The 165,227-nt window shown below is 51.3% G+C and carries 139 protein-coding genes, 1 rRNA gene, 1 pseudogene and 3 riboswitches (1 of these 144 only partly in view); of the genes and pseudogenes, 39 read left to right on the top strand and 102 right to left on the bottom strand.

The window, feature by feature from the left end; genetic code table 11:
* The 4 genes from E1757_RS25210 to E1757_RS25195 all read right to left on the bottom strand — a co-directional run.
* Window positions 1-383 (bottom strand): 16S ribosomal RNA (locus E1757_RS25210); the annotation flags it as partial.
* A gap of 575 nt (window positions 384-958) precedes the next feature.
* Window positions 959-1,732: a thiazole synthase gene (locus E1757_RS25205; protein WP_133233382.1), complete on the bottom strand. Its 774-nt coding sequence runs from the start codon at window positions 1,730-1,732 to the stop codon at window positions 959-961.
* A gap of 61 nt (window positions 1,733-1,793) precedes the next feature.
* Window positions 1,794-1,994, bottom strand: a complete 201-nt coding sequence (gene thiS / locus E1757_RS25200; RefSeq protein WP_133233380.1) for a sulfur carrier protein ThiS — start codon at window positions 1,992-1,994, stop codon at window positions 1,794-1,796.
* Window positions 1,995-2,175: 181 nt separating this feature from the next.
* Window positions 2,176-2,310, bottom strand: a riboswitch (TPP riboswitch).
* Between the two features lie 67 nt (window positions 2,311-2,377).
* Entirely contained in the window at window positions 2,378-3,247 is an 870-nt protein-coding gene (locus tag E1757_RS25195; protein ID WP_133233378.1) for a nucleotidyltransferase-like protein, read from the bottom strand.
* 120 nt (window positions 3,248-3,367) lie between these two features.
* On the opposite strand from E1757_RS25195, the gene E1757_RS25190 reads away from it, so the two are divergent.
* Window positions 3,368-3,709, top strand: coding sequence for a DUF2614 family zinc ribbon-containing protein (locus tag E1757_RS25190; protein WP_133233376.1), 342 nt, complete (start codon window positions 3,368-3,370; stop codon window positions 3,707-3,709).
* A 77-nt stretch (window positions 3,710-3,786) separates the two neighbouring features.
* On the opposite strand, the gene E1757_RS25185 is transcribed toward E1757_RS25190, so the two are convergent.
* The 6 genes from E1757_RS25185 to E1757_RS25160 form a co-directional block, all read right to left on the bottom strand.
* A complete protein-coding gene (locus E1757_RS25185) occupies window positions 3,787-5,523 on the bottom strand; it encodes a glycosyl hydrolase family 18 protein (protein WP_133233374.1) in 1,737 nt (578 codons plus the stop codon).
* Between the two features lie 391 nt (window positions 5,524-5,914).
* Window positions 5,915-6,349, bottom strand: a complete 435-nt coding sequence (gene perR, locus E1757_RS25180; protein WP_133233372.1) for a peroxide-responsive transcriptional repressor PerR — start codon at window positions 6,347-6,349, stop codon at window positions 5,915-5,917.
* Window positions 6,350-6,453: 104 nt separating this feature from the next.
* Window positions 6,454-7,704, bottom strand: coding sequence for a DUF4097 family beta strand repeat-containing protein (locus E1757_RS25175; protein ID WP_133233370.1), 1,251 nt, complete (start codon window positions 7,702-7,704; stop codon window positions 6,454-6,456).
* Between the two features lie 26 nt (window positions 7,705-7,730).
* Entirely contained in the window at window positions 7,731-8,363 is a 633-nt protein-coding gene (locus E1757_RS25170) for a hypothetical protein (protein ID WP_133233368.1), read from the bottom strand.
* Between the two features lie 33 nt (window positions 8,364-8,396).
* Window positions 8,397-8,870, bottom strand: coding sequence for a cupin domain-containing protein (locus E1757_RS25165; RefSeq protein WP_133233366.1), 474 nt, complete (start codon window positions 8,868-8,870; stop codon window positions 8,397-8,399).
* Entirely contained in the window at window positions 8,821-9,423 is a 603-nt protein-coding gene (locus E1757_RS25160; protein WP_133233364.1) for an RNA polymerase sigma factor, read from the bottom strand. Before E1757_RS25160 ends, E1757_RS25165 begins: the two co-directional genes overlap by 50 nt.
* A 161-nt stretch (window positions 9,424-9,584) precedes the next feature.
* On the opposite strand from E1757_RS25160, the gene E1757_RS25155 reads away from it, so the two are divergent.
* The gene (locus E1757_RS25155) at window positions 9,585-11,330 is read left to right on the top strand and encodes a hypothetical protein (protein ID WP_133233362.1); all 1,746 of its coding nucleotides are present in this window, start codon (window positions 9,585-9,587) and stop codon (window positions 11,328-11,330) included.
* On the opposite strand, the gene E1757_RS25150 is transcribed toward E1757_RS25155, so the two are convergent.
* The 7 genes from E1757_RS25150 to E1757_RS25125 all read right to left on the bottom strand — a co-directional run bounded on the left by E1757_RS25150 (window position 11,296) and on the right by E1757_RS25125 (window position 17,774).
* Window positions 11,296-11,766: a GNAT family N-acetyltransferase gene (locus E1757_RS25150; RefSeq protein ID WP_133233360.1), complete on the bottom strand. Its 471-nt coding sequence runs from the start codon at window positions 11,764-11,766 to the stop codon at window positions 11,296-11,298. The genes E1757_RS25155 and E1757_RS25150 overlap by 35 nt on opposite strands.
* A 153-nt stretch (window positions 11,767-11,919) precedes the next feature.
* Window positions 11,920-13,365, bottom strand: a complete 1,446-nt coding sequence (gene gatB, locus E1757_RS25145; RefSeq protein WP_133233358.1) for an Asp-tRNA(Asn)/Glu-tRNA(Gln) amidotransferase subunit GatB — start codon at window positions 13,363-13,365, stop codon at window positions 11,920-11,922.
* A 90-nt stretch (window positions 13,366-13,455) separates the two neighbouring features.
* Window positions 13,456-14,916, bottom strand: coding sequence for an Asp-tRNA(Asn)/Glu-tRNA(Gln) amidotransferase subunit GatA (gene gatA, locus E1757_RS25140; protein WP_133233356.1), 1,461 nt, complete (start codon window positions 14,914-14,916; stop codon window positions 13,456-13,458).
* Between the two features lie 111 nt (window positions 14,917-15,027).
* Window positions 15,028-15,315 (bottom strand): Asp-tRNA(Asn)/Glu-tRNA(Gln) amidotransferase subunit GatC, encoded by a 288-nt coding sequence (gene gatC, locus E1757_RS25135; protein ID WP_133233354.1) that lies wholly within the window; start codon window positions 15,313-15,315, stop codon window positions 15,028-15,030.
* Between the two features lie 207 nt (window positions 15,316-15,522).
* On the bottom strand, window positions 15,523-16,074 hold the full coding sequence (locus E1757_RS25130) for a DoxX family membrane protein (protein WP_425464862.1): 552 nt from the start codon (window positions 16,072-16,074) through the stop codon (window positions 15,523-15,525).
* 175 nt (window positions 16,075-16,249) lie between these two features.
* A complete protein-coding gene (locus E1757_RS35990) occupies window positions 16,250-16,405 on the bottom strand; it encodes a hypothetical protein (protein WP_165972277.1) in 156 nt (51 codons plus the stop codon).
* Between the two features lie 988 nt (window positions 16,406-17,393).
* Window positions 17,394-17,774, bottom strand: coding sequence for an ATPase (locus tag E1757_RS25125; RefSeq protein ID WP_133233352.1), 381 nt, complete (start codon window positions 17,772-17,774; stop codon window positions 17,394-17,396).
* Between the two features lie 92 nt (window positions 17,775-17,866).
* On the opposite strand from E1757_RS25125, the gene E1757_RS25120 reads away from it, so the two are divergent.
* Window positions 17,867-18,982, top strand: a complete 1,116-nt coding sequence (locus tag E1757_RS25120; protein ID WP_165972276.1) for a HupE/UreJ family protein — start codon at window positions 17,867-17,869, stop codon at window positions 18,980-18,982.
* A 197-nt stretch (window positions 18,983-19,179) separates the two neighbouring features.
* Window positions 19,180-19,995, top strand: coding sequence for a 3-methyl-2-oxobutanoate hydroxymethyltransferase (gene panB, locus E1757_RS25115; RefSeq protein WP_133233348.1), 816 nt, complete (start codon window positions 19,180-19,182; stop codon window positions 19,993-19,995).
* 408 nt (window positions 19,996-20,403) lie between these two features.
* Here panB and E1757_RS25110 read toward each other — a convergent pair whose 3' ends face one another.
* The 7 genes from E1757_RS25110 to E1757_RS25080 form a co-directional block, all read right to left on the bottom strand.
* On the bottom strand, window positions 20,404-20,661 hold the full coding sequence (locus E1757_RS25110; protein ID WP_133233346.1) for a YqkE family protein: 258 nt from the start codon (window positions 20,659-20,661) through the stop codon (window positions 20,404-20,406).
* 123 nt (window positions 20,662-20,784) lie between these two features.
* On the bottom strand, window positions 20,785-22,815 hold the full coding sequence (locus E1757_RS25105; protein ID WP_133233344.1) for a glutaminase family protein: 2,031 nt from the start codon (window positions 22,813-22,815) through the stop codon (window positions 20,785-20,787).
* A 12-nt stretch (window positions 22,816-22,827) separates the two neighbouring features.
* On the bottom strand, window positions 22,828-25,602 hold the full coding sequence (locus tag E1757_RS25100) for a glycoside hydrolase family 2 protein (RefSeq protein WP_133233342.1): 2,775 nt from the start codon (window positions 25,600-25,602) through the stop codon (window positions 22,828-22,830).
* A gap of 47 nt (window positions 25,603-25,649) precedes the next feature.
* Window positions 25,650-26,486, bottom strand: coding sequence for a carbohydrate ABC transporter permease (locus E1757_RS25095; RefSeq protein WP_133233340.1), 837 nt, complete (start codon window positions 26,484-26,486; stop codon window positions 25,650-25,652).
* A gap of 26 nt (window positions 26,487-26,512) precedes the next feature.
* A complete protein-coding gene (locus E1757_RS25090) occupies window positions 26,513-27,400 on the bottom strand; it encodes a carbohydrate ABC transporter permease (protein ID WP_133233338.1) in 888 nt (295 codons plus the stop codon).
* 87 nt (window positions 27,401-27,487) lie between these two features.
* Entirely contained in the window at window positions 27,488-28,774 is a 1,287-nt protein-coding gene (locus tag E1757_RS25085) for an ABC transporter substrate-binding protein (protein ID WP_133233336.1), read from the bottom strand.
* 313 nt (window positions 28,775-29,087) lie between these two features.
* Window positions 29,088-30,029, bottom strand: a complete 942-nt coding sequence (locus tag E1757_RS25080) for an ArsR/SmtB family transcription factor (RefSeq protein ID WP_133233334.1) — start codon at window positions 30,027-30,029, stop codon at window positions 29,088-29,090.
* Window positions 30,030-30,191: 162 nt separating this feature from the next.
* Here E1757_RS25080 and E1757_RS25075 point away from each other — a divergent pair, with 162 nt between their 5' ends.
* Window positions 30,192-31,442, top strand: coding sequence for an MFS transporter (locus E1757_RS25075; RefSeq protein WP_133233332.1), 1,251 nt, complete (start codon window positions 30,192-30,194; stop codon window positions 31,440-31,442).
* A gap of 252 nt (window positions 31,443-31,694) precedes the next feature.
* Here E1757_RS25075 and E1757_RS25070 read toward each other — a convergent pair whose 3' ends face one another.
* The 3 genes from E1757_RS25070 to E1757_RS25060 all read right to left on the bottom strand — a co-directional run bounded on the left by E1757_RS25070 (window position 31,695) and on the right by E1757_RS25060 (window position 34,836).
* Window positions 31,695-32,867 carry a helix-turn-helix domain-containing protein gene (locus E1757_RS25070; RefSeq protein ID WP_133233330.1) on the bottom strand — a complete coding sequence of 391 codons (1,173 nt, stop codon included), beginning with the start codon at window positions 32,865-32,867 and terminating at the stop codon, window positions 31,695-31,697.
* A 60-nt stretch (window positions 32,868-32,927) separates the two neighbouring features.
* Window positions 32,928-33,569 carry a GntR family transcriptional regulator gene (locus tag E1757_RS25065; RefSeq protein ID WP_133233412.1) on the bottom strand — a complete coding sequence of 214 codons (642 nt, stop codon included), beginning with the start codon at window positions 33,567-33,569 and terminating at the stop codon, window positions 32,928-32,930.
* Window positions 33,570-33,645: 76 nt separating this feature from the next.
* Complete coding sequence (locus E1757_RS25060; RefSeq protein WP_133233328.1) at window positions 33,646-34,836, bottom strand: helix-turn-helix domain-containing protein; 1,191 nt, start codon at window positions 34,834-34,836, stop codon at window positions 33,646-33,648.
* Between the two features lie 304 nt (window positions 34,837-35,140).
* Between E1757_RS25060 and E1757_RS25055 the strand changes: the two genes are divergently transcribed.
* On the top strand, window positions 35,141-35,929 hold the full coding sequence (locus tag E1757_RS25055; RefSeq protein WP_133233326.1) for an SDR family NAD(P)-dependent oxidoreductase: 789 nt from the start codon (window positions 35,141-35,143) through the stop codon (window positions 35,927-35,929).
* A gap of 62 nt (window positions 35,930-35,991) precedes the next feature.
* On the top strand, window positions 35,992-36,747 hold the full coding sequence (locus tag E1757_RS25050; RefSeq protein ID WP_133233324.1) for an SDR family NAD(P)-dependent oxidoreductase: 756 nt from the start codon (window positions 35,992-35,994) through the stop codon (window positions 36,745-36,747).
* Between the two features lie 106 nt (window positions 36,748-36,853).
* Here E1757_RS25050 and E1757_RS25045 read toward each other — a convergent pair whose 3' ends face one another.
* From E1757_RS25045 to E1757_RS25000, 10 genes are all read right to left on the bottom strand, one after another.
* Window positions 36,854-37,825: an aldo/keto reductase gene (locus E1757_RS25045; protein ID WP_133233322.1), complete on the bottom strand. Its 972-nt coding sequence runs from the start codon at window positions 37,823-37,825 to the stop codon at window positions 36,854-36,856.
* A gap of 27 nt (window positions 37,826-37,852) precedes the next feature.
* Window positions 37,853-38,509, bottom strand: coding sequence for a dihydroxyacetone kinase subunit DhaL (gene dhaL / locus E1757_RS25040; protein ID WP_133233320.1), 657 nt, complete (start codon window positions 38,507-38,509; stop codon window positions 37,853-37,855).
* Complete coding sequence (locus E1757_RS25035; RefSeq protein WP_133233318.1) at window positions 38,506-39,522, bottom strand: dihydroxyacetone kinase subunit DhaK; 1,017 nt, start codon at window positions 39,520-39,522, stop codon at window positions 38,506-38,508. The genes dhaL and E1757_RS25035 overlap by 4 nt, the downstream gene beginning before the upstream one ends.
* A gap of 414 nt (window positions 39,523-39,936) precedes the next feature.
* The gene (locus tag E1757_RS25030; protein WP_165972275.1) at window positions 39,937-42,261 is read right to left on the bottom strand and encodes a helix-turn-helix domain-containing protein; all 2,325 of its coding nucleotides are present in this window, start codon (window positions 42,259-42,261) and stop codon (window positions 39,937-39,939) included.
* A 258-nt stretch (window positions 42,262-42,519) separates the two neighbouring features.
* Window positions 42,520-44,082 carry a type 2 periplasmic-binding domain-containing protein gene (locus E1757_RS25025; RefSeq protein WP_133233314.1) on the bottom strand — a complete coding sequence of 521 codons (1,563 nt, stop codon included), beginning with the start codon at window positions 44,080-44,082 and terminating at the stop codon, window positions 42,520-42,522.
* Window positions 44,083-44,155: 73 nt separating this feature from the next.
* A complete protein-coding gene (locus E1757_RS25020; RefSeq protein ID WP_133233312.1) occupies window positions 44,156-45,037 on the bottom strand; it encodes a carbohydrate ABC transporter permease in 882 nt (293 codons plus the stop codon).
* 14 nt (window positions 45,038-45,051) lie between these two features.
* Entirely contained in the window at window positions 45,052-46,002 is a 951-nt protein-coding gene (locus E1757_RS25015) for an ABC transporter permease (protein WP_133233310.1), read from the bottom strand.
* 107 nt (window positions 46,003-46,109) lie between these two features.
* Window positions 46,110-46,577 (bottom strand): heme-degrading domain-containing protein, encoded by a 468-nt coding sequence (locus tag E1757_RS25010; protein ID WP_246079478.1) that lies wholly within the window; start codon window positions 46,575-46,577, stop codon window positions 46,110-46,112.
* 105 nt (window positions 46,578-46,682) lie between these two features.
* Complete coding sequence (locus E1757_RS25005) at window positions 46,683-47,519, bottom strand: phytanoyl-CoA dioxygenase family protein (protein ID WP_133233308.1); 837 nt, start codon at window positions 47,517-47,519, stop codon at window positions 46,683-46,685.
* A gap of 581 nt (window positions 47,520-48,100) precedes the next feature.
* Complete coding sequence (locus E1757_RS25000; RefSeq protein ID WP_133233306.1) at window positions 48,101-48,994, bottom strand: aldo/keto reductase; 894 nt, start codon at window positions 48,992-48,994, stop codon at window positions 48,101-48,103.
* On the opposite strand from E1757_RS25000, the gene E1757_RS24995 reads away from it, so the two are divergent.
* Complete coding sequence (locus E1757_RS24995; protein ID WP_133233304.1) at window positions 48,917-49,621, top strand: L,D-transpeptidase family protein; 705 nt, start codon at window positions 48,917-48,919, stop codon at window positions 49,619-49,621. The two genes, E1757_RS25000 and E1757_RS24995, sit on opposite strands and share 78 nt — an antisense overlap.
* 791 nt (window positions 49,622-50,412) lie before the next feature.
* Here the strand turns inward: E1757_RS24995 and E1757_RS24990 are convergent.
* The 16 genes and pseudogenes from E1757_RS24990 to E1757_RS24910 all read right to left on the bottom strand — a co-directional run bounded on the left by E1757_RS24990 (window position 50,413) and on the right by E1757_RS24910 (window position 72,633).
* The gene (locus tag E1757_RS24990) at window positions 50,413-50,610 is read right to left on the bottom strand and encodes a hypothetical protein (RefSeq protein WP_133233302.1); all 198 of its coding nucleotides are present in this window, start codon (window positions 50,608-50,610) and stop codon (window positions 50,413-50,415) included.
* A gap of 432 nt (window positions 50,611-51,042) precedes the next feature.
* Window positions 51,043-52,293, bottom strand: a complete 1,251-nt coding sequence (locus E1757_RS24985) for an MFS transporter (protein ID WP_181956691.1) — start codon at window positions 52,291-52,293, stop codon at window positions 51,043-51,045.
* A gap of 402 nt (window positions 52,294-52,695) precedes the next feature.
* Window positions 52,696-53,220, bottom strand: a pseudogene (locus E1757_RS24980) (IS66 family transposase); the annotation flags it as partial.
* 31 nt (window positions 53,221-53,251) lie between these two features.
* The gene (locus E1757_RS24970; RefSeq protein WP_133233294.1) at window positions 53,252-53,992 is read right to left on the bottom strand and encodes a hypothetical protein; all 741 of its coding nucleotides are present in this window, start codon (window positions 53,990-53,992) and stop codon (window positions 53,252-53,254) included.
* 186 nt (window positions 53,993-54,178) lie between these two features.
* Window positions 54,179-55,018 (bottom strand): hypothetical protein, encoded by an 840-nt coding sequence (locus tag E1757_RS24965; RefSeq protein WP_133233292.1) that lies wholly within the window; start codon window positions 55,016-55,018, stop codon window positions 54,179-54,181.
* Between the two features lie 47 nt (window positions 55,019-55,065).
* Window positions 55,066-55,245, bottom strand: coding sequence for an RHS repeat domain-containing protein (locus E1757_RS24960; RefSeq protein ID WP_133233290.1), 180 nt, complete (start codon window positions 55,243-55,245; stop codon window positions 55,066-55,068).
* 338 nt (window positions 55,246-55,583) lie between these two features.
* Entirely contained in the window at window positions 55,584-55,913 is a 330-nt protein-coding gene (locus E1757_RS24955; protein ID WP_133233288.1) for a hypothetical protein, read from the bottom strand.
* A gap of 14 nt (window positions 55,914-55,927) precedes the next feature.
* Window positions 55,928-56,680 carry a hypothetical protein gene (locus E1757_RS24950; protein ID WP_165972273.1) on the bottom strand — a complete coding sequence of 251 codons (753 nt, stop codon included), beginning with the start codon at window positions 56,678-56,680 and terminating at the stop codon, window positions 55,928-55,930.
* A 168-nt stretch (window positions 56,681-56,848) separates the two neighbouring features.
* Window positions 56,849-57,307 (bottom strand): hypothetical protein, encoded by a 459-nt coding sequence (locus E1757_RS24945; RefSeq protein ID WP_133233284.1) that lies wholly within the window; start codon window positions 57,305-57,307, stop codon window positions 56,849-56,851.
* A 230-nt stretch (window positions 57,308-57,537) separates the two neighbouring features.
* Window positions 57,538-58,107, bottom strand: coding sequence for a hypothetical protein (locus E1757_RS24940; protein WP_133233282.1), 570 nt, complete (start codon window positions 58,105-58,107; stop codon window positions 57,538-57,540).
* 380 nt (window positions 58,108-58,487) lie between these two features.
* A complete protein-coding gene (locus tag E1757_RS24935) occupies window positions 58,488-58,973 on the bottom strand; it encodes a cohesin domain-containing protein (RefSeq protein WP_133233280.1) in 486 nt (161 codons plus the stop codon).
* Between the two features lie 311 nt (window positions 58,974-59,284).
* Window positions 59,285-59,409: riboswitch (cyclic di-GMP riboswitch) on the bottom strand.
* Between the two features lie 849 nt (window positions 59,410-60,258).
* Window positions 60,259-65,685 (bottom strand): FG-GAP-like repeat-containing protein, encoded by a 5,427-nt coding sequence (locus E1757_RS24930; protein ID WP_133233278.1) that lies wholly within the window; start codon window positions 65,683-65,685, stop codon window positions 60,259-60,261.
* Between the two features lie 139 nt (window positions 65,686-65,824).
* Window positions 65,825-67,417 (bottom strand): extracellular solute-binding protein, encoded by a 1,593-nt coding sequence (locus tag E1757_RS24925; RefSeq protein ID WP_133233276.1) that lies wholly within the window; start codon window positions 67,415-67,417, stop codon window positions 65,825-65,827.
* 72 nt (window positions 67,418-67,489) lie between these two features.
* On the bottom strand, window positions 67,490-68,380 hold the full coding sequence (locus E1757_RS24920; protein WP_133233274.1) for a carbohydrate ABC transporter permease: 891 nt from the start codon (window positions 68,378-68,380) through the stop codon (window positions 67,490-67,492).
* A 13-nt stretch (window positions 68,381-68,393) separates the two neighbouring features.
* Window positions 68,394-69,371, bottom strand: coding sequence for an ABC transporter permease (locus tag E1757_RS24915; RefSeq protein ID WP_133233272.1), 978 nt, complete (start codon window positions 69,369-69,371; stop codon window positions 68,394-68,396).
* A gap of 886 nt (window positions 69,372-70,257) precedes the next feature.
* Window positions 70,258-72,633 (bottom strand): helix-turn-helix domain-containing protein, encoded by a 2,376-nt coding sequence (locus E1757_RS24910; protein WP_133233270.1) that lies wholly within the window; start codon window positions 72,631-72,633, stop codon window positions 70,258-70,260.
* Window positions 72,634-73,067: 434 nt separating this feature from the next.
* Here E1757_RS24910 and E1757_RS24905 point away from each other — a divergent pair, with 434 nt between their 5' ends.
* The 5 genes from E1757_RS24905 to clpP all read left to right on the top strand — a co-directional run bounded on the left by E1757_RS24905 (window position 73,068) and on the right by clpP (window position 78,579).
* Window positions 73,068-74,621, top strand: a complete 1,554-nt coding sequence (locus E1757_RS24905; protein ID WP_133233268.1) for an SAM-dependent methyltransferase — start codon at window positions 73,068-73,070, stop codon at window positions 74,619-74,621.
* A gap of 2 nt (window positions 74,622-74,623) precedes the next feature.
* Entirely contained in the window at window positions 74,624-76,729 is a 2,106-nt protein-coding gene (locus tag E1757_RS24900) for a hypothetical protein (protein ID WP_133233266.1), read from the top strand.
* 304 nt (window positions 76,730-77,033) lie between these two features.
* Window positions 77,034-77,627, top strand: coding sequence for a winged helix-turn-helix domain-containing protein (locus tag E1757_RS24895; protein WP_246079476.1), 594 nt, complete (start codon window positions 77,034-77,036; stop codon window positions 77,625-77,627).
* A 2-nt stretch (window positions 77,628-77,629) separates the two neighbouring features.
* Entirely contained in the window at window positions 77,630-77,953 is a 324-nt protein-coding gene (locus E1757_RS24890; protein WP_133233262.1) for a hypothetical protein, read from the top strand.
* Window positions 77,954-77,994: 41 nt separating this feature from the next.
* A complete protein-coding gene (gene clpP, locus E1757_RS24885) occupies window positions 77,995-78,579 on the top strand; it encodes an ATP-dependent Clp endopeptidase proteolytic subunit ClpP (RefSeq protein ID WP_133233260.1) in 585 nt (194 codons plus the stop codon).
* Between the two features lie 629 nt (window positions 78,580-79,208).
* On the opposite strand, the gene E1757_RS24880 is transcribed toward clpP, so the two are convergent.
* The 14 genes from E1757_RS24880 to E1757_RS36120 form a co-directional block, all read right to left on the bottom strand.
* On the bottom strand, window positions 79,209-80,405 hold the full coding sequence (locus E1757_RS24880) for a M24 family metallopeptidase (protein WP_133233258.1): 1,197 nt from the start codon (window positions 80,403-80,405) through the stop codon (window positions 79,209-79,211).
* A gap of 22 nt (window positions 80,406-80,427) precedes the next feature.
* On the bottom strand, window positions 80,428-81,198 hold the full coding sequence (locus E1757_RS24875) for an alpha/beta hydrolase (RefSeq protein WP_133233256.1): 771 nt from the start codon (window positions 81,196-81,198) through the stop codon (window positions 80,428-80,430).
* Between the two features lie 476 nt (window positions 81,199-81,674).
* Window positions 81,675-82,370 (bottom strand): S-layer homology domain-containing protein, encoded by a 696-nt coding sequence (locus E1757_RS24870; protein ID WP_133233254.1) that lies wholly within the window; start codon window positions 82,368-82,370, stop codon window positions 81,675-81,677.
* A complete protein-coding gene (locus E1757_RS35985) occupies window positions 82,367-82,519 on the bottom strand; it encodes a hypothetical protein (RefSeq protein WP_165972272.1) in 153 nt (50 codons plus the stop codon). The genes E1757_RS24870 and E1757_RS35985 overlap by 4 nt, the downstream gene beginning before the upstream one ends.
* Window positions 82,520-82,544: 25 nt before the next feature.
* The gene (locus tag E1757_RS24865) at window positions 82,545-84,374 is read right to left on the bottom strand and encodes a hypothetical protein (protein WP_133233252.1); all 1,830 of its coding nucleotides are present in this window, start codon (window positions 84,372-84,374) and stop codon (window positions 82,545-82,547) included.
* A 63-nt stretch (window positions 84,375-84,437) separates the two neighbouring features.
* Entirely contained in the window at window positions 84,438-84,932 is a 495-nt protein-coding gene (locus E1757_RS24860) for a hypothetical protein (protein WP_133233250.1), read from the bottom strand.
* Between the two features lie 7 nt (window positions 84,933-84,939).
* Entirely contained in the window at window positions 84,940-85,317 is a 378-nt protein-coding gene (locus E1757_RS24855; protein ID WP_133233249.1) for a hypothetical protein, read from the bottom strand.
* Window positions 85,318-85,334: 17 nt separating this feature from the next.
* Window positions 85,335-85,532: a hypothetical protein gene (locus E1757_RS24850; RefSeq protein ID WP_133233248.1), complete on the bottom strand. Its 198-nt coding sequence runs from the start codon at window positions 85,530-85,532 to the stop codon at window positions 85,335-85,337.
* A 21-nt stretch (window positions 85,533-85,553) separates the two neighbouring features.
* Window positions 85,554-86,447: a hypothetical protein gene (locus E1757_RS24845; protein ID WP_133233246.1), complete on the bottom strand. Its 894-nt coding sequence runs from the start codon at window positions 86,445-86,447 to the stop codon at window positions 85,554-85,556.
* 36 nt (window positions 86,448-86,483) lie between these two features.
* On the bottom strand, window positions 86,484-87,479 hold the full coding sequence (locus tag E1757_RS24840; RefSeq protein WP_133233244.1) for a hypothetical protein: 996 nt from the start codon (window positions 87,477-87,479) through the stop codon (window positions 86,484-86,486).
* Window positions 87,480-87,590: 111 nt separating this feature from the next.
* On the bottom strand, window positions 87,591-89,246 hold the full coding sequence (locus tag E1757_RS24835) for an ATPase, T2SS/T4P/T4SS family (protein WP_133233242.1): 1,656 nt from the start codon (window positions 89,244-89,246) through the stop codon (window positions 87,591-87,593).
* Window positions 89,247-89,249: 3 nt separating this feature from the next.
* The gene (locus E1757_RS24830; protein ID WP_133233240.1) at window positions 89,250-90,503 is read right to left on the bottom strand and encodes a P-loop NTPase family protein; all 1,254 of its coding nucleotides are present in this window, start codon (window positions 90,501-90,503) and stop codon (window positions 89,250-89,252) included.
* Window positions 90,504-90,536: 33 nt separating this feature from the next.
* On the bottom strand, window positions 90,537-91,250 hold the full coding sequence (locus tag E1757_RS24825) for an SAF domain-containing protein (RefSeq protein ID WP_133233238.1): 714 nt from the start codon (window positions 91,248-91,250) through the stop codon (window positions 90,537-90,539).
* Between the two features lie 18 nt (window positions 91,251-91,268).
* Window positions 91,269-93,212: a serine/threonine protein kinase gene (locus E1757_RS36120; RefSeq protein WP_181956690.1), complete on the bottom strand. Its 1,944-nt coding sequence runs from the start codon at window positions 93,210-93,212 to the stop codon at window positions 91,269-91,271.
* 502 nt (window positions 93,213-93,714) lie between these two features.
* Between E1757_RS36120 and namA the strand changes: the two genes are divergently transcribed.
* Complete coding sequence (gene namA / locus E1757_RS24815; protein WP_133233236.1) at window positions 93,715-94,725, top strand: NADPH dehydrogenase NamA; 1,011 nt, start codon at window positions 93,715-93,717, stop codon at window positions 94,723-94,725.
* Between the two features lie 75 nt (window positions 94,726-94,800).
* On the opposite strand, the gene E1757_RS24810 is transcribed toward namA, so the two are convergent.
* The 6 genes from E1757_RS24810 to E1757_RS24790 all read right to left on the bottom strand — a co-directional run bounded on the left by E1757_RS24810 (window position 94,801) and on the right by E1757_RS24790 (window position 101,557).
* The gene (locus E1757_RS24810) at window positions 94,801-96,279 is read right to left on the bottom strand and encodes a stalk domain-containing protein (protein WP_133233234.1); all 1,479 of its coding nucleotides are present in this window, start codon (window positions 96,277-96,279) and stop codon (window positions 94,801-94,803) included.
* 99 nt (window positions 96,280-96,378) lie between these two features.
* Window positions 96,379-96,540 (bottom strand): hypothetical protein, encoded by a 162-nt coding sequence (locus E1757_RS35980; protein WP_165972271.1) that lies wholly within the window; start codon window positions 96,538-96,540, stop codon window positions 96,379-96,381.
* 18 nt (window positions 96,541-96,558) lie between these two features.
* The gene (locus E1757_RS24805; protein ID WP_133233232.1) at window positions 96,559-97,773 is read right to left on the bottom strand and encodes a Ger(x)C family spore germination protein; all 1,215 of its coding nucleotides are present in this window, start codon (window positions 97,771-97,773) and stop codon (window positions 96,559-96,561) included.
* Window positions 97,766-98,872 (bottom strand): GerAB/ArcD/ProY family transporter, encoded by a 1,107-nt coding sequence (locus E1757_RS24800; protein ID WP_133233231.1) that lies wholly within the window; start codon window positions 98,870-98,872, stop codon window positions 97,766-97,768. Before E1757_RS24800 ends, E1757_RS24805 begins: the two co-directional genes overlap by 8 nt.
* Entirely contained in the window at window positions 98,865-99,983 is a 1,119-nt protein-coding gene (locus E1757_RS24795) for a GerAB/ArcD/ProY family transporter (protein WP_133233230.1), read from the bottom strand. Before E1757_RS24795 ends, E1757_RS24800 begins: the two co-directional genes overlap by 8 nt.
* Window positions 99,984-99,988: 5 nt before the next feature.
* Window positions 99,989-101,557, bottom strand: a complete 1,569-nt coding sequence (locus E1757_RS24790) for a spore germination protein (protein WP_133233229.1) — start codon at window positions 101,555-101,557, stop codon at window positions 99,989-99,991.
* A gap of 220 nt (window positions 101,558-101,777) precedes the next feature.
* Here E1757_RS24790 and E1757_RS24785 point away from each other — a divergent pair, with 220 nt between their 5' ends.
* Window positions 101,778-102,548: a polysaccharide deacetylase family protein gene (locus E1757_RS24785; protein ID WP_246079475.1), complete on the top strand. Its 771-nt coding sequence runs from the start codon at window positions 101,778-101,780 to the stop codon at window positions 102,546-102,548.
* Window positions 102,549-102,718: 170 nt separating this feature from the next.
* Here the strand turns inward: E1757_RS24785 and E1757_RS24780 are convergent, their stop codons facing one another.
* The 3 genes from E1757_RS24780 to nfsA form a co-directional block, all read right to left on the bottom strand.
* Window positions 102,719-103,375 (bottom strand): PspA/IM30 family protein, encoded by a 657-nt coding sequence (locus E1757_RS24780; RefSeq protein ID WP_133233228.1) that lies wholly within the window; start codon window positions 103,373-103,375, stop codon window positions 102,719-102,721.
* A gap of 44 nt (window positions 103,376-103,419) precedes the next feature.
* Window positions 103,420-103,620, bottom strand: coding sequence for a PspC domain-containing protein (locus E1757_RS24775; RefSeq protein ID WP_133233227.1), 201 nt, complete (start codon window positions 103,618-103,620; stop codon window positions 103,420-103,422).
* A 385-nt stretch (window positions 103,621-104,005) separates the two neighbouring features.
* A complete protein-coding gene (nfsA, locus tag E1757_RS24770; protein WP_133233226.1) occupies window positions 104,006-104,749 on the bottom strand; it encodes an oxygen-insensitive NADPH nitroreductase in 744 nt (247 codons plus the stop codon).
* A 363-nt stretch (window positions 104,750-105,112) separates the two neighbouring features.
* Between nfsA and E1757_RS24765 the strand changes: the two genes are divergently transcribed.
* The 9 genes from E1757_RS24765 to E1757_RS24725 all read left to right on the top strand — a co-directional run bounded on the left by E1757_RS24765 (window position 105,113) and on the right by E1757_RS24725 (window position 117,887).
* Window positions 105,113-106,660, top strand: coding sequence for an extracellular solute-binding protein (locus E1757_RS24765; protein ID WP_133233225.1), 1,548 nt, complete (start codon window positions 105,113-105,115; stop codon window positions 106,658-106,660).
* 45 nt (window positions 106,661-106,705) lie between these two features.
* Window positions 106,706-107,797, top strand: coding sequence for a mandelate racemase/muconate lactonizing enzyme family protein (locus tag E1757_RS24760; RefSeq protein ID WP_133233224.1), 1,092 nt, complete (start codon window positions 106,706-106,708; stop codon window positions 107,795-107,797).
* Window positions 107,798-107,866: 69 nt separating this feature from the next.
* Window positions 107,867-110,203 (top strand): helix-turn-helix domain-containing protein, encoded by a 2,337-nt coding sequence (locus E1757_RS24755; RefSeq protein WP_165972270.1) that lies wholly within the window; start codon window positions 107,867-107,869, stop codon window positions 110,201-110,203.
* Between the two features lie 44 nt (window positions 110,204-110,247).
* Window positions 110,248-111,213, top strand: a complete 966-nt coding sequence (locus E1757_RS24750; RefSeq protein WP_246079474.1) for an ABC transporter permease — start codon at window positions 110,248-110,250, stop codon at window positions 111,211-111,213.
* Between the two features lie 12 nt (window positions 111,214-111,225).
* Window positions 111,226-112,104, top strand: a complete 879-nt coding sequence (locus E1757_RS24745; RefSeq protein ID WP_133233220.1) for a carbohydrate ABC transporter permease — start codon at window positions 111,226-111,228, stop codon at window positions 112,102-112,104.
* A gap of 52 nt (window positions 112,105-112,156) precedes the next feature.
* Entirely contained in the window at window positions 112,157-113,290 is a 1,134-nt protein-coding gene (dgoD, locus tag E1757_RS24740; RefSeq protein WP_133233218.1) for a galactonate dehydratase, read from the top strand.
* 136 nt (window positions 113,291-113,426) lie between these two features.
* On the top strand, window positions 113,427-114,554 hold the full coding sequence (dgoD, locus tag E1757_RS24735) for a galactonate dehydratase (protein WP_165972269.1): 1,128 nt from the start codon (window positions 113,427-113,429) through the stop codon (window positions 114,552-114,554).
* Window positions 114,555-114,846: 292 nt separating this feature from the next.
* On the top strand, window positions 114,847-116,952 hold the full coding sequence (locus tag E1757_RS24730) for an alkaline phosphatase PhoX (protein ID WP_133233404.1): 2,106 nt from the start codon (window positions 114,847-114,849) through the stop codon (window positions 116,950-116,952).
* Between the two features lie 368 nt (window positions 116,953-117,320).
* Window positions 117,321-117,887 (top strand): hypothetical protein, encoded by a 567-nt coding sequence (locus E1757_RS24725; protein ID WP_133233214.1) that lies wholly within the window; start codon window positions 117,321-117,323, stop codon window positions 117,885-117,887.
* Window positions 117,888-118,065: 178 nt separating this feature from the next.
* On the opposite strand, the gene E1757_RS24720 is transcribed toward E1757_RS24725, so the two are convergent.
* Window positions 118,066-118,323, bottom strand: a complete 258-nt coding sequence (locus tag E1757_RS24720; protein WP_133233212.1) for a hypothetical protein — start codon at window positions 118,321-118,323, stop codon at window positions 118,066-118,068.
* 314 nt (window positions 118,324-118,637) lie between these two features.
* On the opposite strand from E1757_RS24720, the gene E1757_RS24715 reads away from it, so the two are divergent.
* Entirely contained in the window at window positions 118,638-118,856 is a 219-nt protein-coding gene (locus E1757_RS24715) for a hypothetical protein (protein ID WP_133233210.1), read from the top strand.
* Here the strand turns inward: E1757_RS24715 and E1757_RS24710 are convergent.
* Entirely contained in the window at window positions 118,851-119,783 is a 933-nt protein-coding gene (locus E1757_RS24710) for an ArsR/SmtB family transcription factor (protein WP_246079471.1), read from the bottom strand. The two genes, E1757_RS24715 and E1757_RS24710, sit on opposite strands and share 6 nt — an antisense overlap.
* A gap of 282 nt (window positions 119,784-120,065) precedes the next feature.
* Between E1757_RS24710 and E1757_RS24705 the strand changes: the two genes are divergently transcribed.
* On the top strand, window positions 120,066-121,073 hold the full coding sequence (locus E1757_RS24705; RefSeq protein WP_133233208.1) for an aldose 1-epimerase: 1,008 nt from the start codon (window positions 120,066-120,068) through the stop codon (window positions 121,071-121,073).
* A 613-nt stretch (window positions 121,074-121,686) separates the two neighbouring features.
* Window positions 121,687-122,013: a helix-turn-helix domain-containing protein gene (locus E1757_RS37300; protein ID WP_133233206.1), complete on the top strand. Its 327-nt coding sequence runs from the start codon at window positions 121,687-121,689 to the stop codon at window positions 122,011-122,013.
* A gap of 70 nt (window positions 122,014-122,083) precedes the next feature.
* On the opposite strand, the gene E1757_RS24695 is transcribed toward E1757_RS37300, so the two are convergent.
* From E1757_RS24695 to uptA, 8 genes are all read right to left on the bottom strand, one after another.
* Window positions 122,084-124,117 (bottom strand): beta-galactosidase, encoded by a 2,034-nt coding sequence (locus E1757_RS24695; RefSeq protein WP_220446530.1) that lies wholly within the window; start codon window positions 124,115-124,117, stop codon window positions 122,084-122,086.
* A 16-nt stretch (window positions 124,118-124,133) separates the two neighbouring features.
* A complete protein-coding gene (locus E1757_RS24690; protein ID WP_133233204.1) occupies window positions 124,134-124,970 on the bottom strand; it encodes a carbohydrate ABC transporter permease in 837 nt (278 codons plus the stop codon).
* Window positions 124,971-124,987: 17 nt separating this feature from the next.
* Complete coding sequence (locus E1757_RS24685; RefSeq protein WP_133233202.1) at window positions 124,988-125,929, bottom strand: carbohydrate ABC transporter permease; 942 nt, start codon at window positions 125,927-125,929, stop codon at window positions 124,988-124,990.
* Between the two features lie 56 nt (window positions 125,930-125,985).
* Window positions 125,986-127,344 carry an ABC transporter substrate-binding protein gene (locus tag E1757_RS24680; protein ID WP_165972268.1) on the bottom strand — a complete coding sequence of 453 codons (1,359 nt, stop codon included), beginning with the start codon at window positions 127,342-127,344 and terminating at the stop codon, window positions 125,986-125,988.
* Window positions 127,345-127,684: 340 nt separating this feature from the next.
* Window positions 127,685-128,881 (bottom strand): GntR family transcriptional regulator, encoded by a 1,197-nt coding sequence (locus E1757_RS24675; RefSeq protein WP_133233198.1) that lies wholly within the window; start codon window positions 128,879-128,881, stop codon window positions 127,685-127,687.
* Window positions 128,882-128,941: 60 nt separating this feature from the next.
* Window positions 128,942-129,577, bottom strand: coding sequence for an MBL fold metallo-hydrolase (locus tag E1757_RS24670; RefSeq protein WP_133233196.1), 636 nt, complete (start codon window positions 129,575-129,577; stop codon window positions 128,942-128,944).
* 13 nt (window positions 129,578-129,590) lie between these two features.
* On the bottom strand, window positions 129,591-130,157 hold the full coding sequence (locus E1757_RS24665) for a thioredoxin family protein (protein WP_133233194.1): 567 nt from the start codon (window positions 130,155-130,157) through the stop codon (window positions 129,591-129,593).
* Window positions 130,158-130,228: 71 nt separating this feature from the next.
* Window positions 130,229-130,828: an undecaprenyl phosphate transporter UptA gene (gene uptA / locus E1757_RS24660; protein WP_133233192.1), complete on the bottom strand. Its 600-nt coding sequence runs from the start codon at window positions 130,826-130,828 to the stop codon at window positions 130,229-130,231.
* A 161-nt stretch (window positions 130,829-130,989) separates the two neighbouring features.
* Between uptA and E1757_RS24655 the strand changes: the two genes are divergently transcribed.
* Together E1757_RS24655 and E1757_RS24650 are read left to right on the top strand one after the other, a co-directional pair.
* Window positions 130,990-131,538: a cupredoxin domain-containing protein gene (locus E1757_RS24655; protein ID WP_246079469.1), complete on the top strand. Its 549-nt coding sequence runs from the start codon at window positions 130,990-130,992 to the stop codon at window positions 131,536-131,538.
* Window positions 131,539-131,662: 124 nt separating this feature from the next.
* Window positions 131,663-131,980, top strand: coding sequence for a dehydrogenase (locus tag E1757_RS24650; protein ID WP_133233190.1), 318 nt, complete (start codon window positions 131,663-131,665; stop codon window positions 131,978-131,980).
* Between the two features lie 103 nt (window positions 131,981-132,083).
* Here E1757_RS24650 and E1757_RS24645 read toward each other — a convergent pair whose 3' ends face one another.
* The 3 genes from E1757_RS24645 to E1757_RS24635 all read right to left on the bottom strand — a co-directional run bounded on the left by E1757_RS24645 (window position 132,084) and on the right by E1757_RS24635 (window position 134,342).
* Complete coding sequence (locus E1757_RS24645; RefSeq protein WP_133233188.1) at window positions 132,084-133,040, bottom strand: D-2-hydroxyacid dehydrogenase; 957 nt, start codon at window positions 133,038-133,040, stop codon at window positions 132,084-132,086.
* 75 nt (window positions 133,041-133,115) lie between these two features.
* Window positions 133,116-133,787, bottom strand: a complete 672-nt coding sequence (locus tag E1757_RS24640) for an oxidoreductase (RefSeq protein WP_133233186.1) — start codon at window positions 133,785-133,787, stop codon at window positions 133,116-133,118.
* Window positions 133,788-133,955: 168 nt separating this feature from the next.
* Entirely contained in the window at window positions 133,956-134,342 is a 387-nt protein-coding gene (locus E1757_RS24635; protein WP_133233184.1) for a VOC family protein, read from the bottom strand.
* Between the two features lie 160 nt (window positions 134,343-134,502).
* Here E1757_RS24635 and E1757_RS24630 point away from each other — a divergent pair, with 160 nt between their 5' ends.
* Complete coding sequence (locus tag E1757_RS24630) at window positions 134,503-135,267, top strand: sulfite exporter TauE/SafE family protein (RefSeq protein ID WP_133233182.1); 765 nt, start codon at window positions 134,503-134,505, stop codon at window positions 135,265-135,267.
* A gap of 312 nt (window positions 135,268-135,579) precedes the next feature.
* Here the strand turns inward: E1757_RS24630 and E1757_RS24625 are convergent, their stop codons facing one another.
* From E1757_RS24625 to E1757_RS24590, 8 genes are all read right to left on the bottom strand, one after another.
* Complete coding sequence (locus tag E1757_RS24625; RefSeq protein WP_246079467.1) at window positions 135,580-135,879, bottom strand: hypothetical protein; 300 nt, start codon at window positions 135,877-135,879, stop codon at window positions 135,580-135,582.
* Window positions 135,880-136,064: 185 nt separating this feature from the next.
* Entirely contained in the window at window positions 136,065-138,965 is a 2,901-nt protein-coding gene (locus E1757_RS24620; RefSeq protein ID WP_246079482.1) for a cadherin-like beta sandwich domain-containing protein, read from the bottom strand.
* Complete coding sequence (locus tag E1757_RS24615; RefSeq protein ID WP_133233176.1) at window positions 138,965-140,230, bottom strand: TRAFAC clade GTPase domain-containing protein; 1,266 nt, start codon at window positions 140,228-140,230, stop codon at window positions 138,965-138,967. Before E1757_RS24615 ends, E1757_RS24620 begins: the two co-directional genes overlap by 1 nt.
* 29 nt (window positions 140,231-140,259) lie before the next feature.
* Window positions 140,260-140,895, bottom strand: coding sequence for a hypothetical protein (locus E1757_RS24610; RefSeq protein ID WP_133233174.1), 636 nt, complete (start codon window positions 140,893-140,895; stop codon window positions 140,260-140,262).
* Between the two features lie 25 nt (window positions 140,896-140,920).
* Complete coding sequence (locus tag E1757_RS24605; protein ID WP_133233172.1) at window positions 140,921-142,219, bottom strand: vWA domain-containing protein; 1,299 nt, start codon at window positions 142,217-142,219, stop codon at window positions 140,921-140,923.
* Window positions 142,220-142,316: 97 nt separating this feature from the next.
* Complete coding sequence (locus E1757_RS24600) at window positions 142,317-144,671, bottom strand: hypothetical protein (protein WP_246079464.1); 2,355 nt, start codon at window positions 144,669-144,671, stop codon at window positions 142,317-142,319.
* A gap of 1,733 nt (window positions 144,672-146,404) precedes the next feature.
* Window positions 146,405-149,794 (bottom strand): tubulin-like doman-containing protein, encoded by a 3,390-nt coding sequence (locus tag E1757_RS24595; protein WP_133233170.1) that lies wholly within the window; start codon window positions 149,792-149,794, stop codon window positions 146,405-146,407.
* Window positions 149,795-149,818: 24 nt separating this feature from the next.
* The gene (locus E1757_RS24590; RefSeq protein WP_133233394.1) at window positions 149,819-151,582 is read right to left on the bottom strand and encodes a vWA domain-containing protein; all 1,764 of its coding nucleotides are present in this window, start codon (window positions 151,580-151,582) and stop codon (window positions 149,819-149,821) included.
* A gap of 280 nt (window positions 151,583-151,862) precedes the next feature.
* Here E1757_RS24590 and E1757_RS35975 point away from each other — a divergent pair, with 280 nt between their 5' ends.
* From E1757_RS35975 to E1757_RS24575, 4 genes are all read left to right on the top strand, one after another.
* A complete protein-coding gene (locus tag E1757_RS35975; RefSeq protein WP_165972267.1) occupies window positions 151,863-152,009 on the top strand; it encodes a hypothetical protein in 147 nt (48 codons plus the stop codon).
* On the top strand, window positions 152,006-152,965 hold the full coding sequence (locus tag E1757_RS24585) for a C1 domain-containing protein (RefSeq protein ID WP_133233168.1): 960 nt from the start codon (window positions 152,006-152,008) through the stop codon (window positions 152,963-152,965). The genes E1757_RS35975 and E1757_RS24585 overlap by 4 nt, the downstream gene beginning before the upstream one ends.
* Window positions 152,966-153,042: 77 nt before the next feature.
* A complete protein-coding gene (locus E1757_RS24580; protein ID WP_133233166.1) occupies window positions 153,043-154,797 on the top strand; it encodes a hypothetical protein in 1,755 nt (584 codons plus the stop codon).
* Window positions 154,798-154,861: 64 nt separating this feature from the next.
* Complete coding sequence (locus tag E1757_RS24575) at window positions 154,862-155,050, top strand: hypothetical protein (RefSeq protein WP_133233164.1); 189 nt, start codon at window positions 154,862-154,864, stop codon at window positions 155,048-155,050.
* Window positions 155,051-155,310: 260 nt separating this feature from the next.
* On the opposite strand, the gene E1757_RS24570 is transcribed toward E1757_RS24575, so the two are convergent.
* On the bottom strand, window positions 155,311-156,036 hold the full coding sequence (locus E1757_RS24570; protein WP_133233162.1) for a class I SAM-dependent methyltransferase: 726 nt from the start codon (window positions 156,034-156,036) through the stop codon (window positions 155,311-155,313).
* A gap of 262 nt (window positions 156,037-156,298) precedes the next feature.
* Window positions 156,299-156,404: riboswitch (guanidine-I (ykkC/yxkD leader) on the top strand.
* Window positions 156,405-156,480: 76 nt separating this feature from the next.
* On the opposite strand from E1757_RS24570, the gene E1757_RS24565 reads away from it, so the two are divergent.
* Window positions 156,481-156,834, top strand: a complete 354-nt coding sequence (locus E1757_RS24565) for a DMT family transporter (RefSeq protein ID WP_281282533.1) — start codon at window positions 156,481-156,483, stop codon at window positions 156,832-156,834.
* Complete coding sequence (locus tag E1757_RS24560) at window positions 156,831-157,145, top strand: DMT family transporter (protein ID WP_133233160.1); 315 nt, start codon at window positions 156,831-156,833, stop codon at window positions 157,143-157,145. Before E1757_RS24565 ends, E1757_RS24560 begins: the two co-directional genes overlap by 4 nt.
* A 358-nt stretch (window positions 157,146-157,503) precedes the next feature.
* Here E1757_RS24560 and E1757_RS24555 read toward each other — a convergent pair whose 3' ends face one another.
* A complete protein-coding gene (locus E1757_RS24555) occupies window positions 157,504-159,306 on the bottom strand; it encodes an ABC transporter ATP-binding protein (RefSeq protein ID WP_133233390.1) in 1,803 nt (600 codons plus the stop codon).
* A gap of 14 nt (window positions 159,307-159,320) precedes the next feature.
* Window positions 159,321-159,905: a spore protease YyaC gene (gene yyaC, locus E1757_RS24550; RefSeq protein WP_133233158.1), complete on the bottom strand. Its 585-nt coding sequence runs from the start codon at window positions 159,903-159,905 to the stop codon at window positions 159,321-159,323.
* 420 nt (window positions 159,906-160,325) lie between these two features.
* On the opposite strand from yyaC, the gene E1757_RS24545 reads away from it, so the two are divergent.
* From E1757_RS24545 to E1757_RS24535, 3 genes are all read left to right on the top strand, one after another.
* Window positions 160,326-161,570, top strand: coding sequence for a glycosyltransferase family 2 protein (locus E1757_RS24545; RefSeq protein ID WP_133233156.1), 1,245 nt, complete (start codon window positions 160,326-160,328; stop codon window positions 161,568-161,570).
* A gap of 494 nt (window positions 161,571-162,064) precedes the next feature.
* Window positions 162,065-162,649: a class I SAM-dependent methyltransferase gene (locus tag E1757_RS24540; RefSeq protein WP_133233388.1), complete on the top strand. Its 585-nt coding sequence runs from the start codon at window positions 162,065-162,067 to the stop codon at window positions 162,647-162,649.
* The gene (locus tag E1757_RS24535; protein WP_133233154.1) at window positions 162,646-163,260 is read left to right on the top strand and encodes a DedA family protein; all 615 of its coding nucleotides are present in this window, start codon (window positions 162,646-162,648) and stop codon (window positions 163,258-163,260) included. Before E1757_RS24540 ends, E1757_RS24535 begins: the two co-directional genes overlap by 4 nt.
* 97 nt (window positions 163,261-163,357) lie before the next feature.
* On the opposite strand, the gene E1757_RS24530 is transcribed toward E1757_RS24535, so the two are convergent.
* Both E1757_RS24530 and E1757_RS24525 read right to left on the bottom strand, forming a co-directional pair.
* Window positions 163,358-164,038: a hypothetical protein gene (locus E1757_RS24530; RefSeq protein ID WP_133233152.1), complete on the bottom strand. Its 681-nt coding sequence runs from the start codon at window positions 164,036-164,038 to the stop codon at window positions 163,358-163,360.
* Window positions 164,039-164,097: 59 nt separating this feature from the next.
* On the bottom strand, window positions 164,098-165,227 hold the 3' portion of the coding sequence (locus E1757_RS24525; protein ID WP_133233150.1) for an LCP family protein. It continues 358 nt past the right edge of the window; the window shows 1,130 of its 1,488 coding nt (coding positions 359-1,488); its start codon lies off the right edge, out of view; it ends in the stop codon at window positions 164,098-164,100.

The following is a 165,227-nucleotide window of genomic DNA, read 5'->3' as shown; positions in this document are numbered from 1 at the left end:
TTGCGTCCATTGCGGAAGATTCCCTACTGCTGCCTCCCGTAGGAGTCTGGGCCGTGTCTCAGTCCCAGTGTGGCCGATCACCCTCTCAGGTCGGCTACGCATCGTCGCCTTGGTGGGCCGTTACCCCACCAACTAGCTAATGCGCCGCAGGCCCATCTGTAAGCCACAGATTGCTCCGTGTTTCATGAACAGAACATGCGTTCCGTCCAGCTATCCGCTCTTAGCTATCGTTTCCGATAGTTATCCCGGTCTTACAGGCAGGTTGCCTACGTGTTACTCACCCGTCCGCCGCTAACTGTCCCCGAAGGGACAGTCCGCTCGACTTGCATGTATTAGGCACGCCGCCAGCGTTCGTCCTGAGCCAGGATCAAACTCTCCACGATACCCCAAAAAGTGAAGCGAACCTCCGTAGAGAATTCCGATTACTTTTCGGGGGCCCCACATTACTGAGGGGATGTAAAAAAGCTTGTCTTAAGCTCAAAAGTAATGCTAGCGAGAATTTGCATTCTCATTTTTAACACTCACTCGTTGTTCAGTTTTCAAAGGGCAATTTTCAGCAAAATCAAATCATTTTATCAATAATCCGATTTGCTATTCAATGTCGCTTCTTTTTAGCGGCGACTTTTATAATATACCATATCGGCCTAGTCAATTGCAAGTGTTATTTTATGGTTTGATGCAAGACAACACTTGATTCAACAGCTTCCAATATGATGCCGTTTCAGCGGCGAGGTATAATGTATCACAGCCCTGCAACGAAAGTCAAGAACTAAATTCAAAAAATATTTACATATGATTAAACGACTTCGCCATCTTCAAGGACTAGCGCGTTTATCAACGATTTACGGAGCAAAAGCAACTTTAAAACCAAAACAGAGAGAAGCCTTGCATGCAAGGCTTCTTCGCTTTCTTACAACTGTGCTTAGTATGACGGATTCCTGCTGCAATTATGCCGAAACTATTCGATCATGCCTTCCTCGGGACTACTGGCGGATGCATAGCGCTTCTTGGCAATCCGCCCGGCCAGAAATCCTGTGCGTCCCGCCTGAACGGCCAGCTTGAACGCTTCAGCCATCAAAACCGGATGCTGAGCGCCGGCCACAGCCGTATTCAGCAGCACACCGTCGGCTCCTAGCTCCATAGCGAGCGCGGCATCCGCAGGTCCGCCGATTCCCGCATCGACAATAACCGGCACCTTCGCTTCTTCGATAATAAAACGCAGCTGATTCGGATTCGCTATGCCCTGTCCGGAGCCGATTGGCGATGCGCCCGGCATCACGGCAGCCGCGCCCGCTTCCTGCAGTTTGCGCGCAAGAATCGGATCATCCGAAGTGTAGGGAAGCACGATAAATCCGAGATCCACCAATATTTTGGTCGCTTCCAGCGTTCCGATCGGATCCGGCAGCAAGGTTCTGGGGTCACCGATAACTTCCACTTTGATCATGTCGCATAAACCGGTCGCTTTGGCCAGCTTGGCAATGCGCACCGCCTCGTCAACCGTGTACGCGCCTGCGGTGTTCGGCAGCAGCGTAAACTTTTTCAAATCGAGTGTCTCCAAAAAATTGGGCGCCTCGGGGTTATCGATAGGCAGCCGGCGAATGGCAAATGTAAGCACATCCGCTTCCGATGCTTTCACCGCATCATTTTGAATGCTCAGGTCTGTGAACTTTCCGGTTCCGAGCAGCAGCCGGGATTTAAATTCATAAGGACCTATCTTTAATGTATCGCTCATCGCTTGTTAGCCTCCATAGTATAGAATCGTAGACACCGTCGACACAAGGCAAACCCAGCGGTTAGCCTCCGCCTACGAAGTGAACGATCTCAAGCCGGTCTCCGTCCTGAAGCGGCGTACCGTCATAATTCGTCCGCTCGATGATTTCGCGGTTCAGTTCGACGACCAAAATTTTGGATTCGAGCTTAAACTGCACCAGCAAATCCGCTACCGTGGACACTTCCGCCACTTCGCGCGCTTCTCCGTTAATGACTAACTGCACTTTCTGCACCTCGCTTTCTGCATGCTGGACTTTTGCGGCTCAAAACTTGCGCATATGGAACGTTCTCCATTCCGCCGCGCGCTTAGTTGTACGAAGCAAAGTATCAAAAACTTATACTTTCCGGCAATTAAAAAAGCCAACCGCACAGGGTTGACTGTTGTAATTGAACCGTACATAACCGGTTTACATTCGTCCACTTCCCTACGCTGGTATCATCCAGAAGCATGCGACCGCCGCACGCCAATCAGGTTCCAAGGGTCAAGGAAATGCGCTTCCTTCTCTCAGCCCCGCTTTCAGGGCTCCCCTAGTGGTATTCAATTTTAGCCTCAATTATAGCAGAAAAATGGTCGGCTGTCGCTTGATTCCGAAACTTTTTGCCTAGGCTACATCGTCGTATAGCGGATCTCCAAAACCGATACCTGTTCGTCCAACGTATAGATGATTTCCTTGATCAACGATTTTTTGACCAGCTTATTAAGCAACAGCGGCAGCTCTTCACGGATATCGGACAGCGCTTCGTGCTGCTGCAGCTCATGCAGGCTCCATGCCTGCTCGCGGCTTGCGAGCACTTCCACCAACGTTTTGCAGCAGCGCTCCATTTTGTTCATCACCGAAAATTCACAGGCGAGCAGCACGAGCTGAACCCGCTGTTTCAACGTTTCCGTGCTCAGCGTCAGCTCCTCATAAAGCTTGTAGACGCCGGGATTGATCGTCTTGATCTGGCGCCACACGGTAACCTCGGGATGAATCCCCGCTTCAATAATGACGATTCTCGCCCAATGATGCAGCGCTTCAAGTATATTGTTGTATGCGTCAAGGACGTGGTCTTCCAATATATATTCCTTACTCTCCAAATAACGCCGCAAAAACCTGGAAAATTCGATCATCAGCTTATGTTCGCGCAGCTCGGCCGGAAACTCCAAGGTTCGGTGCCTCAAGCCTTCCAAATAGATGTCCCGGTCCAGAAGAATCTCTCCTTTTAAGATCCAGTAAATAAGGTTTCGATACTCCCCGTGCAAAATGAAACGGTTGAGCGCAGACGGACTTATCCATCTTTCTTGTATACGGCAGTTGTCTTTTATATAATGATACTGTTGGTCGGTTTTCAGGTCTTCTTTTGAAATGACGAGCAGCAGCAAATCAAATCCGTCGGTAACAGCGGAAAACAATGACGGGTTGTCCACCGCTAAAATGCTGAGTACTGCTTCATCTTCACGGAGCCTGGCAACCAGCTGTTCCTTAATGGCATTCATCGCTGCTGGCCTCCTACATTACATTCCTGGATACCTTCTATTTCTACACGTCCGGACGGTTTCCTGCATTGATTATGTGTCAACTCTCACATTTTATTTTTAAGGAAAGAAGTGACAGCCATGAAATTCAGATCAAGTAAAGTCAACGAGTTCCGGCTATGGGGCCTATTATTGACGATGGGCGGCATGCTCCTCATGATCGTAGGGCTTGCGGGAATTGTGTTTAACTGGGGCGCCGCGGGAAAAATTATGGCCGGCATCTTCATGGTTCTGGGCGCGATTTCGATGCTGGCCAGCATGGCGGTATATTTCTGGGCCGGCATGATGTCGACAAGCACGACCGTCGTGGAATGCCCGGAATGCGGCAAACCGACCAAGCTGCTCGGCAAGACGGATCGCTGCATGTTTTGCAAAACGATTTTGTCGCTCGACCCGAAGCATGACCCGAATGCCAATGTGTAAACCTTAGCGCCCTTTCATATGAAAACGAGCTCTTCTTAGACTTAGCGGCGAAGAAGAGCTCGTTTTCATTCATTCGGTTATTTCAGGCTGTTCTCAATCAGCGGCCATATCGACTCAACCTCGTACCCTCTGCGCCAAGAAGCCACTCCGGCCAAATCGTACTTTTTCACCAAGTCCATTCTGGCCTTCATCGATACCTCGTCTTCAAGCCATATTTTGTTCAGCTTATTGCCCTCTTTGTATTCGACGTAATTTTGTCCAGCCTCCGATTTGAACACCGGGGTCAGCTTTTTGTCTTTGATCACCTTTTGCGGATTTTCCATAAAAACGGCCCTGGAGCTGACCTTTGTTTTGCCGTTCACCGTTTCCTCGGTCCAGATCCGCGTATAGAAAGGAACCGACAAAACGAGCTTGGATGCGGGAATATGATCCTCCTTCATCATCCGCGTCAGGCTGTTCTCCACCCACGGCAGCGAAGCGACCGATCCGGCAACCGGACTGCTGGCCCAATGCTCGTCATAAGCCATCAGCATCATGTAATCCACCGATTCGATCAACGATTTGCGGTCGTAAAAGACGGACCAGTTCTCATTGGTCGATTTCGGCGTAACGTCGATAGAGACGATAAGTCCCTGCTCGTGCATTAACGGGACCATTTCGCGGACAAACTGTACGAGCCGGTCTTTATCTTTGACGTTCACGTTTTCAAAGTCGATGTTGATGCCCTGCAGCGAATACAACTGCGCAAAGCTGAGCAGCTGCTTGATCATTTTCATCCGCTTGTCGTAGGTTGCCAACGCCTCCGTTGTAATTTTCGGATCGAAGCCGTTGCTGAACAGCCCCCATACCTGGATATCCTGGCTGTGCGCCCATTTGACATAGGCCGGGTCGGCCAAATTTTTCAAATTTCCCTGACCGTCCTCCAAATGAAACCATGTCGGACTGACGACGTTCAAACCGGGCATGGGCGAAAACTTGGTGGCATCCGGCGTCTTGGTCACGACCTGCTCCCAGGTCATATTGATTTTGCCGTTAATCGGCTTGGTCGGAACGAAGGGAGGCGGTTCCTTCAGAGGGGGGATCGTTTCCATACGGTGATCCGGTTGAAGGTGCTCCTTTCGAATATAGCCCTGGTAACCGTTGGTCAGCTGCACTTTATACCACTCCGGTTCCTCCGACCAGATCATGACCTCTTCTTCCTGCGGCACATCGGCATAGATCGGCGATTTAATCGTCGGCCCGCTGCGCATCGGAATCGTCTTGTTCGGCTTGTCGGGGTAAGCGATAGTCTTGGCCCATTCAATCGTATCGCCTTCCTTGACGAGAATGACGGCGCCCGTCGCAGACGATTCGCGAAGCTCGAAAGCATACAGCTGCTTCAGCGGCTCCATCGGCAAATATAGCGAGCCTTTCACTTTTTCCAACGGAAATTTCAAAGTAAACGGTTTCTCGTTCAGCATTCCGGTAAGCTGGCTCGTCCGCAGGCGGATCACTTTGTCCTGGGTCGTAATGATCGTAGATTCGCTCGCTTCCTCATAGATCATCGTCGGATCGATCAGCTCCTGTACCGTTTCGAAAGGCAGCTTGATGGCGTCTTCCTTACCGTCTGCCGGTTTATCCAGCATCGCCCTTTTGTAAAAAACCGGCTTGCCGTTTCCATCGAAGGACGGCGCTTCATGCTGGCTGGAAGGAACAAATTGATATCCGTACATGCCCAAGCCAGCGCCAAGTAAAATGGCAAAAAATATAAGCAGGATCGGGCGTTTTCTCGTTTTTTTTCTGCGAGGCAAAATCGTCGGGTTCTCCGGCTCCATCTTTTCACTCCCATGATGACGGTATTGTCCATATTATGTATACGTTATTGTTGAAGAAATAGTTGCAACGGCTGACTGGAAAAGTTCATCCTCACGGCATTGAAACGCGGTGCGGCTGCAAGCGGCCCCAACAAGGATAAAAGGCTCCGTTGTCCTCAAGGACCGGCGCGTTTGTCAGGGCTGTGCGAAGCAGAGTATACCGACTTTTCTAGCGATTAAACAAGGATAAACGGCTTCGCCGTCCCTACGGACGAGCGCGTTTATCAAGATTGTGCGAAGCCAAGTATGAAAAACTTATACTTTCAAATTCAACAAATAAAAACGTGCCCGGCTCCTTGTCAGGCAAGGGTTCCGGGCACGTATATCACAATTTGCACAGCCGACATTTCCGTCAAACCTGCCGCACCGCCAAGCATTCGGAGCATAGGCCGTACACTTCGACGCGGTGGCTTTTGACCAAAAACCCGGTTTCCAGTCCGGCTGTTCTTTCCAAATCGTCAAGAGGCTTGTAGGCAAAATCGACCAGCTTGCCGCATTGCTCGCACAAAGCATGATAATGATCCGACATATCGGCATCAAACCGGCTCGAATGATCGCCGTAGGTCATTTCACGTATTAGGCCTACTTCAATAAAAACCTTCAGATTATTATAAACGGTAGCGACGCTCATGCTGGGAAAACGCGGAGCCAGAGCTTTATAAATCTCGTCCGCCGTCGGATGCGTCATCGTGTTCAGCAGGTAGGCAAGAATCGCATGTCTTTGCGGAGTCATACGTACCCCTGTCACTTTCAGTTTGGTTAACGCCTGCTCCAACCGGGAATCCATGCTGTCTCACCGCCTTAGCTAATAAAAAGGGTTGGATTTATTGTAAGCGGCTTTGTTTCCATTTGTCAATCAAGATGACAGCCTCATTTTCCGGGAAGGCCGGCTTAATCGGCTTTTTCAATTACAATGGAGCCATTCGTATTCAGCTTGATTTCGTTTCTTCCGCTGCCCACGCTGCCTTCAATCTTATCCTTGCTGATGCGCAGCGGCAGGCTAGTCACGATATCGTCCCGTTTTCCATTGCCCTTTACCTTATAATCTCCCGTTGACGGGAGCTTCAGCGTAATACGGCCATGGCTCGTTTCGACGTCCCAGTTACCGCCCACGTTGCGGCTGACAATGTCAACATTGCCGTTCGTCGTGTGAGCCCTCACATCTTTGAGAGCATCTGCAATAACGATGCCGCCATTCGTCGTTTCGGACTGGATCGAGCCCGTGACGTCTGCGGTCTTCAGCCGCCCATTCGTCGATTTGATCCTCGCGTCTCCTTGATGGCTGTCGACCTCGATCGAACCATTGGTCGTCTCCAGCTGCAGCAAGCCTTTCGTCTTTAACGATTTGATTGCCGCATTCGTCGACTCCAGATCAAGGTTGCCGGTTAACGAGGATACCTCAATCTCGCCGTTGGTGGTGCGGACTTTCAAATCTTTCTTAAACGTAAGCTGTTCCGCTTTAAATTTTCCGTTCGACATTTCAAAGTCCATATCGACTTGAATTTGCGCCGGTACGGTGATGACGATATCGATAGCCGGTCTTTTTTGCATCCACGGTCCGAACGAATATTCCTTCCCTTCGGCAATAAGCTGCAGCTTGCTGCCGTTCATCTCCTGCTTCAGTGCGGTTTGCTCCGCAATCGAAGCCGCTTCCGTCTCGTCGCCCGTCACATAGACGACCATCTCCACCTGCACCTGATCCGTGCTGCCCGGCTTGACCGACACATTGCCGCTGCTGCGATTGATTACCGATATCCGGTCCAGCGAAGCCGGAACGTCGATCGCGACCTTCGGCTTTTCGAATTTATGACCTTCGCCGCTCATGATCGAGCCTATTGAACCGCCAGGCTTCATTTGGCCGAACAAATTGCGGAACGAATCCGCCGACTGCGTGCTGCCGATAACGACCGCCGATATCAACACCGCAAATATAACGCCGCCGAGATCAAGCTTGAGCTGCTTGCCGCCGTCCCCGTACTTACTATTGAAAAAAATATATTCAAGGCCTAAAGCGATAAACAAAACCGGCCACCATTCGATCAAAAGTCCGGTTATTTGCGTTCCGGCATACCGGTCCGTTATTACCGCCGCGCCCACAGCAATCAATAATAATGCCGCCGTAAAGCGACCTGCTTTGCGCATGATCGGGTCAGCTCCTTCCTTACGATTTATTTTTTGGTAGTTTCCTTGAAAAACATAACAAGCCCGATGACGATCAAAATAACCGCGCCGATCGAAGAGCCGAGCAAATCGAAGATCCGTTCCAGCCAAGCCGGTTTGCTGCTCATCAGAAACAGGATGATTCCGCCGATAACAAGCAGATAGCCGAAGCCGCTGCCCTTGGACAGCTTCTTAAAAGGCTTCATGACAGTCGAGCCTGTCTCATCCAACGGATCGTTATAGAAGCCGTTCCACTGCCCGTTCACCCGGTCCGTCTGCTGCAGCGCGTCGAAAATGTTATAAAAATAAACGACCGGCACGAATAGCGAAAATAACACAATTAACGGGACGCTGGAGCTGGCGTTGGTCGCAAAAAACACAATTGCAAAAATATTCAGGATCAGCACCAGCATAATGCCCATCCCCCGCTGCATTAAACCTAAGTACAGCTGACCGGTGCCGGGAATAAGAAAGGACAGCAGCCCGGCGATGAACTTGCTTTTGCGCGGGCGCCCCCTGAACGGGTCGAACGGAGCCTGCTGCTGCGGGTTAGCGTTCCACCGTTCCATTCGTTCGCGGATAAATTGTTCTTCTTTGTCTTCGTCCGTTTGATACGAACCGTTATTATTGGGTTCCACCATGGGTTAACCTCCAGTTCTCTGCTAATAGTTGAGTTACGACAACAGCTGTATCGAAATTCGCGCGACAACGGCTTCAATCGCCAATACTTGATGCTGGATGCCTTCACCCCAGTTGTCCGCATTAATTGACATAATTTTCCCAAGTATGCCCGAGCTGATAAACAAGAAGGTAGCCGCCATGGCGATGAGACCATGTGCAAGCTCGGAACGCCAGCGGTTTACAAAAGAGGGCACAGTCCGTTGGCCGTACACCGGCTCCCGTATGCCGGGCAAATCCTCCTCCTGCGCAGCGTGCACGGATCGCATGATGCGCTCTTGAAGTCCGGGCGGCGCAGCGAGCAGCGGCATTTGCTCCAGCACTGATTCCATGTCGAGATACGTGTTCAGACGGTTTCGGCAGCTCGGGCATACTTGAAGATGCTTGCCGGATTTGACAAATTCCAGCTCGGAGCATGTTCTATTTAAATACCTTTGCAGCTGCCGATCGTTCAGATGATGTTTGTTCATGTTGGCGCACCTCCTGCCATTTTTGTTTTAGCAAAGCCTTTCCGCGGTATAGCCGGGTTTCGATCGTCTTCAATGGAAGCTGAGTCACTTCCGCGATCTCCTGATAAGAGAGCTGTTTAAAATGGTATAAATATAAAATAAGCCTATATTTATCAGGAAGTCCAGCTAAAATCCGCTGTACGGTTTCCTGTTCTTCTTTTTGCAGCGCCATCGCTTCCGGTTCTTCCTGGCGGTTGCCGAACCATCCCTTGACTTTGTCCAGCACCGCTTCGTACGGTTTACGCCGCTGCGATCTCCGGTAATCCGTCACTAAATTGACCGTTAAGCGATACAACCATGTTGTGAATTTGGCATCCCCCCGAAATTGGCCTAATGACCGGTACAGCTTGATGAAAATATCCTGCGTCAAATCCTCGGCGGTTTCGCGATGCTCGATCATCCGATAAACAAGCGTATAAATGTACTGGCTATGACGTTCAACCAAAACGCGATACGCTTCCTTATCGCCTTGACGGATTTGGTCGACCAGCTGTTCATCCGTCAAATGTTCCATCGTTCCACCGCCTTTTTGTTCTTGACTCTTTCTTTTAGACGCTGCCGCGCCAAGAAACCCTTCAAATTGCAGAACTGTTGACAGATGTTTATTTTACCATGCAAGTCTCGTCTGTTAAAATAGGTTGACATGAAACGAATATACCTATTCAGGAGGCTGCAATGACCATACATATAACCACTACCGCAGAACGAAGAAACGCGATCCGCAGACTGGCCGCCGGCCAAGCGCTTGCGCTGCCCGTGCTGCCGAGCGGATACTGGTTCCACGGCGACGTCCGCAACAATTTTTACTTTGCGATCCACCTGTTCGCCTCATGCGTCGAAGGAGACGGGCAAGCCGGAGCGACGCAAGAGCAGCGCGATGCGGCGATGAAGCTGGCTGTCGACATGATTGGGAACGTATTGAAGCTGCAAGTGCAGGATGCCGCGCATCCGATGTACGGACATTGGCCGCTCGGGCTCGGGGACAATCCTTCGGCCGCCAAGCCGCATCCGCTGCCGGTCGAGCTGATGGGCTGTCTGATCGTATTATTTTATAACAAATTTAAGCAGGTACTGCCCATCGGATTGAAAAGCGAGCTGAACCTGTCCATTCTGCACATGTACCAAAGCGACGTATACCGTCATCCGCTGCAGCACATTCATCATCACGAGGCGAAGCATACCGCATTGAAGCTGCTGCTGGGGCATCAATTCGACGACGGCGAGCTGCTGGAGCAGGGCATGCGCTATTTGCGGCAGCAGCTGCGGCATATTCAGCAATACGGCTTCAAGGAATACGGCTGCCTCCCGTGGCATTGGCATTGGATTCAGGCGTTCGCATGCGTGTGGGAAATCGTGGATAAGCCGGAGGTGCGGAGCACGGTCGGCGAAATGCTCGATTTCTTGTGGCGGCTGCGGGCGGATTTTTATTTGCGGGGGGCATGGGTCGGGGCGCAGTCGCGCCAATGGCCGCATGACGCTCCATTGGACAACAATACGCTGCTCGATTATATCGCATTCGGCGATTTTCCGGAGCCGAATGCGATCACCCGGCTCGAGGGGGCTGCATTATACAGCTATGAGGTTGCCGACGACATCGTGGACAAGGCCGTCAACCGCCCGCTGCCGCAGGAGATCAAGCGGCAAATCCGCTTCGCGGACGCGGACGGCGTCGTGACGGAGGAGGCGCATACATATGTATACATCGCGCCCGAGTACGCAGCGGGCGGCGTCTGGGAGCGCCGGGACGAGTTCGATAACGAGCAGCAGCGCTGGGATGTGACGCTGCCGCTGACGTCGCCCGCGGTTGCGGGCGGGGGAAGCGTCAACCAGGCGTTCTTCTTCCACCCGGGCGCGAAATACAAGCCGGGCGACGACCGCCATGCGAGCCCTTATGGCGACGTGCTCTTTCACCTGGACAGCATCGTCCAGCTATGGGCGGTTCCGGCCGGCGGCGCGTCGGATAGCGCGTATCCGGAGCTGGTCGGCTGCATGCCCAAGGGCGAATGGCGCTTCCGGGAGCGTAGCGGCTGCGGGCTCGCAGGCGATGTGTATTTCGTCTTTTATTTGATGCAGCCGTTCACTTATACGGAGAAGGCGGACCGCATTTCGATCGCCAGCTCCTTGAAGGACGGCATGAACGGAGTCGTCATGGAAGTCGTCTCCCGCACAGAGGCGGACGGTCTTGGCATCGCGAGTCTCGACCAGTTGGCCGAACGGATGGACAGCATGAGTGCGACGTTTGTCCGTACCGGGACGCCGGGTAGTGACGGCGGGCTGCTGCAGGCTTCGTACCGGACAAGGCGGGGCGATGCGCTCTCCTTGACGGTAAGCGAGGCAGCCGGTGCGGCCGGATTGAACCGGTCGGTTAACGGGCAGCCCGTTCCGCTTACCGATTATCCGACTGGGGAACTCTTTTCGTAAACACGGTGAGCGTGATCCCTTTGGCGATTTCCATCGTCTGCCCCGGCTTGTAGCCGTATTTCCCATACAGGTTGACGGCGGGCTCGTTCTTGGTGCCCGTCGACACCTTGAGCAGCATGCCCGGAACCGCTAGTGATTCCGCATATTCCAGCAGCCGGCTGGCGATGCCCCGGCGGAAAAAGTCCGGATGAACCATCATCCGGCAAATGGTCAATTCCTTGGGCGTCTGCTTGACGGAAACGCTTCCAGCCATTCGGTGACCCTCGTAGTACCCGAAAAATAATTCACCCGATTCCTTGAGCGATTTGGGCGAATCCCACAGCGGGGGAATTTCCTTGAAGCCGATCAGTTGGGCTTCAACCCGGTAGGACAGCTGCTGCAGCATAAGCAGGTCCAGCACTTGAGCGTTGTCATTCAAATCGATTTCACGAATCATGGAAGTCCCTTTCATGTGCGTTAGCGTCTGGGCTGGCAGTTGAATGCCATTAATTAGCCACAGTATACAACAGCGCCGACGTACAATCTACTGCCTATTTGAAAAGCAGCCCTCCGCGCGGAAAATACGCGGGAAGGCTGCTTCTGCTTTCTTTTATTGCTTCAGGCAATCCATAATCAGCTTGTTGACCAAGCCCGGATTCGCTTTGCCCTTCGTTTCTTTCATGACCTGACCGACAAGGAAGCCGACCGCTTTGTCTTTACCGGCTTTAAAGTCGGCGACCGACTGCGGATTGGCTGCGACGATCTGCTCGACGACCGCTTTAATCGCACCTTCGTCGCTGATCTGTACAAGCCCCTGCTCCTCCACGATCGTCTGCGGGTCTTTACCGGTTTCGAGCATCGCCTTGAATACCGTTTTGGCGATTTTGCTGCTGATCGTCCCTTTCTCGATCAGACCGATCATTTCGCCCAAGCCTTTGCCGGTTATTTTCACCTGCTCCAGCTCCAAATTACCGGCATTAAGGAAGCCGAGCAGATCGCCCATAATCCAGTTGGACACCGCCTTTGCATCCAACGTATAGTTCAAGCTCTCCTCGAAGAAATCGGCCAGCTTGATCGAGGACGTAATGACATCCGCATCGTAGCTCGGCAGACTGTATTCCTCCACGTAGCGCTTCTTGCGCGCATCCGGCAGCTCGGGTATGGTCGCTTGGACGCGCGCCTTCCACGCATCGTCGATATGCAGACGGACCAGGTCCGGGTCCGGAAAATAACGGTAATCATGCGCTTCTTCCTTGCTGCGCATCATAAGCGTCTTGCCCTGCGCCTCATCCCAGCGCCGCGTCTCCTGCACGACGGTACCGCCGCCGTCCAGGACGTCCGCCTGGCGCCATTCCTCATACTCGAGCCCCTTCTGCACGCCGCGGAAGGAGTTCATGTTTTTCAGCTCCGCCCGGGTACCGAATTCCTTCTGTCCGAACGGACGGATACTGATGTTGGCGTCGCAGCGCAGCGAACCCTCCTCCATCTTCACGTCGGAGACGTCACAATACTGCATGATCGCCTTCAGCTTCTCCAGATAAGCTCTCGCTTCTTCCGGAGAGCGCAGGTCCGGCTCCGAGACGATCTCGATCAGCGGCGTGCCGACACGGTTATAATCGGCCAGCGAGGCGTAGCCGCCATCCACATGCGTCAGCTTGCCGGCGTCTTCCTCCAGATGAACGCGGGTCACGCCGATCCGTTTCGTCTCGCCGTTCACTTCGATTTCGATCCAGCCGTGCTCGCCGATCGGCTTGTCGTACTGGGAAATTTGGTAGGCCTTCGGCGAGTCCGGGTAAAAGTAGTTTTTCCGGTCGAATTTGCTGTCCGTCGCAATCCGGCAGTTCAACGCCATCGCGGCTTTCATCGCATATTCGACAGCCTGCTTGTTCAGCACCGGCAGTACGCCCGGATAGCCCAGGCAAACCGGACATGTATGGGTATTCGGCGGCGCGCCGAACTCGGTGGAGCAGCCGCAAAAAATTTTCGATCGGGTGTGCAGTTCAACGTGAACCTCCAGCCCGATGACCGTTTCGTATTTTGTTTCCGTTACCGACATAGCGGAATGGCTCCTTTCTATTCGCGTTCAACAGGCAGTGTCCGGAGGAAGGACTTGTCCCTCCCCCATAGCTACCGTCGAACCTCTCTTCTAATCGATGGCAGGGCGCTGCTTATGGAAATCCGTATTCTGCTCATAAGCGTGAGCCACCCGCAGAACGGTCGATTCATCAAGCGCCTTGCCGATAATTTGCAGGCCGACGGGAAGCCCGTCCGCAAAACCGCAAGGAACGCTGATCGCCGGAATACCGGCCAAATTGACCGGAATGGTCATGATGTCGTTCAAATACATCGTCAGCGGATTATCGACCTGGGAGCCGACTTTGAAGGCCGCCGTCGGAGCCGTCGGCCCGATAATCACATCGTAGCTTTCAAATACGCGGTCAAAATCCTGCTTGATCAGCGTACGCACTTTTTGCGCCTTCAAGTAGTATGCATCGTAGTAGCCGGAGCTCAGCGCATAAGTACCAAGCATAATACGGCGCTTCACTTCCGGACCGAAGCCTTCGCTGCGCGACTTGTGGTATAAGTCCAGCAAATTTTTCGGGTTCTCCGCACGGACGCCGTAGCGGACGCCGTCAAACCGAGCCAGGTTGGAGGAGGCCTCGGACGAAGCGAGCAGGTAATAGGCAGCTACCGCATATTCGGAATGCGGCAGCGATACTTCCTCGACAACCGCGCCCAGGCTTTCCAGCGTTTTAAGCGCGGTCATTACGGCATCGCGGACTTTCGGGTCGATGCCTTCGCTCATGTATTCCTTCGGCAGGGCGACGCGCAGCCCTTTCACATCGCCGCTCAGCGCGCTGATATAGTCGGGAATGTCTACCTTCGCCGAGGTCGAATCCTGCGGATCGTGGCCGGCGATGGCCTGCAGCAAATAGGCGCTGTCCTCAACGTTTTTGGTCAGAGGGCCAATCTGGTCCAGCGAGGAGGCGAATGCGACCAGACCAAAGCGGGAGACCAGTCCGTACGTAGGCTTCAGGCCGACGATCCCGCAATAAGCGGCCGGCTGGCGGATCGAGCCGCCCGTGTCGGAGCCAAGCGAGAAGTATACCTCTCCGGCCGCCACTGCAGCTGCGGAGCCGCCGCTTGAGCCGCCGGGCACATAATCCGTATTCCATGGATTGTACGTAGTATGAAAGCTGGAGTTTTCATTCGAGCCGCCCATCGCGAACTCGTCCATATTCAATTTGCCGATCGAGACGGCCTGCGCATCCTTCAGCTTCGCGACGACGGTCGCATCGTACACGGGATTAAAATTGCGCAAAAACTGGCTCGCGCATGTCGTTGTCACGCCCTCGGTGACGATGTTGTCCTTGATGCCGATCGGCAGGCCGAACAGCAGCCCTCTTGCGCTGCCCGAGCCCAACTGCCCGTCCAACGATTTGGCGGCTGCGCGAGCGTTTTCCTCGTCCAGCTTCAGGAACGCCTTAATCTTGCCGTCAACCTGCCCGATCCGGGCGTAAGCTTCATCCACCAGATCGGTGACAGTGAGCTGCCTGTCTTGCAGCTTGGTATGTATTTCTTGCAACTTGAGTTCGAATAACGACAAAATGACGTCCTCCCTTCAAAATATAGCGCCCTCTTGGAGACTGCCGATGAACTGCCGAAACAGGTGCTCACCGACAGCATCTCTTGTACCGGCGCCTTTGCCTGCCGAGGCTTATTCCAATACAGCCGGCACCTTGATTTGCCCGTCCTCTTCGTCCGGCGCGTTCAGCAAAACTTGTTCAATCGACAGGGACGGTCTTGCCGCATCCTCGCGCATCACATTGACGAGCGGTACCGGGTGGCTGGTCGGCTCCACGTTATCCGTGTCCAGCTCGTTCAGTTTCTCCGCATATTTTAATATAGCGTTCAGCTGCTCGGTGAGTAATTGCTTCTCCTGCTCGCTCAGCTCAAGTCTGGCCAAATTGGCTACATGCTCTACGTCCTTCATCGAAATACTCATCGACTGCTCCCGACTCCTTTATCGCATAATAATCTTGATTATCGTCTTTCGACATCATCGCCGAAAATTCATCTTCTTATTATAGACCAGATGGAATTTGAACTCAATTGCTTATATGGAAGCAACGGGCAAGAGCCGCGGATCGGAAATCCGCAGCTCTGCAGGCCGTTAGGCGATTCGGTTGAACGATGCTGTTCATCTTGCTTGTTATACATGCGCCGCCGGAGTCGGCTTGCGGTTGTCCCCGCCCAACGCTTTAGGCTTGCCGTTCCTGTTGTTGCGGTTCAGCAGATTGCGGATGTACGGCATGACGTAGTGGTCAGCCCCGATTCTGCCTGCATTCGCTCCGGCCAGGAAGACGATCCCGCCGAGTAGGAGCATCCATGGGTTCGTGCTTACCGTACCGGCGAACATGAACATGAAGTTCATCAGCAATCCGAAGAAGGCGGCGGCCGTCGTCAACGCGCCGAGTATTAAGCCTAATCCGACAAGCAGCTCGCCCAGCGGGATGATGATATTAAACAGCTTCGCGTTCGGCAGGGCGAAATGCTCCAGGAAAGCGGTGTATGTCGGATAAATAAGCTCGTTGGTCGCTTTATCCACCAGCGGCTTCGTTACCGCCCCTTTAATAAATCCGGTAGCATCGAATCCGGCCGTCAGCTTGTGCCAGCCTGCGGTGGCCCATTCGTAACCGATATATAACCTGACAATAAGCAGCAGCCAAGCGCCATAAACGTTTTCTTTGACCCATTTTAACATGATCTCCATCTCCTTAAATAAAGTGTGGGCAAAACAAATTCAATTGTGAAAATTTTCACTTGTTGTTCAAAAATTTTTTATCCCTTATGCCGGATACTTCCTGCTAGCCGATTGGGACTTGGCGGAGCCTGCGGCGTTGTATGATTTGGCATTGCACGATCCGGCGCTGCGGTAATCAGCTTCGCGGATTCGATCTTGCAGGCTGTGACGCTGCGGTAATCGGCTTCGCAAGATTCGATCTTGCAGGCTGTGACGCTGCGGCAATCGGCTTCGCAAGATTCGATCTTGCAGCTGTGACGCTGCGGTAATCGTTCATACGTTGGTTCAGCATGGCGCATGTTCCTTTCTATTATGAAGCTTGATGTTGTTGCTGGTTTTCCTTTCCACATCTATAATGTAACACGGACTGCCGAAGTTGGATGTGAAAAAAATCACAGCTGAAAATAAAATTTTTCCAGCCTAGGATTTGCTGCTAAGTCGGGCTAGAATCTGCCATGTTTACATTACTGTAGAATCGTTCAGTCATATAGCCCCCTGTTTCCGCACGAAAAAAGCCTTGCGACGTTCTTTGGTGTAGGATATACGTTTGAGCGCTGGGAAGGGATGGATGTGGGGTTACAGCCGTTGTTGACGTCGTGTTCCTTCGATTAGACTAGGCAGGGGGAACACGGCTTCAAAGACGGCCCGTAAACTTTCCACCCCACATCCATACCCTCTTACTGTTCTACTCTTGTATCTCGTGATACCTCTTTTTTTACTAACCGGTCTTCAATCGGTGTTCATAACCATGTACACCTTTGTCGTATTCCGGGTATATGGCTCCGCCGCAAGCTTCACATGCGAATTGCGGGGCACTTCCGGGTCTCCATCATCCATCCTATCGAAGTCCCGGACACACTAAGCGGTATCTTTTCGCTTTCCGAACACGTCAGACATACATAAATTGACGGCCTCTTTCGACTGCAGGTACTTGCTGAGGATCAATGTCTCCATAACTCTACTTACTAAAAAAACTTAAAAGGGAACCACCTTGGTTCCCCGGATTTTATACTTTTATTATGTTAAGGATAAACGGCTTCACCGTCCTTAGGGGACGAGCGCGTTTGTCAAGGTTGTGCGAAGCAAAGTATAAAATCTTAACAACGCACAAAAAAACAGCGTCTCCGCAGAAACCGCTTGCCGGCGTCCTGCAAAAAAGCTGCTTCTACGAGCGCTCCGTATCGGCAAACGTTCAGCGTCAAGCTGCCCGTGCGAGAAATGATACGTTCCAGCACCGTCGCATCGTCCCGAAACGGGCATGTTACGACTCTGCCGTCTTCTCAAATCCATGCCTTGAGATTGACCTGTTTAATAAAATCGGCCGCGGACTGAACTTCTTTCACGTTCTCCACGCTTCCTTCCTCCGCTTCTTCCCCGTTCATAATACGGCGGAATAACTCCTCGTTGCGGGTTGCCAGGGCAAAATCAATCAGCGCTTCGCGCTCCAGCCTGTCGACTTCCTGCTGCACGAGCACTTCCTCCAGCTCGATATCCGAGGACGGCACAAAAAAGTGTTTATTTATTTTAGGGACACGAACGACATAATCAAATACATTGTCCGCGTTGCGGTCGTAAGCGATGATATAACCGTACTCCCCCACAGGCAAATTTTGTTCAAAGCTATCTTCCACGATATATACTTTTTGTCCCAAACGCAGCATATACCATTCCTCCTTAGTACTACCGCGCATCGATTGACTCATGCTCGATATTGTTTATGATAGACATAGTAATGAACGACAGAGGTGCCACAATGATCAAAGCTATAAAGGACTGTACTCATATTCGAATTGTTGTAATTCTATTAATTCTAGCATCTTTTTTAGGCTTAGGCAATGCTAGACAAGGTGTCGATGCCCATCCTTTAAACAACGGTTATTCGCAGCTGGTCGTGCAGCCGGACGGCGTCGACTATGAACTGTTTATTCCCGAATACAGCCTGCAAAAGTATGACGACAACCGCGACGGCTCTTTATCGGCCGAAGAAATCCGGGCGCATACAGGCGACCTGGAGAGCGATGTCAAATCGAACATACGGCTGCTGCAGGAAATGACGCCGATGGACTGCAGCCTGGAGTCGATCCGGAAAACCGATAAAGAGACGATTCCCGGCCTCACCCTGCAGCTCCGCTATACGGGCAAGCAGTCGGTTTCCGGATTTACGATTGAATACGGACTGCTGTTTGACCGGGAGGATCCGAATCATCTGAACTTCGCCCTCATTCTGGATGGCGACGATACGGACCAGACGATCTTTGACAGCGCGCACCGGTCGTACCGCTTCGAGCCGCTGAACCCGACCTCGCTGACGAAGACCCTATGGAAATATTTTATGCTCGGGATCGAGCATATACTTCTCGGGTTCGATCATCTGTTATTTTTGTTCTCGTTGCTGCTGGTCGCTGCCCGGTATCGCGACATGCTGAAGATCGTCACCGCCTTTACGGTCGCCCACAGCATTACGCTGTTGCTTGCTTCACTCGGTTTTATCAACGTTAATCCGGTATGGGTCGAATCGGCGATCGCGCTGTCGATTTGCTACGTAGCCGTAGAAAATATCGTGTCCGGCAAGCACGCGATGCGCTGGCTGCTGACGTTTATGTTCGGGCTCGTTCACGGGCTCGGGTTTGCCGGCGCCTTGGCGGAAATTGGATTGCCCCGGAACTATTTCGTCGGCTCGCTGCTGACGTTCAATGCGGGCGTGGAAGTCGGCCAACTGGCGATTGTCTTCGTCGTGCTGCCGTTCCTGCTCTGGCTGCGCAAATGGAAATGGCACCGCACCGTCATCATAATCGGTTCCGCGCTCATCTTTATCCGCGCCTTCTGGTGGGTGCTGGAACGAACCGGGCTCATCCCCGGCGGCGGTTAGCAGACCGGCGAATAAATAACCGCTGCGCGGGCGGTTCCTTCATCCGAATGATGAGATTGGAAGGGCCTTTCATTTATGTTAAAATCTTAAGCGTCGGGATGGCATCCATTGGAGCTCATACCTGACGCATTGCATTGAACGGCTTACCATTTTCCGTGCTTTGATTCCAAAGTGAACAGAGACTAAGGAGGATTTACATGGCAAAAAACATGAACTATTTGCACCGAAAGAAACTAAATGCGCAAAAAATTACGATGCTTACGTGTTACGACTACCCTACCGCCGTATTGCAGGACAAAGCAGGATTGGATGTAATTTTTGTCGGGGATTCGTTGGGAACGAACGAGTTGGGCTACGAACGTGAAATATCGGTCACCCTTGATGAAATCATTCACCATTTAAAAGCGGTGCGCAGGGGAGTGAAGGAAGCGTATTTGCTCGCGGATATGCCGTACAAGACGTACGAGAATCCAGACATGGCATTGGTGACTGCCAAGAAATTGACGCTCCATGGAGCGGATGGCGTCAAGCTGGAAGGCTTGCAGGCAGAGATAGTGTCGCATTTGCACAACAACGGTATTGAGGTTTGGGGGCACCTCGGTTTTACCCCCCAGCACCATGACAAGGCAGCTGTTCAGGGCAAAACATTCGATTCAGCCAAAATCGTGGCGGAAAGCGCAATTTCATTGCAGGATGCCGGCGCGAGTATGGTCGTTCTTGAGCTTATACCCGAAGAACTCGGAAAAGTTATCTCGGAAAAGCTTATGATCCCGACGATCGGCATTGGAGCGGGAAGATTTACAGACGGGCAGGTGCTTGTAGTTCAAGATATGCTGGGAATTAACCCGCGTGAAATGCGACATGCGAAAAACTACGGCAATGTAGGCGAAATGATGCTCAAGTCATTTCAAGCGTATGCAAATGAAGTTGAAAGCGGTGCGTTTCCACAACTTACGAACGTTCGGCATATGAAAGATGAGGAACGGGAAGCATTATTGAATTGGTATTCGTGAACAGAGGCTTGCGGCAATCGTTCCTGTTCATTCATTACGCTTGCGGGCCATTTTTGTAATATAAATGAAATATAATATTCATCTTTTCTTAAAGTAGCCGGGTTATACTAATAACGACCCCTTTTTTGATATATATAAATGTTGAAGACCCACTCAGCCCGTTGCTGGTGGGTCCTTTTTTTATAATGACAGAAAGTATAAGTTTTCAGCGGAGCTGAAGCTTTCTGTCATTGCAAGAAAACCTACATTTAAATCGCGGTCGCTCATCCTGGAAAGGCCTCGATAGAGGTTTTCTTATAATGACAGAAAGTATAAGTTTTCAGCGGAGCTGAAGCTTTCTGTCATTGCAAGAAAACCTACATTTAAATCGCGGTCGCTCATCCTGGAAAGGCCTCGATAGAGGTTTTCTTATTTGTATTTTTTCCAGTCCTTCAAGCTCTGCTCCAGCAAATGCCCGAAATCGTTGTCAAGCCGCTTCTGCTCGGCCTTGCGGGCTTCCGCCGCCTCAAGGCGCTGCTGCTCCTTGCGTTTTTCCTCCGCGGCTTTCAGCTCGCCGGCCTGCGAATTCAGCTTTTCCACAATGTCCGGGCTCAGCAAATCCTTCAGCGTAGCGGGCTTGTCTGAAGACGCCGGCTTCGGGGCCGGGAGCGGTCTTTTCTTCGCCATAGCTTTTCACCTCTGATCGTATGTCCATAAGTCATCAGTATAGCAGGTTTTAGCGGCGTATTCTATTCGCAGGCCGGCCGCTCCCTGCGGCGCTTTAGCCGACCATTTTGCAGCGCGCTTGCCCTAGACCGATTTGTTCCATTGTCCATCCATCATAAGCCGGATAAACAAGCCGCCCACTACCGAACGGTTTACGAAGGAAACGTAGGTTCCGTCAATCGTGTAATACCAGTCGCTGAAGGGCACACGGTGTCTGGATTCGTTCAGAAAATCCCAAATCGGATTTATCAGCTCGATAAAATCATTCCTGTCCTCTGCCAATGACGCCGCCCAGACAAGCCAATCGACCTTGGTATACGTTTTGCGGCTATCAAGCGGAGTCCCGTACCGGTTTGATTTCCGTTTATAATAGGCGACTTCACGCTCAACGACTTCTTTCGGAAACAGACTCGACTGAAATAAAATGTCCCAGACCAGATTATATTTCAAGCTCCAGCTTCCCGGCACGTCAAAAGCCAACCGGTAATGATCTCCGTCCTGGGCCATCGCAATCCATTCCTCGGCCATACTTTGCGCTTTGGCCCGATAACGTTCCGCAGCATCCGGTTTCCCGGCCAGCCGGCAAAGCTGAGCAAAGCCTCCCAAGCCTTCAATCGCCTTGATCGACAGGTTGGCGTTATGCGCCAAATGTCCGGCAAAATCGTCGGTGCACAGCTGGTTGCCCGGATCCAATCCGTACTCGGTCAAATAATCGGCCCATTGGGACAGCAGCTCCCAGTTTTGCTCGGCAAACTCGACGTTCCCTTCGGCCAGGCAAACAGCGGTCGTCATAATGAGCATGTTGCCGCATTCCTCAACCGGCATCTGCCTTTCCATTTCTTTACCGTATGCCTGCCCGTTGGCGATCGGGTACCTTCCTACATCATGCGGCGCAAATTCATATGGCCATGCCTCCGACTGCGCATACCGGAAAATGGGACGGAGCATACCTTTGAGCAGCTCCGGATTGTACAGTAAAAATAACGGCATGGACGGGTAGCTTACGTCCACTGTTCCTATGCAGCCGTTGCTGTCGCATTCTTTGGACAGGAAAATGATTTCACCCCGCTCGTCCTCGACCAGCTTATGAGCGGCAATCGCCTGGCGGTATGCGAGACTTAATATATCGGCATACTTCGGACCGCCCGCCCGCTCGGCGCGTTCGATCAGCAGTTCGTTAAATGCGGCGCATCTTTGCATAATGTCAGCGTGCTCGTCAATGGCGGCGGCAATCATCCGTTCCGCATTTTCATGAAACTTCCGCCAATAGCCCGGCAGCTTTCGCCCGAAATATTCGATCGAATAAATATCGTCATAGGCGACTACGAACAGCTGCGACTTGGCGGCGCTTCCCACTTTCCCCAGATGCATCAAGGCTGCCATCACCGGCGTTTCATCTTCAGCGGCGCGCGGCATTCTCGTATCGTCCTGAGTGCCAGGGAAGCTTTTGGATTGCGCAAACTGCTTGCGCATGCCGACCGGGCCGATTCGTGTGTCAAGCTTGTCGGCACCCGGCACAGCCAAATAAACGTAGCCCCAGTCGATGCGCGTCCTGTCGCCTTTTCTGCCTAAAACGTTCTGCTTCACAGTGCCCATCCGCATCGCCTGGATATCATCCCGCACCGCAGGCCGCGACCATTCAATTTCTTGCGACTGGAAGTGGACGCACCACTCCCCGGTCACATCGAAGTATAAGCTTACCTCATGCTCATTGCCGTCATGGGAAGCCGCTTCAATCGTTATATACGAGGCCGGTCTTGATAATATATCCAGACGGTCAAGCAGCAGCGGCGAAGTAAAATCAACGGTCAGGGTGACGCCGGCCGCTTCAAACGTATAAATGGTGGAGAGAGGCTTGACGGTAAGCGACGTCTGCCGCATCGCGACTGGCTCCTCGTAATCATCCTCATCATAGTTCAGTTTGCCGATAAACCGGTACACAACGCCGTCAATGACTGCCATGCCGACCATTCCGTGGGATTCTTCCCGGTCGTGGCGTCTTGTCGTCCAATGCTTGGTATGATTGTCATACAAATGATTGCCGGTGGACCAGACGCTAAAATACGGATCGATAGCAACCAGCGGCACAGCCGGCGGCCGTAACTCTTTATGCATGGGTAGCCCTCCTTATTCTCCAATAGAATCAGCTGTCGAAACCGCTCTTTCCAGCAGCTCCGCTTGCTGTTGAACCAGCTTATTCAGCACTTGGGTCGCAATCGGATGGGATCCGTAATGGTCCATCAGTCTCCACGTTACAAGCAGGATCGAGCCTTGGCCGTGCGATTTCCGGATCATGGAGCCGCCTACCTGGCCGATCCAGCCTTGGAAGTAGCCGGAGACGATTTCGCTTGATTCGCCCAGCTGCGGATTGCCAAACAACGGAATAACACGGCGGCCTCCGGCAATTTTGTAATCGCTGAAAGGCACCACATAATTGGGAATGAGGGCATCCGCTTCCCAGCCCATTTCCGGCTGAAGCGGAATGCCGCCGAACCAGGCCGGATCGACGAAGTTAAACGACGAAGCCCGCGGCCAGCTTTCGCCCTCCGGCAAATGACGGAACGTAAATTGGCCTCTGTGCTCCAGCTGTTCGCCTTGTTCGGCCAAAAAGACGACTTGACCGCCCTCATATACATGGTTTAAAACGTCTTGATCGAGGCAGTCGGTCAGGATGACCGCGTTCTGATCCAGCCCGGCCTTCACCTTGAAGCCTCTCAAGGCCATGGCGTCCGCCAAAGACTGCGGCATTTGATACAGCGTGACCGCCGTGCCTCCCGCGTTACCCGCCGCCGCAGGCGATACCGTCAGCTCTTCCTCGTTTATGGCAAGCCGCCGGCCTCCCTCCAGCAGCTCCAACCGCAGCTTATAAAAGCCCGGCTCGGCGACAGCCGGCGCGGTGAAGCGAATTGCTTGCTCCAACACCAAATGCAGCCGGCCGTCCAGCTTGACCGGAACGGCGCCCGACAGGTCCGTTCCTTCAATGCGCCACTCGACGGAGCCTTCGAACGATTTCATATCGTTGTTGGAGATCACGACGTCCCAGGCCTGGCTTTCGCCCGACCATAGATTGCGGTTTACGTTATCCGCCATCACCGCCGTAGCGCCGTTAAAATCTTTCAGGCGTTCAAAGCCTTCCTTCGGATTGCGCAAATAATCGAGCCAACCGTTCGTTTCCCATTCGATATCCGTAAATTCCGTTACGACGTAACCCGCCACGACAGGACGCTTGCGCATTTCCTCGATAATGGATTTGACTGCGCGGAACATCCGTTTTTGCGAAGCGGCGGCCAATTCCTCGAATGATCCGAATACCCGGTCCAGGCCAAACCGCGAGAAATTGACCGCGGCGGTCACAGGCTTTTTATAATCTTCCTGATGAGATTCCTCGCCTTGATTAATAAACCACCACGGCTCTTGAGCGCCGTAATGCTCCTTCAGCTTCTGCATGCTCGGCAGCCCCCAGACGCCGAATTCCGAAACGACGATCGGTTCGCCGTTCGATGGATAGCCGTCGACAAAGTTGCGGTCGGGACGGCCTACAACAAATTCGTCGAGATCACGCTCCCAAGCTTCCAGCTGGTCCGGACAGACGAAATAACGGTGATGATCGTTAATGTCCGTCTTCACATGAGTCCAGCCGCTGTTGTCGCAGATCAGTCTTGTCGGATCGCAGGCCTTCAGCTCGTCATACATTTCCGCCACATGCCGCTGCTTCTCCGGATCGTTGGCCAAATCCCATTCAAGGCCCCATTCCTCGTTATAAATCGACCAAATAATAATGGACGGTCTGTTGTAATCGCGGTCAACCATGCCGAACAAGTCATGACGGAATCGAAGCATGCTCCGCTTCGTCCACTTTACATAGTTGGGGGCCTCTGCCCAAATCAGCATGCCCATCCGGTCCGCCCAATACAAGTAACGCGGCAGCTCAATTTTGATATGCTTGCGGAGCAGGTTAAATCCCATCTGCTTGGCAAGCTCAATTTCCCGCTGAATGTAGGCATCGGATGGCGCCGTGTAAATCGTATCCGGATAAAACGCCTGATCCAGGGCTCCACGGATATAAAGCGGCTTGCCGTTCAACAGGATCATACCGTCCTTATGCTCAACCTTGCGCATCCCGAAAATTTCCGTCTTCGCATCGGTTCGGCCGTTTCCGCTGTCGAGGGTCAGCTCAAGCTCGTATAGATGCGGATTTTCCGTATCCCACAGTACCGCATTGGGAATTTCAAGCTCGAACGCGCCTTCCGCTGCTCCGGCTTCCGCCTGGCCTGCCGCAACAGCCGCTCCATCGCCCAGGTGGTGCTTCACGCTGAAGTGTACAACCTGCCGAGCCGCTGCCGCTGCGCTTAAGCGGTACCGAACCGAGACGGCGCTGCGGTCGATATCCGGCGTCACCTTGATTTGCTCCACATAAATGGCCGGACGTTCCTCCAAATAAACATCCTGCCAAATGCCGCTTACCCGCGTGTACCAGCTGCCTTGTTTGCCGATCGGAATATCCGCATTGTCCTGCGGGTCGTAGACGCGAACCGTAACGGTCTGCTCCGTCCCTTCGTTCAAGCAGTCCGTAATATCGAATTCAAAAGGTGTGAATCCTCCCTCCCGCTCGCCAACATAGCTTCCGTTCACCCATACGCGGGTCAAATAATCCACGGCGTCAAAGTGCAGAAACAGACGCTTGCTGCGGTCGAACTCATGAACCTGAAACGTGCGCGCATACCATGCGGTACCGTAATAATTAACGAGCTCCCCCCCGTCTCTTTGCCATATATGAGGAACCGGTACTTCGCGTCCTTCGGGAAGTCCCTTTTTTTGTTCGTACCAATAATTCCTTTCTCCCTGATCCTTTGGATCGGTTGTAAAAGTCCACGTGCCCGACAGGCTCCATTGCTTTCTCATTATGATTTTCCTCCACCCTGCTCATTCTAGGCTTGCCTTATTTCTGTCTATCCTTTAATGCCTGTCATCGTAATCCCTTTAATGATATGTTTTTGAAAAATAATAAATACGAGTATCGCCGGGAAGCTCGCCAGCACATTGGCCGCCATCGGGATCGTAAGCTCGATTTGATAAGTGCCCTGGAACAGCGGAATCCCGATCGGCAGGGTCATCATATTCTCGTCGCTGATGGCAAGGAACGGCCACAAAAAGTTGTTCCACGAGCTAATAAATGTAAAAATGGCCAATGCCGCCATGGACGAGCGGGACAACGGGACAAAAATACTCGCATAGATGCGGATCAACCCCGCTCCGTCGATTTTCGCCGCCTCTACCAATTCATTCGGAATCCCGTCGTAAAACTGTTTCAAAATCATGACGCCCAGCGGCGCCGCCAAGCTCGGCAGGATGATGGAGCTGTAGCTGTTCACCAAACCGTTATCGATCATCATTTGGAACAATGGAATAATCGTGGCCTCAGTCGGCACCATAAGACCTCCGATGATCAGCCAAAACACGAACGTTTTACCGCGAAAACGAAGGCGCGACAAAGCAAATGCGGCGAGCGACGTCATCGCGAGCGTACCGGCCGTTGTGATGACGGCAATAACGGTGCTGTTCCAGGTCCATCTCCAGACGGATGCATTGCTGGTGACGAATTCGAAGTTTGCCCATGTAAAAGGAGGGCTGATCAGCTCGGTAAGCACCGTAACCGCGCTTCCGGCCGGCTTGAGCGAGGTGAATACCATCCAAAGCAGCGGCAGCAGCCATATAACGACAAACAAATAACTGACGATATAAACGATGATTCTGCTAATAGATATGCGTTGACTGTTTTCGGTCATGACGAATCCTTCCTTTCTCCGCGCTGTCAATCTTTTTTGGACAAAAATTTAAATTGAACGACGGCAAATAGGATCATTACGATGAAGAGGATATAGGACATCGCCGAGGCCAAGCCCATATCGTTTCTGCGGAATCCCGTTTCGTAAATATATTGCACCAGCGTCCTTGTTGCCGTTCCCGGTCCGCCTTGAGTCATAATCCACGGCTGTCCGAACAGTTTAAAGGAAGCGATCGATTGCAGCACGACGATAAGCATAATTACGCCTCTTAATGAAGGAATCGTGATATGGATAAAGCACTGCCAGCCGTTTGCACCGTCGATGCGCGCCGCTTCGTACAAATCGTCGGGAATTTCCTGAAGTCCGGCCAAAAACAGCACCATGTTAAATCCGACGGTCCACCAGACGGTAGCGATCAGAATCGATATCCATGCCAGATTCGGTTCGTTCAGCCAAAATATTTCGCCTTCAAAACCAAACCGATGCAATATCGAGTTCACAAGCCCCGTGTACGGCTGCAGCACAAATACCCAAATACTGCTTATAACGGAGATCGACAGGATATGCGGTAAAAAGAAGGCCGAACGCAAAAAGGTCGTTCCCTTTAGCCCGGCATTTACGATCAGCGCAAGCGCCAATCCGACAACAACCAGGGAGGGCGTGGAAATAATAACGAAATAAACGGTATGCCACAGCGCTTCCCAAAAATTGGCGTCCTTGAACATGACCGCATAGTTTTTGAATCCGATAAATTGAGGGTCTATGCCGATCGTCCATTTGTTCAAACTGATAATGAACCCTTTGATGATCGGGTAAAACATAAACCACAAGTAGAAAAACAAGTACGGAAGCAAGAACAACCAGGCAAGCAGCTGCTCGTAGCCATTCCACTTTTTCCTATTTGTCGTGATCATGCTGTATGCTCCTCCTTCTCCCTCACGGATAATTGAAAAAAGCAGGGATGTCCCATTAAGGAAACATCCCTCCGTCTCGGGCTTCAATTATTTCGCCAACAGGTCGTTCGCTTCTTTTTCCGCTTTCTTCAGCACATCCTCGGCGGTTGCTTGTCCGTTCATCAGCAGATCGAAATTGGCGCGCAAAATATCGCTGATTGCAGGAACTTTGTCATGATTCGGCGTGTAGCTTACATAGTTGGCAATTTCCACATAATCGCTGCGATATGGCTGCGATTTAAACTCCTGGGACCCGATAATAGCCGGTTTACTCGGCACATGACCGGCTTTCGACCACATAACCCCGTTATCTGCCAGCCAGTTCGCAAATTTCACGGCCGCTACGAATTTCGCCTGATCTTTCTTCGCCTGCATGGGAACGACAAGCGTATGGCTATCGCCCCAGACCGCTTTCTTCTCATAAAGCTGAGGCACCGGAATGGCGCCGAACTCCAAGCCTTTCGCCTGTTCGGCCGCACCTGTGAACCAGACCCCGTTTAATGAAATCGCGGCTTTACCGGTCGTAAAAATTTCGCCGCCGTTTTTAATATTTTTCGGCCAATAGCCTTCCTTGACCATGTTCGCCATCAACTGCAGCGCTTTAACGCTCTTTTCATTGTTGATTGTCGCTTTCTTTCCGTCATCGCTCAGCATTTTGCCGCCCATTTGACTGTACAGCGTCCACCAAATCCAGTACGGCTGGTTTCCGTTGGAGGTTGTTGCCAACGGCATTACATCTGCCGGCACTTTCGCCTTGATTTCTTTTAGAAAGGCCATAAATCCGTCGGCGCCTTGAGCGATCTTCGGCTTGCCGTTCGCATCGAGCAATCCGGCGTCGCCTAAAATTTTCTTATTATAAAACATAATTTCCGCATGGGTATCCAAAGGAATGGCAATATGCTTGCTGTTATAAATCGTCGAGTTCAATATATTCGGAGTGAACGAGCTCCAGTCGACGCCTGCTTCTTTGGCAACGTCGTCAAGACTTTCCAAAGCATTGGTCGATACAAGCTCCGGCAATTTGCTTACATGCGCCACTGAAACGTCCGGACCTTGCTTGGCCACGAGAGCCGTGCGCAGCTTCGTATAGTACTCTTCATTTTTCACGTTCAGGATTTCCACTTTTATTTCCTTCTGGCTCTGGTTGAATTTATCGACCATCGCTTTCATGAAATCGCCGTCACCGCCGCTGAACGGAACCCAGTACTTCAAATTGATAGCGCTTGCTTCCTTGCCGGAAGCTGCCGGTTCCGTAGTTTTGCCGCTTGATGCGCAGCCGGAAAGAACAGAGCCCGCGAGCATAACGGATGCTAAAATCATTCCTGTCTTTTTCATACATTGACCTCCCGTTTGTTGACTGCTTTTTATTACATGCTTTATTATAATATTAAACTATATTTTATTACAAGTATATTTGTTGGAAAATTTGCTTTACGCCGGATTTCCTCTTACATTTACGCCTTTAACGTTAAAAGCACTCTGCAGCCAATGCCGCAAAGCGCTTTTAATTCTTATTATTCATTTTAATGACAGATTTTATTCGATTACGACTTTATCGGGTTAAGACCCCCACCTCCAAGGTGGGCCTTGAATCAGGTGGGGTAGAGTCCCCATCTGATTGCCCGATGTTCAGCAAAGCTGAACGAGTTCACTCGTTTCTTTTGTGGGCGGAAGCGCTCGTATTGGCGTATTTGATCTTAAGAATAAGAGCTTGCTCGTAATTGCCGAACCGTTTGCCGAACAAATTCATTCCGCCGGCGTTCGCGGCGTCTTTTTTGACACCCAATCGAACGGAAATAAACGGCTTCGTCGCAATTTTCAATTGGTCGATCGTCACGTCGGATATGGGGTTTCCGTCAATGAGGCTGCCTTTCCCGTTCACCTGCCAATGCTTGAGCAGTCCGTACTGCGTGTTGCGGGTAGCCCACCAATCCGGCGTCAGGAAGCCTCTCATGCCGCCCAAATCGCCGGGACTCGTCCAGGTGCCGACCTCCACACCGTTGATCCAGAGCGTAATATCCGAAGGCCAGTCCAGCTTATGATAGGGCGCTTCGGAACAGATCTCGGCAGAAAATTCCAGCTCCTCCGTTCGCGTACCGTAAGGAACTCTATTCGGGAACCGGTATTCCACAAAGCCTGCCCGAAACCAAAGCAGCTGTGCATTTTTGCGCTCCGGCTCGTAGAAAGAACGCGGGTCGTCGATGATGCTCAGAATGCCATGCTCTCCAACCAGCCCGCATGTCGGCTCAGCTTCGCAGTCCGTATACTCCCCGATGGGCATATCCAGAATGAGATTGTTTTCGGTTTGAACCTCGGCCGGTTTTAAATTAATGACAATCCGGTCGTACCTTTTGGAATTGACCTTTTGGGTGCCTCGCCCCGGTACGATTTCCGTCGAGATGATTCCGGCATCCTCCAGCTTTTTTACGTTAACCGCCGCTGTCGAAAACGGGATTTGCAGCAGCTCGGAAATCTCGTTTACATTGAGAGGACCCTGGTTCAGTACGTTCAACATCTGCATCCTATGCTCATTGGCCAATGCTTTGCATATTTCAATCGCTTCTTCCAGCGTAACCTGCAGAGTTCTCACAGTAATATCCCCCCTCTCTCTTTTTATTACAAAAAATATCGTAATAATAATTATAACAAATTTATTTACCCTAGTAAATCGTTGTAATATAGGTACGCCTATGGTAAGCTCGGGAAATCATCCTCACGATGTTCCAACAATTTCAATAGGAGTTTTCGCTCAATGGACAAACAAGCAGCACAAACGCGCCGCGGGATAAATAAGACGTACGCCATGCAGCTCGCGACCATCTTTTTGGGATTTATCGTGTTTGGCATATCGGAAAATATTAAAGGTCCGGCCATTCCCCGCATTCAATTCGATTTTCATCTGGAAGAGCAGCAGCTCGGCACGCTGCTATCGTTGAATGCGTTAGGTTATTTGATCGCCTGCTCTTTTACCGCTTATTTGACCCGCTTGCTCGGCATCAAGGCCGTTAGCCTGCTCGCTTTCGGAGCGATGTTCGTATCGGGATTTTTCATCTTTTTCTCCCATAGCTATCCTGCATTTGCTTCCTCCTATTTCTTCATGTATATCGGCAACGGGATGCTGGAAATCGGCTTGGCCATTCTGGGGGCGCGTATTTTTGTCCGAAATACCGGTACGATGATGAACCTGTCCCATTTCTTCTACGGGCTGAGTTCAACCGTAGCGCCCCTGCTGGCGTCGGGATTGCTTTCCGTCAGCATCTTCGGGTATATGATGGATTGGCGGGGGATGTATCTTCTCATGCTTTCCCTGTCCGTATTGCCGATGATTCCCGCGATTTTCAGCTCTTTTCCCGGCGACGATCTACCTCATGGAGAACGAATCCCGCTCAAGCAGCTTATGCGCGACCCTGCGCTTTGGCTGATCGTGCTCGTTCTTTCGTTTGGCGTCGTGTCCGAATTGGCCGTGGGGGGATGGCTGGTCAATTTTTTGGAGAAAGCTTACGCGTGGGAGAGTGTTGCCGCTTCCGGCATGCTGTCCGCATTTTTTCTGTGCTTCTCCGCCGCGAGACTTGTATTGGGGCCGCTCACCGACAAGATCGGCTTCACCCTGTCGCTTATTTTGCTATCCGGATTTTCCGCGTTATGTACCTTTGCGGCGATATGGGGCGGGGAATCGATGGCCTTTTTGTTCGCTGCCGCAGGAATCGGCATTGCGCCGATTTACCCGACCGTTATGGCTTTTATTGCCAAAAGATATCCTAAAGGCAGCGATACGGCCATTACTTTTACGGTGACGCTGATGGGGATCGGAAGTGTCATCGGCAACTATGCGATCGGCGCGATAACGAACTCCATCAAAAACTTGTATGGAACGGGGACGGACATCGGTTTGCTGCGGGGGCTTCAGGCGGGATACGGGTTCATCGGCTTATGCGCTCTCGTCTGCTCATTAACGGGCTGTGTTTTATACAAGTATTTGAAATCGCGTAAAGCTTTGATATAACCATTGAAACTTTGCCCATTACCCCCAAAAGTGACGTGACGCTCCAAAGCCGATTCCAATTACTTTTGGGGGAACCCCCGATAATTCAACTCGCCCTGAAGCCATCCTCCAAGCCCTTAACCCATTTAATCGACAGTCTCCCTCTATCCGGTATTCATAACCCATATATACCTTTATAATCTCCGGGTACATGGCTCCGCCGCAACCTTCACATGAAAGGTTGTGCGAAGCAAAGCAACTTACATTTGACCGCTAATTGGCGATGCCGGCTTCGCGGAATTCGCTGGGCGACAATCCGACCTTCTTTTTGAAAATTTGGCTGAAGTAGCGCGAGTCGTGATACCCTACCTTTTCGGCCACTTCATAGTTTTTCAGACAGGTGCTTCTCAACAGCTTCTTTGCTTTGGAAATGCGAATATCCGTCAGCTGCTCGATGAAGGTTTTGCCTGTATTTAATTTGAAAAACATGCTTAGGTAGGTCGGCGTCATATATACTTTTTCGGCAATGGACGGGAGCGTCGCCTGATCGTATTCTTCCTCCATAATTGCAAGCGTTTTCACAATGATGTTGTTTTGAGGCTCGCTTTTTTCAGTGCCCAACGCTTGCTGCATTTCTTTGGCATATCGGATCACATGCGCTTTGACTTCATCCAACGTTTCCAAGCTCGCCACGGACATAATATCAAGCCTGAGCTTCGTGTGGTCCCATTGGGTTCTTTCTTTCACGCTTTGCTCCAGATGTATCAACAACCGGATCGCAGCTGCATAAATTTCGCTGATCTCGAAGGGTCCATGCTGAAGCAGCTTCTGAAAAAAACGGTCGACAGCCCGCTCGGCACATTCGCCGTCCGGCGATGAAAGCAGCGAGTGAATCAGCTCGTCTTCCTGCTCGGCGGTGTCCGGACAGGAATCGGTATAAGGGACGAGCGACCTGTAGTAAATGATTTTGCCGGTGCCCTTGTAAAACCTGTGCTGCAAGGACAGCAGCGCCTGTTGATGGGATTTATGAATTTCGCCGATGTGCTGGCACGGATTGCCGATCCCGATTGTAGCCGCAAACGGGAACTGCTGGCGGATGCGCTTTTCCGCCGTCGTCAGCTTGTGTACCGCATCCCAGGACAGCAATACATTAAGTCGCCTGGCATCGTCAAGAAATACGACGCCTTCGTTCTGCAGCGTTTGCTCGAGCAAGGTTCTGAGCCCGTTCATGTCGCACCGTTCGCCCGATGCTTTCCAATCGTTCCGGCTGACCTCAACCGCCGCGATGGCGGGAAAAGAAAAGTTCGTTCGGATACCGTAACGGAGCAGCTCTTTTTTAATCAGCTTTTCGTTGCAGCGCTCCACCGCAATCAAGTCGCTCAAGAGACAATCCTGGACCATCTTTCTCATCGTATCGCTAGCGTTCGCAAGTTGAATTTCGTCCATACCTTCTATCCCCTTTCGCGGAAAAGAAATGTATCGTAAACCCAACAAACACGGAATTCGTTATACCTTGTAATTTTTGTAAAAGGAAAAGCCTGCGATGCACTTGACCGCAGCCTCTTCCGCGTTGCCGGATTTCACCAGCTCCAGCAGCTCGCGGTGGCCTCCCACGATCAGTTCATTCGAAATTTGCTGATTCGTAATGCTGATGAATCTCATGATCTTCGTACGGATGTTTTTCCAAATTTCGAGAAATATATGATTGTCGCACCGTTCGTAAAAGTAGCCGTGAAATCTCATGTCGAGCTCGACCAGCTGATCCGCGTCACCCTCATCGAGCGCCCTCTGCATCCCTTGCACGATATGCTCCAAATATTCGATATCGCCGGCGTTTATCACTTTCATTGTCTCCCGGATCGCATGGCCTTCGATCAATATCCGAAGCTCATACACATCCTGGATTTCTTTATGCGTAATTTTGGATACGACCGATCCTTTATTCGTCTTCCCGACGATCAGCCCTTCCTGCTTGAGTCTTTCGAGCGCTTCTCTGACAGGCGCCTGGCTGATTTCAAATTTGTTAGCGATTTCAAGAACAAGCAGCCGGTGTCCCGGGGGAAGCTCCCCTTTCAGGATCGCTTTCCTTAAGCTCAAGTACACCTGCTCGCTCAAGGAAACCGTCTGGATTGCCGCAATCGTTTTCATCAATGGAAGGATCACCTCACCTCTTACAAAATATCGATTATCGATAATTCAATCATATGCGAAGAGTCGATGAGCGTCAATTGTTTTTGCGGTCCGAATAAATTGAATTTTGACGGCTGTCCCTGAACCCGCTCGGGGAGACGCCGACGTTTTTTTTGAATATTTGGCTGAAGTATCTCGAGTCTTTGTAGCCGACCTTCTCCGCCACTTCATACGTTTTTAAATTCGTAAGTGCCAGCAGCTCCTTCGCTTTCTCCATGCGGATTTCGGTTAGCTGCTCGATAAACGTTTTGCCCGTATTCAATTTGAACAAAAAGCTTAAATACGCCGGCGTCATTTCCGCCATTTGTGCAGCGCTGTGCAAAGTGGCGCGATCGCAATGCTGCTCCATGTGAACGATCGTTTTCTTGATGATGCTGCGCGAAGCGTCGGTGTCGTTATACTTGACGGCTTCCCATAGCCTTGTGAAATGTCCCGCGACAAACGACTTGATTTCCTGCAGCGTTTCCATTCCGACAACCGACATGATCTCGCATCGCTTGTAGTGGCGGTTTTTCCCGACCTGCTGGAGCACTGCTTTATCCATACTGTCCAGGAGGCGAATCGTCAAGCCGTGGACGCATTCCGGCTCGATCGGACCGTTTTGCAGCAGATGCCGGTAAAAGCGGTCGACCGCTTGCCCGATCCCGCTCGCATCGCCGGCGGTGACGACGGATTCGAGCAGCTCCTTCTCCGCTTCAGGCGGTGCGTGCAGCACCTTGCGATATTTGCCCGGCTCGCTGAAGTAAATCACGTTCCCGGTACCTTGATAAAATTTATGCTGCAAGGCGGACAAAGCCTGGCGGTACGAATGGCGAATATCATCCAGACGGTTGCACGGTTCACCTACGCCGATATTTACCGGAAACGCGAAGCGATCGTCGAGCCGGCTGCGGACGATGTCAACCGTGTGCTTCGATAACCAGGAGAACAGCAAGCCGACGCGGCCCGCCTCATCCATGAACACGATGCTGCCGTGAACCGGGTGCCGATGCAGATCGTCGCGGAGCTGCTCCGCATATTTGCGCTTCTCCTCCGCTTTCGTACCAAATCCCGCAGCCTCCAGCAGCGCCAACGCCGGAAAAGCGAAGAACGGCTTGCCCTGCAGCCGGGCCAGCTGCTCCCGCAGAAGACTGCGGTCGCCCTCTCCGTAGATCAAATCCATAAATAACCTGTCTCTTATCCATTTCAACAGCATATCGTCTTTAAACAAAACTTCGTTCTGCATGCTTCATCCCCCTTTTGAAAGATAAATGTCAGAGAAGTTTTTATCGATTATCGATATTTATCGCGATCGTTTAGAGCGCCTATGCCTGAATGTATGCTATTTCTATTAAAATACTAGTTTCCGCCGAATAATCATAGATGGTGTTTTTATGATTTTGTTTGTTTTTTTCTTGTTGCCTAAAAAATTAAACAAAATCATAAATTTCCGGCATCGCCTATGGCCTATTCCTCTATGTATGATTAGTGGTGTAAACCAATCATTTTTTCATCTGCCAAGCAATCCGGCAAAGAAAGGAGGACATGCATTGAGCTTGCGCAATAAAGTCGTCTTTATAACGGATGCCGACACCGCTACAGGCAAAACAATCGTAAAACGGCTGGCGGACGAAGGGGCGCATTTCGTTCTGAACAGCCCGTCGGGAGGAAACGCGCTTGAGGCTGAACAGTCATACTGTCAATCGGTCGGGTCCGGCGTCATGCTGGTTAATATCGATCTGTGCCGGAGCGCCGAAGTCGGGGCTATTCTGGAAGAAGCCGCCGAACGGATCGGCGCCGTCGATGTGCTGATTCACAACAACAACCTCGTCAAGCCGACAAGTGTCGAAACTTGCGATGAGTCGTTATTTTTGCAAGTCATGAATTACAACGCCAAATCCGCCTTCATCTGTACGCAAGCCGTCGGCAAGCAGATGGCGGCCCGCCGGTCGGGGAAGGTGATCTATATCAGCTCCATTCACGCCGAGAAGCCGACGGGGTCGTCCTTCGTATACAGCGTTTCCCGAAGCTCCTTAAAAATGCTTGCGCGTGAAGCCGCGCTTGAGCTGGGACGATATCACGTCAATGTGAATACGATCGAGGTCGGACCTGTCGACGGGGACGATGAGACGTTCCGCAGCGACTTCTCCACCTTGTACCATGATTATCAATATAAAGTACCCGGTACGGTGCTGGGCACGCAAGACGATATTGCGGACTGCGTGCTTTATTTGTCGACGGACGCTTCCCGCTATGTGAACGGGACGGACATCCGTCTGGACGGAGGCTTCGTGCTGCATTACATGGATCATAAGATGAACAAAAATCCCCACAACTAATCAGACATAACGAAATGCGAAGCTTGGGTTGAAGCGGATTCCAGTAAAGGGTGGTGATATACGTGAGTCTTGCGGGAAAAATTGCGCTGGTCACCGGTTCCGGAACCGGAATCGGCAAAGGCATCGCTCTCGAGCTGGCCAAACGCGGAGTCAAAATAGGCATTAATTACAACTCGGCGGACAGCGATGCGGATGCCCGGGATACGATGCAGCGCATCAAGGAGATCGGCGGCGAATCGCTGATCGTCAAAGCCGACGTTACGAACAGAAGCGAAATCGATCATATGGTTCAAGAGCTCTCAGCCTGCTTCGGCGGTATCGACATTCTCGTGAATAATGCGGCGCTGCAGCTTAATTATACGCTGTTTCAGCATGATGAAGACACCTACGACCGGGAAATGAACGTCAATTTGAAAGGGTATTGGCAATGTATGCAAGCCGTCATACCTTTTATGAAAGCCAGGCAGCGGGGGAGAATTATTAACATTTGCTCCGTTCACGGAACACGGCCGACCGACTTTGACACCGTCTATTCCATGACCAAGGGCGGGGTCAAAATGCTGGTAAGAGAAAGCGCGATCGAATTGGCCAAATACGGCATCACGGTCAATTCCATCGAGCCGGGTGCAATAAAGGTCAGACGGTTGGATGAGCCGGAGAAGGAAGAAGACCGCCGGCATCTCATCCGCAAGTTTCCGCTCGGCCGAACAGGCCGGCCTCACGATATCGGTCATTTGATATGCTATATCGCTTCGGATGAAGCCGAATTTTTGAGCGGCGCATCGATCCGTATGGACGGGGCCAGCATGCTGCTGTAACAGGGTGATCGGCTTGTTCGGCCAGCCTGGAAACGCCTGGAGCAAGCCGGCGCGGGTCGAACATCCGGCGCCGGCTTGTTTCATTAACGGGAAGCCCGCTTAGCTTTTAAGATACTTCCTCGCTGCGGTCCGTGGCCGGAGGAGGCGTGATGGACAGGGCGGATATTTCGCGGCGCCACTCCTGCGTCATCTCAATATCGAGCGCACTCAGCAGCGGTTCCAGCTGTTCCAGGTTTCGTGCGCCGATAATGGGAGCGGTGACGGCGGGATTGGCCATGATCCATGCAATAGCCAGCGATGCGGGGTGAACGCCGCGTTCGATCGCATGCCTGTGAAAGCGTTCGGCCGTCTCCGCATATATCTGCTCCGCGTACCGCTGCCGCGTTCCCTGATGCTCGACAAACCGGCCTTGCTCGAGCTTGGCGTTGCCATTGTATTTGCCGGTCAATAACCCGGCAGCCAGCGGACTGTAGGTAATGACGCCAAGCTTTTCCGATTCCGCCAGCGGCAAAATTTCAACCTCGGACTGGCGTTTCACCAGATTGTACATCGGCTGAATGCATTCGAAGCGCGCCAGTCCCTCCTTATCCGAAATACCCAGCGCTTTGGCGATCTGCCATGCCGCCCAGTTGCTGACCGCCGGATACAAAATTTTCCCCTGCTGCTGCAAATCGTCCAAGCCTCTCAACGTTTCTTCCATAGCGGTTTCCGAATCGAAATGATGAACGAAATAAACATCGATCCGGTCCGTGTTGAGCCGCTTGAGGCTTCCTTCAACCGACAGCATCATATGTCTGCGGGACATGCCTTTGGAGTTTACGCCTTGACCGACCGGCAAACAAAATTTCGACGTCAGTACGATTTCGTCACGGCAATCGGCGACGAGCCTGCCCAAAATTTGCTCCGACCGGCCGCCTGCATAAACATCCGCCGTATCGAAAAAGTTGATTCCGGCCTCCCGGCAGCGGTGGAACATCGCTTTTGACATGTCCTCGTCGGCGATGCTTCCAAACGACATGGCCCCGAAGCATATGCTGGACACTTGAATTCCGGTTTTACCCAATGTGCGATAGTTCATTCGATCAGCCTCCATCCTTCATTCATTTTATCGAGCTGCTTGCTCGTCCTGAACAGCGGCCACGCCATCGGCAAACGCGGATAAAATAATGAATGCCGAAGTCGCTCCCGGGTCCTGATGGCCCAGGGCGCGGTCGCCCAATCGGCTGGAACGGCCCAGCCGGGAATACATTTCTTTGGTCGCTATCATACCGCGCTCGCCCGCGCTCACCGCTTCCTGCATACAAACCGGCAACTCCTTGCGCTCGCTGTGAGCTCGCTTGATTGCTTCTATTGCAGGAATCCATGTATCCATCATCGTTTTATCGCCCATCTGCGCTTTCCCCCGTTCCTGTATGCCGTTCACCGCCGCAATCCAGAACCGAATCACATCCTCATCGCTTAAAACAGCCTTCCCTTGAAGGACGGCGCTGCCGCGCAAAAAGGCGGTGGCATACAGCGGACCTACCGACGACCCGACCGCATTGAGAAACGCCATGGCGGCTTCTTTCAGCAAAGCGCCGCAATCCTCTATCCCGAAGGTCTCTATCTTGTCCGCTATCGCCTGCCAGCCCAGCGACATCGTGACTCCATGGTCCCCGTCGCCCAAAGCTCTGTCCAGCTCCGAAAGATAATCCTTCTCCAGCTCGATTCGATCGGCAATTTGCAATAAGATCGAGGAAAATTGCTGAAAGGTCAGCTTCATGACGCGTCCCCCTGCCTGTGAGCAAAAAAAGCGGTTTCTGCAGGGTGATCGATCAAACCGGCCAGCTCATCGTCCAGCTTCATGATGGAAACGGAGCAGCCGCCCATTTCCAGGGAAGTCACATACTCGCCCACAAACGACTGATGAACCTGTATCCCCTGGCTTTCCAGCAGCCCGGCAATATTGCGGTATACAATAAACAGTTGCATCAGCGGAGTAGCGCCCATTCCGTTAACAAGCACAGCTGCCCGATCCCCTGCCTGCAGCGGCATATCGTCCAGGACGGATTGAAATAAAATGGCGGAAACCTCGTCCGCCGTACCCAGCTTCCCTCTCCTTACTCCGGGCTCGCCGTGTATGCCCAGTCCGATTTCCATCTCGTCTTCATCCAGCACGAAGCTGGGCTGTCCGGTTTGCGGCATATAGCAAGGAGATAAAGCAACCCCCATCGTACGGACGCTGTCCTTCGCCTTTTCCGCCACTCTGACAACTTCTTCAAGCGGCAAATATTGATCTGCTGCGGCGCCTGCGGCTTTGTATACAAAGAAGCTGCCGGCAATCCCGCGGCGCTTGTCCGGCTGCTCCTTGGGCGCGGAGGCTACATCGTCCGTCACCCGTACCGTTGCAACACGAATATTCTCAAGACCGGCCAGCTCCGCCGCCATATCGAAATTCATGCAATCCCCGGCATAATTGGTGTAGAGGTAAAGAATTCCGGCCCCTCCGTGGACCGCTCTTGTCGCCTCCAGAATAGGGTCCGGCGGCGGCGAGGCGAATACGTTGCCGACGGCAACACCGTCCGCCATCCCTTTCCCGATCAACCCCATGAATGCAGGCTCATGACCGGAGCCGCCCCCGGTTACAATACCTACTTTCCCCGGACGCATCGCGCCCGCGCGGACAAGCGAACGCTTATTTTGCGGAAGTATCGTTACATGCCGAGGGAAAGCCGCAGCGTACCCTTCCAGCATTTCGTCAACAACCTGATTAGGTTCGTTGATCAACATTTTCACGCACAGTCATCTCCTTCTTCCTAAAATTCCGGTAAAAACGGCCCGTTCCGCGACTTTTTCACCGGACTTCTAAATACCGCCGGTGATATTCATCTCTACCCAACGGGCCTAAGAGTCTGTCGATTCGTTGTGTATAGAAGCGAGGCAAGCCGTTCCAAGTGAAAAGTTGCCTTCCTACGTTCAGAAAGTTAATCGACATCCACCTAAGCCTATTATAAAAGCGGTGCGCGCAGCAAAAAACCGACATTTCATATCATGGGAACAAAAGCAATTTTTGTCAAAAATGAAGCTGCCCCAAACCGTTAACCATAAGGCCGGGCAAAACCCGGCACACAATTTTTGTCACGTCTTTTGAAGCATGGTGAAAAACGAGTGGCCTGCGGCCTCTTTTTCACCGCAGTTTTAGACGTACGCTCATCGTCGGGATACCCGGTACTGCTTGGGCGACATTCCTACATACCGTTGAAAGGCGCGGATCAAGTTTCTTTCCGAGTAACCGACAGCATCGGCTATTTCCATTACGCTGAGGTCCGTATCCTGCAAAGCTTGTTTCGCCTTCTCCACTTTATATTCCATCAAATATTCAATAAACGACACGCCTACCTCCTTTTTAAACATGCGGCTCAAATAGGACGGGCTCATTCCGATCAGGTCCGCGCTTTCGATCAGGGAATGATTCGCCCCCGGATTTTCTCTAATATGCTTGCATACTTTTTGAATCGCGATTTTTACGCTCTTTTTCCGAAAATCCCCGGTAATTTGCTGGTACAGAGGAAAGATGATTTCAATAAACCATTCATAGATTTCACGGGCCGTTTGACGCGCCTTTAACTGATCGAACCAGTTGTCCTCCAAAGAATCAATAACCCCCGGCCCTTCCTCCTCCAATGCTTGAATAATCGACGAAAGCAGCACATGGTAGCATTGATAGATCGTATTGTAGGATTCGGATAGGCGCACCGTTCGGGCAAACTGCTCCAGTCCCTGTTCCGCATAAATCAGCTCTCCCCGGGATAATGCTGCGATGATGACCTTTTCATGCTGGCGGGGGTAAAAAAATGCGGAATGCGCGGGCGAATGCTCAATCTCATCATAAAACAAAATGGTCTGGGATTCGTTAAATATCCGGTACTGCAGCGCCTCCTGCGCTTCCTTGTAAGAATCGGACAGCCGGTTAATTTCCGAATAAATCCCTCCGATCCCGCTGGATACGGCGAAGGACAAATATTGGTTCATCGCATTCTGAATTTCCTCCGCAAAAGCGCGGGTCATCTCCAAAACCTGCTCTCTCGGTATATTTTCGTTAAAATGAAGGATCGTCACGCTTTCTTTCTCGTTCTCCTCGACAACAAAGCCGTCCATGGGCGATTTGACCAGCAGCTCCTGGGTGACGTTCATGACCGCAAACAGAACGATAGCGCCCTCATTGAGCATAAACCGCTTCTCTTTAAACAAATTTTCTACAATTGTAATCAGCACAACGATGGAACCGCTTACAGGAATCTGGTATTCCGCGCATTCTTTATGCAGAGAATGTCTGTTTCCGGCAGTGCCCTTCAACAGCTTTTTAAGCAGCCGTTCCCTAAGATTGGGCTTTGTTTTTTGCATATAGCTTTCCAGTGCAACTGCCTGCTCGTTTAAATAACCGAGACATGATCTGATAAATTCGATTTCATTTCCTTTTTGCTTAACGGCTTGTCCGCTTTGAAGATTTTCTCCGTATTTGATTAAATTCACGATGGGGTTGTACACCAGCCTGGAGGCGAAAAAGGACAGCAGCATTCCAATCAGAAGAAACACCAATACCGAACAAAAGGTCAACCAGCGAATCCATCCGACCTGCTGCAGCAATTCGTTCTCGGGGAGAAGCGAAATATACGTTCTTCCCAACAGCGTTTTTTGAAACAAACCTATATAAGAACGCCCGTTATTGGCTTTGATCACATATTGACCCGCGCTCGCGTCTGTATTTAATACCTCGTTCAAACCTATCGTATACTCATCCGACGGACCCGATGCATCCCCGATTGCAGAGTGCAGCATAATCCGGTTGTTGGAATCCAGAATAAACAGCGACTGGTTGTTGGAATATGTTGAATAATTCGTCATATCTTTCTTAAGCTGTTCTTTCTTCACTTGAATAATAACGACACCTTGAGGCTGATCCGCCGGTTTATCGGGAATCCGCCTGATGTAGGAGATATATCCGTTCTTTTGCGCTTGCGGAAGGTAGCTCCAGGCGGCCGGTGTCTGCATATTCAAGGCTGTTTGGATATCGTCGCCTTCTTTGTATTTGTCCAGCAGCACATATCCGTAATTATTTGTTATTACGACACCGGACAGCCCTTCGTAAAACACGATGTCATCGATTAAACTGAACGAATTTTTATGAACCTGCAGCATTTCCTGAATCGCCATATGCTGAAACCATTCGGTTCTGAATCCCGGTTTCCCGATATTTTCCTTTATCGAAGCATTTACCGATATTTTCAGAGATTCCTGCTCAACGTTCGCCAAAACATTTTCCATGCGGTCCTTAACCAGCAGCAAAGCGCCTTTATTATTTTCCTTGAACTGATCCGTCAGTTTGACGACGGAAAAATGGTAATAAACGCTCCCGGCTATAATGATTGGAATGGATACCGTCAGGCACCCGAACCAGATGAGCCGCCGCAAATAATTCGCTCGTGGCAATAACGAGAAAAAAGTTCCTCGAATGAATTCCAGAAATTTTCTCATGGGTGTGCACATCCCCCAACTGAAATTGGTTTCCCGCTGAATCAAGTATAGCAAGTTCGACCGGATAAGGCGATGGTCCGGACAAACAGAAACTTTGCGGCCGCCGGAATGGTACAGCTCCGGCACCCGCAAAGGATAGGCATTTATCCGATTATTACTTTATCGGGTTAAGACCCCCACCTCCAAGGTGGGCCTTAAATCAGGCGGGGTAGAGTCCCCATCTGATTCCCCGATGTTCAGCAATGCTGAACGAGTTCACTATTTTCCCGAAAATATTTTGTAGGCGTCTGCGAATTCCTTGAACGCTTTTTTCATTTCGGGTAAATTTCTGAGCTTGGCCGTGTAGGCTTTGTATTCCTCCATCGAGATTTGACCTACAATCGCCTTGGCCTCCATCGTTTTCCATTCGCTTTCATATTTGGGCCATGTATTAAGCCAGGTCGCCGATATAATGCCCTTGAACGGATTGACCTTGCCAAGCTCGTCGAATTTCTCCACTTCCTTCATTTTGGCATCGTTAAACGCCTTGCTCCCCGAAGCGCTGATGACCTTTCCCCACTTGGAGTAGGCAAGCACGCCGGCTCCTTTGCTTGTTACATTCACTTCCTTGACGCCTTGCTCCGTCAGCACTTTTTGCCCGTCCACCACTTTATGGTGAATGCCCTCGATCCCGTAGTAGGCAAAATCGGTCATCTCCTGGGATGCCGTGAACTCCAGGTATTTAAGCAGCTGCTTCACTCTCGCTTCAGGCACTTTCTTGGAAATATAGTAGCCGCCTGAAACGCCCGTTTGCAGATCCAGCGCCACGTCGCCCTTCGGCCCTTTCAAGAGCAGATTGACTATTTTGGCATCCGGCTGCGTCTTTCTGTTTTCCTTCTCCCACTCATCATCCCACCAAATGCTGTTCGTATAGGATGCCGCTTTGCCGGTTCTGAACAATTCTTCGTTCTGGGTTCTCTTCATTACGGCGAATTCCTTCGGCAGCCCGCCGTCCGCGTACATTTGCCGGAAGTAAGCGATCATATCGTCCCACTGCGGCGTCAATCGGGTCTCGATCATGCCTCCTTCTTCGTTATACGTAGGATTGTAAGCGCCGAAGCCTGCGCCGAACAGGAAGGTTCCATCATCGACGACGACGCCTTGTCCGATGATGCCCAGCGTGTCTTTCTTGCCGTTGCCGTCCACATCCGAATCTACGATTTTCTTTAAGGCCGCGGCATATTCGTCCAATGTTTGCGGGACCGGGATGTTCAGCTTGTCCAGCCAATCCTTGCGGATTTTAAGACCGAGGTCCACCCTCGAGCGGGAACGCGGCAGCGCATAAATTTTGCCGTCGACCGACAAATATTTCAAAGCGTCCTTGGCCAGATTGTTCTTCAGATTCGGGTAATCTTTAAAGTCGCCCAGAAATGGAGTCAAATCCCAGAACGCGCCGTTCTTGGCCGCGTTGATCAAAGACGGCCTGCTCGCATCGGGAGATGAGAGAATTTCCGGGAGGTCGCCCGATGCGAGAACCAGATCCATCTTCGTGTCGATATCGCCTGATGGCACCCACTCAATTTCCAATTTCGTGTTCGTTCTTTTTTGCCACTCGGTCCAGTAGGCGTTATTCATATCCGGCGCGTCGTTGTAAAGACCGGCGAATATTTTGACCGTCAGCGGCTTTTCCTGCTCCGCTTTCGTTTCCGTTTTGGCAGCGGCGTCGGTTCCTCCGTTTTTCGATCCGCCTCCTCCTTCGGCATTCGAGCATGCGGCCAGCATGGTCAGCGCAAGCACGCAGCAAAGCCCCGCCGACCCCCCGTTAATTCGCGATTTTCTCATAATCAAACTCCTCCTCATTTATGTAGGCGCCGGGTCTCCCGAAGGAATACCAGGCTGCTTCAACCTTTAAGCTTCAACCTTTAACCGACCCCAGCATGACACCCTTGGCAAAATGCTTTTGCAAAAACGGGTACACAAGCAGAATAGGAACCATGGCCAGCATGATGGATGCCATCCGAATCGTTTCTTGAGGCACCGCCCGGGCATCTCCGCCTGCACCCGCCTGTCCGACGCCATTGGAATCGGAATCGATTACAAGCGTTTTGATCAGCACCTGCAGCGTCCACTTCTTGGAGTCGGACAAATAAATCAGCGCATTGAAATACGTATTCCAGTACGATACGGCAAAAAAGAGCGTAAATGCCGCAACAGCGGGCATCGATAAAGGAAGCACAATTTTCAGAAACACGCCGAGATCGGAGCATCCGTCTATCTTCGCCGAATCTTCCAGTTCGGCAGGCAGCGACTCGAAAAAGCTTTTAATGACGATCAGGCTCCATGCGTTGGTCAAGCTTGGCCATATCAGACTCCAGAGCGAGTTAATCAGCCCCAGCTGCTTGATCAGAATATAGCCGGGAACAATCCCAGCATTGAACACAAGCGTAAAAATAACCGCGCTCAGCATTATATTCCGTCCGGGCATCGTTTTCTTTGTAAGCGCATACGCGAATGTAAATGAAACGATAATATTGAGCACCGTGCCGATCAGCGTAATGAAAACCGTATTTTGCAAAGAATTCAGAAAGCTGTTGGTCGACAGCAAGTATTTGTAGGCGGCCAGCGACCATTGGTCGGGGAAAAAATAAAATTTGAGCGGGACATACACCTCGGGATCGGTAAAGGAAACGCTGAATACATAAATGAACGGAAATATACAGACTAACGAAATGAATACCAGCAGCGAATAGTTGACCCAGTCGAAGGCTGTCAGCTTCTTGGTTGCGACAAAGCTCATGCTCCATCTCCTTTCTAGTAAATTCCTTCCTGACCCATCTTCTTGACGGTGTAGTTGGCGGCCAATACGAGAATCAGTCCGACCACGCCTTTAAACATGCCGACCGTAATTCCGACGCTGATCTGGCCTTTCAAAATACCGTGCGTGTATGCGTAGGTGTCGAATACTTCTGCGACCGACACGACCAGCGGATTGATCATCAGCAGCACCTGCTCGAAGCCAACGTCCGCCATATGACCGAGCCTTAAAATGAGCAATATAATAATCGTCGGACGTATAGCCGGCAGCGTAATATGCCAAATTTGCCTGAATCGGCCCGCTCCGTCCATGACGGCGGCTTCATACCGCTGCGGATCGACGCCGGCCATCGCCGCCAGAAAAATGATCGTTCCCCATCCTGCTTCTTTCCACATATTTTGCAATGTAATCAAGCCCCAGAAGTAATTCGGCTCGGATAAAAAGGCGATCGTCTCATGACCGGAATCGCTGAGCAGCTTGTTGACGATGCCTACATCGGAGGAAAGAATGAAGAAGGTCATACTGGCAACCACCACCCACGATAAAAAATGGGGCAGGTACACGACCGACTGGTTCAGCCTTTTGAATACTTCATGCCTCACTTCATTCAGCATCAGGGCGAGCAGGATCGGAACCGGGAACATCAGGATAAGCCCGAACAAATTGATTGCGAACGTGTTTCTCAGCATGCGGTAAAAATTGTCATCGCCGAACAATTCGGCGAAATGCTTCAGCCCCACCCATTCGCTGCCTGTATAGCCGCTGTACGGATTGTATTCCTTGAACGCAAGCAGCAGCCCCCACATCGGAACGAACTTGAACAAGATGAAGAACAGGATACCCGGCAGAGCAAGCGCGTACATATATTTATGCTGCAGCATATTGATCCATAGCCGGGAGCGGACTGCAGACGATGTCTTCGTTTTTGCCGCTGTGTTGGATTGCATTGTTCACCTCTATTTCTCCGGTAGACGGATCGGCCCGCAGATTTTAAGGAATCAGGATAGCATCCGCCTGTTGTCAGCATGCTACCCTGATGATCCGATCACTAGGTTCAGATCATAAATTCCTCGAGAACCGACGTAACCAATCGATGGTCCTCCTCTTGCGGTAATCCGGATACCGAAATTGTGCCCACGACGCCGGCTCCTTTAATTATTAAGGGAAATGCCCCGCCTACGGCTGCGTATTCATTCGGGTCAAGAAAAGCCCATTCCGCCATCGTCGCCTTTTTGGATTTCAACAAAGTCGCCATATAATAGGAGCTGCGTCCAAAATGGCGCACGACGTTGTTTTTGCGTTTCACCCACTGGGCATTGTTTAAAGATTTTCCTTCCATGGCGCAATGGAACAGGCACTGCCCGTTTCGTTGAATATCGACCAGGACCGATTTGCCCTCCGTTTCCGCTTTCTCTACAATCCGGCTTCCGATCTCAAACGCCATTTTATTCGTAAATTGCGTGAACTGCAGGTCGTTTTCTTCCTGCAGCAGTTGATCCAGCAGTGAGTTGTAGTCTTCCACGTTCAACACATCCCGGCTCTTGGTTTGAGGCGATTTTTGAAATGAAGCGCACGAAAAGCAGGCTGGCGTTGCGCCGCAAACTGTCCGATTCCCACACACGGGAACTTACCACCTGGCCAATTCCGGAGCATGCTCCTGCAGCCAAGTGCGAAGCGGCACGTCCGCATCCGTCGGCGTATAATAGCTATCGGCATTTTTGCCCGCACCGAGCAGCTGACGGCGAATCGGCGAGCTGCTTTCCCAAAGACCGCTTACCGTCATATCGTCCTTCGTGCGCACCCAACGATAGCCATAGCCGTAAAACAATACTTTGCGTGTAATATCCGACCAGTTCGGACTTGCCGCATGCCACAGCCTGCGGTCGAAGAACACGGCTGTCCCCGGCTTCACGCGAACCGGAATCGCTCCCTCCGGCTGCCCCTCTCCGTCCGGCACGACGATATCGTCGTCTTTCAAATGACTGTTCGGTACAATATAGAAATTGCCGCGGCCGGCTTCGGAAATATCCGACAGGAAATACGCTACCTTCAATGAGACACGCGGGCGCGGATGGGACTCCATCTCGCGGTTCATCCGCCCGCTGTCCTGGTGCCAGCCGAACGTTTTATTATTTTTCTCCAGCCCGTTCGGCGGCGTAACGATCATATGGCAATGATACAAGTAAATGTTCCAGCCGAGAATCCCCCATACCTTCGGCAGCACCTTCTCATAGTCGACCAAATCCGCAAATAAGTGATGATCCGGGATAAAATTCGGATGAAACATCGCTTTCTTCGGATCATGCCCTTCTCTTAATTTCGCTTCATAAATCGAATCCACTTCTTTCGTTAGCGCTGCAACATGTTCCTCCGACAAAATATTTTCCAAAATCAGATAGCCGGTTTCATCGAATGTTCGGCGTTCTTCTTCTGTCAAGGAATACTGCAAGCATGACTTGTCCATGAACGATAGCCTCCAATATGATTATGATGGTGTCGAGCTTCAGCGTCTTTAACCGCCGCGGTTCGATAGTCCCATTATAGGAGGCCCTATTGACGCAACATACTGACAATTGATCTAAAACAGGATTGAGCAATATTTGTCTCAAGCGGCTTTTGCGAGGGATGGCTGTGAAGTCGGATGCGGAGGGGACAAATGCAGCGAAGTGGGGTCGAGCGACAATTATTGTCAGTCGGGATGCGGCCAAATGGACGGAGAGGAGGCCGGCATTAAGCTAAAACCACGCGTACACATGACTTTTCCAGCTTGCACAAAGTGAGTCGGCTCGAAGCGGTGCACTTTAATCTTGTGCTTGTTAAAAGCTTCCCGCACCCGCGCGCTGACAATGACGCCCCTCTCCATGTACGCATCGAACCTTTTAAATGTAAAATTGAAGTCCTAATACCTTCCAAACACATTTAAAGCGAGCTAACACTCCGCTGACTGTGTACGGTCTGTCTCGTATACATACCCTAGCGTGGAAGTGAAGTCCATATTGCTCTCTCGGTCTGGCTTAGTTTATTAAATTCTTCGCGGGTAAGCTTTCAGCTTATTGTCGCTGCATTGGCTGCCGCCTGTTTTGAATTTTTTTCGCCTGGAATCGGGATAACTCGTGGATTGCTTGCAAGCAACCAATTGAGCGATACCTGAGAAATTGTTGCATTATACTTTTTGGAAATTCCATGCATAAGTTCAAACAATGGCTCAAGCTTTTCACGCTGCAGCATATATGGCTTTGTAAAAAGACGCCGCATAAGCGGCGAAGGTTCTCCTTCTTTGAATATATCAAGTTGTGTAACCAAAGCGATCGTACGCATAGCGGAAGGATAGGGATCACCGCCGACCCTATACTTTCCTGTAAGCACCCCTTCTGCCAGAGGGAGAATGGCAATAAGTGCAACGTCGAGCTCTTCGTATGCTGCCAGCATGCCATTCGTTTCAGGAAAACGGTATAATAAGTTGTATCCGATTTGGTTGGAGGCCAGTCGAATATTGTGCTTTGCAAAATATTCATGCGCATGCTTCATAAGTTCCGTATTGAAATTACTGACGCCGACCGCTTTTGCCTTACCGCTTTTTACGGTTTCAGCCATAGCATCCAGATACCGGTTTAGTTTGTGACGTGCAACCGGATAGTGCAATTGGTACAGATCCACTTCGCTCATGCCAAGGCGTTCCAAACTGCCATCGAGTGTACTTATGATGTCGTTGGGGGAAAACCGTGTGGAGGGATCAAAAAATTTTGCTGGACTAAACTTTGTGTGAATCATTTCGTTGGCGGGTCGGGTTATTTTTGCAGGTCGCGAATGATTAAATGAGAAAATGATAACCATAAGATTAAAAATACTTTGTGGTGATAAATGATGAATCGCAAGAAACTTTTTCTGCTTCGGGTCATTGTTATAGTTTGGCTGCTCTCGAATACAGTTGGGGAACATGGCAGCAATCCCGTTTATGCCGACCCCTCATTACCGATTGTTGCCGACCAGGGAATTTTCTCCATACATATTTATCCTTCACAACACAAGCTGGTTGTATGGGCACACGGACAAAAAGTAAAGACGTACCCCGTTTCTGTCGGAAACCCGTCTACTCCTACTCCCGTTGGTGAATATCAGATCATTTATAAGGGGAAAAATTGGGGGCCTGCGTTTGGACCACGGTGGCTTGGATTGAACGTACCCTGGGGAAGCTATGGCATTCACGGTACCAACAAGCCGTATTCGATCGGGCAGCATCTTAGCCATGGCTGTATCCGAATGCGTAATCATGATGTTATCGAGTTATTCGAAATGATTCCGCTCGGTACGAAAGTAACCATATACGGGCATGTTTTGGGAGATTCGAGCCATGCACCGAGAACATTGGCGGAAGGAGACGTCGGCGGGGATGTGCAGCTCGTCCAATCCCGTTTGAAGAGCGCCGGTTATTTTAACGGGAGCAGTAACGGAAAATTTCGCTCGGATACCACCGCGGCAGTGAAAAAATTCCAGCTAGAGCATCAACTGGCCCAGACTGGAATCATCTCGATTAAGGTGTATGAGGAATTGGGGTTGATTGAGTGATTGATGGGTACGCGGTGTGAGGATAGCTCGGCGGAGCATCGGCCGGTTTTCTTTGTCGTTGTTCTGCTTTTATGGCAATGCGAATCACCCTTCTCCCGCGCTTGAAACGAAATAGCATCTACAGCGCGGATACGGATAAGTGTCTTGTTTCATTTATTTTATAGGTACATGACCGTATCCGATGTATCCCTCCATCGAAAGCGCTCCGTGGCAAGAGTAACCTATTGATCCTATGTGATGAGCGGGGTTATCCGCTCTTCATCAGTAATGACCGTTCGGGCAACCATGAGAACGCGTAGTCTCTTTTCCAGATTCATCACCAGAAGTTGTAGCCCAATCACCGTCTCACTGGTCGTCTGAAAGTGCGCTCAAATACGGCCAAGCCCGTAACTGCGCTTGCCTTCTCCGAATTTGCCTTCAACGTCATTGGTACGGAGGCGTCCGCTTTGGCGATTCGTTTTTGTTTTTGCTGGTCACTCGAAAGACATCCCAGCCGCGGCCGCTGAGACGAATCCCTTTCTCCAGTAACCTAGGTTATCACGGGTGCGGTCGCCCAGCACTGCTTTGGGATAAAAACCAAACCGTGCACGGCACGTTTCTACAGAGGCTTGAAGGGTCACGCTTTCATATAGCTGTCCAAGGAAAGTTGTTCCCGGAAGGCATAACCGTTCATTTTTTCCGGCATAAAAACGCACCCCCTAGAATCTTTATAGGAATTTTGCCCTAAGGGTTTTTCCTATTTCCATTCTAAGGGGTGCACTACATTTTACCCCGAATTCTTTATGAAGTAGTTATTGCTTATTCACACTAGATCGATCTAAACAATCAAGCCATTCTTTCCAAACAGCAGGGTCTGCTGTAGAACCATCTGCTAGAATAATAAGGTCTCCTAGTAGTGACCCAACATCATCTGACTTAGTTCTATCATAGTAATCCTCCAAAAATAACACCATGGCTTTAAATGCATCTAGTTCTGATACATTTTTCATTTAAATCCTCCATTACTTTTGACCTGGTTTAACAGGACTTGATAAACCTGTCTCTGTGTTAAACTCTTTAGGTGTTGTATTCAAACCACCGTTTCTAATTTCCCCATTTCTAACTTGTACCCAAGATTGTCTTCCATCTTCTTGAGTTTGAGCATACCACTTGTTCCCGTACTTGTCAGTTCCTAAAAGATTATCTTCCTTTGAAGCAGTTTTTGAAAGTAGATCCTATTTACAGCTGAAATTTACCGCGCACGTAAGTAGATGCGAGCTGTTGTTTGATAATAAAGTTGTTTAATTTTTCGACCGCGCGCTAAACTGCATTAAAGAGAAGTTCAATACAAAGAAACCACTCCTTTGTTCGGAGTGGCGTTGTTATGTTATCGCCGCGCTGTTTAAATTGGAAGCAGAAATCCGGCAGTATTTACGAATCCATCAATTCGCTGCCTCCGGCTTCTCCACATAGATTTTAAATAACTGGTTGTATAACACTATACTGATGAAAGCAAACACCAAAATGATGCTGAATATTCCCACAGGCGCTACCCAGTTGGATAGGAAAACCGTCACCGGGGCCAAAAATCTCGCGATGGTATGCTGCAGGCTGTTGGCTCCCATGTACTGTCCTCTTGCATAATCCGGAGCATAACGGCTAATAAAGCTCTGTGTCACCGGAGAGCGTACAATCTCACCAAAGGTGAAGATTACTGTGACGAAAAACAAATACCATAAATTGGTGTTCAGTCCAAGGGAGAATGTACCTACTCCTGAAAGGAGCGATGATAGAATGAATACATTGCGGTCTTTCCAATGTAAGAACCATTTCGTAACAGGAAAGATAAGCAGAACAAACAATAAACCGTTCAATCCCAGTAACCATCCGAAGATCTCCGTACTGGACAGAATAAGGGAATCTCGTATCCATGTGAATAGAGCTTGGGCAGGTACCTCGTTGATCACGTAAACAGCCCAATAAAGATCCAGTTGCATAATGACCATTAGGGCAAAGATGCCCGCCAAAATATAAATGAGGAACACTTTATCGCGAAAAATAATGCCGTATCCCTTCCACTGTTCCATGAATAGTTGGATAATAGAATTTGAAGCTTCAGGTTGTTTCGCCGTTTGTGGACGTGTTTCATGAATAATAAAATAAATGGCGATAACATACAGGAACATCACTAACGCACAGGTCCACAACAGCAATTGCCGGTAATGGAAGAAGAAAATGGCTCCAAGAGCAGGCCCAAGCACGGCGCCAATATTATTGGCCGTTGTAAACGTTGCGAAGATTTGGCGACGATTACATGCGGGAACCAAGTCGGCAACCATTGCGGAGCTTGCAGGACTGTATAGGGCTCCCCCAAGTCCTATGCCGATAAATGCGATATAATCAATCCAATGGGATGGTGATACCGCAAATGATGCAAACATCATCGTCTGAATTGAAGCACCCAGTAGCATCACGGGACGACGCCCTAACCGATCTGCTAAAGCTCCTCCAAGCAGTACTCCTATTATGCTGAATATCGGCGGAAGTGTCATCAAAATGCCTGCAATATGATTGCCTAATGCCGCACCGAAATATACCGTTATAAACGGAAAGTACATCCAAAATAGCATGTTAAACAGTGCTTCTCCGATTAACCGGACTTTCAAATTGATATTCCATAAACTTATTTGCACAATACCTTCCTCTTTCCACAACATCGCTTCCCGGCCGGGTATACACACTATAGAACATTATCCTGAAAAAATATAGACTTATAAATACGGATGATTTATACTAATAATATGAAAGTCAAATATGCCCCGATTTATTTTAATTGCTTCAAAAAACGAACATTTGTTCTTGGATGATAAAGACGCTCCTGTCGGAAGCGTCTTTTTTATGCTAAGATTCTCTTTTGTATTACTCCATGCAGGGAGTAGTTTGTTCAACTAAACGAGGGACGGAGTACGAACATTTAATGTCCGCCGAGGGCAATCCCCAAAAGAGTTCCATTTAAACGACTTTATTATCAAGAAACACGAGCATTGAAGGAACACCGAATAACCCGTCTTGGATGGAACGGGGCTGAACGATGCTTATTTGGAATAGACGCGGCATATAAGCGGCAATGAAGCTGACCAGGGAGCAAGCTTGCTCAGTGCTTCAGGATCTGCTGGATTGGGAAGCTGTGGGAGCCGCTCAAACAGATACTGCAAATATAGATGTGGCTTGAGACCGTTAGCTTTAGCCGTCTCCACGATGCTGTAAATGTTCGCGCTGGCCTTGGCTCCGCGCGGCGTATTGCTGAACAGGAAATTTTTTCGACCAATAACTACGGGCTTAATCGAGCGTTCGCTGCGGTTGTTATCGATTTCCAGCCGTCCGTCCTGCAAGAATACGTTCAGCTTCTCCCACTGGTTCGTACAGTAAGTGATCGCCGTACCTAACAAGCTTTTGGGCAGTACACGCGGCCGCTGAGCTTCTAACCAAGCTGAGAACGCGTCCTAGATCGGTTGACTCTCAGCAAGTCGGGCTTCATAACGCTGCTCGGGCGTCTCATCTTTCCACTTGCGTTCCACCTCAAAGAGAGCATTGCAGAAGGCCAGTCCTTCCGCCGCTGCTGTGTTGGAACGCTGATTGCTTCTGGCCCATTTATCTTTGCTTCCTATATCGAACAAAACCTATGATTACTATTAGAATACCTAGTAAAAATGTTCCTGTCGGATAAACTAACGGAAAAAATATTGAAGGAAGTCTATACGCAAGGTCAGATTTATATCCGATCCACGATGATGTCTGTGAGGAATGAAGTATTAATTTGACTCCCAATATATGATTTTCTCTATCTGCATATGAAAATGTCTCCACTGTGGATTCCTTTTCTTCATCTATATGTATTATTCTCCATTTTTGGGAAATTACATCACCCCTCTTCCAATTATCTCCTATTCTTTGAACAATGGCCAATTGTTCTGTATTGTTTTTATTATCTTTAATTTCTACTAAATTCAACCAAGATAAGAAATTACTATCTCCTGTAATTTTCTGGGGTAACCAAGCTTCTGTTGGAAATGATACCTCCTTCCCATTTACTTTTATGGTAATTTTCTTAATCCTCTCGGGTTCCTTATCAAATGGAGTTTTAGGTGCGTCTAAGCCAGTATCACTTGTTAGTACTTCAATGGAGTTGCCTTTCCAATTAATAGGGGAGGCAAGCTCGTAAGACAACGGAGGAGCCTTATGACGTCTTCTTATATCAATGATATCTTTCAGTTCATATCTTGAATTTACATAGCGATCCAATACATTTTCTTGAATAATCAAAAATAATGGATAAGTAGAGACAGTGATTAATGCTATACCCAATAACACAAAAGTTCTTGTTTTGTTCATTCCTTTCACATCCCTATCATGGTAAATGCATCCATCACTGAAATAATAACATAGTTCGCACCAGCGCTAACTCCGAAATGCTATTTACATACAAAAATAGCCCAACCCCCGTGATTGTACGATGGTAGGCTATCGACAATAAGCCATGATCAAGCAACACATTAGTTGCAATGTGGCTTTGCTATGTTATTTCAATTCTCGTCTCTGGTAATTATGTTTTTTAATCCATAAATCCGTTAATTTTCCAATGATTTCATTATCATTCATATGTTCGGCTTTACTAATTTCCGAATACAGTTGTTGAAATTCTTCTCTTTGAATTAGAGCTAAATCTTGACCATCCATTACCCACTTTTTATCAATATAAATTTTTACTACGGATATTGGATAAGGCAATTCATGATTTGATAGGTATAGCCAAACCCTCATGCCATATCTGACTTCTAGAGGCTTTGAGAAATCCTCTTTATTTTGGACCGATACCTGAATATAATGACTTCCATTCTCCACTTGACTCGCTATGGTTTTAAGTTCCTTATCTTTTAGAAAATCATCATCAACCATTCCAATGTATTTATTTTTGACCTTTACCTCACCATTACCAAGTTTCCCAAGGTCACTTTTCAATTTTGCTTCGGTTATTTTGGTACCGGGCTTTGCTATCCCGTTGAAGATATAAATTGAAAATATTGAGATGATTAATACAACAGTTATCATAATTATCCTTGTTGGTTTATACCATTTAAATTTTGTTTCCAATGTATACCACCTTTCTATGGCTTTATCCAGTTCCAGATCGCACTGAATGTTTTTAGTAAGATTTGTTACACCATTACCATCTTTAGATCTAGAAAAATAATCTATATGATTACCTATAATATCTATTCTCTGTATGTTGTCAGGAGCATATTTAAAAGGATCTATTCCTACCATGGATACTCCTGCCCAATTACCAAGTAAAGTTACAGGATCCCAGCCATCGTATAAATAAGAAACTCGATCTTGAAATGATTCTGAAATTTTCACTCTGGGCGAGCCAATTTGAACAACTTGGATTACAGTAACCGGTTTCGTTATACGAGTAACTGATGGCTTCTCTGGTTTCCTTGACTTTTCTTGTTCAGAAGCAAATTACGATTATCGTACACGTACCCGGTATAGTTGCCAATCCGATCGGTTACTTCAACAGCGTTTCCGGCCAGATCGTATCGATAACGGATCGACAAGTTGACGGCATTCACCGTTTCCTTCATCCTTCTGATTAGTCTCCCACGTATTCATCTATCGAAGCGTCCCAGATGTCCTTTGGCCGCGGCAAGAGTAATCTATAGAACCCATGAGATAAAAGTAGTGCGGGGTTACCCGCTCTCATCGGTAACGACCGGCTGTAATTCGTTAGCTCCCAGATTTTCTCAAAAAACAGCCCTTCATACATTTTGTGTGCGTATAAACGAAACGGAATTTCTTTTTACGGATATTACATGGGTTAGTTGTGTTAAAGGTTGAATGATGGATTTATTCGGCACTGGGTAGCCCCATCAAAAAAAGAACCATAGGGAACATGCCCCTACGGATATATTATTTCATGACATTATAAATCAAGGATATTTATTGAAAAATTTGGCTTAAAAGTAGCTATAACACAATTTGCATCATTATTACATTGAATTTTCAATTGCGTATTGTTACAAGAAATTTTTACAACATCGTTAAATTTCATATCTAATATGGGGGTTTCATAACTCTGATGGTTTAGACTTAAGCTACATACTTTTTCGTATATAGAAAAGACCATCACTAGTTTAAATCCAAAGCCGTCAGATTTACTACAAATAAATTTTCCTTCTTCTTTTTCACCAATTGATACTGGTTCAGTCTCAAACAGTCCTAGCAACTCGTATTCATCAAATTGTATGAACATTTTAGCTTCCCCCTTTATTTTGGTATGACTGTTATAACACTCCCATTAGCACTAGTTATTACTGTTACATTATCATTTTGGTGCATAAAGGTTCCATCATACCTTCCTGCTTGAGCATGTGTATTTTTAATAGCATCCTCGACTTCAGATGGAGTAATTCCACGTGGGTCAACATATTTTGTTACAAATTCAGCATGCTCTTTGGTTCCCTGTTGAAATCCTTTTTCAGCGGCCTTTTCATACGCTCTCGTTGTTAGTTCTGCCCTTACCTCAAGAGTGTTCGGAGCCATTCTTTCTAATGCATGCTCGGAGTATTGTCGACCGCCTATCGTTCCTCCACCTTTTACCATACTCCATCCTATTTCACCTGCACCCTCGGCCTTTAAAATTGTTGGTCCTCGTTCTTGAAGCGGCTGTTCAGTTATATTAGGCTTTTCCTCATTAATAGGCTGCCCACTAATGTATGGTTTTTCCTCAATATTGGGCTGCTCTCCTATATGCACTGGTTCCTTATTGATAGCAGGTTGCGAAATAACATCGGCACCTTGTTGTTTGATCGGATGCTCTCCTACATAGACCTTCTGCTCCTCTGGTAACTGTATTTTTCTTGAGGCCTCCATCTCTGCCAGCTCTTGCTGTTCAGAATCCATTCGTTTATAGTAATAACTCTCTAATGGCAAGTCTGAACCTGACTTAATTGCTTTCATAGTGGCAGCTGAAGTTGGCGATTTAGGGTCTGTATAAGGGTTAGGAGTTGGACCACTCAACCCGGACATAACACCACTTGATCCTCGTACCGCTCCTGTAAGTGAGGATTTGTACGAGGCGATCTTTACCCTATCTTTTCTTTCGTTCTGGGTAGCCCATTCAAAGAAAAAACCTGATGGCACTATCGGGCAATCAGGTTCATGGAGTTCTAGTTATACTTTTTTTCTTTATTCACTTACAACAATAGAGTACCTCTCAAAACCAAGTTCAAATGAAATCATCTCTGAGACAAAATTGATAAAAGACAAATTTTTAGAAATAGAAAATACTGTAGCTACGTTAGCTTTAGACAATTCAAGAGATAGCACTCTTCTATTTTCATTCTCCGAAATCGATAAGCCTTGGCTTATTGAATCTGGACTCTTTAACTTAAGTTGCTCGATACTACCAAAGTCTTCATTAGGGTTTGAAAGCAATTGCAAACTATTAATCATTCTTAAATACTGTACACCTTCAAAAAGAATAGCAATTTTTTCATAGTTTTCTTCCGTATTGCTCATCTCTGTTGATTGTGGATGCTCAAATGTGATCTTTGCATCAATTATTAATGTTAGTGAGCAACCGATTGGATTAAACTCTATTCCCAATAGATAACTGTGTTCAAATAAAAACCATTCAATTTTCATCTTCACCTATCCTTACTTAAGTTCAATAGGGGTATGATTTCCCGCGCTCTTCCTTGTTACTGGGCTTCCGAAAGGGTCTACTCTTTGATCTGATGCATCCTTAATTTCAACATGAGGATCAGTACTTCCTGGCGCTCTATCACTGCCTCCCTTAATTGTAATTCTAGCCACGCCATTTTCATCCACCCATTTTTCAGGTAGCTTAGGGGCTTGACATCATACCGCTCCTCTTAAGGTTTATTAGGATCCATGTTGCGGATTTCGCTTAAAATCTCATCCACCGGATTTTTGGACTTCACATCGATAACGTTTGGCTTTGGGACGTCCGGCAGTGGCGACATGCTTTCTTTCGTTGGAGGACCTTGTACCATCGTCCGTTGGTTATCGGAGAAGCTTACCTTCCCCGATGAATTTTCCTTGTTGATTTTATTTAATAAATCTTGCTCCAATATAGCTAAAGTAATGAAGCTGCTTGGTAGGATGGTTTTGCTCTTTATTTCTTTTTGTCTCTCGTACTCAGCTTTATTGCTTACATATTTTTCCATTTCTATGCCAAACTGCAGGGAAAGCAAGTATTCGTTCAGCACTGCCTCATGGCCGCCAAATTCTTTATTTAGTTTCAGCATTAACGTGACCGCCGTCTTCATGTCGAAAGCTTCGAATATTTTACGGTATTCCGCTTTTCTATCCTCTTTCTTGTTATTTGTGGCAGTAAATTCGACCACAGGCTTTTCAATTCGCTCCATCGGCGACTCCTCGGCGATCTCTTTTATTTGAAATTGCAATCTGTCAGCGGCCAACCGGGCCTCCAAAATCTCCTGATTGGTAAAGCCTTGCTCCAGTAATTCCTTGATCTCGTCGTCACCAACTCCGGATTTTTATCGTCTGATTGTCCGCCGCTCTTCGATTTCAGCAATTCGAGCATTTCATTCCAAGACTTCCCTGGGGCCTTAAGTCTCATAATCTCATCCGATCCGATACCCGTCATATTGGAAATATCCGCGGCAATCTTTATGTCCTCGCTCGGATTTGAGTCGGAACGAATTTCTTGAGATTCTTTTTTCCAAACAGGAAATAAAATGAATAATTAGGTCACTAGAGCTATGCCCAGCAATATGGCAATTTGTTTATTAAATTTCTTGAAAAACTTAGTCATGCAGTCACTCCGGAATCAGTTCTCTTATTCCACCACAACGTCAATAGAAGCTTGTCCATCGATTTTCGACTTGAAAATAAGGGTGGTCACTTCCCCGGACCATGATGTTCCCGGAACTATATTTTGTTTAACTTTGAAAATGATTTTCCCGGCAATGTACCTCACCTCCAAATTAGAGCCTGCTATTTTGCCTGATTCATTTGTGTCAAGTCCAGGAGTAAAATTATACAAATCCACGACCTCAAGCTGATCCGGATTGTATGTGACGACGAAATCGGATTCGTTGAAGTCCAGTACATTTGAAGCCAGCAATTTCAGATTAAACTCTTGACCTATTTTGCCATTTATCCAATAGGTGGGACTGGTTGTACTCTTAGTAATCGAAGGGCTCCATGCTGTGACGCCTGTAACATTTTTGGCTCTAACCCTGTACGTATGCGTTGTCCTCGGTACCAAACGCGAGTGGAGATAGTTGGTATTCAGCCCTGCATCGATTTTTTGCCCATCCAATTCAATATCGTATCCATCGGAGCCGTCAGCTTTTTGCCAACGAAACTCTATTGTGCTGTTAGTTGCGAAAGCTTCAAGTCCATCAGGTGCTCAGGAGGGTCCGGCAGCGTTGATAACGATAAAATGGCTACCCAATCACCCGGTCCATGCTCGCTCGCTATCCCGTGGAAATCATTCTTTTACAAATTACCATTGATTTCCCTCCATATTATTTCATACATCTTTTTTTCAGCCGTTGCCGACTTTTCCATTCAAGCCTTTAACACGAATCCCTTATTTTTCCATTCCGAACAACAAAAAAACCACCGATTTTCGGCAACCCGGCTGCCATCCGCTCAAAAATGCGGTTGGAACATTATATGTTCCTTGCATTTCCGACGGCTTAGGCCCGTGGCTTTGCGTCCCTATCTTTCGACTAGGTTTGCCTTTATACTGTTTCGGTGGTTAGTAATAGAAAAATAAAACTTTTGAACCAGATAATTAATTATACAAAAGGAACTAATTCCCTGCAATATTTTGTAATAATTTTAATAATTATGTCGTAAGTTCTATGATTATTAACCGATTAGAATATATTTACCTAATCAAAGATAGGAACGCAAAAAAAAATCATTCATATTATCAAAGAAAATAAGCCAAAAGAATCACATAGATACACATTTGAAGCATGCTGTTTTGGCACGTCTAATATGCTTTTCCCGGTCTTCGAATAAGATGAGTTAGCGGTTTAAAAACAGTGTCTTAACGGTGGATCCCACCTCATGTTCTAAATATGTAGGCCGAATCAATGTCATTTTCCGGCCAAAACCAAAGGATCGATTACCATCCGTTTCAGCTGTTCCAACTCCGAAGACACGCCCCATATAGTATTTTCACGACTAGCGGCATACTTATTAAAAAGAAGCCATCTAAGTGGCTTCTTCCCTCACTTGTATTTTCTCAATTTCTACTTAATTTGCACCTTAAAGGAATGCAGCAACTACTCTTCGACGAATGGCCTTACTCCAAAACCATCTTGCTCGCCAAGATGATGAATCCGCTCCGATATATTGGAGTTGCGACAGATCTTATTGGGCGGTGACTTTTTTGGCGTATACGCTGGATGTGACATTAAGCGTGCCGAAGGTCATATCCAGCGGTTGACCCGCTTGGACGGAAGCCGGTCCCTGGATGGCTGCATAATTGGCAGAAGCCGAGCTTACGTAAAATGAATGATAACGGAGCTGCTACTCCTGTTGCCCACGGCATCCGTCCGCTGTAGCATATACAGTTTGGAAGCCTTCGCTCATCGCCTCCGCCGATGTAACTCCAGTTGCCGCTTCCATTCGCCGTCGTGATCCCTGCTCGGGCGCCGTACACGTACCGTCACCGTACTGCCCACTTCGGCGGTTCCCCTGAAAGTCGGTTTCGGATCGGTTATCACAGAATTGTCTGCCGGCTCCATGATGATCGGCGCGGCTGGCGCAGTTGTAGCAGCTATATTGTCATGTATTTTCGGGTTGAGTCCTGCCATATATTCATCATAATTACTTAACCCGTCTCCATCCGGGTCGGCTTCAGGTCCGCTGATGGCCGGATTGCTTAGGTCAGCAGCGGAGAAATAGATATGCCGCCAATCATCGAACGCACCCTTAAATGGAGGCAGTTGGGAAGCGGGCAACACGGTCGGTGCCGTCCCGGTTTTCGTGATTGGGTAATCCGCCTTTACATATTCGGAATAAGCATAGGGCTTAATTTCCTGATTATATTTATAGTTCTGTGATTCCTGAAATCCTACCCAAGGGCGCTGCGACCATCTGCTGTCGTAGGTCACAACATTAGACATAAAGACTCTGCCGCCTACTCGAAGGTTGGAGATGCCGTTATCCCAGACTTGAACGTTGGAAAATGAGTTGGTTCCCATCTGTGTCGCCACTCCGTAACCGATGTTATTGTAGACTTTTACATTATTCGCCTTAAACGTAACAGTGTCTCTCGACTGGTTATAAATCCCGTTCTCATTCCCCCAAAAAGCTCCGCCCTCAATCGTGGAATTTGTACTGTCATGAGAAGAGAACCCTTCATCGAAATTGTTGAAAGCTTCGATGTTCTCGAACACAAGCCCCGTTCCGGTACCGTGAATATTAAAACCGTCGTTTTGTACCCCAGTGACCCGCAGATTGCGATACGTCTGATAAGAATCGGGAGTGACGATTTCGATACCGTTCGATAATGTGGATATTTCCCAGCCTGAAGTCGGCGAGGCTTTATCCGGGTTCAAAATCAGCTTGCTGCCGTCCGAAGACAATACCGCATAGTCGCTTGTAAATATCCCGGTATTTTGTCCCGATGGTTGGTCTAATAAAAGCCGCTGGCCATTATACGCTACCAGATGACGGAACGTGCCGGATTTGCCGTCCGGAAGCGTATTGGCTATGGGAGCCGGCAGCGTATATGTCCATTGCCCGTTCGCCTCTTGGGTGAACTGAAACGGAATGAATCCGCTAATCAACTCGCCATTCCCTTCAAATATAATAGGATTGCCGGGAACGCCGGACACGTGTATTTTGACCGTTTCATGATATGGACCGCTCCCCGGTACCAGTGAGATGATGTCTCCCGGTTTGAGTGCCGGAGAACTGGCGACGGCTGCGGCAATAGATGTATACGCTCCGCTCGTAATTCCTCGCTTGTCCACAAGCAACACTCTGGGCTCGCCGCTTGTGGCTGCCTGTACCGTAAAAGCGACCGAGTTGCTCTCCTTGCCGTAGACGGTGAGTGTAACTGTACCTGATCCTGCGCTGAGCGGATTCAAGATTGTACCGTTCACCGAGGAAAACCCGGTTCCTGTTTTTACCGTCCATGATTTAGGCAGACCGGCCAGGTCATAAGAGCTGCCGAATTGATCCTTTCCGATGACGGTGAGTCCGTTCAAATCATACCCCGCACCGCCTGCGGTAAGAACGGGAATGGTCCCGTTTACCCGAACAGAGTCAAGAAAAGGTGGGTTAGACGGATCCGGTTCGGTCATGAGATTAAATTCAAGACGATCGACCCTTGCCGCTTCGGAGGCATTCGATGTGCCCTCCAGCTTGACGATATCCCCCTTTCTTAGCGGAATACCCGATATCCAGCGGCTGGTTCTCGATTTGTCCGAAACGGAAGCCGAGCCCAAGTCTTGATTTGCCGTCCACGCATCGACTTGCAAATCGTTAACGAACATTCGATACGTTGCGGCACCGTCATTTTCATCAAAATAGTGCACCTTCAGATCGTAGGTTCCGTCCTGCCCATTAAATTGCATTGTGGCCGTTCCGGTTCCCGACACTTTAATCACTTTCCCCCCGGAAGCTACGGATTGAACCTCGGGCGTATAACCGACTAGCGTCATGTCCTCCGCTTCGACGAAAATGGTACTATACGGTGCTGCCAAGTCTACCGTGAATGCTACGATGCTCGAATCCGCGCTATCGTTGCCGGCAGCATCTACGGCCGTTGCCTTTACTGTGTGAAGCCCTTCCGAGAGCGCGGCAATCGGAGCGTAGCTCCAATTGCCGCTTGCATCCGCTGTCACGGTTACCGGCGTTGCATGATCGACATAGACCTTCACCGTGCTATTGGCCGTAGCCGTACCGTTTATTTGCGGATTAGGATTATTTGTGATCGAATTGTCCACGGGCGTATTAATTTGAAGCGGCGACGGGGGCTGCGTACCGCTGTATACCGTGCCGGATGGCTGGAAAACGACGTTGCTGTAGAATGTGTTTTTGAAGTCCAAAGGGACATCCGTTCGGCTCCCTGCTTGTGCACCTTGTATTACGACATTATCGAAGGTGACGTTACTGACCAGGTGGGTAGAATCATAACCTTCTATCGATGAAGCTTGAACCGCTTTATTAAGAACATAGAAGTCCTTCACATGGACCTGATCGATCCACCCCGGCTTGGAATCCCCGTGCAATAACCGGATGCGAAAATAAAAGTAGCGCTCATTATAATTGCCGCCGATGAATTCGGCCCGATTATTGATCAGATCAATATTTTGAATGTGGCTTGCATCCCCTGCCCAAAGTGCGACGAATCGGTCGGCATGAACGATGTCATTGTTCTCGAACCGGATATCGCCGATATCCATAAGCGTTTCATCACCTACCTTAAGCGCGGCTTTCAAAGACCATATTACGTTATTCTTGATCTGCAAGCCGAACGTCGGTCTTTTCAAATTCAAATAGTTGGTGACTTTAGGCGAGATCGAATCGTCTCCGGTATAGATAAACGCACCGTCTATAGTTACGTTTTGCGATGAATCGATATCTACCCCGTCGGTATTGGTTACCGTCGGAAGCAGAATATTCGGATTCGCCGGATCAGGAGCGCCTCTCAAATCGTTGATCAGCTTTATATTTTTCAGGACAACATCTTTGGCATACAGAAGATGAATCGTCCATCTGGCCGAATCGACGAAATAGACGTCTTCTATTTGCAGATCCGTTACATCTGCTGTCCGCAAGAGCTTGATATTCTCTTTGTCGTTCAAGGTCTTGATCGCCATTCCGTTGCCGTCGATCATCCCTCTGCCACTAATTTTCACATGGCTTGCGTTTTGTATGAAAATGAAGGAAGAGTCCGAACCGTTTTGTGCCGGATAATTCGCGGTGCTGGAATCGGATACCGCTTTTATCCAAGCGCCGCTTTTTAAATAAAGATGCACGTTGCTCCTTAGCTTGAGCTGTGCCGTCATGTATTTCCCGTCCGGAACAAGCAGAGTCCCCCCCGCTCCATTATTCAATGCGGACGTATCGTCGATCGCTTTTTGAAAATAGCCGGTGACGGCTGCTTCTTCATCACGGCCCGCCGGTAAATAGTCGGCCAAATTGATCACGTTCGGATCATCAATGTCGGGTACGGCGGTTTCAAGTCCATCAGCGAATAAAAGCAGCTTCTCCAGATTGTTTACGCTTACAATAAGCGTTCTAGGTTGATCAATGGAGAAAGAAAGATGGTTTCCGCTGCTGCTTCCCTGGATTTGATAGCTTTGCGGACTGATACCAAACGATGTAACCGTTTCGTTCGCGGTCACCGTGAAATTGGCCGTCCCTGAGAAGGAAAATCTTGCGAAGCTGACATCGCCAAACTTCTCAACGAATATGTTCTCCCCGTTAACCGTCAGCGTGTAAGAGCTGCTCGGTACGGCACCTGACCTGACAGGATACTGTTGGATCGAATTGCCCTGGGTGGTATAATTCAGCTGCGATTTTTTCGATATACCCGGAAACGTTTGTCCTTCCGAATTAAAGAAAGCTCTAGGCTTAATGAGAATGTAGTAAGCTGTATTATTTTGCAGAGGAGCCAGATGATGGATGGTAATGACATTCGATCCGAACCCGGTGACCTCAGCCGAATTTCCGACGATGGATTCCACAAGCGAATCGTCGCTGTATTTACGAATCTCGATAACCCCCGGACCTCCGCTTGCGATCATTTCATTGAATGTCAATTGAATAGGATCGCTGGAAGCAACGGAAACCGCATCGTCGTTAGGAACCGTCTCTATAAGATTAGGCGGCGACCCGCTTTGCTGATAAAGGGCCGGAGTACCTCCATGATTTACATTCAAGATATCCTTATCGCCATCGCCATCGAAATCGCCTACCCCAAGAAACCCGGCAAAAAAATAATTGACATTGGCCGCAAACGATACGCTCGCGAAAGGATTGCTGCTCCCTGTAAGCTCGGCAAAAGTGCCGTCTCCATTATTTTTCCAATACTGCACCCCGGTGTTAGCGGAATTTCGGTTTGCGAAATCAACCCATCCGTCTCCATCAAAATCCCCCGCAACAAATTTGCCGGTTGTTGTGCCAATAGCCATACCGAATTCGTGGAGAGGATTCGTTCCCGCACCTTGCAAAACCGTAAAGGTCCCTCCGTCATTCCGGTACATAGCCGGAGTCCCGCCATGATTGCCGTTGAAGATGTCCACGTCCCCGTCACCGTCGAAATCGCCTGCCGCTAAAAGCGGCGCCGTGAAATAACTGCTGTTTGACACAAAAGATACGCTGGCGAGCGGATTTGCGGTACCGGTCAATTCGGTAAACGTACCGTCGCCGTTATTTCTCCAATACTGTACTCCAGTGCTGTTCGAATTGCGGTTCACCAGATCGGTATCGCCGTCGCCATCAAAGTCGGCTGCAATCGCCCTGAAGCCGCCTGTGCCGATCGCCGTTCCGAATCCAAGGAGAGGGTTGACCCCCGATCCTTGCAGAACTGTGAAGGTCCCTCCATCATTTCGGTACAGAGCGGACGAGCCTTGATGATTTCCGTTAAATACGTCGATATCTCCATCTCCGTCAAAATCGACTGTAAGCAAGTAAAGTGCGCTAAAGTAGTTCGCAGAAGCTCCGGAAAACGTCACATTTTGAAAAGGATTACTGGAGCCGGTAAGTTCCGTAAAGGAACCGTCTCCATTATTTCTCCAATACTGCACTCCGGTGTTGGACGTATTCCGGTTCACTAAATCCGTATCTCCATCTCCGTCAAAGTCGGCCGCAATAAACTTATTGTTGCCGCCGGAAGCTCCGACTGCCATGCCAAAATCGTAAAGCGGATTGGTCCCCTGTTCTTTGAGAACGACAATGCCCCCGGCCGCCGACACTTGCGTGGAAGACGAAAGCCCTATAAACCATACGGCCATCGCGACTAAAATAGCATCGCGAGCGATTCGAAAGTAACGCATACGATTCTCCCCTTACTTGATTGGACTCCATTCATGAGCATGAATAGGTAAAAATAAAAATGTATCCGCTTCCACAATGTTTCGAAATGTGAGCCCCCGTCCTGCGGAAGCTCCAGATTTTTAATTCTTCAAGGTACGCTTACTGCTTCAAGCTGTCTTTGTTTTTGTCATACCACTCCTTCACCTGTTTCCACACGCTTTCCCCGTTCAACCGCTTCCATTCCTTCAGCAGCTCGGCGGCTCCCCATTCCGGCGTAAACTGCGGACCACCCATAATGACTTTGTTGTCGATTTCGTCGGCTTTCGGGGTAAACTCCGCTAAAAATTGGCTCAACTCCGGAAACGAAGGCGCGTACGGAATATCCCTTCTGAAATTGTTTTTCATCGCCGTTTCCAGGCCTAACGCCTTCAGCTTGGCATATTCCTGGGAAAGCGGATCGGAAGCGGCCATTTTCACAATGTCATCCGGCTTCGGATCCCATTGGTTAACGATCGGATATTCATACGCATAATCCAGTTCTTTCTTGTTTTTCTCTCCATCAATGGCTTGCACGCTTCCATTTGCTTTCTTGTAATGAGTGCCTTCTATGCCGAATTTCACCGTAAACCAGCCCTTATCCAGCATCCAATCAAGAAACTCGACGGCAGCCTTCGGATTTTTCATGTTTTTACCAAAAGCAATCAGCATGGAGGCCGGCGCTTCCTGCAGCAAGCCGAATTTGCCATACTTCGTCGTCACGGATTCTAGAGGAACCGGCTGCGCATTAGGCACGTTTTGTTTCAAATCCCGGTACTCCGAATCCAGGTGCCACGAGCCCAGATAGATGCCAGCTTTGCCGGTAACCCAAAGCTGACGCTCGCGCTGGTAATTCTTATCGGTGATATATTCCTTGTCGACCATGCCGCCGTCGTACATTTTTTTGGACATCGCCAAGGTATCCAGATATCGGTCACTCAAACGGCCCAGCTGCATTTTGCCGTTGTCTACATACCATGTGTCCGGTCTGGAAGCGAACATAGCCGCCGGGTAACTTTTAAATTGACTGTTGAAGGCAAAGCCCACCGTATCGTTCTTGCCGTTTCCATCCGGATCTTTTTCCACAAACGCCTTGGCTACGTTCAGAAGCTCCTCATCGGTTCTGGGCATCGCCAAACCAAGTTTGTCCAGCCAGTCCTTGCGAATCCACATCCCTTGGTTGGCGATCGTATCGATTCCGCGTTTGCTGGACACGGCATACATTTTTCCATCGATCGTAACGAAAGGCTTTAGCTCAGGATGTTCGCTTAAATATTTTTTATAGGACGTGCTGTATTTCTCAATATAGGAATCGATCGGCTGAATCGCCCCTTGGGCGGCCAGCAACGCGATATAGTTGCGGTCATATTCCCAAATGAGGTCCGGCGCTTCGTCGGCGGCAATAAGAACATTAAGCTTCTGCTGTGCCGTATTGCGGGGGACAGGCACCCAATTCACCTTGATACCGGAATTATCGTTGATCCACCCGGTCCAGCGGTTGTTCTCATATGTTCCTTCTTCAGCCGGTACGCGTCCCCTATCAAACATAGAAATGCTGATTTCCTTTGGGAGACTGGCGTACTTGTCGGTTTCCTTTGCATCACCCTGGGCCGGAGTCGTCTCTTTTTTGTCTCCGCAGGCGGTTAATAATCCAGTCATCGCTAAAACGATAGCCAGACCAGACTTGACGTACTTGCTTTTGATTAGAATCGGCATGCTCTTGACCTCCTAAGTCGTCTGTCGATTTATATCATTAAGACTTATCGTCTTATAGATATTCAAATAATGTCAACCTTTAATAGAACCGATCAATACGCCCTTAACAAAATGCCTTTGAAGGAATGGGTATACAATCAAAATCGGTGCGGTCGCCGTGACGATCGCTGCAGCCCGTATGCCCTCCGGCGTCAAATTTTGGCCGCTCATCGCGCCTTCCGAGCCACCGCCCGTGCTTAACAGCGTTTCACTAACGTTGTTGATCTTCTGATACAGCACCATCATAAGAGAAAGCTTCGAGGAGCTGGTGATGTAGATTAACACGTTAAAGTAGGCGTTCCACCAATAAACTGCGTAGAACAAGCCGAGTGCGGCAAGAATCGGCATGGATAACGGGAGAATGATACGGACCAGCGCAACCAGATCGTTAGCTCCGTCGATCGAAGCTGATTCCTCCAGCTCATCAGGAAGTCCCTCAAAAAACGTTTTCATCACGAACATGTTGTAAGTGCTGATCAAACCGGGCAGCCAAAGTGCCCAGTAGCTGTTCATGATGCCTAAAGTTTTGATGAGAATAAAATTCGGGATCATGCCCCCACTGAACACCATAGTAAACATAATCGCCATCAGAAGTCCTTCACGTCCGCGCAATCGCCTGCGGGACAGTGGATACGCCGCCAGAACGGTTGCGATCAGGTTGAAGAAGGTTCCGATCATTGTAATTACTATGGTGTTGCGCATCCCGACGAACAGCTGTCCATCCTCGACGAGATTGCGGAAGCCTTGCAACGTCCAATCCACAGGCCATAGAAATACTTCACCGGACGCAATGGCCCGACTGCCGCTGAGCGAGGTGGCCATCACATGAATGAACGGAAAAAGCGTCAAAAAGCCCGCCACCCCAAGAAAAATCAAATTCAATCCATTAAATGTGCGGTTGCCAAGATGTCTTTGTTCGGCCATCCGTCGTCCCTCCTCACCATAAGCCTTTTTCGCCGAGCAGCTTGACCAACCGATTCATCGATACGATCAGGATGAGCCCGATCATGGATTGAAACAAGCCCAGTGCGGTCGTGTAGCTGTACTGTACGTTCTGAAGCCCCATCCGATACACATAGGTACTGATCACATCGGCCACTTCAGATACGGCTGAATTTTGCAAAATAAATATTTGTTCAAAACCAATGTCCATCATATAACCCATGCGCAAGATGAGCAGAATCGCAATCGTACTGCGGATGCCCGGCAGCGTGATATGCCAAATCTGGCGAATACGGCCAGCCCCGTCGATGCGTGCCGCCTCATAGAGCTGCGGGTCGATTCCTGTAATCGCCGCCATGTATAAAATAGTATTCCAGCCCGCACTATGCCAGATGCCTGACAAAACGAAGACGATAGGCCACCAAAATTGGCTGGCAAGGAAATACACCGGTTCGATGCCAAATACATTGTGCAGCGCCATATTCACCGCCCCCGAGCTTGGGCTGAGCAAAGCAATGATGATTCCGCCGAGAACGACCCACGAGATAAAGTGCGGAACATACAGCAGATTCTGAACGAGCCGTTTGTACCATTCGATTCGCAGCTCATTGAGCAGCAGCGCAAGAATAATCGGCACTGGAAATCCGAATACAACATTGTATACGTTCAGTAAAAGAGTATTTTTCAGGATATTGAAAAAATCGGGGCTGCCGAACAGCTTGCGAAAATGCTTCAGTCCCACCCAGTCGCTTCCCCAGATCCCCTCCGCAAACCGATAATCTTTAAATGCGATAATTTCTCCGAACATCGGGGCATATTTGAATAAAAGATAATATGTGACGATGGGAATCAGCATCAGGTACAAATACTTGTCCCGCTTGATGCATTTCCATAGCCCGTTCGATTTCAGACGAACCGAAACCCGAGACTCTGTGTGTGGGCCCGCGTGAGCGGCGGCCAACTTTTCTCTCATACATTCCACTCCTCCATGGTATCTTTCTGTGCTGACCCTATCCTACTTCCAACAGGCCATTTTGAACATGTACATTTCATCATTAAATCGGCATCTGAACGTTTTAAAGTGGTTTCATTTGTTATCATCATGGATGTTTGTTACCCTCCGAATTAGAAAAACGCCTTGCGGCTTCCTAGGTGTAAGATTTACGTTTGAGCGTGGGGAGGGATGGATGTGGGGTTACAGCCGTTGTTGAAGTCGTGTTCCTTCGATTAGACTAGGCAGGGGGAACACGACTTCAAAGACGGCCCGTAAACTTTCCACCCCACATCCATGCCCTCTTACTGTTCTACTCTTGTGTCTCCTGCTACCTCTTTTTTAACTAGCCGGTCTTCGATCCGGTATTCATAACCATGCACACCTCTTTGTCGTATTCCCGGTACATGGCTCCGCCGTAAGCTTCACATGCGAATTACGGGGACACTTCCGGGTCTGCATCATCCATCCTATCGAAGTCCCGGACCATACTAAGCGGTATTTGTTTCCCATGCTTCTTCACAAAATTTTCCCAATGGTTATGTTCATCAAAAAATATTTGTCGTAAAATATTGGTCTCCATAACTCTACTTACCAAAAAACTTAAAAAGGGGAACACCTTGGTTCCCGGATTTTATACTTTCTATTATGTTAAAATAACCCCACAAAGTGGGGCCTTGGCTTCGAAGCTGATTCAGGTACTTTGCGGGGAGCCCCGAAATATTCCCCCAAAAGTGAAGAGAACCTCTGCAGCATAATCCTATTACTTTTGGGGGAGCCCCCAGGATATCCAGAAAAATTGACTCCGCATAATTTCCTAAGCAATAAAAAAAGCCGGCCTACGTGCGGCTGGCTGGTTCCTTTATGCTTAGGAGTGACCTTCTTTATCCTCATGGACGTTTGCTTTGCTGCGTTCCAAGATTAATTGCTCGCGGTATTCTCCCGGTGTCAAGCCGGTAACCTTTTTAAAAATGCGGATAAAGCTGTGCGAGTTGGAGTAACCGACTTTTTCGGCAATGTGAACGACTTTCGCATTTCCCTCCTCCAGCAGCTGCTTCGCTTTATTCATTCGCAGTTGAATCAGATAATCGGTAAAATTGCTCTCCGTATATTCTTTAAATATTTTGCTCAAGTAAGGTACACTCAACTGGAATATATCCGCGATCATATTCATAGAAAGATCGCTTCGCATATAATGACTCGAAATATATTCCAGAATACGGGTGATGGTCTCGTTGCTTCCTCGAGCGTTCCGTTTTTCGGAAATACGCTCCAGCAGATCTGTGAAAAAATCGGTAATATCCCGCTTAATTTCAACCGCATCTTCGGCGAGTTCGACTTTTTCGTACAGCTTGGCATCTCCGCCGGTGAGCAAGTCGACATCGAGTCCGATATCCGAACCGATTTTTAAGGCGCGGTGCACTAGCTGCAAGCATATTTGCTTTAGCATCTTGGGAGGAATGTTCTCCTGCAGCGTCCTTTGGAACAAAAGCTCCAGCTGCTTGTAAACGGACCCGGCATCTGCTGCTTTTACCGCATTCAACACCGCTTCTTCCAGGTCAAAAAGCCGATAAAAATGTTGGCTGTTGAAATCCTCTATATCTTCGAACGAAATGACTTGATTGGCTCCAAGCAGCATCCGGTATTGAAGCGCTTCATTCGCTTCGTGATAAGACTTTTGCAAATCCGCCAATTCCTCATATTGTCTTCCAATACCAATTGAAACGGTCTTCCTGAATTGTTCCTGAACGAAAGTCTTGATCAAATCGGCGACCGATAAGGCTCGAAGCATGTTCGATTGCGGATCTGCTTGTTCGAAGCTAATAATCATGACGACACGCCCGTCGAACATCTCTACGACCATTCCGTGACTTTCCGTATTGATCAACTCCTCAGCCACGTTACACAAGGCATATGAATAAAGCTGCAAATCTTTATTGGAAATCCGGGATTTATAATCGAGTTCCGCCGACATTACGATATAGTGAGCAGGGAGGAGACGGATACCGAGCCAATCCAGAGAAGGTTTTACATCCTTATACTGAGTCCGGTAACCCATTAACATGTCGGAGACAAGTCTCCACTTCATAGCGGGTATATTTTGCCGCACTTGCAATTGTATACTGTCGTGCTCCAGAAGAAAGCTGTCAAACAACCCCTCCGCCGCCTCAAGATTACCGTCTAGCTCCTCGTTTTTACGTTCAGCCCCCGTATTCTTCCGGGAATTCAACTGTTTATTAATCGAGCGGACAAAGCTTTCAATCGGTCGATATGTAACGGCGTTAACCATAAATACGGCCGCTATCGCCGCAATGAACATAAAAAGAGAAATGATTAGCAACCAGTTGCGGACGGTCAGCAGTTCACGGTCCAGTTGCAGGCTCGGTATTATACTTACGTATTTCCACCCCGTATAGCCAGAGGACGCATAGAAAATCAAACTTGGAACGCCGTCCACCGTCTCTGTAAAGTTTCCTTCTCTGCTGCTACTCATAATTCGGTCGATTTCTTTTCGGGCACTGATGTTCTCTCCAAGCATGTTTTTATTCGAATGGGAAATCACAAGCCCGTCTTTATCGATGACAAAGGCTTGACCTAGCCTTCTGACGTCTTTATTTAAAGCCGAATTATAAATCATGCTCTCGTCGATATTGATAATCAACGCTCCTTTGCGAAAAGAAGGGCTGCTTAGCGTAGGGTAGGATCGTACCAATGTCAATACTTGTTTACTTACCGGAAAAGGGGCCATCCTATCTTCGATACTGCGGACACTCAACCATTTGAAGTAACCATCGAATGAATCGAAGCTATCTCTCCAGCTCTTATCGAAAAACGCAGCCTCTTCAGTAGAGGTATAAGGCGATAAATACAATTTTTGGCCATAAGAGTAAGAATAGATGGAATGCACTTGCGTATTCGAGTTTATTAAATTTTCGAGTTTCTTCATCAGGTCGCTGTGCTTTTGCTTGCGCTCCAACTCACTTGTATAGTTACCATCGACAAACATTCGGATTTCCGGTTCTTGCAGCAGCCCTAATGCATCCTTGTCCACTTCACGAAGGATCAGTTCCGTTTTCTCCATGATTTGATGCAATAATGCGGTATTCGAATAAACAAGCTCCTGCTTTAGGCTCTTAGTCGTGTTCATGTAGGATAGCAGTACAGTGGTCGAGATAATGACGAGAAAGATCAAAGCGTAGATCAATCCGGCTGCTCGACGGATATTTTTATTAATAAAACGCATACAACCCCCCCTTTTACAATCAAGCTTAAAAATAGAGGATGTCTACAAACAGACACCCCCGTCAGTCTATCTGAAAATCTATTTAGAATATCATTACGTTTTTTTTAATCCTAGGAAACTATTTTTGACGTTACCGTCTTAGCAGTCGTGCTTGTTAATCTTGATAATGTCCATTTTTTGTATTTTTCTGCAGTTATAATTTGAAAAGACCTACTCTCATAGTTCTACACAATTTTACAGTTTCCTTCAAGTAATATCCAACAACGGAAGTATACGCTATGACAAAACTTTTAATCGACAACTTCTTACACTAGACCACTCAATAAACGCAAGGATTGCGATTGGGATTGCTAAGAGCGGATTTAATTTCATTGACATTCGCAGGTGTTTTTTGCAAGATGAAATAAATAGTAAGTAACCTCGGAGCTGATGTGATGGAAATCGTAGAAGAAACAAAGCCCTTTGCGGAGTCACTAATCTGGACCTTGCAGCGGGACTATTTTAAAGAAAACGGGATTCAAGCATGGACAAATAGTGAAGTTCCCCATTATATAACGAACAATCCATTTTTGGCTCACGCTTATGCTGAGATTGTGCTGCATTTTTTGAAAGATATCAAACGAATGAAGAGCCAAACGAATGAAAAGGTTTATCTGATAGAACTTGGCGGCGGCTCCGGGCGTTTAGCCTATCGCTTTCTGAAATATATCGATGAATTCTGTAAATCGGTTTCAGGTGAATTCCCTGAATTCTGTTACATTCTTAGTGATTTACCTCCGAAAAATATTGAGTTTTGGAAGGATCACCGTCAATTGCAAACATTTGTTGAAAGAGGGATGCTTGATTTCGCGATTTTTGATGTTGAAAAGGACACCCGTATTCACTTGATACATAGTCAAACAACAATAGACGTTCAAAGCTTGGCGCAGCCATTGATCGTGATCGCAAATTATTTTTTTGATAGCATCCCCCACGATTTATTCTATTTTGACAACGGAACAGCTTTTGAATGTGCTGTTCATTTAACCTGTGATGGACTAACGGATAACCTTTCTCCCGCAGAACAATTGAAATCGGTGAATCTGGACTATCAGTATAAAGCTATTGAAAAATTTCCCTATGAACAGAGATTTTTTAACGACTTGCTTGAACTATACAGAAGCAGCATCAAAAGATCACATGTACTTATACCTTCAGTTGGCATAAGGTGTCTGGAGCGTTTAGGCCACCTTTCGAATGAAGGTGTATTCCTTCTATCAGCAGATAAAGGATATCATCTTTTGTCAGAATTAGATGAGCAGGACGAACCTTCATTAGTGCATCATGGCAGCTTTTCACTAACGGTAAATTACCATGCATTACGAATATTTTGCGAGGATCAAGGCGGTCAGACCTTGGTTACACCTCATTCGCATCAACACCTAAACCTGATAGGTCTTTTGATGATGTCAAATTCTGCAGATTACATAGACACCAAGGCCGCCTACAGTCGATTTGTCGGCAGGTTCGGGCCGGATGATTTTTTCAGCTTTAAAAAACATTTTGAAAAATATTTTCATAAAATGAATCAGGGTCAGTTAATGTCAATCATTAGGCTCAGCGGGTACGACGCTCATCTATTCAAACAATGCATTCCGTATTACAGAAAGCTGTTGCCGAAAATTTCATCCCAGGATAAACGAAGCATGCTATTCGTTATACAGGCGGTTTGGGAAGGATATTATACAATCGGGGAGGATCAAGATCTGGCATTTGAAATAGGTACCCTGCTTTATCAGATGGATTTATACAATGAAGCCGTCGTTTTTTTCGAACGTTCCTTGAATGCGTATGGCCAAGCAGCCCCTACTTACTACAACCTGGCTATTTGTTGTTACATGCTGGCAAACAAGAATGTGCTGAATTATTTGGATATATGTCTGCAGCTCGATCCCAACCATATTGAAGCTGCAACCTTGCTGAAAACTATCTCTGACGAAGGAAGGTAATCATGATGATATCGATGCCGCCAAGTCATAATAATACAAATCCAAAAAGCACAGCCCCCCGAACAGCGCAAACAAATCAAATTACAGATTCAACCTCCACCGGAACCCTACAGTTTCGGGGTGCTGCGGACGAGCCTTCTCAATCTATCACACCAGCTCAGTTTTTATATTTACAAAGAACAATTGGCAATCGAGCGACTTCTCAGTTGGTGAAATCCCGTTCACAATCCAACCCATTCAACGAAGCTAACCAAGCTGCTGTCTCCAAAAGTTCAGCACAGAACTCCCCTTTATCTGAAGGTAGAGTAAAACCTGCCTTTCAATTGAAAAATGGAGATTTTGTAAGGGAAAATCAAGTGGAAGCCGGTACCATTCAAAGAGTAATTGTTAACAAATCCGGAAATCCCTTAACTGGTGCCGATAAAGATACCTTGTTTAAAAAATATGCTAAATATCATTATGATCAGGAAAGGAGGGAATTAAAGAGGGAAAGATTGACCCCGGCTGAAATGGAAACCAAATACCGTCCCGGCTTTAATACAGAACTGGAAGAATTCGAAGCAAAACATACCGGGGAAGTGAAGAAGAAAGTCAGATTTATAAACGGTAAATTTGCTCCATGGAAATATACTCCTAAAGGTGAACAAGTGGAAATGAAAAAAAAAATAAGTGATCAAAGAAAGGAAGACAGACGGGAATTAAGTAAAGATAGAAACTATGATACCTCAATGTCAGAATTAGAAAAAAAATATATAAAAATTAATATCGATCCATTCGGACAAGAATTAGTAACTTCCAGATATCCTACAGAGGCGATAGTTTCGAAATCAATTAATTTAGCAGCTTACTTCGGAAGAGGAGAAGCTGAAAGTGTTACGGTAACTACAAATAAGGTAAGCAGGGTGGCCGGTTTGAAGGATGATACGGAGACCGAAACCGAGACTACGGATATCATGTCTCTCCCTGAGCACATAATTTTTGATTTGGTTTCAGATTGCTTATGGTACAACGATCCAGATTCAGGAAGTATTACTGCAGCGAGTCCTTTACAGAGTAGAATATTTAACTTCGGTGAAACGAGTAGGGAAAGTATCGAAATGTATTTGCGTTTAAAATATGCAATTCTCACGGTTGAAGCACAGGGTAGATCAGGTGTAGCCAGAGCTGCTAAAGATGAATACAAAGGAGCTACACTGGTTAATCCTCCCAAAATACGAGATAAATGGGCAAATGAAGCCAGATACAGCGCAAGAACGTCTGAACCATCCCATAAACCTCCAGAGACAAAAGGGCCGAAATTTACTGCTGATAGAATTAGTGAAGATAAACTTTCGGTAACCATTACACATCAACGTCCGGATTGGAACAAGGGTCCCAGAGAGCCCAGTCAAATAGCAGTGATGGGTGGCCAGAATGCGAAAAACCACGTGATAGACCATTTGCCAAAAGGTAAAAGCAAAGAGGAATGGCATGATCAATTACCGGGCAGATTCGAATGGCTGCATGTCGTTGGCAGCAGTCTTGGGGGTTATAACACAGCTAATAATTTGGTTGCCGGCTCCTACGATATGAATACCAAAATGATTGCTCTGGAGCATAAAATTGTTAGAATGGGAAAGGAAAAGAACGCAGATGCGGATGGGGACGGAGATGGAGAAGAAGGCTATAATTTTGTTCCGACTGAATCAAAACCACTTGTTATTCAAGGGACTGCTAAAGTAAAACCCGGCACAAATGTTGGTGAAGAAATCTCGTTGTCAGTAACGCATGGCGGAGAACATGTAATAACTGAAAACTACGCTGTAGATGATCAGCATGTAATTTATAGAACTCAATATCTTGCTGCTGAGGAACAAATTAGGAATAAGCTAATTGAAAAGAAAAAAGCTATCTTGAAAAGTCTACAAGAGAGAAGAACGTTATCTGGACCATCTTCGAGAACTGCCGCTAAAAAAGTGAGAGAAGCGGAGATATCTCATGGGGAAAAAAAAGAAAAATTAAAAGGCGATATTGAAGTTGCGGCTCCTGGAAAAGCAGGGCCGGAAGGAGAGGGTCAAGAAGATACAGGTCAGAAGAAAGTAGATGAAGAAGGCACTAAGGATGATTAGAGATCAGCATAGAGCAAGGAATTCGACAAGATTCTCCCATGAAATTAAGAGTTTAGTCCTCTTTTTCATGTTCACTTTCCCCCTATATCCTTGTCCTTTGAAATAGCGCGGCAAGCTGCTAGGTCTTCCTTCAATTCCTGCTATAAAAATGTACTAGCCCGAAAGGGATCCTACATCATATCAAACTCCTCTGCTCTGTCCCGCAGTTAAATTGAGGCACGCTCTTAATACCATTTGACAAAAATAAATTTACGTAATAATATATTTTTACGTTCATAAAATATCGTAAGGAGGTCGGTACATCGTGCAGGAACAAATTATGGACAGCTGCCTCGTACAGTCGCCGGATCAGGCGATGGCGCTGCTCCATCCGCTTCGCGCGGATATCGTCTCCCGGTTAGTCGAGCCGACGTCTGCGGCTGAGCTGGCCCGTACGCTTCAGGAAACGCCTCAGCGGATGAATTACCATATTAAGGCGCTGGAGAAAACCGGGCTGATCCGCAGGGTCGGCACCCGTCAGGTGCGCAATCTGGTCGAGGTGCTGTACCAGGCGATCGCCAGAACGTTCGTGATGGCGGAATCGCTCAGTTTGTCCGCAGAGACGATCGAGCGGCTCAAAGACCACGGCTCGCTCGCCCAGCTGATCTCAAGCGCCGAGCAGATGAAGAAGGACGCCGTAATGTTGCTGGAGCGTTCGGAAACGGGCAGCGAGGTGCCGAGCGCGTCGCTGCAGCTGCAAATTCCGCTCGACGATCAAGAGCAGCGGCAAGCTTTTATCGAGGACTATGTCGCCATGATGAAACAGCTGGTTCACAAATACGCGGCACGGAATTCGGAAGCAGCCTTGTATCAAGTGATGCTGTCCGTCTATCCGAAGCCGGAACAAGGAGGTTCATAGGCATGAGCAGCAACGACAAACAACCGTCCGCCCCTAACGTTGCGGAGAAGCAAGAGGAGAAGCCGCTGCTTGTATGGGCGCAGCCGGGCAAACCCGCAAGCAGCGGCAAGCCGGCCGAAGGTTCGGTTGTCGATTTGAAGCGATACGCCGAGCATAAAGCCGGAGGAACGCAAACAGCGGAGGCAGAAGCATTGGTCACGCAATGGGAGCTGGGAACGACGGATGCCGACTCCCCGCTGCCTGTCAAGCTGATCATGGTGACCTCAGGGTTTGGCCTGAAGCGGCCGTTTCATTCCGGCTCCGGCATTCAAAATTGCGCGGCGTAAACGAAAGCAATGAACACGGTTAATTCAAGGAGGGAATTCAGATGAGCTACATTCCAATTGTCATTGAGCAAAGCGGGCGGGGAGAACGCTCCTACGACGTATATTCGCGGTTGTTAAAGGACCGGATCGTCTTTCTCGGGACGGAGGTAACCGACCAGTCGGCTAACGCCGTGGTCGCGCAGCTGCTGTTTTTGGCGGCGGAGGATCCGGAGAAAGATATTCATCTGTACATCAATTGTCCCGGAGGCTCTACTACCGCGGGTATGGCGATCTACGATACGATGCAGTTCGTCCGCCCGGACGTGTCGACGATCTGCGTCGGCTTTGCCGCCTCGATGGGAGCCGTCCTGCTGACCGGCGGCGCCAAGGGCAAACGGTTCGCGCTGCCCAACGCGGAAATTATGATCCATCAGCCATGGGGCGGCGCACAAGGCCAAGCCACAGACATTCATATCCGGGCGCAGCAAATTCTCAAGGTCAGAGCACTCACCAACCGCATTATGTCCGAAACTACGGGACAGCCTCTGGAAAAAATCGAACGCGATACCGACCGCGACTATTTCATGACATCCGCCGAAGCGCAGGAGTACGGGTTAATCGACCATATTATTGCGCGAGCCGGTTAAGAAAAGCTCAGGCAGGAAAAAGACCAAGCAGACGCTTTATAGCGCCAGCTTGGTCTCGTTGCGCTGGAGCGGTAAACAGCCATTTCCACAGCAGCTTTGCTTTTACTCCAGCGATCTCCATATTCCGTTCAACACCAGTATGAATTGTACGGCCATATACGAAAACACTATCGAAATGACGGAGTATCTTAATATTTCGTCTCACTAACAAGATTTTTTTACAAAAAGGGCTTGGAGAATGGCTTCAGGGCGAGTGATTTATCGGGGCCACTTACAATAACCACCTTTTGTCTATGTAATAATGATCCTCGTCTGAAACGCGAGGGTTTCCCATAATATGGTATTCGCGCAACAAGGAGAAACGACTCCATCGGCTGTGCAACTAAAAAGAAGCCTCCCCTGTGCCGCGCAATTCGGCGGTTTCGGAGACTTCCTTGGCTGGCACAAACGGCTTCCTGTCCCAAAAAATCCAGAGATGTCCTCGCGGAAAAGCCGGAACCGTTCGGAAAAGGCAAAAAACGGTCGCCTTTGGCCCGGATCTCTGCCGCGTTAGCGGTATTCATTCAAGAAATCCGGGACAACAGGCGACTAGAAGAAGGTCCGCCGGCGCGGCAAACACGGACTGCAGTTTACAAGCGGATTAATCCTTCGCGTGTAACCGTCAGCTTTTCGTAACCGTTCCCGGTTATCGCGTAGCTGTTCTCGATTCCTACGACACCGCGCTGCGGAAACGTAAACTTCGGCTCGATCGCGATCACCATTCCGGGCTGGAGCGGGTAGCTGAAGCCTTTGGCCAGCACAGGCAGCTCATCGATTTCCAAACCGATGCCATGTCCGAGAAATTTCACCTGATCATCGCCGTAGCCCATAAAATGGTCGCTTAATCCCGCATCATGCGCCAGCTGCAGCGAATGCATGTACAGCTGCTCGCAGACGGTGCCCGGCAGCAAACGAGCTTCTACGCTGCGAATAATCCGCTCCGATACCTCGTAAGCTCGAACCAGATCATCCGTCAACGAGCCGATGACGGCGGTCCGCGTCTGATCGATGATATAGCCGTCGATACAGCAGCCGATATCGATCAGGATCGGCTCATTCGCTTGTATCGGCCGGCGGCTCGCGCTTTGCGGGCTCGCTGCGCTGAGCCCCAGGCCCCCCGCCGGACCGTCGAAGTAGGTAGGCGTTGCAGCCGCATCGCCCGCTCCGACCATACCGGTTATTACCTCCTGGTTATAACCGCGCATCCGCATCATGCCGAGATGCCCCTCCCGGCGTACAAACAGCTCAATGCGGCTCATCAGCTCCAGCTCCGTTATGCCCGGCCGGATCGCCTGCGCCGCATCCTCGAATGCCAGGTCGATGACGCGCGCGGCTTCCCGGATGCAGGCAAGCTCCGCCGCCGACTTGATCATCCTCAGCTCGCGGATGATCATCGAGCCGTCGACCCATTCGACGGCTGGCAGTACGGCTTCCAGCCGCTGCAGCTGCTGCACCGGCAGCACGTCGAACTCGGCGGCCAGCCGAAGCTTGCGCCCTGATGAGGCCGCCTCCCCGAACAAGGAGCGGTAAGCTCCCGCAAGCCGTTCTCCCATGCTGCGGAAGGAGCCCAGCGGCTCCGCCTTGACCGCGGATTCGCTCTGGGCTCGCACCACGCTGCGGCGCACCAGAAAGAGCGCCTCGCCTGCAGACGGAACAAACAAGTAGCCCGTCTGCATAGAGCCGGTAAAATAATATAGGTCCACATTTTGCGTAATCATACAGCCGTCGATCCGCTTGTGCCGGAGCTGCTCCTGCAGCCGGCGTACCCGCTCCGTATATTCGTTCATTGCGTCCGTCCTCCTGATGCCGTTATCGAATCGGGAGCCATTGCAGCACAGCTTGAATTTTGCGGTCCCAATATCCCCACTCGTGGCTGCCCGGCTCCTCCTCGTAAGTCAATTCCACTTTCAGGCTGCGGCAGTGCTCACGAAAACGCACATTGTCCTGATATAAAAAATCTTCCGTCCCGCAGCATTGGTACAATCGGGGTTTCGTCCCGTCCGAACGGGCCATTTCCTCCGCCAAATGAAACAGGTCGTTCCGGCTGCCCCTGATTTTTGTCAAATCGCCAAAGATGTGCTGAAACTCTGCAGTCTGCCATTCCTGTACCAGATTGACAATATCGGTCGCTCCGGATAAGCTCGCTCCGGCCGCGAACCGTTCCGGGCATGACAAGGCCAGCTTCAAAGCGCCGTACCCGCCCATTGACAGTCCGGCCGCAAACGTATCCTCCCGCTCCCCCGATAAAGGAAAGAACGATCCGGCGACGGCTGGCAGTTCTTCGCTGATGAATGTCCAGTAAGCATATCCTTGCTCCATATCGGTATAAAAGCTCCGGTTGACGGTGGGCATCACAACGGCGATGCCATATTCGGCCGCATATCGTTCGATTGAAGTTCTGCGCATCCAAATCGTGTGATCGTCCGATAATCCGTGCAGCAAATATAAGGTAGGATGCTTTTCCTTGACCGCCCGGGTTTCCATACCGATCTGCCGGGTCGTCGGCTGCGGCAAAATCACATACATGGATGTCGATATGCCAAGCGATTCAGAAAAGAAATGACAATCGATAAAAGCCATAATAGTAGCCTCCTTCCAGCTTCTTCGCATCTGTTGTAAGCGTAACCGATCTTTTGCCCGCTTTCAACCCAAAAACAAATAACCGCTGCGGCACCACGCAGGAAGATGCGTGGCCCTGGCCTCGGTCGCAGCTAATTGCGGCTGCGAGGCAATTTCCAACAGGGTCGAAGGCGTTTGTCAATGTCGATATTGTGCAGACAAAGTATAGCCGCGTTCCGGCAATGAAAGTCAGAAGGAGCTGTCCCATAGGGTATCAACCGGCGACACAATCCCAAAAAATGTGCAATGCCGCCTCGAATACCACTATATAAGCGGGAATGGAAGCGGCATTTACATGTAAATTTATAGTCAGAGTAGGGGGCTGAAAATCTAAAAACGGCTTTTGGGACAGCCCCTTCTGCAGAGCGAATCGATGGGTTGGAAAAAGCTTGGTCTCCGACGCCAGATTCAGCTTAGCCTGCCTGTCGGCATGGGCGTTATGAGCCTGCCGCCTGCTTAAATCCAAGCAGCCGTTTTAACCGCTGCAGCACCACGACGGCTTCGGCACGGGTTGCCGGCCTGGCTAACGCTGCCTGATCTTCCGGCTCGCTTTCCATCAACCCGGCGGCAGCCGCTTTGCCGCCGACCGCCTCCGGGGACGTATCCGCCGCGTCCGGATCTATGGCTCTGAGGGCGAGCGCCATCATCTGCGACCGCTGCAGCGCTTGATCCAGCGTTTCTCGGCGAAATTCGCCGTCTCTCACAAGTCCGGCCTCCTGGAGCGATTGCACGGAAGGGTCCGGGGCAATTTCGCCCGAAGCCTGCTTCGAACCGGATGCCGGCGCAAGGAGCGGAATTTGCAAACTGGCCGTCAGCATACCTGCAAACTCCTTGCCGCTCACATTCCGGTCAGGTTTAAAGCTGCCGTCGGCATAGCCTGATGCAGCGCCGCTGGACACAGCCTCCCGAATCGGTTGTTCCGCCCAATGACCGGCAATATCGCTGAGACGGATCTCGTCCGATTTAGACGATTCGGCCGCCGCTGCTCCACTCGAAGAAAACATCGCAACCGGAAGGGCAATCAAGCCGGTCAGAAAAAACATTTTACGCATGCATGCGATCGCAATGGCCGCAAACAGCAGCTTGAGCCGATTTCTTCGCATGCGCTGCAGATGCAGCTTTGAATTGATCATCCGTTCTTCATCCCTTCGTCATCGGATTCCCGTCTATTCCGTTTCGCACAACCGCGTCCGCGTCCCGTCATCCTTCCTGCATAAGCCGTCCTCTCCGGCGACGCCGCGAAGACAAATCCGAATACGATTGCCGCAGCCAATGTCAGCATCCATACACTCCCGGTGCATTTCCCGCTATTCCGCATCATAAGCTTTAACCGTTCTGCCGCTTTCGCGTTTACTGTCCGAAGTTACCGTGACAAACAATTTGCCGCCTTTGGGATCAAGCTTCAGCCGGGTTATCGTGACCGTCGACTCTCCGTCTTGCGCCGTGATCTCGGCGTCGGCGCCCAACATCGTCTGCATCGGAAGCACCGCTTCCGCATCCGCATACAGCCTCACCTTATCGCCCGTTTTAAGTCCCAATACGCTGACTTCATCGGCTGCTTCGTCGGTGCTGTTGATCACCCGAATCTGATGCGGGGAAAGCGGGAGCGATACCGGCTCAGCCGGATAAATTTTCGGCGTTCTCGCACTTTCCTCTTCATTCTGGCGGGTAACCGAAACGTATACAACGCCATACCCACTTTGAGGCAGCCCCGCATATACGTAAGCTTTCGTCGCATCGTCCGCGACGGTTGCACTGCCGAACGGAGACGTTGCGCCCTCGTCGGCGTACAGCCTGACGATGTCGCCCGGTTTAAGCCCGGACACGGTAACGGTATCTGCAGACCCTACGGCATTACGAACCTCGATGTCGGTCCGTTCGGGTGCCCGGCTTGCCGACTCGGCTGCGAACGATTTCGCTACGCGGCGGCTCTCCCCATAGGAAGGAGACGTAACAGAGATATAGGCTATGCCGGCCTTTTTGCCCAGCTGCGGGATCGTGACGACCGCTCGACCTGAATCCGCCGCAACCGCCGCACTTCCGATCGTCGAAACGGTAGTCGCATCCGGATACACCTTGACGATGTCGCCCGCCGACAATCCGTACACTTCAACGCGATCGTCCGTATGCTCAGGCTCATTGACGATGACGATCATCCCCGGCGCAGGAGCTGCGGTAACCGGCTCCGGCCGGTACCGTTTCGACACACGCTCGCTTTCCTGCATCGGAGGCCGCGTCACCGAAACATATACGTCGCCTTCGCCCGAACCAAGCTGTGGCAGCGTTACTTCTGCCCTATCGGCACCGGTAACGACAACTGTCTGGGCAAGCGGCGTTGAAGCCCTGTCGGAAACGTACACCTTGACGATGTCACCGCCGTTTAGGCCCTTCACTTCAACGAAATTCCCCGCTCCGCCTGGCGCATTCACGACGCGAATATGTCCGATCGCCGGCTTGGCTGTCTGCGGCTCGGCTTCATAACCTTTTTCCGTCGTTCTGCTCTCCCCTTGACCCGGTTCGGTCACGGTGACGTACACCACCCCTTCGGCCGCTCCCAGCTGCCCTACCTGTACGACGGTTCCGTTAGTGCTGTCTGCGGCTGCCGAAGCGCTGCCAAGCAGCTGCTCCTTTTGCGGATCGCGATAAACTTTGACGATAGCACCTACATGCAAGCCTTTTACAATAACCTGATCCGGCGACCCGGACGGCAGGTTCAAAACCCGAATGGAAGCGGCCGGCGGAGCGACCGAAAGCGGCTCCGCCAAATAAGACTTCACGATACGCCGGCTTTCCGAAAACGAAGGCTGCGTTACCGTCACATAAATATGACCGGCGGCGGTTCCCAGCTGATTAATCGTGACCGTAGCCGCCGTCGAGCCGCTGCCTACGGACGCGCTGCCGAGCGGAACCGTCGAGCCGCCGTCGGCGTACACTTTAACGATATCCCCGGCAGACAAGCCGGTGACGGTAACCGTATCAGATGTCCCGGCCAGACGGTTTTCGACCCGGATCATGCCGGGAGAAGGTGGAACCGATGCAGCCGCCCATGCGCTCCCGTCCGGCAGCGCCAACCATACAAGACACAGCATACTCAAGCTGCGCAGGCCAAATCTTTTTCGCTTCGTGACTTGTTCCATCCGTGCACCTCCTATTTAGCGATTTCCCGATCCTCTGCAGCACGCGTACGCAAGCCGGAACAACTATGGAAACGGGTATTCATAAACGACCGTTTTGTACACATCCCCGTCATAGGACAGAGCATGGCTGCGCGGAAGCTTCACCTTTACTTTGTATATGACGGCCGGCCCCCGCAGCACCTTCACGATCTGCTGGCTCTCCTGCACGTAGCTGAGCGGAAAAACCGCGCCGGGCGTTGCATCATCCACGTAATCTTCAAATACAACAACCGGCGCGCGGCTCAACAAGCTTTCCGCATAAGGCGTTCCATCGGGCCGAAGCTGCAAATTAACCTGCAGCGTCGCTTCAAAGGCGCGTCTCGCGGCAGTACGGTCGAACACAATTTGCCCGTCCGCAAGCGGCTCCTTGCTGATTTGCAGCGAGGCGTCGTGGCCTCCGCGGTTTATGGCAAACTTGAGACGGTTATGCGTCGTAACGGTAATATAGCGGTCGGCCTGGAAGCCGGTCGTATATAGGAACAGCAGGACAACGAATATAAGCAGCAGCACCCGGTTCATAAGACGTTCACCGGACCATCGCCTCGCTCATCTGCTTGGCGTACCGGACAATTTCGGGCGGTTCCCGGTCAGGACTGCCGAACATCGTGCGCAGCAGCCATCTCGGCGTGCTTTTTACCGACAGCGTGCCCTCGATATATTCACCCCTCGGCGTCAGCCCGGTCGTTCCGGTGAAGCGGATATCCGATCCGTCCAGCAAAAACGTATGCTCCAGCGTATAGCGCATCTCATCGATAATTTCCGGCGTAAACCGGCCGTTATCGGCGTTCGACGCCTTTTGGATCGCGCTGTCGAGCACCATTTCCACCGCATTGGCCCTTGTCGAGTAAATGTCATGCAGCACCGGCTGAAACAGCAGCAGCAGCAAAATGTAGACGGTCAGCATCTCCACCAAAGCCGCTTTCATATATGGAAATTAAAATTTGACCGCGGCGGCTCGGTATGCTGCAGTATGCTTGTCGGCACATTGGTGTTATTAAAAAGATCGTCCATCTGCGTCTTTTTCTCCTTGATCGAGCTCCATAACGCTACAAATATAAATAAACCGATAGCAGCCAGCGTAGCTGCGATTAACAAAAATTTTTCCAATGCCGGTTTCACAGCGCATCACTCCTTATGGGGTCATCCAAAATGATTTGTACTTTTGGCCAGATCCGTAACATACTGCTGGGCGATGTTCAACGCATTCCACAAATAAATCAGCAACGGGCTGAATGCGGCGGCATAAGCCAGATTGCCGAAAAATTTGCGCCTCCGGCGGCGGTTCTCCCGCAGCATCTGCGTATAGCTCTCTTCCCGGGCATCCACCAGCGCCGAAACATCCTCCGGCGGCGTCAGCTCCAGGTCGGCCAGCAGCTTGCACAGCTCCCTCGCCTCGCGCGTGCCTATATCTTCGGCGATCACGCGCAGCGCTTCGTGTGCCCCTTCGTCAAAAACGCGCAGCCCCTTGTTAAGCGACGGCTTGATGCGCACCGTGTAGTCGCGCAGCTTGGTGAGCAGCGTGTGCAGGTTCAGCCTGCGCCTTCCGGTCCCTTTGAGCTCGTCGGCGATCATGCTGTAAATCATGAACAGCTCGCGGTTTTTTTCGCCGTCGTCCACCTCTTTCCATTTGCTTAAAAAGTAGGTCAGCACGGAAGCTTTCGTATTGGTAAGCAGCAGCCAAACTACCGGCCCCCACACCTGCAAGAGAATAGCCGGGATGGATTGCAGCCGCCAATGAACGAACAGATCGTAACCCGTGTTCAGCAGCCAAATAACGGCCAAGCCGTAACGGATCGACTGAATTTGAGCCGCATTGAGCCTGAGCGGATAGCCGGTACGCTCCAGTCTGCGTTCGAGCTCCGGATGCTGAAGCCAGCTTTTGAGCCGCAAATACTGCAGACGTGTCATATGCTTGATGGAAACCGGCGTCCGGAGCCTGCGATGTACCAAATAAGCGGCCAAGGCATACAGCAAACATATGACGATACCGAGTCCCGTGTTCAGGAGAGCGTATAAATCATGCCGCCATTCCATCGCTATGCATCGACCTCCCATGAATGGAAAAAAAGATTAGTAATCGTTCGGCGGTTTGCGAAACCAGACGGCAAGCAGCAGCGAGCCCGCAATAAAGCATACTGTCACCGTCAACCAAAATCTCCCCTGCTCCGTTCCCAATTGATAATGCACCGTACTGTTATAACCCATGAACACAATCATCATCAACATCAACAGCGGAAACAGCAGCACGTGAAGCCAGCTCAGCTGCAGCACCTCGGAGCTTGAATCCCCTTCGTCGCGCAGCATGTCGATCTGTTTGTGTATGTTTTTATCGATCGCCATCAAGGTGCTCTCCACATTTTCGCTGCGCAGCAGCCCTTTCAGCATCGTTAGGCCGAGCTGCTTGGCGAAGGACGTTTGAATGCTGTAAATAAACTCCTCCACCGCCTTTTCCATCTCACGCGAATCGACATAATTCAGCTCCTCCCTAAGCAAATTCATAAAATGCCGGCGAATCGGGGCCGATTCGATCTCTTGGCAAGAAAGCTGTAAGGCGGTGCGCATATTGCCCCTCGTCACCTTGTATTTGCTAGTCAAAATGCCGACAGCTTCAGCCAGGTCGTAACCGCTTTGGATTTGCAGACTGCGCAGCTTTAATCGGTAGTACAAAACCGGCACGATAAAAGTAAGCCCGCCGGCAAACAGGCTGAATCTGATATCATAGGCCGTCATAAAGCCGATAATTCCCGCCGACAATGCGCAGGAAACGGACAGCAGCAAAAAACGTTGAACCGACGAATCGGTGAACCGCTCTCGCTGCGTCTCCTTCAGCAGCATCTCCAGCTCGCGCAGCAGCCTTCGGCAAAAAAGTGTCATGGCATTCGGCTTCGCATTCTGAAAACGCCGCTTATGCAGCAGCTTCATGCCGGAACGATATCTGAGCTCCGTACGCAGCAGCGCGTTCATATAGCGAAGAAGCGGCAGCAGCAGCTTGTACAACCCCCATGTAAACAGCCAGGCCGACATACCGAGCCAAACCGTATGTATTATTGCATAAGCTGACTGCAACAAAGCTTACCTCCTCTTTTGTTATAGCTCCGTTAACAGCGACAACGTCTTGGACAAGCGGTGCGCATGATTGAGGCGAACAACATTTGGACTGCGGCAGTCGCAAATTTCTTAAACCGATCTGGAAGCCAGCTTGTCCAGCGAGCGTTCAATCCGGACAAGCGGGTTGACTTCCGCCGGATTGTACACGACAACCCCCTCATCAGGGCGGATCGGAGCGGCATTCTCCAACCGGCGGAGCAGCTCTGCCGTCGCCGCCGCCCATTCGGGCTGAATTTCCCGCATTTCGCGAAACAGCCGCTCGCTAATATCTGCGCGATAGCTCCAAGTATCCGTACGCTCGTCCCACCGCGCCCAATCATGCGTGCTGATCTCGCCATTGTGACGATTGTAGCGAAGCTCCATAATGCTCTTGATCCGTTTGCGAGTACGGCTTGTATCCTGCGTTTGAACGATTAGAATGTCGATATTTTCCGCGACACGCTTCTCCTCCTCTGCGAACCGAGCTCCGGGATTCAAGCCGCACAGCAGCCTGGCGAACTGCGACGGCACCGTTTCCGGCTTCCACGTATGGTAGGTGCTGCCGAAGCCCTTGAGCAGCCTTTCGCAGGCGAGCATCGCCCCCTCCGCTTCGACGCGCCGTACTTCCCCGATGATTGCGTAATCGACGTCAAAGCGAAGCACCTGATCCATCGCATGATGAAACGTTCCTTCATGGGTGATTCTTTCGATCAGCTTTTTTTCCGGAAAGTCGCGCCCCGCCGCCAGCTCGTAATGCTTTTCGATAATCGCTCCGGTATAATGATCGGCCCGCTCGGCCAGCAGCGCCTTCAACGTGGTGGACTTGCCGGTTCCGGGCGGACCAACGATTATCAGATTGCAATGGGTCTTGGAAATCCCCTTCAGCAGCAGCGCGGCTTCCGGCGGAATCGTTCGGCGAGCCTCATGCGCCAAATCGTCGACGGTCACCCGGCCGATCAAAAACCGGCGAAACGTGATGACATCATGCTTGACATCCGGCTTCACCGTCAGCGTAACCCGCTCGCCCGTGTACAAGTCGATCTCCAGTGTCGTATTGTACAGATTGACGATCGCATCCTCTTTTTGCCGGGTAAGGGCGCGAATAATTTTATCCACCTCCTGCGTAGAGGCGAACTGAAAGGGCATCCGCTCATGCCGGCCGTTATGATGAATCCAGATTGAAGTGCCTATGATTTGCGCCGCATAGCTATCCGGATATTTTTTCCAACAGGCGAGCGCCTTGAAGCCGTATATTTCATGAAACATTGCGTGGGTAATGTCGGAATATCGCTGCTGCTCCGCGCGGGCGTAGCCTTTAAGTCCGATGTAATAGTCAGGCAGCTCCACCTGATGCAGGCCGTACTGGTCGACATACGTCTGAATCTGCTCCATAATCGCAGTCACCGTCTCGGGCACGCCGATGATCGCTTTATTCTCAAGCTCGACGAATGCTTCCGCCTCATCGCCTGCCGAGCGGTCGGACTGCAGCCGGACTGTGGCGGCACCGCGCTGCATAACGCCGCTAAAGCGGACATCGGCCATCTCCTTGAATGCTGAGCAGGCTTGATCGAAAGCAGCCTTCCTGGAAACGGCCGCAGCCGGCTCACCGGTCCTCGGCACAGCGGACGTTTGTATGAAAGCCGCCGGGGATGCGCCTGCATCATGAGTTTTCCACGGCTCCGGACGATATTGACCGATCTGGAAACGGGTTGAAGGCGCTTCGGATGATCGTCTGCTGTCGGCCATTCGTCAGGCCTCCTTCGCCGGTCTCATCCAGCTAAGCCATGACGGTTTTCCGCTCCCGTTGGGCAAAGCCCGCGGGCGGGTACGGTCGGATTCGTTCTCGTCGACGGATGGCAGCCCATAGTAATGCATAATCGCCCGGCTCACTTTTTGCAGCTCCTTTTCATAGTCGGGCCAAGGAAATGCAAGCAGACTGCCCTCCGTTTCGCTGCGGTAAAACGAAGGCACATAAGGCAGACTGCCAATATAGGGCATTTCCAGCTGCCGCGAAAGCTGTTTTTCGTTTTCAACATCGGGGGAACGGTGCATTTTGTTAAACAACAGCATCGTCTGTCGTTCCTCCCATTGAAACACGGGCTGCAATATATGCTCGTACAGCCTGCGCCACTGCGCTTTGGCCTGCTGGCTTTGATCGGTTTGCACAAGCAGCAGGTCGGCGGCATGGATGCTCTGCGCAGCCAACGCGTGATCGGGATAGCTGCCCGCATCAATCAGTACGATATCGTAGCATTCCCGCGCTTTTTCAATCAGCCAGGACACTCCGTCGGTTTGGTAGTAGTACAGCTTTTTCAGATCGCGGTTGCCCGCCAGGTAGTGAACGTCCTGCGACAGCCGCTGCATTTTACCGGGCAGCTCGGCCGCTTGCAGCTGCTTACCTTGCAGGCTCCCCCACAGCTCGTCCAAATATTTGGCGGAATAGCGAAACCCGCTGTCGCCGGGGTTCCAGCCGTTCATTCCGAGAATGCCGATACGCGCGCCTGACAACCGCGATAAAGTAACACCCAGCCCGACCAGGCTTGTCGTCAGCCCTGTCTGCGGAAGCGCACCCACGGCTGTAATTACTTTGCTGGCGCTTCTTTCTCTGGATAGGCAAATATTGGCCGCAGCCTCGGCCACCTGCTTCGGCGTTCGGTAAGGCAGGATGTATTGCATGGCGTGCGCGGCGCATAACGTTTGCGCGGCTTTAAGCGCAAGCGGCTCGGAGCTGTTGCTCAGCATATAGATGAATTTATTATCGGGATAAATGCCGCGCAATGCGATCGCCTCATGAATGTCCAGCAGCGCATCGCTTACCAGCCACGCGTCGCCCGGGGCCACCGGGGCTTCAAACGGCTTGCCCGCAGGCTCGGCCCGCAGGGGAGCGGCTTGTTCCATAACTATAACCATATCTTTCGATACTGACACTACCGAGCCGTAGCTTCCGGACATCCGCAGCGAATCCAGAAGTCTCCGGTCAGAAGAAACTACATATATATTCAATTCATCCTTCGCCTCCCTGTTCATTATGGGATTTTAACGATAAACGACGAGAAAGCGGTAACCCTTCGTGCCGTATTTGCGGATGAGCTCCTTTTGCTCGTCATTTACGATAAGCTCTATCGTGTTGACGGCACCCGACGGCTTTTTGCGGTCATCCGATGAAGCGATTTCCTGATTGTTCGTGCCTTTCGCATAGCTTACGACAATTTCCTGAAGCTTCTTCTCCTCGTCGGACGGAATTTCCAATGGAACCGGCTTTTCTTTGGAGCTCCCCTGCTCGTTCGCAGCGGTCGCGGCGGTTTCGCCCGTTCGTTTGCCGTCGTCCTTCTGTACCGGCAGCAGCGAAACTCTGTCGCCGCGCAGCAGACTCCCAGGCGGCTTGCCGAACACCCATTCCGCAGGCAGCGGCATGTTCCACTCGCCCGGGGCCGGGAGCAAATGGCCTGTATTGAGCATCGCATCCGTCAACTGCTCGTTGGACCTGATCGCTCTTGCCGTTTCCTGGTTTACCACGGCGGGCAGCTTCACCAGGGCCCCGTCGACCAGCTGGTCCTTTCTAATTTTGTCCAATTTCAAATCGGCTTCGCTTAAGCGAATGCCCCGTTCTACCGGACGGGCCGCTTTGACGACATCAACCGTCCCCCAGTTCGGCTCTACCCCCCATTTCCAAGCAACCAATAAAGCGGGTCCGGACAAGCACAATCCAACAATGAATAAGTAATAAAAAAAACGATACCAAAAGCTCATCGTGCTTCTCCCCCCGCTCTACCCGTTATTCATAAGCTTATGCAGCATCCGTTTCGTGCCCGGGCCCGCTATCTTCCCCTCCGCTGCCGCGGGCTGCAGCCAGATGTGCAGCCATGGCAGCAGCGCCCGGTTCAATCGCTGCTTCACGCCGGGTCGATCCTGCGCGAGAATGCCGAGCCAGCTTGCCTCGGCAAGCTTGGACTGCTCGATCGCGGGCAGCAGGCAAACCGGCGTTTCCGGCAAAATGCGCAGCCATTGTCCGGTATTGCCCGAAGCCACCGCCTTATTCGCGATGGCATGCACGGGCCTTCCGGCCGACCGCAAATCATCCAGCAGCCGCAGATTGCGCCGGACCGTTCCAAGCTCCAGCTTGTGTATCAGCGGGTCGACGACATAGACGAAATCGGTTGCGGCTGCCAGCAGCCCGCCTGCTTCGTGTTCCAGCCAATCGGAACCGACGTCGACTACGACGACAGGCCGTTCCAAGCTCCCGAACAGCTCGGGCCAATAGGCCGCTCCGGGGCTGATCCGGCTGCCAGCGGGGCTATCGATGTCCGCGCCGCCCGCCAGTCCGTAGGGGGTCTGGCCGTAGGCTGCCGCAGCCGGGGCGTCCGCGATGCGCCCTGCGCCGGATATATCCGGCGGCGCTGCTTCCGCCTGTACGGCTAGACTGGAGCCGTCTGCGTTATTGAGGCCGCCGGCACTGCTGCCGCTGCCGCTGCGAAAGCTATCGGCAGCATCCGGGGCGACAAGCGGCGATGCGGAGGCGGAAGGATGCGCCGGCAGCCAGAGCGTGCGGCCGTCCGTCCACGGCGCCTCCGGCTGATGCCGCAGACCCGCATCGTTGTAGCAGCGGTAGCCGGCGGGCGCGTGCTTCTCGCCGTACAGCAGCGCGTACAGCTCGGGCTGCCGGCCCGGCGGCTCGAGCACCGCGTGCGGCACGCCGAGCCCGTGCAGCGCGCGGGCTATCGCCAGCGCCGCGAACGTCGCGCCTGCGCCCGCGTACAGGGCGCCCACCGCGATGACGCGCGGCGGCGCCAAACCGGCGGCGGCATTGCCAGCCGCCGTTCCCGCCCGCGCCGGCCCGCGCTGCGCTGCGCCGAGGCCCGGCGCCCGGCGCTCGGCGCCCTCGGCTGCGCCGCTCTGCGCTTGCTGCTCCGCCAGCGCGCGCTGCAGCTCGGCTCGCACCTCCGCCGCGCTCTGGCAGCGTGCATCGGGCTCCGCCTGCAGCAGCTTCTCCACGAGCGCGGCGATGCTCGCCGAGAGCCTGGCGTCATGCTCGCGCAGACGCTTGTAGGCGGCGCGGTAATAATGACCGCCGCTCAGCAAAAAATACATCAGCGCGCCGAGCCCGTACAGATCGGTGCGCGCGTCTGTCTGCCGCCCCTCGAACTGTTCCGGGGCGGCGAAGCCGACGGTGCCGATCTGCACCGTATCGGATGGTTGGCCGGCCTTGAAGCTGCGTGCAATGCCGAAATCGATCAGCCGTACCCGCTCCTCGATATCGATCATCAGATTGGAGGGCTTCAAATCACGGTAAATGATCGGGTCCGGCCGGTACGAATGCAAATAATGAAACAAATCGCACAGCTGGAGCGCATAACCGATCACTTGCCCCTCGGTCATTCTCCGCGCCTGCCGTTCAAACCGCTGAAGCAGCGTCTCCCCTTCGATATAATCCATCACCAGGTAGCTGAAGCCCCGTTCGTCGGACGGATAGTAGTCGACAATATCCGGCAAATTCGGATGATTCAGCCGAATCAGCATCTCGGCCTCCGCACGCGAAGCATACGCCTCTTGTTCTGCCGGACGCGTTTCTTTAACCGCCCGGCGTTTGCCGGACAACCGCAGATCGTCAGCCACATAGACGGTGCTCGTCCCGCCGCGCCCCAGCACGGCTGCAATCCGGTAACGCCCTCCCAGCACATCGCCGGGAAACTTGCCCATCTGCTGCTCAATCATCTGCATCCCCCCTCTGCTATTTTGATACGCATTCATCTGCGCAGACACAAAAAAACCGCCCCTCGCCATGCACTATTGCATGGGAGAGGCGGTACTTCCGCTCTGCGTTTACCAATATTGTATAAATTACCACATTTTTCATTGTTTTGCAATAAAATTCGAGCATATTTGCATATAGATTGATTTCTCTCCGGAATAAATGCTCTCGCCCCTTAAGAGACGTGCGCGTTTGTCAAAGCAAAGACTAAAAACTTATACGATGCTTACAACTAAAAAACAGTATGCCGATAAGGATAATTTTACTATTATCATGTATAATAGTGAAGAAAGCAGCTTACTAATATTGAGTACTTAACTTATTGTTTTATCCGATTACGACTTTATCGGGTTAAGACCCCACCTTTAAGGTGGGCCTTGAATCAGGTGGGGTAGAGTCCCCATCTGATTCTCCGATGTCAGCAAAGCTGAACGAGTTCACTTAATCTGCGAGGAGGCCGAAACCATGCAATTGTTTTCACCGATCACCATAAACGGAATGACGCTCAAAAACCGCATCGTCATGTCGCCGATGTGCATGTATTCCTGCGCGGACCAATCCGGCAAAGTGCAGGACTGGCATAAGATCCACTACCCTGCGCGCGCGGTAGGCCAAGTCGGGCTGATCATCGTCGAAGCTTCGGCGGTTACCCCGCAAGGACGCATTTCGCCTCAGGACCTCGGCATATGGAGCGACGAGCATACGGCGGGGCTGAAGGAATTGGTTCGGCTTGTACAGGGCCAAGGCTCCAAAATCGCGATTCAATTGGCGCATGCCGGACGTAAAGCTGTGCTGGACGGCCCGATTATCGCACCTTCGGCAATCCCGTTCGATGAACAATCCAAAACGCCGGACGCCATGACGGTCGAGCAAATCGAGGAGACCAAACAAGCGTTTATCCAAGCGGCGCGTCGAGCGCAGGAAGCCGGATTCGACGCCCTGGAGCTTCACGGGGCTCACGGCTATTTGATCAGCGAATTTTTATCGCCGCTGGCGAACCATCGCACGGACGCCTATGGCGGAAGCCGCGACAACCGCTACCGCTTTCTGCGGGAAATTATCGACGGTGTCCGCGCTTTCTGGAAAGGACCTTTATTCGTTCGCGTCTCCGCCAACGAATACGATCCGAAAGGCAACCGGCTCGAAGACTTTATTTATTTCGCCGAACAAATGAAAGCGCAAGGTATCGACCTGGTCGATTGCAGCTCCGGCAGCATCGTGCCGCGTCCGATCCAGGCGTATCCCGGCTATCAGGTGCCGCTCTCCGACGCGATCCGTTCATCGGCCGGCATCGCCACCGGCGCTGTCGGGATGATTACGACCCCCGAGCAAGCCGAGGAAATCATTTCCAGCGGCCGCGCCGATCTGGTGCTTCTCGGCCGCGAGCTGCTGCGCGACCCGTACTGGCCGCGCACTGCAGCCAAGAAGCTCGGCGTCCAGCTGGAAGGACCGAATCAGTATAAAAGAGGCTGGTAAGCACAGTCTCTTCTATGTAAAGGCTATTCAAAAGACGCCGCCCGAGCGAACAAAAGGCGGCGTCCTCTTTTTTGGCTAAGGCTCGATAAATTCAAAGCTGTCCCGGATCTGTGCCAGCTCCTCTTGCTGTACTTTCAAATCAGCTTTTTTTGCCATCGTAGTGATTAGATAAAAATGGTTGTTCGCTTCAAATAAGAATATCGTGAACACCTGCTTGTATGCCGCAAAATTAAAAACCGCTTGCTTGGCAGGGAGTCCTTGAAAAATGACTTCAGTTTCTTCTAATCGATCAGCTTCGTCGTCCCCCCAGTTCTGCTCCATTATATTTTCATAAAACTGATTCAGCTCCACACCTTCTTGTTTAGGGAATACGTTTACCATAAACGCGTTAAAGCTGCCTCCTTCTATCCTCAGCATAACGGATTCTTGAGTCCCCCCGGTTTGTACCCAATTTCCAAAAGCTGTTACCCGAAAGGTACCGTCGGAGGAAACGAAGCTGTGCTTGCTCTTGATCGTAACCATTCGGCTCGAACCGTCCCACTCAACCTTGCTTCCAACAGACTCGGCTACAAACCGAAGCGGCACAAATGTAGTTCCGGAAATAAGTTTTGGCGGTTCGGTTAACTGAACGGGTTGTCCGTTAACCTCCGCGTTCAGTTCATCAATATGTATCTGGATCGAAACGCCCTCTTTTTCGCCAATAATAGTCTTGCTATCTCCCAACCATGTAATCTTTAAGCCAAGCTTCTCGAAAATAGGCCGAAACGGCACGAACGTCTTCCCGTCCGAGATAAAAGGGGGAACTTCAAACTGAACGGGCAGTTCATCTAACGTAACATGAATATCATTCGTCTCCGGCTTTTCCATTGGTTTTATTCCATCGACAGCGACGCCCCTCTGTCTCAATATTTCTATAGTCTGACTTGCTTGTTCGTTCAATGGGTTGTTCTTCAAGACAACGGATTTCAAATTGGGGATCGTTTCCAGTGCGGCGATATCTTGAATCTGATTGTTTGCAAGAGACAAATACTCCAACTCAGGGTGGTTTTTTAAAGGCTCTATGCTTTGGATTTGATTATTGCTGGCGTAAAGATCCGTCAAAATCGACAATTTTTCAAGGGGCTGCAAACTTTGAATCCGATTATTGTTGACATTCAAATTTTTCAAGTTGGTTAATCCGCTCACAGGTGCAAGATTGTCAATCTCATTTCCATCAAGAGCAAGCCATATTAATTGGTTTAATTCGCCTATCGGCTTAATGTCGGACAAGCCTTGACCGGGCAGCATTAGGCTTTTCAAATTAGTCGCATGCTCAAGACCTTGCAGACTCGTAATTTTACCATTTGAATCCTTACTTTTCGGATATAACGATGTCAGCTTCTTTAAATCCTCCTGCTTCAAGTCATGGTTTGCAGATTCATGCAGCTCTAGCAAAATGGCTTTCGCCAAATTGGAATCCGTAATCACGGATTCCGCCCAAATTGACGATGCCGGCAATAAAAGCATCAACATAATGCAAAGCATAATCGGCCTTCTAAGCGCATGGACAAGCATCAATACTCTCCCCTTTATGTATTTATGTATGGAAAGTATTGTTCGCCAATTTATTCCAAAGCCCTCCTGCTTATGACATTTTATTTCCCTAGTTCCCCCTCACGAGTCCCCGCCGCCCTTCCCCTGCTCCCTGCACCAAGGGGCATCGGCGATTTTATGCAAAACCGCGTTTATTTTGTAAATGGCATACGGAATCAATACGGACAGCAGTGCGCAAAACAACGCGAGCCCGGAAGGCATATGGCTGAATAAAATGGACATACTGTTCTCCTCCTTGTCCTAATGAAAAGTCCGGTTGATCGTTCCGGCGCGGCGGAGCTGCACATGGGGCTGCACGTCGATCGTGCACCGGCTGAACAAATTATCTTCATCATTCGGATCCCAATGCCCGGCGATATCCTTCCACACCGGGTAATGATTTTTTTCCAAATAACTCCCCAAACCGATAGCGTCCACCTTAAATTGCTTCTGCAGCTTATTGATCGCATCCCGCGTCATCCGTTTCATCTCCTGAGACAGCTTGTCCTCCAGCTGCCGGATGACCTGCTTGTCCATCATGTTCAACGGCGCCAACGATTCTTTGACAAAGCCTTCCGTATCGATTTTTATCATAAACCGGATATGCTGCGGATCCGTGACATCGGCATGAATGCGATGTTTGACCCGCGCCATTTCATAAACAAACATATTTCCATTCAGTTTCGCTTTGAGGATGCCGTTTTTTACTTTTCCGGTCAGCAGATTAAGCCCTTCCGTTTCTTCCGAGCCCAGCACCCCCTTCATGGTAATCGTGTGCCCCCGGAATACGGCCGCACCGACGACCTTTACCTCATTGCTACCGCCGATAATCCGCTGCAAGGCAAAGCCGTTGCGGTCCAAAATGAGCTCATGCAGATCGCCCAGCTTCGTCTCGGGCAGCATCCGGGCCGTTCTCCTGCTGTTTTGAGTCACTGAATGGATATACATAACAGGCAGCTTTTCGTTGCTTGGCACAACCTCCAGGGCGCGTCTGGCTTCTCCGTCGGACACTAAAACCCTGGTGCTGCGGCGAATTTCCTGATCCCTTAAGAAAAAATCGAGTACATGGCCGATATTTTCCTTTTTTTCTGCAATCTTATTGGAAATGATAATTATTTTCAAATGTTCGAAATACGGGCTCCGGCTTGTCCGGGCCGTCATTTGCCGTTCAATATCGGCCATCGTATCCCCTTCGGACGTCATATTCATAAACGAGGTATCGGATGTCCGCTCTTTTCCTCCCCCTTGCAGCTTTTGCGGAATGACCACCTGATAAGTCACGGAGTAACGCTGTTTTTCTTTCGGCTTGTTACGCGCTTCCAGGCGGTTAGCCTTCTCGGCATGTTCCGAGTGCGGCTCATCAATCGCAACCCCGATCACAAACCCCCGCTCATTAATCTCGATCCGGTCCCAACAGCCCGAAACAAGCATCGTCATAAGCAGGGCCAATCCGATTCGCAGCATCTGTTTAACCATCCGGCTTCACCTTCCTCCATTTGGCCGCAATAAAAATAAAGGCCGGCAGCATGATACAGCACATAAAGTGAAAAAAACTTATAACCGTACCGAAGCTGTTCAGTTCGCTGTTGTCTTGAGGAACAAATGAAATGAGATAGATGAGAGGCGACAGCACCAAAAGCTTCGTCATTTTGGAAGCCTTCGGCACGATCGATTTCAGCGACAACATACAGACATCCAGCGACATAGCCGTCGTATTGAAGATCGTCATAATCCATATCGTAAAAAATAACGACTCAAACCTTTCAAAAAAAGCGCCAGGCACTTCCGCCTCCTTGGCGAATTCCACGGTCGGAAACGCGAGCTCTGCGGTATTTCGATAAGAAAGCACCCCAATGGTAAAGATGTACAGTACGATATAGGTGGCGAAAGGTATCATCGTGCCCTTCACTGCGGCCTTCACGGTACGCTGCGGATTTTTCATCAGCATTGCGTACATCAGTACGATTTCAAACCCGAGAAACGAAAAGCCGCTTGCTTGCGCCCCCTTCATGATACCTTTCCAATCGGTAACGAACATCGGTTTGAAATGGTTGACATCAACGACCCCGACATTTAACAGCAGCGACAACGTCAGCACGGCGCCAACAATTGGAAAAAACAGCATATTTAACCGCAGCAAGCCCACTCTGGAGCCGTAGACCGCATAAATAACAACCAGCATAAACGCTAATCCGATAAATTCAATGGGAGTCTTGTCAAATAAATAGTGCTTCGTTACATCCGCCACTGAACGCAACTCGAAAGCGGTGAACAGCAGGTACGAAAAGGAGAATAATCCCGTCAGCATATAACCTACAGGCCTGGATGCGATGCGTGAAATGAATTCAAAGTACGACTGCTTGGGAAAGCTCGCAGCCAGCGTGCTAAGGATCCACACCAAAGCAACGGCGATCGTACCGGCCAGTACAATGGACATCCAGCCGTCCGAGTAGCGGGTCGTGGCGGCAATATTTCGGGGAAGCGTCAAGACGCCCACGCTCAAGATCATCGAAGCTATGGAATACATCAGCTCTTTCTCCTCGATTTCCTGCTCGTGTCCTAACGGTTTACTCAAGCTGTCTCACCCCCTTCGGCAGCTTCCGCACGGCGGCAATAACAAACAGCAGCGGAGGAACCACATAAGAGAAAAAAACCTGCAAATAAAGGTCGGTTTTCAACAAATCCAGCGCATCCATCAAAGTATGCGGCTGCATCGAGATCAAGTATACGATCGGCGCCAAAACGAGCACCCAATGAATTTTACGGACACGGGGGAACATCAGGCCAAGCGATAAGATTATTGCATCATAAGCCATCGCGCCGGTATTGAAAATAGTCGTAATCCATATGACAAAAAAAATGATATCCGAGCGTTCGATAAACCCGCCGGGGATAATGGCTTCTTTGACCATATCAATCGACGGAAGGATGAGCTCAACCGGCACCTTGCTTCCCATTACGCCGATAACGACGGTATAGCTGAACAATAACACCGCCGCGCTGATCGTCATTCCATAGACGGACCATTGCGGAATGCGTTTCTGCATGCGGGCATAGCCTGCGTACAGAAGCAGCAGCTCATAACCGACAACCGTCAGAACGGTACGCCCGGTAGCCTGTACCATCGTAGGGATGTCTGTTACGAACATCGGCTGCAGGTTGCGCCATTCGAAATTTCCAAGCGCAATCAAATAGGAAACGATCAGAAGCAGCATATATATCGGGAAAAACATGAGATTAAGCCGTAGCAAGCCTACTCTGGAGCCGGATACGCCATAGATCAGGATCAGCAGAAAAGCGAGCGCGGAAACCTCGACAGGGGTTTTGGGAAGCAAATACATTTGCGCAATGCGTCCGACCGCAGACACCTCATAAGCGGCAATCAGCAAAAAATGCAGCGCCAACGCGGCCGTCATTGCATAAGCGACAGGTCTGGTAACGATTTGTCCGGCGAACTGCAAAAAATTCGCTTCCGGAAAGCGGATCACCAGCTTCGCCGTCATCCAGGCGAACAACGTGCCGATAAGGCCGCCGACCAGAAGGGCGATCCACCCGTCAAAGGTATGCGTTACTTCATTAATAATCCGAGGTACCGTCAATATAAGCACGCCGTGAATATAGGCCGGCAGCAAAAATATAATTTCTTTCGACCCGATCCGCTCATCTCCGTAATCAAATGGTTTCATGCAGCTCACCTCAAATCGCGGTTCATTCTGGTGCGATCCTCCGTCTGCATCATGTCGGGCCGCGTATCCAGCATCGTAGTCGGGGCGCGCAGCACGAGATCCTTCCAATCCTTTTTGAAAAATGGGGCGAATGGCGCGGAGTAAGGAATCCCGAAGCTTTTCAAATTGACGATGTGGATATTAATGATGATGTAGGACAGAACGATGCCGTATAAGCCGAACAAAGCGGCCGCAATCATAATGGCGAAGCGAATAATCCTTAGCGTGATAGCAAAAGGATACGAGGGCAGCGTAAAGGACGAAATCGCCGTAATCGCTACCACGATGACCATGATCGGGCTCACAATACCGGCGGCTACCGCCGCTTCCCCGATCACAAGGCCGCCGACGATGCCGATCGTTTGACCGATTGGCTTGGGCAGCCGGACGCCGGCCTCACGGAGAATTTCCAGGGTGCCCTCCATGAGTAACGTTTCTATCACTGCCGGGAACGGAACCCCCTCCCTGCTGCCCGCTATCGAAAAGGCCAGCAAGGATGGGATCATGCCTTGGTGATATTCCACTAAAGCGATGTAGAAAGCCGGCAAAAAGGTCGCGATAAAAGCCGCAATCAGCCGCAAAATCCGCATTAACGTGGCGATCAGCCAATGGCTATAGTAATCCTCCGGGGATTGAATAATCGCCCCTATCGTAACAGGCAAAATCAACGCGAACGGCGTCGTATCGACCAAGATCGCCACCTTGCCCTGAACGACCGCCGCGGCCACCTTATCCGGCCGTTCCGTCGCCAAAATTTGCGGGAACGGGCTCATGAAGCTGTCGGAAATCCACTGCTCGATATAACCCGATCCGATCACATCATCGACATCGATCGTGCTGATGCGTCGCTGCACTTCGCGGACAAGCTCCGGATTCGCGATCCCTTCCGTATAGGCAATTACAATCTGCGTCTGGCTTCTCCGCCCGATTCTCATATCGAAAAAACGCAGCTTCGGATCCTTCATTCTGCGCCGTACTAAAGACATATTGGTACGCAGATTTTCCGTGAAGCCTTCCCGCGGTCCGCGGATCAGCGCTTCCGTCTGCGGTTCCTCGACGGCTCTGCCGTCCCAACCTTGACTGCCTATAATTAACGCTTCCGCGGCTCCGTCGACTAACAACACCGTCTCTCCGGAAAGGACGGCCAATAAACAGGCTTCCATCCGATCGGATCGGCTGATGCCGTTCAGAGGCAGCACCTCGGCCATCTGATTCAACAGCCCGGCGCCTTGCTCGGCCTGCTGCAAATAGTTGGACGTGTCCCAGTTGAATGCTTGCAGCGGCTTCAGAACATTAGTGTTGATCAGCTCTTTATTCACCAGCCCGTCCAAGCAGACCGTCGCGCAAGCCTGCTTTTCCGCTCCAAGCGCGATAATCCTGATCAGTAAGTCATTGGGCGTCGCCAGAGCCGTCCGAATATAACCGAGGTTCGTCTCCAGCGAAGCGGACAGCGCGGCGGACCCTTCATTGCTTTGCGCATACCGGATGCGCTGCTTGGGCTGCGGTGCGAGCCTGCTCAATAAAAAACGGAACATGGTAAGCCCTCCTGTTCACCCTTGCGAGTTTCTTTCATTATGGCTTTGATCGGGGAAAATTATCCAAAACCGTCTCGGGCTCACTTGTCCGGTTATTTAGGAAAGAATCGGGGAAACTATAAAACGCTTCCTGTTAGCGGCACTGCTCAAAGCTCGGCGAATATGGCAGAGAGGGCGGAAATCGTTCTGGAGAGCAGATTTGAAGGAGGAATTTTAACGTATGATGAAAAAAGCGATTCTAACCGTCTGCTGCTTATTTTTATGCTTGAGCGGCGAGCTAAGGGCCGGTGCCGGCGTTCGGGCCGATGCCGACGCGCCCAAAAAAGGACGCTTCTACTATGAAAAACGCGGGGAGGTCGTATGGGAGGTGCCGACGGATGAAAAGGTGATTGCCCTTACGTTCGATGATGGCCCCGATCCCGAGGATACCCCGAAAATTTTGGAGCTATTGAAGCAGTATGAAGCCAAAGCGACCTTTTTCATCGTCGGCAAAAAAGCCGAGGCCTATCCGGAAATCTTAGGCCGCGAGGATGCCGAAGGCCATGAATTAGCCAATCATACATACCATCACATTTACTTTAACCGTTCCTTTTCGGAGAAAACCATTACGGATGAAATCAGCCGGGCGGAGGAAGTGATCTACAAAAGATCCGGGCAAAAGCCCCGTCTGTTCCGGCCGCCCGGCGGATTTTATAATGATGCCCTTGTACGGGTAGCCAAAAATTCGGGCTATAAGGTCGTCATGTGGTCCTGGCATATCAATACGATGGATTGGAACACGCCCGGCGTCGATAAAATCGCGAAAACCGTGTTGAACAACGCCAGAAACGGCGATATCGTGCTGCTGCATGATTGGGTCGAGGGAAAATCGCAGACCGTGGAAGCGTTGAAGCAAATATTGCCGGAGCTAAAAAACAGGGGCTACCGTTTCGTCACCATCTCCGAGCTGCTGACCTACAGCCGCCTCAGTCCGGTGAGGCTGATGGATTAAACGAAATGGTCCGCCGGTATCCGCCTATTCAACCAAGGATAAGCGGCTTCGCCGTCCTTCAAGAACGAGCGCGTTTGTCAAGGCTATACACAACCGACACAAAAACAACGATCACCCGGACGGGCGACCGTTGTTTTTCATAATCCGGTTTCACAGCGCCGGCACGCTAATTATTGCTGCGGGGTACGGCTGCGCAGCCGGCTGAGCTGCTCCTCGATCAGCGACTCACGCGCCGCCGCGGCAGCGGCCTGGACCGAATTCGCGGCTTCGATCTCCGCTTCCTTCCGGGTGATCGTCTCCTCGATGCGCTGAAAGCCGCGCGCCGCCGAACCCGTCTCTGCGAAATAGCCCGTGCCCGCAGCAGCAGCGTATGCCTGCGCATGGGACTTCACCTTGCCGGCGCGTTCCATCAGCTCGCTGCGCTTGGCCTGCATGTCGGCGTAATCAGCCTGCGCCTGATTGAGCCGCCGCTCAAGCTCGGCCGTACGGGCCGCGGAAGCCTCGGAAGCCCGCGTATACTCGGCGGCCTTGTCCAGGAAGTCAAGCTTGGACTCCAGCGCTTGACGCGCTTCCGCCATGCGCTCGTCCGCCATGGCTTCGCCCGCTTTCCGGTCGAATTGCTCCGCCTGGCGGTTGCAGCCGGCAATCTGCTGCTCCAGCATGCGGTGTGCGGCCGCTTCTTGAATGAGCGCCTGCCGGATATGATGAGTTTCCTCTTCCATGCTGCGGAGATAATGATTCAGCATCATCTCGGGCTGCTCCATCTTGTTCAGCGCCTCATTGACCGCCGCTTTTGAAATATCGACTATTCTTTTCCATGCTCCCATTGAATGTATCCCCCTTTAAATTGGTTGGTGTAAACCGAAATCAATTACATGAACTGGATATTCGACTGCCGCGGCGTCAGAAGGCTCGCGACGATATAGACCAGCAGCGTCGTTCCGAAGCTGCAGAACATGGCGATAACCATCAGCAGGCGCACCAGAGTGGAGCTGATGCCGAAATGTTCGGCCAATCCGCCGCACAAGCCGGAAAACCAACGATTCGATGTGGAACGGTACAATTTTCTCATGTGAGCATTCTCCTTTTATGTGCATTTTTCCGATTTGCAAGCTTTCGATTCGGACGAGTTCAATGCATCGTTTTTAATTGGCTTGCTTCATGACTTTATTGTAATGGCTGGCGGCTTTCGGCAAAACAGACTCAGGGCGGTTTTGCCGACTGGACTTAAGATGGGGAACGACGTCACCTTAGGTCGGGCGATCCGATACGGACACCGAAGAAACGGCTTCGCTGTCGCGCCTTATCAAGCATGTGTATATATTTTTTTGAAAACAAAATAAGCCGAGTACCATAAAATTAGTGGCACTCGGCTTCTGCCTGATAGGGCAGGACTACCTTTCGGCATAGGTATCATGATTATGATATATACTTAGTTAATTTACGCTGGGCCGACATTATTCGGTCCCGAATCCCTGCAATTCCAAAAAGCTCTTCATATGAAGCCGGGCCGGCGTCTTCAGCTTGGCCGTCATATCCTCCGACCAGGTCGAGGTTTTCTTCCCGCCCGTCCGTTTGGTGATATATTGTTGAATGATCCGGTCGTACTCCTCCATCGGTCGTGTCATCCGCTCCGGATCGTACGTATTTTCATGCAATACCGCGGCAAGCGGCAGACGCGGGCGCAGCCCCGGCTGCTGGTCCGGGTATCCAAGGCACATGCCGAATACCGGATATACGTATTTCGGCAGCTGCAGCAGCTTCGCCACCTCCGCAATATGATTGCGGATGCCTCCGATATAGACGATGCCGAGCCCCATCGACTCCGCGGCAATTGCGGCATTTTGCGCGGCCAGCGCCGTATCGACCGTAGCGACGATCAGATGCTCCGTCGTGCCGATATAGGCCGGCTCCGCATCTTCATGCAAGGCATGCGCCTGATGCAGCCTGAACAGATCGGCACACCAGACGAGAAATACCGGGCACTCCAGAACATAGGAATAATTGCCGGATAATACGGACAGCTGTTGCTTCATATGCTCATCCGCAACCCGGATAATGCTGTAGGCCTGAACGTTGCTGGAGGTGGAAGCGCACTGCGCCGATTCCACGATTGCATGCAGCTGCTCATCGGTAACTGGCTGTCCGGTAAATTTTCGGATCGACGTATGCTTTTTCAACAGTGCGGTAACTTCATTCATGTTTATTCCCTCTCTCCTCGTCTCGTTTCTTTTTGGATGCTTTGTTATCCATTATTTCGGATTGCTTCCGGGAAAGCAAATGGCATGCGGATTACGGCACTATTTTGCGATGAGATGAATTTATGCCGTTCCGGCCTATGACAATTTTTGTACTTCCCGCTTATAACTGCTATGGAATATAACTTGAAGATGCTTGCTTTTCGCGTGCTGGCGGGAGAATTATTTTTCACTTCCGCCTGCGGGCAAAATAATGTCCATAGGATGCCACACAGCAGTGTGCTATTCTTATGACAACGAAGTAAACGCTTTCAATAATGTGCTTGTCGTTTTTTAATCTTGATATCTTGATATGAGGAGGAATGCATGCAGATGCACAATAAAACGAATTCTGTCTTCCTGCTGCTTGCGCTTGCATTAGTCACCGCCGGCTGCTCCGCGGGAGAAGCGCCCAAAACGCCGGATGCATCCGGTAAACCCGCGGCGGCGGGAACAGGAGGAGCCGAGAATAAGGCCCCGTTAAAAATCACAATGGCCTGGCCTCTTTACAACGAATTGCCTGATATGAAGAACGCTTTTTGGACCGAATTCAAGAAGAGAACCAACGTGGATCTCGATATCCAATGGATCCCCAGCGGCAACTATAATCAGAAGCTGGAGCTGATGCTTGCGACCGGAGATATTCCGGAAGTCATCGCCGGGATCGGCACGAATGTCCCCACCTTTTACAAAGCGATTGAGAACGGCATGTTCTGGGATTTAACCCCCTTGCTGGGCGATTTCAGCAAATATCCGAATTTCAAAAAGAATGCGGAAACCGGAGTCTACGACTACAACAAGGTGAACGGGAAGATTTACAGTATTCCGCGCATGAGATCCCAAATTCACTCCTCGATCCATATGAGGAAGGATTGGCTGGACAAGCTGGGAATTCCGGCGCCCAAGACGCTGGATGAATTCAGGGAAACGCTGAAAAAGCTTGTCAAAGCCAACCCGAACGGGCAAGGCACCATCGGTTATTCCGGTTACGGCGTTTCGATCATGGACGACTCCTTTAAGCCGGCCTTCGGTATTTATGATCCGACTTATGACAAGGATGGCGGCTTGATCCGCGATATTTTGACTCCGCAGTATGCCGATATGGTCGAATATTTCCGCGGGCTGTACGCCGACGGCTCCCTGCCCAAGGAATTTGCCACAATGAAAGAAAAGCAGGCCGAGGATTTATTCGCCGCAGGCAAGGCCGCTTCGTATGGCCGAGTCGTCAGCCGCGACTGGCAGTATACCGAAACGAACCGTAAAATCGACCCGAACGCCTACGTTCGCTCCCTCAAATTAAAAGGCCCGAAAGGCTACGCTATCAACTTGCGGCAAAATTTCGCACCCGGTCTCTACATTTCAAAAAAAGTGCCGGAAGCGAAAGTCAAACAAATTTTGGACTACCTGGAATCTACTGCGACCAAGGAATTTTTGAAATTCGGCGAATATGGCATCGAAGGCGTGCATTACAACATGGTTAACGGTTACCCGAAAATGACGGAGCAGGGCTTTAAAGAAATGGTCATCTCCAGCTACGACACCTTCGTCGTTACCTATGACAGCGGCTTTAAAATACGAAATGTCAATGCACCGCCGGAGTACAACAAGGAAACCGAGGAAATGGTGAAGGATTATCTGGAGATCGGGAAGGTCAATCCGTTCAGCTGGCTGCTGTCCACCACATTCAGCGACGTCTGGCCCAAATATTCCGACGAATACGAGTCGAAAACGGTTCAAGCCATCATAGGCTCGATCCCTATGGAACAATTCAGATCTTACCAAGCTGAGCTGGTCAACAAGCCGGAATTGAAAAAAGCGTTCCAGGAATATGCGAAGGCAGAAAAAGAATTCAAGGCGGGTCAAAGTAAAAAATAAGTATCCTGCAGGCGAAATATTTTCAATCGGGAAAGGATGATCAAAATGAACATAAAAAGCATCGAAACGTTTACGACTCCGATGATCGGCATTGTACGCATTCGTACGGATGAAGGCGCAGAAGGCTACGGGCAGTTTGCCCCTTATTACGCGGACATTACAGCCAAGGTGCTTCACCGTCAACTGGCTTCCTACGCACTGGGTGCTGATGCCGGCAATATAGATGCCCTGGTCGAACGCTGCGTAACCGGCGAACATAAATTTCCCGGCTCCTACATTTGCCGTGCCGTCGGCGGTTTGGATACGGCGCTATGGGATCTCCAAGGCAAGCTGGCCGGCAAGAGCGTATGTGAGCTTCTGGGCGGCCAGCCCCGCAAGTTGGATGTATACGGTTCCAGCATGAAACGCGACATTAAACCTGAGGACGAAGGGGACCGGTTAGCCCGTTTGCAGGACAGCTATGGCTTCCGCGCCTTTAAAATCCGCGTGGCCAATAACTTCGGCAATGATGTGGACCGGTGGCCGGGCAGGACGGAAGCGATTATACCGGCTGTGCGAAAAGCGGTAGGCGATAAGACGATTGTGCATGCGGACGCTAACAGCGGTTTTACGCCGAAACGGGCTATCGAGGTCGGACGCATGCTCGAGCAGTACAATTACGGCCATTTTGAGGAGCCGTGTCCGTACCCCGAGCTGGAGTGGACCGCCGAGGTGGCGTCCGCCTTGCAAATACCCGTATCCGGCGGCGAGCAGGATACGGACCTCGCCCAGTTCAGGCGGATGATACGGATGGGGGCCGTCGATATTGTGCAGCCGGACATTTGCTACGTTGGCGGCATCAGCCGGGCGCTGCAGGTGGCCAAAATGGCCGAACATGCAGGCCTTCCCTGCACACCCCATGCGGCCAACTTATCGATGGTGACGGTGTTTACGCTTCATTTGCTGGGTGCTATTCCGAACGGAGGCCCGTTTATGGAGTTCAGCATTGAGGATACGAAATGGCTCGACGGATTATTTACGCCGGCACTGACAGTTAAGGAAGGTCAAGTAGCCATTCCGGATGCGCCCGGTTGGGGCGTGACGATCAATCCCGAATGGCTGGACAAGGCAGATTACCAATGCAGTACATTGGACTAACGGAAAGCGGGAGCGGAGCCCTTTGAAGGCGGCTCAAGCCGATGCCCGATTCCGTCGGGGGGAATGCTTATGCCTTACAGGATTCAATGGATACGCTTCATCAGATCCTTTATGCTGGCCTGCCGGGCCAGGCTGCAGGGCCGGTATTTGTACCGGCTCGTCTGGCTCGGCATGGTGTCCGCCTGCATTCCCGTTATGTTGGCGGGAACGGTGTATTACACGATTTCGGTCCATAACATGTATCAGAAAAATCAGGATGAAAGCCTGATTGCATTGAAGCTGATTATGGACCGGGTTGAGCGGATTTTATCCGAGATCGAGACCAAATCTCTTGAGCTGTCTGCGGATCCTCTCATGATCGACGCCTTGTACACAGCCGGGTTCAACGATAAGGAGATTGCCCGGCTGCGCCTGCTCAAGCTGCTTTCACGCGTCCAAAATGCGAACGATTTTATTGCGGGGATCGTGTATTACGACATTCGCGGCCAAACGCTGCTTGAATCCAATTACGGCCATCTCCGCGCCGAGCAATATCCGGACAAGCAGGAGCTGGACGCCGCGCTGCTGTCGCCGTATTCCGCTCAGTGGATCCGTGGGTCCGGTCTGCAAATCGGTGAAAATCTGACTTTTTTCCACAAGCTGCCCCATATGAAACAAAGCGACTTTGACGGATTGCTTGTTTTTCAATTGAACACCCAAAACTTCAACGCCTATTTGCAGGATAACTCGTTTCATGTTCCGGACAAATCACTGCTCGTGCTGGATTCGGAGGGCAGGCAGCTCCTTTCCTCCCGAGAGGAGATTTCGGCCGAACCGGCAAGGCCAAACGATGACACTGTGTTGCAGGCGGTCCGGTCGGACAGCAAATCAGGTATCTTTTGGGCGTCGGATCGAAACGGCAGGAATCAACTGTACTCGTTTCAAAAAACGTCTTCCGGGCGAACCTACCTTTCTTCCATTCCCGAAGCGAATATTTCGGGCCAATTGGCGTGGATTCGCTGGGCAATGGCGTGGACGGTCGGTTTGTTGCTTTCTTTGGGCATCGTACTCTCCGTCATCACCTCAATGAGGGCCTATAGTCCGATTCAACAGTTAATCAAACACGGGAGAAGCCTCGGACCTACACCGGACGGCTTGCGCAATGAGTTCGGATATATCCATGAATGCTTGAATTATTTGCATCAGGAAGGAAGATCTCTCTCCTTATACGTAAGCCAGATACAGCCCAATTTAAGAGAGCGGATGTTTCAAAAGCTGCTGCAAAAAGGGTATCCGGACATTTCAATACTGCAGAAGGATTGCGCCAACTTGGGAATTCCCGTGGAAAGCCATTATCGGGTGCTGGTTGCGACGGTGGAAAATATACACAGAGAAAAGAGGTATTTGCCGGAAGACCAGGCTATCCTCGGATTTTCACTGATTAATATAATGGGAGAGCTGCTCGAGCAAAATAAATCGTTGGACGGTTATGTGGTCACGCTTCACGATGGAAGCGGGATCGCTGTTATCAACAGCCGCGACTTAAACATTCTGGTGCATGAGCCGCATCAATATGCGCTTTCGGTTCATGAGGCCGTCAAGAAATTTCTGAAGCTGCAAGTTTCCATCGGAGTGGGCAATATGTACACCCATATTGCCGATGTGGCCGTTTCCTATCAGGAGGCATTGATTGCCTTGCAAAATCGGATGTTCAAAGAACCCAGTCCGGTTCTTTATACGGACGAGCTGGATATGACGAAAAAACAAACGGTTAACCTGTACCCGGCCAAAGCCGAGGCGTTAATAATCGAGGCGGTTGCCGCAGGCGAACTGGAAAAAGCGCGTCAAGCCTTGGCATTATTCGCTCAAGCAGTCCGCCAAACCCAATCGTACCCGTTTGTATACCAATCGTATCATCTGCTTCTCTCTTCGCTGATTCGATCTGTTGAGCAGCGCGGAGGAAGCCTGTCTCAGCTGCTTGAGCACAACTTATTTCATCCCATGAACCGGAGGCAAACGGCGGAGGAGCTGCATGACTGGTTTACGGATACGTGTTTCCCCCTCCTGGACCATATGGCGAAACAGCCGGATTCAAGCCTTACGACTGAAAGCAGGGCCGACATCCTCCATATTTGCAGCTATATCAAGGACCATATTTACTCGGATATTTCTTTGACCCAGTGCTCCGAAATGCTCGGCTTAACGCCCTCGTACGTAAGCCGGTTGTTCAAAAAGGTGATGGGCTATTCGTTCGTTGAATATGTCATTCATTGCAAAATGGACGAAGCGAAGCGCCTCCTGATTCAAAAGGATATTAGTATCGCCGAAATTTCTTCCATGATCGGCTATTCCGAGCGAAATCTCAACCGCGTATTTCAACGATACACTTATTTGTCCCCGGGTCAATTCAGGGCACGCTACCGTTAATCGGTGTGAAATTTTTTACTTTTATAGCGAGAGGGGTTGTGTTCATGAATTCCGTATCTACCGAATCGAAGCAAAAGACAGGAGCGATGAACCTCAACGCTGCCGTAATCCGAATATGGCGTCAGTTGATGAAATGCCGATATTTGTATGTGCTTGCGCTGCCGGGATTTTTGTTTTTGATTTTATTCAAACTCGGGCCTTTATGGGGACTGCTGCTCGCTTTTCAAGATTATAGCCCGTTCAAAGGAATTGCGGGAAGCGACTGGGTGGGCTTCAAACATTTTATAGAGTTGTTTGAAAGCGCCAATTTTTATACGATGCTGCGAAATACGCTGATTATTAATTTATTCGGTTTGGTTTTCAATTTCCCGCTCCCGATTTTGCTTGCTTTGATGCTGAATGAAGTGCGGCATGAGCTATTCAAAAAGCTGAACCAGTCGATCGTTTACTTGCCGCATTTTTTATCGTGGGTAATTGTAGCGAGCATGACTTTTTTCATACTGTCTACCGATGTGGGTATCGTCAATAAGATTTTCAAGTCATTGGGCATCGAAACGGTTCCCTTCTTATCGAGTCCCGGCTACTTCTGGGGGCTGATAACATCACAATCGATTTGGAAGGAAGCCGGTTGGGGCACCATCATCTTTCTTGCGGCGATCGCAGGCGTAGACCCGCAGCGTTACGAGGCGGCCGTGATGGACGGCGCCACCCGTTTCCAGCAAATTTGGCACATTACATTGCCTGCCATCAGGACAACGATAGTCATTCTGCTTATTTTGAGACTGGGACATATTGCGGATGTAGGCTTCGAGCAAGTATTGCTGATGATTAACCCGCTTGTCAGGGAAGTCGGTGAAGTATTCGATACTTACGCATATACGCAAGGGATACTTCGGGGCAAGATCAGCATAGGGGTGACCGTTGGACTGTTTAAAGGCATCGTCGGATTGGTGTTCGTGGTAACAGCCAATTATATCGTAAAAAAACTGGGCTACGAAGGCATCTACTGAGGAGGAATCCAGATGAGTTTTGTCCATAAAAAAAGGTTGACCTTGTTTGATTATATCAACTACTTGCTGCTTGGCTTAATCTCGCTCTTATGTGTGTTTCCTTTTATTTATGTGTTCAGCGTTTCTTTGACGCATCCGGATGCGTATATCCCCTTCACCTTCTATTTGTTTCCTGAACAATTTTCACTCGCTTCGTACAAATATATTTTATCGACCAACACCTTTTTGGACGCTTTGCGGAGCACGGCGTTAATTACCGGAATCGGCACGGTGCTTAATCTCATTTTCACATTTACGTTTGCCTACGCTCTGTCCAAGAAGCATATGCTGGGCCGAAAGCTGATGTTGGGCTGCGTCGTGTTTACGCTATTGTTCAACGCGGGGATCATTCCGAATTATTTGCTCGTAAAAGAGCTGGGGCTGCTTAACTCCTACTGGGCTCTGATTTGGCCGACATTAACGAATGCGTGGAGTCTGATCGTAGTCAAAAGCTTCATGGATTCCATCCCCGAGGAGCTGGAGGACGCTGCGCGGATCGACGGGTGCAACGACTTATTCGTATTTTTGCGCATCATCCTGCCGGTCTCGATGCCTGCACTTGCCGCATTCACATTGTTTTTTGCAGTAGCTCACTGGAATACGTATTTCAATGCCCTGATTTATTTAACGGACGCCAAAAAATGGACGCTTCAGGTTTTGATCAAAACGCTGGTGGTCGATTCCGATTCGGCAGGCGTCGCACAGGCGGGTGCGGCTGAAGACAAGATCATTCCCGAGGAGACAATCCGTATGGCCGCAGTCGTATTGGCGATGCTGCCTATTTTGGCCGTATATCCGTTTTTGCAAAAGTATTTTGCCAAGGGCGTCATGCTCGGCTCCATTAAAGGCTGACGTCGCAGTCGCTGCTGACGCCACCTATAAATCTTACAGGAGGCTGTAAACATTGAAGATTACAAAAGTAAATGTATACCGTACAACCGGGTTGTTCGTGAAGATCGAGACGGATGAAGGCATTACCGGATACGGGGAAGGCTCTTGCTTCTCTCCACAAGCCGTGGCCGGCATGATTGAAGAGCTCAAACCCTATATAATCGGGGAAGATCCGCGTCGGATCGAATATTTATGGCAGGCCTGCCTTCGGCGTTTATTTGCCCGGGGAGGCCCGGTTACAGGTTCGGCCATCGCCGCGATCGACATGGCGCTGTGGGATATCAAGGGCAAGTCGCTCGGCGCGCCTCTTTACCAGCTGCTCGGCGGGCTGTCCCGGGAAAAAGTAAGGGTCTACGGCTATGTTGTCGGCCATTCCGCTGAAGAAATTGCCGAAAATGCCCGGCGTGTGGCCGAGCGCGGCGTTACGGCCATACGTTACCGCGCTTTTCACGATTGGGATGCTATCGATTTGCACGATCATAAGAGAGCTGTATTTCAGCAGGTCGAATATACCGAGGCGATCCGCACGGCCGTCGGGGATGATGTCGATCTTATTATAGAATGCCATGGCCGGTATGATCCCGACTATGCGGTCATGCTGGCCAGGGAGGTTGAACGATTCCGTCCTTTGTATATCGAGGATCCGATCCGCCACGAGAATCCGCAGGCACTGCGCAGACTCCGCACCCAGACAAGCATTCCGCTGGCAACAGGAGAACGCGGTCACACCAAGTGGGATTTTCGCGAATGGATTGTGGACGGGCTTGTCGACTACTTGCGGCCGGACGTCTGCTGGTGCGGCGGCATTTCGGAAATGGTCAAAATAGCCGCCATGGCAGAAGCCTATTTCGTCAATCTGGTGCCTCATAATAACTGGGGACCGCTCGGCACCGCCGCAAGCGTGCACCTGTCGCTGGCCATTCCAAACGTCGCGCTGCTGGAGCTCCCTTGCTCTGTGAAAACGCCGCAGGAGTTGAAGTCCGATGTGAGTTCCCCGTATCCTGTTGTCGAAAACGGGTACGTACTGCCGCTTCACGGACCGGGCATAGGCATCGAATTCGATGAAGAGGTTGCCGAATCGTTAAAGCCTTCCCCGAAGCTGCTGCCCAAATTGAATGCGCTGGACGGCTCGGTTCGAGACTGGTAGCGGGCGGGAGCCGATGGGAACGGCTCGCGACAATGCGAGATGCAATAACCGGCAATTCAATCGAAGCACATTCGATATTAGACTCTCGGAGTTAAGGGGGCCGAGAGTCTATGATACTATGAGGAGGCATAGATCCATGAAAATAACGGATATCATTTGCATACATACCAAAGGCGTGTACGTCAAAGTCGAAACGGACGAAGGCATTGCCGGTTACGGAGAAGGGACGAATTTTACCCCTAAAGCCGTCGTCGGGATGATCGAGGAAATGAAGCCCTATATTATTGGCGAAGATCCGCAGCGGATTGAATATTTATGGCAGGCATGCTTCCGTCGGCTGTTCGCCCGCGGAGGTCCCGTCACCGGCTCCGCCATTGCCGCGATTGATATGGCATTATGGGATATTAAGGGCAAAAAGCTGGGCGTGCCCGTCTATCAGCTGCTCGGCGGCTTAGCGCGCAATCGGGTAAGGCTGTACGGCCATGTGACCGGGCATTCGGCGGAGGAGATAGCTTCCAATGCCAAAAAGCTTGCGGACAAAGGAATTACGGCGATCCGTTACCGTGGTTTTCACGATACGGATGCGATTCATCTGCATGATCATAAGCGCGCCGTGCTCCAGCAAGTCGAATACACGGAAGCGATCCGCGCCGCGGTCGGGAATTCGGTCGATTTGATTGTGGAGTGCCACGGGCGGTACGATGCCGATTATGCCGTTATGCTGGCCAGAGAAATCAAACGATTCCGCCCTCTCTACATTGAGGACCCGATAAGACACGAGAATCCGCAAGCATTGCGCCGCATACGTTCATATACCGATATCCCGCTCGCCACAGGCGAGAGAGGCCACAATAAATGGGATTTCAGAGAGCTGCTTACAGACGGGCTGGTTGATTATGTGCGGCCCGACGTTTGCTGGTGCGGCGGCATATCCGAAATCAGAAAAATTGCCGCGATGGCCGAAATGTACCATGTTCAAGTCGTGCCTCATAATACACAGGGGCCGCTTGGAACAGCTGCGAGCCTGCATGCTTCCTTGTCCATGCCTAATGTGGCCATGATGGAACTGCCTTGGGCGGGCAAGGATGCTCCGCCGGCCGATGCAGCATCCCCGTGGCCGGTCATCGAAGACGGGTACGCCTACCCGCCGACAGGACCGGGTCTCGGTATCCGGTTCAATGAGGAGCTGGCCGCTTCCCTCCCCGCTCCGTCGAAGCTGCTGCCCAGATTGAATGCGATCGACGGCTCTGTCCGGGACTGGTGAGCCGGAAACGACGAATGCTGCGCGTTAAGAAGCCGAACCGTAATGATAATTACCAACAATCAACTGCCTGCATACTTGCGGGCAGTTTCTTATCTCTTATGTATGTTTCATCGACTCTTTTACGATTCCTTTACGATTTCTTCACATAAGCTTAACGCTTATCGGCGTTTCATTTAACACCCCATTTACAAAATTCTATTAATCTGGGAGAGTGAGTCCAATCTACTACGAAAGGTAGTCGTTGCAATTGAAAAACAATTCGAAACACCTGAATAAGCTTATCGCTCCCGTGATGGGACTGGCCCTGCTGGTCCCATGTGCGCTGCCGGGCTTCGCATCCGCGGCGGAAGAAGTCAAAGTGAAATCCACCGAATTCGTCGGCATGACCGCACCTGCCAGCGTACAGGACATGGCCCGGCTGTACTCGACCGCTTCCCTCAAAGTTACTTACACGGACGGCTCTGTGAGATCTTTTCCGTTAACGTATAAAACGCTTTTCAAAACGACGGATTCGGTTAACGGCACCCCTGCCGGTCTGGCAATCGACGCGGCAGGAAAACCGATCATGGACAACAGCGTACCAAGCAACCCGGTTCCGTTCGTTTCCGACGACCCGGATTCCAACAGCTTGATGAAAATCGAAGGCGCCGCTGCGACGGGCAAGGGCGGCAACCCGCTTTCCCTGATCACGCATTACGAATATATTACGACCAACAATGCCGGCAAATCGGCGTACGGTATGGTTCCCGCTTCCATGAGCCTGACGACCATCGACCAGAACAAAACTTCCGGCGAGCTTACGGCCGTCGATCTGAAAAAGATCGATTTCTCCTCGGTGGATGGGCTTTGGATTCCATGCAACGGCTCGTTGACGCCTTGGAATACGCATCTGGGCTCCGAGGAGTACGAGCCTGATGCCCGCGCTTACGAGGCCGATCATAACGAGACGTATACCGATTCATTCGCCAAAAGCTACTACCAGGAGGAAGCCAAAGCCGCCAATCCTTACGCCTACGGCTGGCTGCCGGAGGTAACCGTCAAAGCCGATAATTCCACCGACGTTGTGAAGCACTACAGCATGGGCCGCTTCTCCCATGAGCTCGGTCGGGTAGCCCCTGATTTAAAAACCGTATTTTTCGGCGACGACGGCGGCAACACGATGCTGTTTATGTACGTAGCGGATCAAGCGCAGAATTTGTCCGCCGGCACTTTGTACGCGGCCAAATGGCTTCAAACCGGCGATGAAAACGGCGGCTCCGCAAATTTGCAATGGATTTCTCTCGGGCACGCGTCCGACAGCGAGATTAAAAGCTATGTCGACAAAGGCGTTGCCTTTAGCGATATGTTCGAAACGGCCGAGCAAGACACGCCGGGCTTTACGAAAATCAAGACGTATCCGAGCGGTAAAGTGGAATGGCTGAAAGTGAAGCCGGGTATGGAGCAAGCGGCCGCTTTCCTTGAAGCCCGCCGGTATGCGGCAACGCTTGGCGCTACGTCCGAATTCAACAAAATGGAAGGCGTAGCCTTCAATAACAAGGATAAACGCGTATACGTAGCGATGTCTTATGTCGAGAAGAGCATGGAGAAGGACACAAAAGGAGCAGATCCGACCGACGATATCGCCGTGAAAAAAATTCGCGCGGGCGTCGTCTACGAAATGCCGATGACCGGCGGCCAAAAGGACAGCTCGGGCGCAGCCATCAACAGCGAATATGTCGCGGCCAGCATGAAGGGACTTGTAGCGGGCGTCGATCTGGCGAAAGCCGATTCGAAAGGCAACACCGCCGACGATGAGCATATCGCCAATCCGGATAACCTCGCGTTCTCCGAGGAGCTTCGCACCCTGTATATCGGCGAAGACAGCGGCATGCACGCCAACAACTACGTATGGGCGTATAGTGTCGATACGAAGAAGCTTTCCCGCATTTTGGTGACACCGGCCGGTGCGGAAGCTACGGGCCTTCAGGTTGTAGACAGCTTAAACGGGTTCAGCTATATTATGAGCAATATCCAGCATCCGGGCGACGAAATGATTTTGCCGGAACCGTTGAAAACCGATGTCGAACAACAAATCAACAAAAACTTCGAAAACAAGCGTGCCGGAGCGGTAGGCTACCTCCACGGCGTACCGACGTCGAAGCAAATGATCGAGTGGAAGGACACGGATAAGTCGCTCTCCGTTCTGCGCGATACCGCTGAGGCCAAAGGTGCGAAAGTCGCTTGGAACGAAGCCAATCGCACCGTTACAATCACGAAGGGCGGCAGCAGCTTGACCGTCAAAGTCGGCGAGGCTGCGGCCACTCTGAACGGCCAACAGGTTCAACTTCCATATGCAGCCAAGCTGGAAAACGAACGGACGTTATTCCCAAGCGGAATATTGAACAGCTTCCTGAAATAAACCGTGACGAAGTGACCATTAGGCGGCTTTTGGGCTTAATGGTCGCGATCCGCCGGGACTGGCCAAACATCAGCTGGCCCTTCTGAAGCAGCATGCGTTCGAGAAAAATATCGAAGCGGCTCAGGCCGAAGCGGCGATTCAGGCGTTCGACGGGCTGCTGATCAGGCTGGATACGATGCTGAACGGCGATATAACTTAACGGCTCAGGCGGTCCTAATAAAAGGGCCGCCTTCTTATTTCCCTTGGGCTTGCAGCTTGCAAGCCGCTCTTTTAATCTTTTTTAATCCGCTTCTCATGTTGTTTTAATAATACGCTGGTACATTCAATCTTAAAAAGATCGCCAACATCGACGAGGGGAGCAAACAGTCATGATGAATACGCCGAATGAAGCAGCGCAACCGATGACGGCTGCAAACCGGCTATCGATTCCATTAAAGGAACGCAAATGGATGTACGCGGCGCTATTGCTCTCGGCCGTTTTTGTTATATGGGGGCTGCGGGATATGCTGCAGCTTCCTTTATCTATACTTCAAAGCAAGCGATTTGAATTTACGATCAAAAATTACGGCTCGTACGCACGCATCGCCCTCTTCATCGTTTTGGCCAACTATGTTCTGGGGGCTGCGCTGCGGAAGCGCTGGATAAATCGCCGGGACGATGTGAAAAAATGGACCGCCTCATTGTGGCGTTTGGCCCGCAAGCTTCACACGCCCGCCGCTATCGTTGCCATCGGATTCATTGCGCTGCATGCAATTGCCGTATTTATACACGGATTTCAAGCCGATTTTCATAGTATCAGCGGTCTGCTTGCCCTGTTTGTTCTGCTCCCGGTGCCAATTTCCGGACTATTCAGATATAGAAAGCTCGATCGGAAATGGCATTTGCGTTTCGGTCTCGCCTTTGCCGTATGCTTTCTGATCCATGCTTTTGTGTAAACTGCTTCTGCGGGGAAGGCGGACACATTGGGGAACGGAGCGAATTGCCGCTGACGTAATGCGTTCAAATCTTATGTAAGCTACCCGAGAAAGGCTCCTGCTCCCACCCGAAAAGCAGGAAGCCTTTCCCATCACGGCAGCCGACTTGCCCTAAAGCGGCATAAAGTCTACCGGCCGGTTATTTGCAAGTGCTGCGCAAAACGATAACAAGCAGGATGAACAGTACGAGAACGATTCCTGCCGAGGACCCGCCGACCGGATAGTAGCAATGGTGGTGATAGTGATGGTGATGCTTTTTCGGCTCGAAGATGTTAATTTCTTCGTAGCTGGCCTGAACATTGACCGGCGCATAGGACGGAGCTGGCATTGTTGCGGCAGGCATTGTTGCGGTAGGGGCCATAGGCATTGGCATTGGCATTGGCTTAAATTTTTCCATCTGTAGGACACCTCCATAGTGTGATAAGGCATATGTTCCTAATGAACACACCAACAGTCTATGGTGAATCACCCATTGGGAACACGGTATTCACCTATAGCGGAGAAATTGGACGTTTATCCCGGTACGGAGCCAGCGGGGTCAAACCCATCTATTTTAACCGGCGCAAAAATTGGAAATTTTCCGCAACTTTCCCGGCTGATCCGAGTCAAATTATATATATATTTCCAATAATTACATTTAAACCCTGAACTTTCTATGCACAAATAACTACCCGGGCACTTGTCGGATTATAACTGTCAGGAGGGGAATAAATGAAAGCGCATCCAAACCATTCGCAGCCCGAGCCTTCTCATGCGAATAAGCCAGCCGACCGCATGTATCCGGAAAGTACGAAGCCGGAAGACGACCCTATGGAAAGAAAAGATGCAGGCGCGGTGCCTGCACCCATTCGTTATTTCGCCTACTTCTTATTAGGCTCTGCTGTGTTGACGCTGCTGATCGTAATCATCCTGCAGTTCGTCTCATCATGACTCGGCCCTGCGCACAAAGCGCAGCTTCACATCCTGCGGGTAATCCCCATAGCCGGATCCGAACAGGTTCAACCCCCGGCAGTTCACCGCGTCCTTGCGTACCTCCAGCCTCACCTTGATCGGCAGGCTATAATGCAAATTCAAGTCGCTTATCGTAGTATCCGACGACTTGCTTCCATTAACTTTGCTGCCTTCGTCGCTGACGCTCCATTCCGCAAGCAGGCCATACTGCGAGCTGCCGAGCGGTATATTGGAGGAAAGCTTTCCTTTCCTGTCGCCAAAATCGCCCGGGCATGTCCAGGTTCCAATCCATTTGCCGTTCAGGCTGAGCGTTATGTCCGACGGCCATTCCTGCCTGTAGCCTTCCGCCTCCGAGCACAGCTCCGCGCTCAAAGACAGCTGCTGCAGCGGAATTCCCTGGGGCAGCGGGTTAGCGAACGTATACTCCACATACCCGGCTCCGCTGAACCACACAATGTTCGCCTGCACCCGCTCCGGCATATGGAAGGTGCGCGGGTCGTCCGGACAGCCGACCATGCCCTCCAGGCCGTATAAGCCGCACGGCGGCTGGATGGAGCAGTCGGTATACAGCCCGACCGGCATCGATAGCTCCTCAACCTCATGCAGCCCTTCCCCCGGCCGCATCGGAAGCTCCAACAGCAGCGCGTCCAGCGTGCGCTCGCATATTTTTTCCCGACCGCTGCCCTGAAACGATGTCACAAGCCCCGCCTGCTCCAGAGTTTGCACATTGATCGATACGGTCGGCTGAGCGACTCCCAGCTCCTCGACCAGCTGACTTATGCTTTTGGGCCGCTCCCCCAGCGTCTCCAGGATGCGCAGCCGCAAATCCCCGGACAGCGCCTTGGCTACCTCCTGAATGTGCTGCGCGGCAATGCGTTTTAGTTTATCCGTCGATTCTGCCATCATCCGTCTTAAGCTCCTTCACTCAAACATTGCGTAGATACAATATTAATTAATGCAATCAAATATTATTATTGTATTTATATAATATAGATTGTATGATTTATAGGTTAAATAATCAAACACAGGCTGAGCGGCGATTACCGGATCGACAATTCGGACACAGATTTCCCCGCGACGGCATTATTGAAGGGATGAGCCCGCAGCGGAGCCCCTTTTTCATCCGCCGCACACATGGTATGCTAAGGAAAGCTTATATCTAATATTTTTCCTATACGAGGAGGAGCCATGGTTACAGAAAACAAGAGCTATGAAGGCTTATTTCATCAGGAGCCGGCGATTTGGCTGAAAACGGGACGCTACGAAGCGGCCGTTCTGCCGGCTGTCGGAGCGAATCTGATCGCTTTTCGGGATACGGAAAACGGTTACCGGTTTTTGCGGGAGCCGGCGGCCGATGAAATGGAACGTTTCAAGAAAGCGCCTTACGTTCACGGCATTCCCGTCTTATTCCCGCCTAACCGTTACGAGGACGGCAAGTTTCCGTGGAAAGGGAGCGTGTATCAATTCCCAATAAACGAACCGGCCACCGGCAATCATTTGCACGGATTCGTGCACAATATCCCCTGGACGGTCGAGCATTTCGGCGCAGACGCAACGGAAAGCCGCGTGACGCTGGCATTGACGGTTCGCAAAGGCCATTCCGTCCATGCCTACATCCCGCATTCGTTTACGATCAGGCTGACGTATACGTTGAGCGAATCGGGGCTGCTGCAGCATGTAAGCGTGCGCAACGAAGGCAGCGATACGATGCCCTGCCTACTGGCGTTCCATACGACGGTCAACGCGCCTTTCTTACCGGGCAGCGCAGCTGCCGATTACCGCTTCAAGCTGACTACGGGCCAACGCTGGGAGCTGAATGAGCGCATGCTGCCGACAGGCCGTTTTCAGCCGCTGACGGAGAACGAGGAACGGATGAAAGCCGAAGGCATTTCGCCGTTTTTCGAACCGATGGACAACCATTATACGGCCGTCCCGCAAAACGGGCGCAACCGGATGGAGCTGACCGATACCCGCAATCGGGTTACGCTCGTCTATGATGCCGGAACTGCCTACAAGCAGTGGATGATATGGAACAATAACGCGACGGAAGGCTTCTTTTGCCCCGAGCCGCAGATGAATCTGGTCAACGCGCCCAGCGTGCCGCTGCCGCTTCACCCCGACGACATCGGCCTGATCGGCCTTGAGCCGGGAGAAATTTGGGAGGAAACGAGCCGGCTTTACTGCATCGAGAAATAAGCAGGCCGCCTTCTTTCCGTTTTAAACGTAAAACCGGACAAGCTGCACACGTATCGCGTGCAGCTTATCCGGTTTTTTGCATTTGGCCCGCATGGGGCCCCTACATTCGAACGTTCCAATCCATTGAACGCCGCCATTCTTATGGCAAGTGAATTGCGGTCGATATTGCCAGTGATAGGCCTTCGGCTGGAAGAAACAACTCGCCTGCAAGACCATTCCCTTTTTCCATTGCATTAGGTTTATCTCGGATGTTCTTTGGTTCAGCTTATATAGTTAGGCTATGGGCAGGTAATCCCACATTTCTAGATATAGTCGAAGCTCTCCTTGGCACAGACAAAGGCATCTTTCTGCCAGGTCTCCTGCTCCGTCAGCCCCCACTTCACCCCTGTTCGATGGCAGGCTTCGAAGATAGGCGGCCAGTCAATCTGTCCCTGCCCTACAGGGACCAGGTATTCCTTTCCATCTGGGAAGACCGAAAAATCCTTGAAGTGGCAAATCTCCACCCGCCCGCTGTATCGCTCCAGTAAGGCGATGGGGTCCTTTCCCGCCCGTACGGCCTGTATGATGCACGCAGTTAGGCCTACCTCCCGGGGGATTGGAGCATTCTAAGGATATGATTGCCATAAAAAAAATGTTGGGTTATATTCAGACACACTACTCTGAAAAAATTAGTTTGCAAAATATTGCAACCGCCGGAGCCGTTTGTCGCAGCAAATGCTGCACATTATTTATTAATACTCTAAAAAAAACTCCGATTGAATACCTTACCAATTACCGTATACAAAAGAGTATAGATTTTATGACAAACTACAATCTCAACATTACTGATATAGCTACAGCATGCGGCTTTAATAGCTCAAATTATTTTGCCGAAACATTTAAAAGAATTCAGGGAGTCTCCCCGAGTGAGTACAGAAAAACAATAAGCTACTTCATGTGAAGTAAGCATGCTTTTTGATATCGTTTGGTTCATTGGGGTAAAGCGCGGATCATGGATTTCACCTATTCATTCAGCCTTCCGTTTTCCATTCGGATTCATATGCCCGGCGAATCAAAGCAACGCCATAAGGAGCAAGCGTGAGAACGGAACCATGTACGAACTCCTTCCCGACGAGTACCTCCCAAGCTTCTTGAAGCTTGACAGAAGCATCCTCGGAATTGTGGTTGATTACAAACATATAGTCTCCGTCGTGACCGCAACGGCGGGTAACTTCCACATTTTCGGGCGATTCCATCAAACCTTTTACCCCCGAGGCAGTCGACACCTCACCGATAAACCGGGCCATCATTTCCGGCCCTAAATCCGAACCTACATAATAGGCTCGCCCTTTATTATAGACATTGCGGGTAATTCCCGGTGTATTTGCATAAAAATCCCGGTTGTATTCGGCTAAAGACTCAGCGCCCTTGAGCGTAATGATGTCACTCCACAACTTAACATCCTCTTCGATATTGGCCGCACCTTTCGTCCATTTAAGCCCTTGCCCGAATTGACGCAAGCAATCGTAGTCTTCGATGGCGATTCCAAGCAAATCGCTGAATTCCCCGGGGAGCATCTTGGGTACAACCGCATTATTCCAATCTTTTACACCGGTGCGCATACTGAGTACCAAGTGTCCTCCGGCAGACACATATTCGTAGAGCTTTTGGCAAGTATCCGGGTGCGTCAAAAATAATAGGGGAGCGACCAGCACTTTATATCGGGAGTAATCCTCTTTATCAGAAACGATGTCAACCGGGACGTTGGCATCGTAAAACCCTTTATAGTAGGAGCGTAAAAGTTCAATGTAATTCAAACCGGGATGATGCGGCTGGATTTGCAAAGCCCATTCTTGATCGTAGCTGAACAAAATACCGGCCTCAGCCTTGGGGGAGCCGCCTCGAAAATATTCCATATACGGCGAAAGCTCTTGGATCGTTTGTTTAACTTCGGCAAACCGGCGTCCGGGAATTCGGCTATGCGGCAAAATGCCATGCCAATATTGTTCGGTTCCGGCCAAACACGTATCCCAGCGGAAATAAACAATCGTATCGGCGCCATGAGCTATGGAATGGTAGGTCCACATTCTGATTTGACCCGGACGCGGCGTCGAGCTTATCAGCTCCCAACCGGTCGGACCCGCCAGCTGCTCCATAATCCAGAACGATTGCTGCTTAGTCCCTCTCATCAGATCAAGAGCCATCGACAAATGGGACGGAGTTGTCATCGGGATGCGCATATCGCGAAAATGCATCGGGTATTGATCGTGTGAAACAAAGTCCAAATCTTTCGCCAAATCAAAATAATCCGTTTTATCGAAAAATCCCATAAAGTTGTGGGTGATAAATTGATTCGGGCATTCTTGGCGGAGGATGTCGATTTGAACCTTTTGAAAGTCAACGATCAAATCGGAACAAAAACGCCTCCAATCCAGCAGCAATGACGGATTATGCGAATTAGGCGTAGGCAGCGGGGCGGGAATCTGTTCGAACCGGCTGTAAGTTTGGCTCCAGAATACCGTACCCCAGGCATCGTTTAAAGCGTCTATCGTACCATACTTCCTTTCCAGCCATTGATGGAAACGCGACCGGCATGAATCACATGCACATAATTGCAGATGGCTGTTGCCAAATTCATTGTCCGTCTGCCATCCGATGACATGCGGGTTATTATTGTAATGTTTGGCCATTTCACGCACAAAACGGCGGATATGATCCCGGTACGTTTCATTGGATTGACAATTATGGTGCCGTCCCCCAAAGCCTAAGCGTTGTCCTTGCAAATTTACCGGCAATATTTCGGGATTCCGCTCAATGATCCAAACCGGCGGCGTAGCCGTCGGTGTACCCAGCACCGTCTTGATTCCCCTTCTGCCCAAAATCACGATCGCTTCATCCAGCCACCCGAAGTCATATTGTCCCTCGGCCGGCTCCATCTTTGCCCAAGCAAATTCCGCCATTCGCACGACTTCAATGCCGGCCTCCTGCATCTTTTCGGCATCCCATTCCCAATATGACCTTGAAATATGCTCCGGGTAATAATCAACACCAAACTTCACGTTCATAAACGATGTCCTCCCATCAACCTTTTACTGCTCCGGCAGTCATTCCGTCCATAAATTTTTTCGCCGCAAAAATAAATACAAGAAGAAGCGGCAGCACCGCAAGCGTTGTGCCCATCATCATAACCCCGACGTCAAATCCTCTTGTCGGATCGCCGAACAACCGGTTTAAAGCAATAGGTAAAGTTAGTTTTTTTTCGTCTTTAATAATGATTAAAGGAACGAGGAAGTTGTTCCAGCTATGGATAAAAGTCATAATACCTAAAGCGGAAACCGCCGGTTTGAGCAGCGGCAGCACGACGCGGAAAAATATAAAAAATTCCGGACATCCATCTATTTTGGCGGCATCGAGCAGTTCATTCGGAATGTTGCTGCTAATATATTGTCTCATCCAAAATATGCCGAAAGCGTTGGCAATGCCGGGAATGATCAGCGCATTGAAGCTGTCTACCCAGCCTAACGTTTTCATAAGCATAAACCACGGCACGATGCCCGCCATCCACGGAATCATCACGGTTGCCAGCACGGCGGCAAACAAATATTTGCGCCCCGGAAAATCATACATCGCAAACGCATAACCGCCCATTGAACAAAAAAGCAGCACCAACAAGGTATGAACCGTCGCGACAAAAATACTGTTCCATAAGTTCAGGAAAAAAGGCGTAGCCTTAAGAAGATTGCTATAATTGTCCAAAGCGGCATGACCGAATATAAGCGGCGGCGGAAAGCTGAATATTTCCGAGGTCGTCCGGGTCGAGAGCACAAACATCCAATAAAATGGTATTAACATGGCCAAACCGCCGATTATTAAAAATAAATACAGACCAAGCTTCTTTAAAGGCGAATCCAGCTGCATCGTTACCCCGCCCCCTATCAAGTGTTGTTTTTGCCAAAAAACTTCATATTCAAAACGGCTACAAAAACGATAAAAGCGCTAATGACATACGCTATCGACGACGCATAGCCGAAATGCACATATTCGAACGCTTCCCTATATAAATAAACCATCAAGGTGAGCCCGGCATTATTGGTCCCCCCGCCCGTGCCAACCAGCATATACGGCTCGTCAAAAATGGTAAGACCGCCAACCGTAGACTGAATAAGCGTAAACACGATAACCGGCTTCAAGAGCGGCAAAGTGATCAAACGGAAGATTTGCGGCATATTCGCTCCGTCAATGGCGGCGGCTTCGTAATATTCCTTGGAAATCCCCTGGAGCCCGGCAATATAAATAACCATATTCCAACCTAACCATTTCCAAATAAAAAGCATAATAATGGCGGGTTTAACCCATTGCCCTGTCCCGCCCCACCAATCAATAGGCGTTATCCCCAGCTGTGTAAGCAAATAATTGACAAGTCCCGCGCGCATTCCAAACAAGGAAGAAAACACAATCGTCACCGCAACTGAAGATGTAATGACAGGCAGAAAATAAACGGCTCTAAACAGCTCCTTAAATTTAATCAAGGAGGAATTTATAACAAAAGCTAACACTAGAGCGAGAAAAAGCATGGGGATATGCGCGATGATTAAAATATAAAACGTATTGTACACGGCTTTCCAAAATACAGGATCGCTCAGCAATTGAACATAATTGTCCAATCCGATAAACTGCATATCATCCAGTCCGTCCCACCGTTGGAAACTAAGATAAAGGGCAAAAAAGATCGGAAAAGCTCCGAAGATGGCAAATAAAATATAAAAAGGTGATATATATACGTACGGTACCCAGTTGCGCTTCATCCGTTTCCATAGCTCCGAAGGTACCCGGTTGTTGATCGCGTTGTCTTTCAATGAAGTATTTGCTGCAGGCATGGGATCCCCGCCTTTCCAAAGATTCGGGGACAGCGCCCGCCATCCCCTTGCAAGCCTTATTTCTTACCCTTTTGAATCAATTCCTCCATTTGCTTGCGGTCCTGGGCGGTATCCTTTAAAATTTGTTGTTTTACCGAATCCAGAACGGCCTTGGGAGAAATGTTCTGATCAAGCCCTGTAGATATGGCCGCGCGCATAATCGTTTCCGTCTGCCGGTCCATCATCGTTACAAAGGATGGCTTGGTGCCCTTAGCAACCTCAACCCATAACGCCTTTGTTTTTTGATTTCCGTAGAAAGGATCTGCCTCCTGGTACATCGGATCATCCCAAGCCGGCATATAAGCGGGAAAATAGTCGACAGCTTTAAACATGGCGTTTTGGCTGGCCTTATTTGCCAATGCAAATTCAATAAATGCCCATGCAGCTTCTTTATTTTTGGACTGCTCGGGGATCGTCAGGAAGGAGCCGCCCCAGTTCGTCGCGCCGTCGCCGGGAACCTTCACAATCCCCCATTTACCCGAGGTATCAGGTGCAACAAACGTTTTTAAAAACCCGCCGAACCATGCTCCGGAAATATGAGTAACAATTTGCCCGCTTTTCATTAGCGCATACGATTCATTGGAGCTATAGACAAGCTTCGCATCCAGCCCTTCCTTCCGGATCGTGGCCGAAAGACCTAGCAAATCAAGCGATTTCTGATCCTCGAAACGAAAGCTCAAATCTTGATTATAATAATCGCGGTTTGCCCATTTGGACATAAATACATCGCCTGCGTTGGCCAGCATCCAGCGTTTGCCGGGAATGGATACTTTGCGCGCTACCTCGAGATAACCGTCCCATGTGCCAAGCAGCTTTTGAACCTCCACCGGGTCGTCGGGCAACCCTACTTCTTTAAAAACATCTCGGCGGTAAAACAAACTAGTCGGTCCAATATCCCATGGAAGCCCGATCATTTGCTTCCCGTCAAGTGATACGGACATCTGGTATTTATAACCGACGAAATCGTTTTCAAAACGTTTGGCATTGTAAGGAGCGTCATATAAGTTTACAAACCCCTTCTTATCCCGGTATTTTCCTATGTAACCGGCTTCAAGCATCGCCACATCCGGAGCGCCGGAGCCTGCGGCAAGAGCGGTGAGCAGCTTGTTATGATGGTCTTCACTTTTTTGGAATTGCAATGTGACCTTAACATCGGGATATTTCTTGTTAAACTCCGGAATAATGGCTTCAAATGCTTTGTCGCCGGAAGGCCAGCCTCCGACAACAATTTCGCCTTTTACTGGTTTGTCACCTGCGGCGCTTCCCGCCCCTGTTCCTGTTTGGCCCTTAGTCTCGCCGGAGCCGGAGCACCCCGCGACAATGAAACCGATTCCAAAAATAACAGCCAATATGGATAATACGCTTCGTTTTAACAAATTTGTCATCCCCTTATTTTTTATGGATCTGAAATGACGTGACGAGCATAGTTCTTATCATCAACTGATTAGCCGGATCCTCCTTTCAAAAGGATAAGCCATTTGTCTGTACATTTATCAATATTGCCGGCTTATGTTATGTATATATTAACACCAAAATAATAATATGTACATACAAATTTTATCTAATATTCTAATATGTTGTGATCATGAAGACCATCAATTTTATGTTGTGAAACTCGATTCTTAGGCAATGGCATACGAAATAACCCGCGTCGGATTCATAATGCACCACAATGAATCCAATGCGGGTTATGGAAAAACCGCTGGTTAATTAACTTTATTCATTCTGAATGGTTTTCACCGTAGATTGACGCACAACCAGATTGGGCTCAAATACATATCCGGTTGGTCTAATGTTTTTCTCAATGCTATCAATCAATAATTCTACGGCCATCCTCCCCATTTGCTCCTTAGGATGGGCAACGGAAGTAAATTTAATTTCGGTTGCTGTAGCAAATGCAGAGTCATCAAAGGATACTATAGCCAGATCTTCCGGAATTCTAATGCCCATCTCCCTTATCGTATCGAGCAAAGATACCGCTGTCTGATCACTGTATGTCACCAAAGCCGTCGGGCGTTCGTCCCGGGGCAGGTGCATCATCTCACGCAACAATGCCGCCGGTTGTACGGACTTTTCCAGAAAATTGTACATACCGACCAATTGGTTTCTTATTGGTACTCCAAAATGTCTGAGTGCGTTAATGTACCCTCTCATTCGGCCGATTCCCTGAAGTACCTCTCGATGAAATATGCCGGCAATTCTTTTGTGTCCCAGACTAACCAAGTGTTCCACCGCCAGAAAGGAACCCTTCTCATCATCCAAAAGCAAAGCTGTCGAGCCAAGCTGAGGATAGCAAGCATTGGTCATCACATAAGGAATCCCTTTTTCTTCTAACGATAAATAGTAGCTCAAATTCGGATTTGGCAAAGCGCTTAAAGCCGGCTCAATGATCAACCCGTGCAAGGGTTTCATTAAGCAAGATTCCAAACACTCTCTTTCCTTGGAAAAGTCATTATTGGTACTCATTAGAAACAGCCCGTAATTCCTGCTCGTTAACACTTCTTCGGCGCCTTGTACTATGTTCTGGAATATATAGCTGAACAAGTGGCTAGTAATCAAGGCAATGTTTTTAGTGGTTTTCTGTGGTTGAACGGTCCAATTATTAACAAATGTACCTCTGCCTTGAACCCGGTATAAATATCCTTCATTCTCAAGTTCTCCCAAAGCCCGCCTAGCGGTCTGTCTGCTGGTGTAAAATTGCTCAGCTATTTCCACTTCAGTGGCAAGCTGTTCATGAATCTTTAGTTTGCCGCTCAGTATCCAAGATTTGATTTCTTGCTTGATTACTTTATATTTTTTTGGTTGTTTTAATTCATTGTCCATTTGCAACCTCATCAAAGTATATTTGTATGTACATATTCTATTATACTCACGATGTTTTTTTATACAAACTTTTATTTCGAAGTTACTCACAAAAAACTCCTCCGCGTCGTCCGCTATGGGACGCAACGAAGGAGCCTCCTGCTGTTACATTTACACGTACGGATTGTTCTCCTGCTCGAAGCCGATCGTTGTTTTCGGCCCGTGTCCGGGATATACGACGGTTTCCCCGGGCAGCTTGAACAGCTTGCCGTGAATCGAATCCATCAGCTCCTCCGTTCTGCCGCCCGGCAGGTCGGTACGCCCGACGGAAAGCCGGAACAGCACGTCGCCGCCGAACAGATGCCGACCTGACAGAAAGCTGACGCTGCCCGGCGAATGACCCGGCGTATGGAGCACCTTGATCTCAAGACCGAGCATGCGAAGCACTTGCCCTTCATCCAGAGCGTATTCCGCAGGCTCGGTAACGATCGGACCGCCCAGCTCCGGCCATTTGGTCGAGCCGTTGCGGTTCGCGTTCGTCAACCAGTCCGCTTCATTGTCGTGCAAATAGACCGGGCAGCCTTTCAGCTTACGGATCTCATCCACCCCGCCGATATGGTCGAAATGCGCGTGCGTCAGCAAAATCGCTTCGATCCCCATCCCGTCGATCCGTTTCAAAAGCGGCTTCGGATTCATCCCGGGATCGATGATGATCCCCTTGTTTTCCTCCGGTCTGCTCAATAAATATGCGTTCGTTCCGAGCGGGCCCAGCGAAAATGATTCAATCTTGATGCCTTCCAAGCTCATGCTTCTCCCGCCTTTAGAACGAGGACAGCAGGTCGCGAAGCTCTTTTACGATGACGGTTTGGTAGCCGGTACCTTCCCCGTATTGACGTCCCATCTCCTGGCGCGCCACCTGTATCTTCTCGTTATAATCCGGTGCCTGACGGTCCGGGTTTTCCTTCTTGAACTGCGTCATAACCGCCTGCACATGCGCAGGACGCGGTCCCCAATGACCGAGCACATGGCCGCTGAAATCAGTGAAAATGACAATAGGAATCGCTTCTCCGCCGCCGGTCAAAAATTGGGCCATTACATCCGGATGTTCTTCCTTGATCAACACTTCGACCGGAATGCCGGAGTTTTCAAGCGCACGGAATACGGCCGGCACATTGCGCACGACATCGCCGCACCAGTCCGCCATCAAGATCAGGCAGCGCAAATCGTCGCGGTTGTTCAAGGAATCGAAAAACTGCTTATCCTCCTCATGCTCCCACGAAAATGCATCGTACCACTCTACGAATTTCTCCTGATTTTTGGTCATCCCGTCAATAAATTGCTGCGGTTTCAAACCAGTACGGAGCTTGTCGGCTAAGTTTGTACCCATCGATAATGGCCTCCTTATAATTGGATATAATTTGATTGTATAGAAAAAACGGGTGCGAAGCAATCTGCTTCCTATTTGCTTTTTTTGCGGTTAAACAGCTTCCAGGCCACGTACAGCACTACGGCGACAACAGCGCCGATGATAAAATATTTCATGAACGGCGCAGCCAGCTCATCGATCTGCTCCCAGTTCGAGCCCAGCTTCTCTCCCAAATAGACGAACAGAATCGCCCACGGAATCGTGCCGAGCGTCGTATAGAAAAGGAAATGAAGCATCGGCATTTTCGCCATACCGGCGGGAATTGAAATCGCCTGCCGGACGACGGGAACGAACCGCGCGGCAAAAACCATAATCGGCCCGTACCTGTTGAACCAGCCCTCGGCCATATCGATATACTTTTTTTTCAACGCCAAATATTTTCCGTATTTCTCCACGAAAGGTCTTCCGCCGTAACGCCCGACCCAGTACAGAATAATCTGCTGAATGACGCAGCCGATCGTTCCGAAAATGATAGCCCCGATAAATGTAACCTGACCTTGCGAGACCAGGTAACCGCCAAAGGATAATACGAGCTCGCTTGGAATGACTTCCAGCATAAGACCGAGCAAAATTCCCCATACGCCCAAGTTCTCGATAAATACCAACGCGCTGTGAATGATATCTTTTAGCATAATTCCTCTGCCTCTTCCTTTCTTTTCGACGAGCTCATATCCTAGTATGAAACCAAGTTCTATTCTATCATAAATCGGTTCCCGACAACCAGTTTGCCAGCATGAAGAGACAAGCCGCCGCATACAATGAGTACAAACTGGCATAAAGGTGGGGAAGTCGATTGAACAGGATAGTCGTCGTCAGCAAAAAGCAGATTCGGACGTGGACGATTGTTGTCATTATGGCAATAGGCACGGCAGGCGCTGCATGGTATTGGGGGCACAGCGGGGGCGGGTCAAGCGAGACCTCCATACCGGTCGGTAAAATCAACGAGGCGCTCAAAGCGGTAACCGGCAACTCGAGCGGAACCGTCAAAACAGCCAACACCGCAGCGAACGAAAGCGCAAAAGGCAGAACCATTTCGATTGTTACAACCGAATTCAAATCTACCGGACCTGACGGCAAACCTATCGAAGTTTACCGCTGGGATCCGGGCACCATTCATGTCAAGCCTGGCGAGCTCATTCATCTAAGCATTTTCGGGGTGAATGGCGCAAGTCATCCTTTCGTGATCGAGGGCTTGAACATCAAGGATGAAGTAAAAAAAGGCAAAGAAACGATCGTCACCTTTAAAGCCGAAAAGACCGGTACGTACCGCATCATCTGTCAAACGCATCCCGATCTTGCGCATAACGGGCCGATGGTCGGATACATCGTCGTCGACAGTTAAATGTCGGACGGGCTGCCTGCCCCCTCGTTCATGAGCGACGGGGTATTTCTTTTGCCGCCGCAGCCGGTTTCATCGGGCGCTTCTCCCGCATACCATAACAGTATGGAAGGAGTCGATAGGTCCCATGAATCCGACGAACAACAATGTCAAGCATAACCAATCGCTGCCGACGGCACGAAAAATACGGCGCTCCTGCAGCCGGGAGCTTTACCGCGCCCGCAAAAAATTGAACCGTTGGATCGCACCCGATCTGGTCGAGCAAGCGGATGAGCTTTACTTCAAAAAAGTCGCGCTCAATCTGATCTGGATTGTGGAGAACGCCAGCAACCGCAAGGTGCTCTCCGACTGGTGGGAGGAGAATGTATGCCCGGAAATCGCCGAGCTGTGGTCCGTGGACCCCGCAACGCTGGCCAAAGCGTTCCGGGATTCGTTCGGGGGATAGCAACGCGCGCAAAAATAGCGGAACGACGTCGAACGCCGCTCCGCTTAGCTTGTATCATCGCCTATCGCCTTTCAAAGCGGCCGATAGTCGGAGCCGGCAGCGGTCAATACTGCCGGTTCAGATCGACCCGGTTCAGCTGCGGCTCGCGGCCTGCCGCATAGTCGCTTAAATTGCGCAGGAAAATGTCCATCGCCCTGTCGTTGTAGTACACGGTCGAGCCGGAATTGTGAGGCGTCAGAATCACATTGTCCATCTCCCAGAGCGGGCTCGTCTCGGGCAGCGGCTCGACCTCGAACACGTCCAGCCCTGCGCCGGCGATCCGGCCGCTGCGGAGCGCTTCGATCAATGCCTGCTCATCCGTCGTGCCGCCCCGTCCGATGTTGATATAATAAGCGGTCGGCTTCATCCGTTCAAATTGGCTGCGGCCGATCACATGCTTCGTCTCTTTCGTGAGCGGCAGCGTCACTACAATATAATCGCTCTCTTGGAGCACCTCGTCCAGCCCTTCCATCGTGACCATCCGGTCTGCATATGCCGAGGAGGACGGCGTTCGTTTGACACCCAGCACGGTCATACCGAATGCCTTGCACAGCTTGGCCACCTCTGTCCCGATAGCGCCGACTCCCAGTATGCCAACCGTTTTACCGTGCATTTCACCGAGCGGCCCTTTCGATTCCCAGCGGCGCTTAAGCTGGTGAGCGACCGAACGGTGAATATTGCGCGTCAGACCGAGCATCATGCCGAGCACCGTTTCCGAGATCGGGTTCGGGTGCACGCCGCTGGCGGTCGTGAGCATCACGCCGGCGTCGGCGATTGCCTCGAGCGGTATGACGTCTACGCCCGCTCCCCAATTTTGCACCCAGCGCAGCTTGGTGCCGGGCCGCAGACACGGCTCCACAATTGCGCTGCTCCAGCCTGCGACAATTTCCGCATCCGCAAGATGAGGCAGCCATACCTCCCGTTCCTTCCCGTGAACCAGCTCCCAGTCCGGCACAAGCTGCCGAATCTGCGCCTCCTGCTCCGATGTAATGGACTGCAAAACAACCAGTTTGCGTGTCATCTCCATTTCCTCCCGTGATTATGATGTAATAAGCGATTTTACCGCATTTCATATCCGGTTAATGCCGACTTCTTGTCAGCCCTGCCGGCCGAGCGCCTCGATTTGATCCGATTCATAGATCCGCACCCCGCTGCCGCCGTGCTTGGAGGCGTGAACCATCGCCCGGGCTACCGTCTTCGCCTGGATCGGTCTGTATTTTCGCAAACCGCCGATCATCAGCGGGGTGATCAGCCCCGAGACCGCGGAGCCGATCCTCTCCCCGGTCCGTACCTCCTGCCGGTCTCCCAGGAGCAGAGAGGGACGGAAAATATGGAGCGCCGGCAGCCGCAGCCGGGCCAAGCCCTCCTCGACCTCGCCTTTGACCCGGCTATAAAAGAATGATGACGCCGTTCCGGCCCCCATCGCCGTCACGATTGAATATTGGACGGCGCCATCCTGCTGCGACAGTCTGCCGAGCGTCATCGGATAGTCGTAATCAACCTTGCGGAACTGCTCTTGGGAGCCGGCCTTTTTGATTGTTGTGCCGAGACAGCAGAACACATCCGCTCCCGTCAATAAATTATGTACAGACGCCTCCAGCTGTTCGTAATCGACTGTCACCTGCAGCAGCTTCTCATTCGCCATGTCCATTCTGTTCCGGACTAAAACCGCAACCTTGCCGTAATAAGGGTCCGCCAATAACATCCGGACAAGCTCCCCGCCGATCAGACCGGTCGCTCCGGCCACTACGGCCGTACGTCCCTCCATAAACCGCAACCTCCTCTTCGTCTAAGGATAAACGGCTTCTCCGTCCTTCGGGAACGAGCGCATTTGTCAAGATTGTGCGAAGCAAAGTAAAGTATGAAATCTTATACTTTCAACCAACAAAAAACCTCCGTTCCGCCTGTTTCGCACAGGGGATGGAGGTTCGCTCGCTTACTTTCCTATCGGTTGGAAAAATTCCAAACGTTCGCCATCCGGTCCGAAAAAGAACGCAATGAGATCGCCGTCCAGAATGGCCCGCGGCGTCTCGTCCATCAGATGCACGCCCAACCCTTTCAGACGGTCTACCTCTGCCTGAATATCCGTTACGGTGAATGCGATATGGTGGACGATAGAATCGTTGGGCAAGCCGTCATGCCCCCGGCCAATCAGCTCGATCTCGATGTTATCCGAATCGGGGAACGACAAAAAGCCCAGCTCCACGCCATCCGCCAGCCGCGCGCGTTTAACGAGCTTCATTCCGAGTATCTCCGTATAGAAACGAACGGAAACATCCATATCTTTAACCTTTACACCAATATGCTCCAGCTTGCGAATCATATGCAACACACCTTTCCGGCTTAAATGTAATCCTTTCCATTTTAACACTTCTCTGATAAGGATGGAATGCTTTATCACGGATTAAGTATTGTCGAAACGTACCTCATTCTATATACTTAGCTTGATTCTTATACGTTCGTCATACTAAAGGAGAGACATCATGGATTTTCCGTCCCAGGATATGCTTATATTTTTAATCGTCGCGGGCTTCGTATCCGCATTTATCGATTCCGTCGTCGGCGGCGGCGGATTAATTTCCGTTCCCGCGCTTTTGCTGACCGGGCTTCCTCCGGTGGTGGCGCTCGGCACCAACAAGCTGGGGAGCACCTTGTCCACGATCACAAGCAGCCTCTCCTTCTTTACGTCGGGCAAGCTGAACGGCAAGCTCGTACTCGCTTTATTCCCGCTTTCGTTCGTCGGGTCGGCTCTCGGCACGTATACGCTGCACCTGCTCCCTTCGGATTTTTTGAAGCCGCTCGTCGTCGTGATGCTCGTGCTGATGCTGATCTATACGCTGATCAAAAAAAACTGGGGTGCTGTCGCCGCCCCTCGTCGGATGACATTGAATGTGAAGCTCGTCGTTGCGTCGGCGGCGTTCATTATCGGGTTTTACGACGGCTTCTTCGGGCCGGGAACGGGCTCGTTCCTGCTGTTTTTGTTTTTGCTGCTCGGCTTCGATTTCGTCGGCGCGTCGGCTAATGCGAAGGTGCTCAATTTGGCGAGCAATCTGGCCAGCCTATGCTCGTTTCTGCTGCTGAAATCGGTACATATCGGCTACGGCCTTCCCATGGGCATCGCCATGATCGCCGGCGCCTTCGTCGGCTCCAGACTTGCAATCCGCCATGGCTCGCGCTATATTAAGCCGCTGTTCGTCATCGTGACGACCATCCTTATCGGCAAGCAGCTGTGGGATTTAATGCAATAAGGAATGATAATTTTGTGCAATGCATAGTTAAGCAACGACGAAAAAGCGCCGACGCATGAAATGCGGACAGCGCTTTTGGGATCAAGGATGTACGGCTTCGTCGTCCTTGGGGACGAGCGCGTTTATCAAGGTTGTGAGAAGCAAGTATACTTTCAATTAAGGAAACCTCTATCGAGGCCTTTCCAGGATGAGCGACCGCGATTTAAATGTAGGTTTTCTTGCAATATCAGAATTGTTCAGCTTCGCTGAAAACTTATAAATTCTGATATTATAAGGAAACGGCAGCGCCAGGCTGCCGCTTCCTTCAAGTTTTTAATATAACGGCTCGCTCAGTTCCCCCGTTTGAATCAAGGCTAACGAAATCAAATCATCGGGCGCGATCGCTATCGTACGCTTCTGATTGCGGTTAAACTCCTGAACCGGATCATGTACGATATGAGGGTTGCCCACATTCCGCAATTCTTCCCAGACGCAGGTTACGCCGCGGCCGTCGGCATCGCCCCCGTACATTTTACAGCCTTGGCAAAATTGCTCGTGCTGCTGTTGGTCCAGCTCGACGACCTTATTGCGGAGACAGCAATATATGAGTCCATCCTTATTTTTAAAGTTCATGTGAGTAATAAGCCTCATCCGTCCACCCCTTCGTTTGTTGTCAAGCATGTAATATTCATTATATAAACCATTTATTAATTGTATGAACCGTTTTTGTTAAGTTCTTGTATAGGTCGAGCCTAACTTTCAAAATAGCTCAAAAGCCGGGTACCCTTTTCGGAGTCGGGTACCCGGCTTTTGAGCTGCTACTTCGCCCCTGCGGGCTCGTACTTGATTTTTTTCACGATCGGTTCACTCATTTTGCCAAGCTTGTTGCTGGCCTTCACCTCAATCGTATTTTCGCCCGGCGTCAGGTTGATCGCTTTGGATGCGCTGCTCTGCCCTGCCGCCTGTCCGTTGACGTACAAAGTCGGGGCGGGATCGTTGCTGTCGAGCGCCTTCACCTTGATCGTAATATTGCCATTGCGGGTCGACTCGGGCAGCGGCTCGATCGTCACGATCGGGGTCGGCGCGTTGAACGCGACCTGCTTTTGCACGACCTTGGACTCCTTGCCGCCGCGGTTGACCGCCTTGAATTCAATCGTGTTGCTCCCATCCTTCAGCTCGACAATCGCACTCGCCTGACCGCTGCCGGCCAGCTTGCCGTTCACGTACAGTTGCACGGTCGGATCGTCATTTTGGGCGCTCACGGTAACATTCACAGCGGCCTCGGCAGCCGTTTCCGGAACATCCCCGACTGTAATGACCGGGGCCGGGCCAATGGCCGCCAATGCGATCCCGATCGGATTGCGGAAAATAACAAGCAGTACGACAAGCGGGATAATGACCAAGCCAAGACGCGTGAGCCGCCGCTTATGTTTGCTCAACAAACGGACCAGCTTGCCGGAGTGACGATGCCTGATCGCTTTAAACAGCGCGACGAAGGACGCATTGGGAACGGCCATCAGCTTCAAGCGAATCTGTTTGTCCCGGAACGCTTTCCGGTCGTGCACATCGAAATATTTACTTACCGCCACTTTGTAATTCGCATCGATTTCCTGCTTCTCGTTCAGAAACCGGTTGTCTTCGGCCGACCAGACGAGAAAATCGTAGATCGTTTCCGTATCCTTGGTCGCCTCCGCGATATATTCAAGCAAGCCGTAATAATCGAATTCAGCCACATAGCCGGAGCCGAAGCTCGTGCCGGGCTGGTAAAATGCATAGGCGATCTTGCCGAATTGGGCGGGCGAGATGCGCGTGTGCAGCAGCTTTTTGAGCGATTCCTGCACGCGTTCCAGGTCCACGGGGCCGAATATGCCGTACGCCTTGGCAAGCTCGGAATCCTGCGGCTTGTTTAACGTGAGCGTCCGGTATAACGTCGCCAGCAGCTGAAGCGACTGCTTCTGGCTTTTATCCAGGCAGTTGTTCAGCTCCTGGTCGACCGATTCCAGCATAAAGCCCAGATGCTGGAAGTCCTCGAATTCCAGATTCGCCAGCTTCAGCCCGTCCAGCAGCTGAAGCTTGATCTCCAGCTTCAGCTGTCCGCAGAAATCCTCATATTGAGGCTTGTCCCGGCGCCCCGGCAGCTCGTCAAAATAATGATACAGCGCGGCAGCCGTTTCGACCCGTTTGCGCAAGCTGTCGGTTTGCAGCAGCTGCTTCACCTTCTTCAGCGCTTCGTTGGCAAAAAAACGCTGCTGCACCGCGCTTTCGCTTTGCTCGAGCCAGAACTTGATTTCCTCCTGCAGCGCCTTGACGGACCCCGCCCGGCCGAGCCGGTAAGCCATATAGCTTTCGGCAGCGCCCGATTGCTGGCTGATCAGTTCCTTCATGACGATATCGAACATCGCCGTCTGCTCCGCTCCCAGCAGCTGGTCAAAAATCGGCGCCGCGCTTTCGATACCTTCAGCCGATTTGTTCGCCACTCTGCCGATAAACAGGACGAGGCAGCGGATCAGCAGCGTCTTGACCGCTTCGTCGGCGAAGCTGTAATAACGCAGCAAATCTTTGATATATTCCGGCGAAGGGAGACTGTCGCCATCCTTCGCTTCCTTGCCCAGCAGTTGGATGAACAGCGCGTTCAGCCGGCTTTTGGACCCGATCGTGGCCGCATCGACATAAGCGACCAGCGAGTGCATCGCGCCCTCGCGGTTCGCCTCATAGAGAGCTTCGTGTCCCTGTTCGATATCGTATAACGTGTAGAGCTGCACGTACGTCTGCACCTGCAGCGCCGTTGACCGGTCGATGCCGGCCAGCGCTTCCTCGCAAAAAGCAAACAGCGCATTCAACTGCTCCGTTTTATTCCGATGATCCCATAAGTAGGAAAAAAATAATTGCGCTTGTCCCGGAACATCGGTATTAACGAAACGTTCCCCCGGAAAGTCGAATATGTACTCCTTTTCGATACTGCGATCCGGCAGCCGGATGCTTCCTTTTTCCACAAAAAGAATATGCAGGTGATGCTTTGCCTCCGGCTCGCTGTTGAAGGTCATAAAGCCAAGCTGGCGGCGAATCGCATACGGAAGGCAGCGGTAGACGGCTTCCAGCAGCTTTTTTGCATATTCGGCCGCCTCCGAAACGTCCGTGTCGAGCGCGATGTACACTTTCTTTTTGCCCGAAACGGAAGCGATGACCGCGTAAAGGAGCTGCTGGAACCGCGCTGCATCGATACCTAGCTCCGTCAGCAGCTTGTCCTGCTCCTCCGCTGCCATCGGGGCCATGCCGAAGCTGATGCCGTCCAGCTCGGGGAGTTCTTTGCCGCTGCGGATATCGTAGGCGCTTTGAAAGCTGCGGATCCGGAACAGCCGCTGCGGATCGAGCAGTAGCTCGTCCTTACGCTCTCCCGGCACCACGAACATGTGCGTAAACGAAGCGCTGCGCTGTCCGGTGAAGTCGGTGCCCACATAGACGCTGCGGCCGATGACCATATCGCCGTTATCGGCGTGGAACGCGACCAGCGACTCGGGATACAGCGAGCTGTCTTCCTCGGCGCGGGCGAGCAGCTCCTTCGGGGCTTTATAGACGCAGTACGGATGCAGCGTCGTTTTAATAAAAGCGGGGTCGAGCCCGGCCGATTTGGCTACCGTATCGAAGCCTTCGCTGTTGCGGAAGACGCCTTCCCGGTCGCGCGTAAAATATTGCTGTTGAACAGGTTTTCGTTGCTCCATCACGTCGCATCTCTCCTAGCCACATAATCAAGCTGGTGCAGCAGCCAGATGAACGGCTCATCGACCCGGATCGGGTTAATGACACCCGCGATTTGCTTGTTGACCGGATTTGCGCCCAGCGCGGACACGGCGAAAAACGCCGTATTTTTAAAATAAACGTCAACCGCATCCTTGAAGGGTCTGTCCACCTTTTCGATAAAACGGCCGATTTCCCCGTTAATGTTTTCAAACTCGGTATTGTTCAAATAGCCTTGATGCATGACGTTGCGGAACACATTGCTGTTCGGGCGTATATATTCGCTGTCCTCTTCCATCAAATATTTCAGCATGTCGCTTTTGGTCAGCACGATCGCTGTCGGGATGTCCGTCTTGCTGTTCTGCTGGTGGGCGATAAAGTTCTCGAACAGACTGATGACCACCTCGCGCGGCTCGTCGTAGCGGTTTGCGAACTCGCCCTCTTCCTCCCCGATATGGATGCGCGCCTTGTCCCGGATGCTGCGGATTTGCAGCGGATCGACAAGGAACAAAATGCCGGAAGAATTTTTAATGTGCGCGGCGTAAATGTCCAAATATTCCCGCTCCACCATACCTTCGCCGGCCACATCGAAAAAAACGAGCGTCAGCGGCGCTTCCCGTTCATCCTTGAATACGAATTGAAAAATAAACGGCTCCTGCTGCTCGTTCGGATTCGTCGATTGCAGCATCGTGCCTCTGTCGAAAATCGGCTCATGGTAATTTTGCCTGAATTTCCGGCTAATTTCCGCGCTGAGCGGCATGCAGGCCGCTTGAAAGTTCGCTGCGGTCGTATTTTGCAGCGTATGGATGAGCGAGGTCATATAGACCGATTTGCCCACCTGCGAAGCGCCGACGATAGAAATGATGTTGCTCGGCACCCGTCCCGCCGAAATCGGCAGCTCGTTGTGACAGTTCGGACACAGCCGCCGCTTGGTCGTCTCGCCATACCGGTCCGCAACGGCAACAAGCACGTTTTCCATGTACGACTTGTTCTCGTCCGGGATGGTGCGCGGATCGATCACCGCCTCCATATCGACCTGCGACAGATTGAATTTACGGCGCCATTCGCTCAGCTTGCGGTCCTCCTGCAGCATGAAATCGTCGTCGTTGTCCTTGACGTGGCTTGCGCGGAACACTACCTCGTCCGGCTCGAATTTGCTGAAGCAGTACGGACATACAATGCTGTAAAAGGGAGGTCTTTCCTTGATAGGCGGCTTTTTATCAAACATTTTTTTCAAAAAATCCAACATCGCTTTCCCCTCCTTTACTCAAATAAGCTTCATTCGGGTATTAATTCGAACAGCGAACCGAATGACTTCCCATCGGTAAAAAACAGCCGGATATAGTCGCGCTTCCCGATCTCGACTTCCGGCAGCACGTGGCTCCCCGGAGCCAGATCGTTCATGAACGGATAGACGATTCCGTCGTCTCTGCCCGCCGGCGCCGCGCCTTCCTTCTTCACGTAGCACAACGCTTCCTTGGGCACGGCGATTTCGCAAAACAGCTGAATCCGTGCCGTTTTATATTTGCTGAACCAGGACTGGCCGTATTTGATCCGGTAACGGATTTTCGCCTTCCCTCCGCTTGCCCGGGCGACGTTATGCTCATCCGTCTGCATCATCGCCGCCAGCCTGCCGCCCTGCATGACGCAGGGGAAAATCCGGTAGCCCTGCACCCCGAGAAATTCGGCCCGATCGCGATAGCCCGATCTGGCCCTGTATTCTTCGCGGGTAAACAGCTTTAGCTGCTTCGGCTGAAGCGATTCCGGCGGCTGCTCCGCACCTTCCGGAAAGCTGTATATAAATACGGATTCCACGCCCTTCGGCCATGACCAGGTGATCACACATTCGCCATTATGGGTTTGGCAGGCCGTCTGCTTGATCTGATATTGCTCGTCTAGCTCTTCCCATTGCAACTGGATTCGCCTCCGTTTTCATTACTCACCGGAACTGTTTGCGCACCGTCCCGCTTTTCCGGCTTCCGATCAGGCTGCTCTCCCCTCGACCCTCCCGGCCTTGAAAGCCGTCGCTACGGCGTCCGGTACCCGGTCCTGCACCCGGATCGGTGACGGCCACGAGCAGCGTGGAGAGCGACAGCACGAACGCCAGCGTCACATCGGCAAAGCCGCGCGCCAGCAGCGGCTCCGCCGAGCCTTGCAGCCCGGTCTCCAGGAGGATACCGGCGATCAGACCCGCAACCGCACCGCCGATGGCAAAGCTTTGGGCCAAGTAGCGATTGTCGAAAACTATACCGAGCGACAGGCCGAGCAAACTGCCGAGCAGCAGTACCAGCGCCACACGCAGCACGCCATGATAGCCGTCGGAGGCGGCAGCGCCCGCGCGCTCGTTCATCAGATGCCAGCGCTGTCCGTTCAAATAAATCTCGTCAAACGCAGCGGTAATCCCATCGACCCGCTTCACGTCATGAAATGTGCCTCCGGTTTCCGACGCAATGCTTTGCAAGAGCCGGACACCTTCCTGCTCCGACGAATCGATCCCGACCGTATGCACCTGCGTCCGCTGCTGCCTGTAAGGCTCCAGCACCTTGGCCGTATCGACCTCGCTGAAGCCGTCGGAGATGAGAATGACGGCGGCTCTGCGGTTCGGCAGCCGCTGCTGCTCCATATGCCTCATCGCCTCGGTCAATGCCAGACCGATATTCGTGCTGCCTATCGGCTCTCCTACGGCCTTCAGCTTGGCGGCGATTTGCTCCCTTGCTCCATCGCCCTTCAGCGACGTCAACGGGTAAACTTGCTGCGGCCGCTCATTAAAGGTGTACACCGCGACACGTTTGCCGTCGTCCATCCGGCGGATTAACGATTCGGCCGCCTTCAGGCTCCGCTTGTCGGGATCGGTGCTTGTCATACTCTCCGATATATCGAGCAGAAGTACATAATCCTGCGGCTTATCCCGGTTGCCCAGCTGCAGCCCGTAAATCAACTGGGCCAGTGCGCCCGCAGCGAACAGCATGAGCAGCGTCGCCGGGACGAGCAGCTTCCAGCCGTCGCGCGCATAGCGCAGCCGCCAGCTGCGCCCGTTCAGCCGGGGTGAAATCATCTCGGCCAGCAAACAGCACAGGCCCGTAACCAAAGCCAGCTGACCGAAGTACAGGCCCATCAGCACCGTTTCGTGCATCGTTCCTTCCCAGCGGTCCAGCATCAGCTCTCCTATCATAAAACCGATGACCCCGCCGACAACGCTCATGATCGTCAGCAGTCCGTTCCATTTTCGCCGCTTCACCGGTCATTCCTCCTTTTCCGTCCGTATCCGCCGGGTCCGCCGTGGCAGCCCGGTTTCGTAATAATGGAAAGCTTTACGACTGCTCCCATACGCTTGTTTACAAATCAATACCGTGAAACACATAGCCGTTCTGCACATACGTATCGTAATAACGCCTGCCGTTGCGGTAATACATCAGATCCTCGATGCGGAAGCCGCCCATCACATTCAGCTTCTCAATGCCGCTGCGCTTCAGCTCCTGCACACAACCGAGCTTGTACGTCCGGCTTCCCTGATCGACCGCAAAAGCAAAGCGAATAAATTCACTGTCAAAATCGCCGAAAAAATATTTTTCCTCATAACGGTGCTTGTGGGTCGAATTGTACACATCGGCGCGGATCGCCGCTTCGCTCTCCAGCGTCCCGTACAAGTCGCGGAACAGTTCTTCCTTCGAAAGTACGTCGCGGCTGTCATAGCCCGCCGTCACATTCGCCCGCTCCAGCAGCTCGTCCTCAAACGGTTTTTGGAACACGGGATGGTTGAATATTTCCTTGTCGGTCAGCTCGATCAGCCGCTGCAGTACAAAGGCTTCGTCTTGGCGGGCAAGCAGCAGCGAAACATTGCCCATATACCGTTCCTCAAAATAAAACTGCGCGCCGCGGCGGTTCTCCGCCTCCGTCAAAATATGCTGCACGGCGCGGCCGTAATATTCGTTAATGTTGCGTCCCAAGTAATCGCTCGTAACGGAAATGCTGCCCCGGCTTGCGTCAAGCATCATTTTCTCCAATAAATGGAATCTTTCTACGAGAAGCTTCGACCTGTCATGCTGTTCTTCGAGCTCATGCTCATATTCGTTCAAAAGCCGCAGCTTCATTTCCAGCAGCAGCAGCTCGAGCTTCAGCCCGTACACCAGCTCGAGGAACGGACGGGTGAAGCTTTTGAGCGAGGCTTTATTCGTCATCCGGTCCCAGAACGACATTTTCGCAAACGGCTGCCGGTCCACGCGCTCCGCGTACAGTTGCTCCAGCTCGGACCTGCCCTGCTCCAGCAGCTTGGCGGTTTCTTTCGCCTGTTCGCGAATGATGTCAAGCACATTCCCGCTTTGCTCGGAGGAAGTCCATAAGCAGGCGCTGTAAAAACCGTACCGGGCTTGTCCGATTACGGCGCTGTCCAACCGTGTCCTCAGCCGTTCGCCAAAACGCCGATCCCTGAACGCTTCTTCAAGCCGTTTCAGCACATTGGAGTCAAAAAAGAGCTGTGCGGTCGTTCCATAAAGCGCCGTCTCCGCTTGCCTGAGCGTCATGGTTCTCAGCTCGGTCATGGAAACGGCATCATGCAGCAGGCTGAACATGCCTTCAACGGCGCGCTGCGGTTCCGGCAGCAGCGAACGAATGTCTCTGTCCCAGTAAGGCGACTCCAGCTCCAGCAGCTCCGCAGCGTTGGCAAGGCCCGTTTGTGCGTTATCCTTCATCCGCTCCAACAGCTGCAGGTAAGCATGATACAGCACCGTCAGGGCGATCGCCTGATTCGGCCGAGTCACCTTGGCAAAGCCCGCCGATGCGTAGCTTCGGCCATCCCCGTCCGGCGGAGTCGCGTTTTGCTTGAAATGCTGGTTATTGTACACGCCGTGCAGCGGGTCCTGTTCGTTGAGCGATTTGCGGTTTTTGAGCAGGTTCAGGTTGCAGATCGCCTCATAATTGCCCTGCATTCCATTTTCGCCAAAAATGCCGCGTTCATCCTTGTCGCTCAGCAGATAGACCATATCGAATAGAGGCGACGGCGTATGTACAGCGGGAAGTCTGACTCCCTCTCCGGTCAGCTGCAGCATGGCTTCAAGCTTGAAGTCTCTGCTCTGGTACCGGTCCAGCTCGCGCAAAAAGCCGACGCCGAGAGAAGCCCGGTAAGCAAACTCGTCGCCCACCGACTTCTCCTCGAGCAAGCCGTACAAATCGACGACAACGGAGCGGAACTGCTCGCCGAAAATCGTTTCCATCAGCACCGTAATTTCCGGCAGCAGTACATTGAACGGATCGTCGAGCCGGGTCACGACGGCGATATTGAGCCGCTGCAAATGCGTGTACATCCGGCCGAATTCGGAAATCCGGCTGTTCATCCGGCGCAGCGTCACATTCAGCTCCAGCAGCTTCGCATCGTCTGTATAAAATTGCTTGCGGATAGCGGGCCGCAGCTCCAGCTTGTGCTCCGTCGGGGAAGGCACACTCCAGCCGTACACGTTATCCAGTTCCGGGTGATGCTTCGTCCCGAGCTGAAGATAGACGACGCCCGCGGAGTTATTCCACTTTGCGGCATTTAAACGATGCATGACGCCCAGCGCTTCCGCCGATTGATCTCCCAGAAACACAAATACGACCGGATGATTAATACTCCGCCGTTCGTCTCCTTCCCGGCCCGCGTTGTCCATCCCGGCGGCATAACGTTTGGAAAAGGAATCCAATTCCCCCTTTATATTCATCCTTTTTCCTGCCTTTCTGTCAGGTTATTGCCCTACCCTAAGGGTTTTACCCTTCCTGATCCCAAAGGACTTACCCTCCCAAACCCTCCCTATAGGGAGGGCCCCAAGGGCTCCGGCCGAGGACTTACCCTCCCAAACCCTCCCTACAGGGAGGGCCCCAAGGGCTCCGCCCTCTGGACACCCTTAAAGGTTGGGAAGGAGGTAAGGTTATGCTCCCTAGTTACGTATGACGGTAACATCGCTTTCGTCCCTTCGGGACACGCTTCACGTTGCAGCTCCGGCCGAAGACTTGCCCTCCCAAACCCTCCCTATAGGGAGGGCCCCAAGGGCTCCGCCCTCTGGACACCCTTAAAGGTTGGAAAGGAGGTTGGGTGATGCTCCCTAGTTACGTATGACGGTAACATCGCTTTCGTCCCTTCGGGACACGCTTCACGTTGCAGCTCCGGCCGAGGAACTTACCTTCCCAAACCCTCCCTACAGGGAGGGCCCCAAGGGCTCCGCCCTCTGGACACCCTTAAAGGTTGGGAAGGAGGTCAGGTTGTGCTCCCTGGTAACGTATGGTGGCAGCATCGCTTTCGTCCCCTTCGGGACACGCTTCACGTTGCAGCTCCGGCCGGGGATTTACCCTCCCAAACCCTCCCTATAGGGAGGGCCCCAAGGGCTTCGCCCTCTGGACACCCTTAAAGGTTGGGGAAGGAGGTCGGGTGATGCTCCCTAGTTACGTATGACGGTAACATCGCTTTCGTCCCTTCGGGACACGCTTCACGTTGCAGCTCCGGCCGAGGAGTTACCCTCCCAAACCCTCCCTACAGGGAGGGCCCAAGGGCTCCGCCCTCTAGACTCCCTTAAAGGTTGAGAAGGAGGTCAGGTTATGCTCCCTGGTAACGTATGGTGGTAGCATCGCTTTCGTCCCTTCGGGACACGCTTCACATTTCGGCTCCAGCCGAGGATTACCCTCCCAAACCCTCCCTACAGGGAGGGCCCCAAGGGCTCCGCCCTCTGGACTCCCTTAAAGGTTGGAAAGGAGGTCAGGTTGTACTCCTTGGTAACGTCTGGTGGTAGCATCGTTTTCGTCCCTTCGGGACACGCTTCACGTTTCGGCTCCAGCCGAGGATTACCCTCCCAAACCTACAGGGAGGGCCCCAAGGGCTCCGCCCTCTGGACACCCTTAAAGGTTGGGAAGGAGGTCTGGTGATGCTCCCTAGTTACGTCTGGTGGTAGCATCGCTTTCGTCCCTTCGGGACACGCTTCACGTTGCAGCTCCGGCCGGTTTCCCCCATCAACTGTGTCTTCAGTGAGGTCTTGTTACCACTCAGTAGCACACGTGGCGTTCGAATTCGGCCGGGCTCCAGCGGAACGATCCAATATGCAACGTCTAGCCCAGGGAACGCATCATTACTGTAACGGACACCAGAAACCTTTTTTGCGGCGAAACAACGTTTTTTCAAGTTCAATGGACTGAGAAGACGTTATTTTGCAGCAAATGGGCAAATGAACGGTTGGCGAGCACTATAACGTCTCTCAGGTCCGTCACAGCTTCGAATGGAAGAAATCGAGGCAAATAACGGCACCTCAGTCCATTACGCCGCGATCTCCCCTCAAGCGCCGCCCAGTATGGCCGAATATGTCGGACCCGTGAGATTCGAATGTGCAACGGACCGCAGTAACTGTCGATGAATAGTGACCTTTTAATCGGCAAACGGTTCATACCTAAGCGTCATCAAAGTCTGCCCTTATTTAAGGCTCCGCACCATATCGTTTACTCGAGTCGAGATTTGTTTGTAGAACTGATACATCGCTTCGCCGTCGACAAGCTCTGAGCGGTCGTAGTCGAGCGCAGACTTCGCTTCCTGATAGGCGCCGGCCATATCCCGCAGGATCGATACCAGGCTGCCGATATCTTCGGAGGCGGTCAGCTGTTGGCTGCGCTTGGCCGCTTTGCGCTGCAGCAGGCTTTGGCGCTTTTCGTCGAGGCTGCGGAGCTTGGAGTAAATTTCGTACTCGACGAATTTATTTACCTGCATCAGATTGACGAACGGCTCCCAAGGATCTTCCTCGGCATCGTGATCGTATACGTACAGCGCGCCTTTTTTCACGATGACGCCGGTGTACATCGCCTCGATGAAGTTGGCAATCAGCTTTTCCTCATCCTTATGAGCGTTCAGCAGCCGCTCCAGCTCGCCGATCTTCTCCGCGATCCGTCCGTATTTGCGCAGCTCCTCGCGCACCAGCTTCAACAGCTCCGGCGAGCGGATCAAATTCTCCTTCGCCATATCGGTATTAACGCTGCCGAAAATGTCTTTGCGGCTTTCAACTTCGAGCCCTTCCGCCATAAGCCGCTTCAAATCGCCGACGCAGCGCTGCAGCTCGCCAAGGTTCGGCTTCGCCTCCGACAGCTGCATAGAGTACGATTCCAGCCAGCGGTTCAGATCGAACGGCTTCGTTAGGGTACATTCGTAACGGTTGATCGTGCCGCTATCGCCGTCTTTTTCACGGATAATGCGCAGCGCGACAGCTTGCTCAAAACCGCGGCGAACCTCGGCGTTATAGGCTTTGACCCGGTTGTTTTCATAGGTGTCGCCCCATGATTTCTCAGGGATCGGCGACGGCAAATAGGTCCAGTTCACTTTGTCCGTCTGCACGAGATGACGGCCGATGCCTTCCGGCTCCAGAATCGTACGTTCGTAGCTTTCTTCATACACCTTCATCGGCGTATACAGGAACAGCGGGATGCCGTTCTGCGTGTTCAACCAGAAAATGCGGTTTTTCACTTCGCTCTCCTTGATCGTAAACCGCGAGTTGGCAATCGCATTGTCCTGGAAGTTGCGAATCCCTTTAAATATATTCGGCGCTTTGACCGGAACTGAAACGAACCCCCACGAAGGGAAATTAAAGTGGCCCGAGCTGTTGCTCAAATGGAATACCGGCTTCGCCTCTTCGTACAAGCGGCCGGCGATTTTGGACTCCACCAGCTTCTCGATCGAATCCTCGTGGCCGTACTTGATGACCAAATATTCCTCCATCGATTTCGTAATCAATTCGCCGAAATGATCCGTTAAAAACTCGGAAATCGAGCTGATTACATCGACCTCCTGCTCCTTGATCCACTGGTTCGATTTCATCAGCATTTCGTTCGTAAAATCGCGGATCAGATCGTTCACATTTTTCTCGTCGGTTACGTCCCCGACCAGCTTGGCGATATCCGGCACGCTGACTACGTTCCAATAGTACGTGCGGTTGCCCTTATGATCGACTTCTTCCCCACCGTTCGCCAAAATGCGCCCGTTTTTCTCGAAAATTTTGTTCAGCTCGCTCAGCAGCTCGGAGAACACCTGATAAATACGCGAATTTTCATCATTGATCAGCGTGTACAAATCCTCGTAAAACTCGACCATCTGCTCCATTCGCTCGCGGTCGGCGTGCAGCAGGTATTCCTGAATTTTCGCTTCGATGTAGGCGTCCTTCTTGCGGTCCTTGGAGATGAACGCGCTGCGCGCTTCGGTCATTTTTTGCAGCGATTGCTCCTCGGCGGCTTCGATATCGCGCGGGATGCGGTAGATGCTTTCCTTAAGCGCTTCGATATAAGAAGAAATCAGCTTCAACAGGCAGAAGCCTTTATCCTGCAAAATGATCCGAGATACATAGAACGGCCCCTGCTCCGGATTGCGGAACATTTTGGTCACCTGCTCGGAGAAGCTTTCCAGCAGCTGTCCCGGCAGCTGTCTGCGGCTCTTGATGTATTCCTCGCGGGCGCGCGACAAATAGCTTTGCTCCAGCTCCGTGTCGATATTGACTACCTGCTGCTTGATCACATTCGCGTAGCTCAGACGCTCGCTGTTCTGGTAGCCCGGAATCGGCTCGGGAACCCGGTTGCCGAATTCGCGGTGTACGGAGTCGGGATCTAGCCCAAGCTTATGCGCGAGCTTTTCCACATCCTCCTGAGACGGGCCGGCCTCGAACATTTTCTCCATCCGCTTGAACACCTTGAACGCCAGGTAAGTCGTCATTTCCTCAATCGGCAGCACCGCCGAGGATGCGCCCAAAATATTGTATTGATAGTTGGCTGCATACGTTTTGGGCATCTGGTTAATGTTCGTGCGAATGTTGCTGATATAGTCGTGAATCGCGAATTCCTCGCCGGAATGCTTGTCCTCGCTGGCCATAAAGTTGGTAATGTTCTCGGCCGTCACGTTCATGCAGTAGTCGTACGCATTTTCGAGCAGCTTGCCCTCCAGATTCGTCGCCGAAATAAGATGGGCCAGGTTAAACGGCGGCATCGGCGAGTTTACGTTTAAAATATTGGCGTACTGCTGCTTGAACCGCTCGCTGCGCTCGTCCACGTTCATCCAGTAGTCCAATTCCTTCATGGCGGCGTAGCCGTTCTTTTTGATATATTCGCGGGAATGCTCGGTCAGGCTCTTGTTGGCGAGATTCACGTCCGGGGTAAACAAATAGCCCAGCACATTCACCTTGTCCACGCCGGCCGAGCCGTAATCCCGCTCGATAATGCCGCGCACGATATAGGCGATGTCCAGGAAGCAGCCGCTCCCCGTTCCACCGGACAGCCCAGTCAGCAGAAATACCATCAGCTTCTTGTTCGTGCCGACGGACAATGATTTGATCTTGCGCTCGATTGTCTGTACGACCTGCACAATTTTCGTAAACAGCAGCAGCCTGCCCGCCTGGCGAACGCCGGAGGCGCCGTTAATGCCATCGGTAATCGTCAGCTCCGGCGACAGCCATTCCCGGATATACGGTTCAAGAATGCTGCGGTTTTGCAGCACGCTGCCGATCTCGGCGTTGGACAGCAGCACGAATTCCGTCAATGGATCGAGACCGATCCCTTTATATTTTTTGTTGCGGTCATGCTCGTTCGTTTCCAGCGCGAGAAACTCGACGTTGTTCGGCTTCTCTTTCTTTTTCTTCGTAAAAGGATCCTCCGGCAGCTTGAATCTGCGGTTAATTTGATATTTCAGACGCAGCAGCGCGTCGATCCCGGTACCGCCCAGCCCGATCACCAGCATCGGGTTGTCGATCGTGTCCACGCGAATTTTATCGCTGATAATGCCGCCGCCCAAAGACACGTCAAGCTGTTGAATATGCTCTCTTACAACTGCTTTCATAGAAGGTCTCCCCCTGGATTCAAATTATTTCAAATATTCTACCGTTACCGATTTATTTACGTTTTGAAGCGAGATTTTGATCCGGTCGTTGTTTTTAAGCTCCTTGCCCTGTACGGCGTCAAATACGCGGCCGCCCTTCTCTATCACGCAGCCCGACTGGTTATACACCACGACGGTATCCGCCGGGCCGGGCTTGAACACGATCTGCTTCGTCTCCGCAAACTCGGGCGCCAGCTGCAGCAGCTGATGAAGCTCCACCTTGCCCTTGAATGCATTCAGTTTGCGGTACTGCGGGCTTGTCCGCTCGCCGGTATCCTCATCCTTCACTTCCACGACCATTTGGCCGAAAAAGCCTTTGTTCGCCTTTTTCCATAACGAATATCCGAACAAGGCCGCCGCAATGAGCACAATCAGCAAGCCGCCGCCCCAGGCGATCGGCCCGACCAGCGTACCGCTATTTCCATCTGCCGGCGGCGCGCTGCCGGACGGGGCCGGAGCCGGCGCGGCAGCCTTTTTCGCGGAAATGGTCGCCGGCTGCGACTCGCGCGCAAAGTTGGCGTCCTCGACCTTGACTTTCACCTCGTAATCGTGCGCTTCCGCTATCTTGAACGAGCCCTCGAAGCTTTGCCCCGCCGTCGCAAGCGGCGATTCCGCCGTTTTCTTCGTGTCAAGGTCGGTTACAAGTAGCGTCGCCTTCGCGTTTTTATATAAATTCGCGTCGGTTACCTGCTGACCGTTGGATTGAAGACTCGCTTTAACCGGCACACTGTCCCCGGGCTTATAAGATATAGACGATGAAAGTTCCATCGACACCTGCACATCGTAATTATAAATTAAATTGATATCGATTTTTTCTTTCGGCACGCCTTTAATTTTCAGCTTCCAATCGCCCTGCTCCGGGGTCAACAGCTTGATCAGCGAGTAGGCCGAGGAGGCCGAATACACTATTTTATCGGATGGAATCTTCTGCTCCTGGCCGGCGGGATTGACCAGCTTCGCCTCAACCGGCTTGGACGACATGATCGAGATGTTGGCCTCCAGCACGCTCGCATTCGGAATATTTACCGTGACGTCCTGAAATTCGCCGTTTGCGGTAAAGCCCTTCAATGGCACTACCTTCAGCTTCAAATGGCTCGCATAAATTTCGCTCAAAATATTCGGCAAATCATCCGCCGAGCTCGTAATGAACAGCTTGCCCCCGGTCTCCTTCGAGATCCGCTCCAGCACATCCTTGTTCAGCGTACCGTCCGCATTCAGGCCGATCGTGTAAATGGGGATGCCCTTGTCCTTCGCCTTCTTTACCGCCTCGTTCAGCACTTGATCGGACTGCGCCTGACTCTTGCCCGCATTCAGCGAGTTGTTGCCGTCGGTCAGCAGCACGATCAACGGCACATGCCCCGGCTCGCTCCCGCCTGATTCCAAAATTTTTACCGCTTCGTTGACCCCGACTGCAACATCCGTATAGGGTCCTCTCGTCAGTTGATCGATGAATGTTTTCAGACTCTGCTTGTCCTGCACCCCGTTAATTTGGAGCAGCGCCTTCTCCCGCAAAATTTGATCCGTATAAGCGACGACGCCGATTTTGTCCCCTTTTACGGAAGCCATGTCGATAAACATTTTCATCGCTTCGAAGCTGACTTTGTTCACGTCGCTTTCGTTCATGGAGTTGCTGACGTCGACGGAAAGCACGGCATCGATCTTTGTATCGCCTCCGGCCGGAGCGGCAAAAGCGTGAAGCGGAAGGCTCAGCAGCAAGCCAAGCAGTACCGCCGTCAAAGTTATTTTCATTTGTTTAATTGTGTTCACAGGTAGTCCTCCGTATCTTTCTGTTGACGGATTGTCGAATCCGGAATCTCATCTTGTTGTTTTCTGGAAAATGTGGCAGTAAAATAGCATTCGCTGTCTACTTCTCATATTAATCTTTTAAACCGCAAAATTCCACTGCTCCCGTTACATATGGTATTCTTATCATGATTTGATAGTATCAAACAAGCGCGCATACAGCGCAACTGCTGTTGCCGTCTGGTGCAAAAAATTGCAGACAAAAGCTTTAGGAGGGTCTTGGTCTATGCTGACTTACTGCCTGCTGGCTTTAGCCGCTTTGTTCGTCCTGAACCAATGGGTACGATTTTCTAAAATGAAACGAACGGCTCTCCCGTTGGAGAGCGTCGACGCCGAGTTCCACAGCCGGCTGAATAACGGTGAAAAGCCATGACTGACAAAATCGCCGCCCATTTCCGCGAAAGCCGCCGGACCAGCCACTCTTTTCAACGTTTGAAGCAGTGCAAAGGTTGCGGAAATTTTTCCGCGCTGTGGAGCGACCGCTGCCTGCAATGCGGCGCAGAGGGCAGGTTTCTCGAGCTTGCGGAGCTGAGCCGGGTTATTGTGCGGCGCAGTGCGCAAAGGGATATGCTGCTGATCGGCGCGGCAAGCCTCACGGCAATGCTGTTCGCCCGGGACATGACCGGCATGGCTGTCTCGCTCCTGGCCGGCGCCGCGCTCGCCGCCGCTTATTATTTCATCCGCAAACCGTATCTTTCAGTGCTGCGGAAGCGGATGATACAAGAGCTGCTGGAGCGCGAGGACCGCGCAATCCGCGATGGGCTGCTGCGGGATATCGAAGATGCGGCCTCCGATCTGAAAGCGGACGACTTCAAGCTAGCCTATGAAAAGCTGCGGGAGGTCGGGTATTTGGTCGCCGGCAATCAGGTGAAAATGCTGAAGCTGATGTGCCTGAATCATTTTAACCTGCGCAAGGATATGGATCTCGAGCTGGGCACGCTCGTTCCTGACGATTTCGAGCCGGAATTTATCCGCTATTTGTTTGAAGTAAGCAGGGTCAGTCCGGAGCTGGTCAAACGCAACGTCATCGATTACACGCTCCGTTACCGTATGGAGATCGAGGCGCTTGCGGGCGGGAGAGCGGTTATCGGAGCCGTCGTAATCGCCACGCTGCGCGTGAATGCTTATGTGGTGCAGTATCAGCGGCTGATTGCGGATTACATCGACGAGCTGCCGCGTGAACGGCTGCTGCGGTTGTTCAGACTGACCTCCGGCCAACCGGCAGCCTATCCCGAGCTTGCCCCGAAGGTGGCGGAGACCGCGAACCGGAAGTACGGCTCCGATCCCGAATTTCAAGGCCCCGCTGCTTCCCCGGCAGCCGCTCCGTAACTGAAATTCAGAAAATAAAGAGACTGTCGATGAATTTGGAAAAAGGCTTGAGGAATGGCAAATAAAGGAGGCTAACGATGACCTCTTCCCTATATAAGCAATCGGGGCGGAGCCGCAACGCGGCGGCGCTGCTGTTTGCATTCATACTGTGTCTGGCCGCCTATAAAGGCTACTACGCCTGGCAAAAAACGAAGCTGTATGACGAAGCCGCCGCGCTGCAGGCCGCCGGAGAAGAGTTGGCGGCGGAGGCAGCGTACATGCGCGTCCAAAGCATCCGCAGTATCGACTATAAGGAGAATGAAACGGCGGCGGCGCTCGCGGTATTGCAGCCCGTCGCCCAGCTGCAGCGGTTTTTTGCGCAATTGGACGAGGACCTGACAGCGGCTGTTAGCGCGAATGACGTTGCGCTGCTGCTCAGCAGCTACAAAGCCTACCAGGCGCAGGCCGCCGATGCGGCCGCACAGGACGAAGCCGGGCAAAAGCGGTTCGCCGAAATTGCCGCCGCCCGGCAAGCGGACAAGCGGTTTGCCGATGCATTCGCCGGCGCCAAGCAAAAGCTCATCCAAAGCATCGAGGCCGACATCGGCAAAAAAACGTTTGACAGCGACAATGCAATCGTCCTGCTGCTTCAGCTGCCTGCCGCTTTTTTCCCGGATGAGAAAGCAAAAAATCAGCAGCTGAACAAGCTGCTGGACAAATACGACCAGGCCCGGCTCGACGCAGCTTTTAAAGACAAGCCGTTTGCGGATGCCCTGAAGGATGCGGTGCGAATCCGCAAATTTTACGATACGAACGGCGTCGAGGCCGCCTGGCTTGCCCCCCGGCTGGAGGCCTATGCGCAGAGCGCTCTCGCCAAGCTGCTGACGAAGAACGACCTGAAAGGCTTTATCGATACGGCGCTCGTCTATCAGACGGCCAAAGAATTCAGCAGCCCTTCATCCAAAGTGAGCAGCTACGTTCAAACCAATATCCGCAAGCAGTTCGACCGCGCAGAGCAGCTCGTCGCATCCAAAAAGTTTGCGGATGCGATCGCACTCTACAATGTGCTGGACAAGTATCAGGATACGGGAAAAGAGGTTCGCGGCGTCGAGCAGCTCTGGCTCGAATCTGATCCGCTCCAGCTGCTGCGCAAGGCGGCGGGGAACGAGCCCAAGCTCACCCATGTCGCCAGCGCCAAAGGATCGGGCGGCGTCAAGCTGATGGCGGCCGGACTGGCGGATGAGCAGACGCTGCTTGCCGCCCGGCTGCTGCAGGATCAAAAAATCGAGACCGCGCAAACCGGGCTCGAAAAAGGACTGACGATCAAATCAATCGGGTGGTCCGAACAGCTCGGAAGCGGCAAAGCGGACGCGGCGCTGCTGCTGGAGGCGGCTGCGAAAAGCCGGAAGACACGTTATCTTGTCTACGAGATTAAGTCGACGCAAATGCGCAAAGTGTTGGATGTCGAAGCCGACAAGCTGGAGGTAGACCGCGACGGTGCCGTCATCCTCGACAACCCTGTCGGCGATGGGGCCGGACGCAAGGCATACTACGAGTATCGCCACAATAAATATGTGTTCGCTAAAACGAATACGGACTTTACCGAGATCCCGCTGACGGAGCTGACCGCGCATAAAAACGAGAAAGTCCGCTTTCCGGTCACCATCACATCGGTTGAGGACAATAAAGCGATCGTTCAGCTCAGCAACGGCTTTATAACGCTTAGCGGCAAAGTCCGGTTCAAGACCGGTCCTGCCGTCATAACCGGCATCTATACCGGGCTGGAGGAATTGAAAAAGCCGCCGTCCCCGACGTATGAATACAAGGTGACGGTGACCGAAATATCGCAATAAGCTGCGATTATCGATGGGATGTCGACTTTGCGGCATTGGGCAGGGCCGGGCAGAACGGTACGTAGTGTCCCGACGGCTAAATATGACTGGCGGCAACTATCCAAAAATCAATGCAAGCACAACACCGTCCAACAGTCCGTCGAACGGTATCTTAACCGTAACGGACCGCAGAGCCTTTATTTACGGCAAAACAATGGTTTTTCAAGTAAAACGGACCGAGGAGACGTTAATTCGCGGCAAATGGTGCAAATGAACACCTGGCGCACATCATAACGTCTTTCCGGTCCGTTGCAATGCCAAAAGGCAGAAATCGGGGCAAATAGCGGCATCTCAGTCCGTTACCCCGCTCCGAATTGAAGTTGTTCGTTACTGAAGGCACGTGATACGTCCGCGGCCCGGTACATTCGGTTTTTCCTGGTCGCAGTCCCCTCAGGGGCCGTGAAAGCGCGAGCTGTCTCTCCTCATCCGGGGATGCGGCTGTTCATGCGTTGACGAACTCTTGCCGCGACACGATCAAGCTTTATGGCACAGCACCATGAATTCGACCTCATCTAGCGCCACATCCCGGCGGCCCCAGCTGCCTGCGGTGCCGCCCCAAATATGATCGACCCCGAAGCCGCAAAAGCGCAGCATGAGCGCAAGCTCGGGCGGCGTATAGCGCCTTTCCTTATATTGCTGGCGAATGCTCTCGTCATCGACGAGTTCGGTCATCGTTACCGGATCGAACCGGCCGCTTGCGACATCGCTTTGATTGACCTTGCGAATCGTCCGGTACCCGTTCAGGGTGGTCATTAGAAACGGCGCCCCCGGTTTAAGCGCATCGCGAATGTTGCCCAAAATGGCCATGCTTTTCTCGTCCGGGATATCCTCCATCGTAAACAGTCCGAACGCCCCCTCGCATAAGCAGATCGCGGCATCGAATGGCTGCGGCATGGAAAACGCGGCGGCATCGCCATGTACCCACTCTACGGAAACTCCTGACTGTCGCGCCGCTTTTCGCGCCTCGTTCAGCATGCCTTCCGACAAATCCAGGCCTGTGACCGAGCGGTCTCGTGCCGCCAGCTCAACCGCATGCCGTCCCGTCCCGCAGCCGATATCAAGGACGGAGCATCCCGCAGCCAGCGGCATCTCCTTTATCAGAAAATCAACCTCGGCCACCGTATTGCGGGTAAATCGGTTTTCCATATAGTTCGGGGCGTGCTCGTTAAAAAATCGTTCCCATAAATGTCCGTCTGACATAATCGGTGCACCTCGCTTTTTGAATATACATAATTAAGTTTAATTGTAATGGAGCCTGCATATCGGAACAACGCAGAGAAATGATGGCAACGATTTTTTCCGGAAACGGACGGATTTCTTACCCGTATGCCTCGCAGCAAGCCGCAAAAACAAGGTTGCAAACAAAGTCACGATAGAGTACAATGAGGGCAACTAATGAACGTTAGTTAGTTGTGCGAAACGGGGAACGATCCCCGCAATATGATCTTTGATTAATTTCATACCAAATGTTTTCTAGGGTTCCGCAGCTTACAGCCGTATAGCTGGTCTGGTCCGAGGGAAAACTCACAGCGCGCGCTGTGCCACGGAAGGATAAAAACCTGGGAGAATAATTGCTGACAAAGCGGTTATCTCACAGGTTTTTTTATTTGGACAGCCGCAAAGTCAATGGGAGGTTAAAAAGAAATGAATATCAACTGGATTAAAGTGTTCGTCGCGGCCTTATTCGAAGTCGTTTGGGTTATGGGTCTCAAGCATGCGGACAGCTTTGGGGAATGGGCTGCGACGTTCATTGCGATAGCCGTCAGCTTTTACGGAATGATTATGGCGGGGCGCCATCTTCCCGTGGGTACGGTCTATGCCGTTTTTGTCGGGCTCGGTACGGCGGGAACCGTTTTGGCGGAAATCATTTTTTTCGGCGAAGCGTTCAAGCCTGCCAAGGTGGCATTGATTTGTGTTTTGCTGGTCGGGGTAATCGGACTCAAAATGGTAACGAAAGAGCAGCACGACCCTAAACTAAAAGGAGCTGACGTCTCATGAACTGGGTATTTCTTGTGCTTGCCGGCGCCTGCGAAATGTTTGGCGTTGCGATGATCAACAAGCTGCATAAAGACCGCAGCTGGTACTCCTTTGCGCTGCTCATCCTTGGCTTCGGAGCGAGCTTCCTGTTTCTGGCTGTCGCCATGAAGACGCTGCCTATGGGCACCGCCTACGCGATTTGGACCGGTATAGGCGCTTCCGGCGGAGCGCTGTTGGGCATGATGTTTTACAGCGAGCCCAAAAATATGCAGCGCATTTTGTTCATTCTGCTGGTGCTCGGGGCCGCCGTCGGCTTGAAGCTTGTATCTTGAGTAAGAACAGGACACCCCGTTGAATATCGTTTGCAATTATGCGGCAGCTTATGCTTTTTATACAAAGTCACAGCCGTTCGCCGGCAATTGCTGCGGGAACGGCTTTTATATCGTTGTCATCGGGGCGGCAGCTTGCACTCTGATGAATCTTGGGGCGTCGGCATCGATCGTTGCAATCGCCTGAAAGGCGGCTATTAATACCGCCGCATACAGCTCATCCTATCTTGCGATCAATTTTTATCGCCTTTTTCGTTGCAACGGAATTGCCGGAGTTACGATCGCTGCCGGCTTTACCGGGTATGCTGCGAACCGTATTACCGGGTGCGCCCGGTTCGGCCCGCCGGCTTCGAACGGAACGCTACGAGCCCAAAGCTTTTTCGAACTGCGTCCGGTACAGTCTTGCGTACAGCCCGTCCCGCTCCAGCAGCTCTTCGTGCCGGCCGGCTTCCGCGACGCGGCCGGCCTCCAGCACAATGATCCTGTCCGCGGCCAGGATCGTGGACAAACGGTGGGCGATGACGAGCGTCGTCCGCCCCCGCATCAATTCGTCGAGCGCCGCTTGCACATACGACTCCGATTCGGAGTCGAGATGCGAGGTCGCCTCGTCGAGCACGAGAATACGCGGGTTTTTCAAGATCGCCCGCGCAATAGCGAGCCGCTGCCGCTCCCCGCCTGACAGACGATGGCCGCGTTCGCCGACCATCGTCCCGTAGCCCTGTGGCATGGCAGCGACGGTATCGTGAATGTAGGCCTGGCGGCAGGCCGACTCCAGCTCTTCATCGGTCGCGTCGAGCCGTGCGAACCGCAGATTATCACGTACGGAGGCGTGGAACATGAACGACTCCTGCGTCACAAAAGCGATCTGGGCGCGCAGCGATTCCAGCGTCACGTCCTTGACGTCGCGTCCGTCGACGGTGACGTTGCCGCCGGTCGGATCGTACAGCCGCGCCAGCATGCCGATCAACGTCGACTTGCCGGCGCCGCTCGGGCCGACTAACGCGACGACCTGGCCCGGGCGGGCGGTAAAGGACACATCGCGGAGCGCATACTTATCCTTGTGATACGCATACGAGACGCGATGGTACGCCACTTCCCCCCTCAGCGGGGGAAGCGGCCCGGCCCCCGGCCGGTCGGCCACCTCCGGCTGCATATCCTCGTATTCGAAGATGCGCTGGAATACGCCCAACGCCGTCGCCACCTCGACCTGCAGATTCAAGAGCGTGCCAATGGGGCCGTACAGCCGGCCCAAATAGGCGGTAAAGGCGACGATCGCACCGATCGACATGCTGCTGCCGGACACAATACTCCAGCCGCCGTAGAAATAGATTAGCGCCGTGCCGAGCGGCCCGAGAAGTCCGATCGCCATCATATACCAGCGGCCGATCAGATTTAAGCGCAGCTCCAGATCCATCACCCGTTGATTCAGCTTGTCAAAATCTTGCTCCTGCTTCGATTCCTGCTGAAAAATGCGCGTCAGCAGGGCGCCCGATACGCCGAAAATTTCTCCCAGCTGTGCCGACATATCGCCACGCACCCGCTGGGTTTCGCCGCGCAGCCGCTTGCGGACTTGCGACACGCGGCGGACAGGCAAAATGAACAAGGGCAAAATGACTGTCGCGAGAATCGCGAACCGCCAGTCCAGCACGAAGATAATGACGACGGTCGTAATGACGATTACCGACTGGGTGACGGCCGAGACGACGACAGTCGTCACGACATTTTGCACGGCCTGCACATCGCCGGTCAGCCGCTGGATGATCTCGCCCGACTTCGCATCGGTGAAAAAACTCATCGACTGCCGCTGCAAATTGGCGAACAGCGTCCGTCTAAGGTCGCGCATGACACCTTGCCCGACCTTCGTATTCTGGTGGTTTTGCCATACGCCGAGCAAGCCGCTGAACAATGGCAGCAGCACCAGCAGCGCTATCATTTCCGACAGAAACCGCCGATCTCCCTGCGGGATTGCAATATCGATAATTTCTTTCATGACCAACGGAGGAAACAACCCGATCAGCGCCGAAGCAAGCGCAAGCACAATGATGGCGGCCAGCTGCCAGCGATATGCCCGGAATAACCCGTAAATTCGCCGGATCGAGACTTCCTTCATGCTCGCCTTGCCCCGGCTTTGCAAATCATGCCGGCTGCTTCCCTCCCAGCGCATCCCCCCGTCTCTGCTCACACGTTCATCCCCTTCGCTTTTGTATTTGGAGGGAATGCTTCCTTCACCGCCGCTGCAATTTCATGGGCCATCGTGTACACCCGATATAGCGGCGTGCTCTGTAAAATCGTATATTTGTTGCCTCCGTCCACATTGACGATCGCCGCAATCGTATAATCGCCTACAGAGGGCAGCGCCTTGCCGAGCGATTTGCCCGGCTCGAGCGGTTGATTGGATACCTGGTAGCAGGCAAGGGAGGAAGGTTGACCGAGGCAGGCGTCAATGGCAATCACGGTTTTGCCGGCCGGCAAGCCACTCAGCCGCTCGACCATATTGCCTGCGTCCAGCGGATCGCGCAGCGTGCCGATTACATGCGGGAATCCGGACTCCTCCAGCATCATCCCGACAAGCGGGCCCAGCGCATCTCCCGTAGATCGATCCGTTCCGACACAGAGAAACAGCAGGTCGTCGGCACTCGCCCCGTTCTGCCGTATGGACATCAGAAACGTTGTCAGCTCCGGCCCTTTAATTCTTTTCCGAAAGACGGCGGAGCCTCCTTCTCCGTATCCGATCCGTTCCGCCGCGTCTTCTTCGCTTCTCATCCATCGCCCTCCTCCGGTATTATTGCCGCTTCGATATGCGTTCGGCCCCTGTCCGTGGCCCCATACAGTTGTCCTTTGTTTCTCAACCTCAGATTGCCGATGTGGAACCCGCGGGTCGCACAGCGCGCAGAGTCTTATCCTGTTTATTGTAGCACAGCTTGCCGGACGGCCGCAGGCCGATTTGTCGCCGCACCGCAGCGCATGATATAATTCCCCAGAATAAACGCCTTCGCCGTCCAATGGGACGAGCGCGTTTATCAAGGTTGTGCGAAGCAAAGTATACATACGTATGCTTTTATACAACCCAGAATAAACGCCTTCACCATCCAATGGGACGAGCGCGTTTATCAAGGCTGTGCGAAGCAAAGTATATATACGTATGCTATTCAACCGAAATAAGCATCCCGGGAGGAACCCCCTATGCTTGTAATCAAGCTGCTGGCCGTCGCCACGCTGCTGTATTGGTTAGCGATGCTTTACGACACGTACCGGGCGCGCGGCCTAATGTACCGGCTTCCGCGCAGTACGCAAACCGTCATTGCCGGTGAGGCGGGTGCGAAGGGAACAGCTTCGCTTACGGCCAAGGAAATACTGCAGCAGGCCCAATCGGGTCAGGAGCTGCCGCTCGTCTCCGTCGTTATTGCCGCGAAGGAGGAGGAAGCTTCCATTACGGAAACGGTCAGGCATTTGTTGAATCAAACGTACCCGCGGCTCGAAATCATTGCCGTTAACGACCGTTCCCGGGACGATACCGGACGCAAGCTGGAGGAACTGCGCAAATGGTCCGAAGGCCGGGAGCTTATTGACGTGCCGCTGCGGATCATTCATGTGACGACGCTGCCGGACGGCTGGATGGGCAAAAATCATGCCCTGTATCAGGGCTACAAGCAAGCGCGCGGACAGCTCATTCTGTTTACCGATGCGGACGTGCTGTTCCAGCCCGACACGATTACGGACGCGGTCCGCTTTTTGAAAAAGCACGGTGCCGATCACCTGACCTTGGCGCCCGACATGAACGTCCGCGGCTTCTGGCTTCGCGCCTTCGTGCCGTACTTCTTTTTTACGTTGAGCCTGTATATCCGGCCGTGGAGGGCCAATCTCGACAGTCAGCATAAGCAGGGGATGGGCATAGGCGCGTTTAACCTGATCACCCGGCAGGCATATGAGCGGATCGGCACCCACAAGGCGTTCGCGCTTCGTCCTGATGATGATTTGCAATTGGGCGTCCGCGTCAAGCAGGCGGGGCTGCGCCAGCGGCTGGCCTCGGGAAGGGACCATATTGCAGTCGAATGGTATCCTTCGTTAAGAGCGGCTGTTCAAGGGCTTGAGAAAAATTTGTTTTCCGGCTTCCAGTACCGGCTCTGGCTCGCTGCGCTCGCCGTGATCGGACAGCTGCTGCTGTTTCTTTTTCCGTTTGTCGCCGTGTTCGTTTTGAACGGATGGTCCGCCTGGCTGTACGCAGGCTCGCTTCTGGTCCTGTTTACCGTATACTTCCTGCTCATCCGCTCCTTAACCGGGCGTCCCGGTACGGAAGCGATCGTTCTTCCGCTCTCCGTTTGCCTGTTATGCTATATTGTCGTTCGTTCCGTCTGGCTGACGCTCAGGCAGGGCGGCATCTATTGGCGCGGCACGTTTTATTCATTAAGTGAACTGAAAAAAATGTAACAGCCCTGTTTCAAAACAGAGCGGACAAGGTAATTGTAATTAGGGACTTCTCTTGAATCGCTTCACAAAATTTTAACACAGCAGGGCAATGTGCTATTATAGAATATATATAGAGCAGACCGGGCACCGCTCGCCGGGCATCGGCCGCATTTTTTACCAAAGGAGAGATCCGTCATGTCGCAGTTCTCATGCAGACGCTTTTCGTATGTTACAGGTGCCACTTTGCTGACCTTTATTCTTGTCGTTGCCTATCAGGTCATGCAAGGCTATTGATCACCGCTGTTTATAAAAACCGGATGCCGCGGTTAATCCGCCATTGCCGACACGGCGCATGCCGTGTTTTTTCGTTCCTTGCCGCCATTTCCCCCGTCGACAACCGCTTGTCCCGACCTAGCCTTTGGTCCAGTCAAATTCAGGACCTCGGACAGTTGTAGCCCGCATTCCAAAATATGTATGATACATGTAACGGATCGCCATAGGGGGAGATTGCATTGATCGCCAATATCAGCACACTCGTTCAGGAAAAATTTATTTTTTTACATACATTTATTCGTTCTCCGAAAGCTGTCGGCAGCATTACGCCGAGCTCCAAATTTTTGGCCCAGGCCTTGACCAAAAGCATCCCTTGGGATTCGATCGGAGCGGTAGCCGAGCTCGGTTCGGGCACCGGCCCCGTAACCAAGCAAATTAAACTGGCGGCCAAGCCGCATAACCGGATTATTTTATTTGAAAAAGACCCCGTTCTCCGCGAGCAGCTGTCTGTACGGTACCCGGAATATGCCTGCTATCCCGATGCCTGCCAAATCCGCAGCGCGGCCAGCGCCGAAGGCGTCGGGCAGCTGGACGCCATTGTGAGCGGTCTTCCTTTTTTCAATTTTCCGGAACAGCTCCGCAAGCAGCTGATGGACGAAATCGCCGCTGCCTTGAAGCCGGGCGGTCTGTTCATTGCCTTCCAATATTCGCTCCAGATGAAGCAGCTGCTGAGCCGTTATTTTCACATCGAGGACATTCGGCTTGTCCCAATTAATTTACCGCCGGCTTTTGTGTACGTCTGCCGCAAAAAGGAGCAGCATCCATGAGTTATGATATGTTGACCTCGATGATCGGCGATTACGGGTACGCCGCATTATTTTTCGCCTTATGGCTCGGTATTGTCGGCATGCCCGTACCTGACGAGGCGATTGTGATGACCGGCGGCGCGGTAACCGCTAACGGCATGCTGCACCTTGTCCCCGCCTTTGCGTTGACATACCTGGGCGTCATCTCCGGCTTAACGCTCGGTTATGTGCTGGGGCGTTTTATCGGAACGCCGGTCATCGAAAGGCTCAAACGGAAAAAGAAAATGGAGAAATATTTGACGGCATCGGAAAAACTGATCGACAAATACGGAAGCTTCGCTCTTGTCATCAGCTATTTTTTACCGGTCATCCGGCATGTCGTCCCCTATATTGTCGGGCTTAACCGGATGCCGTTCCGGCGTTATGCCTTCTTCTCCTATTCGACCGGGTTCGTTTGGACGCTGATCTTCTTTACGGCAGGTCGCTTCTTCGGCGATTATGCAGATGAAATAGGCGCGTTAATCCATAAGCAAGGGTTGAAATGGATATGGCTGCCCTGTGTGCTGATCGTCATATACGTCATTATCCGCATTGCCCGCAAGCATAAAAATAAAACCGCCAGCTTCGGATAAACCGCCGAACGGCACAAAAAGCCAGCCACAACCGCAGGCAAATCGCGGAATGGCGGCTTTTTTCATTTTAAAGATTAAACGTTCCGATTGTTGTTGATCAGCTGCGGGCTTGAAGCTCCAGACCGAGCCGTTTCGACATCTCCACGGCCAGCGCTTCCAGCGGATTGCCGATAGCTGTGCCTCCGGCCGTTGAAACCCGCGCCGCCGCAGGCGCCATCGACAGCTGAACCGCCCACAGCCGGTATCCGGGGTAGCGGGCGGCCAGCCGCTCAAGTCCTTCGGTTACCTGCTCGACATAAGCCTGCTTCTTCCCCGCCATCATAAGCGGGAATGTATGCTCGAGCAAATGCGTTTGCAGCTGCGGCTCTGTTCCTGTGCTGCAAGCGTACTGGTGAATCCGGGTCATCGTCCCGTCCACGGTGGCCGGATTCGTAAACACGAGCAGCTGCGGCTCGCTGCTGCCGCAAATGAGCGCAAGCATCGGATCGTCGATTTTTACTACAGGCACGGGAAGCTCCTTCTCCAACGATTCCGTTATATTCGCCGTAAAATACGTACACGTCACCAAAATTGCATCGACATGGCAGGATGCGATCCAGTGAAGCGTTTCGGCGATTTTTTGCCGGCTTTGCCCGACGGTGAAACCGGTATCCATCTTCAGCCGATCCAATCCCGGATCGACGAAATGAACAAGCTCTACGTCGTATGGCTCCATAGCTTGCTGTATGTATTCGATATTCGAATAATGGGCGTGAAAGCAGCCGACTTTTCGTGTCATAAATAATTAGCCCCCTTGAATACGGATCATGGCATCATGCTGAGCCGTATAGTCGGCTCCTAAGGTCGAGGGCTTGGATCGTGACTGGGCGTCGAAATGTCCGGTGTCCGAGGCGCGGTTCCATTGCCTTGCAGCTCATTGCCTTGCAGCTTGCCGCTGCCATACGTGGCATCGGTTACGCTGCCTCCGGCATTTGCGGCACCGTCCGTATCATCGCGAGTTCCAGCAGTTCCTCCTGTTCCCGCTCCGGCGGCTCTGCCCGTTCCGGATCCAACAGCTCCGTCCGCGTCTGCGCCTGTCCGCGCAGCTCCTTCTACTCCCGATCCTGCGGCGCTGCCCGCTCCGGCGGAGCCGCTCGCGCTTCCGTTTGTTCCTTTGCCCGCACTTGCGTCTTTACCGGTTCCGCTCGTACTTTGACCTGCACCTTTATCCTTCGCGCTCCCCGTACTTGATCCCGAACCCGACTTGCTCCGATCCGTCTCATTTTGACGTTCCGAATCCAATCCATTAGCGCCGTAAGTTCCTTTTCCCGTAACTGTAGCCGAATTGGTTTCGGTGATGCCGCCGCTTCCGTACGGCCCCGTACCTGTGCTTCCGCCTATGCCCGCGACGGCTGTCGACGTATCTCCAAGCTGCTGCCTCAGCGCTAATCGCGCCTGCTCCATATCCTCGTCTTTAACGACAACGTAAGGGCTTATCCAGTCCCCGTCGAGATGAATATAATTAACGCTGGCCGGCGAAATATCGTAATAGGTTGTAATCAGATCACGGATTTGCGAGGAAGGTACATCCGTCTTCATATGATTTCCGACCGTTTCAATGATCTGTCCCAGTTTAGCGACACCGCCTGCACTTTTCATTGAATTCATCAGCTCATCCAGCACCTGCTGTTGCCTTTGATTGCGTGCCAAATCGCTCGATTCCGCCGTATTGCGGTTCGACTTGCGGTAGCGAACGAAATCCAGCGTTTGTTTGCCGTTCAGCTTGGCAATTCCTTTTTTCAAGTTAATATCCGTTCCATCTTCATCGTCCACATAGCGCATATCCATGTCGACATTCAACGTCAGCCCGCCCATCAGATCGACAACTCGCCGAAAGCCTTCAAAATCTATGGTCACCATATAGTCGACCGGGACGCCCATAAAATCGCTGAACACCTTTTTGGTCTCGGTAAACGCATTCTTTTTAT

The organism is Paenibacillus piri (assembly GCF_004354045.1).
GTDB classification, from domain to species: Bacteria; Bacillota; Bacilli; order Paenibacillales; family NBRC-103111; genus Paenibacillus_S; species Paenibacillus_S piri.
This window is presented reverse-complemented; position numbering and strand designations above follow the sequence as displayed.

Excerpts from the sequence above, each read along its gene's own strand:
- E1757_RS24825 (WP_133233238.1), bottom strand. The coding sequence starts at position 91,250 with ATGAGCTTTTGGTATCGTTTTTTTTATTACTTATTCATTGTTGGATTG.
- E1757_RS24920 (WP_133233274.1), bottom strand. The coding sequence starts at position 68,380 with ATGGCCGAACAAAGACATCTTGGCAACCGCACATTTAATGGATTGAAT.
- E1757_RS24955 (WP_133233288.1), bottom strand. The coding sequence starts at position 55,913 with ATGTTCATACAATTTGATGAATACGAGTTGCTAGGACTGTTTGAGACT.
- E1757_RS24910 (WP_133233270.1), bottom strand. The coding sequence starts at position 72,633 with ATGCGTTTTATTAATAAAAATATCCGTCGAGCAGCCGGATTGATCTAC.
- E1757_RS24990 (WP_133233302.1), bottom strand. The coding sequence starts at position 50,610 with ATGAAAAATGTATCAGAACTAGATGCATTTAAAGCCATGGTGTTATTT.
- E1757_RS24715 (WP_133233210.1), top strand. The coding sequence starts at position 118,638 with ATGAAAGCGCATCCAAACCATTCGCAGCCCGAGCCTTCTCATGCGAAT.
- E1757_RS24590 (WP_133233394.1), bottom strand. The coding sequence starts at position 151,582 with ATGAAAATAACTTTGACGGCGGTACTGCTTGGCTTGCTGCTGAGCCTT.
- E1757_RS25045 (WP_133233322.1), bottom strand. The coding sequence starts at position 37,825 with ATGAACTATCGCACATTGGGTAAAACCGGAATTCAAGTGTCCAGCATA.
- E1757_RS24750 (WP_246079474.1), top strand. The coding sequence starts at position 110,248 with ATGAATTCCGTATCTACCGAATCGAAGCAAAAGACAGGAGCGATGAAC.
- E1757_RS24805 (WP_133233232.1), bottom strand. The coding sequence starts at position 97,773 with ATGGTTAAACAGATGCTGCGAATCGGATTGGCCCTGCTTATGACGATG.
- E1757_RS25205 (WP_133233382.1), bottom strand. The coding sequence starts at position 1,732 with ATGAGCGATACATTAAAGATAGGTCCTTATGAATTTAAATCCCGGCTG.
- E1757_RS25060 (WP_133233328.1), bottom strand. The coding sequence starts at position 34,836 with ATGCAGAACGAAGTTTTGTTTAAAGACGATATGCTGTTGAAATGGATA.
- perR (WP_133233372.1), bottom strand. The coding sequence starts at position 6,349 with ATGGATTCCCGGTTGGAGCAGGCGTTAACCAAACTGAAAGTGACAGGG.
- E1757_RS24630 (WP_133233182.1), top strand. The coding sequence starts at position 134,503 with ATGGATTTTCCGTCCCAGGATATGCTTATATTTTTAATCGTCGCGGGC.
- E1757_RS24580 (WP_133233166.1), top strand. The coding sequence starts at position 153,043 with ATGACCTCTTCCCTATATAAGCAATCGGGGCGGAGCCGCAACGCGGCG.
- E1757_RS24650 (WP_133233190.1), top strand. The coding sequence starts at position 131,663 with ATGAATCCGACGAACAACAATGTCAAGCATAACCAATCGCTGCCGACG.
- dgoD (WP_165972269.1), top strand. The coding sequence starts at position 113,427 with ATGAAAATAACGGATATCATTTGCATACATACCAAAGGCGTGTACGTC.
- E1757_RS36120 (WP_181956690.1), bottom strand. The coding sequence starts at position 93,212 with ATGATTGAGCAGCAGATGGGCAAGTTTCCCGGCGATGTGCTGGGAGGG.
- E1757_RS24725 (WP_133233214.1), top strand. The coding sequence starts at position 117,321 with ATGATGAATACGCCGAATGAAGCAGCGCAACCGATGACGGCTGCAAAC.
- E1757_RS24945 (WP_133233284.1), bottom strand. The coding sequence starts at position 57,307 with ATGAAAATTGAATGGTTTTTATTTGAACACAGTTATCTATTGGGAATA.
- E1757_RS25085 (WP_133233336.1), bottom strand. The coding sequence starts at position 28,774 with ATGAAAAAGACAGGAATGATTTTAGCATCCGTTATGCTCGCGGGCTCT.
- E1757_RS24855 (WP_133233249.1), bottom strand. The coding sequence starts at position 85,317 with ATGCTGACCGTCTACATTTTGCTGCTGCTGCTGTTTCAGCCGGTGCTG.
- nfsA (WP_133233226.1), bottom strand. The coding sequence starts at position 104,749 with ATGAATGAAGTTACCGCACTGTTGAAAAAGCATACGTCGATCCGAAAA.
- E1757_RS24970 (WP_133233294.1), bottom strand. The coding sequence starts at position 53,992 with ATGAACAAAACAAGAACTTTTGTGTTATTGGGTATAGCATTAATCACT.
- E1757_RS24960 (WP_133233290.1), bottom strand. The coding sequence starts at position 55,245 with ATGAAGGAAACGGTGAATGCCGTCAACTTGTCGATCCGTTATCGATAC.
- E1757_RS25100 (WP_133233342.1), bottom strand. The coding sequence starts at position 25,602 with ATGAGAAAGCAATGGAGCCTGTCGGGCACGTGGACTTTTACAACCGAT.
- E1757_RS24595 (WP_133233170.1), bottom strand. The coding sequence starts at position 149,794 with ATGAAAGCAGTTGTAAGAGAGCATATTCAACAGCTTGACGTGTCTTTG.
- E1757_RS24930 (WP_133233278.1), bottom strand. The coding sequence starts at position 65,685 with ATGCGTTACTTTCGAATCGCTCGCGATGCTATTTTAGTCGCGATGGCC.
- E1757_RS25155 (WP_133233362.1), top strand. The coding sequence starts at position 9,585 with ATGACCATACATATAACCACTACCGCAGAACGAAGAAACGCGATCCGC.
- E1757_RS24775 (WP_133233227.1), bottom strand. The coding sequence starts at position 103,620 with ATGAGAAAATTGTACCGTTCCACATCGAATCGTTGGTTTTCCGGCTTG.
- E1757_RS24690 (WP_133233204.1), bottom strand. The coding sequence starts at position 124,970 with ATGCAGCTGGATTCGCCTTTAAAGAAGCTTGGTCTGTATTTATTTTTA.
- E1757_RS24625 (WP_246079467.1), bottom strand. The coding sequence starts at position 135,879 with ATGAACTTTAAAAATAAGGATGGACTCATATATTGCTGTCTCCGCAAT.
- E1757_RS24890 (WP_133233262.1), top strand. The coding sequence starts at position 77,630 with ATGAGCAGCAACGACAAACAACCGTCCGCCCCTAACGTTGCGGAGAAG.
- E1757_RS24670 (WP_133233196.1), bottom strand. The coding sequence starts at position 129,577 with ATGAGCTTGGAAGGCATCAAGATTGAATCATTTTCGCTGGGCCCGCTC.
- E1757_RS25185 (WP_133233374.1), bottom strand. The coding sequence starts at position 5,523 with ATGGAGCCGGAGAACCCGACGATTTTGCCTCGCAGAAAAAAAACGAGA.
- E1757_RS24665 (WP_133233194.1), bottom strand. The coding sequence starts at position 130,157 with ATGGGTACAAACTTAGCCGACAAGCTCCGTACTGGTTTGAAACCGCAG.
- E1757_RS24565 (WP_281282533.1), top strand. The coding sequence starts at position 156,481 with ATGAATATCAACTGGATTAAAGTGTTCGTCGCGGCCTTATTCGAAGTC.
- uptA (WP_133233192.1), bottom strand. The coding sequence starts at position 130,828 with ATGCTAAAAGATATCATTCACAGCGCGTTGGTATTTATCGAGAACTTG.
- E1757_RS24640 (WP_133233186.1), bottom strand. The coding sequence starts at position 133,787 with ATGGAGGGACGTACGGCCGTAGTGGCCGGAGCGACCGGTCTGATCGGC.
- E1757_RS24790 (WP_133233229.1), bottom strand. The coding sequence starts at position 101,557 with ATGTTCCGTTTTTTATTGAGCAGGCTCGCACCGCAGCCCAAGCAGCGC.
- E1757_RS24685 (WP_133233202.1), bottom strand. The coding sequence starts at position 125,929 with ATGCCTGCAGCAAATACTTCATTGAAAGACAACGCGATCAACAACCGG.
- E1757_RS35980 (WP_165972271.1), bottom strand. The coding sequence starts at position 96,540 with ATGTCCATTTTATTCAGCCATATGCCTTCCGGGCTCGCGTTGTTTTGC.
- E1757_RS24785 (WP_246079475.1), top strand. The coding sequence starts at position 101,778 with ATGATGAAAAAAGCGATTCTAACCGTCTGCTGCTTATTTTTATGCTTG.
- E1757_RS25165 (WP_133233366.1), bottom strand. The coding sequence starts at position 8,870 with ATGAACAAACATCATCTGAACGATCGGCAGCTGCAAAGGTATTTAAAT.
- E1757_RS24705 (WP_133233208.1), top strand. The coding sequence starts at position 120,066 with ATGGTTACAGAAAACAAGAGCTATGAAGGCTTATTTCATCAGGAGCCG.
- E1757_RS35975 (WP_165972267.1), top strand. The coding sequence starts at position 151,863 with ATGCTGACTTACTGCCTGCTGGCTTTAGCCGCTTTGTTCGTCCTGAAC.
- yyaC (WP_133233158.1), bottom strand. The coding sequence starts at position 159,905 with ATGAGAAGCGAAGAAGACGCGGCGGAACGGATCGGATACGGAGAAGGA.
- E1757_RS24925 (WP_133233276.1), bottom strand. The coding sequence starts at position 67,417 with ATGCCGATTCTAATCAAAAGCAAGTACGTCAAGTCTGGTCTGGCTATC.
- E1757_RS24915 (WP_133233272.1), bottom strand. The coding sequence starts at position 69,371 with ATGAGAGAAAAGTTGGCCGCCGCTCACGCGGGCCCACACACAGAGTCT.
- E1757_RS24845 (WP_133233246.1), bottom strand. The coding sequence starts at position 86,447 with ATGGAATGGCGGCATGATTTATACGCTCTCCTGAACACGGGACTCGGT.
- E1757_RS25195 (WP_133233378.1), bottom strand. The coding sequence starts at position 3,247 with ATGAATGCCATTAAGGAACAGCTGGTTGCCAGGCTCCGTGAAGATGAA.
- E1757_RS24875 (WP_133233256.1), bottom strand. The coding sequence starts at position 81,198 with ATGGCTTTTATCGATTGTCATTTCTTTTCTGAATCGCTTGGCATATCG.
- E1757_RS24545 (WP_133233156.1), top strand. The coding sequence starts at position 160,326 with ATGCTTGTAATCAAGCTGCTGGCCGTCGCCACGCTGCTGTATTGGTTA.
- gatB (WP_133233358.1), bottom strand. The coding sequence starts at position 13,365 with ATGTCGGTAACGGAAACAAAATACGAAACGGTCATCGGGCTGGAGGTT.
- E1757_RS24635 (WP_133233184.1), bottom strand. The coding sequence starts at position 134,342 with ATGATTCGCAAGCTGGAGCATATTGGTGTAAAGGTTAAAGATATGGAT.
- E1757_RS25005 (WP_133233308.1), bottom strand. The coding sequence starts at position 47,519 with ATGGACAAGTCATGCTTGCAGTATTCCTTGACAGAAGAAGAACGCCGA.
- E1757_RS24615 (WP_133233176.1), bottom strand. The coding sequence starts at position 140,230 with ATGTTGGATTTTTTGAAAAAAATGTTTGATAAAAAGCCGCCTATCAAG.
- E1757_RS25130 (WP_425464862.1), bottom strand. The coding sequence starts at position 16,074 with ATGTTAAAATGGGTCAAAGAAAACGTTTATGGCGCTTGGCTGCTGCTT.
- E1757_RS24585 (WP_133233168.1), top strand. The coding sequence starts at position 152,006 with ATGACTGACAAAATCGCCGCCCATTTCCGCGAAAGCCGCCGGACCAGC.
- E1757_RS25105 (WP_133233344.1), bottom strand. The coding sequence starts at position 22,815 with ATGCATAAAGAGTTACGGCCGCCGGCTGTGCCGCTGGTTGCTATCGAT.
- E1757_RS24555 (WP_133233390.1), bottom strand. The coding sequence starts at position 159,306 with ATGCGCTGGGAGGGAAGCAGCCGGCATGATTTGCAAAGCCGGGGCAAG.
- E1757_RS24870 (WP_133233254.1), bottom strand. The coding sequence starts at position 82,370 with ATGATCAATTCAAAGCTGCATCTGCAGCGCATGCGAAGAAATCGGCTC.
- E1757_RS35990 (WP_165972277.1), bottom strand. The coding sequence starts at position 16,405 with ATGCTGAACCAACGTATGAACGATTACCGCAGCGTCACAGCTGCAAGA.
- panB (WP_133233348.1), top strand. The coding sequence starts at position 19,180 with ATGGCAAAAAACATGAACTATTTGCACCGAAAGAAACTAAATGCGCAA.
- E1757_RS25095 (WP_133233340.1), bottom strand. The coding sequence starts at position 26,486 with ATGACCGAAAACAGTCAACGCATATCTATTAGCAGAATCATCGTTTAT.
- E1757_RS24900 (WP_133233266.1), top strand. The coding sequence starts at position 74,624 with ATGATGATATCGATGCCGCCAAGTCATAATAATACAAATCCAAAAAGC.
- E1757_RS25190 (WP_133233376.1), top strand. The coding sequence starts at position 3,368 with ATGAAATTCAGATCAAGTAAAGTCAACGAGTTCCGGCTATGGGGCCTA.
- E1757_RS24600 (WP_246079464.1), bottom strand. The coding sequence starts at position 144,671 with ATGAATATAAAGGGGGAATTGGATTCCTTTTCCAAACGTTATGCCGCC.
- E1757_RS24570 (WP_133233162.1), bottom strand. The coding sequence starts at position 156,036 with ATGTCAGACGGACATTTATGGGAACGATTTTTTAACGAGCACGCCCCG.
- E1757_RS25065 (WP_133233412.1), bottom strand. The coding sequence starts at position 33,569 with ATGAAAACGATTGCGGCAATCCAGACGGTTTCCTTGAGCGAGCAGGTG.
- E1757_RS24620 (WP_246079482.1), bottom strand. The coding sequence starts at position 138,965 with ATGGAGCAACGAAAACCTGTTCAACAGCAATATTTTACGCGCGACCGG.
- E1757_RS24795 (WP_133233230.1), bottom strand. The coding sequence starts at position 99,983 with ATGAAACCATTTGATTACGGAGATGAGCGGATCGGGTCGAAAGAAATT.
- E1757_RS25030 (WP_165972275.1), bottom strand. The coding sequence starts at position 42,261 with ATGAGAAAATTTCTGGAATTCATTCGAGGAACTTTTTTCTCGTTATTG.
- E1757_RS24860 (WP_133233250.1), bottom strand. The coding sequence starts at position 84,932 with ATGAACCGGGTGCTGCTGCTTATATTCGTTGTCCTGCTGTTCCTATAT.
- E1757_RS24780 (WP_133233228.1), bottom strand. The coding sequence starts at position 103,375 with ATGGGAGCATGGAAAAGAATAGTCGATATTTCAAAAGCGGCGGTCAAT.
- E1757_RS24695 (WP_220446530.1), bottom strand. The coding sequence starts at position 124,117 with ATGAACGTGAAGTTTGGTGTTGATTATTACCCGGAGCATATTTCAAGG.
- E1757_RS24755 (WP_165972270.1), top strand. The coding sequence starts at position 107,867 with ATGCCTTACAGGATTCAATGGATACGCTTCATCAGATCCTTTATGCTG.
- E1757_RS25160 (WP_133233364.1), bottom strand. The coding sequence starts at position 9,423 with ATGGAACATTTGACGGATGAACAGCTGGTCGACCAAATCCGTCAAGGC.
- E1757_RS25000 (WP_133233306.1), bottom strand. The coding sequence starts at position 48,994 with ATGTTCCCCAACTGTATTCGAGAGCAGCCAAACTATAACAATGACCCG.
- E1757_RS24765 (WP_133233225.1), top strand. The coding sequence starts at position 105,113 with ATGCAGATGCACAATAAAACGAATTCTGTCTTCCTGCTGCTTGCGCTT.
- E1757_RS25125 (WP_133233352.1), bottom strand. The coding sequence starts at position 17,774 with ATGCTGCGTTTGGGACAAAAAGTATATATCGTGGAAGATAGCTTTGAA.
- E1757_RS25170 (WP_133233368.1), bottom strand. The coding sequence starts at position 8,363 with ATGGTGGAACCCAATAATAACGGTTCGTATCAAACGGACGAAGACAAA.
- namA (WP_133233236.1), top strand. The coding sequence starts at position 93,715 with ATGCAATTGTTTTCACCGATCACCATAAACGGAATGACGCTCAAAAAC.
- dhaL (WP_133233320.1), bottom strand. The coding sequence starts at position 38,509 with ATGAAGCTGACCTTTCAGCAATTTTCCTCGATCTTATTGCAAATTGCC.
- E1757_RS24760 (WP_133233224.1), top strand. The coding sequence starts at position 106,706 with ATGAACATAAAAAGCATCGAAACGTTTACGACTCCGATGATCGGCATT.
- E1757_RS24535 (WP_133233154.1), top strand. The coding sequence starts at position 162,646 with ATGAGTTATGATATGTTGACCTCGATGATCGGCGATTACGGGTACGCC.
- gatC (WP_133233354.1), bottom strand. The coding sequence starts at position 15,315 with ATGAGTATTTCGATGAAGGACGTAGAGCATGTAGCCAATTTGGCCAGA.
- E1757_RS24865 (WP_133233252.1), bottom strand. The coding sequence starts at position 84,374 with ATGGAACAAGTCACGAAGCGAAAAAGATTTGGCCTGCGCAGCTTGAGT.
- E1757_RS24905 (WP_133233268.1), top strand. The coding sequence starts at position 73,068 with ATGGAAATCGTAGAAGAAACAAAGCCCTTTGCGGAGTCACTAATCTGG.
- E1757_RS24810 (WP_133233234.1), bottom strand. The coding sequence starts at position 96,279 with ATGCTTGTCCATGCGCTTAGAAGGCCGATTATGCTTTGCATTATGTTG.
- E1757_RS25015 (WP_133233310.1), bottom strand. The coding sequence starts at position 46,002 with ATGCAATCCAACACAGCGGCAAAAACGAAGACATCGTCTGCAGTCCGC.
- E1757_RS35985 (WP_165972272.1), bottom strand. The coding sequence starts at position 82,519 with ATGCTGACATTGGCTGCGGCAATCGTATTCGGATTTGTCTTCGCGGCG.
- E1757_RS24530 (WP_133233152.1), bottom strand. The coding sequence starts at position 164,038 with ATGACACGAAAAGTCGGCTGCTTTCACGCCCATTATTCGAATATCGAA.
- E1757_RS24720 (WP_133233212.1), bottom strand. The coding sequence starts at position 118,323 with ATGGAAAAATTTAAGCCAATGCCAATGCCAATGCCTATGGCCCCTACC.
- E1757_RS24645 (WP_133233188.1), bottom strand. The coding sequence starts at position 133,040 with ATGACACGCAAACTGGTTGTTTTGCAGTCCATTACATCGGAGCAGGAG.
- E1757_RS24995 (WP_133233304.1), top strand. The coding sequence starts at position 48,917 with ATGATGAATCGCAAGAAACTTTTTCTGCTTCGGGTCATTGTTATAGTT.
- E1757_RS24730 (WP_133233404.1), top strand. The coding sequence starts at position 114,847 with ATGGGACTGGCCCTGCTGGTCCCATGTGCGCTGCCGGGCTTCGCATCC.
- E1757_RS25075 (WP_133233332.1), top strand. The coding sequence starts at position 30,192 with ATGGACAAACAAGCAGCACAAACGCGCCGCGGGATAAATAAGACGTAC.
- E1757_RS25110 (WP_133233346.1), bottom strand. The coding sequence starts at position 20,661 with ATGGCGAAGAAAAGACCGCTCCCGGCCCCGAAGCCGGCGTCTTCAGAC.
- E1757_RS24835 (WP_133233242.1), bottom strand. The coding sequence starts at position 89,246 with ATGGCCGACAGCAGACGATCATCCGAAGCGCCTTCAACCCGTTTCCAG.
- E1757_RS25020 (WP_133233312.1), bottom strand. The coding sequence starts at position 45,037 with ATGAGCTTTGTCGCAACCAAGAAGCTGACAGCCTTCGACTGGGTCAAC.
- clpP (WP_133233260.1), top strand. The coding sequence starts at position 77,995 with ATGAGCTACATTCCAATTGTCATTGAGCAAAGCGGGCGGGGAGAACGC.
- E1757_RS25150 (WP_133233360.1), bottom strand. The coding sequence starts at position 11,766 with ATGATTCGTGAAATCGATTTGAATGACAACGCTCAAGTGCTGGACCTG.
- E1757_RS24745 (WP_133233220.1), top strand. The coding sequence starts at position 111,226 with ATGAGTTTTGTCCATAAAAAAAGGTTGACCTTGTTTGATTATATCAAC.
- E1757_RS24880 (WP_133233258.1), bottom strand. The coding sequence starts at position 80,405 with ATGAACGAATATACGGAGCGGGTACGCCGGCTGCAGGAGCAGCTCCGG.
- E1757_RS25120 (WP_165972276.1), top strand. The coding sequence starts at position 17,867 with ATGATCAAAGCTATAAAGGACTGTACTCATATTCGAATTGTTGTAATT.
- E1757_RS25175 (WP_133233370.1), bottom strand. The coding sequence starts at position 7,704 with ATGCGCAAAGCAGGTCGCTTTACGGCGGCATTATTATTGATTGCTGTG.
- E1757_RS25025 (WP_133233314.1), bottom strand. The coding sequence starts at position 44,082 with ATGAGAAAATCGCGAATTAACGGGGGGTCGGCGGGGCTTTGCTGCGTG.
- E1757_RS24710 (WP_246079471.1), bottom strand. The coding sequence starts at position 119,783 with ATGATGGCAGAATCGACGGATAAACTAAAACGCATTGCCGCGCAGCAC.
- E1757_RS25070 (WP_133233330.1), bottom strand. The coding sequence starts at position 32,867 with ATGGACGAAATTCAACTTGCGAACGCTAGCGATACGATGAGAAAGATG.
- E1757_RS25090 (WP_133233338.1), bottom strand. The coding sequence starts at position 27,400 with ATGATCACGACAAATAGGAAAAAGTGGAATGGCTACGAGCAGCTGCTT.
- E1757_RS24560 (WP_133233160.1), top strand. The coding sequence starts at position 156,831 with ATGAACTGGGTATTTCTTGTGCTTGCCGGCGCCTGCGAAATGTTTGGC.
- E1757_RS37300 (WP_133233206.1), top strand. The coding sequence starts at position 121,687 with ATGATTGCCATAAAAAAAATGTTGGGTTATATTCAGACACACTACTCT.